Source organism: Brevundimonas diminuta (genome assembly GCF_022654015.1).
Taxonomy (GTDB): Bacteria; Pseudomonadota; Alphaproteobacteria; order Caulobacterales; family Caulobacteraceae; genus Brevundimonas; species Brevundimonas diminuta_C.
The window spans coordinates 725,217-953,725 of record NZ_CP073063.1 but is presented as its reverse complement, the minus strand read 5'-3'; the positions used below and the strand labels follow the sequence as shown (position 1 = coordinate 953,725).

The following is a 228,509-nucleotide window of genomic DNA, read 5'->3' as shown; positions in this document are numbered from 1 at the left end:
CGGGTCCGCGAGGAGGTCAAGAAACTCGACGACGCCCATCCCGAACTGACGATCCAGCAGGTCACCGCCAGCGTCGAACAGATCGAGGAATCCTATCTGGCCTCGCTGGAGGCTCTGCTGCTGGGCGCCGTGCTGGCGGTCATCATCGTCTTCATCTTCCTGCGCGACTGGCGGGCGACCTTCATCGCAGCCATTGCCATGCCGATGTCGCTGATCCCGACCTTCGCCATCCTGGGCCCGCTGGACCAGTCGCTGAACGTGGTGACCCTGCTGGCCCTGTCGCTGACGATCGGCATCCTGGTCGACGATGCGATCGTGGAGATCGAGAACATCGTGCGCCACATGCGCGACGGAAAACCGCCCTACAACGCCTCGCTGGAGGCGGCCGACGAGATCGGTCTGGCGGTCGTGGCTACCACCGCCACCATCATCGCCGTCTTCGCGCCCGTCGGCTTCATGCCCGGCATCATCGGGCAGTTCTTCAAGGCCTTCGCGCTGGCCGCCTGCGTCTCCGTCGCCTTCTCGCTGCTGGTGGCGCGCACCCTGACGCCGCTGATGGCGGCCTACATCCTCAAGCACGCCAACCATGAGGATCGCGATCCGTTCTGGATGGGCGGCTATCTGAAGGCGCTGCGCTGGTCGCTGGGCAACCGGTGGAAAGTTTTGATCCTCGGCGTGCTGTTTCTGTTTGGCTCCATCGCCACGGCCGTCATCGCCAAGATGTCGTTTGAATTCATGTCGCCCGGCGATACCGCCCGCGCCGCCTTCCAGGTCGAACTGCCGCCTGGCGCGACGCTGGCCCAGACCGACGCCGTGGTTCGGCAGGTCACAAAGCGGCTGGAAGACCGTCCCGAGGTGATCTCGGTCTATGCCGCCATCGGCGGTCAGGACGTGACCCAGGCCAATGTCTATGCCGACATGGTCCCCAAGGGCGACCGCGACCTGAGCCAGCAGGCCTTCGCCCGCGCCATGGTGGACGAGTTGAAACAGATCCCCGGCGCCCGCATCCGCGCCGGCATCGCCCAGCAGGGCGGCGGTCCCGGCGATGGCACCAGCTACACCTTCTCGATCCTGAGCGATAATCCCGACGCCTTGAACGCAGCGGCGAGAAAGGTCGAGGAAGAGATGCGCGGCGTCCCCGGCCTGGCCAACGTCGTCAACTCGGCCGCCATCGCCCGACCCGAAATTCTGGTCACGCCACGTCCCGACGAGGCGGCCCTGGCCGGCGTTTCGGCGGGCGCCATCTCTCAAGCCGTGCGGGTCGCCACCATCGGCGACGTGGATCAGAACCTGCCCAAGTACAATCTCGGCGACCGCCAGATCCCGATCCGCCTGCAACTGACCGCAGATGCGCGCGAGGATTTGACCGTGCTGGAGAACCTGCGCGTGCCGGCGACGGGCGGAGCCTCTGTTCCGCTCAGCGCCGTCGCCGATATCCAGTTCGGCGCCGGTCCCGCCACCGTCACCCGCCAGGATCGGTCGCGTATCGCCTCGATCAGTGCCGAGTTGGACGGCATCACCACCGGTGCGGCGGGCGCAGCGGTCAACCGCCTACCCTCGGTCAAGAACCTGCCCGCCGGCGTGCGTCAGGTGCCGGCCGGCGACGCCGAGTTCATTCAGGAGATGCTGACCGGCTTCGCCATCGCCTTCGCCTCTGGCATTCTGCTGATGTATGCGGTTCTGACGCTGCTGTTCAAAAGCTTCGCCTATCCGATCACCATCATGGCGGCCCTGCCGCTGGCCATCGGCGGCGCCTTCATCGCCCTGGCTATCGGCGGCGCCAACTTCTCCATGTCGGCCCTGATCGGGGTGCTGATGCTGATGGGGATCGCGGCCAAGAACTCCATCCTGCTGGTGGATTATGTCATCATGGCCGAGCGAGAGGGCATGCCGCGCCACGAGGCCATCATGGACGCGGCGCACAAGCGCGCCCGGCCGATCCTGATGACCACCTTCGCCATGGGCGCCGGCATGGTGCCCATCGCCCTTGGGGTCGGCGCCGACGTCCAGTTCCGCTCGCCCATGGCCATCGCCGTGCTGGGTGGACTGATCTCGTCGACCTTCCTGTCCCTGCTCTACATCCCCGCCATCTTCACCATCGTCGACGACATCGCCGGCTGGGGCCGCCGCATCCTGAGCCGAAAGACGGCCGGGCAGCGGGAGCTGGCGAAACCGAGACAGGGGCCGTTGGTGGAGTAGCGCGCGGCGCCTTTCACACCGCACCTTCGTCACCGTCTCCGTCACCCTCGGCAAGCGCCCGGGGGTGACGGTTCTAAAAGGCGGCAGGTTTCCCGCGTCGATCCGAACCGGAACAGGCTGAGCGGAAAGCGCAGCCGATCTGCCAATTCCTGGAAAATGATGGCGCGGAGAGCCTATGCCTTCGCGGAGCCTTCTCGACCGAGACCTTTTTCGCGGGGCGGTATCTGCCGCTCTAGTGCGCGACGGGCGCGCTGGGCCAGGACAGGCGCGCGATCGCGCCGGGCGATGAGGGCTGCAGCGACCAGTCTCCGCCCAGCTGGCGGGCCAGGGCGGTGATGATCCGCAGGCCCAGGCTGGTCGGTTCGGCGGCCGTATCCTCGGCGACGCCCACGCCGTTGTCGGCGATGGTCAGGGTGCGCACCGCGCCGTCGTCGCACAGATCGATCGTGATCCGGCCAGGCCGATCGGGAAAGCCATGCTCCAGCGCGTTGTTGACGCATTCCAGCATGATCAGAACTACGGGCGTGGCCTCCTCGGCCGACAGGACCACATCGCCGCCGGAGATGGAGACGATCACGTCGTCTCGCGCGGCCGCCGTCAGCGCATCGTCGACGATCGATCGCGCCACATCGTGGAAGGCCGTCTTCTTCTGATCGGCGTCGGCCAGACTGCGCTGGATACGGGCAACCAGACCGGTGCGGGCCGAGGCGTCGGTCAGGGCTTTTTTCGCGCCCGGATCGACGGTGGTGCGCGCCTCCAGCTTCAGCAGGGCGGTGACCATCTGGATGTTGTTCGACACCCGGTGCTGCACTTCTCGGAGCAGGATGTCGCGGCTTTCCGCAAGGGCGGTGCTGCGCTCGACCTCGCGCGCCAACTTGGCCGAGGCCTTGTCCATGCCGACGATGAAGAAGATATCGACGGCGACGACGAAGGCGTAAAAACCGATGGCGACGAAGGTGGCGACGCCCAGGTCGAAGCCCGGCGGGCCGATCCAGAACCACCACGCCGACAGGCCCGACAGGGTCGCCGTCAGGATCGCAGGCCGCAGGCCCGCATAGTAGGCGACCAGCACCACGGCCGGAAAGAAGGTCAGATAGGGAAAACCCGGCGGAAACCAGTGGGCCAGGCCATAGCGCAGCCCGAAGGCGACCAGCCACGCGACGACGGCCAAGGCATAGCCGCGCCAGGCGGGATGACGAAACTTCTGGTGACGCATTTGCTTCCTCAGTGGACGCAGGGCGTCGGTAAAGTCGTGTATCGGGCAGTCTAAGCTCCGCGTCCAGAACTGTTCGGCGCCCGGAACCCGTTGATCGGCCAAAACTAAGGCCGACTCCCCGTCTCGACAGCGCCGGGTCGCGCGCGTCGTCAGGCCCCATTGCAAAAGAAAAAGGGCCGGCCGGTCGCCCGGTCGGCCCTTCGTCGGTCAGCCTTGCGGCTAAGCGATCAGTATTTGACCTTCAGCGTCACGCCGTAGGTGCGCGGCGCGCCGAGGTAGGCGTTGTAGGTCGCCGTGTCGGTGGCCTGATTGTAGAAGGTGCCGTTCGCTTGCGGCGTTGTGGTATTGGTGAAGGCCGTACCCTGCAGCGGCGCGGCGAAGCCGACCTGGGTGTATTCTTCTTCCAGCAGGTTCTGGCCCCAGACTTCCAGCGTCCAGCGCTCATCGGCCGAACCGATCGAGACGCGGCCGTTGACGACGGTGAAGGCGTCTTGGTTCTTGTACGGCAACAGGTCCGAGCCGGTGTTGTATTCGGTCGAATATTTGGCCGACAGGTTGAAGCCGCCGCGCAGGCCGCCGCCCAGTTCGCGATCGAACGCCAGGGCGCCGGTCAGCGACCATTCCGGAGCGAAGGAGGCACGCGCGCCCGGCAGCAGCGACAGCTGCGGGAAGCGGCCGGGGCTGGACAGGTCGCCGGCGCCGAACTGGCCGTATTTGGCGTCGGTGTAGGTCACGCCACCTTGGAAGCTCAGGCCCTCGACCGGGGTGAACCAGACCATGTCGGCGTCGACGCCGCGCGAGGTCAGTTCCGGGATCGATTCCACCACGAAGGCGGTGCCCAGGAAGGTGTTCAGCTGGAAGTTCTCGAACTTCTGATCGAAGTAGGTGACGTTCAGCAGCATTGTGCGGTCGAACAGGGTCGTCTTGACGCCCGCTTCATAGCTGTCGACCGTCTCGGCCTTGAAGAACAGCGAGGCGTCCGGCGTCACGCCCGTCTGCACCCGGTCCATATTGTAGCCCGCGCCCTTGTAGCCGCGCGCATACGAGCCATAGACCATGATCGACGGGTTGAAGCGGTAGGACGCCTTGATCGTGCCCGACAGGTCGGTGTCGCTGAACTTCTCCTGGATCCGACGACCGTCATACAGCGGGTTGGACCAGGGCAGGCACAGCAGGCCGAGCGCAGCGGCCGGCGTCGCGACGTTGGCGGTGCCGGGGATCGGCGAGACGGTGCGGTTGGCCGGGTTCTGGTTGGCCAGGGCGCCGCCGCAGGCCGCGCCGTTGGTGCCCAGATTGTCCTGGATCCCGAACAGACGCTTGCTGTCGTAGGTGTAGCGCAGACCCAGATTGATATCGAAGGCCTCGGTCACCCGGTAGGTGTTGTTGGTGAAGACGGCGACCGATTCCGACTTCTGGGAATAGTGGTCTTCATAGGCCTTGCCGACGCCGAAGGTCGGGGCGGCGGCGCTGGGCGGCACTGCGCCGATGACGCACAGCGGCTGACCCGCGGCCGCACCGGCGGTGCCGACCAGGAAGCCGTTCGGATTGGTGAAGCAGCCCAGGCGCGACGGGCTGGGGCCGCCCACCGTCGCTGGCAGGGACGCCGTCAGCAGCAGGGAGGCGAAGGCGTTGTAGTCCGAGCCATAGACATAGCTGTCGTCGCGATAGACGCCTTCCTTGGTGGCGAACAGACCGACCAGCCAGTCCAGCTTGTCCGAGGTGCCGGCCAGGCGGAACTCTTGCGTCAGGTTGTCGACGCCGTAGCCGTTCGAGCCGTCGTTGGCGCGGTACAGGATGTCGGCGCCGGTGTAGTCCAGGTCCATCCCCTGCTGGAACGACCAGTCGCGCCACGAGGTCTGGGACGTCAGGGTGGCGTTGATGCTGGGGAAGTCGATGGTCGCTTCCGCCGACAGACCCATGTCCTCGATCTCTTGCGGCGTCTCGCGGTTGGAATAGGCCAGACGCGAGAAGGGCACGGTGCCGAAGCCGGCGACCGGCGGACGCTGGCCCGGACCGTTCGGCGCGGTCAGGGCGGCGATGAAGGCCTGGGTCGGACCGACGCGCGTCTGCACGGCGACGCAGCAATATTCCTCGCGCTTGGTGTAGTCGGCGATCAGGCGCACCGAGACGTCGTCGCTGGGCAGGATCAGCAGTTGGCCGCGTGTGGTCCAGTAGTCCTGGGTCTGGTCGTCGTTGCGGGTGTTGGGACCGTCGCCGTTGTTGACGTCATAGAAGCCGTCACGCTCGCGGTGAGCGACGAAAAGGCGACCGGCCACCTGGTCGGTCAGGCCGCCGGTGACGGAAACCGAGCCGCCGATGGCGCCGAAGTTGCCGCCGGTCAGTTCGCCCGAGATCGACGGGTCGAACGAAGGGCGTTCGGTGATGATGTTGATGACGCCGGCCGAGGTGTTCTTGCCGAACAAGGTGCCTTGCGGGCCCTTCAGCACCTCGATGCGGCTCAGTTCGCCCAGGTCGCCGAAGCCGACCGAGTTGCGCGAGCGATAGACGCCGTCGATCACGACGCCGACCGAGCTTTCCAGACCAGGGTTGTCGCCGACGGTGCCCGCGCCGCGGATGCGCACGGTGGTGGAGGCTTCCGACTGGGTCGAGGTGACGGTCATGCCCGGCGTCAGGATCTGCAGATCCTTGATGTCCTGCACGCCCGCGCCGTCCAGGATTTCCTGCGACAGAGTCGTGACCACGATCGGCACGTCCTGCAGGCTCTGCTCACGCTTCTGGGCGGTGACGATGATGTCATCGACGGTCGCCGGGGCTTCCTGCGCGGCGGCGACGCCGGCGAATCCCATGACGGCGGCGCCCATGACGGCGGCGGACACAGTGGTCCTGAGGTGAAGATTGCGGCGCATAGGCGTCCTCCCGGCTGAAGCCGCGACGCCATGGGCGATCGCAGCGTTTCCTGTTCCCTCGACGTCCCCTACGTGGGGGATCATTCGTTATGGACAGGCTAAGCGCGCTTCGGGCCGACCGACAAGCGAGCGTTGTTACCCGCGACGGTTTTTCGCCGCGGATTCGCCTTTGTGTGTCGAGGAAGCGACAGAAAACGCTGACGCTAGGTCAGTTTTTGCCCCTCTTTCGGCCCCAGAGGCTCGACCTCAGGGTGCAGGGCGGCGGGATCCGACTGGCGCCCTCGACCGGCGAAACCCAGCACCAGGGCCGCCGCGATCGCCGACAGGATCGAGCCGCCGATGACGCCCAGCTTGACTTCGACCTGCTCGGGCGAATCGACCGCGCCGGGGAAGGCCAGGACGCCGATGAACAGGCTCATGGTGAAACCTACCCCGCATAGCAGGGAGACGCCGTATACCTGAAGCCAGCTGGCGCCCGTCGGCCGCGCGCCGATCCTCAGCGCCGAGGCCAGCCAGGCGGCGCCCAGGACGCCAATCTGTTTGCCGAAGAACAGGCCCAGCGCAATGGCGATGACCAGAGGCGCGAACGCCTGCTCCATCGACAGACCGGCGAAGGACACGCCCGCCTTGGCGAAGGCGAACAGCGGCAGGACCAAAAAGGCGTTCCACGGATGCAGATCGTGCATCGCCTCCTTCAGCGGGCTCTGACCGTCTTCGGCCCGGCTCTTGATCGGCACGATCATGGCGAAGGCCACGGCGGTCAGGGAGGTGCTTAGGCCCGACAGCACCGTCAGATACCAGACCAGGGCGAACCCCAGCACCCAGAAGGGCGCAGGAATGCGGATGCGGTGCGCCGCGACCGCGCCGATCGCCAGCGCCCCCAGCGCCCAGAACAGCGGCGTCCAGTTCGCGCCTTCACTGAACAGCACGGCGATCAGGGCGATGGCCCCCAGGTCATCGACGATGGCGAGGGTCAGCAGGAAGACACGCAACGACGACGGCAAGCCCTTGCCGACAAAGCCGAAGATGGCCAGGGCAAAGGCGATGTCGGTCGCCAGCGGGATGGGCCAGCCGGCGTGCGGCGCCCCGATGGTGCCGGACAGCAGCAGATAGACCGCCGCCGGTCCCGCCATGCCGCCCAACGCCGCCAGCACCGGCGTCGCCAGCTTCTTCGGATCGCTGAGTTCGCCGCGCACGATCTCGTATTTGATCTCCAACCCCACGACGAGGAAGAAGATCGCCATCAGACCTTCCTTGATCCAGTCGGAGATGGTCTCCTCCAGCCGGATCGGGCCGATCTGCAGGACGTGGTAGCTCTTCAGCCAGGCGAAATAGTCGGCCGACCAGGGCGAGTTGGCGATCGCCACGGCGGCGATTGCGGCCAGCGCCAGGGCCGAGCCGGATGCGGCCTCGGTCTTGAGGAAATCGAGTGTCAGTTTGCGCGCCACGGCGGCCTCCTAGCGAACGGAAGTTTCGTCGTGACGCCAGGTTATCGACGGGCGTCGGACCGGATTCGCAAACCTGTAATCGGCGCGCCGGCCTGGCCGCACTGGGCGACCTGATGGCTGGAGCCAGAATAGAGGATCAGGCAGGCCAAGCCAAGCCGAAGCAGGCTAACCGCGCGGGCCGAACAGGATGAGCCCGGCGCCGATCAAGCAGACAAGGCCGCCCAGAATGTCCCAGCGATCCGGCGGGGTCTTCTCGACCAGCGCCATCCAGATCAGGGAGGCGCAGATATAGACGCCGCCGTAGGCCGCAAAGGCGCGGCCCGCCGCGTCGCTGGGAACCAAGGTCAGGAGCCAGGCGAATGCGATCAGGCAGGCGACGCCGGGCGCCAGCCACAGGGGTGAACGATCCAGCTTCAGCCAAGCCCAGAAGGCGAAACAGCCGCCGATCTCCGCCAGGGCCGCCAGCGGATAGATCAGCCAGGGTTTCACTCAGGCGTGTCCGTCTTAGCCTTCGCCGCCCGTTCGGCCGCCAGCTTGGCCAGGACCCGGCCGCGGCCGCGCGACAGGGCGTGGATGGCGCCGCGCATGGTGGCGACCTCTTGTTCGGAGAAGGCGGCGCGGCCCAGCATGACGCGCAGGTTCTGGCTCATCGAGCGTTTCTTCTCGGGCGGATAGAAGAAGCCGCCGTTTTCCAGCTCTTCCTCCAGGTGCTCGTACATGCCGACCAGCAGGTCGTTCGACGCCGGCGGTTCGCTGTCGCGGAAGCGCGGCGGCGGGGCGTCCAGGATCAGGGTGCGCCATTCATAGGCGTTGATCGCCACAGCCTGGGCCAGGTTCAGCGAGTGGTGCTTCGGGTCGATGGGAATGGTGACGATGCCGGCGCACAGGGCGATGTCCGTCGTCTCCAGCCCGGCACGCTCGCCGCCGAACAAGAGGCCGGTCTTCAGGCCCGAGGCCGTGTCGTCGTAGAGGACGCGGCTAGCCTCGCGCGGCGTGCGCACGGGCTGGCGCGTCTCGCGCGGGCGGGCGGTGGTGGCGAAGACGGTGTTCAGGTCGGCGATGGCCTCGGCGACGCTGTCAAACACCCGCACCCCATCCAGCACCCAGTCCGCGCCTGAGGCCGTGGCCCAGGCCCGCTCCTGGGGCCAGCCGTCGCGGGGGCTGACCAGGCGCAGGTCCGACAGGCCGAAGTTGGCCATCACCCGCGCCACGGCGCCGATGTTCTCGGCCATCTGCGACTTGTCGAGGATGACGGCGGGGGAAGGAAGGTCAAACATTGGCGCTGCTATAAGTGAGGCGTGCTAGTGAGCAAGAGGTGAGCCGAGGCGTCGATACGCGCACGACCCGCTCACCCCTCGCTCGCTAGCACCGTTCACCAAGAGGTTCAGTCCTCGCCCACCATGGCGATCCAGGGGTCGGCGGTTCCGGCCTCGACCTCGGCGACCTTGACGGCAGGCCAGCCGATGGAGGCGCTGCCGGATGCGGCCCAGGCGGAGACGATGAAGTCGCGCAATTCGCCGGCGCCCGCCGCCAGACGTTCGTTGACGAAGGCCGCGCCCCGCGGATCGGCGTCACGGAAGCCGCCGGCCTTCTCCAGGCGATAGAAGGGAATCACCGTGCCGAGCGTCGTGGTCAGATAGGAGACGGTGCGCGCCTTGACGTCGAACCCGTCCAGTCTGGCGGCCGGCATGGCGGCCTCGACGGCGTCCAGACGGGCGACGCGGTTGGTGAACTCACCCTCGAACACGGCGTGGGTCTGACGCGAGTTGGTGAAGCCTTCCGGGTTCGGGAAGTCGCCCCAGCCGTTGTAGTGAATGCTGGTGTGATGCGGTTGCGAGCCGTCGCCGACGTAGTGGCCCATCACGCCGATGTCGCGCAGGATCAGGGCCTCGCGGCGGATGCGGTCGGCGCGGTACCAGGCCTGACGCTCCATATTGGTCTCGCGCTTCTCGGCGGCGTTCAGCACGCGCCAATAGGCGAAGTCGCGGCCCAGCTGCTGCCAGGCGTCCATCATGGCGTAAGGCAGATAGCCGGCGTCGTTGACGTCCAGACCGGCCTTGGTCAGGGCGGCGTCGTATTCGGATTTCAGGCGCGGCAGATCGTTGATGCTCATTCCGCGCTGGTCGTAGACGCGGCCCTGGTCGTCCAGATCGACGAAGTGGGCGGTGTCGCGCTCGCGGTCGTGCGGCTGGCCGGCGCCCTTCCAGCGGTCGGGCTCGCGCGCCAGTTCGCCCACGTCGGCGATGGCGGCCGGGGTGCGCAGGAAGGCCGGCAGATCGTCCGGCAGGGCCCGCATCGCCGCCACGCCGATCAGGCGGTGGCCGGTGTTGCCCCAGGCGGTGACGGTGACAGCCGGCGCGGCGACCGCGACGAGGGCCAGGGCGGCGATGGCGAGACGTTTCATGGGCAAACCTCAACAAGGATCACGCCCGTCTAACGCATCCTTGATCGCGCCTCCAGCGTCCAAGGGGTGGCGTGAGGCTCATCGGCGCCTAGGTTATGAAGGCTCCCCTTTTGTCTGTTTCAGGCTCCACGCCCCTGGGGAGCGATGACGTGATTGCGTCGTCGCCGTCGTCGGACGGCCCTTCAAGTGGACGCCAGACCGAAAGGACATTCTTATGCGCACGCCCCGCATCGCCCTTCTTGCTTCCGTCGCCCTTCTCGCGACCGCCGCGACCGCCCAAGCTCAAGACGCATCGACGACGGCGCAGACGCCGACGGCCGCGCCGACGGCCGGCTCGACCACCTTCACCGATGACGAGCTGAAGAAGTTCGACGACGCCATGGCCAAGGTGAGAGCCGTCAGCGACACGCTGAACGGCGCCCAGCCGACGCCGGAACAGCAGGCGCAGATGGCCGCCGCAGTGCAGGATTCGGGGCTGGAGGTGACCCGCTTCAACACCCTGTCCAACGCCGTCGCCGCCGATCCGGCCCTAGCCGCGCGCATTCGAGTGGTCAACGCCACGCCGCCCGCGCCCGGCACGCCGGCCGCCGCCGTGGCCGATGACGAACTGAACCGCTTCGTCACCGCCATGACGCAGATTCGCGCCGTCACGGCCGAGGTGCAGAACAACCAGGCGACGCCCGAACAGAGCGCCAGACTGACGGCGGCGGTCGAGGCGTCCGGCCTGACGACCGAGCGTTTCAACGCCATCTCGCAGCTGGTGTCCGCAACGCCCTATCTTCAGGCCAAGGCGCAGCTGGCCGGCGCGCGTCTGGAGAAGGGCGTCAGCCAGTAGGGATCAGGTGTCGGCGGGCTCGCGCCGGGTGTCCGGCGCGGCCGGGCCCGCCTCGTCCTCGTTCAGCAGACGGCCTTCGCGGCGGGGCTTGATGTAGGGGGCGGGCTGGGGCGTCGGCATATTGCCGCGCATCAGCTGGCGGCCGGCCTTGAGCCCGCCGGTCAGCTGCAGGTCCAGACGGGCCTCGTCGCGACGGCGCACGTCGCCGATGGTCTCGGCCGCCTCATGCTCGTCCAGGCCAAGTTCGACCAGGGCGCGCTCGCCGAACTTGAGCGCCGACTCGAAGGTCTCGCGGATCTGGTAGTCCACCCCGGCCTGGATCAGGCGCATCGAATGCCCTCGGTCGAAGGCGCGGGCCATGATCCGGGTGGTCGGGAACTCGGACTTGACCAGTTCGACGATACGGTCGGCGGCCTCCGGCTTGTCCACGCAGACCAGGACCATCTCGGCCTCTTCCGCGCCCGACGCGCGCAGGGTATGCAGCTGGGTGCCGTCGCCGTAGTAGACCTTGAACCCGAACTGGGAGGCGGCCTGGATCATCTCCACGTCGTTCTCGATGATCGACACGTCGACGTCGCGGGCCAGCAGGGGTTGGGACACGACCTGGGCGAAACGGCCGAAGCCGATGATCAGCACCTGGCCGCGCAAATCCTTGGCGAAATCCACGCCTTCGGCGCTTTCGGCGTCCTGGACCGGCTTGGGCGACAGACGCGTGATCAGCAGCGAGGTCAGGGGCGTCAGGGCCATCGACAGGATGACCACCGCCGACATCATCGCCCCGATGCGCGCGTCGAACAGGCCGGCGGCGACGGCGGCGCCGTACAGGACGAAGGCGAACTCGCCGCCTTGCGCGAACAGGCCCGCGCGCTCGACCCCCTCGTGGTGGGTGGCCTTGAACAGGCGCGCGACGGCATAGATGCCCACGCCTTTGACCAGCATGAAGGCGACGACCCCGCCCAGCACCAGACGCCAGTCGGCGACCACGACCGACACGTCCAGCGACATGCCGACGCTGAGGAAGAACAGGCCCAGCAGGATGGCGCGGAACGGCTCGACGTCCGCCTCCAGCTGATGGCGGAAGGTGGATTCCGACAGCAGGACCCCAGCCAGGAAAGCGCCCATGGCCATGGACAGGCCGCCCAGCGACATGGCCCAGGCGGCGCCGACCACGACCAGCAGAGCGGCGGCGGTCATCACCTCGCGTCCGCCGTATCGGGCCAGCAGGCGGAAGACCGGATTGACCAGATATTTGCCGGCCAGCAGCACCCCGCCGACCGCTGCGACCGCGAAACCGACGGTCTGCCACAGGGGCGGCGCCTGTTCGTTCGCCACGCCCAGCACCGAGGCCAGGACGGCGACGATGGCCAGAAGCGGCACGATGGCCAGGTCTTCGAGCAGCAGGATGGAGACCGCCCGCTGGCCAGGCCCGCCTGCGATTTCGCCGCGCTCTTCCAGCATCTGCATGATGACGGCGGTGGACGACAGGACGAAGCCCATGGCGCCGACGAAGGCGACGGGCGCGGAGAAACCGGCCAGCATCGCCGTCAGGGTCAGGATCAGGCCGCAGAACAGCACCTGGGCCGCGCCGAGGCCGAAGATTTCCTTTCTTAGTCCCCACAGACGTTTGGGCCGCATCTCCAGCCCGATGATGAACAGGAAGATGACCACGCCGAACTCGGCGACGTGCAGGATGGTCTCGGGCTCGCGGAACAGCTTCAGGCCGAAGGGACCGATGGCCAGGCCCGCCGCCAGATAGCCCAGCACCGATCCCAGGCCGATGCGCTTGAACACCGGCACGGCGAGCACGCCCGCGGCCAGCAGAGCGGCCGCCGCGCCCAGATCCAGTCCCGTCGTCGCCTCAGCCATCGCATCCCCCCAAGCTTGGCCTCTATTGTGGAGGGCCTTAGCGGCGATTGCGAGAGGACACGAAAGACACGCTGAAAGATCGTCGTGCGTCGAGGGGGATTTGGCGCCACAGTTTCGCCCCATGACGACCCGCGACTGGCGTCAAGAAAACAACCGGAGGAAGCCATGTCACGCGTAATCAGGATCGCGGCCCTGTCCGTTCTGAGCCTGTCGTTCGCCGCGCCGCCGGTCGCCGTGCCGAGCGTCGCCCTGGCCAAGCCGCTGGATGGCGAGCCGACCCCGGCGGCGTGCCGGCCGTTGGGGTTTGAGTTGGGATCGCCTGAGCCCGTCGCCGCGCCGCCCGCGCCGCGCGCCGGTCCGCCGACGCCGCCGGTGAGGATCACGCCGACACGCAAGGAAGATCGCGTCCCTTACGGCGCGCCACCGCCGCCACCGCCGCCACCGCCTCCACCGCCCGCCCCCGCGCCGTCATCGATGGCGCCGCAAGATATTGTCGTCACAGGCTCCCGGATCACGCGATCACCGGGCGCCCCGACGTCGCCCGGTATGATGACGCCGCCCCCTGCCGATACCGAACGCTATCCGGATGCGACGCCCAATCCGGTGAAGCGGACCAGCGATCAGCCAGTGTCGACCTTCTCCATCGACGTGGACACGGCGTCCTATTCGAACGTGAAACGCTTCATCGACGAGGGTCGTGCACCGCCCAGGGATGCGGTGCGGGTCGAGGAACTGATCAACGCCTTCGACTATGACTACGCCCGGCCGACCAGCCAGACCCGGCCCTTCGCCATCACCACGGCGGTGGCGGCCTCGCCCTGGGCTGACGGGCGTCAGATCGTGCACATCGGCCTGCAAGGTTACGAACTGCCGGCGGGCGAGCAGCGTCCGCTGAACCTGACCTTCCTGGTCGATGTCTCCGGCTCGATGCGGTCGCCGGACAAGCTGGACCTGGCCAAGAAGGCGATGAACCTGGCCATCGACCGGCTGCGCCCGCAGGACACTCTCGCCGTCACCTATTACGCGGAAGGCGCCGGCACGACCTTGCAGCCGACCAAGGGCGACGAAAAGCTGAAGATGCGATGCGCGGTGGCCAGCCTGAAGGCCTCGGGCGGCACGGCCGGGGCGACCGGCATGACCAACGCCTATGACCAGGCCCAGGCGAACTTCGCCCGCGACAAGGTCAATCGCATCCTGATGTTCACCGACGGCGACTTCAACGTCGGTGTGACCGACAACAAGCGGCTGGAGGACTATGTCGCCGAAAAGCGCGGGACCGGGATATACCTGTCGGTCTACGGCTTCGGGCGCGGCAACTATCAGGACGCGCGGATGCAGACCATCGCCCAGGCGGGCAATGGGGTCGCGGCCTATGTCGGGGACCTGAGGGATGCACGCCGGCTGTTCGGGCCGGCATTCGACAAGGGCGCCTTCCCCATCGCCGACGACGTAAAGATCCAGGTCGAGTTCAATCCCGCCCGCGTCGCCGAATGGCGGCTGATCGGCTATGAGACCCGGCTGCTGAACGAAGAGGATTTCAACAACGACCAGGTCGATGCGGGCGAGGTCGGATCCGGCGCCGGCGTCACCGCCCTGTACGAGATAACGCCCGTCGGCGGCCCGACGCAGATCCCAGATCGGCGCTATCCCGACAACCGTATCGGAGTCGGCGGCGGCGATCCGAACGGCGAGATCGGCTTCATCCAAGTCCGCTACAAACAGCCGGGCCAGAGCCGCTCGGACCTGATCCAGCAGCCGCTGACCAATCGCGCGGGCGGGTCGGTCAGCGCCCAGCCGCCCGAGGCCACGCGCTGGGCCATCGCGGTCGCCGGCTTCGGTCAAAAGCTGCGGGGCGATCCTTGGATGACGGCTGACTATGGCTGGGACCGGATCATCGATCAGGCGCAAGGGGCCAGGGGCGACGACCCCTATGGCGACCGGGCCGAGTTCGTCCAGCTGGTGCGGGCGGCCCAGGGCCTTCCCCCGATGCGGACGCCCTGACCGGAACCGCCACGCTCGCGGCGGGTTTTCCAGCGCAACGCTTCAACCAAGGAAACCCGCCATGAAGATCCGCGATGTGATGACCAGGGACGTGCATCTGGCCCGCCCCGCCGACACCATCCAGGACGTGGCCAGCCGCATGGCCAAGGGCGGCTTTGGCTTCGTGCCCGTGGCGGACGGCGATCAGCTGATCGGCACCATCACCGACCGCGACATCGTGGTGCGCGCCCTGGCGACGGGCGCCGCCTCGAGCGCCTCTGTGGTGGAGTTCATCACCCGCGATCCGCAAACAGTGCTGGACAGCGACGACCTGAAGGTCGTGCTGGATCTGATGGGCGCCAAGCAGATCCGCCGCGCGCCGGTGGTGGACAAGCATGGCCGCGTGGTCGGCGTCGTATCGCTGGGCGACCTGTCGACCCGCGTGAAAGAGAAATACGCCGGCGAGACGCTGGAAAGCATCTCGCGTTAAGACCTGCGTAACCGCGCCCCGACACCGGGCGTCAAGGATCGTCGTTCATGCTGTTCCTTCGAATATCGGAGGATGGCATGGCGCGCGCACAGTTCCAGAAGGGTCAGAAGGTCTGGGTCGAGTGCGTCGGCGCCTGGGCTTTCATCGAACAGGTCCAGCCCGTCTGGGCCAAGGGGTTCGAAGAGCCCGTGCGCGTCACCTATGACGTCGGTCTGGGGCGCGAGTTCACCGCCAACGAACTGTTGCTGGCGACCGACGATCCGGCCTCGGATCAGGGGTTGGGCGACTGGCGGCTGCTGCGCGCGCGCAACAAGTGGCAACTGCCCGAGGATTGCCTGCATCACCCCCACCCCGGCACCTATCCGGTCGTCGTGACCGATCGGGCGGACTGGGGCGGTTGGCGCGTGCCGGGCGCCGAATACGATCGTGATCCCCAGCAGATCGAGTTTCAGGCCCGCCTGATCGCCGCCGCGCCCCAACTGATGCGCCTGGCCCAGGATCTGGTGGATCTGGTCGCCGAGACGCCCGACGATGCGCCGCCGGCCGTCCTGACCCTGGCCCGACAGGCGCGCGATACGCTGCACGGGGTCACGCGGGTGCTGGAGCCCGCGCCTGACCGCCTGTTGTCGCCGGTCGCCGCCGCTTAAAAACCCGTTAAAAGCGCGCGCCGAGCCTCGACACGAATCCGCGACGCAGCCTAGATTCCGGCAACGAAGTGTTTGTCGGAGGGTCGGGGCTTGCGGGACGAGGAGCGGCGGGAAAATCGGTCGGGGCGTCGCGCCTCCGACCGCGCCGCCGGCGCGCCCGCCTGGTTGCGGATCGCCGTCCTGGTCCTGGCGCTGATCGCGGCCGCCTATGCCCTGATGGCATCGCGTGAGTTCAGCCGGCCGACCCGCGAAATCAGCCGCCTGGAAGCCGAAAACCTGAAGCTGAACGCCGAGCTGGTCGCCAGCCAGACCGCCGTGCTGATTCAGTCGGCCGAAACGGGCCTGGCCGCCGGTCGCACCGCCATCGCCGCCAAGCGCGCCCCCATAGAGGTCGTCGAGGCCGCGCAGGCCGCCGCGCCCAAGGTCGCCTTCACCCTGGTCGGCCCCGGCGAAACGGTCCAGGCCGCCAAGGGCGAAGGGTCGGTCGTCGCCGGCCAGGCCAATGTTGACGGCCTGAGGCTGGAGGCGGGGATCGCCCCGGTCCTGCCGGAAGGCGGCGAGACGCGGATCGTGTCGGCGGGCGGCGTGGTGCTGGCCTCCGCGCGCGCCGCCGAGATCGGCCAACCCATCCGCACCCTGATCGGCGTCGATGCCTCAGCCCTGGTCGGCCAGGCCGAACCGCGCGCCGTGACGCTGGGGGGCCAGCGTGGCCTCGCGGCGGCCGCTCAGGCCCGCACGGGCGGCCCCTATGTGGTCGCGATCTCGGAGGGGACGACCGCCTCTTTCTTCGACGACGCCTGGGTGGTGCTCGCGCCGCTGCTGCTGGGAGTTGGGGTCGTGGTCCTGTTCGTCCTCTATGGCCTGCGCCAGACGCGCCAGCACCGCGAAAGGGTGGCGACCGAAAAGCGGTTCCGCATCGCCGTGGAAGCCGCGCGGTGCGGGGTGTGGGAGTGGGATCTGGCCAAGGGCGAGGTGTCGCTGTCGGACTATATGGCCGCGCTGCTGGGCTTCTCGCGCGGCGGGGTCACCGACGCTGAGGATGTGATCGGCCGCGTCCATCCGCGCTTTCAGGAAGATTTCCGCCACGCCCTGCGCCAGGCGGCGGCCTATGGCGCCTTCGAGATCACCTTCCCGGTGGCGGGACCGGACGGACGGGCGCGCTGGATCGACGCGCGCGGCCAGGCGCGCGGCGAGCGCGGCGACACGGGCTTTTCCGCCATCCTGGGCGTGGCGCTGGACATCACCGAGGCCCGCCGCGCCCGCGCCGCCGCCCAAGCCGCCGAAAGCCGACTGCGCGATGGGGTGGAAAGCATCTCCGAGGCCTTCGTCCTGTTCGACCGTCAGGGGCGGCTGATCCTGTGGAACCAGGCCTTCGAGGACGCCTTCGGCTTCGACCACGGCGTGGTGCGGCGCGGCGCGATGAAGGACGAGCTGAACCGGATCGCCGGCCTGGCCATCAAGGCCGAGCATCGTCCGGCCAGCGGTCGTGCGGGCCTGCGCGAAGTCGAGCTGAACGACGGGCGCTGGCTGCAACTGTCCGAACGGTTCACCTCCGAAGGCGGCTCGGTCGTCACCGCCGCCGACATCACGGCCATAAAACGCCAGGAGGCCGAGCGCCGCCGCGCCGCCGACGATCTGCGCGCGACCGTCGATCAGCTGGAATCCAGCCAGGAGAAGCTGTCTCTGCTGGCGCGCAAATACGAGGTCGCCATGACCCGGGCCGAGGCCGCCAACCAGGCCAAGTCCGAGTTCCTGGCCAATATGAGCCATGAGCTGCGTACGCCGCTGAACGCCATCAACGGCTTCTCGGAGATCATGGCCAGCGAGCTGTTCGGGCCGCTGAACGAGAAATACAAGGGCTACGCCGGCGACATCCTGAAGTCCGGCCAACACCTGCTCAGCCTGATCAACGACGTGTTGGACATGGCCAAGATCGAGGCCGGCAAGATGACCCTGCACTATGAGCCGGTGTCCTTGCGCGAGGTGTGCGAGGACGCCGTGCGGCTGATGCGCGGCAAGGTGCAGGAAGCGGGACTGAAGATCGCGGTCGAGGCCGGCGACCTGCCCGACATCGAGGCCGATCAGCGCGGCGTCAAACAGGTGATGCTGAACCTGATCTCGAACGCCGTGAAGTTCACGCCCGAGGGCGGCTCCATCGTCGTGTCGCTGAAACCCTTCGTGGGCGCGCAGGGCGAGGACCGCGTTCGCGTCGCCTGCGCCGACACCGGCATCGGCATCGCGCCCGAGGACCTGGTCCGCCTCGCCCGCCCGTTCGAACAGGTCGAGGGCCAGCATTCCAAGACCACTCAAGGCACCGGCCTGGGCCTGGCCTTGACCAAGTCCCTGATTGAAATGCACGGCGGCCAGCTGAGCATGGAAAGCCAGCCAGGCGTCGGCACGGTCGTCAGCTTCGACCTGCCGGTGAAGCGGCCAAACCAGACGGTGCAGCCGATCCGGGCGGCGTTCGCGGCTTGAGACTTTGGCATATATTGGCCAGCCGAAAAGCTGCTGCGCTTTTCGGCCTATCCGAAACCTTCTGCCGTAGGCTGCGAGCGCGAACTGTTGAGCTTTTTCGGCGGCCCGATCAGAGTGCATCCATGAGCTTCCGATCTCTTCTCGCCCTCGGTCTCCTCGCGCTCGCCGGATGCGCTCCATTTCCGAAAGGGCCGCCTTTGATCGGGTACGATCCCGCTCCTTATGGCGACGCATTCCGGGCGGCGGCAACGGAAGCAGTCATCCGGACAGAGCTGGGAAAGGGCTCCTATGAAGCCTTCGGCGACAAGGCCTATACGATCGGCAAGTCTGGCCTTTGCGCGGAGGACACGCTCCAGCAGTTCTTGTCGCAGCAGCGGGGATGCGCGCTGCTCGGTCCAGGCGACAATCAAGACTGCCGCGAACTGGAGCTTTGCATCCGGCTCACATTGAGCAGCGCATTATTTAGAGACCCAGAGATCAGGTCGGCTATCGAATCCGCTTTGCTACGGCCCTGCGATGCGCTCACTTCGCCTCAAAATCTGCCATACGCACGATGGCCTTCGGCCATTGGCAAGCCCGCGACCGCCAGTTGGCAACTGCTTGACTGTGGCAATCGTCGTCAGGTGATTGGGCGCGACATCGCGTTTCACGAGAACGGCGACGAAACCGTCATTTCATTCACGATTGGCCGCTCCTAACGCAAGCAGGCCTCTAGCGAAAAGATATGCTGGCTACCCGAAGAGGACGCTCGCAGCGTTCGCTCAACACAACACGCCAGGCCTAAACCAACTCCACGCCCATGGCCGTGGCTTCGCCGCCGCCGATGCACAGGGCGGCCATGCCGCGGGTCTTGCCGTGGGCTTTCAGGGCCGAGAGCAGGGTGGTCAGGACGCGTGCTCCTGAAGCTCCAAGCGGGTGGCCCAGGGCGCAGGCGCCGCCGTTGACGTTGATCTTGTCGTGGGGGATGCCGAGTTCCTGCATGGCGATCATCGGCACGATAGCGAAGGCCTCGTTAACCTCCCACAGATCCACGTCGTCGGCGCTCCAACCCGCCTTCTTCAGCGCCTTTTGCAGAGCGAAGACCGGGGCGGTGGTGAACAGGTGCGGCTCGTGGGCGTGGGCGGCCTGGCTGACCACGCGGGCGATCGGCGTCAGGCCCAGGGCCTGTGCCGTCGACTGGCGCATCATGACCATGGCGGCGGCGCCGTCCGAGATCGAGGCGGCGGAAGCCGCGGTGATCGTGCCGTCCTTGCCGAAGGCGGGCTTCAGATTGGGGATCTTGGACGGGTCGGACTTGGTCGGCTGTTCGTCGCGGTCGACGGTGACGGGCCCTTTGCGGGTCTTGACCTCGACCGAGGCGATCTCGGCGTCGAAGGCGCCCGTTTCCTGGGCCCGCTTGGCCCGGCCGGCGCTCTCGATGGCGTAGGCGTCCTGCTGCTCACGGGTGAACTGATAGTCTTTGGCCGTGTCCTCGGCGAACTGACCCATCAGCTTGCCGGGGGTGTAGGCGTCCTCCAGCCCGTCCAGATACATGCTGTCGGAAATGACGTCGTGTCCGATGCGCGCGCCGCCCCGGTGCTTCTGCATCAGATACGGGGCGTTGGTCATGGACTCCATGCCGCCCGCCACGATCACGTCGGCCGAACCAGCGGCCAGCGCATCGTGCGCCATCATGGCCGCCTGCATGCCCGAACCGCACATCTTGTTGATGGTCGTCGCCTCGGTCGAGACAGGCAGGCCTGCGCCCATGCCCGCCTGACGCGCCGGGGCCTGACCCAGGCCCGCAGGCAGGACGCAACCCATGATGATCTGCTCGACCTTCTGCGGATCCAGGCCCGCGCGATCCAGCGCCGCCTTGACCGCGACGGCGCCCAGGTCGGTGGACTTGGCGTCGGACAGCGCGCCCTGGAAACCGCCCATCGGGGTGCGGGCGTAGGAGACGATGACGACGGGATCGGCGGATGGGGTCGCGGACATGGGGAGGGCTTCCTCTATTTCGGGCGAGAGATAGCGATCCCGGCCGGTCAGGAAAAGTGCAGCCGCCGATACTTGCCCCGGAAATAGAGCAGCGGATCGCGGCGCGGTTCGAACCGGGCGCGCCGGACCCGGCCGATGATGACCAGATGATCGCCGGCCTCGACGATCTGTTCGGTCCCGCATTCGAAACTGGCCAGGGCGCCCGACAGGATGGGCGCGCCGGTGTCCCAGGTCTCCCACGCCACGTCCTGGAAGCGGTCGGCCTGGGACCGGGCGAAGACGCCGGAGGTCGGCTGCTGGCCGATATGCAGGACGTTGATGGCGAAATGTTCCGCCCGGCGGAAACGGTCGACGTTGGTGGACGAACGGGCCAGGCAGAACAGGATCAACGGCGGATCCAGCGACACCGAGGAGAAGGAGTTGGCGGTCAGGCCGACGGGCTGTCCGGCCTCGTCCAGGGTCGTGACCACCGTCACCCCGGTGGCGAAACAGCCCAGGGCGTCGCGCAGGGTGCGGGGGTCCGAGCCGGCCTGATAATACAGGGCGTCGCGCGGGGCGTGGCGTTCAAGGAAGCCCAGGAGTGCGGCGTTTACGGCCTCCACCGCGTCTGGCGCCTCGGCGTGCGTGATCGTCTGGATCGGGACGCCGGCCAACTGCGCCTCAAGCTCGGGCGAGACAGCCCCCTGCCCTTCGGCGACGACCACCAGACAGCTGGCCAGGGCCGGGCCGGTGACAGAGAGCGCAGGGATGACAGCGTCCAGCGTCGTGTCGGAACAGACGATGGCCGGGCGGGAGGGAAGCTCGGTCAGCAGTCCGCGCAAGGCGGCCGAGCCGTCGTCCGCCGCGTCGAAGTCCGCCTTCAGCATGACATGTCGGCCGGCGTCTACCAGCGCGCGCACCGACCGGCGCCAGTCGCCGGACAGACGCCCGGGCGCGCCGATCAGCAGGACGATGGGATCCTCGGGGTCGCCCCAGCTTTCGACGTCCAGGCCTCCGTTCGGGGGCGGCGATGCGGTCATGAGGCGGGGCGGTCCGGTCTGTCGTGAAGCGTGAGGCGATCCCTATTAGGGGAAGACCGGCGCCCGGCGCCAGAACTGTATCAGCCGCCGTAGCCCCGGCCGCCGCCGCCGAAGCCGCCGCGCGAGACGACGGTGGTGCGGCTCTGGACGCGGGTCGGGGCCTGACGGGCGACGTCGCCATGCTCGCGCGCATTGGTCAGGGTCTTGCCGGTGCGATAGTCGCGGTAGGCGTAGCCGCCGCCGTAGCCGTTCGACAGTCGCCCCTCGCGGTCACGATACAGCGGTCCGCCGCCGCGATAGCCGCCGTTCAGCAGCTGGCCGACGATGAAGCCGGTCAGCAGCGGGCTGAAGAAGGAGCCGCCGTTGTTGTTCGGCTGGCACTGCGACGGTCCCCACTGGCCCTCGCACTCCTCGCGGGTGGCGTAGCGCGGCGCGGTCTTGGCGGCCTCCTGCTGAGCCTTGGCCAGGGCCGCGTCGCATTCGGTGTCGGGAATGTCGTTGGCGGCCTTGCACTCGTCCAGCGACTGATAGGCCAGGGTCGGCTCGGGCTCGGGCGCCGGCACGCGCTGGGGCGAGCCGCAGGCGGCCAGCGAGAAGCTGGCGGTCGCCATCAGGCTGCTGACGTGCAGGACGCGCGAGCGTTTCAGCCGGCGCATCGTCTCGGTCTTGGGCAGGTCCTTGGGATCGGTCATGGCGGTCACGACGTCATGCAGGCGGCGTTGAGCAGGCCGACGCAGATGGAAATGGAAGCCAGATAGACGGCCGCGGCGATCTCGCCCGCCTCGATGCGGACGACCAGATTGCGGAAGGCCATGCGGCTGATGGCGACGAAAACCACGATCTGGATCACGCCGGCCAGCAGCGCCCAGGCCGCGAACTCCATCAGGCTGACGGTGTGCGACAGGGCCGAAGCCAGAGGCAGGACATAGCCGATCAGGGCGCCCCCGAGCGCGATGGCGGCGGCCGTGTTCCCCTCACGGATCAGCGTATGTTCATGATACGGCGTGACCCACTGGTAGATCAGCTTGAAGGCCAGGGTGAAGGCGCCCGCCATGGCGAAGGCGATCAGGAAAGCGATCGCCCCCTGCTGAAAAATGAACCAGTCGAACATCGGTCTTGCCCCCTCGGATTGCGCGCTCAGGCGCGGAACTCGGCCATTTCCAGCGGAATGCCGATCATGATTTCGTGCGTGGTGTCGCCGCCCTCGGGCTGCTGCTCCAGCGCCAGCATCAGTTCGCGCCCGCCGCCCAGCTCGCGCGCATACAACATGCAGGTCTGGAAGATCTTGGCATAGGGCGCGGTCGCGGCGCGGTCGTCCCAGATCGTCTCCCACAGGGTGACGGGCGGCTGGATGGCGTCGCTCTCGGCGAACCAGAAGCGGGGATAGTCGGGCAGCTCTTCGGCCGCGCCGTGAAAGACCGGCGCCGACAGGCGGTCGCGCCAGATGCGGCGTTCGCGTTCGCCCGGCGGATAGGCCGAGGTCCAGGGCACGAACAGGCTGAAGTCGTAGGATTCCAGGCCGGCCTCGTCGTCGCTCATGGCCTGAAGCATGACGTGGTCGTCGGTGTAGAAGCGATGGACGAACTGGCCGCTATCCAGGCTGACCAACCCCTGCGCCGAGATGTCGAGCACGTCGCGGTCCAGGGTGAAGTGCGTCTCGTCGCCCAGCCGGCGCCAGGCCAGCGGGTCCAGCGACACGGTGCGGCCCACGGTGATGTTGCGCACCGTCGCCAGTCGATTGGCAGGCGCGGCCTTCTCCGACGATCCGAAAAGTTTCTTGAACATGGGACGATCAGGATCCGGCCAGGCTCGGCTGGTTCAGCCGGGCCGCCGACACATAGAACAGGCGGTCGCCCTGTTCCACGCCTGTTTCCGGCGAGGGATTGAAGCGTGGCGAATCCGCGCCGTCCGGCTGATGCGCCAGAAGGGTCGCGCGGTGCTGGAGAAAACGCTGCGTCAGGTCGCCGACCGATCGGCCCGCGCCGGTCCATTTCAGGCTGAACAAGGTCGCGCCTTCGTCCAGGTGGCTGGTCAGGGCGCTGATGACCTGGCTGGAACCCGGATCGCGCGCGGCGCGGGCCAGCATTTCCGGCGCCGACGACAGAACGATCTCGACCTTGGGACAGTGCTGCGCCAACAGCCGTGCGCTATCGGCGTCATCGAAGAAGCAGACGATATGTGCGGCGTCCGGCGCCATCGCCGAGACAGCCAGGGTGGCGGTCAGGGTGTCGGCGTCATTGCTGGCGTGGACCAATATGCGGCTCGCGTTCGCTGCGCCCGCACGCGTCAGCCCAGTCGTCGAGGTCAGGCTTTCCGTCTGGACGTAGCGAATGCGCGGATCGACGTCCGCCACCGCTTGGCGCGTCAGCAGCACCAGGGTCTGAGACCGGTTCAACTCCGCGCACAGTTCTTCGACCATTTTGGACGTACGAACGGGGTGATAGCCGACCAGCAGAATCGTATCGGTCATCCTTGAATAGTCTCCCTTGCCCGATCTCCGGGCGCGCCAGATGTCGCCAATCCCGGCTAGCACCTTGGCCACGACCGTCGTGAAAGCCGCGATGGCGCCGGGAAAGATCCACAAGGCCGTGACCAGTCGGCCGCCGACGCCTTGCGGACTGAGATCGCCATAACCTACGGTATAGGCCGTCGTCGCGTACCAGTAGAAGAAAGTCAGCGGGTCATGGAGTTCCGCTTCGTGTGCGATGGCGAGGAGCAGCCACGACGAAATAGCGTGAAAGAGGATTAGCCCGCCCAGCATGCGCCAGTGCATATCGGCCAGGGCGTGGAACGCCCGGTCGAAAATCACGGCCAGCTTCATTCGCGGCAGCAACATCCGTCTTCCCCTCTCGCCAAGATGATCTCAGACCCCTAGGCGAAGTCAAGCGTTCATGTTACGCGTTTCATGTAACGATATGCCGAACGACGCATCGCCCCCTTCCGCCGCCAACGACCGCATTCGTGCGTGGCGACAGGCGCGTCGAGAGGAGGGCCTGGTCAAGCTGGAGCTTTGGGTGCCGGCCACCGCCCGCGACGACGTCAAGGCGGCTGTTCGCGCCATCGTCACCGATTCAACGCGCGGGCCGCAGCTTGCCCCACGCCCGCGCCGACCCACTTCCGATTCCATCACCCCTGGAGACGACCATCAAATGGACGCCGTGATCGAGACCCCCTGGACCGTGCCCGCCATCAAGGCGGCGCTGGACGGCTCAACCCTGCTGCGTGACGGCGAAATGACCCTGCGCGTGGTCGAGGGCGCCGAGCCGGTGCTGCTGGCGACCATGCACGAATACGGCGACCTGCCGGTCTATCTGAGCGTCGGCGGGGCCCAGATCGTCTGTTCGGTCCTGCTATGGCCCGTGTCGGAGCAGAAGGATCGCCACGCCTTCAACGAGTTCCTGCTGAAGGCCCAACGCGTGGTGCCCCTGTCCAACTTCGCCATCACCAACGTCGGCGGCGAAGACGTGTATGAACTGATGGGCGAACTCTCTTGCAAGACGACGCTTCAGACCATCCTGATCGAACTGCGCACCCTGGCCGAGAATGCGATCGACGCCACCGAACTGCGTGAAACCTTCGGCGCCGACGCCGCCTGATCCCGGAAGACCGACCATGTCCATGCTCAGAAAACTGTCCGCCCTGTTCCGCGGCACGGCCCACGATGCGGCCCAGGGCGTCGTCGACGCCAATGCGCTGAAGATCCTCGACCAGGAAATCCGCGACGCCGACAACGCCCAAGGCAAGGCCAGAGACGATCTGGCCGGCCTGGTGGCGCGCCGCCGCATGGCCGAAAACGAACTTGCATCGTTCAGGGACCAGATCGCCAAATACGAAAGCTCGGCCCGCACCGCCCTGGCTCAGGGCAAGACCGATCTAGCGCGCGAAGTCGCCGGCCGCATCGCCGAGCTGGAGGTCGAGATCACCAGCCGCGGCCCGCTGATCGAGGACATGAAAACGGCCGAGACGCGCCTGCGCACCGCCATCGCCTCGACCGACCAAAAGATCGAGACGCTTCGTCGCGAGATCGACATCGTCAAGGTCAACGATTCCGTCCAGAAGGCCCAGACGTCGGTCGCCCTGAACTCGGCCGGCGCCCAGTCGCGCATCGGCTCGGCGGCGGACAGCTTGCAACGCATCAAGCAGCGCCAGGCGATCCAGGAAGAGAAGCTGAACGCCAGCCAGGCGCTGGAGGATCGTCGCACCGGCGCGGACCTGGACGCCAAGCTGCGCGAGGCCGGCATCCTGCCCGGCCATTCCTCGGCCGACGACGTCCTGGCCCGCCTCAGCCAGCCGGAGGTGACCGTGGTCACGCCGCGCATCGGCCAATCTACGCCTGACAAGGACCCGGCCTGATCCATGGAGCGTCTGCGCTTCGATCCCCGCACCGACTGGGACGCCAAGGCCGAGGAACTCGGCTTCACCTGGCGCCATACCGACGGCAAACCCTATTGGGACGAGACGGCGGCCTATGCCTTTTCGCTGGCCGAGATCGAGGACGGGATCGAGGCGCCGACCGAGGAACTGCACGGCCTGTGCCTGGAGCTGGTCAACGAGGCCGTCCAGTCCGAGCGGCTGATGGAGCAGCTCGATATCCCGGAGGCCATGCGGGACTATGTGGCCGACAGCTGGAAGCGGGGCGACCCGTCCCTGTATGGCCGGTTCGACTTCGCCTATGATGGGACAAGTCCGGCCAAGCTATATGAATACAACGCCGACACACCGACCAGCATCTATGAGACGGCGGTGTTCCAGTGGCTGTGGCTGGAAGACCAGATCAAGGCCGGCGCCCTGCCCGCCGATGCGGATCAGTTCAACAGCCTGCATGAAAAGCTGGTCGACCGATTCCGCGCCATCTTCCCGAACGGCGGCTTCGTGCATTTCGCCTCCGACGCGGAGTTCGTCGAGGACCGGCAGACGGTGCGCTTCCTGGAAGACCTGGCCCAGCAGGCCGGACTGGAGCCTCAGTTCGTCGCCATCGACCAGATCGGGATGAACGCCGACGGCCGGTTCGTGGACCACGAGAACTGGATCATCCAGGCGATGTTCAAGCTCTATCCGTGGGAGCAGATGCTGCGCGACGACTACGCCGCGCCGCTGCCGACGGCGGACGTGACCGTGCTGGAACCGGCGTGGAAGAGCATCCTGTCCAACAAGGCCATCCTGCCGCTGTTGTGGGAGCGGCATGCGGGCCACCCCAACTTGCTGGAAAGCTATTTCGAGGGCGATCCGGCCGAGGCGGCGCTGGGCTCATCCTATGTGCGCAAGCCGTTGTTCTCGCGCGAAGGCGACAATGTCGAACTGATCGACCAGGGCGTCAGCGCCGCAGAGGTGGTGGACGGCGGCTATGGCGCGGGGCGTCACGTCCGCCAGGCGCTGTGCGATCCGCCCCTGTTCGACGGCAACCATGTGATCGTCGGGTCTTGGGTGGTGGGAACGGAACCCGCGGGCATCAGCCTGCGGGAGGATACCGGGCGCATCACGAGAAACACCTCGCGTTTCTTGCCGCACTTCATCCGCGACTGAGGCGCCGGCAGGCAACCAAGCCGGACGACCGCCGTTTTGTCGGCTGACATCAATCGACAAGAAGCCTCCCCATGCGCAACGTCCGCCTCGCCCTGATCACCACCACCGCCCTGACCCTCTCGGGCGGCGCGGCCGTCGCTCAGACGCAATATCCTTCGACGACCCAAGATCGGCTGGGTGCGGTCGTGGGCGCCCTGTTCGGCGATCGTCTGGGCCTGTCGGCCATGGATCAGGCCTGGCTGCGCGGCGGCCGGCCGCTGCGTGACGGCCAAAGCCAGTTCTCGACCCGCGTGGACGCCAGCGTGCGCGCCGGAAGCGTCTCCGCCTCGGCCGCGACCCGGCTGCGCGCCGACTATTCGGCCCTGGTCGATCTGGAGAACCAATACGCCGTCGGCGGCATCTCGGCCCAGGAACGCGCCGATTTGAACGCCCGCTACACCGCCCTGACCCAGACGCTGGAAGCCGGCGCCTCGGGCTATGCCGACATGGACACCGTCGCCCAAGGCCGTGCGGACTTCGACACCCGCGTCAACGCCGCCGTAACCGCGCGCCGCATCACCCGCACCGAGGCGACACGTCTGAAAACGGACTATCAGGCCCTGATCCAGCTGGAGAGCCGCTACAGCGCCGACGGATCCATCAGCGCCAGCGAGCGCGCCGATCTGGACGCGCGTCTGGACGCCCTAGACCTGCGGGTCGGCGACGGCCCGGCCGGACAGACGCCGTCGGCGAACCTTCCCGCCCGCACTCGTCTGGCGAACCTGGAAACCGCCCTGACCGCCGCAGAACGCTCGGGCGCCGTCAGCCGCACCGAGGCCGCTGACATCCGCGTCCAGGCCGGCGACCTCGCCCGCCTGGACGCCGCCTTGAGCCGCACCAGCCCATCCTCCGACGACACGGCCTACCTGAGCCGCCGCATCGGCGAACTGGAAATGCGCGTCCGTCGCTAGACCTGACACAAGGACATCCCGCGCGATCCGGCGCGGGATGTCCCTATCCTTCTAGGTTCCAACGCCAGCCCGCTCGCAGCGCCCCGTCAGCGCGGCTCTTCACAAGCGTTTCTTGAAAACCCTCTGGTCAGAACGCCGTTTCCATGTCTATTTAATGAAAATGTCTACCGGTGTCATAGCCGGAAGCCGTCGATCAGAGCGGCAGACATGAGAGGAGACGCGGCCAAGTCGGATGCGGGCGGATTACGCCCGACGCCTTACCGGCCGCAATTGGAGGGAGGACGCGCCATGAGAACAATCGACCGCCGCGCCGCCCTGACCGGCCTGTTGAGCGGCGTCGCCGCCTCAGCGCTGCCTGTGCGCGCCGCCTTCTCTCAGACAAACGAAGAGGCCGCGCCTCTCGGCCGTGAATGGGCGTCGATGAAATGGCGTCGCGGCATTGAGGGCCAGCGTATAGCCGATCTCGGGAACGGGACCTTCCTCAATCCCATAATGTCGGGCGACCACCCCGATCCGTCGATCCTGAAGGACGGCGACGACTACTATATGACCTTCTCGTCGTTCGAGTCGGTGCCGGGCATCCACATCTGGCACTCGCGCGACCTAGTGAACTGGCAGCCGGTGATCGCGGCCCTGACGACGAACATCGGCTCGGTCTGGGCGCCGGAGCTGATCAAGCACGAGGGCAAGTTCTACTGCTACATCCCCGCCCGCTTCCCCGAGTATCGCTCCAACTACGTCATCTGGGCGGACAGGATCGAGGGGCCGTGGAGCGAGCCGATCGACCTGAAGATCCCGGCCAACATCGACCCCGGCCATATCGTCGGCGAGGACGGCAAACGCTACCTGTTCCTGAACGGCGGCGACAGGGTTCGGCTGACCGACGACGGCTTGGCCACCGACGGCCCGGTCGAGCAAGGCGTCTATAAGGCCTGGCGTTATCCCGAGGACTGGATCGTCGAAGGCTTCGCCCAGGAAGGGCCCAAGCTGCTGAAGCACGGCGAGTATTTCTACATGATCACCGCCATCGGCGGCACGGCCGGTCCGCCCACTGGCCACATGGTCATCGCCGCCCGGTCCAGGTCGATCAACGGACCGTGGGAGGACTGCCCGCACAATCCCGTCGTCCGCACCGCCTCGGGCGCCGAGAAATGGTGGTCGCGCGGCCATGCCACCCTGGTCGAGGGACCGACCGACGGCGACTGGTGGATGGTCTATCACGGCTATGAGAACGCCTATTGGAGTCTGGGCCGCCAGACCCTGCTGGACCCCATCGAGTGGACCGACGACGGCTGGTTCCGCGCCAAGGGCGGCGACCTGTCCCAGCCCATCGCGATGCCGCGCGGCGGCCAGGCACTGCCGCACGGCATGGTGCTGTCGGACGATTTCTCGACGGACAAGTTCGGCATCCAGTGGAGCTTCTACGACCCGCAGCCAAACGAGAAGGACCGGCTGCGTCGCGAGAACGGCGTCCTGCACATGCGCGCCAAGGGCAAGGCGCCGGTCGATTGCTCGCCCCTGACCTTCGTCCAGGGCGAGCAGGCCTATCAGATCGAGTGTGAGGTCGAGATCGACCCCGGCACAGTGGCGGGCCTGATCCTGTTCTACGACCGGGCGCTGTATGCAGGCCTCGGCTTCGACGCGACCCGCTACGTCACCCACCAGTATGGGATCGAGCGGGGACGGCCGGCCAATCCGCATGGACGACGCATGTTCATTCGCCTGACCAACGCCTATCAGAACGTCTATTTCGACACCTCCGGCGACGGCGTGACCTGGAACCGGTTCGACCGGGGCATGGAGGTATCGGGCTATAACCAGAACGTCCGCGGCGGCTTCATGATGTTGCGGCCCGGCATATACGCCGCCGGCGAGGGCGAGGCGCGGTTCAAGAATTTCAAGTTCAAGGCGCTGTAATAAGCGAGCACATTTTTGGTGTGGCGAAACACAGGTTTTCGTTTTATGACACCGGTGACATTGACGCTTAGGGCGCGTCGATCTCATCACGAGATTTTGGAGTTCCTCGATATTTGAGGGACAGGGGACTGTCGGCATCCGGCCCGCCAAGAGGCACGGAGCACGACAAGAGCGGAGGGAACTATGCGAAACCAACATACGGGATACCTGCGCGCGGCCGTCTCGCCAGCGACGCTCGTTGTGGGGGCCATGCTGTTCGCGGCCCCGGTTCAAGCTCAAGAGAGCCAGAGCCAGGACGCCACCGAAGTGGGTGAGATCGTCGTCACCGGCATCCGCGCCTCGCTGGCCAGCGCCCTGACCGAAAAACGCCGGTCCAACACGATCGTCGACGTCATCAACGCCGAGGACATCGCCGACTTCCCGGACGCCAATCTGGCGGAATCGCTCCAACGCATTCCGGGCGTGTCGATCGACCGCGAGAACGGCGAGGGCAATTCGATCTCGGTGCGCGGCCTGGGCGGCGACTTCACCCGCGTGCGTCTGAATGGGTTGGAGACCCTGTCGACCTCGGGCGCCAGCAATGCCGACGGCGCCCTGCGTCGCGACCGGGGCTTCCAGTTCAACACCTTCGCCTCCGAGCTGTTCAACTCGCTGAAGGTTCAGAAGTCCGCCGACGCCCAGACGGACGAGGGGTCGCTGGGCGCCACGGTCGATCTGATCTCGGGGCGCCCGTTCGACTTCAAGGAACGTCGCCTGGCCCTGACGCTTCAAGACGCCTATTACGAGAACGGCGGCACTCACAATCCGCGCCTCGCCCTGCTGGCGTCCGACCGCTGGACCAGCAAGATCGGCGAATTTGGGCTTCTGGGCTCAGTCGCCTACAATGAGCGCACCCAGGCGATCGACAGCTATTCGCGTCAGGTCGGCTCGTTCGACTACACCTATCGCGGCGCGACCTTCAACAATGTGGGGACCAACGCCGCCGGCGATCATCAGGGCTTCGCCCTGCCCATCGGCACCAATCCCGCGACCGCCCTGCCCCGCGTTACCAATCCGGAGGCGCGCAACTACCTGATCGGCTCGAACCCGACCGCCTACAATCTGATCAACGGCGGTGCGACGCGCGGCTCGCTGGTGCGCATCCCGGCGCTGGCGACGCTGAACCACCGCGACGTGGAGCAGGACCGGTTGGGGGTGACCCTGTCGGGTCAATGGCATCCGACCGAGCGGACCACGATCAACTTCGACAATCTGTATTCGAAGATGACGCAGATCTCGACCAACTATCAGATCGGTCCGGTAGGCCTGAACCGCAACAACACCAACGGCAACCGCACCACCACGGCGTTCAGCTACCAGACCTATCCGACGACCAGCGCGACCAACAACTCCTACGCCAACCGTCGCGCCGCCTACGCCAACTGCGCGACCCAGGCCGCGACCGAGTTCCGCGACGCGATCGACTGCGGCCAATCGCTGTATGGCTCCACCCCGATCTTCACCACGGCGCCCGGCGCGATCAATCAGAATCTGGCCGCCGGAACGGGCAGCTTCAATCCCAACAACCTGGACGTCTACGACTACTACAATCAGCCGGGATCGGTCGGTTACGTCGCCCACCCCCAGTATCTGGCCATGCGAGGCGCGTTCATCGGGCGGCCATCGGTGCGGTTGATCGATGCGGGACTGAGCGAGACGGGCGCCAACGCCAACTATCTGGTGCTGGGCAACGTCGACTTCCGCTCGGCGGTCGATCAGGGCGGCTATACCACCGAATTCCGCCAGAACTCGATCAACATCGAGCACGAGTTCAGCGACACCTTCCGGATGTCGCTGCTGGTCGGCGATTCCAAGTCGACCAACGATAACACCGGCCTGCTGGTCGACTTCATCCGGCTAGATTCGGGCCAGGGCGTCGCGGGCAACGACTACTTCGTCTATGACGACCGCCAAGGCGGCGACATGCCGATCATGAAGTTCGGCTTCGACGTCGCCAATCCGAACAGCTGGGATTTCGTGAAGGGCTATTCAGCCATTCGCAACTACCGGACCATCACCGAGAACGGCTACCAAACCGCCAAGGCCGACTTCGTCTGGGACCTGAACGACGACTTCACGTTCAAGTTCGGCATCGGCAAGCGCAAGTTCGACTTCTACTACACGCGCTACGAGCGGCTGATCAGCGACACGATGAACCCGTCGCTGCTGGAGGGCGTACGCTCCGGACTGGCGGCCGCCACGACCGTCGGCCAGATGGGACAGCTGATCAGCTGGGGCGACGGGCTGAACGTGCCGGAAGGCACCCCGACCAGCTTCTTCGCGCCCAATCTGGAAGCCTTCAAGAACCGCTTCGGCTTCGACTGCGACTGTATCAACGCCTGGGGCGACTGGCGTCTGTCGGACCTGCGCAACGGCGGGGTCAACACCTTCTGGGTCGATGAGGACAGCCTGTCCTACTATGGCCAGATGGACTTCCGCGTGCCGCTGTTCATGGGCGAACTGCGCGGCAACGCCGGTCTGCGTCGCGCCGAGACCAAGATCGATTCCCGCGGACGCTCGCCCAGCGGCCGTCCGGTCGAGAACGACAACCAGTACAACGACACCCTGCCGTCGATGAACCTGGTGTGGGAACTGAACGACAAGCTGATGCTGCGTTTCGCGGCGGCCAAGGTCATGGCCCGCCCGCAGATGACGGCGCTACAGCCCGGCGTCACGGCCTTCACCGTTCCGGTCGGCATCGGCGCGGACCCGGCCCAGTTCGACGGATCCAATGCGGCGATCACCCTGGGCAACACCAAGCTGAAGCCGTTCCGCGCCTCCAACCTGGACTTCAACGTCGAATGGTATTTCGCTCGCGACGCCATCCTGTCGGTCGCGGTCTTCCACAAGGAGATCGAAAGCTTCCCGCAGGTGGTGCTGCGCGAAGGCAAGCTGAGCGAGATCTTCAACGCCGAACAGATCGCCAATCTGCGCGCCGCCTATGACGGCCTGACCGATGTCGCCTCCGACAGCCGCCGGGCCTATATCGACCAGGACCTGCCCTTCCAGGTGCGTCAGTACAACGATGCGCCGGGCGGCAAGCTGGACGGGTTCGAGATCGCCTATCAGCAGAACTTCAACTTCCTACCCGCGCCGTTCGACGGCTTCGGCATCCAGGCCAACTACACCCAGATCGAATCCGAGCTGGAATACATCCTGGACCCGGCCCGCAACCTGACCGGCACGGCGCCCTTCCTGGGCGCCTCGCCCAAGTCGTTCAACGCCACGATCTTCTACGAGGTCGAGAAGTGGAGCGCGCGTGTCTCGTCGGCCTATCGCGCCGCCTATCAGACCACCTATCCGCTGGCGTCGGGCGGTTGCGATCCGGGCGTGTGCGACTCGCCGCTGATCAACGACTTCATCGGCTCGGAAGAGACGCTGAACGTGGATGCGTCCTTCACCTACAAGCTGACGGACAACGTCACCTTCACCGCCGAGGCGCTGAACCTGACCAACCAGACCGACACCCGCTGGGCCTATCAGGCCGATCCGGTGGTCAACAACTATGGCTCGACCGGCCGCCAGTACTTCGTCGGCGCGCGGTTCGTGTTCTGATGACGACGATCGACAGCTGACTTCTCCCGGGACGCTGTCCCTTCAGGGGACGCCGCGAAACATCGGCGTCCCCTTCTTCTTGCCGACCCCGAAAGGCTCTCGATGAAGCACACGGTCCTCATCCTCGGCGTCCTGGCGATCGCGGCCGGCGTCACGTCAGCGCCGGCGTCGGCGCAAGAAACCGTCGCCGCCTCGCCCGCCGCCGCCTGGAACAGCGCCGCCCTGCGCCGTCGGGCCGACTGGTATGCGACGGCCGAAGCGCGACACCTCGCCGCGATCGTCATCCAGCATCAATCGGCCGAAGGCGGTTGGCCCAAGAACACCGACCTGTTCGCCCCGCCCCGCCCCGATGCGGACCCGGCGCTGAACAACACGATCGACAATGGCGGCACGACCCAGCCGCTGGTCTTTCTGGCGCGAACGATCGCGGCTGGGGACGCCGAAAGCCGCGCCGCCTTCGACCGGGGTCTCGACTATCTGCTGGCGGCGCAACAGCCCAACGGCGGCTGGGCCCAGTTCTATCCGCTGCGCGGCGGCTATCACGACCAGATCACCTATAACGACGACGCCATGGTCCATGTGCTCGAGCTGTTACGCGATGTGGGCGAAGGCGCGGCGCCCTATGGCTTCGTCGACGAAGCGCGGCGCGAGCGGGCGCGTCAGGCCGTGGCGCGCGGGGTCGAGACCCTGCTGAAGACCCAGGCGCGCCGCGACGGCGTCCTGACCGGCTGGTGCGCCCAGCACGACGCCCGGACCCTGGCGCCCGCCTGGGCGCGTCGTTTCGAGCCGCCGTCCCTGTCGGGCCAGGAAAGCGTCGGCATCGTGCGCTTTCTGATGCGCCTGCCAGACCCCAACCCCGACGTCGTCGCCGCCGTGGACGGCGCCGTCGCCTGGCTGGAGAGCGCCGCGCTTGCAGACACGACCGAGGTCTTCGTCACCGACGCCCAAGGTCGACGCGACCGCATCCTGGCCCCAAAGCCGGGCGCGCGCATCTGGGCCCGGTTCTACGATCTGGAGGACGGGCGCCCCATCTACATCGGGCGCGATTCCATCATCCGGCGCGACCTGATGCAGATCGAGCACGAACGCCGCAACGGCTATCGCTACGTCGGCGAATGGCCCGAAACCCTGCTGACCCGCGACTATCCGGCATGGAAGGCGAAGCTGAGCGACCGCGCCTGATTTCGCGCCGGTCGGGTGAGAAAGATAGCCTAGGGCGTATCGGACAGGCACCTGTGGTTGACTCGATCTGACGGGGCGGTATGGCTTGGCCGTTGGGTAGGGGTGCGTTTTCGAGATGCAGGATCGGGCTTCGCCCACAGATGAAGCCCTGGACAAGGCACATGCCCGCCTGCTGAAGGACGGGTCTCTCCAATTCGACCGGGTCGGTTTCGAGCGCCCCGACATCAAGCCGCCCGGCTGGTTGCATTGGATCGGCGACGCGCTTCAGTTCGTCGCGCCCGCGCTGAAATGGGTCTTCTGGGTCGGCCTGGCCCTGGTCGCCGGCTTGATCGTCTACGCCATCGTGCGCGAGATTCTTCGAATGCGCGCCCCGCCGGCGAAACCCAAGAAGCCCAATATCGTGGCGGAGGCGCAGTGGCGTCCGGAGGCGCAGGCCGCGCGCGATCTGCTGGCCGACGCCGACGCCTTGGCCGCGCGCGGCCTGTATGCCGACGCCGCCCATCTGCTTCTTCTGCGCAGCGTTCAGGACATAGAACAGCGCCAGCCGCGCGCCGTTCGGGTTTCCCTGACCACCCGCGAGATCGCCCGATTGAAGGCTCTGCCGGACGCCGCACGACCCGCGTTCGACCTGATCGGACGGATGGTGGAGCGCAGCCTGTTCGGCGGCGCCCCCGTCGGCGCTCTGGATTTCGCCGACTGCCGCAAGGCCTATGAGGCCTTCGCCCTGCCCGAGGGCTGGCGCGCATGAGCCGTTCTGAAGGCGCGGCAAGCGGCGGTTTCTCGCCGGTCACCATGATCGTCGTGCTGCTGGTGGGCGTGGTCACGCTGGCGGGGCTCGGCGTCCTGTCGGCCTATGCGCCCGAACTCAAGTCCGGCAACGACGGCGGCGGCCACGCCCTGTCGCGGTCCGCCACCGGTTTCGGCGGTCTGCCGACCCTTCTGCGCGGCCTGGGTGTGCCGGTGGTCATGAACCGGGGGACGCTTTCGGAAACGTCGGACGAAAGCCTGCTGATCCTGACGCCTTCGATCCAGACCAAAGCCGAACAGATCGACGACATCGAGCATTACGGCGCGACCTTGATCGTCCTGCCCAAATGGACCTCTATCCCGGATGCGGATCATGCCGGCTGGGTGAAGACTGTGGGCGTTCAGTCGGCCCAGAGCGTCGTGGCGTCTCTGCCCAAGGATTTGCGCAACGGTCTGAAACTGACCGCGCGCAAAGGCGGCGCGACCGTCGCCCTGCGCCGTCCCAACGGCGCTTCGTTCGGACGGCCCGTCCGGATCGAGGCGCTGCGCACCCTGGAGGGGCCCGACTGGATTCCCGTCGTCGTCGACGATCAGGGCCGCGCCGTCCTGGCCATGCACCGCGAACTGCGGACCTATGTTCTGGCCGATCCCGACCTGATCGACACGGCTGCGCTGAAAACCCTCGACGGGGCGACGACCGCCGTCGCCCTGATCGACATCCTGCGTGCCGATGAGGCGCCGGTAATGTTCGACCTGACGCTGCACGGCTTCCAACGCACGCGCAACATGCTGCGGCTGATGCTGGAACCGCCGCTGTTGGGCATGACCCTGGTGCTGGTCGCGCTTGCCGCCTTCGCCGGTTTCCAGGCCGCCGTTCGCTTCGGCCCAGCGCGCGAGAGGAGCCGTGTCATCGCCTTGGGCAAGCGCGGCCTGGCGGACAACACCGCCGGTCTCGTCCGGCTGGCGCGGCGCGAACACCGGATGGCCGCCCCATACGCCCTGCTGGTGCGCGCCGCAGTCGCCCGCGCCATCGGGGCGCCGCGCAATCTGGACGAGGGAGCGCTGGACGCCTTCCTCGACCGTGTCGGCCGGACCACCGGCGCGACCGAAACCTACACCGCCCTGGCCGAACAGGCCCGGGCCGCCAAGTCGCCGGCCGATCTGATGCGGGTCGCCGGCGCCCTTCATCGCTGGAATCAGGAGCTGACCCGTGCACGTCAATGAGGTGAAGACGATCGCCGAGCGCATCCGCGCCGAGATCGCCAAGGCTGTGGTCGGCCAGGAAGACGCCGTCGACATGCTGCTGACGGCCCTTTTCGCCGGCGGTCACGTCTTGCTGGAAGGGCCGCCCGGAACGGCCAAGACCCTGCTGGCCCAGACCTTCGCGCGCACCCTGGGTCTGGACTATGGCCGCATCCAGTTCACGCCCGACCTGATGCCCGGCGACATCATCGGATCGAACCTGTTCAACTTCCAGACGTCCAGCTTCACTCTGACGCGCGGGCCGATCTTCTGCGAACTGCTGCTGGCGGACGAGATCAACCGCACGCCGCCCAAGACCCAGGCCGCCTTGCTGGAAGCCATGCAGGAACGCCGGATCACCATCGACGGCGAAGCTCACGGCCTCAGCCCGCGCTTCACCGTCGTCGCCACCCAGAACCCCATCGAGCAGCAGGGCACATACCCCCTGCCCGAGGCCCAGTTGGACCGCTTCCTGTTCAAACAGGTGCTGGACTATCCCAGCCTGGATCAGGAGCGCGCCATCGTCGCCGCCTACGGTTCCCGCACGGGGCTGATGGACCCCATCGCCCTGGGCGTGGAAGTGGTGGCCGAGGCCTCCGTCATCGAGGCGGCGGTGAACACGGTCGCCGACGTGCGCCTGACCGACGAGGTGATCGGCTACATCACCGGCCTGGTGCGCGCGACACGGACGTCCGCCGATGTCGAGACCGGCGCATCGCCCCGCGCCGGGGCTATGCTGGCGGTCGCGGCGCGGGCGCGCGCCGCGCTGGACGGCCGCGACTATGTCATTCCCGACGACGTGAAGGCCCTGGCCATTCCGGCCCTGCGTCACCGCCTGGTCCTGTCGCCGGCGGCCGAGATCGAGGGTCGGCGCGTCGAACAGGTGCTGGCCGGTCTGGTGGATCAGGTGGCGGCGCCCCGGTGATCTATCCCACCCGACGCGCGGTGACGGCGATGGCGGCGGGCGTTCCCGTCGCCCTGCTGGCCGGCGTCCTGACCCCTGCAGGCTGGCTCGCCGGGCCGGTCTGGATCGCGGGCGTCCTGCTGCTCGTCGCCGTGGATGCCCTGCGCGGCGGTTCGCGTTCAAAGCTGGAGTTGGACCAGCCCCGTCCGGTGCGCGCCGCCGTGGGCCGGTCCGACCTTACCGAACTGACGGTGCGTTTCGGCGCAGGCGGCCCAGCCCCGAAGACCGTCGAGGCCGCCCTGTCGGGCGACGCCCGGCTGGGGCTGGAAGAGGCGTCGCGCCGCGCCACGGTCTCGGATCGCGCCGCGGTCCTGGCCTTTCCTTTCACGCCAAATCGCCGAGGCGCCGCTGACCTGAAGGCCTTGTGGGTCCGTTGGCATGGGCCGATGGGCCTGGCGTGGAAGCAGAAGACCTTCGCTCTGGACCTGGCCGCGCCGGTCCTGACCGACCTTCAATGGGTCCGCGATCACGCCGTTCGCCTGTTCGCCCGCGACGCCCTGTTCGGCGCCAAGACCCAGCTGGAGATCGGCGAGGGGTCGGAGTTTCAGGCCCTACGCGACTTTCAGGCCGGGATGGACCGCCGCTCCATCGACTGGAAACAGTCGGCCCGCCACGCCGCCCTGTTGGCCAAGGAGTTCCGCACCGAGCGAAACCACAACGTCATCATGGCGCTGGACTGCGGGCGGGCGGCCAGCGAGCCGGTTGGTGGGATGCCGCGCATAGACCGCTTCATCCATGCAGCTCTGCTGCTGTCCTACGCCTGCTTGCGATCGGGCGACCGGACGGGCGTCTTCGCCTTCGATTCCCAGCCGCGTGTGACCACCGGCGCCGTAGGCGGGCTGGACGCCTTCCGCACCCTTCAGGCCGTGGTGGGCCGCATCGACTATTCGACGCATGAGACCAACTACACCCTGGCCCTGGCGACCCTGTCGGGCCAGCTCCAGCGCCGCTCGCTGATCGTGGTCTTCACCGACTTCACCGACAGCACCGCCGCCGAGCTGATGATCGAGTCTCTGGGGCGGCTTTTGCGGCGGCACCTCGTTCTGTTCGTCGTTCTACGCGACGATGAGCTGGAAGGCCTGAGCGGCGTCGATCCGCAGATGCCCGAGGACGTCTCGCGCGCCGTCGTCGCTGGAACCCTGCTGCGCGAACGCGAGACGGTGATCGGACGGCTGCGGCGTATGGGCGCGCACATCGTCGACGCTCCAGCCGATCGCGTCGGGACCGAGGTCGTCAACGCCTATCTGGACCTGAAACGCAGGGATTTGCTGTGACCGACGTGCGCCCGTCCGGCCTGCTCAAAAGCCAGCGTTTTCGCCAGGCGCGCGAGGACGATTGGCGTCGCCTGGAACGGCTGATGGACAAGGCCGAAAAGGGGTCCGCGTCCAAACTGACCGACGCCGAGATTCTGGCGGTTCCGGTGCTGTATCGTTCGACCCTGTCGGCCCTGTCGGTGGCGCGCGAGACCTCGCTGGATCAGGGGCTTATCGACTATCTGGAGACCCTGTCGGCGCGGGCCTACTTCTTCGTCTATGGCTCGCGGGCGACGATCCAGGATCGACTGGTCGCCTTCTTCCGCACCGACTGGCCCGCCGCCGTGCGCGGTCTGTGGCGCGAGACCCTGGTCTCGACAGCCCTGATGCTTCTGGGCGCCCTGGTCGCCGGCTGGCTGGTGATGCATGAGCCGGAATGGTTCTACGCCTTCGTGCCCACCGACCTGAGCGGCGGGCGCGATCCCGCCGCCTCGACCGAGACCCTGCGCGCCACTCTGGACGGCGCTGACGGGGCTCAAGGCCTATCGGCCTTCGCCGCCTATCTGTTCACCCACAACGCCCAGGTCGCCCTGCTCGCGTTTGCGCTCGGGTTCGCCCTGTGCCTGCCGACGGGCCTGCTGATCCTCTACAATGGCGCGACGCTGGGCGCATTCTTCGCCCTGTTCGCCAGTCGTGGGCTGGGCTTCGAACTGGGCGGCTGGCTGTTGATCCACGGGGTGACGGAACTGTTCGCTGTCATCTTGGCGGGCGCGGCAGGCCTGAAAATCGGCTGGGCCGTCGCCTTTCCCGGCCAGAAGCGAAGGCTGGACGCTGCCGTGGAGGCCGGGCGCACGGCCGGCATCGCCATGGGCGGCGTCGTGGTGATGCTGATGTTCGCCGGCCTGCTTGAAGGGTTCGGCCGCCAACTGATCGTCGATACAGGCTTGCGTTATGCGGTCGCGGCGGCGACCGCCGTGATCTGGGGCCTCTATTTCTATGCGCCCCGCCCCGCCGTCGCGGAGTCGATCCATGCCCGCTGACCTGACCACGGCCAAAACGGAACGCGCCTTCGTCACGCCCGAGGGCGTGGACCTGCGGCTGAACATCGGCGACGCGGGTCAGAGAGCCGGAGCGTTTTTATTGGACGCGGCCATCATCATCGGCGTCCTGATCGTTTTCACCATAGCCTCGGCCTTCGCTTTCGCCTCAGGGGCCGCCGTGGCCGGCGTGACGGGGGCCGAGATGGTCGCGGTCATCTGGCTGATCGTCTTCTTCCTGCTGCGGAACTTCTACTTCACCGCTTTCGAACTGTCGGCGGCGGCGGCCACGCCGGGCAAGCGGATAATGGGGCTGCGTGTCGCCTCGCGTGACGGCGGACGGCTGAAGGCCGAGGCCGTCTTCGCCCGCAACGCCATGCGTGAACTGGAGGTCTTCCTGCCCTTGTCCATCCTGGTCGCCCGCAGTCAGGAGGGGGGCGTGGACGGCTGGATGTATCTGCTGGCCTTCGTCTGGGCGGCGATCTTCGTCTTCTTCCCCCTGTTCAACAAGGACCGGCTGCGCGTCGGCGACCTGATCGGGGGCACCTGGGTCGTGCGCGCGCCGCGTCGAAAGCTGATCCGCGACATGGCCGAAGACGGGGCCACGCGGATGGCCGCCTACGCCTTCACCCCGGCGCAACTCGACGCCTATGGTGCCAAGGAACTGCATGTTCTGGAGACCCTGCTTCGACAGGGCGACCGCAAGACCTTTCGAGACGTCGCCGACCGCATCGCCAAAAAGATCGGCTGGACGCGCGGCCCCTACGACACCGACCGCGACTTCCTCAGCGCCTATTACGCCGCCCTGCGCGGTCGTCTGGAGCAGAAGCTGTTGATGGGCGTCAGACGCCGCGACAAGCACGACGTCTGACGGCCCGCGCGATCAGTCGAAGATCGAGGCCAGTTCCTCGGACCCGACGCCCTCCTTGGCCGAGCGCAGCTCGTAATACAGCGCCGCCACACCCGCCGATGCCACGACCCCGGACAGGATGTTGACGATGGGCTCGGTGATCAGATTGACGGCCAGGTTGGGTGTGCCGCCGGTCAGAGTCCCCCCGGTCGCCAGACTGAGACCGCCGATCGCCGCGCCGATGATCCAAGACAGGATCACATAGATCACCAGCAGGCCGAACACTTGCCAGCGATAACCCTTGGTCAACTCTCGGCTGCGCTGCAGGCTGGCGAAGACGCCGCGCTTCTCGACCACCACGGACGGAGCGCCGACCGACCACATGACCGCCAGGATGATGCCCGGCACGATCAACAACAAAAAGCCCAGCATCATCCCGATGGAGGCGACGATCGCCAGACCCAGCAGCGGCAGGAAGTTTTGAACCCCCACATTGAAGGCGTCGCCGAAAGCGGTCGTCTTGCCGTTGAAGCCGTTCACGGCTGCCTTCACCACCATGCCCTGCAAAAGATAAAGTCCGACGAAATTCAGCACTGCGCCAGCCATCATCATCAAGACGCCCGGTCCGAACTCTTCGCTCAACATCGCGCTTTGGCCATAGGCCGACAGAATGCTGGGCGCGCCGACCAGAAGCGCCGCTGAGCCGAAGAGAACGGCGGCGTTCTGCTTGATCGCGCCGAAGGTCCGCTGGATCACACGGCCAAGGTCGAACACCCCGCTGCCTCTTCCGCCGCCTGTCGCCGAGACGGTCACACTCGGCGGGCGCATGGCGATGATCTGCTGTGCGCGTCCGTCGGTCTCGGCGATGAAATCGACCCGCTGGCTGCGCTCCAGAACCGAGGGCGGCTGGACATCCTCCTTCGTGAACGAATAGCGCTCGCCGTCGTCGCCGAGGATCAAACCGAATCCGGTCGCCTCGTCGAACGTTTGAACCTCACCCCGCAAACCTGCCTCCCCTGCTGATGCGTCGCACGGTTGTAGAAGCTGCACCGCAGCCTCGCCAGCGCATTCGTTGAACCGTTGATCGGCTCAGCCCGCGCGCCGAACCTCAAGCATGGGCTCGTCCTCATCCGCGACGGTCGCATCCGCACGAAGCGCCTCCGCCATCATGGCCTCGCCCTCCTCGGCCTCCCCGATCTCACGGAGAAGTTTGCCCAGGCGATACTTAGCTCTTGGGTTGGACGGCTCGATCTCCGTCGCCCGACGGTAGGCGGCGACGGCGTCGGGCTTACGGTTCATCGTCTGGAGTAGAAACCCGCGTCGCATATGCAGGGCGACGTCGTCCGCGTTGTCCGTTATCGCCTTGTCGCACATGTCCAGAGCGACATCCCGACTCATCCTGAGCAATCGAGGCGACAGACACGCCTCGTCGGCGTCATCCAGCGAGAACCTGGTCAACTCCTTAAATCTTGCGCGGTCGGCTGTAGCCCCTCGCGTATCGTTGAGCTTGTCGCGGACGCTCGCGCGATCGATCAGCAGGGCGGGAAAATCGCTCTCGACGACAAGGGCGGCGGTCAGGACTGCCTCCGCCTTCGCCGGGTCCGACGTTTTCAGCTTGGAAGCTAGCGACTGCGCCATGACGATGAATATCTGGGTCTGGGCGTCGGGATGTCCGATCATTTGCGCCAGCTTTCCCGCCTGCTCATGCGCCGCATCAGCCCGTCCCATGCGCAACAACTGCGTCGCCAGCGCCGTGATGGCGGTCTCGTCTTGCGGTTGAAGCGTCACGATCCGCTCCAGATCGGCCAGAGCGCGGGCGGACTGTCCCATCCGTTCATAGGCTGCGGATCGGCGATAGAAGGCGTGCACATCCTCCGGCCACGACCGGATCGCGCCCGTGTAGGCCAGCACGGCTTCCAGATCATCCTGCTCGATCTCGGCGAGACGACCCTTGGCGTGGAACAGGATCGCGTCGTCCGCATCGACAGCCTCGGCCGCAGCAATGTCGGCGCGCGCCTTCTCAAGGTCATCGAGATCCAGATACGCGAGGGCGCGGTTGGCCAAGGCGTTGGCGTGCGGCGTCGGAAACTTTGCGATGGCCGCATCAAACTGCGCGATGGCGCCAAGAGGATCGCCCTGGTCATTGAGCGCATAGCCACGGCGAAGCGCGGCCTCGGGATCGTTGTCGGCGGTCGTCGTCAGCGTCTGACGATCTGAGGCCGTCAGCACGTAGCTTGACCGCAAACGCATCGTGGCCGTCAGATCCTTGAACCGGTCCATTTGGGCTTGTTCGGTTTCGACTTCCGCTGCGGTCGCATAGGGGCGCAAGGTGATGGAGCCGCGGTCGGTTTCCAGCCGGTTTCCGTCACGTTTGACCGTGCGGAAATAGCGGGTCGCGCCCGCCTCGACCTCATAGGGCTGGACCGAGAAGTCCACGTCGTTCTGTCCTTGGGGCAGGATGACCGTGGTGCGAAACGAACTGAACTGAGGGAAGTCCTTAACGTAATCAGCGTCCTTGAATAGAGGATCGGTATTCGGATCGAACCCCTGCCAAGAGACGTGGGCCAGGGGGATGTTGATCGGCGCGGCGGTCCAGTCGAAGACCATGCGCGCCGTGGCGCTGGCGACGAACTCATGCGTGTCCTCGCGGTACGCCCATTGGCTCTTGATATCGGACAGCTCGCCCTTTCCTTCGAGGAGCGCTTTCCATCGCTCATCGAACAGGCGTGTGACTTCAGCGGCCGGAGCCTGTGCGACGAGAGCCTGCATTTGGGCGGCGCTATTGCCGCGGTCGATGTCGGTAAGGGTAATGCGCGCTGGACTGTAGATGCCGTCGGAGAAATCAATCTCGAGCGCCATGGCGCTGATCGGACGGGCCGGAAGAGCGACGGGTACACGCTCCAGCCGCGCGCGCTCGATGATTGGCAGGATGAACTCGTGCACCAAGGGCACATCCGGCGTCAGGCTGCGATCGCCGATGCGCGCGCCGTCCAAGAGATAGATCTGACCGCCGATGCGCGCCTTGACGATCACATGATCGAACACGCTGACCATAGGTAAGTACTTGTCGAGCGGCATATTACTGGAAGACACCAAGGCCGGAACCGCGTCGATATCGAGCGCGCGCAGCAGCGCCACCAGCAGGACGGTCTTGCCTTTGCAGTCTCCTTGGCGGCCGGCCCACACTTCACTTGCAGAAGCCGGCAACCAGCCTCCCTCGCCCAGCGTCAGCGCCATATAGCGGACTTCGTCCTGAACCAGCCGCAACGCCGCCAACGCCCGCGCCTCGGGAGTGGCGTTTTCTGACCGGATGCGCGCGACGCGAGCAGCCAGATCCGCATCGGCGGGCATTTGAACCGCCTGATCAAAAGCAGGGCGGACATGATCGGTGACCGCACTCCATTGCGGCATGCTGCTGAGCTGCCACCCGTAATCCGGCAGAGCGCGAGGGGCGAGCGTGCTGGGATATGCCTCACCCTCCACGTCGGTGACGCGGTACGTCAGCACCTTGAAGTCGCTTTGCTGGGCGATTGGCGGAAGATCGGCATGTCGTCCGGCGCGGGTCTGCACCGCCATGGTCGAGGGCCAGCTGACTGTCGTCACGCCGAGATCGACCGGAAGGGGGGAGCGGGCGGATCCGGCGACTTCAAGTGGATTGTCGAACACGTCGAACCGGGTCTGCGTCGAGTATGCGAAGTCGATCGTGTCACCCACACGAATGTCTGGATTGATCAGAACCCCCGTCAGAATGCCCGTGATCTGCTGAGACTGTTCCAGCCCCGCCTCTCGGCGCAGGACCGTGAAGTCGGACTTGTCCAGCACGTCGATGATCTGACCGTCGCGGATGATGTGGACGTGGTGAACGATGGGCGTCTGCAGGGCGGGATTCCATTGCAGGCTCAATCGCGAAGCCTGTTGCAGTCCCAGTGGCGACAACACCTTCAGACGCATGTGCATATAGGCTTCCGAATGGTCTCCGAAAGCTCGCACGTGGTTTTCGACAACCTCGTAGCGAAGAGGCTGGGACGGATTATCTGGTCGATTGGACAGGTGCGGCTCTACCGCCGGAAGCCAGTCCGGCGCGGGCTGGCGCAAGATCGTCTCCCCCGCATACGCCGACGTGGCGAACAGCCAGGCCGACACGGCCAAAAAAGTCATCTCTCTGCGCAACGCAAATCCCTCCCCCGACGGATGTCACGATAGCTGACTAGCAGATGGCCGAGGCGAAAGAACAGCAGGATGTTTGCATGTCCAAACACGCGCGGCGTGTGGTGGGAGGGCAACCACCCCCACCTTATTGCGGCGAGGACTTTTCTCGACGGGGATGTTAAGACGGCCTCGGATGTTCAAAGCGCTGTCGGAAATGGTCCGTCGATTTGCCTTCGTTTGCACCCTGTTGCTGACGGCGGCCTTCGCCATGCCTGCGTTTGAAAGCCACGCCTGCGCGGCGGAAGCATCAGGCGGCGTCCAGGTGGTCGAGACGGTCGGCGGCGCTGATGGTCAGTGTCCTGACTGCGGCCCGGCGTGCGCCAACGGCTGCTGTCATGCGCCCCATTCCGCGATGTCCAGCGACCTCGCGACGCCGCGTTTCATCGCGGTCTTCGGCCAGCCTCAGGCGTGGAGCGACAGCGTCGCTTGCCCGCTCGGACGGCCTGACGGTCCCGAGCGCCCCCCAAGAGCCTGATCCTCGGCCGGACCTGGCGTCCGGCCCTTCCTGAGCCCTGCGCGTGGCGGAGACGTCGCGCATCCTGAACTCTGGGCCCGGCCCTGCGCCGGGCGAGGATCGATCATGATTTCGAAGACATACTGGCTGATGACCTGCGCGGCCGTGGTCGTCGCCCTGGGCGCGGGATTCGGCGCCGCGCGCATTCTGGACCGCCCGCCGGCGGAGGCCGAACACGCCGAGGCGGGCCACGCCGAAGACGAAGCCGCCAAGGCGGCCTTCGTCGCCCTGACGCCGCAGGAGGCCGCGCAAGCCGGGGTGTCGGTCGTCGCCGTGCAGCGCGGCGGCGGCGCCGAACTGAAACTGCCGGGCCGCGTCGCCTTTGCACCCGGCGCCGAGGCTGCGGTGGATGCGCCGCTGGGCGGCGCCGTGGTGCGCGTCCATGTCGGCCTGGGCGATCGCGTGGCGGCCGGTGCGCCGCTGATCACCGTGCGCAGTCCGGACGGCGCCGCCTCCCGCGCCGACGCCGACGCGGCGGGTGCGACGGTCCAGGCCGCGCGCGCCGCCGAACGGCGCGATCGCACCCTGTTCGAACAGGGCTGGGTCTCACAGGCGCGCCTGGACGTCACGGCCGCCGAGACCCGTCGTGCGGAGGCGCAACACCGCGCCGCCCGCGCCCGCGTCGGCGCATTCGGCGCGCCCGGAGCGGACGGGCTGACGGTGGTGCGCAGCCCCATCGCGGGCGTCGTCACCCGCCTGAGCGCGTCGCCGGGTCAGGTGCTGCACGAGGAGGCCTTGCAGGTCGCCGCCGTCACCGATCCCGGCCGTGTCGAACTGGTGTTCGAGGCGCCGCCCGCCGCCGCTGCGATCCTGAAGGTGGGCGACAGGCTGGAAAGCACGGTCGCCGGATCGCGCGTCATTTCCGGCGTCGTCGTCGCCATCGCCCCGGCCAATGCGAACGGGGTCGTCGTGGTTCGCGCCCGTCCTGCTGGTGAGACGCCCCCGGCGGGGTCGGTCGTCTCCGCCCGCGTTTCCGCCGGCGCAGCGTCAGGAACACCTGTCGTGCCGATCGACGCGGTGCAGACCATAGAGGGCGCGCCGTGCGTCTTCGTTCAGGAGGACGGCGGGTTCCGGGCGCGCCCGGTCGTGACCGGACGAACCTCGGACGGCCGGATAGAGATCGTGTCCGGCCTGACCGGGACCGAGCGTATCGCCGGCGTCGGCGCCTTCCTGCTCAAGGCCGAACTGGCCAAGGGCGAAGCCGAGCACGGACATTGATCATGCTGAACCGGATCATCGACGCCGCCGTGCGTTTCCGCTGGCTGGTCGTGGGACTGGCCGTCGTCCTGGCCGTCCTGGGGGCGCGCGAACTGTTGCATCTGCCCATCGACGCCGTGCCCGACATCACCAATCGACAGGTGCAGATCACCACCGTTGCGCCGGCGCTAGGACCGGAGGAGGTCGAACGCCAGGTCACCTTCCCGCTGGAGACGGCGCTGGCGGGGCTGCCGGGCCTGACCGAGACCCGCTCCCTGTCGCGGCATGGCTTCTCGCAGATCACGGCCGTCTTCACCGACGCGACCGACATCTATTTCGCCCGCAATCTGGTCAACGAACGACTGCAAGCCGCGCGCGAGGATTTGCCAGAGGGGCTCTCGCCCTCGATGGGACCGGTCGTGACCGGTCTGGGCGAGGTCTACATCTGGACGCTGGAACTGACCGGCCCCGCCGCGCGGCCTGGGGCGGTCTATGTCACGCCCGAGGGCGAACGCCTCGTCACCGATCAGGAGAAGGCCACCTATCTGCGTACGGTTCAGGACTGGCTGGTCGCGCCCCAGCTGAAGACGGCGCCCGGCGTCGCCGGCGTCGATGTGCTGGGCGGCTATGTGAAGGAATATGCGGTCCATCCCGACCCCAGCCGACTGGCTGCCTATGGCGTCGGCCTGGTGCAACTGGTCGAGGCGCTGGAGCACGCCAACCGCATCGCCGGCGCCGGATACGTCAATCGTGCGGGCGAGGCCTATATCGTGCGCACCGACGCCCGGCTGAAGAGCCTGAACGACCTCGCCCAGACGCCGATCCTGAACCGGGCCGGCCAGGTGATCCGCGTGTCCGACGTGGCCACGGTCGAGATCGGCCGCGCTCCCCGTTTGGGATCCGCCAGCGCCGACGGCCGTGAGACAGTGGTCGGCACGGCCCTGATGCTGCAGGGCGAGAACTCGCGCGAGGTGGCGCACCGCGTCGGCGAACGGCTGAAGGCCATTGCGCCCAGCCTGCCGCCCGGCGTGGTCCTCAAGCCGGAACTAGACCGCACCGAACTGGTCGAGGCGACCATCCGTACGGTGGAGCACAATCTGTTACTCGGCGCGCTGCTGGTCGTCGCCGTGCTGTTCTTCGCCCTGGGCAACGTGCGGGCGGCGATCATCACCGCCCTGGTCATTCCGCTCAGCTTCCTGTTCGCCGCCTCGGCGATGAACCGTTTCGGCATCAGCGCCAATCTGCTCAGCCTGGGCGCGCTGGACTTCGGCCTGATCGTCGACGGCGCTGTGGTGGTGATCGAGAACACCCTGCGGCGCCTGGGCCTGAAGCGGACGGAGACGGGTCGCCCGCTGACGACCGCCGAACGGCTGTCGGTCGCCGCCGCATCGGCCCGCGAAATGGCCCGGCCGGCGGCCTTCGGCCAGGCGATCATCCTGCTGGTCTATGCGCCTTTGCTGATGTTCGAGGGGGTCGAGGGCAAGATGTTCGGCCCGATGGCCGCCACCGTCATGCTGGCGCTCGCCGCCGCCTTCGTGCTCAGCTTCACCTTCGTGCCCGCCATGGCCGCCCTGTTGGTGCGCGAGCCCAAGGCCGATCATGAGGAGACGCGGCTGACCCGCGCGGCCAAGGCGCGTTACCAGCCGCTTCTCGCACACGCCATCGCCCGACCACGACGCGTCTTGGCCGGCGCGGGCGTCGCCTTGCTGGCCGGCGTGATCGCCTTTTTGACCCTGGGGCGGGAGTTCGTGCCGCAACTGGATGAGGGCGACGTGCTGGTCCAGGCCCTGCGCGTGCCCTCGACCTCGCTGGAACAGAGCCAGGCGATGCAGTTCCAAGTCGAACGCGCCTTGAAGGCCATGCCCGAGGTCGAGCGCGTCTTCACCCGCACCGGCACCGCCGAGGTCGCATCGGACCCCATGCCGCCGTCGATCTCGGACACCTTCGTCATCCTGAAAAATCGCCGCGACTGGCCCGATCCGCGACTGCCGAAAGCCGATCTGGTTGCCGACATGGAGGCGCGGCTCTCGACCCTACTGGGCAACAACTACGAGTTGACCCAGCCCATTGAAATGCGGTTCAACGAACTGATCGCGGGTGTGCGTTCGGATGTGGCGGTCATGGTCTATGGCGACGATTTCGCCGCCATGGAGCGCACGGCCCAGCAGGTGGCGCTCGTCCTGAACGGCATCGAAGGCGCGGCGGACGTGCGGGTCGAACAGGTTTCGGGTCAGCCGACCATCACCGCCAGCGTGGATCGCACGGTGGCGGCGGCGCAAGGGATCCATGCCTCCGACGCGGCGGACGCCCTGGCCATCGCCTTCGCCGGCCGCTCGGCTGGTCAGGTCAATGAGGGCGACCGGCGCTTCGATGTCGTCGTGCGGCTGGATGACGCCCTGCGCGCCGATCCGGCTGTCATGGAACAGCTGCCGGTCATGCCCGAGAACGCTCAGTCCGGGGCGCCGACCGTGCCCTTGTCCTCGGTCGCGCGTTTCGACGTCGGCGAAGGGCCGAACCAGATCAGCCGCGCCGACGGCAAGCGCCGCATGATTGTTCAGGCCAATGTCCGGGGACGCGACCTGGGCGGCTTCGTCGCCGAGGCGCAAGCCAAGGTCGCCAAACAGGTCCAGCCTCCGCCATCCGGCTGGATCGATTGGGGCGGTCAGTTCGAGAACCTGCAACGCGCCTCGGCCCGTCTGGCGCTGATCGTGCCGATCGTCTTCCTGACCATCGGCCTGCTGCTGGTAATGGCGCTGCGATCGTGGAAGGACGCGGCCCTGGTGTTCGCGGGCGTGCCGCTGGCCCTGATTGGCGGGGCGCTGGCGCTGGCGCTGCGCGGGATGCCGCTGTCGATCAGCGCGGCCGTCGGCTTCATCGCCGTCTCGGGCGTAGCGACGCTGAACGGCCTGGTGCTGATGCAGGCCATCCGCCAACGCCTGACCGAGGGCGACCCGCCGGCCAAGGCGGCGCTCTACGGCGCCGTCAGCCGTCTGCGCGCCGTCCTGACCACGGCCCTGGTCGCCGTCCTCGGCTTCGTGCCCATGGCGTTCGCCTCAGGCGCAGGCGCCGAGGTGCAAAAACCTCTGGCCACAGTCGTCATCGGCGGCCTGACCACCGCAACGGTCCTCACCCTGATCGTCCTGCCCGTGCTCGCGGCATGGAGAGCAGATGCGGTTCCCGACTGATCGACGGCGATTGAACAAGGCCTGCGTGACGCCGATCGACCCCAAGGCTCACGCAGGCTGCGCATTATCGCGTTTGAAGACGGTCTCGCCTATATAGCGCCTCTTCCTGATCGAGCACCCACGTCATCCGCCACTGTTTGATGCCTTCCACAATGTCGATAAATCAAGCACGCAAGCTGTCCATCGCTCCGATGATGGACTGGACCGATCGGCATTGCCGGGCGTTCCACAGGGCGCTGACGACCAAGGCGCTGCTGTATACCGAGATGGTGACGGCGCCGGCGGTGTTGCATGGGGATCGCGAGCGGCTGCTGGGGTTCGATGCTTTGGAGCATCCGGTGGCCTTGCAGCTGGGCGGGTCGGATCCGGCCCAGCTGGCCGAGGCCGCCAAGGTCGGCGAGGCGTTCGGCTATGACGAGATCAATCTGAACGTCGGTTGCCCGTCGGACCGGGTGCAGTCGGGTCGGTTTGGCGCCTGTCTGATGCGCGAGCCCGAGTTGGTGGCCGACTGTATGGCGGCGATCAAGGCGGCCGTCAGCGTGCCCGCGACCGTCAAATGCCGCATCGGCGTGGACGATCAGGATCCGGTCGTCAGCCTGTTCGCCACGGTGGACGCCTGCGCCGCCGTCGGGATCGAGGTCTTCGTTGTCCATGCGCGCAAGGCCTGGCTGAAGGGGCTGTCGCCCAAGGAGAACCGCGACGTGCCGCCGCTGGACTATGATCTGGTGCGCCGGCTGAAGCGCGAGCGGCCGCATCTGAACATCTCGATCAATGGCGGGATCTCCTCGATGGATGCGGCCGAGGCGCATCTGGCCGAGGTCGACGGCGTGAAGCTGGACGGGGTCATGCTGGGTCGCGCCGCCTATCACGAGCCGGCCATCCTGGGTCAGGCGGATCGGCGCCTGTATGGCGAGCCGGTCGAGGACACCGACGCCTTCGCCGCGCTGGCGCGCTATCGCCCCTACATGGCCGCGCGTCTGGAGGAGGGCGTCGCCCTGCCTGCCATGGCGCGGCATATGCTGGGCCTGATGCACGGCCGGCCGGGCGCGCGGGCGTTCCGTCGCATCCTGACGGTCGAGGCGATCAAGCCCGGCGCGGGCCTGGAGGTGCTGGACCGCGCTGTTGAGGCCGTGCGCGAGGCCGAGGCGAAGCGCGATGCGGCGCCAGGCGACTGGGCGGCGTAACCCAATTTTCAGAGCCGTCCGGCAAGGTTAAGAGAACCCTGCCGTTTCGGACCTGCACGCCATGAAGACCCTGCTGATCGCCGCCGTCATCGCGACCGCCCTGCCCGCCGCATCGGCCCTGGCGCAGGCTGACGGACGGTTCGCCGTCGGCGCCCAGGTCGGCACGCCGGGCGCAGGCCTTCAGGCCCAGTTCGCGCTGAGCCCGGTCGTGGTGTTGCGCGGCGGCTATGACGTGCTGAAATGGGATCGGGACCAGACCTACAAGGGCATCGATTACGACGCCAAGATCGACTTCAAGTCGCCGGGCGCCTTCGTGGACGTTCACCCGTTCCGAAACGGCTTTCTGATCTCGGGCGGGGCCTATTTCGGCGATCGCAAGGTCGATCTGGACGCCACACCCACCGGCAACGTCAATGTCGGCGGCGCGACCTTCACCCCGGCCCAGGTCGGGACGCTGACCGGCCGCATCGACCTAGAGAGCACCGCGCCCTTCGTCGGCCTGGGCTATGACAACACCTTCACGCGCGGCGGCAGGCTGGGCTTCCGCATCCTGGCCGGCGCGGCTTTCGGCGATGCGCCGCAAGTGAATCTGGACGCCCGCGGCGGGACCTTGTCGAACGATCCCACCTTCCGTGCGCGTCTGGATCAGGAAGAGCGTGAAGTTCAGGCCGAGGCCGATGATTATAAGGTCTTGCCGGTGCTTCAGGCGGGCCTGAACTTCAAGTTCTGACGTCCCGGGCGTCGTCCCCAGGTGCGAAGACTGGGGATAAATAGGTTATGAAAAACAGCGCGTTAACCTAGAAACAAATCGTAACAGACAGCGCCAAGGCTGGTTTCGCCACTTTTCCGCCACAGGTTAACGCGACAAGGCCAGCGCCGGCGGCGTTGGGAGCCGGTGTCTCCTGAGCGAAACTCATGATCGGCGCCTCCGCTGCTATCGCCATGCTTTGGGCTGCCGTATCGTCTGTGACGAGCGGGCCTGTCCCCTACAATGACGTCGTAGCGGCGGATCAAGTCAGGACTGAAACCCCTGCCGCCATCGTCGGTTCCGATGAAGTCGAGACCGCCCTGAACGCCGAACAGGCCGAGCTGATGGCCTCCGATCCCGACTGGCGCGCGTCGGCGCGCCTCTATCACGCAGGCGGCGGCGGCGCGACCGGCAACGATTCGCTGGGTTGCCGTCCGATCGCCATGCGCACCGTCGCGGTCGATCCCCGCGTGATCCCGCGCCGCACCAAGCTGTTCATCCGCGAAACGGTCGGCATGCGTCTGGCCGACGGTTCCATCCACGACGGCTACTGGTACGCCTCCGACACCGGCGGCGCGATCAAGGGCCAGAAGATCGACCTCTATACCGGCACCGGTCGCGGCTCGATGAACCAGGCGCAGCGCCTGAACATGCGCACCCTGACCATCGTAGATGCCGGCGATTTCGACGGTTGCCCCCCGGCCTGGACCACCGCTTCCAACTGATCCGGCCGATCATGAAAAACGCCGGCTGACCGCGATGGTCAGCCGGCGTTTTCGTGTCTGAAGCCTTGCGCCGATCAGTCCAGTTCGGACACTTCCAGCGTCGACTGCACCATCGAACCGTTATAGGTGCCGACCCAGATGTCATAGCGGCCGCTCTGCGGATTGGTGATCGTCACCTTCGGATCGACGCCGCCGGCGCCGTCGTCGTCGCAATAGAAGCGGCCGTTGGGCGTATTGATCAGCAGGGTCGTGTCTTCCGATGCGCGCACGCGGAAGGTCAGATCGGCGTCGCCGGGCTCGAAGAAGATCTGGATGTCGGGGGCCGAGCTGACCGAACCTTCGCAGCCCGACTTGGCGGCCGAGGCGGGCGAGGAGCCGCCGGCCAGGATCGACTTGGTCCAGGGGTCGGGCGTGAAGCCGCCGCGCAGATTGGCCGTGCCGTAGTTGGGTTCAAGGTCGATGTTGGGCGCCGCGCCAGCCGTCGTGTCGGCGCCGCCCAGTTCGCTGATCTGCAGCGTCGATTGGACCATGTTGTCGTTATAGGTGCCCAGCCAGATGTCGTAGCGACCGCTCTCGGGATTGGAGATGGTCACCATCGGGTCCAGGTCGCCGCCGCTGTCGTCGTCGCAATACCAGCGGCCGCCGGGGCTGTTGACCAGCAGCGTCGTGTCCTCGCTGGCGACCGCCTTGATGGTCAGGTCCAGATCCCCGGCTTCGAAGTTCAGTTGCAGGTCGGGCGCGGCGCTGACCTTGCCCTCGCAGCCCGACTGCGCGGCCGAGGCGGCGATCGAACCGCCCGCCAGAATGGACTTTGTCCAAGGATCGGGCGTGAAGCCGGTCTCCAGCCGCACCGAGCCGTAATTGGGGTCCAGGGTGAAGTCGGGCTTGGCCCCGCTCTTCTGGGCCAGGCTGACGCCAGGGGCGAGCAGCACGGACGCAGCGGCGAGGACGGCGATGGATTTCATGTTGCTCCCTCCAGCAGCAGCGGCGCCATGCCGCAGGCAGAGGTTAATCCGTTTCGCTGAACCGTGCAGCTTGAAATACGGTCTCAGAAGCGGCGCTTGCCCGTCACCGTCTCGAAGAACAGGCGAAAGTCGCCCATCAGGCTCCACAGCGGATATTTGAAGGTCGCGGGCCGGTTCTTTTCGAAGAAGAAATGCCCCACCCAGGCGAAGCCGTAGCCCAGCAGCGGCATGGCCAGCAGCCACCAGGCGTTCCGCGTCGCCACGAAGGCGGCGAAGGCCGAGATCACCAGAAAGGTGCCGACGACGTGGATGCGCCGGCACGTCCGGTTGGAATGCTCGTGGATGTAATAGGGATAGAAGGCCTCGAACGAGGCGTAACGGCCCTCAGGTGCGGACGGCGTGCTCATGGGCGGAGGTTGCGCCTCCGCCCACGATCAGGCAAGTGCCCGCAAGATCAGCCCTTGGGCTTGCCCTTGAAGCCGTCCTTCTTGAAGCCCGGCTTGGCCTTGAAGGGCTTCTTGGCATAGGGCTTGTCGCCCGAAGCGTTCGAGCGCGGGTTGGCGCCGCCGTCGTTCTTCGGCGCCCAGGGCTTCTTCTTGAACGGCGGGCGGGCGTCGCCCTCGCCGCCGTCGGCGCGCTTGTAGGGCGTCTTCTTGAAGGGACGGTCGCCGTCCTCGCGCGGCTTGCCGGCAAAGCGGCTGGCCTTCATCGAGCCGGGCGTCGGGGCTTCCGACGGGGTGATCTTCACCTCGTCCTTGGAGGCGGCCACGGCTTCGCGGAAAGCCTTCTCGTGGGTCTTGGCGACCTCGAAACGCGTCTCCTCGGGGAAGGTGCGGATGGCGCCGATCTGAGGCTTGGAAATGCCGCCGATGCGGCAGATCAGCGGGATCAGCCATTTGGGGTCGGCGTTCTTGTTGCGGCCCACGTTCAGACGGAACCAGACCACGTCGTCGGCGCCAAGGCGCTCGCCTGGCCAGGGTTGGGCCGCCGTGCCGTCATCATTGCGGACCATGCGGTCGCGCTTGGCCGGACCGCGATCCGAACCCGGATCGGACAGTTCTTCCGGCGCCGGCTGTTCCTTGCGCAGCAGACGCACCAGTGCGGCGGCGATCTCGTCGGGGGTGCGTTCGGCGATCATCCGCTTGGCGACGACCATGTCCTCGTCGGAGACCTCGGCCTCGAAGTGCGACGGCGACAGCAGACGGTCCTCGTCGGCCTTGCGGATCTCGTCGAAGGTCGGGGCGCCGGTCCAGACGGCGTCGACGCCGGCCTCGTCCATCAGGCGCTCGGCCTTGCGACGGCGCGAGTGCGGGACCAGCATGACCGAGATGCCCTTCTTGCCCGCCCGGCCCGTGCGGCCCGAGCGGTGCAGCAGGCCGGCGCGGTTCATCGGCAGTTCGGCGTGGATGACGAGACCCAGGTCCGGCAGGTCCAGACCGCGCGCGGCGACGTCGGTGGCGACGCAGACGCGGGCGCGGCCGTCCCGCAGCGACTGAAGCGCGTCGGTGCGCTCGCGCTGACCCATCTCGCCCGACAGGCTGACGGAAGAGAAGCCGCGCTCCAGCAGGGAGGATTGCAGGTGACGCACGCTGTCGCGCGTCGAGCAGAAGACCATGGCTCGCGGCGCCTCGAACCAGCGCAGGGTGTTGACCACCGCGTGCTCGATCTCGTTGGGCGCGATGCGATACGCGCGGTATTCGATGTCGGCGTGCTGGCGCGTCTTGTCGGTCGCATCGATGCGGACCGCGTCCTTCTGATAGCGTTTGGCCAGGGTGGCGATGTCGCGCGCGATGGTCGCCGAGAACAGCAGGGTGCGGCGTTCGGCCGGCGCCTGATCCAGGATGTGCTCCAGGTCCTCGCGGAAGCCCATGTCCAGCATCTCGTCGGCCTCATCGAGAACTGCGACCTTCAGCTCGGACAGGTCCAGATTGCCCCGGTCGATGTGGTCCTTCAGGCGGCCGGGGGTGCCGACGACGATGTGGACGCCGAAGCCCAGCGCGCGGGCTTCACGGCGCGCATCCATGCCGCCGACGCAGGTGGCGATCTTGGCGCCGGCGTCGGCGTACAGCCATTGCAGCTCGGCCGCGACCTGCATGGCCAGTTCCCGCGTCGGCGCGATGGCCAGGCACAGGGGCGCGCCGCCGGAGCCGAAGATCGGCTTGTCGCCCAGCAGGGTCGGCGCAGCGGCCAGACCAAAGGCCACGGTCTTGCCCGAGCCCGTCTGGGCCGAGACCAGCAGGTCGCGATCCGCATGCTCCGCCTCCAGCACGGCGGCCTGAACCGGAGTGGGTTCGGCGTAGCCCTTGTTGATCAGGGCGCGGTCGAGCGCGGGATGGACGGCGGGAAAGGGCATAGGAAACCTGGGACAACGGACAAGAGCGGTCGCCGAAACGACCGCGCCCGGCCGAGGTCAGACCTCAGGCCGGGCGAATGATGGCGCTCTATACATCAATAAGGGCGCAAGCGGGGCGGAAAACGCCGTTCACCCTGTTCCTTCAGGCGACGTTGACCTGAAAGACGCAGTCTGGCGATCGAACCCACCGCGTCCGGAGCTTCGCCATGCAAGCGCTTTCTATCGCCGCCGCCGGTATGACGACCGCGCAGAACCGGTTCGACAGCAGCGCGCGCCGCACCGCGACCGCGCCGTTGGACAATCTCGCCGAGGAAACCGTGGAGAGGATCCAGGCCAAGACCGCGTTCAGCGCCAACGCCGCCGTTCTGCGCACCGCCGACGACATGACCGGCACGCTGCTGGACATGCTGGCCTGAAGCCTCAGACCGGTGCCTTCTCAGGCAGGTTGAAGAAGCCGACGAAGCGGTCGAACACGGCCCGGTCGCCGGTCAGGGTCATCAGGCCGTCGGCCTCGAAGGCGGCGGGCGGGACCTTGCCGTAGACGCAGGCGGCGACCAGCGGCGGTTGGGTCGTCAGGACGACGTCGGCGGCGTCCGTGGGGCCGCGGCGGGTCGTGATCGTCCCGTTTTCGATCTGAACGACGAAGGGCTCGTCGCCGAAGACGAAGCCGACGCTCATCGCCGCGTCCCCGGCCAGGGCCGGGTCGAACATCGTCTCGAAAGACTGCATGATCGACACCGCGCTGATCGGCAGGGTCGGGTCGTGGCGAGGCGAGCGCGCGGCCCAGCCGCCCAGCACCATGAAGACCGGCTTGATCTCGTATCCCCAGGGCGTCAACTCATAGACCTGCACCGAGGCGGGCGGCGGCAGCTTGCGGCGGGTCACGACGCCCGAAGCCTCCAGCCCCTCCAGCCGCTGGGTCAGCACGTTTGCGGAAATGCCGTGCAGATCCTTTCGCAGATCACCGAACCGACGCGGCCCCATCATCAGTTCGCGGATCACCAGCAGTGCCCAGCGCTCGCCGATCAGGTCTAGCCCGTGCGCGGCGCCGCAGGCGTCGTGATATCGGCGACCAGCCCTTTCAGTTATCTTTTCTAACTTCATAGTTGACTATCGTAATCATCGGAGTCAGGTTTCGCAAATAACAAGCAGAGGAAACGCCGTGGCCCAGCTGATTTTCATCAACCTGCCGGTCGCCGACCTGCCCCGATCGATCGCCTTCCATGAGGCTGTCGGCGCGACCAGGAACCCGATGTTCAGCGACGACACGGCCGCCTGTATGGTGGTGTCGGACGTGATCCACGTCATGCTGCTGACCCACGACAAATGGCGCACCTTCACCGACCGCCAGATCCCCGACGCCCATGCCTCGGCCCAGGTTCTGCTGTGCCTGTCACGAGACAGCCGCGAGGCGGTCGACGCCGTCGTCGCCCAAGCGGGGGCCGCCGGCGGCAAGATCGATCCCAATGCGACCCAGGACTACGGCTTCATGTACGGCCGCAGCTATGCCGATCCGGACGGCCATATCTGGGAAGTTATGTGGATGGACCCGGCCGCCGTCGCCGCCGGTCCCGAAGCCTTCGCCGCCGACGCCATGGTGTCGTGATGGCCGACATCCGCGAACTGAGCATCAGCCGGCTGATCAAGGCCTCGCCGGAAACGGTGTGGAAGATCTACACCGAGCGCACCGGCGAATGGTTCTGCCCTCGCCCGTGGACCACGCCGGTCGTGGATTGGGACCTGCGCGTCGGCGGGCGGGCCAATGTCGAAATGGCTTCGCCCGAGGGCGAGCGGCATCCCTATTCCGGCGTCTTCCTGGAGGTGGTTCCGGGCCGCAAACTGGTCTCGACCGGGGCCTTCACTGAGGGCTGGGTTCCGCAGGCCGGCGACATGAACTTCGTGCGCATCGACACCTTCGAACCCGAGGCTCGCGGAACTCGCTACACCGCCACGGCCCGGCACTGGGACGAAAAAGCCGCCGAAACCCACAAGGCCATGGGCTTCGAACAGGGCTGGGGCGCGGTCGCCGATCAGCTGGCGGCGTTGGCGGAAGGTGACGCGGCATGACCGACAAGATCATTCCCTGCCTGTGGTTCGACGGCGACGCCGAAGCTGCGACCGCCTTTTATGTCAGCCTGCTGCCCGACAGCCGCATCACCGCCGTCAACCGTTCGCCGGTCGATACGCCCTCCGGCCCTGAAGGATCGGTGCTGACGGTGCAGTTCGTGCTAGCGGGTCGTGAGTATCTGGCGCTGAACGGCGGGCCGAACTTCCGCTTTACCGAGGCCGTCTCCTTCATGGTGATGACCGAGGATCAGGCCGAGACGGACCGGCTGTGGGACGCCCTGCTCGCCGACGGCGGCAGTGAGAACGCCTGCGGCTGGCTCAAGGACCGCTGGGGCCTGTCGTGGCAGATCACGCCCCGTCGCCTGATGGAGCTGACCACCGATCCGAACCCCGCGCGCGCCAAGGCCGCTATGCAGGCCATGATGGACATGATCAAGATCGACATCGCGGCGCTGGACCGCGCGGTCGCCGACGTTTGAATCCAGAAAGAGGAGACAACCGATGACCTATGTGACCGGCTTCCTGACCCCCGTGAAAACCGAGGACAAGGCGCGCTACGTCAAGTCCGCCCAGGCGTCCTGGCCTCTGTTCCAGAAATACGGCGCCCTGTCGCAGGTGGAGACCTGGGGCGAGGACGTACCGGACGGCACCCTGACCAGCTTTCCCATGGCGGTGAAGCTGCAGGAGGGCGAGGTCGTGGTCTTCTCTTGGGTCACCTGGCCCGACCGCGCCACAGCCGACGCCTGTTTCGGCAAGATGCAGGACGACCCCGACTTTGCGAACATGGACATGCCCTTCGACGGCAAGCGCATGATGTGGGGCGGTTTCAGCGTGGCCTTTGAAGGCAAGGCCTGAGTTCGGCGGCGGTCCGGTTCGAACGCAAATCGCCCTCACGCATTGTCAGGGATCGAGGAGAACCGACATGGCCGCCCGCCCCACCTGGCAAGGACATCTGAAGCTGTCGCTGGTCACCTGTCCGGTGGCCCTCTACACGGCGACGACCAGCACGAACGACGTGCGGTTTCACCTGATCAATCCCGACACCAACAATCGCATTCGCATGGTGCCGACCGATCCGGATGCCGGGCCTGTCGAGCGCAGCGATCTGGTGCGCGGCTATGAGGTGTCCAAGGACGAATACGTCCTGTTCGACGACGCCGACTTCGACAAGGTGAAGCTGGAAAGCACCAAGACCATTTCGATCGAGAAGTTCGTCGACGAGGACGACATCGACCGGCTGTATTGGGACGATCCGTTCTTCGTGGTCCCGGAAAAAGGCGCGGGCGTCGAAGCCTTCGCCGTCATTCGCGACGCCATGAAGAAACAGGGCAAGGTGGCGCTGGGCCAGCTGGTCCTGCGCGGTAAGGAGCGTCAACTGGCGCTGGAGGTCCGGGGCAAGGGGCTGATCGCCTACACCCTGCGCGCCCATGACGAGGTGCGCGATTCCGACGACTATTTCGACGACATTCCGACGGTGAAGGCCGATCCCGACATGGTCGAGATCGCCGCGCGCATCATCGGGCAGAAGGAGGCGGACTTCGACCCGACCGACTTCAAGGACGGCTACGACGACGCCCTGCGCGCGATGATCAAGGCCAAATCCAAGGGCGGCAAGGGCTTGGTCGATGTCGCCGAACCCGACGACACCAATGTCATCGACCTGATGGCCGCATTGCGAAACAGCCTGAAAGGGTCGGCGACGGGGACGAAGACGCCAGCCGCCAAGAAGGCCCCGGCAAAGAAGCCGGCGCCCAAGAAGACCGCAGCAAAGAAGAAGACTGCGGCCTAGACGCCCATTTTTTTCAGCGCCGATTTCAAACTGACCGCCGAGGCACGGAAATCGGCCCACGGATCGGGCTTCTTCAGCAAGGCTGAATAGGTCCAAAGGTTGAATGCGGCGGGGTCCAGCCCGGCCTTCACCTGCCCCCACGACAGCGGAAAAGCGATCCCCGCCCCGGGCCGGGCGCGCGGCGACCAGGGCGCGACCGCCGTCGCCATCCGCCCGTTGCGCAGATAGTCGATGAAGATCTTTCCGCCCCTCGCCTTCTTGGCCAGGGTCGTGGTGAACCGGTCCGGCGCCTCGGCGCGTATGGCCTCGGCCACCGCCTTGGCGAAGGCCTTGTTCTGATCCCAGGTCACGCGCGAGCGGGCGTCGGTCTTGATCGGCACCACGACGTGCAGCCCCTTGCCCCCGGTCGTCTTGACGAAGGCGGCCAGACCCAGCGCCTCGATCTTCGCCTTCACGACCTTGGACGCCGCGATGACGTCGGCGAAGTTCAGCCCCTCGTCCGGATCCAGGTCGAAGGTGATCTGCTCAGGGATTTCCGGCTGGCCTGGCGCACAGCCCCAGGGGTGCAGTTCCAGCCCGCCCGACTGGGCGATGGCGACCAGGCCGCCGACATCGACGGCGGCGACGTAAGGGGTGCGGGCCTTGACGTCGATCAGCTTCGGCCGAGGGTTCGACCCCGCCATGGCGTGCCGCTGGAAAAAGGTCTCGCCGCCGATCCCCTCGGGCGCGCGGATGATGGAGGTCGGCCGATCCGCCACATGGGGCAGGATCCGCTCGGCCGCCGCCTCGTAGTAGCGCGCCAGATCGGCCTTGGTGATCGCCGGCCGGTCGCCCACGGCGGGCCACAACACCTTGTCGGTGCTGGAGATGGTCACCCCCGCCACGACCACCTTGCCGGGCTTTCCGGCTGGTCGCACCGTGGTCGTGGTCTTCTTCGCGTCGCCCATGTCCGTGGGCGGTTGGGGCGCCTGGGTGACCTCGGCGGCCGCCTTGTCTTCACGCAAGCCCTTGAACGCCGCCTGCCGCAGCGAGCCGGATTCAGTATAGCCGCCGTGCTCCACCTCGGCGACCAGCACCGGCTTGACCCAATGGATGTCCTTGGCCGCCTTGGGCGCGGCCGCCCCGGCGAAGGGAGACTTCTGCGCCGCTACGCCCTTCAGCGCGGGAACAAGCGTCTTCGTCACCGCCTCGCCATAACCGGTCCCGACCCGGCCCAGATAGCGAAGGCCGCCCTTTTCCCTGACCCCGACCAGCAGAGAGCGGAACCGCGTGCCGCCCTCGGACGACCAACCGCCGATCACCACTTCATCGCGACCCCGGCATTTGGACTTCAGCCAGGTCGATGACCGCCCGGCGTGATAGGGGGCGTCCAGTTTCTTGGAAATCACGCCTTCCAGATCCATCCGGCAGGCGCTCTCCAGCACCGCCTGCCCGGTCGAGGCGAAATGCTCGACGTAGCGCAGCCGCCCAGCGGCCGCCTTTCCGATCCGGTCCACATAGGCCTGCAGCCGCGCCTTGCGATGCGACAGCGGCAGTTTGCGCAGATCCTCCGCCCCCTCGAACAACAGGTCGAAGGCGAAATAGACCAGGCCTTCCGTCTTCTCGTCCGAAATAGCGGCCTGCAACGCCCCGAAGTCCGGCATATGATCGTCGTCCAGCGCGCACAGTTCGCCGTCGATTACGGCGTCGGGCCAGGTCGCCGCATCCGCCGCGAGGTCCGAAAACTTGTCGCTCCAGTCCAGACCCTTGCGCGTCCGCAAGACCGCCCGACCGCCGCCGACACCGATCTGGAGGCGATAGCCGTCGAACTTGATCTCGTGCGCCCAGCCCGTCCCGACCGGCGGATGGTCGGTCACCTTGCACAGCTGGATCGGAACAAAGGCCGGCGGCTTCTTGGCCTTCGTCGCCGCTTTCGAGGGCTTGGGCTTGGCCGGACCTTTACGCCCTGTCGGCTTGGACGCCGTCCATTCCTTCGTCCCATCCGCGATCTCGGCCAGCGAACGGCCGGTCGTCACAGAGGCGTCGATTTCGGCGAGCGCATCGCCCTCGCCGGCCACCGCGAAGTCGTCCTTCTCCTTCAGCAGCAGCCAGTTGTTGCGTTTGGAGGGTTTGCCCCGATCGCTCTTCAGCCGGATCAGCGCCCATTTGCCCTTCAGCCGCTCGCCGTGAAGGACCATCTTGATCTGACCCTTGGCCCAGGCCGCCTCCAGGTCCGGCTCCTGCGGCTCCCATGTGCCGACGTCCCACATCTGCACCGTGCCGGCGCCGTAGTTGCCGTCGGGAATTGTGCCCTCGAACGAGCCATAATCCAGCGGATGATCCTCGACCTCGACCGCCAGACGCTTGACCGCCGTGTCGCGCGACGGCGCCTTGGTCACGGCCCAGGATTTCAGCACCCCGTCCGCCTCGATACGGAAATCATAGTGCAGACGCGTCGCCGCGTGGCGCTGGATCAGATAGCGGAAGCCGCCCTTCGCACGCCTGGCCTTGGCGCCCTTCGGCTCGGGCGTTTCGCCGAACCGGCGCTTGGCCTGATAGGTCTTCAGTTCACCGCGCATAGGGGCGTAATCCGCCCCGCGCCAAAGCGTTGCCTCAGCGGCAGAAGCGCGTGTCGGTCGCCTCAAGGTGCAGGTGGTCGTAGTGGACGGCGTTGTAGTCGGGGCTGAGCGTCGTCCCGAAGATGCGGCAGGCGTCGTCGCGGATACGCTTTAGGAAGCGCGCTTCGGGCGTGTCGCCGTTCCAGTCCCTGGTCACGGTGATGCGCCGCCCGTCCCTCAGCCGCACCCCGGTGAAATCCAGCGCCGCCGCCTGGGAATGGGCGCTGACGCGGTTGGAGCCCACGCCGTTGTTCACGTTGCGACAGGCGTAGGCCCCCATGTGGTCGATCTGCACGACGTCCGATCCCAGGATCTCGCGCGCCGCCGGCTCCAGCGACTGACGACGCCAGATGCTCAGCGCCAGCGCAGTCTGGCAGGTCATCTTCACATCACCCGGTGCCATGCGCGCCACCGTCCCCAGGTCGGCGCCCAGCACCCCGCCTTGATGTAGGCCACAGGTCGCTGTGTTCTGGCGGTCCGGCACGGGGCTGAAGCGCACGCGCGCGGCGTTCAACTCGGCCAGGCAACGGCCCAGATCGCCGCCTTCGCGCACGACCAGCGCCTGGGTCCCGCCGTCGATCATCCGGTCCACCAGCCCCCCGACCAGCGGCGCCTCGGTGCGCGACGGATACGGCGATGGCGGCCGCAACGGCTCAGGCGGCCGCCGCACGCAGCCGCTGAGGATCAGCAGAACGCCGAGGCCGATGAGAAAGGGAGAGACGCGCGACACGGAGAACATGGTCGCGACGCTTAGCTGATTCCCGCCGCCGCCGTGGTCACGAGGCCGAGAGCCGCCTACCGGCGCTCTTCGGACGCCCCCTTGGCCCGGCACCGATCCGAACAGAACCGCACCTGATCCCAGTCCCGCGCCCACTTCTTGCGCCAGGCGAACGGCAGGCCGCAGGCGACGCAGCGCTTTTGCGGCAGATCGGACTTGGCGGGCGCCGTGCCGAGATTGACGTGCTTTCGGGCCATGTCGCCTGCCAAGAAAAAGGGCGGCCCGTCGGAGCCGCCCTTGATCGTATCAGCTGTCCAGGAAGGACCGCAGTTTGCGCGACCGCGACGGGTGCTTCAGCTTGCGCAGCGCCTTGGCCTCGATCTGACGGATGCGTTCGCGGGTTACCGAGAACTGCTGGCCGACTTCTTCCAGCGTGTGGTCGGTGTTCATGCCGATGCCGAAACGCATCCGCAGCACTCGCTCCTCGCGCGGCGTCAGCGACGCGAGCACGCGGGTGGTGGTTTCGCGCAGGTTCGACTGGATGGCGGCGTCAATCGGCAGGACGGCGTTCTTGTCCTCGATGAAGTCGCCCAGGTGGCTGTCTTCCTCGTCACCGATCGGCGTTTCCAGCGAGATCGGCTCCTTGGCGATCTTCAGGACCTTGCGCACCTTCTCCAGCGGCATGGCCAGCTTTTCGGCCAACTCTTCCGGGGTCGGCTCGCGGCCGATCTCGTGCAGCATCTGGCGGCTGGTGCGGACGATCTTGTTGATCGTCTCGATCATGTGCACCGGGATACGGATGGTGCGCGCCTGGTCGGCGATCGAGCGGGTGATCGCCTGACGGATCCACCAGGTGGCGTAGGTCGAGAACTTGTAGCCGCGGCGGTACTCGAACTTGTCGACCGCCTTCATCAGGCCGATGTTGCCCTCCTGGATCAGGTCCAGGAACTGCAGGCCGCGGTTGGTGTATTTCTTGGCGATGGAGATCACGAGGCGCAGGTTGGCCTCGACCATTTCCTTCTTGGCCTGACGGGCTTCGCGTTCGCCCTTCTGCACCGTCTGGACGATGCGGCGATAGTCGTCGATCGGCAGGCCGGCTTCCAGCGCCACGGCGGCGACGTCGGAACGGATAGTCGCGATCTGGCTGGCTTCGTTCTCGCTGAACTTGGTCCAGCGCACGCCCTGATCCTTGATCCGGTCGGTCCAGGTGGGGTCGAGCTCCGAGCCGAAATAGGCCTTGAGGAACTCGGGCCGCGAAATGCCATAGCTATCGGCCAGGCGCAGCAGACGACCTTCCAGACCGATCAGGCGCTTGTTGATCGCATAGAGCTGCTCGACCAGCGCCTCGATGCGGTTGTTGTTCAGCTTCATCGTCTTCAGACGGTCCGAGATGGACGTCGTCAGCGCTTGATAGGCCTTTTCATCCTTGGCGCTCAGCACCTCGCCCTTCAGGCGGGTCTGAACCAGCTTGTCCTGCAGGGCGCGGAAGGCGCCGAAGTCCGCAGCGATGGCGTTCAGGACATCCATCACCCCGTCGCGCAGCTCGGCTTCCAGCGCCGAGATCGACATGCCGCCGCCATCGTCGAAGTCGTCGTCATCGTCGTCGTCGGACTCAGGCTTGTCCTCGGCGGCCGGCTTGTCCTCGGCCTCGTCTTCCTCTTCGCCTTCAGGCTGGGCGGCGCCCGGCAGGGACGACGGGTTCAGAACGCCATAGGTGGCGTCCAGGTCGATGACCTCGCGCAGCAGGATGCGGTTGTTTTCCAGCTCGTCGCGCCACACCATGATGGCCTCGAAGGTCAGGGCGCTTTCGCACAGACCCGAGATCATGGCGTCGCGGCCGGCCTCGATCCGCTTGGCGATGGCGATTTCGCCCTCGCGGCTCAGCAGTTCGACCGAACCCATCTCGCGCAGATACATGCGCACCGGGTCGTCGGTGCGGTCATAGGCGGACTTGGCGGGCGTTTCGGCGACGGCGGTGCCGGCGGCGGCGGCGACGTCGGTGGACTGCTGCTCCTGCGCGTCCTCCTCGGCCTCCACGACGTTGACGCCCATTTCGGACAGCATCGCCAGGGTGTCTTCAATGGCGTCGGGCGTGACCTCTTCGGACGGCAGGACCTTGTTCAGCTCCTCCATCGTCACATAGCCGCGCGCCTTGGCTTGCTTGATGAACTTCTTGACGCCGGCGTCTGTCAGATCGAGCAGGGGCCCATCGGTCGAAACCTCGGTGTCCTGCGTCTCGGTCTGTGCGTTCATAGTCAGTCTGTCTCCGGCCGAGAGGGTGATCAGTCCGCCCCGGCGAAAAATACAATGCTTGGCGTGCCGTAAAGTTACGTGCCCGCGCTGTCTTCCCAAATCGTCCCGGCTTTGATCGCACGGCGAAGCGCATCCCGCTCGGCCTTCAGCCGGCGGAACGCCTCATCCTGCCCAGGCACATCACGTGCATGGGCCAAGGCGTCCTCCAACGCGGCGACCCGCGTCGAAGCGTCGAACGCCTGCGACCATCGGACCCTTGCCTCGGCGAGGGGCGCATTTGCGGCCAGGAATGGCGCGCCGGACTTTGCCGCCGCCTTCTCGACCTCGCGCACTAAGGCATCATGACCCGATTGCGCCAGATGGCGTCGCAGGGCGGCGGAGTCAAGGCTATGTCCCGACAGACGCAGGCGAACCAGCTCCTGCGCCAGTCCATCCAGCCCCTTGTCGCCAAATCCGTGGGCGGCGATCTCCTCCAGATGATCGTCCATCCGTTCAGGATCGTCGATGGCGCCGTGGGCCAGGGCGGCGGGCACAGGCTCGATGGCGCGAAACAGCGACTGCATCGCCTGGGCGCCTTCGGCCGTCTGACCCAGTTTGGGCGGCGGGCCGAAACCGCGCTTGCCCTGCCCCGGCGCCCAGGGCGCGCGTTGAGGGCTGCGCGGGAACAGGGCGTCGAAACGGTCGAACAGGTCGCGGCGGTATTGCTCCGCCAGATCCTTGTCCTGGATGGCTGAGGCGGTGTTCCTCAGCCGCGCCTTGAAGCCGGCCTTGCGCTCCGGCGTGTCCAGCGGCTCCAGATCCTGTTCGCGGCGGAACAGCACCTCGGCGAACCCATGGGTTTCGGCCAAGGCCTGGCGCAGCGCGGGCGCGCCCTTGTCGCGCAGGATGTCGTCGGGATCCTGCCCGGCGCCCAGCAGGGCGAACCGGAACGAGCGCCCTGGCTTCAGCAGCGGCAGCGACCGTTCGATGGCGCGATAGGCGGCGCGCAGTCCGGCCGCATCACCATCGAAGCACAGGATCGGCTCGTGCGACACGCGCCACAGCCGTTCCATCTGTTCCTCGGTCAGGGCCGTGCCCATCGGCGCCACGGCCGGCAGGCCTGCCCGCTGGCAGGCGATGACGTCCATATAGCCTTCGACCACGATGATGGCCTGGTCGTTCTTGGATTCCGCACCCAGGATGCGCCGCGCCTCGGGCAGGCCGTAAAGGGTCGCGCCCTTGTGGAAGAGCGGGCTTTCCGGGCCGTTCAGATATTTGGCCCGGTCGTCGGGGTTCATGGCCCGGCCGCCGAAGCTGACGATCCGCCCCCGCGCATCCAGGATCGGGAACATCAGCCGGTCGCGGAAGCGATCATAGGGCTGGCCGCCGCTTTCGGGCGAGATCAGCAGCCCGGCCTCGACCAGTTCGGCGGGCTTGGCGCCGCGCTGGACCAAGGCCTGTTTCAGCCCCTCACGGTCGTTGGGCGCATAGCCCAGGCCGAACCGCTCCCACTGATCCTCGGGCAGGCCGCGCTTGTCCAGATATTCGCGCGCCGCCTTGCCCGGCGTGCGGCGCAGATTGGCGGCGAACCATTTCTGGGCCAGGTCCATCCAGTCCGACAGACCCGCCCGCTTCTGCTCGCGCTCGGCCTCCCTGGGGTCTTCGGCGGGAAGCTGCATCCCCGCCTCACCCGCCAGGCGCTGCACCGCCTCGACGAAACTCAGCCGCTCGGTTTCCTGCAGGAAGGAGATGATGTCGCCGTGCTTGCCGGACGAGAAGTCGTGGAAGAACCCCTTGTCGTCGTTGACGAAGAAGGACGGCGACTTCTCCTTCGAGAAGGGCGACAGCCCGACGTATTCGCGACCCTGACGTTTCAGCTTCACCGTCCGCCCGATCACGTCGGACGGCCGAAGGCGGGCCTTCAGTTCATCGATGAATCTCTCGTCGAAACGCACCCGCGATCCTTAAGCCCTGCGGCACTCAACGTCGATGGATGGGAAGACGATCAGGCGGCTCGTCCGGGCATCCCCCGATATCCGAACGAACCGCCGCATCGCAGAAGGCGCAAACCGCAGCGTCCCCCAACGCCTTGGCTAACGAAGTCCTAACGCCTCGCGGACCGGCATCTGAAGTCAGGACCGGCGTTCTGTCGAGAGGCGGGCGAGCTTGCCCCAGCGAATAGAGGCGAGACTGTGTCCTTTTCGTCGCGCGTCGTTCGCCTTACGGGCGACCGAAGGGGACGACCTTGTTGGCGGCGTCATGCCCGATATCGGCGCTTCCCAGAAATGGTATGCCCGAGCGCAAGCACCAGTATCGAACGATTTCCTCCGGAGTCTGACCGAAATCGGGATCGTTTGGCGTGACGTCCGAGACCCGTCCCAGGCGAATCCCGGCCACGCGTCGGATGCTGGCCTGGCTGGTCAAGTGAAACATCATTCTGTCGATCCGGTAGGCGGCCTCGGACACCTCCTCCAGCATCAGGACGTGATCGGACAGATCGGGCTCCAGCGGCGTGCCGGTCAGTTCGTTCAGGATGGTCAGGTTGAAGGCGACGGCCGGGCGTGGATCAATCGCCAGCGACGGCTCGATCCAGTCGGTGCATCCCGTGGTCAGCCAGGACAGGGCGCCACGCGCGGTCGCGTCGTCGCGCACCGAATCCGAGGCCATCGGTCCGTGCGCCAGATGCTTGAACCCGGCCTTGTACATTCCGGCCAACAGGCTGCCGGCGTCGGAATAGCCCATGTAGCGCTTCTTGCGGGCGACGGCGTCCAGGCGCGGGATCACCGCATCGGCGATGCGACAGGAGCCGTATCCGCCGCGTGCGAACCAGATGGCGTCGATGCGGGGATCGTTGGCGAACTCCACGAAGGCGTCGGCGCGCGCCCGGTCATCGCCGGCGAAATGGCCGTGTTTCAGAAAACAGGCAGGGTGGAAGACGACGGCGACATCGCGGTCGGGATGGTTGTGCGCCATCCAGGCCTCGACCACCTCGGCGCGCTCTTTCGAAAAGCGCGAACTGGCGCAGACGACGCCGATCTTGAAGCTGTTGGTGTCCACGTCCGTCTTCTTCGTCGTTTTTGCGATCCCCTACTGGCGGACCGGCCCGATCCCCTGTTCTAAGGGGGCATGAACCAAGACGCCTCCTATTTCTTCTGCGGCATCGGCGGGTCGGGCATGCTGCCCCTGGCCATGATCGTCCAGGCGCACGGCGCCGTGATCGAAGGGTCGGACCGGGCGCTGGACCAGGGCCGCACGCCCGAGAAGTTCGACTGGCTGCGCGCCCATGGCGTGACCCTGCACCCCCAGGACGGATCGGGCGTGACCCGCGCGGATCAGACCGTCATCGCCACCGGCGCCATCGAGGAGACGGTGCCCGATATCGGCGCGGCCAGGCGCGCGGGCGCAACCATCAAGACCCGGCCCGAACTGCTCAGCGAACTTTTCAACGCCGCCCCGACCTCGGTCGGGGTCGCGGGCACCAGCGGCAAGTCCACCATCACCGGCATGATCGCCTGGATCCTGCATCAGACGGGCCGGGAGCCGACCGTCATGAATGGGGCGGTGATGAAGAACTTCGCCGACGCCGACCATCCGTTCGCCAGCGCCCTGATCGGCGGGCCGGACCTGTTCGTGTCGGAGGTGGACGAAAGCGACGGCTCCATCGCGCGCTACGATCCGACGGTGGCGGTGGTGTCCAACATCTCGCTGGACCACAAGTCGATGGAGGAGCTGCGCGACCTGTTCGGCGGCTTCACCGCGCGGGCGACGACGGCCGTATTGAACCTGGACAACCCCGAGACGGCGGCCCTGGCCCAGACCTTGCCGGCTGGGAAAGCGATCACCTTCGGCCTGGGCGAAGAGAAGGCCGAACTGTCCGCCCATGATCTTCAGCCCCTGCCGACAGGCATGCGGTTCCGGCTGATCGAGGGCTGGAGCGAACACGACATGGTGCTGAACGTCCCCGGCGCCCACAATGTCGCCAACGCCCTGGCGGCCCTGGGCGCGACCCGCGCGCTGGGCGTGCCCACGGCCGAGGCGGTCAAGGCGCTGGAGACCTTCGCCGGCATCCGTCGCCGGATGGAGGTCGTTGGGACGGCGCGCGACATCATCGTCATCGACGACTTCGCCCATAACCCGGACAAGATCGCGGCCACGCTGAAGACCCTGCACGCCTTCGACGGGCGGCTGCTGATCCTCTTCCAGCCGCATGGGTTCGGCCCGCTGAAGCTGATGAAGTCGGAGTTCATCGACGGTTTCGCCGGCCTGATGCGGGAGGACGACGTGCTGCTGATGCCCGAGCCGGTCTATTACGGCGGCACCACCGATCGCAGCGTGGGATCGGAAGACATCGCCTCTGGCGTCCGCGCCGCCGGCCGTCAGGCTGAGGCGCTGGCGACGCGCGCCGACTGCGGCGACCGCATCGTGGAGATCGCCAAGCCTGGCGACCGGATCATCGTCATGGGCGCGCGCGACGACACCCTGTCGACCTTCGCGGCGGAACTTTTGGGGCGTCTAGGCCAATAGCCGCCATCGGCAAGGACGGGGTTCAGTACACGTCACGGCGGTAGCGCCCGTTTTCCAGCAAGGTCAGCACAACGTCCACGCCCAGCGCGCTTTCCAGCGCGGCATGGACGCCTTGCGACATGCCTTCCAAACTGCCGCAGACATAGATCGCCGCGCCGCGCGCGATCCAATCTCGAAGCTCGTCGGCCGCCGCCCCGACCAGATCCTGCACATATCGGCCGTCGCCCGCGTCGCGCGAGAAGCTCCGGTCCAGCCGCCGCAACACCCCCGACGCCAGCCAGGCCTGCAACTCCGCATCGAAGAAGGCGTCGTGCGCCTGGGTGCGTTCTCCGAACAGCAGCCAGGCCCCGCCCACGTCGGTGCGCGCCTTTAAATGTGCGCGCAAACCCGCGATGCCCGTGCCGTTGCCGATCAGGATCATCGGCGTCTCGTCCGCCGGGCCGTGGAAGCTGCGGTTAGTGCGCAGGCGCATTCCGATCTGATCGCCCAGCGCCAGATCCTGCGTCAGCCAGCCTGAGGCAAGGCCGGGTGTGCCGTCGGGATGGCGCATCAGGCGGACCAAAAACTCGACCCGGCCGTCAGACGGCAGGGAGGCGATGGAATATTCGCGCGAACCCGGCGTGACGCCGTCACGCTTGGGCAGGCCGACCTCGGCGATGTCGCCGGCCGACCAGTCGGGCGTCGCGCCCACGGCCTCGAGCGTCAGATGCCAGGCCTCTCCGCCCGGACTGCCGGGGTTGACCAGTGTCCGTTCGACCAGCCGCCAGGGGTCGTAGGCAGGCGGTGTCCAGTCCGGAGCCGTCACGCTGCCGGTGATCTGGTTCAGTTGGTGCTGCCAGTGGCGGATGGCGCCGGCCTCGCCGTTATCGACCTCGACCATGTCGAACAGGGGCTCGGCGCCCGCGCGTCGCAGCCAGCCGTCCACCGCATGGCCGAAGCCGCAGAACTGATCATAGCTGCGGTCGCCCAGCGCCAGCAGACCGAAACGCAGTTCCGACAGATTCGTCGCCTCGCCCATGACCTTGCGCACGAACCGAGCGGCGCTGTCGGGCGGATCGCCCTCGCCGGTCGTGGAGACGATCAGCAATGCGCGGTCCGCCGCCTTCAGGGTCTGCACATCCAGATCGGCGAAGGACAGCACCCGCGCGCCCACGCCGCCATCGCCCAGAGACCGCGCCGTCATCCACGCCAGTTCCTCGGCGAAGCCCGTCTGGCTGGCGAAGGCGATCAGCAGCGGCCGTCCCTCGCCTGCGCCAGCCAGAGCATCAGACCGCGCGCGGGCCACCGCCCTGGTCCTGCGTGCACGCCAGACGATGACGGCGATCAGGGCCAGCCAAAGCGCCAAGGCCCCGACCGCCCACAGCCAGCGCTGCGGATCGGCTGTCACCCCGGACGATCTCCGTCGTCGTCCATCAGGGCGGCGAAGGCCGGCGACATCCGCTCGACCGGACCGCGCTGGGTACGCTCGACGAAATGGGCCATCAGGCCGATGGCCTCGGCATAGTCCGGTCCGTCGAACGGCCCCATGACGGTCAGGGCCGTGGCGTAGGCGTCGGCCATCATGGCCGAGGGGTGCAGGACGGTTACCGAACTCAGATTATTGCTGACCGGCCGCCCGGTCGATCCGTCAATGGTGTGGGGATACAGGCGCCCCTCATGGCGGAACGCGCGGCGATAGTCGCCGCTGGTCGCCACGGCCAGATCGAACAACGCCGCCACGGTGTGGGGCGCGGGCGAGCCCTCGACCCGCTCGATCTCGACCCACCACGGCTGGGCGTCCGGCTTGACGCCGCGCCCCTTCAACTCGCCGCCGATCTCGATCAGGTGCGAGGTCGCGCCCATGGCCATCAGGCGGTCGGACACGCGGTCCACCGCATGACCCTTGGCGATGCCGGAGAAGTCCAGCTTCATCCCGCCCATCTGCATGACCGCGCGCGCCTCGCCGTTCAGCCGCAGCTTCTGCCAGCCCGACACGGCCGCAGCCGCCGCAATCTCGTCTTCGGATGGGACGGGCAGCAGAGCCGAGCGCGGTCCGGGCGGGCCGAACCCCCACAGATCGACCAAGGCGCCAAGGGTCGGATCGACGGCGCCGTTGGTCTCGTCGCCCAGTGTCATCGCCGCATCCAGCAGATCCCAGAACGGCTGGGACACCGCCCAGACGCCGGCCGGCGCCGTGTTGAAGCGGCTGATTTCGCTGGACGGCTCCCACGGGCTGAACAGACCGACGACGGCCGCGAGTTCCTCTTCGATCGCCACCTGGATCTCGGCCTCGCCTACGCCTGGCGGGGCGATGACGCGCGCGCTCCAGGTCGTGCCCATGGTCTGGCCGCCCAGCGAGCGGATCAGGTCGCTGGGCGGACGAGGCGGCGCGCCTTCGATCGCGGGCACGAGGACGCGGTTGTCGGCGCGGTCGCCCAGAGGGGCGGCGTCGCCGATGTTGACCGTGGGCGGGGCGGCGCGTGAACCGCGCGAGGGGGGAATGTCGGACATGGCCCTTCGCTTAGGGCAGGATTTCCATCGCCGCCACATAGCTGGCGTTGGAACCCAGCGTTTCGCCCTGGCCTTCGGTGCGGACCGAGGCGTTCAGCCAGTACATGCCGGCTTCCGGCCAGGTGATGGTGAAGGCGCCCTCGGCGTTGGTCTTGACCGTCGATTCTTCGGGGTTGTCGCGGTAACGCAGGCCGCCACGCGCCACGGTGACGTCGATGTCCGCCGCCGGCTGGCCGTTGTTCAGCAGCTTGAAGGTGGCGGGTTCGCCCACGACCAGGTCGTTCGGGTGGGTGACAGGAACCAGCTCAAGCCCCTCGCCGGTCGTCTTGAAGACGGTGTCGGTGGGGTTGTTCAGGGTGACGAAGGTCTCGATCCGGCTGGCGGTACGGGTCGCCTGAACATTGGTCGCCCCCTCAGGCAGGCCCGCCGGGTAGTCCGAGGCCGCGCCGCGCCAGCGCTTCTGTTCGCCGTTCAGGGTGTAGCTGGCCATGACGCCGTTCATGACGTTGGCGATCTTGTAGGTGCCGTTCTGGGTCAGATGGGCGTCGAAGGTCGAGCGATAACGGCCCTGCATGGCGTTCTCGGGCTGGACCGCCGAGCCGTCCGGCGCGGTGATGGTCAGGCCGGTCAGGCGCATGGCGGCGTGGTCGGGGTTGAACACCTGGTTCGACATGCCGGCGTCGAATCCGACCCAGGCGTCCGTGCCCGACAGGGTCGTGGCGGTGGGCGCCAACCAGGCGCGGTGGGCCTGAGCGGCCATTGGGGCGGCCAGTGCTGCAGCCAGCGTGAGCAGGGCGATCGTCTTCTTCATGGTCATGATCCTCAGCGAGAGACGGCGACGCGCACGGCGCCCAGTTCGGTGGAGCCGGTTCCGGCGCTTGTATTGGCCGCGCCCCAGCGGAAGGGCACACGCACGACCTCGCGCCCGCCCAACTCACGGGCCGCCTCGACGACGATGTTGTACTGACCGGGCTGAAGGTTGCGCAGGCGGGCGGCGGGCACGCTGACGGTCTGGCGGCCCGGCGCGCGCGTGGCCCCGGATACGCCGTCGGCCGGCAGGCTCATGGCCCGGCCGCCCTTGCGCCACCAGGTGCGCAGATCCTTCAGCCAGTCCTTGCCGTCGCCCTCGTTGTTGCGGGTCTGCTGATACCATACGGCCAGGGTGCGTTCGGCGGACTGATCCGGCTTTTCGATCCACACCGCGACATAGGGGCGGTGATAGGAGGCGGTGTTCAGGCGCGGAATCTCGACCGACACCGTCAGGTCGGCGGCCATGGCGGGCACAGCGGCGGCGGCCAGGCCGACGGTGGTGATGACGACGGGAAGAAGGCGCATCAAAAAACTCGTCAATGAATGAAGATCAGGGCGATAACGACGGGGATCAGCAGGCCCAACGCCGCCAGCGGCCAAGTCGAGGGCCGACCCTTGGCGTGCAGGAACATCAGGCCCAGCCCCGTGACGGCGAAGATGACGCAGGCCGCCGCGAAGACGTCGATGAACCAGAACCAGACCACGCCGGCGTTGCGACCCTTGTGCAGGTCGTTGAGGTAGGCGATCCACCCGCGCGTCGTCTTCTCGTGCAGCGTCTCGCCGGTCGAACGGTCGATGGTGACCCAGCCGTCGCCGCCGGGCATGGCCAGGGCGACATAGACCTCTTCCGCCGTCGTCTCGGTCGGCTTGCCGGCGATCTCGACCTTTAGAGCGTCGGACGCCCAGCGTGCGACCGCGTCGGGGACAGGATCAGTCGTCTCCTGCGGGAAGCTCGCCAGCCGCTGCAACAGGGGCGCCGGCAAGGTCGCGGTCTGTTCGACCGTGACCGGATCGCCGGGGATTGAGGCCGCATGGTTCAGGGTGATGCCGGTGACCGCGAACAGGATCATGCCGACGAGGCTGACCGCCGCCGAAATCCAGTGCCAGCTATGCAGCTGTTTCAGCCAGAACGACCGTGCGCCGTTCAGCGCCGCCTTGGGTTTGGGGCCCTTGGCTGCGGTTTCGGCCTGACGCTGTGTGGCGAGTTCGGTCACGGGCTCGCTGTGCCATTGTTGCGAACGGGTTGCAATAGCATTTAGCGGCGTCGTGGCCCTTGGGCGTCAGACCTCGGTCCAGCGCCGCAGCAGATTGTGATAGACGCCGGTCAGTTCGATCACCGCCTGATCCTTCGGCCCCTTCTCGGACGCCACGCGCTGGGTGGCGATGTCCAGGCGGAACAGGGTCTCGCGATCCGCGTCGTCGCGAACCAGGCTCTGCATCCACATGAAGGACGAGACCCGCGCGCCGCGCGTCACTGGCGTGACCCGATGCAGGCTCTTGGACGGATAGAGGACCAGATCGCCAGCCGGCAGCTTGATCGCCTGCGACCCATACATCTCCTCGATGATCAGTTCGCCGCCATCGTAGTCCTCGGGTTCGGACAGGAACAGGGTCGCCGACAGATCGCTGCGAATGCGGATCGCCCCGCCGCCCCGCGCCTGACGGATGGCGTTGTCGACGTGCAGGCCGAACTCGCCCCCACCCTCGTAGCAGTTGAACAGGGGCGGAAAGATCGTGTGCGGCAGGGCCGCCGCCACGAACATCGGATTGGCGTTCAGCGCCTGGACGACCAGGGCCGAGACCTCTTTGGCCACGTCCGAATCCTCGGGCAGTTGCAGGTTCTTCTTCGCCGTCGCCGATTGATGGCCCGAGGTGGCGTTGCCGTCCGCCCACGGCCCGGCGTCCAGCCGTGCACGCAGCGCCGCGACCTCGGCCTTGGAGAAGACTTCCGGAATCTGCAGCAGCACGGGCGTTCTCGCTGAAAGAGGAAACGGCCCCGCGGGGGATCGCGGGGCCGTCAGACTAAGGCCGGGGAAACGGCCTTTAGAAGCGCAGGTTCAGGGCCAGGATGGCCTGGCGACCTGCGGCCACATCGGCGTGGTGAACGCCGTTGGTGCGCATGATGTATTCCTCGTCCGTCGCGTTCTTGACGTTCAACTGAAGCGTCGCGCGGTCCGTCAAATCATAGGCGGCGAAGGCGTCCACGCGGGTCCATTCGGGCGCATAGATGCGGTTATTCCCGCCGCCCGCGCCGCCCTGGTTGCCGCCCAGAGATTTGGACGTGTAGTAGACGCCGCCGCCGACCGTCAGCCGGGGCAGGACGCGATAGGTGGTGAACAGGCTGGCGCTGTGCTTGGGCGTATTGGCCAGCGGCAGACCTTGCAGCGGATTGACGCTGGCGACCGGCGGCGTGCCCGACACGACAACGGCCGCCTTGGTCAGTTCGGAGTCCATGTAGGTGTAGCCGCCGAACACGGTCCACTTCGGCGTGATGCTGCCCGACACGCCCAGCTCGAAGCCGTTGACCTCGACCTCGCCTTCCTGACGGAAGATGTTGGGCTGAACCAGGACCAGGGCGTTCTTGCGCGTCAGATGGAAGGCGGCCGCCGACAGGGCGAGACGGTCGTTCAAGACGTTGGCCTTGGCGCCGATCTCGAAGCTTTCGGTATCTTCCGGATCCAGAACGGTGTTGGCGACGCCATCGACCGTGCCCGTACCGCCCGAGGCGTTCTGGTCGCCCGCTGAAATGGTTGGCGGCGTCGAGGAGGTGGACCAGGACGCATAGACGCTGCTGTTCTGCGTCGGCTTGAACACCAGGCCGACCTGATAGTTGGTGAACTCCCAGGTTTGTTCCGACACAGCCGTATAGCCCGTCGTCGTCCAGACGCCGGCCGACTGGGTCGCGGTCGCATTTACGCCCTTGACCGAATACTGGTCCCAGCGAACGCCCAGGTTCAGAATCAGTCGCTCGGTCAGGGTGATGCTGTCGTTGGCATAGACGCCGATGGCCTCGGTCGTGTTCGAACTGGTCGGGCCGCGATTGATCACGCCGGTCCAGGCGTCGTCGGGATTGGGGTTGTAGACCGGGGTGCAGTCGCCGGCGCCCAGCGACCCGGCGGCGGTCGGATACGACCCGCTGACGGTCGTCAGACCGGTCGGACAGGCCGAGCCCGAGGTGGTGTAGGTGGAATAGGAGGCGTTCCTGTTGTGCTCGCGCGACAGCTCCACGCCGACGTCATAGCTGTGCTTGATCGAACCGGTGGCGAATTGGCCGAAGACATCCGTCACATTGGCCAGGGTGGTGACCGGGTTCCAGCGGGTCTTGGTGCCCCGCTTCATCCAGTAGGTCCCGTCCGCCGCGCGTCCGACATAGCCGCCGTCGCCGGGGTTGGTGACGATGTAGTCGTTCAGCGTCTGCGAGTAGCGGCTGACGTTGCGGATCGTGGCGAAATCGTTGAGGCGATGCTCGGCCTTGAAGGTGAACGCATCTACCTCATTGGTCAGGTAGTCGCGCGCCTTCAGCCCGTAGAAGCTGTCATAGGGCACATCCAGAACGCCGCTGTCGGTCGTGCGTGACTGGATCTTGGTGAACAGCGGAATGCCGTAGTCGGGCATCTGGTCGCTGGTCAGGTGATAGTAGCTGAAGACCATCGACGACGGCGTGCCCAGGCCGGCGCCTAGGCTGATGGCCGCACCCCATTTGTCGTAGTCGACGGCGTCGCGGCCGGGCACGTCGCCCTGGGCGCCCATCAGATTGATGCGCAAGGCGGCGGTCTCGCCCAGCGGCAGGTTCGCATCGACCGTGCCGCGCAGATAGCCGTCCGTGCCCGCGCCCGCGCTGACATTGGTGAAGGCGTTCAGCTTGGGCGACTTGGAGGCCAGGTTGATGCTGCCGCCGCCCGAACCGCGTCCCGAATAGACAGCGTCCGGCCCCTTGATGACCTCGACCTGTTCGAGGTTGAAGACCTCCCGCTGCTGGCCGCCCGTGTCGCGAATGCCGTCCACGAAGATGTTGTTGCCCGACGACTGGCCCCGGATGAAGGGACGATCGGCCAGGGGCTGACCGCCCTCGCCTGCCCCGAACGTGATGCCGGGGGAATTGGACAGCAGGTCCTGCAAGGACGAGGCCGAGGTCTGTTCGATGATGGCCTGGGGGATCACCGTCACGGTGCGCGGCGTGTCCACCAGGGGCGCGACGAATTCGGGGCTGACGGGAGCCGGCTTCTTGAACTGACCGTTGACGTCGATCGTGCCCAGATTGGCGGGCTGGGACTGGTCGGCCGTGACGACCACGCCGTCTTCGGCGGTCACGTCAGCGGCGATGGCAGGGGCGACGACCAGCATGCCTGCGGCGCTGGAGGCGAACAGAAGCGAGCGGAGCGCGGCGGCGCGGGATTCGGACATAGTCTTGCGACCTTTTGGTCTGATTTTGCGATGCGCTCGCAATAACCAGCTCCACAGGAAGGCACAAGACAATTGCGAACAAATCGCAATCTTAACTAGCCGACGGCGCTGATGCTCCTCTGGGGCGCCGACGTGTCGATATCCAGCCAGGTCGGATCGGGCATGGCGCGGTGGGCGGCGGCCAAAGCTTCGGACCAACGCCGACCCAGATCGCGGAAATAGGGATCATCCGCCTCGATGCGCCGCGCCGTGCCGGTCACCTGGTCGCGCGGCATGACGATCAGGTCCAGCGGCGGGCCGACGGCGATGTTCGAGCGGATGGTCGAGTCGAACGAGATCAGCCCCAGCTTCACCGCCTCGGACAGGGAGGTGGAGCTGTGCAGGGCGCGATCCAGAATGGGTTTGCCGTATTTCAGCTCGCCGATCTGCAGATAGGGCGTATCGGGCCCGCACTCGATGAAGTTGCCCTGCCCGTAGATCAGATACAGCCCCATTTTGCCGCCGGCGATCTGACCGCCCAGCAGCATGGAGGCGGTGACGTTCAGCCCATCGGCGGTCGGCGTCGGCGGGGTATTGATGCTGGCGCGCACGCTGGCCATCGCATGACCCAGAAGCTGGGCGGCGCGGAACAGGGTCGGGGCGGTCTGGAGCGTCTCAAGCTCGGTGGAGTCCGGCAGTTTGATCCCGGCTGCGACCATGGCCAGCGCCGTCTGGGTGACCGACAGATTTCCCGCCGTCGCGACCGCCAGGATGCGCTCGCCCGGCGATTTGTAGATGTGCAGTTTGCGATAGGACGAGATGTTGTCCACACCCGCATTGGTGCGCGTGTCGGCGATCATCGCCAACCCGTCGTCCACCAGCATGCCTACGCAATAGGTCACTTCGCTCTATTCGCTCCCCGCGTTGCGAATCCCCAGACGCTAACAGATTCGCGCGTCATGCCTATCGGGGCCATCCACTGGATTGCAGTTGTTGCTGGCTCTGTTGCACCGGCCGCACATTCAGGGCGACGGTCAGTTGCTCCTGGCCGCCGCCATAGCTCGTGCCCCGGATCGGGGTGGCGCCGCGCGCGTCCAGGCCGACCGCGACCCGGACATAGTGTTCGGTCGGACAGATGCCGTTGGCCGGATCGAACCCGACCCAGCCCAGATTTTCGACCCAGGCCTCGGCCCAGGCATGGGCGGCGTCCTGATCGTGGCGTCCATCCTGACGGCTGAGATGGCCCGAGACATAGCGGGCCGGCACGCCCAGCAGGCGCGCGGCCGAGATGAAGATCTGCGAATGGTCCTGACAGACGCCGCGCTTCTGGGCGAAGGCGTCGGCGGCGGTGTGGGAGGCGGAGGTCGAGCCGACCTCGAACGCCACCGTATCCTTCAGGGCGCTCATCAACCGGTGCATCCGATTAAGCGTCGGCCCCTCGGGGATTGAGCGGGCGAAGTCGACGATGCCGGCGTCGGCCTTGGTCATCGGGGTTTCGCGCAGATAGACCAAGGGGGACAGCCGCTCGGCCTGGCCCTTCACGACGCCGCCCGTCTCGACGGTCGAGACCTCGCCGGTGACGCGGATGGTCAGGGCGTCGGTCGGCCGCTCGGTGTAGAGGCTGTGAACGATGTTGCCGAAGGCGTCCTCGCTGCGCCGCAGCCGGGCGTCCACATCGGTTTCGATGCGCCAGTCGCGCACCTGCTGGCTTTCGCACGACTTGGGCGTCAGGCGCAGCATCTGGACGATGAACCGCGCGGGCCTGGCATACGCATAGCGGGTGGAGTGATCGATCCGGATCCGCATCGTCAGACCAGATACTGTTCGTGGACGGCCGCGGCCAGGGCGTTGTTCTCGTTCAGGAAGCTCTGGATGTATTCGTGCAGGCCGGACTGGAAGATGTCCTCGATTTTGGCCTCGTTGAACTGGCTGAGGCGATTGGAGGCCAGCCGTTGCGCCGGGCCGCGCCGGCCGTAATCGGTCGCCAGTTTCTCCAGATAGCTGACGATCATGCCCTGACATGAGGCCAGCGAGCGCGGCATCTGGCGGTTCAGCACCAACAGGTCCGCCACCAGCCAGGGCCGCACGCTTTCGCGGTAAACCCAGCGATAGGCGGTCAGGGCCGAAACTTCGCGCAGCAGGGTCGTCCACTGGAAATAGTCCAGCTGCCCCCCGACCCGTTCGCCGGGCGGCAGAAGCAGGTGATACTTCACGTCCAGCAGACGCGCAGTGTTGTCGGCCCTCTCGATCGCCATGCCCAGTCGCAGGAACCAGTAGGCGTCGTTGCGCAGCATGGTCCGCGACGAGGCGCCTTCCACCGCCAGGGACGTCGATTTCACGAAGTCGAGGAAGTTGGTGAAGTCGTCGCGCTTGGTCGGTTCGCCCAGCTCGTTCAGGCCGTTCCAGGCGCCGTTGATCGCCTCCCACAGTTCGATGGTCAGGGCGGTGCGCACCGAGCGCGCATTGGTCCGCGCCTTGGTGATGCAGGCCTTGATCGAGGTCGGATTGTCAAAGCCGAAGGCCAGATATTCCCGCACGGACTTTTCCGACACGGTCCGGCCGGTCGCGTCGAAGCCGGCCTTGACCCCCGACGAGGCGATGGCCCCGGCCCAGGCGGTGACGGCGGCCTGATCTTTCGCCGGCAGGGCGGCGAGACGGATCGCCGCCTCCAGAATGCGGGCGAGAAAGTCCGCCCGCTCCATGTAGCGGCCGGTCCAGTAGAGGCTGTCTGCGGTGCGTGAAAGCATCAGTTGTCCAGCACCCAGGTGTCCTTGGTTCCGCCGCCCTGGCTGGAGTTCACTACCAGCGACCCTTCCTTCAACGCCACCCGCGTCAAACCGCCGGGCGCGACGCGCACGCCGGCCGGGCTGGACAGGACGAAGGGCCTGAGGTCGACGTGGCGGGGCGACAGGACGCCGCCGTTCAGCGTCGGGGCGGTCGACAGGCTCAGAGTCGGCTGGGCGATGAAGTCGTCGGGATCGGCAATCAGCTTGGCGCGGAAATCCTCGATCTCGGCCTTGGTCGAGGTCGGCCCGACCAGCATGCCGTAACCGCCCGATCCGCCGACTTCCTTGACCACCAGTTCCGGCAGCTTATCCAGCACTTCCTTCAGAGCGTCCGGCTCGCGACAGCGCCAGGTCGGCACGTTCTGCAGGATCGCATCCTCACCCGTGAAGAAGCGGATGATCTCGGGCATGTAGGTATAGACGGCCTTGTCGTCGGCCACGCCCGTCCCGACCGCATTGGCCAGGGTTACGCGCCCGGCGAAATAGGCCGACATCAGCCCCGGCACCCCGATGGTGGAGTTGGGCATGAAGGTCAGGGGATCGAGGAAGTCGTCATCGATGCGGCGATAGATGACGTCGACGCGCTTGGGCCCCTCGGTCGTGCGCATGAAGACGGTGTCGTCGTTGACGAACAGGTCCGTGCCCTGGACCAGCTCGACACCCAGCTTGTCGGCCAGGAAGCTGTGCTCATAGTAGGCCGAATTGAAGGGGCCGGGCGTCAGCACGACGATCGTCGGGTCCGCCCCCGCCCCTGCCGGCGCCGAAGCCTGCAGCGAGCGCAGCAGCATGTCGGTGTAGATTTCGACGGGCCGCACGGCGTGCTCCGCGAACAGGTCGGGGAAGAGCCGCATCATCATCTCGCGGTTCTCCAGCATATAGGAGACGCCCGACGGCGTGCGGCAGTTGTCTTCGAGAACGTAGAAGCCGTCCTCGCCCGTGCGCACCAGATCCACGCCCGAGATATGGCACCAGACGTCGCCCGGTGGACGGCGCCCCTGCATCTCCGGCCGATAGTGCGGATTGGTCAGGATCAGATCGGCCGGAACGATGCCCGCCTTGATGCAGTCCTGCGGGCCATAGATGTCTTTCAGAAAGGCGTTGATGGCAGTGACCCGCTGCTTCAGCCCCTTTTCCAGACCGCCCCACTCGTCCGCGCCGATGATGCGCGGCACGACGTCAAAGGGGATCAGCCGCTCGTTGGATTCCTCGTCGCCATAGACGGCGAAGGTCACGCCCATGCGGCGGAAAAAAAGCTCCGCCTGGCGCGAGCGCGCCTGCAGCAGATCGGCCGGTGCGTTTTCCAGCCACGCCGCCAGCGTCTTGTAGCTGTCGCGGATCGCACCCGATCCGCCGCCGTTCATTTCGTCGAAAGCTCTCGTCATCCGCCCCCGCCGCGTTGAAGTCGCAGCTTGAACGGTCACGAACGTAAAGCGCAACAGTTTTGTTGCACTGCGGCGACGCCTTATCCGACGGCCACCGCCTTCATCGACACCGCCGGATCAGCCAGCTTGTCCACGTCCACGGGCGTCGCCTTGGCGATCAACGACTTGCCGGCCATGAACTCGGGCGGGGCGTTGACGGCCTCGACGCAGACGATGCGGTCGCCGTTCAGATGGAAGACCGCAAAGCCAGACGCCGTCGGGTCGCCGCGCACCACCTGGCGATCGGCGTCGAACGGCAGGCCGGCGATCTGAAGCTTGACGTCATACTGGTCCGACCAGAACCACGGCACTTCGGGCGTGGGTCCGGCCCGCCCGACGATGGCGGCGGCCGCCTGTTTGGCCTGCTCGAGGGCGTTGGGCACGCTTTCCAGCCGATGATGCACGCCGCCGTGGACCGGAATGGGTCGTCGCGTCATGTCGCCGATGGCGAAGATCGCCGGGTCGCTGGTGCGTGCCTCAGCGTCCACCACCACGCCGTCGTCGCAGGTCAGGCCGGCCGACCGCGCCAGGGCGTCGCACGCCAGGGCGCCGACACCCACCAGCACCGCATCCGCCCGCACCACCGATCCGTCGGCCAGGGTCACGCCGTCGCGGGCCACAGCGACTACCTCAGCGTCGGTCAGGATTTCGACGCCGTGCGTACGGTGCTGCGCCGTGAAGAAGGCCGACAGGGTCTCGGACGCCACCCGCGCCAGCACGCGCGGCGCGCGCTCGATCACCACCGCCTCGGCGCCCAGGGCGCGCGCCGACGCCGCCGCCTCCAGCCCCACATAGCCGCCGCCGACCACCGCCAGACGCTTGCCGGGCCCGAGGACCGCCTTCAGTCGCTCGGCGTCCTTCATCGTGCGCAGTTCCAGCAGATCGGGATGGTTCCCGCCCGGGACCGGCAGTTTGCGCGCCGTCGATCCGGTCGCCAGCACAAGGATGTCGTAGGTCTCCGACGACCCGTCCTCAAAGACGACCGTCTTCGCGGCAGGCTCCACCGCCACGGCGACCGTCGAGGGTCGGAAGTCGATATTCTGCTCGGCGTAGAAACTCAGAGGCCGCAGCAGCAGCGCCTCCAGATCCGCCTCCCCCTTCAGCCAGGCCTTGGACAAGGGCGGCCGCTGATACGGAGGCGCATCCTCCTCGCCCGCCAGCACGATGGGGCCTTCATGCCCATACTGCCGCAGGAAGGCCGCGACGGAGCCGCCCGCGTGCCCGGCGCCGATGATGAGAACCTTGGTCATGGGACGCATTTAGAGTGGCGAGTGACGAGTGGCGAGTGGCGAGCAAGCGACGGATGCCCAGATTTTATCGCCACTCATCACGCGCCACTCGCCACTCGCCACTAGACATCCCCTTGACTGTTCCATTGTTACAGCATAGTGGAACACGCATGACGACCTCTCCCGCCCGTGACGACCTGCATGACGCCCTGCTGTCGATGCAGACGCGCGCCGAGATCGACGCCTTTCTGGCCGATCTTTGCACGCCTGCGGAACTGCGCGCCTTCTCCGAGCGCTGGCAGGTCGCGCGCCTGCTCGACGCCGGCGGCAAATCCTATCGCGAGATCGCCGCAGAGGCCCATGCCAGCCCCACCACCGTCGTCCGCGTCGCCCGCTATCTGAAAGACATGCCGCATCAGGGCTATCGCCTCGCCCTGGACCGCCTGAAGAACAAGAACTGAGTATCCGAACATGAGCACCGTGCAGGGGCGGCTTCGCATCGCCGTCCAGAAATCCGGCCGTCTGGCCGACCGCAGCCTCGACCTGATCCGCGACGCGGGCCTGAAATGGGTCAAGGGTCACAACGACCTGCTGTACCGGGTCGAGAACTATCCGATCGACCTGCTGCGCGTCCGCGACGACGACATCCCCACCTTCGTGGCGGACGGCGTGTGCGATCTGGGCATCGTCGGCGAGAATGTGCTGGAGGAGGGCCGCAACGGCGGGCCGAACGCCTCGATCGTCATGCCGCTGGGCTTCGGTCGCTGCACGCTCAAGATCGCCACGCCTCCGACCCTGTCCTACGACGGCCCGGCCTCGCTGGACGGTCTGCGCATCGCCACCTCCTATCCCAAGATCCTGCGCCGCTTCCTCGACGAACGCGGGGTCAAGGCCGACATCGTCGTGATGCGCGGGGCCGTCGAGGTCGCGCCCCGGCTGAAACTGGCCGCCGCCATCTGCGACCTGGTTTCGACCGGCGCGACGCTGGAGGCCAACGGGCTGGGCGCCAAGGATACGGTTCTGGAAAGCCAGGCCGTGCTGATTCAGTCGCCCGTGGCGCCCGAGCCCGCCTTGCAGCAGCTGTTGGACAGCGTCATCGAGCGGATGGCAGGCGTGGTGTCCTCGCAAGGCGCCAAATACGTCATGCTGAACGCCCCGCGCTCGGCCCTGGACGAGATCACCGCCATCCTGCCCGGCGCCGGCTCGCCCACTGTCATGCCCCTGATGGGTCGCGACGATGCGGTCGCCGTCCACGCCGTTTGCCAGGAGGCCGTCTTCTGGGAGACGCTCGAGAAGCTGAAGGCCGCCGGCGCCTCGGCCATTCTGGTCCTGCCGATCGAGAAGATGATGTGATGAAACGCATCGACTGGTCTTCCCTCGACGCGGCCGGCAAGACGGCCGCCCTGGCCCGCCCCGCCCAACGCACCGCCGGCGACGTGACCGAGGTCGTGCGCACCATCCTGGACGACGTGCGCCAGCGCGGCAGCGCGGCCGTGACCGACTGGTGCCTGAAGCTGGACAAGGCCCCGCCCCGTCGCATCGCCATCACGCCCGAGGCCGTCGCCGAGGCGCGCAACGCCCTGCCGCCCGGCGACGTGCGCGCCCTGCGCATGGCGGCCGACAATGTGCGCGTCTTCCACCAAGCGACCCGGCCCGAGGACACCCCCTTTGTTGAGACGACGCCGGGCGTGTGGTCCAAACTGGCCTGGCGTCCCATCGCCTCGGCCGGCCTCTATATTCCCGGCGGCACCGCGCCGCTGTTTTCGTCGCTGCTGATGTTGGCCATTCCGGCCGGCGTCGCGGGCGTGGGCCAGCGCGTCGCCGTGACGCCGCCGAACAAGGACGGCGGCATCCACCCCGCCATGATCCTGGCCGCCGCAGAGGCGGAGCTGGACGCCATCTGGCTGATGGGCGGGGCCCAGGCCATCGCCGCCCTGACCTTCGGCGTCGAACTTGAGGACGGGGTCATCCCGGCCTGCGATAAGCTGTTCGGACCCGGCAACGCCTATGTGGCCGAGGCCAAGAAACAGGCCTCCGCCTTGCCCGGCGGCCCCGCCGCGGATATGCCCGCCGGCCCGTCGGAGTTGATGGTCATCGTCGATCGCGACGCCGCGCCCGAGATCGCCGCCGCCGACCTGCTCAGCCAGGCCGAGCACGATGCGGATGCACAGGTTCTGCTGGTCTCCACCAGCCGCGCCACCATCGACTACATCCTGAGCGAGGTCGAGGTTCAGGTCGCAACCCTGCCCCGCGAAGCCATCGCCCGCGCCTCTCTGAACGAGGCCCGCGCCATCTTGGTCCGCGACCTCGACGCCGCCGCAGAAGTCGCCAACCTCTATGGCCCCGAACACTTGGCGATCCAGATCGACGATCCCGAGGCGCTGGTCGATTCGATCAAGGCCGCCGGGGCCGTCTTCGTCGGCCGGTTCGCCGCCGAGACGCTGGGGGATTATGCCGCCGGTCCCAGCCACGTCCTGCCGACCGATGGCGGCGCCCGCACCCTGGGCGGCGTCACCACCGCCAGCTTCATGACCACCATGTCGGTCCAGCTGGTGACCGAGGCCGGCGCACGTCAGCTGGCGCCCATCGCCGCCCGCCTGGCCCGGATGGAGGGCCTGGAAGCCCACGCCCGCGCCGCCGATCTGAGGGCCGAAGGATGACCCTGCCCGCTCCCTATCCGCCGCTGGTTTCCGGCGGCGAAGGTCTGGATCGCTATCCCGGCGACGCCTCCGCCCTCGCCGCTCGGATGGCCGCCGTCTATGGCGTGCCTGCCGAACAGGTGCTGCCGGTGCGCGGCCTGACCCACGGGCTGGAACTGGCCTGGCGCCTCGCCGCGCGCGACGGGGGATCGGTCGAGGCTCCGAAGGCCGAACCCTATGACAGTCTCGCCGCCATCTATCCGGCCAAGGGCGAACCTGGCGTCATCGTGATCCGCGCCTTGGGCTCGCCCGAAGCCGTCGGCGAAATGGCCGCCCGCGTCGCCCCCGCCCTGCTGGTGGTGGACGAAGGACTGATCGAGTTCTCCGACAGCGTCTCGGCCGTGACCGTCGTCGCCGATCAGCCGAACCTCGTCGTGCTGCGCAGCCTGTCCCTGGCCTATGGGTTGGCCGGCGCTCGCGTCGGCGCGGCGATCGCGCAGGCCCCGACCCTGGCGCGTCTGGCGTCGGTGCTGGAACCATACGCCCTGCCCGAACCGCTGGTTCGGCTGGCGATGCAGGCGCTCGATCCGTCGCGGATGATCGAGACCGCCGAGCGGATCGCCTCGGTCCGGCGCGAGCGAGAACGGGTCGTTCGCGAACTGGGCCGCCAGATGCCGGTCGAACCGGGCGTCGGTCCCATCATCATGGCGCGGCCCGAAGAGCCCGCCGCCGCCCTGGCCGGTCTGAAGGCTTACGGCGTCGAGGCCGATCTGTCCGGCGAGCGTCTGCGCCTGCCGATCTCGATCAAGTTTGAGGTCAACGACCGGCTGCTCGCCGCCTTCGGTCTGACGCCCGCCAAGCGCCGCCCGGCCCGCATCGGTCAGGCCGTGCGCGACACCAAGGAAACCCGCATCGTCTGCGCGGTCGATCTGGATGCGCCCGGCCCGGTGAAGATCGAAACCGGCGTCGGCTTCTTCGATCACATGCTGGAGCAGATCGCGGCCCACGGCGGCTTCTCGCTGCGTCTGCAATGCGAGGGCGACCTGCACACCGATCCGCACCACACGATCGAGGACAGCGCCATCGCTCTTGGCCAAGCGCTGAAACAGGCGTTGGGCGAGCGCAAGGGCATCGCCCGCTACGGCTTCGTCCTGCCGATGGACGAGGCGAATGCAACCGTCTCGATCGACCTGTCGGGTCGTCCCTATCCGCTGTTCGAGGGTGCGTTCGAGACGCCCTTCATCGGCGACTACCGCACCGACCTGACCGCCCACGTCTTTCGGTCGCTGGCCGAGGCCATGGGCGCGGCCGTGCACATCAAGGTCACGGGCCAGGACGACCACCACAAGACCGAAGCCGTCTACAAGGCCTTCGGCCGCGCCCTGCGCCAGGCCATCCGGGTCGAAGGCGACGCCGTGCCGTCGACCAAGGGGGTTCTGTGACCGAGGTCGCCGTCATCGCCTACGGCGCCGGCAATGTCGCCTCGGTCCAGTTCGCGCTGGAGCGGCTCGGCGCGACCGTGCGCCTGACCGACGATCCGACCGTGATCGCCGAGGCTGAACGGGTCATCCTGCCTGGCGTAGGCGCGGCCGGATACGCCATGAAGCGCCTGTCGGACCTGGGTCTGATCGCGCCGATCCGCGCCTTCCCGCGCCCGCTGCTGGGTGTGTGCTTGGGTCAGCAACTGCTGTTCGGATCGAGCGACGAGGGCGACGGCGTCGATCTGCTGGGCCTCATTCCGGGTGCGGTGACCCGGCTGAAGCCAGCGGGCGATCTGCCGGTGCCGCACATGGGCTGGAGCCGGTTGACGCGCGACCGCGACGACCCCTTGCTGGAGGGCGTCGCCGACGGCGCCTATGCCTATTTCGTCCATGGCTTCGTCTGTCCCGACGGACCGGCGACCCTGGCGCGCGCCGACTATGGCGGCGTCGTTCCGGCTGTGGCTCGATCCGCCAACCGCTGGGGCTGCCAGTTCCACCCCGAACGCTCGGCCGAGGCCGGGGCGACCATCCTCAAGAACTTCCTGGGCCTGCCATGCTGATCTACCCCGCCATCGACCTGAAGGACGGCGTCTGCGTGCGCCTGATGCACGGCGACTTCGCCCAGGTGACACATTACGACCAGCAGCCGGCCGCCCGTCTGACGACCTTTGCGGCCGAGGGCGCGGAGTGGATTCACATTGTCGATCTGGACGGGGCCGAGGCGGGCGAGGCGCGCCAGCACGCCCTGATCGGCGAACTGACCCAGGCCATCGACGTCAAGGTTCAGTCGGGCGGCGGCGTGCGCAGCGCCAACGATGTGAAAAAGCTGCTGGACGCCGGCGTATCGCGCGTCGTGGTCGGATCGCTGGCGGTGACCCAGCCCGAGGCGGTGGCGACCTGGTTGGAGACCTTCGGCGTCGAGCGCATCACCCTGGCCCTGGACGTCAAGATCGAGGACGGCGTGCCGGTCCCCGCTTTGAAGGGCTGGACCCAGTCCTCGGGCATGACGCTTTGGGAGGCGCTGGATCGGTATCCCAAGGGGACGGCCAAACACCTGCTGGTGACCGATGTCGGTCGCGACGGCGCCCTGACTGGCCCGAACCTGGAGCTGCTGGCCGAGATCCGCAGCCGTCGGCCGGATCTGGTGTTGCAGGCCTCGGGCGGCGTCTCCTCGCTGGACGATATCGCCGCGGTCAAGGCGCTGGGCTGTCATGGGGCTATCGTCGGGCGCGCGCTGTACGAGAACTGCTTCACCCTGCCCGAGGCGATCGCGGCGGCCCGTCCGATATGACCGCCCGGCGGATCATTCCCTGCCTGGACGTGAAGGACGGCCGGGTGGTCAAGGGCGTCAAGTTCGTCGGTCATACCGACATGGGCGATGCCGCCGAGCTGGCCGCTCGGTATCGCGATGCGGGCGCCGATGAACTGGTCTTCTACGACATCACCGCCAGCCCCGAGGGGCGGACGCTGGACTACGGCTGGATCAAGGACATCGCCCGACTGCTGGACATTCCTTTCTGCGTGGCCGGCGGCATTCGCACCGTGGAGCAGGCGGCGCGCTGTCTGGACCACGGGGCGGACAAGGTCTCGATCAACTCCCCGGCTCTGGAACGGCCCGAACTGATCGCCGACATGGCGGCGCGGCTGGGCAGCCAATGCGTCGTCGTCGGCGTCGACAGCCGGTTCGAGGACGGCGACTGGGTGGTGCACAAATATACCGGCGACCCCGATGCACGCCGTCATGCCGGCAAACGCACACTGGACTGGCTGGATGAGGCGCAGAGCCTGGGCGCCGGAGAGATCGTGCTGAACTGCATCGATCAGGACGGGGTTCGGCGCGGCTATGACATCGAGCAACTGTCCGCCGCACGGGCACGCCTGACCATTCCCTTGATCGCCTCGGGCGGCGCTGGCGCACCCGAGCATTTCAAGGCTGCGTTCGAGCAGGCCGACGTCTCCGGCGCCCTGGCCGCCAGCGTCTTCCACACCGGCGCCATCGCAATTCCGGACCTGAAACAATACCTGGCCGACCAAGGCCTGGAGATGAGACTGTGATAGACCCGAACACCATCGACTTCGCCAAGGGCGACGGCCTGGTTCCCGTAGTGGTTCAGGACGCCGCGACGCTGCAGGTCCTGACCCTGGCCTATATGGATCGCGCGGCGCTGGACGAGACGATCGCATCCGGCGAGGCCACCTTCTTCTCGCGCTCGCGCGGAGGGCGGTGGAGGAAGGGCGAGACCTCGGGCGACCGGCTTCACGTCGTTTCTATCACGGCCGACTGCGACGGCGACGCCATCGTGCTGAGCGTCAGGCCGGTCGGAAACGCCTGCCACCTGAACCGGACGAGCTGTTTCGGCGAGGCCGACGCGCCGGGTCTGGGTCGCATCGCCCGGCTGGAACGGACCATCGCCGAACGGGCCGCCGCCGATCCGTCCGAAAGCTGGACCGCCCGACTGATCGCACAGGGGCCCAAACGCATCGCCCAGAAGGTCGGCGAGGAGGGCGTGGAGACCGCGCTGGCCGGCGTCGCCGGTCCGGACGAGGAACTCGCCAGCGAGGCTGCGGATTTGATCTATCACCTGCTCGTTCTTCTCCATGCCCGTAACATGGTGTTTCAGGACGTGCTGGACGTGTTGGCCTCGCGAGCGGAAGCGGCCAAAGACAGCGGCTAGACCGTAAAGGCGTGCGTCCCGACAAATGGGATCATCGAGGGACAAGACATGGCGGCTCTCATTCTATTTGGCGGCGGCGGCGATCTGGCGATGCGCATGCTGCTGCCGTCGCTATACTTCCTCGAACACGACGGCCTTCTGCCTGAAGGGCTGAAGATCATCGGCGCTGCGCGTTCCGAAGAGAGCGCCGACGACTATATCGCCAAGGTGCACGAGGCGGTGAAGGCCCGCGCCGAAGCCGACAAGGTCTGGGACGAAGCCAGTTGGTCGCGGATGAAGGCCCGCCTGGACTATCTGGCAGTCGACGCCACCTCGCCCGAAAGTCTCAAGCCGCTGAAGGACAAGGTCGGCGACGGCGAGGTCACCTCCTTCCTGGCCGTGTCCCCCTCGCTTTATGCCCGCATCGTCACGGCGATGAAGGCGGCGGGCCTTGCCGAAAAGAACTGCCGCATCGTGCTGGAAAAGCCGGTTGGGCGCGACCTGAAGTCCTTCCTCGAAATCGACGACGCCGTGGCTCACGCCTTCAGCGAGAACCAGGTGTTCCGCATCGACCACTATCTGGGCAAGGAGACCGTCCAGAACCTGATCGCCCTGCGGTTCGGCAACACGATCTTCGAGCCGCTGTGGAACAACCTGTCCATCGACCACGTGCAGATCACGATCGGCGAGACGGTGGGGGTCGGCGATCGCTGGCCCTACTATGACGAATACGGCGCCCTGCGCGACATGCTGCAGAACCACATGCTGCAGCTGCTGTGTCTGGTGGCGATGGAGCCGCCCAGCGACCTGGACCCGGATTCGGTGCGCAACGAGAAGGTCAAGGTGCTGCGCTCCCTACGGCCGATCACGCCTGACGAAGCCGAGCGCGTCACCGTGCGGGGTCAGTATGTGGCGGGCGTCTCGGAGGGCAAGCCGGCCAAGGGCTATGACGAGGAGCGCGGCCAGCCGTCGGACACCGAAACCTTCGTCGCCGTTCGGGCCGACATCGACAACTGGCGCTGGGCAGGCGTGCCCTTCTTCATGCGGACCGGCAAGCGCCTGCCCGAGAAGCGCACCGAGATCGTCATCCAGTTCAAGCCGGTGCCCCACTCGATCTTCGACCGCGACGATCGCGGCGAGGTTCAGGCCAACCGGATGATCATTGAGCTTCAGCCCGAAGAAGACATCTCTCTGACGGTGATGAACAAGCGACCCGGCCTGGATCAGCGCATGCAGTTGCAGCCGATCAAGATGAGCCTGTCTTGGGGTGTGGACGGCAAGTCCGCCGCCCCGCCGCGTCGCCGCATCGCCTATGAGCGCCTGCTGCTGGACGCGATGGCCGGCGATTCGACCCTGTTCGTGCGCCGCGACGAGGCCGAGCAGGCTTGGAAATGGGTGGACGAGGTGTCCGAGGCCTGGGCCGAATCCGGCCTGAAGCCCGACGACTACGTCGCCGGAACCTGGGGCCCCGACAGCGCCGACATGCTGATGGCCCGCACCGGCCGCGACTGGAACACGACCGATGTCTGAGACCCCCGCCATCGAAGCCTTCGCCTCCGTCGAGACCTGGGCCGAAGCCATCGCCGCGCGCCTGGCCGAGACCTTGGACGCGGCCGTGCGTGATCACGGCCAGGCCCTGTTCGCCGGTCCGGGCGGCTCGACGCCCGCGCCCGTCTATCGCCGCCTGGCGGCGACCGATCTGGACTGGTCCAAAATCGCCGTGACCCTGGTGGACGAGCGGTATGTGCCCGAGACCTCGCCGGAGTCGAACGCCCGGCTGATCCGCGACGTGCTGCTTCAGGACAAGGCGGCGACGGCCCGCTTCATCCCGCTCTATACGCCCGAGGTCACCGTGGACCGCGCGGCCATCGTGGCGGCCAAGGCACTGGGCGATGCGGGCGGGCGGTTCGATGCGGTGCTGCTGGGCATGGGCGAGGACGGCCATATCTGCTCCATGTTCCCCGAAAGCCCGACGCTGAAGACCCTGCTGACGCCGACGCTGAAGCCTACGGTGCTGGGCGTGCCGCATGGACGCGACGGCATGGCGCCGACGATCGAACGGCTGTCGATCAATCTGCCCTATCTGATGTCTGCCGGGCGCGTGATCCTGGGCCTGAAGGGCGCCGCCAAGCGTCGGGTCTTCGAAGAACAGGCCCAGGGCGATCCCAAGATCCAGCCCATCGCCGCCCTGATCGCCGCTGGCGTTCCCCTTGAAGTTCTGTGGACGGAGGAAGGCTGAAATGGCGCTTCATCCCACCGTGGCGGCCGTCACCGCCCGCATCATCGAAAAAAGCCGCGAGACCCGCGCCGACTACATCCGTCGCATGGACGCCGCACGCGACAGCGGTGCCGGACGCGCCAAACTGTCTTGCGCCAACTGGGCTCACGCCTTCGCGGGCCAGACCATCGCCGACAAGCTGACGGCGATGGACGGGTCCAAGCCCAACCTGGGCATCGTCACCGCCTATAACGACATGCTGTCGGCCCACCAGCCGTTCGAACGCTTTCCCGACGTGGTGCGCAAGGCCGTACGAGAGGTCGGCGCCACGGCCCAGGTCGCCGGCGGCACCCCCGCCATGTGCGATGGCGTCACCCAGGGTCGTCCGGGCATGGAGTTGTCGCTATTCAGCCGCGACCTGATCGCCATGTCGGCGGGCATCGCCCTGACGCACGACGCCTTCGACGCCGGCCTTATGCTGGGCGTGTGCGACAAGATCGTTCCGGGCCTGTTCATGGGCGCCCTGGCCTTCGGCCATCTGCCCGTCGTCTTCGCACCCGCAGGCCCGATGCCGTCGGGCATTCCGAACGCGGAGAAGGCCCGCGTCCGGGCGGAATATGCGCAGAACAAGGTGGATCGTCAGACCCTGCTGGAAAGCGAGATCGGCAGCTATCACTCGCCCGGCACCTGCACCTTCTATGGCACGGCCAACTCCAACCAGATGATGATGGAGCTGGGCGGACTGCACATGCCCTCCACCGCCTTCGTCCATCCCGACACCGGCCTGCGCGACGCCCTGACGGCGGCGGCGGCGAAACGGGCGGTCGAACTGGCCCGCAGCGGCGAGTGCCGTATGGCCGACGTCATCGACGAGAAGTCCATCGTCAACATGATCGTCGCCCTGCTGGCCACCGGCGGCTCGACCAATCACGCCATCCACCTGGTCGCCATGGCGCGGGCGGCGGGCGTGCTGATCGATTGGACCGACATGGATGAGCTGTCGTCGGTCACGCCGCTGCTGGCGCGGGTCTATCCGAACGGCTCGGCGGACGTGAACGCCTTCCAGGCCGCCGGCGGCGTCGCCTTCATCGCGCGTGAGCTGGCGATGGCCGGCAACATCCACAGCGACGTGACCACCATCATGGGTCAGGGCATCGAGGCCTATTTCCAGGAACCGTCGATGGTGGACGGCGAACTGGTCTGGCGCGACGGGGTTCAGGAAAGCCTCGATCTCGACATCCTGCGCCCGGCCTCCAATCCCTTCGACAAGGAGGGGGGCTTGCGTCTGGTTCAGGGCGACCTGGGTCGTGCGGTCATCAAGATCTCGGCGGTCAAACCCGAGAACCGCATCGTCGAGGCGCCCGCCGCCGTGTTCGAAACTCAGGAAGACGCACTCCAGGCCTTCCGGGATGGCAAGCTGTTCCGCGACGTGGTCGTGGTCCTGCGCTTCCAGGGGCCGAAGGCGAACGGCATGCCCGAACTGCACAGCCTGTCGCCGGCCCTGTCGGTCATTCAGGACAAGGGGTTCAAGGTCGCCTTCGTCACCGACGGCCGCATGTCGGGCGCCAGCGGCAAGACGCCCGCCGCCATCCACGTTTCGCCCGAGGCCCTGGCCGGCGGTCCGCTGGCCCATGTTCAGGACGGCGACATCATCCGCCTGGACGCCGAGGCCGGGGTCCTGACCACCGTCGGCGTTTCCGACCTGACCGCTCGTCCGCCCGCCGCCCGGTCCGCCGTCAACGCCGAAGGTTCGTCCTGGGGCTATGGCCGTGAGCTGTTCGGCGCCTTCCGCCATGTGGTCACGACGGCCGAGCAGGGAGCGACGGTCTGTTTCGCCCTGCCGACCGGCTCGCGCGGCAACGACGACACCCCGCCCAATCCCAACTTCGTCGATCGGACCGTGGACGCCTGATCCACCGAACCGAGCGCAGGAAACGCCCCAATGAATGACAAGACCCTTCTCGTCGGCGATGTCGGCGGCACGAACGCCCGTTTCGCCGTGGCCCGCATGGTGGACGGCAAGCCCGTGCTGGACCACCACGAGAGCTTCCCGGCCGAGACCTATCCGACCTTCCTGGAAGGCGTCGCCGCCTTCATCGACGGCTGCGAGGTCAAGCCGACGGGCGGCGTGATCGCCGTCGCCGGCCCGGTCACGGACGGCGCCATCGACCTGACCAACTCGCCCTGGCAGGTGTCGGAGGCGGAGCTTCAGACCCTGGGCCTGAAGCCGGTCAAGCTGATCAACGACTTCGAGGCCCTGGCCTGGGGCGCGCCGATCGTGCCGGAAGACCAGCTGGAGAGCCTGGGCGGGCCGGTCGACGGCGATCCGCACTGCACTGTCGCGGTGCTCGGCCCCGGCACCGGCTTCGGCGTCTCGGCCCTGGTGCGCGATGCGGCCGGCAAGGAAATGGCCATGCCGTCCGAGGGCGGACACGCCTGCTTCCCCCCCGGCGATCCGGTCGAGGACGAAATCCTGCGCATCCTGCGTCGCCGCTATGATCGGGTGTCGATCGAGCGTCTGATCTGCGGGCCGGGCCTGCTGAACATGCACCGTGCCCTGGCCGAAATCGACGGGCGCGAGACCCATATCGACGATCCGGCTCAGATCACCGCAACGGCCCTGGCCGATTCGAACAGCCCATGCGGCGCGACCCTGGCCCGTTTCTGCGCCATCCTGGGCGCGGTCGCCGGCGACATCGCCCTGACCACCGGGGCGCGCGGCGGCGTCTATATCGCCGGCGGCATCGTTCCGCGCATCCTGCCCTTCATCAAGACCAGCCCTTTCCGCCAGCGCTTCGAGCGCAAGGGCCGGTTCAAGGACTATATGCAGGACATTCCGACCAAGGTGATCATGCACAAACACGCCGCACTGCTGGGCGCTGCGCGGGTCGCCTTCGCCCAGTCGGAGGGCTGACGCGTCGGGCGATCACGAAAATCTCACGGCGGCGTGAACCGAACCGTCACCGTAGCGTTTGTGTGTTTCCATCTAGGAGAGGAAACTCAAATGAAGAAGTTCGCCATCGCCGCCGCGTCGGTCTTCATGCTGGCCGGCGTCGCCGCCTGCGGTGAAAGCGCCGCCGACAAGGCCGCTGAAAAGCAAGCCGACGCCATCGAAGCGACGGGTGAAGCCCGCGCTGACCAACTGGAATCGCAAGCCGCGACTGCTCCGACCGCCGCTCAGGCCGACGCCCTGAACGCCCAGGCCGATCAGGTCGAGAAGAACGCCGACCGCAAGGCCGACATGGTCGAGCAGCAAGCCGGCAACGCCGACGGCGGCATGACCACCGCCAACACGCCTTCGACCCACTAAGGTCTGGCGACCGACTAAATCCGTTTACGGATGGATCAGCCCCCGTCGTTCGCGACGGGGGCTTTTTCGTGCCTGCGACCTCAATCGATGCACAGGGTCGGGCCGGCCTTGCCGTCCTCGACCGTCGTATTGCAGCCGAAGCGGTCGCTGGTCGCCTGGCAGACGCCAGTCGCCGCCGTCCCCGGCGCCACGCCGCTGTTGCCCTCGATGCGGCAATCGCCCTGGCACTGATCGCCGTCGGTGCAGCGCTTGCCGGCGTCGGCGTAAGAGATGACGCACTGCCAGGACTGCATCCGCCCAACCTGTTTCATCGTGCCGCCGCGCGTGGCGCAGGACGCGGCGTCGGCGCTCTGCATCGGCGCATCCGACGCCGTTCCCGTGGCCTGGGGCGAGCAGGCGGCGGCCAGAAGCGCGACGGCGGCGATGAGGGAAATACGGATCATGAGATCTGTCCTTTGGTGAAGCCTGACCAGACGTCGTCGTAGTCGAGCTGCATCTGCGGTGATTCCGACGCCCATTTCGTGACGCGGATCGGCATGCGCGTCTCGAACATGAAGGCCAGGGTGTTTTCGATCTTGTGCGGCTTCAGCTCGGCCTTGATCGCGCCGTCATAGCTGGCCTGATCGGGGCCATGGCCGCTCATGCGGTTGTGCAGCGATGCGCCGCCCGGCGCGAATCCGCCGGCCTTGGCGTCGTAGGCGCCGGTTACCAGCCCCATGAACTCGCTCATCACGTTGCGATGGAACCACGGCGGGCGGAAGGTGTCCTCGGCCACCATCCAGCGCGGCGGGAAGATGACGAAGTCGATGTTGGCCGTGCCGGGCGTCTCGGACGGGCTGGTCAGGACGGTGAAGATCGACGGATCGGGGTGGTCGTAGCTGACGGTGTTGATCGTGTTGAACCGCGCCGTATCATAGCGGCAGGGCGCCAGATTGCCGTGCCAGGCGACGACGTCCAGCGGGCTGTGATCGAAGGTCGTGGCCCACAGGCGGCCGCCGTATTTCTGGACGCACTCGGTCGGACGATCCACGTCTTCAAAGGCTGCAACCGGGGTCTCAAAGTCGCGCGGATTGGCCAGGCCGTTCGAGCCGATAGGGCCGAGATCCGGCAGGCGGAACGGACTGCCGTAGTTCTCACAGACATAGCCGCGCACCGGCCCGTCCACCTCGACGCGGAAGCGCACGCCGCGCGGGATCAGGACGACATGGCCCGGCTGGGCCTCGATCACGCCGAGCTCGGTGACGAAGCGATGCGCGCCTTCCTGAGGCACGATCAGCAGTTCGCCGTCGGCGTCATAGAAGACCCGGTCGGTCATCGACCGGTTGGCGACATACAGGTGAATGCCCGCCCCCGCCCCGCCGTCCGGTTCGCCGTTGCCACCATAGGTCGTCAGCCCCTCGACCCAGTCGGTCGCAGCCTGCGGCATCGGCAGCGGGTCCCAGCGCATCCGGTTGGGATTGGGCGGCGTCTCGTCGAACGGACCTGAGCGAACCAGCCCCTGATCGAAGGGGGTGTAGGGCCCATGCTGGGCCGAGGGACGCAGGCGATAGAGCCAGCTGCGCCGGTTCTCGGCGCGCGGGGCGGTGAAGGCCGTGCCGGACAGCTGTTCGGCATACAGGCCCATCGGCGTCTTCTGCGGCGAGTTTCGACCCACCGGCAGGGCGCCGGGCGCGGCTTCGGTCGCGAAATGATTGCCGAAACCGGTCATGTAGGCGGGCGCGTTGGATCGCGTCATGTCGTGTCTCCCTATGCCCTTCGTTTAGCCGTCCCCGGCGCCAGCGTCACCCTTTGCCCGTCAGGCAACAGCTTGGCGGTTGGCGCGTTGCTTTGGCCTCGCGGAGGGATTTCCATGACCTATCTGACCCGGGCGGTGTTCGCCTTCGCCAGCCTGCTGCTGTTGCTAGCGGCCATGGCCCTGATCGGGTTCGGGGTGAAGGATGCGCTGCACGGCATCGGCTCGCCCGACAAGTCCGGCGCAGACGCGGTTCTGGACGTGCTGGGCTATGTCATCGTCGCCATCGCCGTGTTCGACGTGGCCAAATACATCTTCGAGGACGAGGTTCGGCGCGGCAACGAGAAGCGCAGCGCCGCCGAGGCTCGGCGCAGCCTGACCAAGTTCCTGTCGACCATCGTCATCGCCCTGTTCCTCGAAGCCCTGGTCGTCGTGTTCAAGACGGCGCGCGAGGACGTGGCGCAGCTGCTCTATCCCACCGCCCTGCTGATCGCCTCGGTGCTGGTGCTGGTGGGCTTGGGCGTCTTCCAGCGCCTGTCGGCCACGGTCGAGGAAAAGGTCGGCGACGACGACGAGGCCGAGGACCGCAAGGACAAGGTCAGGCGAAAGGCCGCGCCCTAAATCTTCGAAGGCAGGAAGGGCGAGAAGGTGATGACGGTGAAGGTGTCGCGCACGTGCGGCCGCGTCTGGACCTGTTTCGTCACGAAGGTGCCGATGTCGGCGTCGCGCGGCAGGTTGAACTTGGCCAACAGGTCGTGCTGACCCGAGGTGGAATAGACCTCCGACACGTTCTCGACATTATCCACGATGTCGGCCGCGACGTCGTTGGCGTAGCCCAGCTCGCATTTGATGAAGACGAAGATGGCGGTCATCATGGCGGATCAGTCCTCTGGTTCGAGGGCGCTTCTAGCGGACGAAGACGTGACGGGTAAGCCGCAAGACACAGACGCCGTGCTGGAGGCGCAATACAACAACCGCGCCCTGGTCCCCGACCACCCTGCCGTCATGGCGCGCTGGAAGGCGGGATCGGAGACCGCCCGCGCCGCTCACCCGCCCCAGGTCCTGAAATACGGCCCAGGCGAGCGCGAGCGGATCGACTGGTTCGACGCCGGGGACGGCGCGCCGGTCGTGGTCTTCCTGCACGGCGGATACTGGCAGGCTCTCGACGCGGGCTGGTTCAGCTTCGTGGCGCCGCCCCTGCTGGCACACGGCGTCAGCGTCGCCATCCCGACCTATGACCTGGCGCCGAGCGTGCGGCTGGGCCGGATCGTCGATCAGGCGCGGGCGACGGTCGATCTGATTCGCGACCGCACCGGCGCGGCGCCCGTCGTCAGCGGCCATTCGGCAGGCGGGCATATGGCGGCCTGCCTGCTGGCGGACAGGCGGGCCTCGGCGGCGGTCGCCATCTCGGGCGTGTTCGATCTGGAGCCTCTGATCCCCACTTCGCTGAATGTCGCCCTGGACCTGAGTACGGCAGAGGCTGAGGCCCTGTCGCCGATCCGCTGGCCGGCGCCGGTCGGCGCGATTCTGGACTGCATCGTCGGTGGTGCGGAAAGCGAGGCCTTCGTGGATCAGAGCCGCGACATGGCCGCGCGCTGGGGCGACGCCGGGGCCGAGACGCGGTTCGAGGCCCTGCCCGGCCTGAACCATTTCACGGTTCTGGATCCGCTGTTCGATGCCGAGAGCGCCCTAGTCACACGGCTGGCCGACCTGGCCCATCGACGCTGAGCGTCAATCAGACCCGGCAGTGAAAAACAGAGTCTAATTCGTCTAATTCGTATGAAATCCCCCACTCCCCTCGCTGACAGATGGGCTTGAGCGGCGAGGCTTCAAGAGGGGCGGTCGGCGCGCCAGATGAAGACGAAGTTGCGGTGTTCGGCCCAGGTCTGACCCTCGACATGATCGCCCGCAAGGCAGGCCGCCGTGTGATAGGGGCCTGCGCCGTCGGTCGTTCGGAACGAGACGCACAGGCGGCCGTGCTGGCGCTTCCATTGGCCCGCCTCGATCCGGCTGTTGTAGAAGTCGCCCGTCACGACGCCATCGGCCTGGAGCGTCAGGTTCATGGGCTGGCGATAGGGCTGGGCCGGATCGGTCGCAAGATCGACGGACCAGGCCCCGTCCATGTCGGCGGCGGGCGGCGGATCCTGAACGGTCAGAAAGGCGACAAGGGCGAGGGCGGCGAACATCCCGCTTCTCCAAGAGGGGATTGATCGAACGACGGTCCGCCTTTCGCTACACGCCGTCAAGAGAACGTCCGCGCTAACGCGGTTTGACTTGACCTTGCGTCCGCGACAGCGGAGGTCGGACGCGAACCTATCGCAGAGGAACCCGTCCATGGCCCATGATCGCGTCAGCGTGCTTCAGGCGCTTCAGACCCAGGGCGTGTGCCCGGTCTTCTATCATCCCGACGCCGAGGTCAGTCTGAACGTCATTCGCGCCTGCGCGCGCGGCGGGGCGCCGGTGGTCGAGTTCACCAATCGCGGCGACTTCGCCTGCGACCTGTTCGGCGAGATCAATCGCGAACTGATCAAGACCGACCCCAACGTCGTCTTGGGCATCGGTTCGGTCGTCGATGCGGGCACGGCCTCGCTTTATCTGAACCGGGGCGCGCGGTTCGTGGTCAGCCCCTGCCTGATCCCCGACGTGGCCAAGGTCTGCAACCGTCGCATGGTCGCCTATTTCCCCGGCTGCGGGTCGGTGACCGACATCGGCGAGGCGCACGAACTGGGCTGCGACATCGTCAAACTGTTCCCCGGCTCGTCGGTCGGCGGCCCGGACTTCGTCAAGGCGGTCAAGGGGCCGATGCCCTGGGTCAAGATCATGCCCACGGGCGGCGTCGATCCGGACGAGGCGTCGATCGCCAAATGGTTCGGCGCGGGCATCGTCGCGGCGGGGATGGGGTCCAAACTGGTGACCGATGACGCCGTCAAGTCGGGCGACTGGGCCGCCATCGAGGCGTCTGTGCGCTCGGCGGTGAACGCCGTCGCCGCCTTCCGCGCGTCCAGGAAGGGCTGAGCGCCCAAGCGCCGTCAGCGGGGCGCGCGGTCGTCCGGCTGACGGCGATCCGGCCCGTGGGCTGCGGCGCGACGAGCATTGCCCTTACGCTGAAGGATCGGGGCCAGGGCCTTGCGCTCCTCCGGCGTCAGCGTCGCCAGCACGGCGACCGCGCCGTTTTCCAGGCGGGTGCGGCCCCGCATCTCGGCGGCCCTGGACTGTTCCAGCAGGCTTTCGACCCGGGCCGCGTCCAGGGTCGGCTGACCGGCGATGTCGATGGCCTCGCGCCGGGCGGCGCGGGCCGCCTCGAAATCAGGACGCGCCGCCAGGGCCGATTCTCGCAGCGCGGTGCGCACGCGCTGGCGCACGGCCGGATCCAGATCGGCCAGCACCTCGGCCAGCGGTCCCTCGCGGCCCGGACGGCGTTGGTCCTCGATCCGGCGTTCGATCCGGTCGCGATTGACGACATAGGTGACCCCGCCCGCTACGGCGAACAGGTTCAGGGCCACCGAGACGGCCAGGGCGATCTTCAGGCTCTTGGACGTCATCCCAGCAATTCCGTGTCATCCACGCCCGTCAGCGAGGATTGATAAAGCACCGCATCGGCGCGCGCGTCGGCGGTCAGATGGGTGGTCAGGCCGACGCCGGCGACCACGCCCGCACAGGCCGCGGCGGCCCAACCGGCGCCGAGATACCAGATCGCCTTGCCCAGACGGTTTTTCGCCCGGGGCGCAGCCGCAAGGATGCGCGCGGTCAGGGCGGCGGACGGGACAGGTCTGGGCGCGGCGTCGAGCAGAGCGTCCAAAGCGGCAGCCTGATCCAGCACCGCCTTCAGCGACGGATCGGCGGCGATCAGGCTTTCGGCGAAGGCGCGCTCGGACGCGGGCCACCGACGCAGGTCGGCGCCATAGGCGTCCGCCAGTTCGTGCAACCGTTCCGCCTTCATCGTCCGTCTCCTCTAATCGACCCCGGACCGATGTCCGAAAGGGCCAGACGCAATGCGCGACGACCGCGCGACAACAAACTCTCCAGCGCCTCGACGCTGATCTCCATCAGGGCCGCCGCATAGATATTCGACAGATCCTGATAATGGCACAGGACGATGGCCTCGCGCTGTCGGTCCGGCAGCCGTTTCAGGGCCGCCGTGACCCGCACGCCCGTCTCGGCCGCCAACAGACCGCGATCCGGCGCCGGGCCTTCGTCGGGACGATCCGGCGGCGTGTCGGTCGGGATTTCGCGCCGACGCCTCAGCCGATCGTAACAGAGGTTCAGCGCGACCCGGTGCAGCCAGGTGTCGAACCGGGCCTTGCCGGGCGTCCATCTGGGCGCCTGACGCCAGGCTTTGAGCATGGTCTCCTGGGCCACGTCCTCGGCCTCGACGGCATCGCCCAGCATCCGCTGGGCCAGCGACAGGATGCGCGGCAGCTTGCGCGAGACGAGCGTCTGCGCCGCCGCCGGGTCGCCTTGCCCCACGCGCCGCACCAGATCCTCGTCGGGGTCGACGATCGCGACCAAACCTGCCTCTTCCGCTGCTGACGAAAGGGACCGGTGCGTTCACGACGGCCGACCCCGACACCGTCTTACTCCGAAGCCGGGACGGGGGAAGCGGGTTGTTGTACCGGACGCTGCGCCTGGCGGGCCGCGCGGCGTTCCTGCCGTTGCTCACGCTGCGCGGACATGGCCGCCCGGCGCTCGTCGGCGGAGATCACGCCGTCGCGGTTGGCGTCCATCTTGTCGAACTGCTCGCCCAGCTTGGCGGAGGCTTCGGCGATCACCACCGGCCCGCGTTCGCGGCCTTGTCCGCGCATGGCGTGATGTGCGCCGCCGCGACGACCCTCACGATGACCGGCGCGCTCCGCGCGCGGACCGCGATCCGGGCGTGCGGCATGGCCGGCGTCGAACTCGGCGCGGCTGATGGAACCGTCGCCGTTCGCATCCAGCTTGGCGAAGCGGTCGCCCGCGCGTTCGGCGCGACGGGCCTGCATGGCGGCGGCGCGTTCTTCGGGGCTGACCGAGCCGTCGCGGTTCGTATCGAGCGCCGTCAGGCGCGCGATGCGCGCATCGACGAACTCGGCGCGGGTGATCTGGCGGTTCGGATCCGCGCGCACATGATGCGGCGCGGGGGCGCCCTCGGCGGGAGCCGGCGGAACCTGTGCGGTCGCGGCGCCGGCGGCGGCGGCCAGAGCGATGACGCCCAGGCCGGTCAGAAAGGTCTTTCTCATCTCGATCATCTCCACGGGCGCGTTCGGCGCCCTTCGACATTGCCCTGTCAGGAGATTGAACGCGGCGTTGCGGATTCTCCGTCGCGGCCTGCTGGAACCGCACGCTCGAAGGCCTTTCGCGCCCGCGCGCGCAGGTCGGTCAGCTCGGTCTTCAGCGTGTCGAAGTCCGGCGCGCCGGCGGCCTCGGCCAGGCGCAGCTGGAAGACGCCGGGTTCGCCCTCCGGATCGACCCGCCCCTCGAAGGCGGCGGCCAGAAGATGGGCCAGACGCTGCTGCACGCGCCAGGCCTCGGCCAGGACCGGGTCGTCGTGCAGGGCCTCCAGCGTCGACAGGGTCAAGGGCTCGCCGATGGCGGCCGCCTGAAGCTGGCGGAACTGAGCGGCGAACTCGGCGTCCACCTGTCCGCCCGGCGACAGCTTCAGATCCCAGAAGCCGTGCGGGCGACGCTCGCGATCCATAAGGCTACGCATCTTTCGGACATCGGCGGCGATATCGACGCCGGGACGCGGGCGACGCAGGGCGGCCTCAATGGCCGCCGAAACCTGGGCGCCGAACTTGGGATCGCTGGCCCAGACCACGCGGGCGCGGGTCAGAACCATGAACTCCCAGGTCTCGGCCTCCTTGGCGTAATAGGCGTCGAACGCCTTCAGCCGCACCGACACCGGCCCCTTGGAGCCGGTGGGGCGCAGGCGCATGTCCACCTCATAGAGGCCGCCTTCCGCCGTATGCGCCGACAGGGCCGCGATCAGCCGCTGGGTGAAGCGGGCGTAGAAGACGTCGGCGGTCCAGCCCTTGATCTCGGAGGTCGCCTCGGGCGGTGCCTCGTACAGGGTCATCAGATCCAGGTCCGATCCGGCCGTCATCTCGCGCGAACCGGCCTTGCCCAAGGCGACCACCGCCACCGCGCCGGGGAAGGCGCCGCCCAGCCGTTCGGTCTCGGCCAGGGCGGCGGGCGACAGGGTGCGCATGGCGGCGTCGGCCAGGGCGGCGTAGGCGCGGCCCGCCGCCTCTGCCCCCGCCCGGCCGGTCAGGGCGTGGATGCCGATGCGGAACATCTGCTCGCGGTGCAGGCGGCGCACGGCGTTCATGGCCCCCTCGAAATCCTCGGTCTCGCCGGCCTCGCGCAGCATCTGTTCGGTCAGGCCGGTCTCTTCGGACAGATCGACCAGGAAGCGGGCGTCCAGCACGCCATCCAGCGCCGCCGGTTGCCGGCCAAGGGTCAGGGCCAGACGCGGCGCAAAGGCCATGACGCCCAGCACCATCTCGAACAGTTTGGGCTGGTTCAGGAACAGGGCCTGAACCTGAACCCCCGCCGCCAGGCCGGAGAAGAAGACGGCGAAACGCCGGAACGCCTCGTCGGGCGCGCCGGATCGGGCCAGGGCCTCCAGCAGGCGCGGGGCCAGGCGGGTGAACAGTTCGCGGCCCCGCGCCGTGCGTGTCGCCGGGATGCGGCCATGGTGCCAGGTGCGGATCGTATCGGCGACCGACGGCGCCTCGGAAAAACCCATGCGACGCAGGGTCTCCAGCGTCTCGGGATCGTTCTCGACCCCGGTGAAGACCAGGCTGCCGTAGCGGGAGTCCAGATCTTCGCCGCCCTCGAACAGTTCGCCATAGCGGGCGTTGACCCGCGCCAGCAGGGCCTCGACCCGGGCGTCGAAGGCCGTCAGATCGGCGGAACCGTCAAGCGCAGCGACGGCGGCGCGATGTTCGGCGTCCTCGGGCAGGCGGTGGGTTTGTTCGTCGTCGAGCATCTGCACGCGGTGCTCCAGCCCGCGCAACTCGACATAGGCGGCGGACAGTTCCTCGCAGACCGCCTGGGGCACATGGCGCGCGTCGGCCAGGGCCTTCAACGCCTCCAGCGTGCGGGGCTTGCGTAAGGCCGGATCGCGGCCGCCCAGGATCAGCTGCTGGGTCTGGGCGTAGAATTCGATCTCGCGGATGCCGCCGCGACCCAGCTTCAGATTGGCCCCGGCGGCCTGCAGCCCCTCGCCCGTCTTGTGGACGTGGATCTGTTTCTTGATCGATTGGATGTCGAGTACGGCCGCGTAGTCCAAGCTGCGCCGCCAGATGAAGGGGATCATGGCCTTCAGGAACCGGCCCGCCGCGCGCATGTCGCCCAGGACCGGCCGCGCCTTGATGAAGGCCGCCCGCTCCCAGTTCTGGCCGACGCTCTCATAGTAGGCCAGGGCCATCGGCCCGGCGACGACGGGCGGGGTCGAGGACGGATCGGGCCGCAGCCGCAGATCGACGCGGAAGACATAGCCGTCGCCCGTCCGCTCGGTCAGCAGGGTGGCGATCCCCTTGCCGACGCGATTGGCGAAGTCCTGCATCTCTTCGCCCTCGCGCAGGGCCAGGCCCATCAGGCGCGGCTCGAAGAAGAGGGAGATGTCGATGTCGGACGAATAGTTCAGTTCGTTGGCGCCATGCTTTCCCATGGCCAGGCCGAACAGGCCGGGGATGGGCCCGCGCGGATCGCCGGGCGGCGAGATCAGTCGGCCGCGCACCCTCTGTTCGGCGGCGACGGCGCGCAGGGCCGCCCGGCAAGAGGCGTCGGCGAAGCGAGACAGGGCGTCGGTGACCTGATCCAGATCCCAAACCCCGCCCAGATCGGCCAGGGCGGTCAGCAGGTGCAGGTCGGCCTTCAGCACGCGTAGCGGAGCACGGACCGCGTCCGGCTCGGCGTCCAGCGCGTCCGTGTCACGAATGATCCGCTCCAGCGCCTCGGCTGGATCGGCTTCCAGCAGGCTTCGCAGATGGGCGAGGCGACGCCGCATCAGACCGGCGAGATAGGGCGAGGCGCCAGCGACGGGGGCCAGGGCGGGCCAGGCGACGTCCAGAGTCTCGCGCCAACCGTTAGCGTCGGCGGCCTCGGTCAGGGCTTCATGCAGGCGGCCGGCGGCGGCGGGATTCGCAACCGGGCCGGCGGGGGCGAGGCTGCGCCCCAACGGGAATGCGGCTGAGGTTTTGGTTTCAGGCATCACATCTTCCGCTCATCCCCGCGAAAGCGGGGACCCAGTGCTTTCGCTCGGCGCAGTGTTGGACCACGATCCAAGACGCGCTCACAAGTCTTACCGCCCACAGAACTGGGTCCCCGCTTTCGCGGGGATGAGCGGAGATATTGAGATCAGCCTGTTGCGGAAGCCGGCGGCAGCACTAACGCCACCCGCAACCCCGGTCCGAAGTCGCCGTAGGCGCCGGGGCCTTCGTCCAGCACGACCCGTCCGCCGTGGGCCTCCGCCACCGCCGTCACCAGTGAAAGCCCCAGGCCCGAGCCGGGTTCGGTGCGGCTGTTGTCTAGGCGCACGAACCGCTGGACCACCCGCTCGCGGTCCTCCTCGGGCACGCCTGGTCCGGTGTCGGTGACGGAATATTCGATCTCGCCCGACGAGCGGCGGCGCGCGCGCAGCTTCACCGCCCCGCCGGCGGGGGTGTATTTGATGGCGTTGTCGATCAGGTTGGCCAAGGCCTGGGCCAGGAAGGGCTGGTTGCCTTCGATCATCAGCCCCTTTTCGACCTCGGACGAGAAGTCGATGTCCTTGTCCTCGGCCGCCGGTTCGTAAAGCTCGGCCATGTCGGCGGCCAGGTCCGAGGCGTCCATGACCTTGGGATCAGGCGCCCCGCCCGCCTGAAGCCTCGCGATGGCCAGGACGGTGTTGAAGGTCTTCAGCAGATGGTCGGCCTCGTCCAGGGCGATGCCCAAGGCGTCGACCCCGTCGATCTTGCCGGCTTCGGCATCGATCAGGGCCACCTCCAGCTTGGCCCGCATCCGGGTCAGGGGTGAGCGAAGGTCGTGGGCGATCGCGTCGCCAGCGTGGCGGATCGAGGACATGGACGCCTCCAGCCGATCCAGCATGGTGTTCAGCCCCTGACCCAGCTCGTCCAGTTCGTCACCGGTGTGACGCACGGGCGCACGGACCTTGAGGTCGCCGTCCTGCACCGACTGAACGACCCGGCTCAGCCCGGCCATGGCGTTTTCGACCCGCCGGCTGATGTAGAGACCGCCCGCCAGGCCCAGCAACATGACCAGAGCCATGGCGCCCCACAGGGCCTGGGTCAGGCGAGAGAGGTATTCGTCAATAGTCCCAATATCTTCCCCAACTAGCAAAAACTCACCGCTGCTTAGTCGGGTCAACACGCCTAATGATCGACGATTTTCAACATGACCGTCTTTATCCGTGGTCGTTAATAAGAATGTATCCCATTGCAAAGAACCACGTCTGGAAACTTCATTTGGCTCAAACGGCATAACAGACAAATTTCCAGTGACGATCTCACCTCTCTGATTTGTAAGAAGGTAAAGATAAGGACCACCTCTTATGCTGCGTTCAATCATCCCAGCATTCAACGCATCAATACCACGCGTCTTATAGATGGAAAAAATTGCATCAAATTCGATTTTGACGTCTTCAGTTGCGCGCGATTTCGCTTCTGATGCAGAAGCCAAATACACATAAGCGAGAATGGCGCTTGAAGCCAAAATAAACAATGCTAGAAAAAGCAAAGTAAGACGAAATGGCGTTCGCCGCAGTATAGAGGGAATTTTCATCCCTACTGTTTTCTAAATTTTTCGAATGATAAGTGAATGGAACATAAATTACTGGTAAAATAAGCAGTGAACAGCAAGCCCTCCCCTTTCTTATTCCATTCAGATAAAAAAGGGGAGTTGTCGCTTACCCTTCGCGTATAAGCTCGCGCGCTACAACCTCTTTGTGCGTTTCGCAAACTCTCACGTTTATCAGTGGGATAGTCCAACAGCTCGTCACAGTGACCGTCACGTATTGACCCGAAGGCCCTGCCTGCGCGCCAGTAGCGGCGAGGACAATAAGTCCTGCCAGCGCTAATTTGCAATATTTCCTCACAAAACCCTCCCGTTGCAATCAATGCACGTGAAGATACTTCGTCTGCGGGAAAAAACAACATACTCACGCCTCCAACCGATACCCTGCCCCGCGCACGGTCTGCAGCATGGCGCGGTCGAAGCCCTTGTCGATCTTGGAGCGCAGGCGGCTGATGTGGACGTCGATGACGTTGGTCTGGGGGTCGAAATGGTATTCCCAGACCTTTTCCAGAAGCATGGTGCGCGTCACCGACTGGCCGGCGTGGCGCATCAGGAACTCCAGCAGCTGGAACTCGCGCGGCTGGAGATCGATCTCGGTCGTGCCGCGATGTACGGTGCGGCCGATCAGGTTCATTTCCAGGTCTCCGACCTTGAGCACGGTCTGGACGCCGCCGGTCTCGCGCCGGCGGGCCAGGGCCTCGACGCGCGCGATCAGTTCGGCGAAGGCGTAGGGCTTGACCAGATAGTCGTCGGCGCCAGCCTTCAGGCCCGTGACCCGGTCCTCGACCTCGCCCAGGGCCGACAGGAACAGGACCGGCGTCTGATCGCCGCCCTTGCGCACCGTCTCGACCATGCCGACGCCATCCAGGCGCGGCATCATGCGGTCCACCACATAGACGTCGTAGCCGCCCTTTTGCGACTCCAGCAGACCAAAGGCGCCGTCCACGGCATGGGTGACCTCATGTCCGGCTTCGGACAGGCCCCGCACCATGGCGGTCGCCGCCTCGGCGTCATCCTCGACCACCAGAATCCGCATCGAAACCCCTCCCGGAATCAAAATCGCCGCCGATGGTAGCGCATCGGCGGCGATTGACGAGTTAAGGCTTGGTCAGAATGCCGATCATTCGCCGGCAGCGAACTTCAACGGCACCGGGCTGGTGCCCTGAGGCGTGCGCACGAACAGCAGGATGCTGGGGCGACCCGCCTGTTTGGCCGCCGCCACAGCCGCGCGCAGATCGGCGGCGGACGTGATGTTGCGATCATTGGCGCGAGTGATGACGAAGCCCGGCTGGAAGCCGAGGCGCGCCGCAGCCGAACCCTGTTCGACGTTGGTGATCACGACGCCGTTGACGCTGGCCGGCAGGCTGAACCGCGAACGCGCGGCCGGCGTGATCGCGGTGACGGCGAGTCCTTCGATCGTATCGCCCTGTCCAGGCTGGCTCTGTCCCGGATTGGCGCTTCCGCCCTCTTCCGAAGCGGCAAGCTCCTCTTCCGAAGGACGGGTTCCCGAGCGCACGTTCAGGGTCTGGCGACGACCGTCGCGGATCACTTCCAGGCGAATGGTGTCGCCCGGCTTGGCCGCGCCGACCCGACGGGTGGCTTCCTGGCTGTTCGCCACCGCCTGGCCGTTCACGCCGACCAGAAGGTCGCCGATCTGGACGCCGGCGCGCGAGGCGGGGCCGTCCTCAGTCACGCTTTCGATCAGAGCGCCCTTGAAGTCCTTGGGCTGGCCCAGAGCTTCCCAACCGTCGGGGCTGAGGGTGCGCAGACCCAGGCCCACATAGCCGCGCTCGATCGACTGACCGCGCATCAGGCGTTCGGTGATCGTCTTGGCGGTGTCCGCCGGAATGGCGAAGCCGATGCCGACCGAGCCGCCGGTGGGCGAATAGATGGCCGAGTTCACGCCGATGACGCGGCCGTGGATGTCGAAGGTCGGGCCGCCCGAGTTGCCCCGGTTGATGGCGGCGTCGATCTGGATGTAGTCGTTGTAGCCCGACGGATCGATGTCGCGGGCCTTGGCCGAAACGATGCCCGCCGTGGCGGTGCCGCCCAGGCCGAAGGGGTTGCCGATGGCGATGACCCAGTCGCCCACGCGCGGCTCGGCCGTTTCTTCGAAGCTCACGTATTTGAAGTCGTTGCCCTCGACCTTGATCACCGCCAGGTCGGTGCCGGGATCGCGGCCGATCAGGCGGGCCGGCAGTTCGCGGCCGTCCGACATCTTGACCTTGATCTCGGTCGCGTCGGCGACGACGTGATTGTTGGTGACGATGAAGCCGTCCTGCGAGATGAAGAAGCCCGAGCCGGCGCCCTGGGTCGTCTGCGGTTCATCATTGCCCTGACCGCCGCGGCCTTGCGGCGGCACGAACTGGAACGGCAGGCCGGGAATCTGGAAGGCGCCGCCCTGGGGCTGGTCCACCTTGACCGTCACGTCGATCTGAACGACGGCGGGCGAGACCTGGTCGAAGATGGTCGCGAAGCTGCTGGGCGCGCCCGGCGGGGGCGTGAAGGCGTCGCCGTTGGCCGGGACCGGGGTGATCCGGTTCACCGCCTGCGGTTCCGCGTGCGCGCCGGGCCAGGTGATGACGCCGCCGGCGGTCGCCGCCGCCGCCAGGGTCAGGCCGGCCGCGGCCCCGAGAATGAACTCCTTGCGCTTCAGCATCGTGGTCCTTGCGATCCTCTTGTCCAGCGCCAGACGGGCGCCGGTTTCGCGATTGATATAGGCCGAACCGGCTTTGCGCCAATCCCGACCGCTGATCGTTGATCTCGACTAGCGCCCGTCGTGAGGCGAGGTTGCGTCAGGATCGCGGCGAAGCTTCTCATTTCGTAGAACTTCGTCCAGTCGGCGTTCTTCTTCGGGCGTCAGGGGAACGGCCTCGATCGGACGACGGCGTGCGCGCAAGGCCAGAACGGCGACGGCCAGCAGCAACAGAGCGAACGGGCCGAACCACAGCAGCCAGGTCCCCGCCCGAACCGGCGGGGTGAACAGCACATAGTCGCCGAAGCGCCGCACCAGATCGTCACGCACGGCCTGATCCGAGGCCCCGGCCGCGATCTCCTCGCGGATCAGGCGGCGCATGTCGCCGGCAACGCCCGCCGGGCTGTCGGCGATGGCCTCGTGCTGGCAGACGACGCAGCGAACATCCTTGAACAGGGCCTGGGCGCGGGCCTCCTGGGTCGCATCGGCCAAGGGGCGGTCGGGTGCGGCGGGCGGTTCGGCCGCCGTCAGCATCAGCGCCAGGACTGGCGCGGCCAACAGGATCGCCAGGCGCCTCATGCGGTCTTGCGTCGGCGCGCGCCGATCCCGAGCCTGAGACGACGATCCAGCAGCGACAGCACCCCGCCCAAAGCCATGATCATCGGCCCCAGGAAGATCAGTCGCGCCCAGGGGTTCCAATAGAGACGCACGACCCAGGCCGGCTGTTCGGGACGGCCCGCGCGTTCGCCGATCACGACATAGACGTCGTCCAGGCCCCGGAAATCGAGGCCGACCTCGGTGGTGGTCTGGCCGCCGGCGGGGAAGAAGCGGCGCTCGGCCGTGACGGTGCTGGCGCGGCCCTGATCGTTCGTGGCGCGCACGGTCAGTCGGCCCTGCTCGGCCAGATAGTTCGGCCCCTCAACGACGCGCACGTCGTCAAGCGTGACGATCCACGGGCCGGCGGACACGCTCTGACCCAGCGAGACGGCGCGGGCGGCCTCGGCCTTGAAACCCGTCTCGACCACCGCCCCCAGGATGAAGACGCCCAGCCCCAGATGCGCCAGGGTCATGCCCCAGGCGCCCAGCGGCAGCCCTTTCAGCCGGCGCAGCGTCTCGGCTATCGAGGCGCGGAACAGGCGCGTGCGCTCCGCGACCTCGGACAGCGATCCCAGGATCAACCACAGACCCAGGCCGACGCCGGCGGCGGCGAACGCCTTTTTCGGCTCCCATAGGGCATAGGCAGCCAGCGCGCCGATGATCGCCAGACCCGCCGCGACCGCCAGGCGCTGCATCGCGCCGGGCAGGTCGCCCCGCTTCCAGGCCAGCAGCGGGCCGGCCGGCAGGATCAGGAAGGCGACCATCATCAGGGGGGTGAAGGTGGCGGCGAAATAGGGCGGGCCGACCGAGATGGTCGCGCCGGACGCCGCTTCCAGGATCAGCGGATAGAGGGTGCCCAACAGCACGGTCGCGGCCGCCGCCGTCAGGAACAGATTGTTCAGCACCAGCGCCCCCTCGCGGCTGACCGGCGCAAACAGGCCGCCGCCCTTCAGCTGGGGCGCGCGCCAGGCGAACAGGGCGAAGGCGGCGCCGGCCGTCACGCCGAGAATGGCCAGAAGCATCAGCCCACGCTGAGGATCGACGGCGAAGGCGTGGACGGATGTCAGCACGCCCGAGCGCACCAGAAAGGCACCCAGCATCGAAAAGGTGAAGGCCAGCAGGGCCAGAAACACGGTCCAGCCCGCCAGCGCCCCGCGCCGCTCGGTCACGACCGCGCTGTGCAACAGGGCCGCGCCCGCAAGCCAGGGCATGAAGGAGGCGTTTTCGACCGGGTCCCAGAACCACCAGCCGCCCCAGCCCAGCTCATAATAGGCCCAGAAGGAGCCCAGGGTGATGCCGACGGTCAGGAAGGCCCAGCTGGCCAGCGCCCAGGGTCGGACCCAGCGTCCCCAGGCGGGCCAGAAGGCGGTCTGCGCCCGTCCCTCGATCAGCGCCGCGACGGCCAGGGAGAAGCAGACCGAAAACCCGACATAGCCGGCGTAGAGCAGCGGCGGATGCACGGCCAAGGCCGGGTCCTGCAACAGCGGGTTCAGCGACGCGCCCTGGAACGGCGCGGGGTCCAGGCGGGTGAAGGGGCTGGAGGTGAAGACGGCGAAGGCCAGGAACAGCGACCCCAGCGCACCCTGCACCGCCACGGCTGAGGCCTTCAGCCCGAACGGCAGGCCGCGCGCCCGCGCAAGCGCCCCGCCGAAGACGGTCAGCACCAGACACCACAACAAGAGCGAGCCCTCGTGGCTGCCCCAGGCGCCGGCGACCTTGTAGAGCATCGGCTTGTCGGTGTGGCTGTTGGCCGCGACGTTTGAGACCGAAAAGTCCGACACCACAAAGGCGTAGATCAGGGCTGCGAAACTGAGCGCAACCGCCGCCGCCACCGCCAAGGCCGCGCCTTGGGCGGCCCCGGCCAGGACCGGGCTGCGACGCGCGCGCCCGGCCGCCGAAAGCCCCGTCTGCAGGATCGACAGCGCCAGCGCCAGCGCCAGGGCGAAGGCCCCAAGCTCGGCGATCATAAGCGCGTCGGTGCGCTATCGGCCTGCGGCCTGCTTGAGCGCGCTTCGGGACCGTCCGGCCGCCACTCGCCCTTTTCCTTCAGACGGTCGGCGACCTCGCGCGGCATATAGTTCTCGTCGTGCTTGGCCAGGACCTGGCTGGCGTGGAAGGTGCGGTCGGCGCCGAAGGCCCCTTGCGCCACGATCCCCTGCCCCTCACGGAACAGGTCGGGCAGGTCGCCGTGATAGACGACGCGGGTCGTGGCGGCGTTGTCAGTGACGACGAAGGCGACCACGCCGTCGCTGGTCTTTTGCACGCTGCCGGCCTCGACCAGACCGCCCAGGCGGATGTTGCGGCCCTCCGGCGCCTTGTCGGCGGTGGCCTCGGACGGCGAATAGAAGAAGGTCACGCTGTCCTGCATCGCCCATAACGACAGGCCGACCGCCAGCGCCAGGATCGGCGCCACGGCGGCGACGACCCACAGGCGGCGACGCGCCTTCGGCGATTTGGGCAGCCAGCTCATGCGATGGACATTCCGGATTCCAGGGACGGACGGGCGGCATATACCGCCGTCGTCGTGCAGGACCAACGCGTCATTGCGCGCCGCCCTTTGGCAGTCGGCGTTCCAAATCCAGACGGCGCGGATCGGCCGGGTCGAGCGCGGCGATCAGAGGCGTCCACAGGGTGCGGGCCGAGGCTTCGTCGCCACGCCGCAACGCCGCTTCGCCCAGGAAGAAGCGCGCGCCGAGCTGGTCGGGGTCCAGTTTCAAGGCCTCGCGGAACGCGGCCTCGGCATCGCCGCCGATCTGGTTGTCGTTGGCGACGACCAGGCTTTCGCCCAGCCGCGCCCAGGCCTGGGCGTCACGGGGGTCCAGGGCGATCAGACGGCGAAAGGCGGAGGCGGCGCCCAGCGGATCGCCGGCGGCGAACCGGGCCGCGCCCAGCATGGCCAGCGCCTGCCGATCCTTGGGCCGCTCCTGAACGACCCGCGCGGTCACCGCCGCCAGTTGCGCCGGCTCCAGCCGATCCAGATTGGCCGCCCAGTCGTCGACGCGCCGCTCATAGGCCTGATCCGGCAGGCCGGGCGAGCCGGTGAAAACATAGAGGCCCAGGGCGGCCGCGACGGTCACGCCGATTCCGCCCAGCACCCAGAACCGATCGCGGGCGCCGGCCACCGGGGTCGTGGTCGCAGAAACCGCAAGAAGCCGCCGCCCCGCCTCGGCGCGCGCGCCCGCATAGGCCGCCTCGTCCAGCAGGCCGCGCGCCTTCAGCCGATCCAGTTCCTCGATCTCGCGCGAGCCGGCCTGGGTTTCGGCGCCGGCCGCCGGGTCCGCGCCGCGTCGCGCGCCGGTCAGCACCAGCAGGGCGGCCAGGGCCGCCGCCAGTCCCGTCATTATCCAGAAGACGATCATCCTCGCCGTCTAACCCATCCGCGAACGTCGGGCGAGGCGTCGTTTCAGCCCAGCCGCGCCATTTCCGCCGAAGCCGCGCGCCGCCTGACCGCGCGCGCCGCCTCCAGCGCCTCGATCACGGTCAGGAACCGCGCCGCGACCCCGATCAGGCGCAGCACATGGTCGGGATTTTCAGCCTCGCCGTCCGACAAACTATTCAGCGCCTCGTCGGACCAGGTGGAGAGGTAGTCGGTCAGGTCGGCCTTCAATCCCGACCGATCGGCTTCGCAGCCGAAGGTGACGGCCGCGCCGCGCAGGGCCGCCACCGCCGCCAGCAGGGCCGCCGCCGCCTCGATCGGTTCGCCCTCGGCCGGCGCCTCCAGCCAGGGCGACATCCGTGTCATGCGGCCGGTGATGACCTGACGCTTCATCGGCAGGGCGGCGTGGACGGCGCTCGAGGCGGACTTCATCAGACCCGAAAGCTGGCCCGACACCTGGACCCGCGCCATCCGCGCCGCCTTGCCCCAGCTTGAGTCGGGCCGCACCTGCAGGCTGAGGTCCATCTCGGCCAGCACGCCGGCGCACCAGTTGACGTCGTCCACCGCGCCCAGCATCGCGGTCTCGCCCAGCGACGATCGGACCACGGCGGCGATCTTCTGCACCCGCGCCTGAACGGAGGTCAGCAGCCGCTCGACGAAGACACCCATCTCGGAATGGCTGAGGGTGATTTCACGGTCGGCGAGGCGGCTGGTCCGCGTCACGACCCGCAGCATTCGCTCGGCGTCCGCCACATGGGCGAACAGGATATCGATCATGCGCCGCCCGCCGTCCGGCGACATCGCCAGACAATCCTGGATCAGCAGCCTGAGCCCCGCCAGCTGGTTGTCGTCGGGGCGTTCCAGCCAGACGGGCAGGCGCGGCAGGGCGCTGCGGGCCAGAGGCGTCAGGTCGAAACAGCCGGCCAGTTCGACCGGGGTGGATGGGGGCTGGTCGTCGGCGGGGCGCTGAAACTCCGGCCAGACGTCGCGCGGCCGGTCGCGCAGCACGGCGGCCGCCTTGGCGCACAGCCGATCGGCGGCCAGGGTCCATTCGCCGTCCATGGCGACGGCGCCGTCCAGCAGCGGCAGGAAATCCTCCTCGCCCTGCACCGCCTCGCGCCAGACCCGTTTCAGGACCAGAGGCGGAAAGACCAGGGCCGGCACGCCGTCGGCGCGCGGCTGAAACAGGGGCAGCAGTGGGGCGAAGGCCGTGCCGCGACGGGCGCGATCGCGCGCCTCGGCGGCGACGATGTTTGACAGTTCGGCCGCCTTGTCGCCCTTCAGCGCCGCCACGGCCGCGCCCAGCATCCCCAGCGATGCGTCGGGGCAGGCCTCGACGATCGCCGTCAGAGCGGCGTGGTGGGCGGCGGACAGGGACGGCACGAAAGCTCCTGCCAAAACTCAACTCAAGCCGGCACCGTGCGACAATCGGGTTAACAACGACTTGGCGTCTCTTGAGCAGCGCCGCCACTTGAGTCAGGCGTCAGGCACGCCATATTGCCGCCACACCCGGCCCGCGCCGCCGCGCGCGCCGGAAAGGAAAGCCCATGCCCGTAATCGAGATCGACGGCCTGACCAAGACCTACAAGTCGGGGCATCAGGCGCTGAAGCGCATCGACCTGACGATCAACAAGGGCGAGATTTTCGCCCTGCTGGGTCCAAACGGCGCGGGCAAGACCACGCTGATCTCCATCGTTTGCGGCATCGTCACGCCCACGACCGGGACGGTGGTCACCGACGGCCATGACATCCAGTCCGATTTCCGCGCCGCCCGCACCAAGATCGGTCTGGTGCCGCAGGAGCTGACCACCGACGCCTTCGAGACCGTGCTGGCCACCGTCACCTTCAGTCGGGGCCTGTTCGGCAAGGCGCCGAACCCCGCCTTCATCGAGGGCGTGCTGAAGGACCTGTCGCTGTGGGACAAGCGCGACGCCAAGATCATGACCCTGTCGGGCGGGATGAAGCGGCGGGTGATGATCGCCAAGGCCCTGAGCCACGAGCCGGACATCCTGTTCCTGGACGAGCCGACCGCCGGGGTCGATGTCGAGTTGCGCCGCGACATGTGGGCCATGGTCAGAAAGCTGCGCGAGCGCGGCGTCACCATCATCCTGACGACCCACTACATCGAGGAGGCCGAGGAAATGGCCGACCGGGTGGGCGTGATCCTGAAGGGCGAACTGATCCTGGTCGAGGAAAAGTCGGCCCTGATGAAGAAGCTGGGCAAGAAGACCCTGACGCTGAACCTGATCGAACCGCTGGGCGCCCTGCCCGCCGAACTGTCCGACTGGGATCTGACGCTGAAGAACGAGGGCGGCGAACTGGAATACAGCTTCGACGCCAACGCCGACGACACGGGCGTGCCGTCGCTGATCCGCCGGCTTGAGGCGCTGAACATCGGCTTCAAGGACCTGAACACCCGCCAGAGCTCGCTGGAAGACATCTTCGTCAGCCTGGTCCACCAGAACGGAGCCGCGGCATGACCTTCAACGGATACGGCGTCTGGGCGATCTATCGGTTCGAGATGGCGCGCGCGCTGCGCACCCTGTGGCAGAGCGTGGTCACGCCCGTCATCACCACGGCCCTTTATTTCGTCGTCTTTGGCGGCGCGATCGGCAGCCGGATGCAACAGGTGGACGGCGTGCCCTACGGCGCCTTCATCGTGCCGGGACTGATCATGCTCAGCCTGTTCACACAGTCGATCTTCAACGCCTCGTTCGGCATCTACTTCCCCAAGTTCACGGGGACGATCTACGAGATCCTGTCGGCGCCGGTGTCGTCGCTTGAGATCGTGCTGGCCTATGTCGGCGCGGCGGCGACCAAGTCGGCGGTGCTGGGGCTGATCATTCTGGCGACGGCGGCCTTCTTCGTGCCGCTGCAGATCCTGCATCCGGTCTGGATGATGGCCTTCCTGATCTTGATTTCGGTGACCTTCAGCCTGTTCGGCTTCATCATCGGCGTCTGGGCCAATGGGTTCGAGCAGCTTCAGATGATCCCGATGCTGGTCGTGACGCCCCTGACCTTCCTGGGCGGCGCCTTCTATTCGATCGACATGCTGCCGGACGGCTGGCGCACGGTGACCCTGTTCAACCCTGTGGTCTATCTGATCTCGGGCTTCCGCTGGGCCTTCTACGGTCAGGGCGATGTGGCCATCGGCGTCAGCGTCGCCGCCACCCTGGCCTTCTTCGCCGTCTGCCTCGGCATCGTCATGTGGATGTTCAAGACCGGCTACCGGCTCAAGAACTGATCCGTCACGAAACGGGCCAGATCGCCAGCGATTGAGAAGACCATGTCCGACGACCAGAAGACCCCGCCCCAGCCTTTCGCCCGCAAGCCGGTGACCTGGGGCCGTATGCCCGCGACGACCTTCCACGTCGGGCCGGTGCCGGTCGCGCCCAATCCGCTGGACCGCATTCCCAATCCGCCGCCGCGCAAGCCCACGCCGCAACAGCACCAGGCCTCGATCCACACCCAGAGCCTGGCCTCCGGCGTCGCGCCGGCAAAGGGTCAGACGACGCCCGCCAATCCGGCCCCACGTCCCGCGCCCCGTCCGCAGGGGGCAAGCATCCTGGGCGGTTCGCTGATCCCGACGGCGCGCCCGGCCCAAGCCCAGCCTCAACCTCAGGCTCCGACGCCGCCGCAGCCCAGGCCGCAGCCGGCGCCGGCCGTTCAACCCGATCTGACCGTGCGCCCCCTGCCCGCGCTCGAGACGACGCCGGCCCCTACGCCGAAGCCGGTCGCGGCCGAACCCGTCGTCGCCGCCCCAGCGGTCGCGGCCAGACCCGCCATCGCGCCGGCCGCTGCGCCGATCACGCCCAGCTTCGCCCGTGCGCCCGCCAAGACCTCGCGCCTGCCGCTCTATGTCGGAGTCGGGGTGGTCGCCCTGCTGGTCGTCGGAGGGGGCCTGTGGTTCGCGATGCGTCCCGCCTCGACCCCGGCGACGTCGACGCCCGCCGTCGCCGCCGATGCGCCTCTGACCGCCCCGCCAGCCGATACGACTCCTGCCGACGCCGCACCCGTCGTCGCGACCCAACAGCCCGCGCCCGCCGCGACGACCACGGCGACGCCGCCCGCGCCTGCCGCTTCCACGCCGGCAACGACGACGCCGCGTTCAACGACGGCCGCCCCCCGCACGCAGACCCCGGCCCAGACCCAGACGCCGGCCGCAACGACGCAACCGACGACGCGCGCTCCCACGACCACCACTCCGGCGCCGTCCACGCCGGCGCCGACGGTCACGACCGAGCCGCTGGTGATCGTGCCGACGGCCCCGACGCCCGCCCCGACTGCGGCACGCCCGTCGAGCAGCGATCCCGATGGTCCGGTGGTGACGCGGCCTCAGCCACTGGACTGATCGGCGGTTTCGCGCGCCGGGGCAGGTGACGAAACGGCCTTCAGCCCCTACCTACAGGCCATGACCGTTCACGCCTCCCCGCCGCCCATCCTCGACGCCGCCGGCGTCGACACCGATGAAGCCCTGTCGATCCTGAAAACGGCCCTGGCCGGCGCCGACGACGGCGAACTGTTCCTGGAGCGGTCCGAGAGCGAGAGCCTGGTGTTCGACGACGGCCGGCTGAAGTCCGCCGCCTATGACGCCACGGAGGGCTTCGGCTTCAGGGTCGTGGCGGGCGAGACCGCCGGTTACGCCCACGCCAACGAAATCTCGGCCGCCGCCCTGCGTCGCGCCGCCGACAGCGCGGCCTTGGCCAAACAGGGGCACGAGGCCCGGGTCGCCGAAGGCCCCCGCGCCACCAATCAGAAACTGTACGGCGAGGTCGATCCCCTCGCCTCGCCCGCCTTCTCCGACAAGATCGCCCTGCTGGCCGAGATTGACGCCTGGGCGCGCGCCCGCGATCCGCGCGTGGTTCAGGTGTCCGCCTCCCTTATCGGCGAACGCCGCGCCATCGAGATCCTGCGCGCCGACGAGCGGGCGGTGCGCGATGTTCGCCCGCTTGTCCGGCTGAACGTCTCGGTCACCGTGGAGCAGAACGGAAAGCGCGAGAGCGCCTCGTCCGGCGCCGGCGGCCGGGCCGGGTTCGAGGCCTGGGTCGCGCCCGAACGCTGGCAGGCCCAAGTGGACGAGGCCCTGCGTCAGGCCCTGGTCAATCTGGACGCCGTCGACTGTCCGGCGGGCGAGATGGACGTGGTCCTGGGCGCCGGCTGGCCCGGCGTGCTGCTGCACGAGGCCATCGGCCACGGCTTCGAGGGCGACTTCCACCGTAAGGGCTCGTCGGTCTTCAACGGCATGATGGGCCAGCGGGTCGCCGCCCCCGGCGTCACCGTGGTCGATGACGGCTCGATCGCCGGACGTCGCGGATCGCTGTCGGTCGATGACGAGGGCACGCCTACCTCCCGCACCGTGCTGATCGAGGACGGGATCATGGTCGGGCTGATGCACGACCGGCTGTCGGCGCGGCAGCTGGGCGTCGCCGCCACCGGCAACGGCCGGCGCCAGTCTTTCGCCCATATGCCGATGCCGCGCATGACCAACACCTTCATGGAGGGCGGCCGGGATTCCAAGGCCGACATGATCGCCAATACGAAGCGCGGCCTCTACGCCGCCAATTTCTCGGGCGGCCAGGTGGACATCACCAACGGCAAGTTCGTGTTCCAGTGCAATGAGGCCTATCTGATCGAGGACGGGGTGATCACGGCCCCGGTGCGCGGCGCGACCCTGATCGGCGACGGGGCCACGGCCCTGACCAAGATCCAGATGGTCGGCGACGACTTCGCCTTCGATCCGGGCGTCGGCGTCTGCGGCAAGGCCGGACAGGGCGTGCCCGTCGGTATCGGCCAGCCCAGCCTCAAGATCGGCGGCCTGACGGTCGGCGGAACCGCCGTCTGAGCGAGCGGAACCGTATCGCTGCAAAGGGTGTTTCCCCGCCACACTGGAGAGGAAACACCATGCCTACCGAACGCGAAGTCCAACATCCCGATGGCCGGGTCGAACGCATCACTGAAACCAGCGCGGCGCCCACCACCGTCGTCGAGCGTCGCGGCAGCGGCATGGGCGCCATCGTCGCCCTGATCGTCGGCCTGCTGGCCGTGCTGGTGATCGGCTACTTCCTGATGAACATGAACCGCAGCGACGCGGTGAAGGACAACGCCATCGCCGGCGCCGCTGAGAGCGTCGGCAACGCCGCCGACAACATCGGCGAAGCCGCCCGCGACGCCGTTCCGGAACGCAAGTAAGCTCTAGCGCGCCGATTGAGCAGAGGCGGAGGGGCGCCATTCGGGACCGATCGGTTCCAGCCCCTCCGCCTCCAGCCGATCCAGTACGCCGTTCGGCTCGGCCAATAGCCGCAAGGGTGCAATGGCGACGGTGACGCCGTCCTCAGCCAGCGCCTTGTCCACCGCCGTATTCCATATCCGACGCAAATCGTCCGCCTGCGCCATCACCGACCAGTAGGAACAGGCCGTCGCCGCCTTTTCCAGGGGCGAATCCAGCACCGCCGGGATTCGGCGCAGACGCCAGTTCTCCGCACGCTGCGCGCCCGCCTCGACCCCGGCCTCCGCCGCCGTCGCCGCAGCGTCGATGCAGTCAAGATAGCGTTCTGGCGGGGTCGTCAGCACCTTTTCGATCAGTTCGTCCCCCCTGAAGATGCCCACGGGCTCAGCGGGTGTGCGGTTGGCGCGCGTCGCCTGACGGACCAGGCCGGACACCGGACGCCCTCCGCTGCTGTAACCGCCCAGTTCCATCAGATCGCCCGACAGGATCAGCATGCTGTCGCGGGTCGGGCCTTCGCCTGTCAGGCTTTCGATCCGGGCCTCAAGGTCCGGGGACAGATAGTCGGCGCTGGTGCGCCCGTTCGGCAAACGGGTCAGTGTCCGAAAACGCCAGATCAGACGACCCACGTCGGCCAGCGACGCCCGCCCCTCGACCGGAAACAGAACGCGGTCCGCACGATCGACCGCAGAGATGAGCGCATCCGTGCGCCACTCCATCTTTCTGGGCAGACCGTCGATCGATCCGACCAGGATCAGGACACTGTCGCCGCGCCGCACCTCCCACATCGGCGCCTCGATCCGGCGGGCGGTGACGACGATATCCTCGACGGCGTCCGAAGGCGCGTCCTGCGCAACGGCAGGCGCGGTCGTCAGCGCCATCGCGGCAAGTAAAAGCAATAGAGAAGATGAGCGACTGATCATTACATCGCTGTAAACTTCATTACTGTCGTTGGTGTAATGAAATCGCTGTAATGATGTCGTCGATTTAATCCACCTTGCGGCCTTGTAACTGGAGATGAACGCGCCGGATCGGCACACCTCTCGCCAACACCCGAGGGGAAGATCAATGACAAAGACCCTGCTGCTGGCCAGCACCGCCCTGCTTTTCACCGCAGGCGCCGCATTCGCCGCCGACGCCTCCACCGCAGACAAGCCCCAAGTCGCCGAGGCCCCGGTGCCGACCGGCCCGACCAATCAGGCGCCCCTGGCCGACGCCAGCCAGCGCGGCGTGCTGGTCTTCACGCCGGACTTCTTCGCCGCCCAGCGCCCCAATACGGCGCTCGACATGGTCAACCGCGTCCCCGGCTTCTCCATCGACAACGGATCGGGCGCGCGCGGCTTTGAAGGGGCGGTCGGCAATGTGCTGATCAACAACAACCGCCCGGCCTCCAAAAACGACTCGGGTTCGAACGTTCTGGGCCGGACCCTGGCCAATCAGGTCGAGCGTATCGAACTGATCCGGGGCGGTGCGCCGGGCATCGACATGCAGGGCTATTCCGTCGTCGTGAACGTCATCCTGAAGACGGCCGACAGCCGCCAGTCGATCCTGACCTGGAACGCCATGCTGTTCGAAGGCGGCCATGACATCTATGGCGGCTCCTATCAGTTCACGCAGAACAAGGGCGATCGCAGTTGGGGCGTGACCCTGTCGGACGGCATGGGATCCAGCGATTCCAACGGCGTCGGCCGGTCGATCCGTCGCAACGCCGCCGGCGATGTCATCCGAGACGAGCGTTTCGAAAACGACGGATGGGGCGGCGGTCAGAGCATTCGCGGCAACTACACCGGCCCGGTGTTCGGCGGAAAGCTGGAAGGCACCGCCCGCTATGGTCTGAACGACTATCAGAACTGGACCGAGCTTTCGTCGCCCACCTCCCTGCGGCGCAGCGACTATGCCGAAGACGGCGATTCCGGCGAACTGGGCCTGACCTGGACCCGCACCCTGAACCCGCGCTGGACCCTGGAGACGCGTCTGATCCACGAGTTCTCAAGCTTCGACAGCGTCTCGGGCAGCAACGAGACGCTCAACGGGACGGCGGCGCCGGAACAGCAGTTCAAATCCAACGGCGACTCGTCGGAATCCATCCTGCGCGCCCTGGTGCGTCACGAACGCTCGCCCGCCCTGACGATCGAGGCCGGCGCCGAGATCGCCTATAATATGCTGGACGTGAACCAAGCCTTCACCATCGGCGGCGTCGGCGTCCCCCTGCCCAGCGCCTCGGTCAAGGTCGAGGAGACGCGCGGCGAGGCCTTCAGCAAGGCGACCTGGCGGATCAATCCGAAACTGACACTGGAGGGCGGGGTGCGCCTTGAGGCCTCCACCATCAGCCAGTCGGGCGATGCGGATCAGGAAAAGAGCTTCTTCTTCGCCAAGCCGCGCCTGCTGGCGACCTGGACGCCGATGGCGAACAACCAGCTGCGTTTTCGTTTCGAGCGCGAATTGGGTCAGCTGGACTTCGGCGACTTCGCCGCCTCGGCTGAGCTGAGCGACGGCACGGTGTTCGGCGGCAATGTCGATCTGGAGCCGGAACAGCGCTGGATTTCCGAGCTGTCCTATGAGCGCCGCTTTTGGGGCGAGGGCGTGGTCTCGATTGGCTATCGCCACGACCGCATCATCGACGTGATCGACCGCCTGCCCCTGCCCGGCGGCCTGTCGGCGACCGGCAACATCGGCGACGGAACGCTGGATCAACTGTCGCTGAACGTGGTCGTGCCGCTGGACAAGGTCGGGATTTCGGGCGCCCGCTTCACCTTCCAAAACGACTGGAACAAGACCAGCGTCACCGACCCGACCACGGGCGAGGATCGCCGCATCTCGGGCGTGCGCCCCAGCCAGGCCAATGTCGGCTTCCAGCAGGACATCACCTCGTGGAAGACCCAGTGGGGGATCAACTGGCTGCCGCGTCTGGGCCAGGCGACCTATGACCCCGACCAGACCTTCGCCTGGCGCGGCGCGGACTATCTGGAGGCCTTCGTCGAATACAAGCCCAGTCCGACCCTGTCGCTGCGCGCCCAGCTGAACCTGTGGGACGACTTCACCCAGCAGCGCACGGTGTACGCCACGCGCAATCCGCGCACGGTCGCCTTCGTCGAGGAGCGCTCCATCGACCCGCGCACCTTCGTCTCGTTGCGGGTCCGCAAGACCTTCTGAGGCGCGCTTCACGCAGCAAAAAGCCCCGGCGGATCGCTCCGCCGGGGCTTTTCCTTGATCAGGCGTCGATCAGTGGCTGGGCGTCGAGGCCGCAGGACGGGCGACGTTGCCGTCTTCCTGACCGCGATCGTTCAGCACAGGACCAGGGTGATCATCACCGTCGTTGGCGCCGTGCGACCAGCCTTTGATGAAGTGGCTGACGACGATGAAGGCCACGCCGATGCCCATGCCCCACAGGCCCAGCAGCTTGAACACTTCAAGCGAGGTCTGCAGCGCAAGGCCCGGGTTCAACACCTGGCCACCCACCGTTTCCGTGCCCGCCAAGCCGGCGATCCAGCCGCCGACATATTGGGCGATGGAGCTGGCCAGGAACCACACGGCCATCATGAAGCTGACCACCTTGGCGACGGACAGTTTGGTGATTTCCGACAGGCCCACCGGCGACAGGAAGAGCTCGCCGGTCGTGTGGAACAGATAGAGCAGACCCAGCAGGAGCAGCGGCATCTGGAAGGCCGAGTTGGCCATGCCGGCGCCCCACACCACGATCATGAAGCCCAGTCCGACCTGCAGCAGGCCGAGGCCGAACTTCAGCGTGGGGTTGGGGTCCAGGTTGCGCTTGCCCAGGAAGGACCAGAGCGCGGCCATGATCGGTGCGAAGATCAGGATGAAGCCCGCATTGAACGACTGGGTCTGGGCCGCCGTGATGGTGGCGTCGATCCAGGGACCCGACGTGCTGAGACCGGCGGCGGCGATCTGGGCCGGGGTGCCGACGGTGACGCCCAGCAGCTGGAACGCCTGCGGGGTGATGCTGAGATCGACGTTGCGGTCGGCGAACAGGTTCAGCGAGGTGCCGGCCTGTTCGAACAGGGTGAAGAAGACGACCGAGCCGAAGATCAGCACCAGGGCCAGCATCATCCGCTCACGCTGCGCCTTGTTCTCGCAAACCTTGACGATGACGTAGAGGATGAACAGCAGCGACGCGACGGTGGCGGCGCCCAGGACCCAACCCACCAGGGCGTTGCGCTGAACCATGAACCAGACGACGCCGACGCCCAGGATGCTGAGCAGATAGATCGACCATTCGCGGTTGATGGGACCCAGCATCGGCTTGCTCAGATTGGCTTCGGCCGGAGGCTCGCCCTTGCCTTGCAGCAGGGGTTTGCCCAGCACGAAGACCACCCAGCCCAGCGCCATGCCGACGCCGGCCAGACCAAAGCCTGCCCACCAGCCGACCGTTTGGCCCAACAGGCCGCAAAGGACCGCCGCCCAGAAGGCGCCGAGGTTGATTCCGTAGTAGTAGAGGGTGAAGCCGGAATCTCGCCGCGGATCGCCCTGCGGATAGAGCTGTCCGACGATGGTGGAGATGTTGGGCTTCAGGAAGCCGACGCCCATGATGATGAAGGACACCGCCAGATAGAAGACGTTCACGCCCGCCATGTCGCGGGTCGCGTCGATCTTGTATTCGCCGGTCGGCAGCACGGCCGGCAGCGGCGACGCGGCGGGCAGACCCTCGATCGCCAGGCCGTTCTCGGCCGCCTCGAAGGCGTATTTCTGGCCATTGACGACGATCGACACTTCACGCGCCGCGCCGCGGCCTTCGGCGTCGATCTGATAAGTCTGACCGGCATAGGTCAGGGTTTCGGTCGCGGGACGACCCTCGAAGGCCATCATGCCGTGACCCGCGACAAGCAGCAGGGCGCCGAAGGCGACGGCCTTGCGCGTGCCGATGAAGCGGTCGGCCATGATGCCGCCCAGCAAGGGCAGCAGATAGACCAGCGAAGTGTAGGAGCCGTAGGTCGACCCCGCCATGGCGTCGTCGAACAGGAAGTGTTGCGTCAGGAAGAAGATCAGGATGCCGCGCATGCCGTAGTAGGAGAAACGCTCCCACATCTCGGCGAAGAACAGGATGATCAGTCCGCGCGGGTGGTTCTTAAGGATCTGCATCAGCACCGGCACGCCCGTGGCGAAGGTGATGATCAGTCCAAGGGCGACGACGATGTTCATGCGCGCGTCCCCCTAATCGTCTTCACGCGTCGTGTAAGTCGCGCCTTCCCCAAATCCGTCCTCAACGGCTCACTCCCAACTGCCGCGCCGCTTATCGGGCGCGCGAAAGGCGCATACCCAGCACAGCGGGCGAATCCGAACAAGTGTTAAGGCTGTCGCGGGGGGAGCCGGGCGACGCGCGAGAAAGGCGAAAAACAACCCTGGGTGATGTCTGGTGGCGCACATCCTGCTACGGAGTTTGTCAGAAACGCACACGGTTTCATAATGGGAAGGCGCGCCAGATGTCTGTCAGACCGATCGCCGCTCTCGACCATGAGGCGCTGAACCGGCTGCATCGTCAGGTCGGCTGGCCCGAGCGGTCGCCGGCCGGTTGGCGCTGGCTCGAAGCCAATCCGGCGCGGTTGGCGCTGGGCGCGCCCGCCGGATGGGTGGTCGCCGACGCGGACGACAACGCCGTCGCCATGCTGGGCAACTTCATCCAGCGGTTTCGCCAGGGCGCCCAAGACCACTTCGGCGCCACCGGCTTTTCGATCATCGTGCCGCCCAGCCAGAAGGGGGCTAGCCGTCCGCTAATCCGCACCTTTTTGAACCAGCCCGGCCTGTTCGCCCGCTACACATTCAACGCCAATGCGCGCTCGGCGCCGCTGTACGGCCTGTTCGACATGAAGCCCTGGCCGGCCCAGACCCATGGCCTGAAGCTGTCATGGATCACCGATCGCCTGGCCTGCGCCCAGGGTCGGGGTCTGCGCCTGTTGCTGGGCCGCACCTCCGCCGAGACCGCCGCGCGTCTGGGCGAGCGGCTGATGAACGGGCGCGTGTTTCGCCAGACGCCGCTTGTGCTGCCGGCTGGGGTGACGGTGCTGCGCGATCTGTCGGACGCCTCGCCCTATGCGGACTTCTGGCGTCGGCTGTCGCAGGAAGATCGCCTGCTGGCGGACCGCAGTCCGGAAATCCTGCGCTGGCGGTTGGCGGACCCCGACCTGACCCTGCCGCCGATCATGCTGGCCTGCGTCAGGGATAGCCGCATCGTCGGGGTGGCGATGGCGCAGATGACCAAGACCAGCCTGATCGAGCCGCCCTATCTGGACATCCTCGATCTGATTGCGCTGGAGACGGCGCCCGATGCGATCCCGCTTCTGACCCAGGCCTTGATCGACAACGCCCGCGCGCTGGGGGCCGCCAAGGTGCGGCTGCAGATGGTGACGCCGCGTCTGTTGGTGCAGTTGGGCGATCTGGCGAAGACGGCGCGGCGCGAAGGCGGTTGGGGACATTGCCACGCCATCATCGACGATCCTGCGCTGGCGGCCGCCTGGGCGCCGACCCCGTTCGACGGCGACTACGGCATCTGTTCGCGCACGCCGCCGATGCCCCAAACTTTGGCCGCCGCCGCAATCACGCGCCCGACCTTGGGCGGACGCGTGTCCAAGGCCTGATCAGGCGTTGGGGCGGGCCTTCAGTTCGTCGCGGATCTCGGCCAACAAGGCTTCGGTCGCCGTCGGCGCTGCCGGCGCCGGATCGGGCTTGGCGGCTTCCTGACGACGCAGGGCGTTGATGCCCTTGACCACAAGGAACACGACCCAGGCCACGATCAGGAACTGGATCACCGTGTTCAGGAAGGCGCCATACTGGATCGACACCTTCTCGACCGCCTCGGTCGCCGGGTTTTCGGCCCTCAGCACCCATTCCAGCTTGGAGAAGTCGATACCGCCGGTCAGCAGACCGATGGGCGGCATGACCACCTGATCGACCAGGCTTTTGACGATGCCGTTGAAGGCCGCGCCAATGATCACGCCGACCGCCAGGTCCACGACATTGCCCTTGACCGCGAACTCGCGAAACTCCGACAGCAGGCTCATGAGATTTCCTTGAGAAAGTTGGATCAGGCGTCGCCCGAGGCGTTCAGCCGCTCGCGCAGTTCCTTGCCGCTCTTAAAGAAGGGGACGGCCTTGGCAGGCACCTCGACGGTTTCGCCGGTGCGCGGATTGCGACCCGAACGCGCAGGGCGCGATCGCACGGAAAGGGCGCCGAAACCGCGCAACTCGACCCGGCCGCCTTCGGACAGGGCCGAGGTCATGGTGGTGAGGATCACATTGACCAGCCGCTCGACCTCGGCGTGGGTCAGGTGGGTGTTTTCCGCTGCAAGCTTCTCGATCAGTTCGGACTTGATCATCTGCGCCCCCGCCAGCTCGTTTAGACAGGCCGTCTCGCCTGCCGTCGATCCAGAGCCGCACCCTAACCTTCGACAGGCTTTGTAAAAAGCCCTTATCCGACAATGATGCGCGCCATTCGCAAGAAATATGTCCGGAAGTGCACACAGCAGTGTGCCAGACAGAGAAAAGGGCGACGGGATTGCTCCCGCCGCCCTCATTCTTTTGTCGCTATCGCAGAGCGCGCGGCGCTCCGCGGATTGAGCGAGGCTCCCGAAGAACGCGGTGCGCCCTTCGGCCTGAGCCTTACTCCTTGGTGCCGGCGTTCTTCAGCGCGGCGCCCAGGATGTCGCCCAGCGAAGCGCCCGAATCGGACGATCCGAACTGTTCGATGGCTTCCTGCTCGTCCTTCATTTCCAGCGCCTTGATCGACACCGAGACGCGGCGCGAGGCCTTGTCCACGGCGGTGATCATGGCGTCGACGCGGTCGCCGACGGCGAAGCGTTCCGGACGTTGCTCGTTGCGGTCGCGCGACAGGTCCGACTTGCGAACGAAGGCCGTGACCGGCGCGTCGTCTTCACCGAACTTGACCTCGATGCCGCCCGACTCGATCGCCGTCACGGTGACGGTGATCTGCTGGCCGCGACGATAGGTGTCGCCCTCGCCGATCGGATCGCCGCCCAGCTGCTTGATGCCCAGCGAGACGCGTTCCTTCTCGACGTCGACGTCCAGGACCTTGGCCTTGACCATCTCGCCCTTGCGGTAGCGCTGGATGGCTTCTTCACCCGACACCGACCAGTCGAGGTCGGACAGGTGCACCATGCCGTCGATGTCGTTGTCCAGGCCGATGAACAGGCCGAACTCGGTGGCGTTCTTGACTTCGCCCTCGACGGTCGAACCGATCGGGTTGTTGGCGACGAAGGCGTCCCACGGATTGTCCTGAGCCTGCTTCAGGCCCAGCGAGATGCGGCGCTTGGAGGCGTCGACATCCAGAACCACGACGTCGACTTCCTGCGAGGTCGAGACGATCTTGCCGGGGTGGACATTCTTCTTGGTCCAGGACATTTCCGAGACGTGCACCAGGCCCTCGACACCGGCTTCCAGCTCCACGAAGGCGCCGTAGTCGGTGATGTTGGTGATGCGGCCCGTGTACTTGGCGCCGACCGGATACTTGGCTTCCACGCCGTCCCAAGGGTCCGACTGCAGCTGCTTCATGCCCAGCGAGATACGCTGGGTGTCCGGGTTGATCTTGACGATCTGGACCTTGACGGTGTCGCCGACAGCAAGAACCTGGCTCGGGTGCGAAACGCGCTTCCACGACATGTCGGTGACGTGCAGCAGGCCGTCGATGCCGCCCAGGTCGACGAACGCACCGTAGTCGGTGATGTTCTTGACGACGCCTTCGCGGACTTCACCCTCGGCCAGCTGACCGACCAGTTCCGTGCGCTGTTCGGCGCGGGCTTCTTCCAGGATGGCGCGACGCGACACGACGATGTTGCCGCGCGGACGGTCCATCTTCAGGATGGCGAAGGGCTGTTCCTTGCCCATCAGCGGGCCGACGTCGCGGACCGGACGGATGTCGACTTGCGAACCGGGCAGGAAGGCCGAGGCGCCGCCCAGATCGACGGTGAAGCCGCCCTTGACGCGGCCGACGATGGCGCCGTTGACCGGCTGGCCTTCGGCGAACACGACTTCCAGACGGGTCCAGGCTTCTTCGCGACGGGCCTTGTCGCGGCTGATGACGGCTTCGCCCAGGGCGTTCTCGACGCGCTCCAGGTAAACCTCGACGTTGTCGCCGACCTTGGGCAGGGCGCCGTCGTCGCCTTGGCCGAATTCGCGCATGGCGATGCGGCCTTCGGTCTTCAGACCAACGTCGATGATGACGATGTCTTTTTCGATGCCGACGACGCGGCCGTGAACGACCTGGCCTTCGCCGAAGTCGCGACCCGACAGTTGTTCGTCGAGCAGCGCCGAGAAGTCGTCGCGCGTGGGGTTGAGAGTATCAGACATGAAGCTCTGGTGTTTCCAGTGGGGCTGTGGCGCGTAACCGAAGGACGATCCCGCGCGAGGTGGACCCCTGACGCAGCGAAAGGCGGCGCGCGGGGCGATGGGAAAAGATGGAATCAGGTCGTCGGGATGCGAGGCCGTTCAGAACGATCAAAACGCCCGCGGAGGCCGAGGGTGGGAGCGTTGGATTTGCGAGAGCGGGCTTTTTGTTTCCCTACCGCTTACGCTGCATGAGGGAATCTAGAGACCGTGTTTCGCGCGCGCCGCCTCGACGATACGGCGGGCCGCATCGAAGGCGGCCTCTATACCCAGATCGGTCGTATCCAGCAAGACCGCGTCATCGGCCTGGACCATCGGAGCCGCCCCGCGCCCGGCGTCGCGCTCGTCGCGGCGCTGGATGTCGGCCAGCATGGCGTCGAAGGCGATGTCCGATCCGCGCGCCGTCAGCTGCTTCCAGCGGCGCGTGGCCCGCACCTCGGGCGTTGCGGTGACGAACAGTTTGGCCTGAGCATTCGGCGCAATCACCGTGCCGATGTCGCGTCCATCCAGAACGGCGCCGCCCGCCTGGGCCGCGAACGCCTGCTGCAGTTCCAGCAGCGCCGCCCGTACGCCCGCGAAGCTGGCGACACGGCTGGCGGCCTCGCCCGCCTCGCCGGTCGTCAGGCGCGGATCGTCCGACAGGCCCGCCGCATCCAGGCCCCGCGCCGCCTGCGTCGCCGCGGCCTCGTCATCCAGCGATCCGCCGTCCGCCAGCACCTTTGCGCCCACGGCCCGGTACAGCAGCCCCGTATCCAGATGCGGCAGGCCATAGGTCTGGGCCAGGCGCGCGGCGATGGTCCCCTTGCCAGAGGCGGCCGGTCCGTCGACGGCGATGACGAGAGGCTGTGTCAGGGTAGATCTTCCGAGATTTAGCGAGCGCCGACAGCGCCCAAGCGACGATGTCCAGGAGAGGGAACGCCTAGCCTTTCCTTGCCCAGCTACACAAGCTCACGTGCTACTCTTGCCCTGATGGAATAAGTTTGGGTTGCGCCGACCAACCCAAGGCGCTCACAGCACAAAGCACACCAAAAAACACCGAAGGCATCACTCCCCTGAGGATGACGATCGTCTTGAATTCACGTGGATGCTGGCTGCGAGAGATTTTGTAGAAGCCGAACTCGTTGACGTCGAACCCTCTGTTTTCAAACATCTCGGCGTAGCGCGGCTTCGTTTGGTCCCAAGTCTCGCCGTCCCCAAGATCAATAAACGATGCAACTGCCCATAGGATAAACATCCAGCCAGCGAATGCTGCCAGTATCGCCAGAATCCGGCGCGAGGACCGGCCGTCGGTCACGCGATCCGCCCGCCCAGCCCGTTCATCATCTCGACGAAGCCGGGGAAGCTGGTGGCGATCATGCCGGGTTCGTCGACCGAGACCGGCTGTTCGGCAGCCAGGCCCAGGACCAGATGGCTCATGGCGATGCGGTGGTCGTGGGCGGTGTGGACCAGGCCGCCGCCACGCACGGACCCGCCCTGGCCGGCGCCGGTGACGATGAAGCCTTCCGGTTCCTCCTCAACCTGAACGCCGCAGGCGCGCAGCCCCTCCACCATCAGCGAGATCCGGTCGCTTTCCTTGACCCGCATTTCACCCACGCCGCGCATGACGGTGACGCCGTCCGCAAAGGCCGCCGTCGCCGCCAGGATCGGATATTCGTCGATCATCGAGGCGGCCCGATCCTCGGGCACGACCACGCCCTTCAGGGACGAATGACGGGCGGTGATGTCGCCGACCTCTTCGCCCCCGGCCTCACGCCGGTTCGTAATGGTCAGGTCGGCGCCCATCTCGATCCAGGTGTCGAACAGGCCGGTACGAAGCGGGTTCAGCATCACCCCCTCGACCGTGACCTCAGACCCCGGAACGATCAGACCGGCCGCCAGGGGAAACGCCGCCGAGGACGGATCGCCCGGCACGGCGACGAAGGTCCCGGTCAGGGCCTGACCGCCCTTCAGCGTCACCTTCCAGCCCTCGCCCCTCTCCTCGACGTCCACCTCGGCGCCGAAGGCCCGCAGCATCCGCTCGGTGTGGTCGCGGCTCTTTTCGGGCTCAACCACCGAGGTGACGCCCTGGGCATTCAGCCCCGCCAGCAGGATGGCCGACTTCACCTGGGCCGAGGCCACCGTCTGCACATAGTCGATGGCCTTCAGCGCGCCGCCAGTCAGGGCCACCGGGAGCCGATCCTCGGCCGCCTGCCAATCGAACGCCGCGCCCATGTCGGCCAGCGGTCCCGTGACCCGCTTCATCGGGCGCTTTCTCAGCGAGCCGTCGCCATCGAAGGTCGCCGTCAGCGGATAGCCGGCCGCCGCCCCCATCAGCAGGCGCACCCCGGTTCCAGCGTTGCCGCAGTCGATCACCGAGGCCGGCGTCTTGAACCCGCCCGCCCCCGCGATCCGCCATGTTCCATCACCGATCCGCTCGACCTTGGCGCCGAACGCTTCGACCGCGCGGGCGGTGGCCAGAACGTCGTCGCCCTCAAGAAGACCCTCGACCTCGGTCACGCCCGACGCCATTCCGCCCAGGATCATCGACCGGTGCGACATCGACTTGTCGCCCGGCGCGCGGACCTTTCCGGTCAGGGCGGATGCGCGGCGCGAAGTCAGTTGGGACGGCATGATCACCCGCTTCAGGCTGTATTGTGCGAAGGGCCGCGCGGGCGGCGCGAAAGACAGCTTTTGACAGCGGGTCAAAGGGGTGGCAAGGGACCGCCCCGAATTCAACCCGTTGAAAGCATCCAAACGTGGCCAATCCCGAACTGGGCGCCAAACAGGTCTGCCCCAACTGCCAGGCGAAGTTTTACGACCTGAACCGTCGCCCCGCGCACTGCCCCAAATGCGGAACCGACTTCGATCCCGAAGAGGCGATGAAGCTGCGCAGCCGCCGCGCCCGTCCCGGCTATCCGTCCGACGATGAGGACACGGAAGATCAGGTCAAGGACAAGAAGGTCGACGGCGACGAGGACGAGGAAGACGACGTCAAGACGCCGGAAATCGACGAGGAAGGCCACGAGCCGATCCTGACCCCGGACGACGAGGACGAAGACTCCCCGGCCGACGCCTCGGAAGAAGCCGGCATGGGCTCGACCGACGGCGACGACGATCTGCTGGCCGACGACGATGACGACTCCGTGCCGTTTATCGAGGACGAAGACGACGACTCGATCGACGACGAGATCGCCAAGCCGTCGCGCGACGACGACTGATCTTTTTTTGGGCCTATCGCGCTTCGCGCGACTTGAGGCCCGACTTGTTCGAGGCCTGTGGATAGGCTCAGATTCTTGTTGCACCCGCCGCATTTCCCGTTAGGGAGACGCGGCGGGACAGCAGGTCTTTAGAACCTTCCGGTTTGAAAAACCTGCGTATTTTCACACTTGGGAACGCGGTGAAAATAAATCTCGAAACGGGCTTGATCGCAGAAAAAGCCTGACCTAGTTTCCGCCGCCTCGCCGGGGGCCATCGCAAGATGAACCGGGCGATCCAGACCGACAGGTCCGGGGCTTTAGCTCAGCTGGTAGAGCGCTTGCATGGCATGCAAGAGGTCAGCGGTTCGACTCCGCTAAGCTCCACCATCGTCACCTCCGAGCACCGCAGGGTGTTCGGAGGGACGACCACCCCCCCACATTTTCGATCCGCAGAGGTCGCCATTCGGCGCGTGACCAGGCGCCCGTCTATTGTCCGATGACCGATGCGGCAGGCGGCTCGACCCGAGCCTCCCGCCGCGATAGCCGCCGATCAGTTCTCGACTTCCGTCGATCCCTGGCGGAACTCTTCGGCCGGCACGAAGGCCGAACCTTCTTCATCCAGCACCCAGACGCCGATCAGCGTGGGGTGATCCGGGGTGACGTCTTCGTCCAGCAGGTCGCCCTCATAGACGCCGACGTTGCTGTAATCGAAATCCAGCAGCAGCTGATCGGCCATGTCGATCATCTCGTCGGCCATGCGCCGTGCATAGCCCACCGCCTCGCTGGCGTCGGAAAAGTCGTCGGTCAGCGTGTTGACCTCTGCGGCCTCGCTGCCCTGAACGGCGCTGGTGGTGACGATGGTGAATGCGGACATGGTGATCTTTCTTAAGTCTAAGGACTTCACCTAGCCCGTTTGGCCCCGCAACACGTCGAAATTCGGTTGCGCCATCGACGCTATCGATCGGCCCCGCCCCGATCGTTGCGCTTCGTCGCGCGATAGACCTTCTGCAGGCCGCCCAGCCGCCGGCGTTCCGCAGCCTTGGCGATCCGTTCCGCCTTGTCCCCTGCGGCCGCCAGTTCCGACTTCAGCTTCTGGAAATGCGCCCAGCGCGATCCCTCCAGCGTGCCGTCCGCCAAGGCCGCCTGGACAGCGCATCCCGGCTCGCTCACATGGCCGCAGTTGGTGAAGCGGCACTCCTGCATCAGGTGTTCGACATCGTCGAAGACCGCTTCCACACCCTCTTCGGCGTCGATCAGGCCCACTTCGCGGATGCCGGGCGTGTCGATGATGAAACCGCCGCCGGGCAGCGGGATCAGCTGGCGATGGCTGGTTGTATGCCGTCCCTGGTCGTCGGATGCGCGGATCGCCTGGGTCGCCATCCGATCCTCGTTCAGGAAGGCGTTGACCAAGGTGGACTTGCCGACACCCGACGAGCCTATCAGGACACAGGTCTCGCCCGGCTTCACCTGAAGACGCAGCGCCTCCAGCCCGACGCCTTCGCGCGCCGAGATGGTCAAGACCAGTGTCTGCGCCTCCAGCGCCGCCACCTGAGCGGCCTCGGCTTGGGGATCCGCGCTCAGATCCGACTTCGTCAGAACGAGAACAGGCCGGGCTCCGCTGTCCATCGCTGCAGCCAGGAAACGCTGTATCCGGCGCGGATTTAGATCTGCATTCATCGAGGTGACGACGAAGGCCACGTCGATATTGGCCGCCAGGATCTGGGTTCGACGCGCGCTGTCCGCCGCCCGCCGCACGAAGGCCGTGCGGCGGGGCAAGACGGCGTGGATGGTGGCGGCGCCGTCGTGCGGGTTCGGTGACAGCGCCACCCAGTCGCCGACGGCAGGCGGCCCAGTCTCCTGGGCTTCGTGCCGAAGCCGGCCCGACGCCTTGGCGTGAAGTTCGCCCGCATCCGTGGCGACCAGATAGCCGTTGCGATGCTGGAGGATGACGCGGCCCGGCGTGTGGCCGGCGTGGGCATGCGGCGTGAATACGGTCGCCCATGCCTCGGACCATCCATACTGTTCGATCAAGTCAACGGCATCCGTGTCGCTCGCGCTCCTCAGCCGGCTTGTGCTGAACACTGTCGCAAAGCCTTGCCAGTCGGCGGGGCCGCGAACAAGCATGCGCGCCGGCGTTCGAAGGAAGAAGGGTGCAACCGCACCGTCGACCTCTGACTGAACGGCTGCGCGGGCCTAAAGCAGCGTGGCGGCCAGATTGACGGTCAGCGCCAGGATGACGGCGTTGAAGAACCAGGCGATCAGGCTGTGAAACGTCGCCAGGCCGCGCAGCTTGCGGCTGGAGATCTGCACGTCCGCCGTCTGGTTCGCCACGCCGATGATCAGGGCGAAGTGTAGAAAGTCCCAGTAGTCCGCGTCCTCCTCGCCCGGAAAGATCAGACCGCCCTGATCGCCCTTGCCGTCGTCACGCGGGGCGTAGAAGCCGTGGGCGTAATGCAGGGCGAAGATGATGTGCACATACAGCCACGACAGGCCGACGGTGCACACTGAGAACACCGCCTGCCCGACCGTCGGCTTGCCGTCGCTGGCCACCATGGCGAGGACCAAGACCACGACGCTGGCCACGGCCGCCGCCATGCTGAGCGGCAGGACCAGAACGCCCGCCTGATCCAGTTCCGCCGCGCGGCGTCGCATCGCCTCTTGCGAACGCGCCCTGAGTATCCGCGCAAAGGTCGCAATGAGGAAGGTCGCCACCCCCGCGTCCCAGCCGGCCGCCAGTCGCATCGGCCAGCCGAGGCTGGTCGGCGCCAGCACCGCGACGGCCGCCAGCACCAGCAGCCCGAGCCATAGCGACAAATGCAGACGGAACAGGCGCGCGACAGATCCCATGCCCGCGAGATTGCGCATTTACGCCATCGAGGTCCAGCGACCGCGAGGCCTGCGGAGCGGCGGCGACCGAAAGGCTTTCCGTCTCATTGAGGGACATGTCTATCGGCGACGTCATAGAAGTGTCGGTTATCGTTTCGGGGGAAACGCAAATGCTGGTGTCGATCGTGATCGGCGAGGCTCTTTATCTGGCGCATCGCTGTCGGCGGGCGTTGATCGCCTCGCCCGTGGTGCTGGTCGGCCTCTGGGCCGTGATGACCGTCATGCCGCACGGGTCGATCCGTCTGCCGAACTGACGAAAAGCTGTCGCCGGTCTTCTGCGGCGCCGGACCGAATCCGGCGCCCCAAGCGTTGTCAGGCGTGAACGCCACGCCGAGGACGCCCTGACCGACTTCACCCCATCACCCCAACGCATCCGCGTCATCGACCTGGAGACGGCCGGATCCGGCCCTCAGGACGTCTGCGAGATCGGCTGGCAGGATGTGGTGCGCGACGGGGCCGGGCCGTGGCATCTGGATGCGACGCGCGGCGCCCGTTTCGTAAATCCCGGCCGGCCGATTTCGCCCGACACCATGGCGATCCACCACATTCTGGACGAGTGGGTTCAGGACGCTGGCTATTGGAAGGCTGTCGCGCCGCCCATCCTTCGCCCGGAGACGGGCGTGATCGCCCTGGCGGCTCACCGCGCCAGCTTCGAGCAGCGATATTGCACCCCTGCCCTGTCAGGCGGCGCAAAGTGGATCTGCACCTGGAAATGCGCCCTGCGGCTGTGGCCCGACCTGCCGCGCTTCTCCAACCAGATGCTGCGCTATCTGCGCCGGCCCGAGGGTTTGGTGCATGAGCTCGGCCTGCCGGCGCACCGCGCCCTGCCCGACGCCTATGTCACCGCCCATCATCTGCGCGACATGCTGAACCAGACGACCGTCGAGCAGCTTATGGCCTGGAGCCGCGAACCGGGACTGCTGCCCCGCGTGCCCGCCGGCCCCGAGCGCGGCAAGGCGTGGAGCGCGGTCGATGCCGCCCGCCTTCAGGTCCTGGCGTCGGGACGCGACATCGACGTCGCCTTCACCGCCGCGACCGAGCTTCGCCGCCGCGGCCTGATGACCGACACGGTCGTCCGGACGTCGGATCAGGGACGCCTGCTCTAGCGCGCGACCGCCAGCTCTCAGCGGCGACTGACCTAAAAAGAAAGGAAAATGGTGGACGCGACAGGGATTGAACCTGTGACCCCCTCGATGTCAACGAGGTGCTCTCCCGCTGAGCTACGCATCCGCCGTAGGGCTCCGAAAAACGTCTTCGGAGCGGGAAGAGCGGTCGTATAGCGGCGAGGCCGGTCGGCATCAAGCCGATTTAGCGGCAAGAATGCGATTTCTCGCCAAACGCCGCTCGGCCCAGTCGCAGCGAAGGGTCAGGCGGCGACCATCCGCTCGACTTCATTGACCAGATCGCGCAGGTGGACGGGCTTGGACAGCACCTTGGCGTCCGGCGTGGCCTGGGCGGCGGTCAGGGCGACGGCGGCGAAGCCGGTGATGAACATGATGCGCAGGCCGGGCTGGCGGGCGGCGGCGACGCGGGCGACCTCGATCCCGTCGGCGCCCGGCATGACGATGTCGGTCAGCAGCAGGTCGTAGGGACCATGTTCCAGGGCGTCGATCGCGTCGTCGCCGTTCTCGCAGTCGATGACCTGGTGGCCTGCCCGCTCCAGCGCGCGCGTCAGAAATCCGCGCAACGAACCGTCGTCTTCGGCCAGGAGAATACGCGCCATTCGAAAAACACCCATGAAACAGACGGCAAACCTAGAGCCCGAACGGTAAACCGCCGATGAAATTCGCCGATCAACCGACTTCCTTCCACAGCGAAACGCGCTAAGCGGAAGCATGACCGACGGCGGCGACAGTTTTTCGATCACCGCTCCGGCGGCGGACGCGCCCGCGACGGCGCTGGTCTTCGCCTCGCCCCACTCCGGCGACCTCTATCCCGACGACATGGGCGCCGCGCCGGGTCTGTCGCGCGCCAGCCTGAAAAGCGCCGAGGACGCCTTGGTCGGGCGCTTGATCGCAGAAGGACCGCGCAGAGGCGCCGCGCTGATCGAAGGCCGGATCGGCCGGGCCTATGTCGATCTGAACCGTGATCCGTCCGAGCTGGACCCGGCCCTGATCGCGGATCTGGAGGGACCGGTCGGAGCCAAGACGGCCGCCGGTTATGGCGTGATACCCCGGCTGGCCGGCGACGGGACGCCGCTCTATGCGCGCCGGCTGACGCTGGCGGAGGCGAGACACCGCATCGCCAGGGTTCACGCCCCCTATCACCAGGCCTTGGGCGAACGGATGCAGGCGACGCGCGCGACGCACGGACGCGCGGTGCTGGTCGACTGGCATTCGATGCCGGCTCGCGCTGTCGGGGCCGAAGTCGTGCTGGGCGATCGTTACGGCTCGGCCTGCAGTGCGCGGCTCAGCCGACGTCTGCGCGAGTTGTTCGAGGGCCTGGGCTGGCGAGTGGCGCAGAACCATCCCTACGCCGGCGGCTGGTCGACCCAGCGCTGGGGCCGACCGGACGAGGGCTATGAGGCCATCCAGATCGAACTGAGCCGCAAGCTGTACCTGGACGAGACGACGTTGGCCCCCAACGCGACCTACGCCAAGACGCATAAGGCCTTATCGCGCGTGATCGCCGCCCTGTGCGCAGACGAATGGTCGGCCTGACTGATCGCTGATCAGATCAAAAAAAAAAGCCGCACCCGAGGGTGCGGCATTAAAAGTCTATAGGGAGGAAACGCCCAGGAAGGGCAAGACGCCCGGAGGCGTCAGAGGTCAACTTAGGTTGCGATGCACAATGGGTCAAGGCCGATGCGCGCCCGGTCGGTCACGCCTTGTTACGCAAATATGGCGGATCGCCTGACAAGACGGCGCTCTTTCGACCAAAGTCGGACGGGCGTTCGATTTTGCAACTGCGAAGGGATGGGTCAGTTGTCCAGCAGCCGCCGTGCGTTGCGGATGGCGCGTGCGGCGGGCGACGCTTCCTGACGATAGATCAACAGGCCGAACGAGGATGCGACGCCCAGCGCCAGCCACAGCGGTCCGAACAGCCAGGCCGCCGCCGCCAGGGCGAAATAGTATCCGCGGACACCCTGACTGAAGGCGCTGAGCGCCGGGTTCAAAAGCTGGCCCGCCGCCTCGCTGAAGGCCTTGCGGTCAGTCTTGGTGTGGATTTCCGGCGCCGCCCCGATCAGCGCCAGGGCGTAGTTCATCTGGCGCAGCGCCCAGATGAAATCCAGAAAGCCGCGCGCCAGGCAGATCAGCACCAGCGCCAGCTTGGCCTCCAGAATCTTCATCGGCACGTTTTCGGCCCCGACGGCGGCAAACCCCTGAAGCGCGCTTTCGCCGCCGAACAGGATGCCCGCCACCGCCGCGATCAGCAGCAGGTTGGTGGAGGCGAAGAAGGAGGCGGAGTTGATCGAATGGCCCATCAGCTGGCTGTCGATCAGCTTCATCTCGCGATGCGTCATGGACTGCATCCAGGCCGCCCGGACATGCTCCATGTCCTGGTTCAGCGAGCCGCCCTTACGGCTGATGAAAGCCAGGATGGGGCTGTATCCCAGCCAGCAGATGAAGAAGAGGGCCAGCGCCGCCCAATCGGTCCAGGTCATGATCCAGATGTCCGCGATGATGCGCCGCGACGCAAGCCCGCCCTCGCCTGCGTTCGCCACAGGTCGCCCTTGCCGTGACGAGCCGGGGAGCCTATCACCCTTCGCCTTTCAAAGTTTCGCAGTCGCAGCAAAGACCCCGCCATGAACCTCGACGCCATTCCCGTCGGCCCGAACGCTCCCTGGGACATCAACGTCATCATCGAAATCCCGCAAGGCGGCCTGCCGGTGAAATACGAGATGGACAAGGAATCGGGTGCCCTGTTCGTCGACCGCTTCCTGCACACCGCCATGTACTATCCGGGCAACTACGGCTTCGTGCCGCACACCCTGTCGGATGACGGCGACCCCTGCGACGTGATCGTGCTGAACCCGACGCCGGTCGTCCCGGGCTGCGTCATCCGCTCGCGTCCCATCGGCGTGCTGAAGATGGTGGACGAGGCCGGCGGCGACGAAAAGATCCTGGCCGTGCCGGTCGACAAGCTGAACCCCTACTACACCGAGATCGCCAGCTATCGTCAGCTGCCGGCCATCCTGATCGAGCAGATCGAGCACTTCTTCACCCGCTACAAGGATCTGGAGAAGGGCAAGTCGGTCAAGGTCGAGGGCTGGGGCGACGCCGGCGAGGCCGCCGACCTGATCGCCAAGGGCATGCAGGCCCACCAGGACAAGCTGGCCAAGAACAAGGCCCCCAACGCCGCCTGATCCGGGCGACAACCGTTCCAGGCATTGAAGGCGTCCTCCCATCGGGGACGCCTTTTTGCTGGTCGAACTGCTATCGCCACAGCGCCGAGCCCGGAGGAGACATAGTCGGCAGCCTTGGCTTCAAAATCACGCTGCGACGCCCCGCCCCTCTCCCGCAACGGTTCGGCCTCTCCTATCTGCACCGCATGACCGAACTGACCCCCCGCGAGATCGTCTCCGAACTGGATCGCTATATCGTCGGCCAGAATGACGCCAAGCGCGCCGTCGCCGTCGCCCTGAGAAACCGCTGGCGCAGGAAGCGCGTGCCGGCGGACCTGCGCGACGAGGTGACGCCCAAGAACATCCTGATGATCGGCCCCACCGGCGTCGGCAAGACCGAGATCGCGCGTCGGCTGGCGCGGCTGGCCGGCTCGCCCTTCCTGAAGGTCGAGGCCACCAAGTTCACCGAAGTGGGCTATGTCGGCCGCGACGTGGATCAGATCGTGCGCGACCTGGTCGAAAGCGCCCTGATCATGGTGCGCGAGCGCCGTCGCGGCGACGTGCGGGCCAAGGCCGAGGCCGCCGCCGAGGACCGGATTCTGGACGCCTTGGTCGGACCCGGTGCGGGACCGGCGACGCGCGACAGTTTCCGAAAGAAGCTGCGCGCCGGAGAACTGGACGACAAGGAGATCGAGATTTCGCTGGCGGACACCGCTTCGCCGATCCAGGGGCTGGACATTCCGGGCGGCGGCAACGTCGGCCTGCTGAACCTGTCGGAAATGCTGGGCAAGATGGGCGGCGGGCGCACCAAGACCGTCAAGCTGGCGGTGCGCGATGCGACGACGCCCCTGATCGCCGAAGAGGGCGACAAGCTGCTGGATCAGGACAGCCTGACACAGGAGGCGCTGAAACTGGCTGAGAACGAGGGCATCGTCTTCCTGGACGAGATCGACAAGGTGGCGGCTCGTCAGGGCGCATCCGGCGCGGACGTGTCGCGCGAGGGGGTGCAGCGCGACCTGCTGCCCCTGATCGAGGGCACCACGGTCTCGACGAAGTACGGGCCGGTGAAGACCGACCATGTGCTGTTCATCGCCTCGGGCGCCTTCCACGTCGCCAAGCCCAGCGACCTGCTGCCCGAGCTTCAGGGACGCCTGCCGATCCGGGTCGAGCTGAAGGCCCTGACGCGCGACGACTTCAAGCGCATCCTGACCGAACCCGAGGCCAATCTGATCCGTCAGAACCAGGCCCTGCTGGCGACCGAGGACGTGACCCTGACCTTTACCGACGATGCGGTCGAGGCGATGGCCGATGCGGCGGTGGCGGCCAACAGCGCGGTCGAGAACATCGGCGCGCGCCGGCTTCAGACCGTGTTGGAGCGGGTGCTGGAGGAGACCAGCTTCAAGGCCTCGGACCTGTCGGGCCAGACCGTGACCTTCGACGGCGATGCGGTGCGCGAGAAGATGGACGCCCTGACCAAGGACGTCGATCTGAGCCGCTTCATTCTGTAGCGGTCGGCGCCCCGGCGGCGTGACGGTTGGGGCGACGCATAATTCGGTCGGCCATCATCTCGGCGTGACGCTGGGTGAAGGCCAGGGCGGCGGGGTTGCCGCGTCGCGGGCCGATGCTGTCGGCGACCTTGGCGCCCCGCTCGCCGATCGGCAGGGGCTTGCCGGTCGTGGTGTCCACGGCGGTCTGGTGCTCGATCTCGGCGTTCAGCTCGGCGCCCATCAGGATCACCTGCACCGACAGCCAGGTCCACAGCAGGAAACCCATCATGGCCGCCAGCGGGCCGTAGCTGTCGGTCCGCACGAAGTTGGACAGATACCAGCTGAACAGGAAGGACACGGTCAGGCTGAGGACCGCCGCGAAGATCGCGCCCGGCGTGACCCAGCGCCAGCGCGCGCGCTGACGGCAGGGGCCATAGCGGTAGATAACGGTCAGGGCGGCGACATAGCCGACCAGCAGCAGCGGCCAGCGCAGCGGGGCGATCAGGCCCCACTCCTCCTCCAGGCCGAACAGCCGCACCACCACCGGGACGCCGACCACCAGGGCCGAGGTCAGCAGGACCGCCAGGATGGCCCCCACGGTGAAGACCATGCAGATCAGGTTGTAGCGCACGATGTTGCGGCGCTCGACCTCGTGGTAGGCGACGTTCAGGCCGTAGAACAGCACCTTGACCGCCCCGTTGGCGGTCCACAGCGACAGGGCCAGGGTCCAGGCCAGGGTGAAGGTCAGCTGACTGTTGGAGTTCTCGGCCAGGCGCTGCATCTCCCCGCCCAGGAACTCGGCGATGCTGTCGGGCAGCAGGGCGTAGAGGAACTGCAGCCGCCCCCACGCGTCGGTCGGATCGGCGAAAAGGCCGTAGAGGGTGACGAACGTCCCCAAGAGCGGGAACAGCGACAGCAGGGTGAAGAAGGTCACGCCGCCGGCGACGAAGCCGACCCGGTCGCCGAAATAGGACCCGCCGGTGCGCCAGACGATGTCGGACCAGCCCTTGTGCGGAATGTGCTCGGGCCGTTTGGCCATGCGGCCGCGACCGGGCTCCTGGGCCTCATAGTCCTCGGGCGTGGGGACCTTGGGCGGCAGGGGCTCGGGGCGGGGGGCGCGCAGTTCGACCCCGACCTTGTGCCCCTGGCTGTAGAGCAGGTGGGCGGCGCCGGCCCCGGCGGCCAGACCCCCGGCGGCGGCCCCCAGGAACTTCCACACCCGGCCGCGCTCGACCGGCGCCGGCGTGCGGGCGAACAGATTGCGAAGCGGGGCAAGGCGGGAGGGGCGGCGCGCAGTCATCCCGACGCGAACGGTCAAGCTGGCCTCCTGTTCCTCCCGTCGCGCTTGAAATCGGCGCCGGGCCGGGCCAATCAACGCCCATGACCGACCCCATCACGCCCAAGTCCGACACCGACGCCCCGACCCTGCTGACCGCCTGGAAGGCGGCGCAGGCCCGGCTGAAGACCGGCCGCATGGACAGCCCCGCCATCGACGCCCGCCTGCTGCTGGAGGCCGCCGCCGGCGCCAGCCGCATGGACATCCTGACCGACCCCTATCGGCCCATCACCGCTGACCAGCTGAGCGCCTATGAGGCCATGGTCGAGCGCCGGCTGAAGCGCGAGCCCGTCTCGCGCATCGTCGGCAAGAAGGGCTTCTGGAAGATCATGCTGAACGTCACCCCCGACGTCCTCAGCCCCCGCCCCGACACCGAGACCCTGATGGACGTGTCCATGCTGGCCTTCGGCAAGAACGAAGCCTTCGACGCCATCGACCTGGGGACCGGCTCGGGCGCGATCCTCTTGGCGCTTCTGGCCGAGCGGCCGGCCGCGCGCGGGGTCGGCACCGACATCTCGTCCGAGGCCCTGGCGGTGGCCAAGGAGAACGCCGCCAACCTGGACCTGAACGAGCGCGCGACCTTCCTGCGCACCGAATGGGCCGCGGGCTTCGGCGACGCCAGCTTCGACCTGGTGCTGTCCAACCCGCCCTATATCCCGACCGACCATATCGCGACCCTGGACCCGGAGGTCCGCGACCACGACCCGCACCTGGCCCTGGACGGCGGCCCCGACGGCTTGCAGGCCTATCGCGATCTGGTGCCCGAGGTGAAACGCATCCTGAAGCCGCTGGGCGTCTTCGCCGTCGAAATCGGCTTCGATCAGGGCCCGCAGGTCAAGGAACTGTTCGAGGCCGCCGGCTTCACCGACGTCAAGATCATCAAGGACCTGGGCGACCGCGACCGCGTCGTCACCAACGGCCCGGACCCGCGCACCAATCCGATCCCGCAGGACTGACCGACTTCAGACGGTCGGCGGACAAAAACACCGTCTAATTCGTCTAATTCGTCTGATCTGGCCCTCCCCAGCTGTGCGATGCGTCCCCTGCGGACGAACCGAGACAGGATCGCACGGTTTGGAGCCGTGGGCAGGAGAATGACGCTGGCGGGCGGCAGGGTGTTGGAATCGTTGAAGGTATTTGTCGCAGGTGCGCGGGCTGGCGACTTTGCGTTAGGGTGCGTCAGGAGGAGCCGCCCATGACGACCCGCCGCCTGACGCCGCGCGCTCGCGGACTGCGTCAAGTCGGCGGCTTGGCCGAAGACCGGATCTGGGCGCGACTGCGCGGCGGCGCCGTCGACGGCTGGAAGGTGCGTCGCCAGCATCCGGTCGGCGGGTATGTGGTGGATTTCGCCTGCGTGCCGCTGCGGCTGGTCATCGAGATCGACGGCGGGGTGCATGAGCGCGACGAGGTCGTCCTGAACGACCACTACCGCCAGCAGGCGATCGAGGCGCTGGGCTGGACCGTCATCCGCTTCACCAACGCCGAGGCCCTGACCGACCCCGCCCGCATCGACGCCGCCCTCCGCGACCGCGCGAAGACGCTGGGTCTCTAACCTTCCCTCTCCCATTGGGAGAGGGCTTGAGCCTCCGAGAGCGCAGCGATCGGCAAGGCGAAAGGGTGAGGGTCGTCCACTGGCCGCCATCCGCTGCGGCCCGACCGCTGCGACGGCTCACGCCGACTTCGACACCCGACCCTCATCCGACCGCTTCGCGGCCACCTTCTCCCAATGGGAGAAGGATCAGGATGGAATGCCCCCTCTTCCATTGGGAGAGGGCTTGAGCGCCCGAGAGCGCAGCGAGCGGCCCTGCGCGAAAGGGTTAGGGTCGACGGCAGCCGCCGTCGGCTGCCATCGCCATCTCAAGATCGCCATCGGCCCTAAATCGTGTGCGCGATCGTCGTAGAGATCGGGATCCCTAGAAACGTGAGGGCTATTGACAGCCTCATGGATGTTGCAACCCACAAGATCACCGTTACACTTTCTCGATGTATTTATTTGATGACATCGCTCGGCGGTTGGATTGCGGAGCTGACGAAGTCGAGGGTGCCTATCACTACTTGAATCGGTCTGGACGGCCGGAAGTAGGATTAGTTCGGGCCAAGTTTTCCGAATTTCTAGAGAGGTATCCGGGGGTCGGGCGAGCAAACATGCTGACCCGTCTTAAGAGCGACGATGATGTTGCTCATTACAGTGCTGTCTTCGAGTTGATGCTCCACGAGGCGCTTTTGTGCGTGGGGGCAACTATCGAAGCGATTGAACCAAAGCTTGCTCACACCGATCGGTCACCTGACTTTTTGGTGAGGTCAGCAAATGGCGCACGTTTCTATCTTGAGGCGACGCTAGCGACAGGAATGAGCGACGCCGATCGTCGGTCCAAACGCTTGTTTGACGAAGCAGTTCAGGCGGTGAACGAAGTTGCCAGCACCCATTTTTTGCTGAGCGCCCGATTCTCTGGGATGCCGTCCGGCCCAATCCGCCGCCGACGCCTCCGCTTTGCTATCGAAAGTTGGTTGGCTACCCTCGATTATGATGAAGTGAAGGCCCTTGGAAACGGTGCAATCGGTGGCGATGCACCATTTAGGTATGAGGAGAAAAACCTGACGGTGGAGTTATGGCCGATCCCCGTCAAGGATCCCGGACAGCCTGTTGAAAGAGCTATTGGCATGCAGTGGGGTGATGCATGGTCCAAGACAGTAGGCGGCGCTCTTAAGTCGGCACTAAGCGGCAAAGCGAGAAGATATGGCGACCTAGACCTTCCTTACGTGATCGCTGTGAACGGCCTTGATCACAATGAGCAGCGTCATGACGTGCTCGCAGCTCTGTTTGGACAAGAAGTTGTGCGCTTTCCTTTAGGACCAAACGCAGGAGAGCCCCGTCTTGATCGAGATTGGGACGGACTATGGATAAGGCCAGATGGCGCGCGCAGGTGCCGCGGTGTGACCGGCGTCTTGGTTTGCGATGATCTATCTATTTGGTCCGCAGCGAGAAAAGACGCGGTGTACGTTGGTCATCCCGCACCCCGAATGGCCCTCGATAATTTTCCATTGCCAGTCACCACACTCCTCCCGAAAGATGACAATCTCGTCGAGACGGCTGGCGCAACGATCGGTCACATCATCGGTTTGCCGACCGACTGGCCAGCTAGTGAATCCTAGCCCTCCCGATCTCCAGACCGCCCTCGCCGGCGGTGACCGCAATCACCCCGCCGTCCTCGATCTCGCCGGCCAGCAGTTTGCGCGCGATCGGGTCGACAAGGTCCTTCTGGATGACGCGTTTCAGGGGTCGTGCGCCATAGGCGGGGTCGTAGCCGCGGTCGGCGAGCCAGGCCAGGGCGCTGTCGTCCAGGTCCAGGGTCAGGCGGCGGTCGGCCAGCAGCTTCTCGAACCGTGACAGCTGGATGCGGACGATGCCGCCCATCTGGTCGCGGCCCAGGCGGTGGAACAGGATGATCTCGTCGATCCGGTTCAGGAACTCGGGCCGGAAGTGGGCGCGCACGGCGTCCATGACGAAGGGGCGCACAGCCTCCACATCATCGCCCTCGCCCTGATCGGCCAGATACTGGCTGCCCAGGTTGGAGGTCATGATGATCAGTGTGTTCCTGAAATCGATGGTGCGTCCCTGCCCGTCCGTCAGGCGGCCGTCGTCGAGCACTTGCAACAGCACGTTGAAGACGTCGGGGTGGGCCTTTTCGACCTCGTCGAACAGGACGACCTGATAGGGGCGACGACGCACGGCCTCGGTCAGAGCGCCGCCCTCGTCATAGCCGACATAGCCGGGAGGGGCGCCGATCAGGCGCGAGACGCTGTGTTTCTCCATATATTCCGACATATCCAGGCGGGTGATGGCCGCCTCGTCGTCGAACAGGAAGTCGGCCAGCGCCTTGGTCAGTTCGGTCTTGCCCACGCCGGTCGGGCCCAGGAACAGGAAGCTGCCCAGCGGACGGTTGGGGTCGTTCAGGCCGGCGCGGGCGCGGCGCACGGCGTCGGAGACGGCGGCCAAAGCCTCGTCCTGACCCACGACGCGACCGCCGAGCGCGGTTTCCATCTGGAGCAGTTTTTCGCGTTCGCCCTCCAGCATCTTGTCGACGGGCACGCCGGTCCAGCGGCTGACGACGGCGGCGATCTGTTCGGCGTCGACGACCTCGGGGGTCAGGGGGCCTTTCCCGCTGGTCTCGTTCGCCTCTGCTTCTTCGAGCTGCTTTTCGATCTGGGGGATCTGGCCGTAGGCGATCTCTGACGCGCGGCCCAGATCGCCGGCGCGCTGGGCGTTGGCGAGTTCCAGGCGCAGGCGGTCCAGGGTTTCGCGCAGCTGGGCGCCCTGGCCGACCTTGTCCTTTTCGGCCTTCCACTGGCTGGTCAGGTCGTCGGACTGGCCTTCCAGATCGGCGATCTCGTCCTCCAGCTTTTCCAGACGGTGTTGAGAGGCCTGGTCGGTTTCCTTCTTCAGGGCCTCGCGTTCGATCTTGAGCTGGACCAGGCGGCGGTCGATCTCGTCCAGGGCCTCGGGCTTGGAGTCCACGGCCATGCGCACGCGGCTGGCGGCCTCGTCGATCAGGTCGATGGCCTTGTCCGGCAGGAAGCGGTCGGTGATGTAGCGGTTCGACAAAGTGGCTGCGGCGACGATCGCGCTGTCGGAGATGCGCACGCCGTGGTGGACCTCGTACTTCTCCTTCAGGCCACGCAGGATGGAGACGGTGTCCTCCACCGTCGGTTCGGCGACCATGACCGGCTGGAAGCGGCGGGCGAGCGCGGCGTCCTTTTCGACGTGCTTGCGGTATTCATCCAGGGTCGTGGCGCCCACGCAGTGCAGTTCGCCGCGCGCAAGAGCCGGCTTCAGCAGGTTGGAGGCGTCCATGGCGCCGTCGCCTTTGCCGGCGCCGACCAGGGTGTGCATCTCGTCGATGAACAGGATGATGCCGCCCTCGGCCGCAGAGACCTCGGACAGGACGGATTTCAGACGCTCCTCGAACTCGCCGCGATATTTCGCGCCGGCGATCAAACTGCCCATGTCCAGCGCCATGACGGTCTTGTCGCGCAGGGATTCAGGCACGTCGCCGTTGACGATGCGCAGGGCCAGCCCCTCGACGATGGCGGTCTTGCCGACGCCGGGCTCGCCGATCAGGACGGGGTTGTTCTTGGTGCGGCGGGCCAGCACCTGGATGGTGCGGCGGATCTCTTCGTCGCGGCCGATGACCGGGTCGATCTTGCCGTCGCGGGCGGCCAGGGTAAGGTCGCGAGCGTAGCGTTTCAGGGCGTCATAGCCGTCCTCGGCCCCCGCGCTGTCGGCGGTCTTGCCCTTGCGCACCTCGGCGATGGCGGCCTCCAGCTTGTCGGCCGTGACGCCCGAGGCCTTCAGCACCTCGGCGGCGACCCCGCCTTCCCTGGCCAGCGCGGCCAGCAGCCGTTCGGTGGTGACGAAGGCGTCGCCTGCGGTCTTGGAGGCCTCCTCGGCGGCGGCGAAGACGCGCGCGGTGTCGCCGTCCAGATAGAGCTGGCCCGAGCCGCCGGTGACCTGGGCGCGCTTCTTCAGCGCGGTTTCGACATCGGCCTCGGCGCGGCGGGCGTCGCCGCCGGCGGCGGTGATCAGATTTCTGGCCAGGCCGTCGCGTTCCTCCAGCAGCACCTTGAGCAGATGCTCGGGCGCGAACTGCTGGTGACGACGGGCCAGGGCCAGCGACTGGGCCGACTGGACGGCCTGTTTGGCGCGGTCGGAATAGAGTTCGAGATTCATGGTGTCAGTCCCCTCGGGAGGCGGATGGATTTCAGCGCGCCCTCTGCTGAGCAGCACGCCGTTGAGATCGAGGTGGGTGTGACGATCGGGTCACACAAGGGGTCCGCAGGGCGGCTTTCGGGGCTGTCCGTTTCGCCGCCGCGCGCCTAGGCTCTGGCGAACAGGAGCGCCTCGTGATCGCCCATTCCGCCTGGCCCGTCGATCCCGCCGTCGTCGGGCCCTTTCTGATCGCCGTGGCGCTGATCGAGCTGACGCCGGGGCCGAACATGGGCTGGCTGGCGCTGGTCGCCCTGTCGCGGGGACGGCTGGCCGGTTTCGCGGCGGTGGCGGGGGTGACCCTGGGGCTGGCGGTGTGGATGCTGGCGGCCGCCTATGGGCTGACGGAGGTCTTTTCCGTCTGGCCGCCGCTGTATCAGGGCCTGCGCTGGGCGGGCGTGCTGTTTCTGCTGTGGCTGGCGTGGGAGGCCTGGCGCGCGCCGACGATCGAGGCGGCGCCCACTCCGGACGCGCGCTCGCTGCGCGGCCTGTTCGTGCGCGGCCTGATGGGCAATCTGCTGAACCCCAAGGCCGCGGTCTTCTATGTCGCCCTGCTGCCGACCTTCATGCGGCCCGACCACGGCGCGCCGCTGAGCCAGGCCCTGACGCTGGGGAGCCTGCATCTGGCGGTCGCCGTCCTGGTGCACAGTTTGATCGTGATCGGCGGCGCGGGCGCGGCGCGGCTGGCGCCCCGGATGCGGGGTCGCGCCCTGCGCATCATGATGGCCGGCGGCCTCGTCGTGGTCGCCGCCTGGCTGGCCTGGGAGACGCGAACCTGAGCCCGCATCCCCCGTCAGGCCGTCAGCCCCCGGTCGGGCCGGTCGAGAAGTCGAACTGCTCCGGCTGACGGCGCGGACCGCCGAAGTTCCAGGTCAGGCCGATGTAGAAGGCCCGCAGCTTGATGTCCTGCTCCGAGCGTTCGCGGAACTGCGGCGTCTCGTAAATGGTCGTGGTGTTGAAGGTGTTGAACAGATCGCGCGCGGTGAAGTTGAACGACAGCTGCTCGCTCAGCTTCCGGCGATAGCCCAGATTGACCATGCCGCCGGCCTCGCGCCGGCCCTGGGCCAGCAGGCTGTCGCCCTGCCAGAAGCTGGACACCTGGACGAAGTCCTTGGCCGTCGGCTGCCAGTTCAGGCTGAGACGGCCGCTGGCCAGGGTCGCCTCGCGGTCGCCGCCGCCGACGACGGCGCCCGAGTCGATCTCCTGGCGGAAGACGTTGACGCTGGCGCTGTAGCGCAGGGTGGGATGCAGACGCCCGTTCGCCGTCGCCTCCACGCCCAGGTCGCGACGCGAGCCCAGGTTTTCCGGACGGGTCAGGAAGACGCCGCCGCCGATGTCGGACGCCACGTCGGTGAAGGCCTTGTCGGTGTTCCGCAGATAGGCGGTGGCCTGATAGAAGCTCTGGCCCTTTCGCATCTGCCACATGGCCTCGAAGCTGTCGGTCTCCTGCGGCTCCAGATCCGGATTGCCCGAGCGGACGTTCAGCGGGTCCTGATAGACGACGAAGGGGTTCAACTGGCTGGGCTGGGGCCGCTGGATGCGGCGCGAATAGCTGGCGCGCAGGGTCTGTTCCGGCGTCAGCTGATACTGGACGTGGGCGGTCGGATAGGCGCGGAAATAATCCTGGGACGCCGAGGCGCCGCCGGTCAGATCCTTGATCTCGATGTCCGCCTGTTCCAGCCGCAGACCCAGCTGGGCCGACAGCTTCTCGCCCAGCGGCCGCTCGTAAGTGGTGTAGAGGGCATGCACCGTCTGGGTGGCTTCGAAGCGATTGTTCAGGGCCGGGACCGGCGCCAGGGCCGCCTGCGAGGGACCGCGCAGGAACTCGGCGTCCTGCTCGGGCCGCTGGGCGTTCAGCTCATAGCCCAGGCGCAGCTTGCCGCCGTCGGACATCGGGCGGGTATAGGCGCTGGTGAAGCCCCAGGTGACCTGATCGACTTCCGTGTTGGTCCGCTCGTACAGAGCCGCGCCCGCCGGGGTCAGGAAGGTGGTCAGGGTCTGGCTGGTGGTGTCGTTGGCGTTGGAATCGTAGCGCAGTTCGTTGGACCACTCATGGCCGTCGCCGTCGAAGCGGCGCAGCACGCGCGCCGTGGCGCCCCAGTTGTTGAAGGTGAAGTCGGAATCGCCGACCCGGCGATAGGCGCTGGTCACCGCGCCGGCGGCGTTGCGAGTCTCATACAGGCCGTCGCCCGAACCCGTGCCATCGAAGGCCACGCCGCGCAGTTCGCCGGTCAGCTGGGTCTTGTCGTCCAGCTTGTATTCGGCGGTGAAGCGGGCGAAGGCGCCGTTCTGCTCGGACTCCACCGGCTGTTCGACGGTCGTGGTCGAAACCACCGCACCGGTGACCGGATTTAACTGTTCGCGGACGCGGTTGAACGTCAGTTCGGTCGGATCGGAGCGATAGCTGGCGTCGCCCGACAGGGTCAGGCGATCCTTCTGGTACGAGCCGCTGAGGCCCGCGTTCCAGCGGCCGTTGTCGCCGACGTTGACGCGCAGCGAGCCGGTCGTCTGGGTGCCGGGCTTGGGCGCCGTGGGCTTGGTGATCAGGTTGATGACCCCGCCCGAACCCTCGGGGCTGTAGGCGGCGGACGGATTGGTCATGACCTCGATGCGGGCGTACTGGCTGGCCGGCAACTGGATCAGGGCCTGGCCGCGACCGGGGCCGGTCAGGATGCCGGACGGGCGGCCGTCGACCAGGATGGTGACATTGGCGTCGCCGCGAAGCGACACATTGCCCTCCGGGTCCACGTCCACCGACGGCACGTTGCGGAGCGCGTCGGCCAGACTGCCCGTCGTCGCCTGAAGGTCGTTGGCCAGGCTATAGCTGACCGAGTCGATCGAGGTGCGCACGTCATTGGCGCGGGCGTTGACGACCACGTCGCCGACGCTGGCGGGCTGCTGTTGCTGGGCCGGTTCGGCCGTCTGAGTGCGCGGCGCGGGCGTCTGCGCCGTCGTCGCCGGGGTCTGAGCGGCCGGCTGGCTCGTCGTCGCCGGCGGCGGGGTCTGCGAGGCGGTCTGGGACGCATTCTGGGATTGAGCCAGAGCGGCGCCGGGCAGGGCGACGGCGGCCGCACCCAGCATGAGAACGAGTTTGGAAGAGGTCATGCCCCGGCGATCCTGAAAGAGTGCGCGGGCGTCTGTTTGCGCCCGTCGATAAGCCTGACTATCGACGTTACTTTGAATCGCAAAGTTACATCTTCTTCATCGAGACGGCGCGCTTGTGGCCAAGCTGGGAACCCTCAGCTTCGCCATACGCTTTGACCCAATGCTGACCACGAAGATGAACCCCCGCGTGTTTTGGGGCGCGAGCGCCATCATCGCGCTGTTGCTGCTTGTCGCCATCGTCGCGCCGGGAGAGTCCGACCGCCTGTTCCAGAATGTTCAGGCGTGGGTGATCGACACCTTTGGCTGGCTCTATATCGCCTCGGTCGCCGCCTTCGTGGGACTGGTGCTGGTGCTGGCGATCGGCCCCACGGGCGCGCTGAAGCTGGGGCCGGACGACGCGGAGCCGGACTTTCCGTATCTGTCCTGGCTGGCCATGCTGTTCGCCGCCGGCATGGGGATCGGCCTGATGTATTTCGGCGTCGCCGAGCCGATCCAGCACTATATCAATCCGCCCGAGGGCGCCGGCCGCACCTTCGACGCCGCGCGTCAGGCCATGGGCATCACCTTCTTCCACTATGGGGCGCACGCTTGGGCGATCTATGCGCTGGTGGGCCTCAGCCTGGCCTTCTTCGCCCACCGAAAGGGTCTGCCGCTGACGCTGAGGTCGGGCCTGTCGCCCTTGCTGGGCAGGCGCGTCAACGGGCCCATCGGCGATGCGGTCGACATCTTCGCCATCTGGGGCACCGCCTTCGGCATCGCCACGTCTCTGGGTTTCGGCGTGTCGCAGATGAACAGCGGCCTGACCTATCTGCTGGGCATTCCCAACACCGCCTGGGTTCAGGTCGGGCTAATCGTCGTGGTCATGGCGGCGGCGACCGGCTCAGTGATGAGCGGGGTCGGCAAGGGGGTACGCCGTCTGTCGGAGCTGAATCTGGTGCTGGCGGTGCTGCTGATGCTGTTCGTGTTGGTGGTCGGGCCGACCGGCTTCTTGTTCAAGGCCCTGGTCCAGAACTTCGGCTTCTATTTCAGCCATTTCGTCGAGCGGACCTTCACCCTCTACGCCTATGAGCCGCGCGCCTGGATGGCGGACTGGACCCTGTTCTACTGGGCCTGGTGGATCGCCTGGTCGCCGTTCGTGGGGATGTTCATCGCCCGGATCTCGCGCGGGCGAACGGTGCGGGAGTTCCTGCTGAACGTGCTGCTGGTGCCGGCCGGCTTCACCTTCCTGTGGATGACCGTCTTCGGCAATACGGCGATCAGCCTGGACATGGGCCAGGCGGCGGGCGCGATTTCCAACGCCGTCTCGGCCGACCTGTCGACCGCCCTGTTCTACTTCCTGGAGCAACTGCCGGGCGCGGCCTTCACCTCGGGCCTGGCAATCCTGCTGGTGGCGGTCTTCTTCGTCACCTCGGCCGATTCCGGGGCCCTGGTGATCGACACCATCGCCTCTGGCGGCGCCGACGACACGCCGCGCTGGCAGCGGGTCTATTGGTGCCTGTTGCTGGGCCTGATCGCCGCGACCCTGTTGCTGGCGGGCGGGCTGGGCGCGCTACAGGCAGCCACCCTGGCCGCCGCCCTGCCCTTCGTCCTGATCATGATCCTGCTGTCGATCGGCCTGGTGCGCCAGATGAACGCCGACGTCGCGGGCCGCAGCCTCGAGACCGAAGGCGCGCCCCTGGCGCAGCAGCTGAAACGCATCCTGGCCCCGGCCAGCCGCAGCGATATCAACGATGAGATCGAGCGCCACGGCCTGCCGGCCCTGGAAACGGTTCACGCCGCCATGGAGGCCGAGGCGGCGAAGTCCGAGATCGGGCGCGACGACGGCGTCGCCTGGCTGACGGTCAAACAGGGCGAGCGCACCTTCATCTATCGCCTGGGCGCCCGCTCGCGTCCGCGTCCCGCCGTGACCCAGCGCGAGACGCCCGAAGGCCGCCGCCTGCTGGAATGGCGACTGACCGCCCAGACCGGCCAAGGCGAACGCCCCCACGACATCACCGGCTTCACCCGCGACCAGATCGTCGCCGATGTGCTGGAAAAGCTTCAACGCTGGCGACTGGCCTAGACGACGAAGGGGCGCTAGCGTCCGGCGGTCTTCGCTGGAGTTCGCCATGTCCCCTCGTCTGTCGCGCCGCACCCTGTTTGCTTCCGGAGGCGCGGCGGCGCTGGCGGTGGGGCCGGTGTTCGCCCAAACGACAGCTCAGAGCCCGCCGGCAAACGATGATGCGTCGCTGGCGGCGGCGGTGGACGCCTATGTGGCGAAATGCATGGCGGCCTGGTCCGATCAGCCGGCGCTGGGCGTCGCGGTGGTCAAGGACGGGGCGACCGTTCTGGCGCGCGGTTATGGCGTCAAGGTTCAGGGCAAGCCGGCGCGGGCTGATGAGCACACCCTCTTCGCCATCGCCTCCAACACCAAGAACGTCACCGCCGCCGCCCTGGCCATTCTGGTCGACGAGGGCAAGGTGAAGTGGGACGCGCCGGTTCGGGCCTATCTGCCCGGCTTCACCCTGTCCGATCCCTATATCGGCGAACACATCACGGTGCGCGATACGCTGAGCCACCGGGCCGGGTTCGGCCTGGGCGCCGGCGACCTGCTTTTCTGGCCCAACTCGGACCGCACCCGCGCCGAGGTTCTGGCCCAGGCCGCCTTCGTGCCGATCGAGGACGGGTTCCGGGCGCGCTATCACTACTGCAACCTGATGTTCGTGGTCGCGGGCGCGGTGCTGGAGGCCGTGTCGGGGATGAGCTGGGAGGCCTTCATCCAGACGCGCATCCTGGACAAGGTCGGGATGACCGAAACCGTGCCGCTGGCGCGCCTGGCGGATGCGTCCAAGTCCGCCCTGCCCCACGGCCGGGTCGGGCCGCCGCTGCGCTATCAAGGCGCGATGACGCCCATCGCCAAGTCCATCGTCGAGGTGTGGAACTGGGATTCGGCTGCGGCGGCGGGCGGCATCTGCACCACCCCGACCGACTGGGCCAAATGGATCGCCGTGCGGCTGAACGACGGCAAGCTGGCCGACGGGACGCGGCTGTATTCCGAGGATGCGGCGCGCGAGATGTATCGCCCCAACATCATCGTCGGCTCGTCGGCCGGACCGACGGCGGAGTTGCCCAATCGATCCATCGCCTCGACCTATGCCATGGGTCTGCAGGTGCAGGACTATCGGGGCGAGCGGATCGCCAGCCACGGCGGCGGCTCGCCCGGCGGGATTTCCGCCACGGTGCTGATCCCCGGCCGCAAGACCGGCTTCAGCATCTTCTCCAACGCCGAGGAGAGCTTCTTGCTGCGCGCTTTGCGGTCCGGCATCACCGACATCTGCATGGGCAAGGTCGATGTGGACTGGATCGCAGACTCCAAGAAGTTGGAGGCCGAAGGCAACGCCAAGTCTATCGCCGCCGCTGCCGAAATCGACGCCAAACAGGCGGCCGGCGCGCCCCCGTCCATGCCGCTGGACGCCTACGCCGGGACCTGGCGTGATCCGTGGTACGGCGACATCGTCATTGCGCCCAGGACCGAAGGACGCGGTCGCAATCGCAAGAGCGGCCTGTGGCTAAGCTTCACCCACACACCCGTCCTGCAAGGCTGGCTGGAGCCGTATGACGGCGAAACCTTCCGCACCCGTTTCCCGGACAAGCGCGAGGAGGACGCCTTCGTCACCTTCTCGATCCTGACCGCCAAACCGGCGACCGCGACGGTGAAGGGGGTCAGCCCCGACATCGACTTCAGCTATGACTATCAGGACCTGAGACTGATACGGGTCTGACCTCGACCGACCCTGTGACCCAGGGTCGCAAACCGGAACAGCCCTGGCGTCCCGACGCTGTCTTCCCATCAATCGAAAGGGAGACCGTCATGTCCAAGACCTCAAACACGCGTGCGCTGGATCGCGACGAGGCGGATATGGTCGAACAGACGAAGACGCTGGTCCAGCGTTCGCCGGCCGAACTGCGCGACCTGATCGGCCGGCTGCGTAAGCGGCGTGACCGGGTGCAGCGTCAGATCCGGGGGCGCGTTCGTGCGGGAGAGAGCGGCCCGGATGCGGGCGCGCGCGAGAAAAAGGCGCTGCTGACCGAGGCCATCGCCCGCGTCGCCGATGAGATGCACCGGCGTAAATCCGGCCCTAAATCCGGCGGCGCGGCCGCGACGGCGACCGACAATCTGCGCGAGGCTGTTCGTCGCAAGGCCGAAAGCCCGACCTGGACCGGGCCGGACGATCGCACCGCCGATCTGGGGCCCAGCGAAACGCCGAACACCAAGATCGCCCCGTCAGGCGCGCTTCATGCCGAGGGCATGCGCGCCGCGATCGCCCGCTCGACCGGCGCGCGCTAGCCGGTGATCTCGAGCAACTCCAGCTTGGCCTCCTGTTTGGGCCACGGCAGGACCAGGCGCCAGCGGTTCTGGCCGATGCGTTCGATGACGCCGACCTGATCGCGTTCGGCCTTGTCGCCATAGGCGGGGAAGGTCTTCTCGTCGGCGCCCCACGCCTGGGCGCCGACATAGACGGCGCGGCGGTCGGTATCGGGATAGATCAGGCCGCGCGTGCGCTGCGACCCCGTCGTCTTGGTCAGGACCAGATCGCCGCCGGGCGTCAGCTCGACCGAACAGGCGAACCAGGGATATTCGACATAGGCCAGACCCTGGCCCTCGACGCGGCGGCCCATCTTGATGGTGCGGCAGCGATAGGTTCCGGGGCCGGGTTGGATGCGGCCCGTCTGGGCGGCGTTGGGATCGGCGAGCGGCCCCAGGGCCTCGACCTGACGCGCGAAGCCGCCTTCCTCGGCCTCGGCGCGGGCCATGCGCCAGGCCTGATCGAGCCGGCCAAGCAGGCTGGCGTCGGCGGCCTTGGCGACCTGACGCCAGGAGTCGGTTCCGCCCTGCATGCCCTCGGCAGGCGCGGCTTGGGTGTCCGGCGTCGCCGCCGCTTCCGGCGCGGCCTGGGCCGGCACGCCGGGTGCGGGCGTGGTCACGGCGGCCGATGTCTCGGCCGGGCTGGCTGGACTGTTGTCGCCACAGGCCGCCAGGGCCGTGGTGGTCATCAGGGCCAGAACGGCCAGAGGGGTGCGGCGCATCAGCGTCTCCATCGGTTGCCCTGACCGAACGTGACAGGGCGCCCGAGGTTCAGCCGAACCTTAGCCGCGCGGCGCCGGGACCAGCTCGATCAGGTCCAGATTGGACTCGGTGTTGGGCCACGGCAGGACCAGCCGCCACCGCGCCTCGCCGATGCGTTGCAGGATGGCGACCAGATCGCGGTCGGGGTTGCGGCCATAGGTGTTGGCGGCGGGCTCCTGCGCCAGGGCCAGCGAGCCGAGCATCACCATATGGCGGTCGTCTTCGGGAAAGAGCAGACCGGAGGGGCGCTGCGAGCCGGTCAGTTTTGAGAACTTCAGGCCTTTCGGCGTCTGTTCGATGCGGCAGGCGAACCAGCCATAGACGACGTAACCGAGCCCGTCCTCGCCACCCTGGGTGCCCAGTTTGACGGTGCGGCAGCGATAGTCGCCGGGCGGGGGCGCCACGCCGGGCCGGTCGGCCTTGGGGTCGATCAGATCGCCCAGGCTGTTCAGATCGCCGGAGCCGCGCTGACGCTTGGCCTGTTGCAGGGCCAGGGTCCATGCGGCGTCGACGCGGCGATAGCGATCCCGATCGCCGGAGGTGATGACGCCGCGCCAGTCCATCAGCGCGCCCGATGCGCCGGACGGCGGCGGGGGCGGCGGCGGCGGGGTCGAAGCGCAGGCGGCGACGGCGCACAGGACGGCCAGCGGCGCCAGACAACGCGCGAACGAGCGGAACGGGACGAAACGGGACATCGACGCTTCCCTTGGGGCGACCAGGCGAACTCAAGCCTCTTAGGCCCTCTCGCGACCGTCGGCGTCAACCTCCGGGCCGCCCAGGGCCGTATTCAGGGCCGTATTCAGCGCAGCCGCCAGGGCCGCCAGATCCAGCGGCTTGGCCAGCCAGGCGTCGAAGCCGGCGGCGCGGCCGCGCGCCCGGTCCGGGGCCGAGACGGCCGCCGTCAGCGCCAGGACCGGCACATGGCGCGTCAGGGGATCGACGTCCAGTCGCGCCTTGACCTCATAGCCGTCCATGTTCGGCAGGCCGATGTCGAGCAGGATGACGTCGGGTCTGAGCGCACGCGCCAGATCCAGCCCCTCCGGTCCCGTCGTCGCGGCATGTAGGGTCAGGCCCAGGCCGCTCGCCGCCTGGCGCATCAGGGCGATGTTGGCGGGATTGTCCTCGATGTAGAGCACCACCGCCTGACGCGATGACGCCAGACCCGGCGCGGGGGCTGCCGGCAGGCTGAGCGAGAAGACGGCGCCCGCGCCGGGGTCGCGCACCATGGTCAGGGCGCCGCCCATCCGCTCGATCAACCGCTGGACCGAGGCGAGGCCAAGGGCGGTGCCGCCACGCGCGTCGCGACCATCCAACGGGCGGAAAGGTCGGTCGTCGCCCGCGCCGGTCAGACTCATGCCGGCGTCATGGATGGCGATGCCGATCCGGTCCTCGGCGCGCGACATCTCCATGCGCACCGTGCCTCCGCCGGGCGAATGGCGCAGGGCGTTCTCGACCAATCGGCGCAAGATACGACGAATCTGGCCCGGATCGGCTGTGACGCACAGGCCGTGGGCGGGCGGCGGACAGGCCAGCGTCACCCCCGCCTCTCTCGCCTGCGTCTCCAGCCCGTCGCAGACCTGGCGCAGGCCAGACGCAGATCGACGCGGTGCAGCGAAGGCGAACCGCCGCCGTCGCCGCCGTTCATAAAGGCTTCGGTTTCCTCGATCAGGGCCAGCAGGACGCCGGCCGCGGCCTCGATCTGACGCACGGACTGGGCCTGGCGCGCGGTCAGGGGGTCGGTCTGGTCGTTGGCGCGCAATAGTTGAGAGAAGCCCATGATCGTGGTCAGGGGACTACGCAGTTCGCGCCCCAGGGCCTGCATGATCTCGTCTCGCGTCCGAAGCTCGGCGGTCAGACGATCAACCTCGCCCTCGGCCGTCGTCAGGGCGCGGCGCAGGCCTTGGGCCTGCTGGACGATGCGGGCTTCGAGCCGGGCGTTCTCACGACGCAGGCGCTCGGCGCCCCCGTGCGCTTGAAGCCAGAGCCAGATCCCGGCGCAGGTCCCCGCCAGCGCCAGGGACAAGACAAGCAAGACCAAATCCATGACGCCCCTCCGACGCGCCATGATGATGCGTCAAGGTTGCGTTCAAGTAAACATACCCGCCTGGGTTGTCGTCAGTCTTCGCTGGCGGTGGCGGTTTCCGGCTTGCGACGCGGCGCACGGCGGCGCGGGGCCGCCTCGCCTTCGGCTTGCTCGGCCGGGGCCGACGACGCCGGCGCGCGGGTCAGAAAGCCCGGCAGGGCGGTCGGGGCGTCGCCCTCGTCCGCCGCGACGGCCGCAGCGGTGCGGCGCGGACGGCGTGCGGGACGTTCGTCGGCGGCCGGCGCCTCGACGCTCGGCGTTTCAGTCACAGGGCCTTCAGCGGCGGGCGCTTCGCTGACGGTTTCGGCGCGGTCGGCCTCGGCGTAGGCGGGGGCGGCGCCCTCAGCGCCGTCCTGGGCGCTTTCCTGATTGTCGAAGCGACGATTGCGTTCCTCGCGGCGACGCTCCCAGCGTTCACGACGGCTTTCGCGACGACCGCCGCCCTCGCCCTCGGCGCGGACCTCGTCGCCCTCGCGCGGCTCGCGGGGTTCGCGCGGCTGCTGGCTGTCGCGGTTCTGGTCACGATCACGGTTCTGATCGCGGTCGCGGTCGCGGTTGTCACGGTCGCGGTCGCGGTCGCGGTCACGATTGTAGTCGCGGTCGCGGTTCTGATCGCGGTTCTGGTTCTGCTCGGCGCGCTCGGCGGCCTCTGCAGCCTGACGGTCGGCGGCCTGCTGGGCGGCGACGAAGGCGGCGGCCTGGGCGCCGGATTCGTCCTCGAAGTCGATGTCGAAGCCCTGGTTCGACTGTTCGCGCGCGGCGATGTCCGAGAAGGATCGCTGCGGCTGAAGGGCGCGCAGGACGCGATAATAGTGCTCGGCGTGCTGCTGATAGTTTTCGGCCAGCACCCGGTCGCCGCTGGAGGCCGCATCGCGGGCCAGCTGCTGATAGCGCTCATACACCGTCTGGGCGTTGCCCCGGACCTTGATGTTCTCGGGGCCTTGCGAATCCCACGAACGATTCGGATTGGCGTTGTTGGCGTTATTGGCGCCCGCCTTGTTCCGATTGCGTCCGCGCTGACGCTTCATGCCCTTGAAATCTCTCATTCGCGCTACCGTGTGCAGGGGCGGACCAAAGCCTGAAGGCCGGTTCCGTCCGTTTCGTGGTTCCGTCTCGCTCGGGGCCGATCCCCGATTGTCGAACTGTCGGAATGCCTTGTCGCCCGCATGGTGCGCCGGTCCTTTCGGGACCGACCGTCATGGCCGGCTCAAGCCGCGAACAGCCGGGTATGCGCCCGTAAAGCTGCGATTGAGTGGGAGACGGCAGAGACTTAACCCGAGTGCGCGGCCTTTCCAAGCGATATTCGTCAATGCGTCGCACCGAACCCTGCACAGCGGCGCTTTGCCAAGCCCGCCGGCTGGGCTAGGCATGACCTTTGAGACGACGACGAGGCGATCCCATGCGCGTGCTGGTTCTGGGCGGCGACGGTTTTTGCGGCTGGCCCACGGCCCTGCATCTGTCGGCCGAAGGGTGGGACGTGACCATCGTCGACAACCTGAGCCGCCGGAATATCGACAACGAGCTGGAGGTCCAGTCCCTGACGCCGATCCGCACCATGGGCGAGCGGATCAAGGCGTGGAAAGACGTGTCCGGCCGCGACATCGGATTCGTCAACATGACCGTGGGCAAGGAGTTCGACCGCCTGGTCGCCCTGATCCGCGACTTCGCTCCCGACAGCGTGGTGCACTTCGCCGAGCAGCGGGCCGCCCCCTATTCGATGAAGTCGGCGCGGCACAAGCTGTACACGGTCGACAACAACATCAACGCCACCAACCATCTGCTGGCCGCCATCGTCGAAAGCGGCCTGGACGTCCACCTGGCGCACCTGGGGACGATGGGCGTCTACGGCTACGGCACGGCGGGCCTGCGGATTCCCGAGGGTTATCTGAAGGTGACGGTGGAGACCGACAATGGTCCCGCCGAACAGGAAATCCTGTTCCCGCCCAATCCGGGCAGCATCTATCACATGACCAAGACGCAGGACGCCCTGCTGTTCCAGTTCTATGCCCGCAACGACAATCTGCGCATCACCGACCTGCACCAGGGCATCGTCTGGGGGACCCAGACCGAGCAGACCAAGCAGGACGAGCGGCTGATCAACCGCTTCGACTATGACGGCGATTACGGCACGGTGTTGAACCGGTTCCTGATGCAGGCGGCGGTCGGCTATCCGCTGACGGTGCATGGATCGGGCGGCCAGACGCGGGCCTTCATCCATATTCAGGACACGGTGCGCTGCGTCGAACTGGCGCTGAAGAACCCGCCCAAACGCGGCGACCGGGTCAAGATCCTGAACCAGATGACCGAGAGCCGCCGCGTGCGCGATCTGGCGGCCATGATCGCCGACAAGACCGGCGCCGGGATCCACAATGTCGCCAATCCACGTCAGGAGGCCGACGAGAACGATCTGGTCGTTGCCAACGATCAGTTCCGCGACCTGGGCCTAAAGCCGATCACCCTGGCGCAGGGTCTGATGGACGAGGTGACGGACATCGCCCGCCGCTATGCCGACCGGGCCGATCTGGGGCGCGTGCCGTGCGTCTCCGCCTGGAACCAACGCCGGGCGGAGGCGCTGGAAAATGAGGCGCGACCGGCAGTTGACGCGCCGCCTTCCCAAGTTCTGACGGCCTGAGTTTCGTAATGCCTATCGCCTCCCCTCCCCTCGATCTGCTGGTCTTCGGCGGCGGCTATCTGGGACGGGCGGCGGCGCTGGAGGCCATACAGCGCGGCGGACGCGCGACCGCTACGTCGCGCGATCCCGAGCGGCGCCGCGCCCTGGCGGCCGACGGAATCATGGCCATTGATCCCGGCGATACGGCGGCCCTCAAAACGGCGCTGGAGGCGGCGACGGCCGTGCTGATCACCGCCGCGCCGGACGCTCAGGGTTGCCCGGGTCTGCGGGCCCTGGGGCCATTGGCGGGCGACGCCTGGCCCGACTGGATCGGTTATGTCTCCTCCACCTCCGTCTATGGCGACCGGGCCGGCGGATGGGTGTTCGAGGACGGGCCGCTGAACGCCGCCAATCTGGAGGGCGCACGCCGCGTCCGGGCCGAGCGCGACTGGCTGGATGGGGCGCAGGGGATGGGGCTGACGGTCCAGATCTTCCGCCTGCCCGGTTTTTACGGACCGGGGCGCAGCGTGGTCGAGCGGCTGAGGGAAGGCACGGCTAAACTGGTCAGAAAGCCCGGCCAGGTCTTCAACCGCATCCATGTGGACGACATCGTCTCGGGCCTGTTCGCCTCGATGGCGCGGCCGCGTCCGGGAGCGGCCTACAATCTGACCGACGACGAACCGTCGCCCGCCGATGTGGTGATGGAATGGGCGGCGGATCGGATGGGCCTGCCCCGCCCGCCCCAGGTCGACTGGACCGACGACAGCGTCAGCGAGGCGATGCGCCGCTTCTATCTGGATTCAAAACGCGTCTCGAACGCGCTGGCCAAGGCCGAACTGGGCTGGCGGCCCGCCTATCCCAGCTGGCGCGAGGGGCTGGCGACGCTGATGGACGCGCCGCCGCCGCTGCGATTGGTTAGCTAGGGCGTAGTCGCGCGCTCAAGCCGCGAGCGAACGCGTCGCGAGCCTGGCGCCCTTAGAACGGCAGCAAGTTCCGCTGGCGGCTGTAGCTCATGGTGCCGACGTTGGCGCCCAGGCGCAGGCCGACGCCGGTGCGGATCGGCGCCAGGACGATGCCGTCGGCGCGCTGATAGTTCACGCCCAGGCCCGCGACCAGATAGGCTGAGCCCTCGATGCCGGGATAGCGGCGATAGATCATGTCGGGGTGGTACAGGCCATAGACCAGGGTGAAGACGCGGCTGGCGTTGCCGCCCCAGTCCCAACCCACCGACGCGCCCTGCCAGAACACTTCCTGGGAGGCCGACAGGTCCTTCATGTGCAGGGCGCCGCGGCCGTAGCGGGCGCCGACGACGACGGCGCCGGAGCCTTCCTCGCCTGCGATATAGGCGGTCGGGCGGTCGCCCTGGTCGGCGAAGACGCGCTCGATCGCGCCGCCCACGACCTCGGCCGCGATGCCCAGCTCGCGCGAGCCGGCCGAAACCAGTTCATCGAAGCTGTAGGCCTGGGCCGTCTGGTCCGAGCGGATCGGATAGTTGGGATCGCGCGGCGGCGCCGAGGCGCAGGCGCCCAGCGACGAGGCGCCGGCGGCGGTGGCGAGGCCCGAAAGGATCAGTTGGCGGCGATGCATGGAGGGCGCTCCGAAAGGCGACGAGAGGACGGCCGGCTGGCGCGCCGGTCTTCGTTGCACCGTCCCCGACCTTTGCGGCAGCCTTGCGGCTTCAAGGTTAACGGGGTCTTACCAGGGCGCGCCGATCAGGCGGCGGCGCGCTTTCGCCGGACCAGCAGCCAGGCTAGGCCGATCAGGACCGCCAGCATTCCGAAGGCCTTTCCAGCCGTCAAAGGATCCTCGACCACGAAGATCACGAACAGGGTCGTATTGATCGCCAGGGCGACGATGGCCGGCAGGGGATAGAGCGGCATCTTCCAGGGCCGTTCCAGATTGGGCTCGCGCACGCGCAGCACGATGACGGCGGCGTTCACCAGCACGCTCATCAGCGCCAGCAGCGACGTCGAGAAGGTCAGCAGGGTCTCATAGACGCCGATGGTGGCCAGCAGCCCGCCGGCCAGCACGGTGGCGATCAAGGCCAGACGCGGCGTGCCGTTGGCGGCGACCCGGGTCAGGGCCGAGACCTGATACTCGCGCGCCATGGCGAACAGGACGCGCGGGAACACCATCACCATCGCATTGATGATCGTCACCAGCGACACCAGCGAGATGGCCGTGACAATGGGGCCGGCGACATCGCCGAACACTCGACCGGCCGCATCCGCCGCGACGAGGTTCGAGCCGGCCATCTCGGCCGGCGTCAGGACGTTCAGATAGGCCAGGTTGGCCAGCACATAGATCACCGTCACCACGGCGATGCCCGAAAAGGTGGCCCGCGCGATGGTCCGGCCCGGATCGACGACCTCCTCGCAGAAATAGGAGGCGCTGTTCCAGCCGTAATAGGTTCCAGAGATCGCCCGCAGGGCCATGACGATCCCGCCGAAGGTCAGCGCCGCCGCCGTCGCCGGCGCGATCTCGGTCGCGACGGGCGCGCCGCGCGGCGCCAGGAACAGGCCGATGATCAGCACGGTGAACAGGGTCGCCTTGACCGCGCTGCCGATCTCCTGCGACCGACCGCCGACCTTGGTGCCCAGCCATTGCACGCTGCCCACCACGACCACGATGAGGAGGGCGAGGACGCCGATGGGCACGCTGGTCGCGACGCCCAACCGATGCAGATATTCGCCGAAGACCACGGCGATGAAGGCGATGCCGCCCATATTGCCCAGCCAGTCGCAAACGCCGACGGCGAGGCCGGTCAACGACCCAAAGGCGCGACGGGCGAAGATATAGGGGCCGCCCGTCTTGCGGATCGAGGCGGCCAATTCGACGGTCGACATGGCGTCAATCCAGGCGACCAGACCCGCGATGCACCACAGGGCGATGATGATCGTGGGGTTCTGAACCCCCTCGGCGACCACGCCCGGCGTGCGCAATATGCCCTGACCGATGACGCCGCCGACCACGACGGCGACGCCGAACGTCACGCCCAGGACGCGCAGCAGATGGCCGCGATCCGCTTGGGTCGCCTGAGGTTCCGTCGTCATCGCGTATGTTCCCCCGCGCCGCCCGAAAGGCGGCGCTGCGTCCCCTCAAGCCCGCAGCTTGCCGCCCTGCTTTTCCACCGCCGCCACGACCTTGGCCGTCAGGGCCTCGATCTCGGCTTCAGTCAGCGTGGCTTCGCGCGGCTGGATCACGACTTCCAGCGCCACGGACTTGAAGCCCTCGTCAACGCCCTTGCCCCGATAGACGTCGAAGACGCGAACATCTGCGATCAGGACCTTGTCGGCGCCCGTCGCGGCCCGGACCAGGTCGCCGACCGGCTTGGCGTCTTCCACCACGAAGGCGAAGTCGCGGGTCAGGGGCATGAAGGCCGACAGGTCGGCGGTTCCGCGCGCCTTGCCGCTTTTGCCGCGTGGCTCCGGCACATTGTCCAGCACGATTTCGAAAGCCAGGATCGGACCGTCGGCGTCCAGCGCCTTCAGGACGCGAGGATGGAGTTCGCCGAACTCGACCATCACATTCTTGGGCCCCAGTTGCAGCCGGGCCGAGCGGCCGGGGTGCCACCAGTCGTGGTTCTGGCCCTGGACCAGTTGCAGCGAGGCGACCGGGGCGCCGATCTCTTCCAGCAAAGTGGTTAGGTCGCCCTTGAGCGTGAACAGGGCGTCCTCACCGGCGCCGGCCCAGTGACGGGCGGCGTGCGGGGCGACCAGGCCGGCGATGACCGTGCGCTGATCCGCCGGACCGTCGCCCAGATAGATGGGGCCGATCTCGAACAGGGCGGCGTCGGCGAAACCGCGCGCGGCGTTCCTCGCCACCGCCTGGATCAGGTTCGGCAGGGCCGAGGGCCGCATGCAGTCCAGATCGGCCGCGATCGGGTTCTCCAGCACCAGCCGATCATCCCCGCCGCCGAACAGGGCCGCGGTCGATTGTTTGGTGAAGGACCAGGTGACGGCCTCGGCGTAACCGAGGGCCGCCAGGGCGCGACGCGCGGTGCGGACGCGGGCCTGGCGCGGGCTCAGCACGCCGCCGGCGGGGCGGGCGACCTCGGGCAGGGGCGTATCGGGCAGGTTGTCAAAGCCCTCGATGCGCGCAACCTCTTCCACCAGATCGGCCGGACCTTCGACGTCGCGACGCCACGACGGCGGGGTGACGATCCAGGGCTCGGACTGACCGGCCGGCGCGGCCTGAACCAGGAAACCGAGCTGGCCCAGGATGGTCCCGATCCGGTCATCGGCCAGATCCATGCCGCTAAGGCGCTTCACATAGGCGGGGTCGAAGGCGAAGGGCGCCGGGCTCGCCGGCGGTTCGCCGACGAAGATGATGTCCGACGGCTCGCCGCCGCACAGGTCCAGGATCAGGCGCGTGGCCAGTTCCAGCCCCGGCGTGACCGAGACCGGATCGACGCCGCGCGCAAACCGGTACTGGGCGTCGGAATGGATGCCCAGCGCGCGGCCGGTCTGGGCGATGACCAGCGGGTCGAACCAGGCGCTTTCCAGGAAGACGTCGGTCGTCGTCTCGTCGCAGCCGGTGCTCTCGCCGCCCATGACGCCGCCCAGGCCGATGGGCCGCTCGCCCCCGGCGTCGGCAATGACGCAGTCGGCTGCGGATGCGGCGTAGGTCTTGTCGTCCAAGGCGATCAGATGCTCGTGCTCGCCGGTCGCGGCCGAAACATGCCCTGCCCGCACCACGATCTCCGTTCCCGACAGCTTGGCGACGTCATAGACGTGCAGCGGGCGAGCGCGGTCGTAGGCGATCAGATTGGTCACATCGACCAGACGGTTGATCGAGCGCAGGCCGATGGCGGTCAGTCGCTTCTGGAGCCAGGCCGGCGACGGGCCGTTCTTGACGCCGCGAATGACGCGACCGGCGAAGACCGGGCACATCTCAGGCGCCTCCAGCCGGACGCTGATCGGCGAGGGGAAGGCGCCGCGCACCACGGCGATGTCGAAATGCTTCAGCTTGCCGACGCTGGCGGCGGCCAGATCGCGGGCGATGCCGGCGACGCCCAGCCAGTCGGGCCGGTTCGGCGTGACCTCGAAATCGATGACCGGCTCGGCGCCGAACAGGCCGGTCACCGGCGTGCCGACAGGGATCTCTGGCGGCAGTTCCTGAATGCCGTCGCTCTCGTCCGACAGTTCAAGCTCGGAGGCCGAGCACAGCATGCCGTTCGACACCACGCCGCGCACCGGCTTCTCGACCAGGGTCACGCCCAGGCCCGGCACATAGGCGCCGATGGGGGCGTAGATGGTGGTCAGGCCCGCCCGCGCGTTCGGCGCGCCGCAGACGATCTCCTTCATCCCGTCGACCGTCTCGACCTGGCAGACCTGCAACCGGTCGGCGTTCGGGTGACGTTCGGCCGAGACGATCTTGGCCACGGTGAACGGCGCCAGTTTGGCGGCGGGGTCGAGCACTTCCTCGACCTCCAGCCCGGCCATGGTCATGGCCTCGGCGATCTGCTGAACATCCGCCTCGGTCTCGAGGTGGTCCTTCAGCCAGGACAGGGTGAACTTCATGCCGCCGGTCCCGCCACCGTCGGAACAGCCGCCAGTTGCTCCAAAACCGCCGCCGAGCCAGTGTACCCGACGTTATAGAACTCACACCCCACGAAGGTGCAGTTGTGCATTGGGACAGTCCCCAGCGCCTTGTCGCCCATGGGCTGAAGCAGCAGGTTCTTCATTCCGCCCCGCGAGTCGCCGAAGTTGGTCTCGTCGAAGGTCGTGCCCGGACCGATCAGGACGATTGCGGGGCCCTGCAGCCGGCATCCGGTGAAGGTTCGCCCAACGATGGCGCCCTGCTGCTGGTGCGCGGTGTACAGGTCGTACAGGTTGATATCGACATCAACGAAATCCACCTGTGTCAGAGACTTGGCGACGTTCATAGGACGGTTGATCGGCAGCCGGCTCATGCTTGGTTCTCCCGTGCGCTGAGAAGGTCAGCCTCGATCTGCTCAAGCAGATCCGGGGCGCCTGTGAAGCCCACCTGAACGAAGCGGCAACGGACAAAGCGGCAGTTGGACATGCCCACGACACCTGCGATCATGTCGCCCATGGGCTGAAGCAGCAGCGTACGCGGATTGGACGCCACGCCCATGTTGCAGCTGTCGAACGTCGTGCCGTTCATGACCGCCATGACAGCCGGCCCCTCGATCAGACAGTTCGTGAAGGTCTTGTCCTCGATGAACATCTTGCCAGCGTTCACGTGGTGAACAGCCAACGACGGCAGCCAAACGGCTTCCTTTTCGAAGGTCGTACGGGCCACAAGTTCGCGGCCGAATTTTTCTTCGGCCGACATCGGCGTTTCAGTTTGATCGGTCATCTTGAAACTCGTTCAGCTCAGGCCCGAGGCCGGGTTGGGGGCGGCGAAGGCCGAGAAGCCGTAGTGGGACAGCCAGCGGGTGTCGGCGTCGAACATGGGGCGCAGGTCGGGCACGCCGTATTTCAGCATGGCCAGGCGATCGACCCCCATGCCGAAGGCGAAGCCCTGATATTCATCGGGGTCGATGCCGCAGTTCCTGAGCACATTGGGATGCACCATCCCGCAGCCCAGAATCTCCAGCCAGTCGTCGCCGGTGTTGAACACCAGTTTCCCGCCCGAACGATCGCAGCGGATGTCCATCTCGGCCGAGGGTTCGGTGAAGGGGAAGTGGTGCGGACGGAAGCGCGCCTGGACCGCGTCCAGTTCGAAGAAGCGGGCGATGAAGGTCTGAAGCGTGGTCTTCAGGTGGCCCATGTGAATGTCGCGGTCGATCACCAGACCCTCGATCTGGTGGAACATCGGCGTGTGGGTGGCGTCGGAATCCTTGCGGAAGGTGCGGCCCGGGGCGACGATGCGGATCGGCGGCTTCTGGGACATCATGGTGCGGACCTGCACCGGGGACGTGTGGGTGCGCAGCACCTTGCGCTCGCCCGTCTCGGGGTCCGGCTTCAGGAAGAAGGTGTCGTGCATTTCCCGCGCCGGGTGTTTGGGCGGGAAGTTCAGGGCGGTGAAGTTGTGGAAGTCGTCCTCGATGTCCGGACCTTCGGCCACGGCGAAGCCCATCTCGGCGAACAGGGCGATCATCTCGTCCATCACCTGCATGGTCGGGTGGACCCCGCCCTTCCTGCGCGGCCGCGCCGGCAGGGTCAGGTCGATGCGTTCCGACAGCAGACGCGCGTCCAGCTCGGCGGCTTCCAGCGCGGTCTTCTTCGCGGCGATGGCGGCGGCGACGCGGTCGCGCAGGCCGTTGATCATCGGCCCCTGTTCACGGCGTTCGTCGGGGCTCATGGCGCCCATGCCCTTCAGCAGGCCGGAGACGGAGCCGGACTTGCCCAGGGCGGCGACGCGCACCTCTTCCAGGGCGGCGACGGTTTCCGCGCCGCCAATGGCGTTGATCAGGTCGAGTTCGAGTGTGGCGAGATCGGTCATTTGCGCTGTGCCTTAGCGTTCTCGCGCGCGTTCGTCACCCTTCAACGGGCCGATGCGATGGCCTGAAGTTCCGACGCCGGCGCCTTGTTGGCCGCAACGATCCAGGCGGGCGGTTCCGGCTCCCAGCGGATGGGCCGGCCGTCGGTCTGCATCCAGCGATGCAGCCACGAGATTCCGTTGGCGCGGACATAGGTGTCAGGGTGCTGATAGATCGGATCGGCCAGCGCCTCTTGCAGCGGCACGAAGCGATAGCCGCGCGCCAGATAAAGGGCGTGGATCTGCGGATACCAGGCCTGGTTCAGGGTGTTGGCGTGCAGCAACAGCACCTGCGCCGGTTCACGCCCGCCCGCCACCTCGGCGCTGTAGGGTTCGAAGAAGTCCAGCACCGTCGCCATATGCGCTACATAGGCCTGACCGATGCGCTGCATCAGCGCCTGATCGCCGATCTGCTCGGCCTTGCGATAGACGTCGGCGAACATCCAGTCGTTGTTGTCGAGGGTCACCGGCGCGATCGTATAGCCGCGCTGGGCCAGGCCGGCGGCGATGGCGTCGTGCTTCGCCTGCGTCTCGCCGGTGAACAGATAGGGGTGACGGAACCAGCGCAAGGACTGCCCCCGCGCCGCCAGCACGTCGCGTAAGATCGGCGCCCCGGCGTCCACATCGGCCAGATAGGCCTCAACCGTCGTCGAGTGGATGTTCAGATGGGTGTTGGTGTGGTTGCCCAGGTCCAGACCGGCGTCCAGCCAGACGTCCAGCACGCGCGGCAGGATCGTGGCGCGCTCGGCCTCACACACCTTGCCCGCATTGACGAAGGCTGTGCCGTGCGTGTCCAGCGGCTTCAGCATGGCGACGAAATCCTGGGTGATCGTCATCAGCCGCGCCGGATCGCACAGGGTCGCCGCATCCGTCTGGAACGGCAAGTCGTCGAAAGTCACGGCGATGCGTCGATCCTGCGCGGCGGCGGGCGTGATCAGGGCGAAGGCCGCGGCCAGGCCGCAGATCAGGGTGCGCATCATGCGGCGAGGCTATCGAAGCCGCGGCCCCAAGGGAATATGTCGCGCGACAGCGACTTTCCATCCGCCCACGGATCGACTGTCGAAAAGCCGCCGCGAAAGGTTCATGAACGGCAAAGCTGGCGTTAAATATCGCCGTCTAATCAGGCCTCCGGACTTGCGAGGACCTTGATGCCGCTGATCGGTGATTTCGTCGACTTGATCGCACCCGTGGCCCCGTCCACGCTGGGCGCCGATGTGTTCGAACGGTTCCAGACCGAGCCGAACACCCTGGCCCTGGCCGTCGTCGACGACGATGGGCGACCCCTCGGCATCATCGAGCGCAACGCCTTCACCCTGAGGATGGCGGCCGAGTTCGGACGCGCCCTTTATGCCCGAAAGCCCGCCGAAAGCCTGATGGACCGCAATGCGCCGGTGGCGGAGGCGGCGACCAGCGCCGAGGCCTTCTTCCAGGCTTACGGGGCCGCCGAACTGGGCGCCCTGCTGACCGGCTTCATCGTGGTGGCGGGCGGCCGCTACGTCGGCGTCGGCACAGCGTTGCAGGTGGTTCAGGCGGGCGCGGCCCTGCACCGCCAGCGGGCCGAGGAGATGAGCGCCCTGGCCCGCGACCTGGCGCTGGCCGAGGCCGAGGCCGTCGCCTCCAGCCGGGCCAAGTCCGAGTTTCTGGCGGTAATGAGCCACGAGATCCGCACGCCCCTGAACGGGGTGCTGGGCGTCGCGGCCCTGATGGACAAGAAGCTGGAGCAGGAAGAGCTGCGTCCCTACGTCCGCACCGTAATCGATTCGGGCCAGAGCCTGCTGCGGCTGCTGACCGACGCGCTGGACATGTCACGCGCCTCGGCCGGCATGCTGACGCTGGAGGAGGAGCCGCTGGACCTGTCGGCCGTCACCTTCGACATCGACGCCCTGTGGCGCGCGCGGGCCGACGAAAAGGCCCTGGCCCTGACCATCCGCACCGACCTGGCCGTTCCTTGCGTTCAGGCCGACGGGATGCGGTTGAAGCAGCTGCTGAACAACCTGATCGGCAACGCCTTGAAGTTCACCCTGACGGGCGAGGTCGTGGCCCTGATCGAAAGCCGTTCCGACGGCGAGGTCATCTTCACCGTGGACGACAGCGGCCCTGGTGTGCCCGAGGCGGCGGCCGCGACCATCTTTGATCCGTTCAACACCGGAAAGGCCGGACGCGAGGGGGCGGGCGCGGGCCTGGGCCTGGCCATCTGCCGACAGATCGCCGAACGGATGGGCGGCGCGATCTCGCTGGGCGCCTCGCCCCAGGGCGGCGCGCGCTTTCAGGTGCGCCTGCCGCTGCGTGTCGCGACCGAGAGCGCAGCGGCCGCCCCCGCCATGGCCGAGCCGACGCCGCACGACACCCTGCATGTGCTGGTGGTGGACGACAACGCCACCAACCGCTTCGTCGCCGGCAAGCTGCTGGAGATGTTCGGCTGCACCTGCGAGATGGCCGAGAACGGGCGCGAGGCGGTGGACGCCGTAGTGGCCCGTCCGTTCGACCTAGCCCTGATGGACATCAAGATGCCGGTGATGGACGGCGTCGCCGCGACGCGGGCTATCCGCGCCCTGCCCGGTCCGGCCGGCGCCCTGCCGATCCTGGCCCTGACGGCGAACGCCGACGAGCGCGACGAGCTGGACTATATCGCCGCCGGCATGAACGGCGTGGCGCAAAAGCCGATCCAGCCCGACGCCCTGCTGAACGCCATCCGCATGGTTTTGGCTCAGGACCAATCTCAGGCCCAATCTCAGGCACAGCCGCAGGACATTGCCGAAGCGGCCTGACCCACGCCCCGGAAACGAAGAACGCCCGCCCCGGAAAACCGGGGCGGGCGTTGATCTTGGTCGCGATGACTTTGGCGATTACGCCAGGGCGGCGCGGACCTTGTCGGCGACGGCCTTGAAGCCGGTCGCGTCGGCGGCGATCGCGGCCAGAACCTTACGGTCCAGTTCGATGCCGGCCTTGTTCAGGCCGTTGATGAACTGGCTGTAGGTGAAGCCTTCCAGACGAGCGGCGGCGTTGATGCGCTGAATCCACAGGGCGCGGAAGTTGCGCTTCTTAGCGCGACGGTCGCGATAGGCGTATTGCCCGGCGCGGTCGACGGCGGCCTTGGCCGTACGGATGGTATTCTTGCGGCGGCCGGAGAAGCCCTTGGCCTGCTCCAGAACCTTCTTGTGCTTGGCGTGCGAGGTTACGCCACGTTTAACGCGAGCCATGTCGCTATTCCTTCAAATTCTTTGGGATGGAGATCAGTCGTACAGCGCGCGCCGATCAGGCGTACGGCATGTAGGATTTGATCTTCTTGGCGTCGGCGTCGGCCATGACCGAGGTGCCGCGGTTCTGGCGGATGTATTTCGAGTTGTGGCTGATCAAGCGGTGACGCTTGCCCGCAACGCCGGCCTTAACCTTGCCAGTGGCCGTGAATTTGAAGCGCTTCTTGGCGCCCGACTTCGTCTTCAGTTTCGGCATTTCAGTCTCCTTTTTGGAGGGCGACCGTCCTTTGGACTGCTTGAGCCCGTGGGAGGTATCTCTCCAGAGTTTAAGAACCGCCCAGGCATGCCTGTTCGCCTGGCGGTTCGGTACGCGAAGGCGCGGCTTCTACGTGAAGAGCGCCGCCATTGCAAGATGAGTCAGGCAGGGGCTTTGACGCCGCCCTCGCTGCTGCGAATGACGCGCCCGGCGTTGATCGCCATCAGGGCCGCCGGGATGGTCAGCAACGCCCCGATCACGAAGGGCCAGTCATGCCCCAACCCCGAGAACAGCGCGCCCGCGATCATCGGCCCGAAGATGCGCGCCACCGAGCTGGAGGCCATGTTCAGACCCAGCATGGCCCCCTGCCGATCCGGCGGCGAGGCGCGGCTGATCATGGCCGAGATGTTGGGCATGGCCAGCGACATGCCGCACGCGCCGATCGCCATCACGATCGGAATGATCCAGCCCTGGACGACCGGGATCGTCAGGGCGCCGAGCTCAAGCCGCGTCGCGGGGAACCACGCGACCGGGGCCAGCACCTGCAACACCAGCGAGGTGCCAAACAGCAGCATGCCGGTGGCCAGCACGCGCGATTCGCCGAAGCGCCGCGCCAGCCGCCCGGCGAAGAACCCCTGGTTCAGCGTCGAGACGATGCCCACGATCATGAAGCTGAGCCCCACCTCGCGCGCGCCCCATTGATAGCGGCTCTCGGACCACAGGCCGAACACGCTTTCCATCGCCGAAAACCCGGCCATATAGATCAGGGTCACGACCAGCACGCGCGACACCACGGCATTGTCGCGCGCATCCTTCAGCCCCGCCAGGAAGGCCGGGCGCGGGGCGGCGGGGTCGGCCTTGGCCCGGCTTTCGCGCAGAAAGACGACGACGCCGACCGCCGCGACCGCCGCCAGCGCCGCCGCCAGGAAGATCGGCAGCTGATAGCCCAGCCGTCCCAGCTGCGGCTGCGTCAGCAATCCGCCCAAGCCCGGTCCGACGATGAAGCCCAGACCGAACGCGGCCCCGATCAGACCCATCCGCCCGGCCCTCTGCTCGGGCGGGGTCACATCGGCCACATACCCCTGAACCGTCGAGATATTGCCGGCGCCTAGGCCGGTGAACAGCCTGACCGCGATCGCCAGCCAGATGTTGGGCACGAAGGCCAGCATCAAATAGCCCATCGCATTGGCGATCAGGGTCATCAACAGCACGGGCTTTCGCCCGATCCGGTCCGACAGCCGCCCCCAGAACGGCTCGGCGAAGAACTGACCCAACGAATAGGCCGAGAACATAAGCGTGATCTGCCACGCCTCAGCCTTCAGGCTCTGGGCGAAGAACGGCAGCAACGGCACCACCAGCCCGAACCCGACCAGATTGATGAACACCGTCGCAAACAGCACGGCCAGCGCCGGTGTCTTGAGCTTGGGCGGGGTCGGGTTCACGGTCATGTCGCAGCCTTAGCGCGACACCCTGCCTCAATCGACTGGATTGTTGGCCGCAAGAAACCGCACCGTCTCACGCAGCATCTGCTGGCGCGTGTCGGCGCTCGACAGCCAATGGTCCTCGCCGGCCAGTTCGATCAGTTCGACCGGCTTGCCTGCCCGCTTCATCGCCTCGGCCATGACGCGGCTTTGCTCGATCGCCACCACCGTATCGTCGCGGCCATGGATAAGCAGCAACGGTTTATCGACCGTGTCGGCCAGATAGGCCGGCGATAGAGCGTCCAGCGCCCGGTCGTTCAGACGCGCCGCGCCCATGAACCGGTTCCAGTAGCGAACGGTCTGACTTTCGCGCCGTCCTTCCTGGCGCGCCTCCCAGTTGACCATGCGGCGCAGGTCGGACACGCCGGCGACAGCGACTCCACAGCGATAGACTCCCTTGTCCAGGGTCAAACCCGCCATGGCGGCATAGCCGCCGTAGCTTGCGCCGACGATGCACACGCGTTCGGGATCGACGATGCCCTGCTCTGTCAGGAAACGCACGCCGTCCGACAGATCCGTCTGCATCTTGCGGCCCCATTCGCCATAGCCGGCCTCCATGAAGGCCCGCGTATAGCCGTCCGATCCACGGAAGTTCGCCTGCAGCACCGCATAACCGCGCGACGCCAGCGCCTGGGCCCACCAGTCAAATCCCATGACGTCGCGCGACGCGGGGCCGCCATGGGCCAGCACGATCAGCGGCAGTTTCTCCGGCGTTGCGACGCCAGGCGGCAGGGTCAGATAGCCCGGAATGTCCAGCCCATCTGCGGCGGCGTAACGAATGTGCCGCACAGCGCCCACCTTTTCGGGCGGAATGTCTGGATAGGCGAAGGCCAGGGCGTCGGCCGTTCGCCTGTCGAAATCAACGAGTTGATAGAGGCCGGATTCGGCAGAGTTGGTGAACACAAGAATCCGCTTTTGATCTACATTCCAGGACACCAACTGCGGCGCCTTTTCGCCGAAGGCCCGCGTGATGGAACGCCATCGGCTGGCGGAAGCGGGCTCGATGAACTCGTAGCGCACGCCATCGTCTTCGGTGCGTGACCCGCCGATCAGGAGGCGGGTCTTAGGATGACGCAAAAGGTTGTCGGGGTGATGCTCGAATGGCAGTTCGGTCCAGACACCCGTGTCGACATCGACCTCGAACAGATTGTTGGCCGTTTCGCTCTCCGGATCGGCGGCGGCGAGATCAGGCCGATCCGCGGCGACAAGAACCGTGCGCGGCGTTCGCCCCATGCCGAGCAACGCCGGAGAATCGAGTGGAGCGTTCACCGACCAGGCATCGCGCAAGCGACGGCCGTTCGGCAGCATCAAGGTCCAGCGACCGCTACGCTCGACATAGGTCGACATGGCGATAACGGCGCCCTCGGCATCCAACACATAGTCTTCGGTGTCCCAGTCCATAGGCGCGACAGACCGCCCTCGGCCCGAGTTCAGGTCGATTCGGAAGAGATCGACCTGGCCGCTGTAAAGATTGAATGCACGCGCGAACAGCGCAGGCCCTTGGGCGGTGTCGCGGATCTGGGCGCCGCCATAAAGAACCGGAAGAACATCGTCCGTGCGGTCCAAAACACGCGCCAGCTTCTGGGTCTTGAGGTCAAGTATTACGCCGAAATAAAGCTCGGACCGCGGGATGCCTAACAGGTGCAGTGCACGCGTCTGGGAGCTGATAATCACCACCTTGTCTTCACCGATCCACCGCAGATCGCGGACCTTCGCCTCACCGATGGTCGAGGCGAAAAGATGCTCGCCCGTGTCAATATTCGTCACCGCGATGGCGCGCTCTTCACCGGTCACCGCGATGCGGGCAATGAGCGTTCCGCTGGGCGACAGCTCCATCAATTCCACGGCCGGAGAAGCGGCATACACATCGATGGGTGGAGGCGGGTCCTGTGCGAGGGCCGCCGGAGCCAAGCCACCCATCAGGGCGGCGGCACTCACCATGGCTAGGATCAACCGCGACAGACCAGATTTCAGCATGAACGCCCCCACTTACGGCTAAGCTCAACCAGAAGACGCAGATTTACGCAAGCGGCAGATGTGGAAACGAAAAACGCCCCGGTCGCGGGACCGGGGCGTTTGGCATTCAGCGATGGATCGCGATCAGCGCGGAGCCAGGATCATGATCATCTGGCGGCCTTCCATCTTGGGCGCAAACTCGACCTTGGCGATTTCGTCGAAATCGGCCTGGACCTTGTTCAGCAGCTTCATGCCCAGTTCGGGGTGCGCCATTTCGCGACCGCGGAAGCGCAGGGTGACCTTGACCTTGTCGCCTTCCTCGAAGAAGCGGTGCATGGCCTTGGCCTTCACCTCATAGTCGTGGGTGTCGATGTTCGGACGGAGTTTGATCTCCTTCAGCTCGACGACCTTCTGGCGCTTGCGCTGCTCGGCCTTCTTCTTCTGTTCCTGGAAACGGTGCTTGCCGTAATCGAGGATCTTGGCCACCGGCGGCTCGGAGGTGGAGACGATCTCGACCAGGTCCATCCCGGCTTCCTCGGCGGCTTCCAGAGCAGCGGAGGTGGGCATGACGCCCTGTTTTTCGCCGTTCTGGTCGATGAGCAGAACGCGAGGGGCGCGGATATCCTGGTTCATACGCGGCCCGTCTTTCACGGGTGGCGCTTGCATGGGACGGCGAATGGGCGTCGTTTCCTTATGTGGTCAGAGAAGGCGTATGTCGTGATGAGCGAATGCACGCGGCGATCGCCACGTTCCCCTCAAGGCCGGCAATATGCCCCGCGAGCCCCGATTTTTCAAGGGTTCGCAGGCGTTTCGACGATGTAGGCGTCATGTAGCGCCAACACCGCGTCGAAGACGTGATCTACCGTCAGGTCCTCGATCGGCGCAAACTGGCCGCGGGTCTCGTTGGACGCTGCGGTTCGCGTCTTGGGCCCCCACGGCCCATACAGCCACCACTCCGTCGGACCGAACAGACCGAGGGTCGGACGGCCCAGCGCGGCCGAGACGTGCATCAGACCCGAATCGTTGCCGACAAACAGATCGGCCCGGTCGATGGCGGCGGCCGAGGCCAGGATGTCGCCCTTGCCGACGAAATCGATTCCACGCGGCCCTGCAGCTTCTAGGGCCGGGGTCGCGGGTGGCCGGTCGCCCGGTCCGCCCACCGGCATGAAGCGCCAGCCGTCAAAGCGCGGCTCGGCCTTCAGCTTCTCGACCAGCGCGCCCCAGCGGTCGGCGGGCCAGCTCTTGCCCGGCTGGTGCGCAATGGGCGCCAGAGCGATGATCGGCCCCGTACCCGCGCCGCCCGCCAGCTGCGGATCGATGACGGCTGCGGCCTCGGCCCGCGCCTGATCGTCCAGGAAGATTTCGGGATCCAGCGGTGTCGGCGAACCCATCAGGCGCGACACCATCTCCACCTTGCGCAGGCCCGTCTCCCACGAGCGGTTATAGACGATGCGCCGCTTCGCCGGGATCAGATAGCTGAGCGCCGAACCCCGAATGTCGATGACCAGGTCCCAGCGCGTGCCGACGACCTGTTTCCACAGATCGAGCCAGTGGCCAGACAGCTTCTTCTTGTCCAGCACGATGGTGCGCACGACGCCCGGCGCATTGCGGAAGAAGGGCGCGGGCGGCCGCCCGCAGGCGACGGTGATCTCGGCCCCCGGGACCTGACGCGCGATCTCGCGGATCACGCCCGACGAGATGACGCAGTCGCCGATGCGGTTGGAGGTGACGAACAGGACCTGGGGTGCGGACATGGGTCTGTGTTCCGCCATCGCGCGTCGCGGTCAAGGGTGACGACGGCGGAAAGTCCGGGCAGAACGGCGCCATGAACGACATCCAGCATCTGTCCCGCCCCGACGGCGAAACCCTGGCCTTCAAACGCGTCGAAGGCGACGGCCCGACCGTGATCTGGATCGGCGGCTTTCGTTCGGACATGGAGGGGACCAAGGCCCTGGCCCTGGACGTCGCCGCACGCGAACGTGGCTGGAACTTCGTCCGCTACGACCATTTCGCCCACGGCCAGTCCTCCGGCGACTGGAGACAGGCCACCATCGGCCGCTGGCGCGAGGATGCCGTCGCTCTGATCGACAGCCTGTCCGGCCCGGTCATTCCGGTCGGCTCCTCGATGGGCGGCTGGGTCTCGCTGCTGGCGATCCTGGCGCGGCCGGACCGGATCAAGGGGCTGGTCCTGGTCAATCCGGCCCAGGACTTCACCGAACGGCTGATGTGGCCCGGCCTGGCGGACCACGAGCGTCAGGCCATCCTGCGCGAGGGCGAAACCCTGATCGTCGAGGAGGGTCTGGGCGAATATGTCCTGACGCGTCGGATGTTCGAGGAAGCGCGCGACTGGCTGCTGCTGGACGGCGTGATCGACATCGCCGCCCCGGTCCACGTTCTGCAAGGCCGAGCCGACGACGTCGTGCCGTGGCGACATCAGGTGGAGTTGGTCGAACGTCTGACGGGCGGCGACGTGCGCCTGGACCTGATCGACGGCGGCGATCACCGGCTTTCGACGCCGGCGGACCTCGACCGACTGATCGCGGCGGTCGAGGCGATGCGGGCCTAGATCAGCCCTTGCCCGTCAGCGCCCCATACAGGTCCGTCCGCCGATCGCGGAAGAAGCCCCAGGCCGCGCGGTATTTGTCTAGTTCGTCCAGGTCGAAGCGGTGCACCAGCACCCCCTCCTCCTCGGCGCCCAGTTGCTCGACCAGTTCGCCCTGTTGGTCGGCGATGAAGGAATGGCCGTAGAAGGTCTGGCCGACCTCGGTCACGCGCTCATGGCCGATCCGGTTGGCGCCGACGACCGGCACGGCGTTCGACACCGCATGGCCCTGCATGGCGCGGCGCCAGGGCTCGGCCGTATGCAGGGTCGCATCATGCGGCTCGGTGCCGATGGCGGTCGGATACATCAGGACGTCTGCGCCCATCAGCATCATCGCCCGCGCCGCTTCCGGGAACCACTGGTCCCAGCAGATGCCGACCCCGACCTTGCCGAAGCGGGTCTTCCAGACCTTGAAGCCCGTATCGCCCGGCCGAAAATAATACTTCTCCTGATAGCCGGGCCCGTCGGGGATATGGCTCTTCCTATAGACGCCCAGCGCCTCGCCGTCGGCATCCAGCATAACCAGCGAGTTGTAATATTGCGGCCCGTCCTTCTCGAAGATCGAGACCGGAATGGCCACGCCCAGTTCCTTGGCCACCGGCGCCATAGCCGTGACGCACGGATGTTCGCGCCATTCATAGGCGTGGGCGAACCAATGCTCTTCCTGCGACACGCAGAAATAGGGCCCCTGGAACAGCTCCGACGGCAGGATCACTTGCGCGCCCTGCCCCGCCGCCTCGCGCACGAAGGCGATGGTCTTGTCGATGTTCGCCTGCATGTCCTCGCCATACGAGGTCTGGATGCCGGCGACGGTGATGGTGCGGGTCATGCTGGCTCCTGCTGGGAGATGCAGTGGAACGAGCCGCCGCCGGTCAGGATAGCGTTGGACGGCAGCGGAATGATCTCGCGATCGGGGAAGGCGTCCTTCAACGCCTGACAGGCCATGTCGGCGGCGCGCGCATCGCCATAGGTGGGCACGATCACCGCGCCATTGGCGATCAGGAAGTTCATGTGGCTGGCCGGGATCGGGCGTTCGTCTTCGTCCAGCACCAGGCCCGGCGACGGGATGCGCACGACCTTCAGCCGCCGGCCCGCCGCATCGGTCACGGCGGCCAGATCGCGCGCCGTCGCGTCATAGACGTCGGCGTTGACGTCATTCGTCCCCCAGGCGACCGGGCAGGCGACCACGCCCGGCGCGACGAACCGCGCCAGGTTGTCGACGTGCCCATCGGTGTGATCGTTCAACAAACCGTCGCCCAGCCACACCACCACCTTGGCGCCGACCGCCTTCTCCAGCGCCGCCGCCGCGACAGCCTCGTCCTGGTTCCAGGCCGGATTGCGGTTCGGGTTCAGCAGGCACTGGCGCGTGGTCAGGACCGTTCCCTCCCCGTCGTGATCCAGCGACCCGCCTTCCATGACAAAGTCGTTCCAGGTCAGGTCAACGCCCGCATGTCGGCCAATCTGGCCCGCGACCAGGTCGTCGCCCGGCATGTCGTATTTGCCGCCCCAGCCGTTAAACTTGAACGCCGCCGCCGTTTTGGATCCCGCGCCAAAGATCGGCCCGGTGTCGCGCAGCCAGACGTCGCCGAACTCGCCGGGCACGACCTCGACATTGGCCACACCCGCAAAGCGCTGCTGGGCGTCGGCCAGGACCTCGGCCTTGCCGACCATCAGCTTGACGTGCTCGTGACCCGGACCGGCCAGGGCCCGCACCAGACCCTCGACCTCGTCCTGCGCCTGCTCCAGCGCCTCGAACCAGTATTCCGCATGGCTGGGCCAGCCCACCCACATGGCGCGGTGCGGCGCCCATTCGGCGGGGATGGCGGCAGCAGTCGGATCGGTCATGCGGGCGTCCTCAAGAAGGGCCGAACTGGGAGCCGCGCCATATGGCCCCAAGCGCCCCCGACTTCAACGTCAGCCACGAAAAAGGGCGGCCCGCGAACGGACCGCCCTTCATCGTTTCAGTCAGACGTACGCTTAGAACGAATAGCGGACGCCGACCTTGATTTGCCAGACCGAGTTCGTGCCGAAGGTTGCCGGCGTACGGTCCTGGAAGCTGTTGTAGGTATAGAACTGGTTGCCCGTGCGCGTCGCCGTGATGTTGTTCGACGTATAGGGGAAGGCGATCTGTTGGATCACGCCCCACTCGTCGTTCAGCAGGTTGCCCAGGTTTTCGATGTCCATATAGCCGACCAGCTTGGCGCCGCCGGGGAAGAAGGCCGGCAGTTCCTGCTCGATGTGCATATCGACGGTGGTCACATAGGGCGACTTGAAGGCGTTACGCGGGGCGATCGAACCCGCATAGTCGATCAGACCCGTGCGCTTGAGGAAGGCGTTGAATGCGGCCAGGTCGAACGGCGTCGTCACGCCGCCCGAGGTGGTCGAGCCGTAACGCACCAGCGGGTCGCTGGTCGCCGTCACGTTGCCGCTGGAGTCGACTTGCGGGACGTAGAGCAGCTGGCGCTGGGTGGTGACGTATTCGCCGACAAGCGACGCCGGGCTGGTGCCGAAGGTGTAGCTGAACGGCAGGCCCGAACGGCGTTGCGCATACATGTTGATGCGCGTGCGGTAGTCGCCGAAGAAGGCGCGCGAATAGCTGACGTTCAACTTCAGCGCATGCTCGATTTCATAGTTCGAGGTCGTCAGGGTCGGGTCGTTCGGGTCCGACAGGGCGATGTTGCCGTAGTTGGAGCTGGCGGTGGACGACGTCGCCGGCGAACGGTCGGTTACATCCAGGTAGGTGTAGGACAGGTTGAAGCCCGCACCTTCCAGCAGACCGTCGTACCAGTCCTTGCCCAGAGCGACAGCGAACTGATCCGTCTGGCCGCCATTGAAGTTGGTCATCATCAGAACCTGTTGACCGGCACGGGTCGGGTTCGGACCGAAGACCGGGCGACCGTCAGGGGCCGTGCCGTTCTGGGTGCGCGCCAGCGACAGATCGACCCAACCGATCGCGTCCTGCAGTTCCGAGTGCACATATTCGGCCGTCAGGTTCCAGCCTTCACCCATACGGAAGCGGCTGAGATCGAACGCCTTGGTCGCGCCGATCGAGGTCTTCCAGATCGAAGGCGTCTTGAAGGCCGGATCGATCAGATTGATGTTGCCGGTGCCCTGATTGGCGCTGGCGGTCACGGCCGTCTGAGCGACAGGCTTGACGGCCAGACCATCGACGTTCGTCAACGCGGCCTGCTGCGCGGCGGAGCAGACGGGGAAGGCGGATGCGAACTGGGATTGATACGTCGAGCTGATCTTGCACTGGAACGAGCCGATCAGGTTGCCGGGGTTCGAATAGGAGTTCGAGATCCAGACGTTCGGCGAACCGCCCTGGAAGCGACCGAAGCCGCCATACACCGTCACATCCCACGGCGCGCGCCAGTTGAAGGCGAAGCGCGGCTGCAGAATGCCGACGCCGTCCAGGTTCTTGTCGTTGCCAAAGCCGAAGCGTTGGACGAACCCGGGGTTCAGGAGCGGCTTGTCATCCGACGTATAGAGGTCGTAGCGCAGGCCGGCCGTGACCGTCAGGTTCGGCGTCGCCGTCCACTCGTCCTGGAAGTAGAAGCTGTTCTGGGCGTATTTGAACGAGGCGGCGCCATCGGCCTTGTTGTTCGTGGCGGCGTTCGAATAGCCGATCGAGGCGGCCTGACGCGCCTGGAAGCTGGCGATCGAGTCGAACTCGTATTCAGCGTTCGCGACCTGCACGAACAGGTTGAAGATATCCTGTTCTTCACGCTCGATGCCCGCCGTGAAGCGGTGGCCGAAGCCGGCGTCATACTTGCCGACGAAGCGGTACTGCGTCGTGTCGACCGTCAGGGCGTTGGCGTGGCGCGAGCGCTCCGGTCCGAAGCGGATCGAGCGACGAACGCCGGTTTGAGCGCCGTAGGGGGAGTCCAGATAGACCTGCATGGCGGCGAAGTCGTTGCCGGCCAAGCCCTGCGAGATGTTTTCGACTTCCTTGCGCGTGAAGGAAAACTCGGTCGAGAAACGGTCGGTCCAGTCGGAGAACAGCTGAGCCTTGTAGGCCTTCAGGTTCGTGACGATCTCATAGGCCGAGGACAGCAGACCGACCGAGATGTTGTTGCCACTGGTCGTCGTATTGTTCAGGCGCAGGTCGCTGCCTTCGGTCTGCTGGTAGGAGACGACGGCGCGATGGCGATCGTTGATGTTCCAGTCCAGCTTGGCGAAGTACTTCTCGTCATAGGTTTCTAGCGCGCCCGCACGCCAGTCCAGCGGATCATAGCCATAGACGGTCGTGGCGATCTGACGAACCTGATCAATCTGAGCCTGGGTGATGCCCTGTGCCTCGTTGGGCAGGCCGGCGCCTTGCGGGCCGGACAGAACGGGCGTGGCGCTCTCGAACTTTTCGTAGTTCAGCAGGAAGAACAGGCGGTCCTTGATGATCGGACCGCTGAGCGTGGCGCCCCAGGTCTTTTCTTCGAACTCGCCGACAACCGAGCGGTTCTGACGTTGGCCGGTGACGAAGTCTTCGTAGCTGAAGGTTTCGCCGCGCAGGTCCTGGTCGGTCTTCTCGTAGAAGAGTTCACCGTGGAAGTCGTTGCCGCCGGACTTGGTGACCGAATTGACCACGCCGCCGGTGAAGGAGCCGTATTGAACGCCGTAAGGCGCCACATCGACGCTGACCGCCTGGATGACCGAACGCGAGATCGGCGAACCGAGCGTGGGATAGCCGTTCTGGTTCAGCCCAAAATCGTCGTTCTGGCGCACGCCGTCGATCAGGATGGCGTTGAAACGCGTGTTCTGGCCGCCGATCGACAGGGCGTCGTTGTTGGTGGGATCCACCGTGGCGAACGGGGTGGTGCGAACAATGTCCTTGATGTCGCGACCGATCGACGGAAGCGTCTCGATGTCCGCCAGGTTCAGGTTGCTGCGCGGCGAGGTGCGCAGACCGCCGGAGCGGACGCCCGTAACCACGACATCGGCGACTTGGGCGGCGCTGTCCGCAGCACCGGCGACAACCAGCTCAACCGATGCCGGAGTGCCGATACCGATGGTCGCGACCTGGGCGACCGCATCGCCCGCCGACGAGGTGCTGCGAACCGTATACGGGCCGCCGACGCGCAGACCGCGCGACGAGAACGAGCCGTTCTGATCCGTAACGGTCGTCGAAGTGGTGCCCGACGGCTCGTGGGTCACCGTCACGGTCGCGCCCGCGACCGGCGCGCCGGCCGCGTCATAGACAGCGCCCGAGATGCCGCCCGTGGTTTCTTGGGCATACACCGCCGTCGAGGCGGACATCATGATGGCGACGGCCGAAGCGCCGTACGCCAGTTTGCGGAAGGTCATTAAGCTATCCCCAGCTGGTGGACCGAAAATGGTCGAGGACATGTTCCGGACATGTCGCAATCCAGCCCCCTCTAGGGCGGATGTCAGAACCTAGGGCGACAGTTATGTAACGGTAATATGACAGCGACAGAGGGTGGTGTCGGCGCCACACTGGTTAGGGATTGCGCCCTAGTCCGTCGCGCGTTCGAACACGTCGGCGATCCCGTTGGCGGTCGGAATGATCGCATGGGGCTCGTGATAGTTGCCGTTCACCTGGCTTTGGGCGATCACGTGAGCGCGGAAGCGCGTGAACAGCCTGCTGTCCGGGGCCTCGGGATCACTCCAGAAGACGTCCAGCGGCTTCTGATCGGTCAATCCCTCGAAATCGAAGAAGGCGTCTCCCAGCACCTTGACCGGCGTATGGAACCCTAAAGCCGATAAGGCGGCGCTCGAGTTGTTGACGACCATCCCTAACGACGTCCGACATAGAGCCGCCAGATTACCGCCATCGATGAAATCGACACGTCGAGCCAAGCCATGCATCTCAGCAAGCCGCATCGTCACAGCGCGAAGATTGACTAGGCCAGGATCAAGCGGATGATTCTTGACAACAAGACGCGTCTCAAGCGGCGCTTTGGCGGCGAAGCTGGCGATGACGGCTGTCAGGAAGGCGCGGTTGTCGGCATATCGCGAATAACGCAGCAGTTGCGCGTCGCCTTCCCGTTGCAGGCAGGCGATGAAAAACTCGCCCTTGGCCCTTATGATGTCGGCATCGCAATTCTCGGGCCGGCGGAACGCCAAGCTGACGTAGCGCCGGATATGGCCCAGGCACTGCTTCAGGGGGGAAAACACGTAAGGCGCGGTATAGTTTGGGAAGAACGCTTTTCCCGCGACCTGCACCGTATGATAGGCGCTGATGTTGGCGACGTGGTGCGGCAGTATCTTCCCGACTGCGACGGGTTCCAGAAACTTCGGCGCCGGTTCGGGATATCCGTCGCGGAAGCGTGGCAGCGCGCTGGAGCCGTTTACGCCATTGCGCTCGACCGTGACCCAATCAGGACGAAAATAGCCGTTTTCCAGAACCCAGACACGAGCGTTCAGGGTGTCGGCCGCCGCCAGAACCGCGCGGTTGTAGGTGCCGGCCTCGCCAAAGACGATGACGTCGCTGAAATCCGCGACGATGTGCGCCAGACCATCGGACCAGGATTTCGCCGTATTCTTGAAGACCAATCCGCCCGGTCTGCGCCAGTTCATCGCATCGCCGGCGTTGAAGATCATGCGATTGACGACCGCGCCGCGCGATTCGAGCACCGAGGCCAGTGCGGCTCCAAACGATCCGAATGGTGCGGAAACGATCAGGAAACGACGGCCCGACAGGCCATGTCGACCACCTTGTCGTGTCGCGGGGAATGCAGAGGCGACCGTTGGCTGAGGAACCGCAGCTGTACGCAGCCGCATAGATACGCTGGGCCGAACGTCATCTGCCCTTAATCGATAACGGCGACGACGCCGCGCCGACAGAACTCGAGAAGACGAACGCACGTCCACCATCACGCCCACCGGTACAATAACTGAACAGAAACCGCTTCGGCACGGCCGTTGCAACCGAAGAGTTTGTCGACAAAGGGCATCGTCGCCCTTTTGTCGCGACCACCTTTTGCGATCAATCGAAAACGCCCGAAGTTCAGGAATTTTAAAACGTGGCCCTTTGAGCGTTGTTTTTTAGCATCAAAGCCGCCGCCGCCGGGAAGGCGACGACGGCTCGATGTCTTTGGAACGACGACTTCCATGCTTCGCGGGTTGCTGGTTGGGCGATCCCAACCAGCTCCCTTAAAGCTTTAGAAGTTGATGTCGATGGTCGCGCGGCGGTTGAGCGGTTCGCGCACACCGTCGGCGGTCGGCTTGGCCAGGTTGGTTTCGCCCTTGCCGTCGAGGGCGATCACGCCGCCATTGACGCCCGAGGCGACCAGCGCGTCAGCGACGGTGCGCGAACGACGGTTGGACAGACCCAGGTTATAGGCGGCCGAACCCGAGGTGTCGGTGTAGCCGACGATCAGGACGCGCGTCGGACGACCCGACTTGGCGTAGTTGGCGGCCTGCGTCACCACCGAGCGGGCTTCTGCGGTCAGGTCCGAGCGATCCCAGTCGAAGTAGACGACGAACTGACGAGGCATCGGGGTCTGAGCGACCGGCGGAGGCGGCGGCGGGGGCGGAGGAGGCGGCGGGGGCGGGGGCGGGGGAGGCGGCGGCGGCGGGGGAGCATCTTCCGCACCGAAGCTGTAGCGCAGACCCAGCGTCACGGTGTGCGACTGGTCGTAGTCGCCGTCCCATTCGCCGAACTGCGTGGCGCCCACGCCCGTACCGGCCGTCGTCGAGGCGAAGTTGGCGTCGCCCGTCAGGTAGCGGTAGGTCAGGTCGATGTTGGCGCGGTCGCCGATGGCCCAGGCCAGACCGGCGATCGCCTGAGCGGCGAACTTGGTCGAGGTGTCGTCAGCGGCGAAGGTGGCCAGACGGTTGGCGCGCAGGGCGCCGATCGTGTTGGTGTCGACGCGGTTCACACCGGCGCCGAGGCCGACGAACGGACGAACGCCCCAGTATTCGAAGCCGAAGTCATAGATGACGTTGGCCATCAGGGTGGCGGATTCGATGTCGCCTTCGGGCGAGAAGCAGCCGCCCGTCGCCGGGGTCAGGTTGCACAGGCCCTGCGTGCCCGAGACAGCGCGCACGGTGCCGATGTCGCCCGAGCGGTAGCCGCCTTCCAGTTCAACGCGCCAGTTCGGGTTGAAGCGGTAGCCAAGGCGAGCGAACGCCGCCCAGCCGTCGTTCACTTCCCAGTTCCAGTTGGCGCCGGTCGTGGACGATTCAGCGTTGATATCGTCGATCATGTGGTAGCCGGCGTCGATGGCGCCGTACCAGCCATTGGGTTCTGCCGATGCGGCGCCGGCTGCGAACAGCCCGGCTGCGGCGACAGAGGCGAGAAGTTTAAGCTTCATAGCTTCCTCACTGTGTGAATTGCGCGAAGCTGCGCACTGGCACAGCGTTCCCGAGCCGAACGGTGTGGCTGGCGCACGGTTCCGCGCTTGAGCTACGATTGTGTCGACTGTGGCGCCGTTTCAACACATTGGGCGCCTGCGAAAGGAGACGGATTATGGCGATGCGGTTTGACGGACAGGTGGCGATCGTAACGGGGGCCGGCGGCGGCTTGGGGCGCGAACACGCGCTCGCTCTCGCGGCGCGCGGGGCCAAGGTGGTGGTCAACGACCTGGGTGGCGCCCGTGACGGTTCGGGCGGGTCGGCGACGGCGGCGGAATCGGTCGTCGCCGAAATCGAGGCGGCCGGCGGCGAGGCCATAGCCAACGCAGCCTCGGTGACGGACTTTGCCGCAGTCCAGGCCATGGTCGATGAGGCGATGGCGAAATGGGGCCGGATCGACATCCTGGTGAACAATGCCGGCGTCCTGCGCGACAAGACCTTCGCAAAGATGGAAATGGAGGATTTCCGCTTCGTCGTCGATGTCCACCTGATGGGCGCGGTCAACTGCACCAAGGCCGTGTGGGAAATCATGCGCGGGCAGAACTACGGCCGGATCGTGATGACGACTTCGTCCTCGGGCTTGTATGGCAACTTCGGCCAGTCGAACTATGGCGCGGCCAAGATGGCGCTGGTCGGGCTGATGCAGACCCTGTCGATCGAGGGGGCCAAGAACGACATCCGCGTCAACTGCCTGGCGCCCACCGCCCACACCCGCATGACCGAGGATCTGGGCGCCGCCCTGCCGCTGGAGGCGTTGGCCCCGGCCCTGGTCACGCCGGGCCTGCTTTATCTGGTCAGCAAAGATGCGCCGAGCCGCGCCATCCTGGCCGCCGGCGCCGGCGGATTCGAGCGCGCCTATGTCACCCTGACGCAAGGCGACTTTGTCACCGGGGAAGATGCACCCGAACAGGTCGCCGCCCGCTTCGACGCCATTTCGGACCGCGCGGGCGAGATTGTGCCGGAGATGGGCGCCGCCCAGGGCATGATCGAACTGACCAAGGCGCAGAAGGCGCACGGCGGTTGAGCAACAAGGCGCCTTGCGTTGACGCCACGTGAGGCGCCTAACTTCGCTTCAGAGGAAACCGGCCTCAAACAGCGCGAGCGCGCGTAGGCCAAACAGGAACGGCCTCAAGCAGCGCCAAGCGCGATAGGCCAAACAAGAATGGGCTCAAGTAGCCCGAAGGGCGATAGCCCCAGGAGGAAAGCCCATGCGCGAAGCCGTCATCGTCTCCACCGCCCGTACGCCCATCGGGCGCGCCTATCGCGGCGCCTTCAACGACACCCAGGCGCAGCAACTCGGCGCCCATGCGGTCAAGCACGCGGTCCAGCGAGCCGGCGTCGATCCGGCCGAGATCGAGGACGTGATCATGGGCGCGGCCCTGCAGCAGGGTTCGACCGGCACCAACGTCGCGCGCCAGATTGCGCTCGCCGCCGGCCTGCCCTCCTCCATTCCCGGCATGAGCCTGGACCGCCAGTGCGCCTCGGGCCTGATGGGCATCGCCACGGCGGCGAAACAGGTCGTCTTCGATCAGCAGAAGATGGCGGTCGGTGGCGGGCTGGAATCCATCTCCCTGGTCCAGAACCAGAATATGAACCTGTACCGGATGAAGGACGAGGCGCTGCTGAAGCTGTCGCCCCACATCTATATGTCGATGCTGGAGACGGCCGAGGTTGTGTCGCGCCGCTACGGCGTCAGCCGCGACCGACAGGACGAATATGCGTTGAAATCCCAGCAGCGCACCGCCGCCGCCCAGGACGCCGGCCGCTTCGACGCCGAGATCGTGCCCATGACCACCACCATGCTGGTCATGGATAAGGCCACCGGCCAGACTTCTTCGAAAGAGATCACCCTGTCCAAGGACGAGGGCAACCGTCCCGACACGACGCTGGAAGGGCTGAAGGCGCTGAAGCCCGTCTTCGGCGGCGGCGAGGAAATCCAGACAGGCGAGTTCATCACCGCCGGCAACGCCTCGCAACTGTCGGACGGCGCCTCGGCCTGCGTCGTCATGGAGGCCGGCGAGGCGGTGAAGCGTAATCTGCAACCGCTCGGCGCCTATCGCGGCATGGCCGTCGCCGGCTGCGAGCCGGACGAAATGGGCATCGGCCCGGTCTATGCCGTGCCCAAACTGCTGAAGCGCCACGGCCTGACGATGGACGACATCGGCATCTGGGAACTGAACGAGGCCTTCGCGGCACAGGTTCTATATTGCCAGGACACGCTGGGCATTCCCGATGACCGTCTGAACGTCTCGGGCGGCGCCATATCCATCGGCCACCCCTACGGCATGTCCGGCGCCCGCATGACCGGCCACGTCCTGATCGAAGGCAAGCGTCGCGGCGCCAAATACGGCGTCGTCACCATGTGTATCGGCGGCGGCATGGGCGCGGCCGGGCTGTTCGAAATCTATTGATTTCGTCATCCTCCGGCAAGCCGCTTGCGGCGCAGACCGGGGACCCAGCGGCGCGCGATAGCGCGATCCTGTCGCGGACTCGATTCTCTGACATCGTCGTGGCGGACGCATCGCCTTCGGCGCCGCTGGGTCCCCCGATCTCGCTGCGCTCGTCGGAGGATGACGAAAGAAATCTACACCCGCTCGCTGATCTTGATCGCCGCCTTGCAGCCCATCTTGATCACGCCGGACAGCAGCCGATAGGCGGGCGCTTCGCGGCTGCCGTGTTCGATGGCGTGGTCATGGTGGGCCAGTTCCTCGTCGCGGAACTGTTTCAGCTCGGCGGCCAGGGCCGGGTCGCGATCGCCGATCTCGGCGATCTGGTCGGCATAGTGTTTCTCGATCACGCTCTCGACCGCCTCAGTGCAGGCGTGCGCCGCCTTTTCACCCATCAGGGCCGTGCCTGCGCCCAGGGCCGAGGCGGCGATGCGCCACAGGGGCGTCATGACCGTGGGCCGCACCCGCCGCTCGTTCAGCAGCCGCTCGAAGCGCGCCAGATGCACCGCCTCCTGGTCCTGCATCTCCGACAGGTCGCGCGCGATGCCGTCACGCCCCTTGCGCCCTTCGAACACCGCCTTCTGGGCGCGATAGATCAGGACGGCCGCATATTCTCCGGCGTGGTCGACACGCAGGATTTCGTCCATCCGCGCCTTGTCGGCGCCTTGGCCGGGACGAGGGAGAGGAATGGAATGGCTCATCGCATCAGGCCTTTTCGATCCGGGGCGCGCGGGCGTCCTTGGGACGTTTCGCCGCCAGCAGGCTGAACACTGCAAGCGCCGAGGCGATGATCGCGTTCCATCCTGCCATCGACAGACCCAGCCAGCTCCAGGCCACATCGCCGCAGCCGATCACCTTGGTCACCGGCCCCGTGCCCATGGCCAAGGCCGTCAGACTGTCCATATCGACCGAGCCGCCGACGGACGAACAGGTCGCAGGGAGGGCCCACCATTTGTATTCGCCGCCCATGTGGAAGATGGCCGTGATGGCGCCTGTGGCGAAGACGGCCGCCAGCAGGAAGGCGGCGATACGCGGCGTGCCCCGGCGTCCGCCGCTGAAAAGCGTCCAGCCCGTGGCCAGCACCGCGACGACGACCGCCCCCCAATAGACCTCGCGCTGCTTCAGACACAGGTTGCAGGGCGCAAGGCCGCCGAACCGTTCGAACGCATGGGCCGCGCCCAGCATGGCCAGCGACGCGGCCAGGGCGAAGGCGGTCCACCAACGGGTCAGCAGGCGATAGACATCGATCATCTTGAAACGGTCTTACCTCGCCCCGAACGCGCCGTCGACTTACAGAAGCTTTAGGACGACGATCAGCCCGACCAGCGCGATCAGGCCGATCACGCTCCACATCGCCAGCCGCTTTTCGACCTGCGCCAGCATGGCCGACCCCCAGCGTTTCAGGATCCACGCCTCCAGGAAGAACCGTCCGCCCCGCGTCACGACCGACGCCGCGATGAAGACCGGAAAGCTGAACGCCGCAAGGCCCGAGGCGATGGTCACCAGCTTGTAGGGAATGGGCGTCAGCCCCTTGATCAGGATGACCCACAGGCCCCACTGATCGAACCAGGCGCGGAACTGCTCCAGCCCGTCCGAGTGTCCCAGCACCCGCATGATCGCCAGGCCCAGATCGGTCAGGAAATAGCCGATCGCATAACCGAGGATCCCGCCCAGCACCGACGCCACAGTGCAGATCGCAGCGTAGACATACGCCTTCTGCGGCCGCGCCAGGATCATGGGCGCCAGCATCACGTCGGGCGGGATCGGAAAGAACGAACTCTCGGCGAAGGAGACGACCGCCAGGGCCTTGGTCGCATGGCGGCTGCGCGCCAGGTCGAAGACGCGGTCATAGAGTTTGCGCAGCATGGCGATCCTTAAGGCGGCACGGCGCGTTAGCACCCCTGCGGCGTTGCGTCATCCTCGGCCGTCACGTCCACCTGCTAGAGCGCCTGAATGACGACCCCCGCCTCTTCCCCGCCCACGGCCCAGCAGGACGACGTCAGTCATGATGTCACCCGGCTGCTGCGGCGGCTGGCCGACGACGGCGGCGACGCCGGGCTGACCCTGCATGAAATCCGCGACCGGCTGGACGAGCGCGCCTACGGCCTCTTGATCCTGCTGCTCTCCATCCCCTGCCTCGTGCCGGGCCTCTATGGCGTGCCGCAGGTGGTCGGGCTGATCGTCATCCTGCTGGCCGGCCAGATGCTGGTCGGGCGCGAGGAGCCTTGGCTGCCGCGCTGGTTTCTGAACCTGCGGGGCAAGGGATCCTGGCTGAAGGCCATGGCCGATTTCGCCGAAACCAAACTGGGCTGGATCGACCGGCTGTCTCGCCCCCGCCTGCGTCGCTTCGCCGATGGACCGGGCGAGAAGCTGGCCGCCGTCTTCATGATTCTGGCGACCATCACCATCGTCATGCCGCTGACCAACACCATCCCGTCGATCGCCCTGGCCCTGCTGTCGGTCGGCCTGATCCAACGCGACGGCCTGTTCGTCCTCGCCGGCTGCGCCGTCACCACCGTCTGGCTGACCATCCTGGGCGCCCTCGGCACCGGCCTTTTGATGGGCGCCGAATGGGCCACGCGCTGGCTGCCGGGCTGATGCAACCTTAAGGTACTGGTCGTCAAATCGCCTCAGTTGTTTTAGTCAGTATGCTCACGCTTGGTGGTGGGAGCCCGAAGCCTTGACCTCGAATCTGATCGGCCTCGTCGCCGCACTCGGCCTCGCTTTCGCAGCCGCCGCCCCTGCCTCGGCTCAACAGGCCGCGACGATCGAGGCGCGCACCGCGCCGGGCGGCGTTCTGGTGACCTGGAAGCTGGCCCAGCCGACCACCGAGGTCGCCTTTGTGGACCAGGACATTATTCGCACCCTCTGGACGGTGAAGACCCCCGGCCTGTCCCTGTCGGACGGCGTCGTGAAGTCCGACCAGCCGTTCGATGCATTCGAGATTCTGATCGCGCCTGACGCGGCCGAGGTGGACCGCGTCTATATCGGCCTGGTGCGGGTGGGGTCGGGCCAGAGCCTTTATGGACCCGCGCTGGCGCTGAAGGACATGGACGCCGAACTGACCGTCAGGGCGGCCGCAGGTGAAACCGTCACGCCCCAATCCAACGCGATCCAAAGCTACGTCTATGTCGGGCCGACCTCGGCCGTGACGCAGGATGACGGCGGCGTGGTCGTCGTCGGGGACACCGTTCCCGCGTCCCTGCGCACCACGATGAGCGAAGGTTTTCTGGCGGCCCAGGGATTCTATGGCGCTCGCCTCGGCCGCGACCTGCCCTATGCGCCGACCCTGATCGTCACCACCGACAGCCCCGGTCCGACGACATATAGGGGCGATGTGACCGACAACGGCGTCATCTCCCTGCGCTTTCATGGCTCGGACTGGTCCGCGCCACCGCCCGATGTGATCGAACAGCTGTCCACCTTCGTCTGGCACGAGACGTTGCACCTGTGGAACAGCCATGCGGTGACGACCAAGGACGGCGCCAGCGCGCCCTGGCTGCATGAGGGCGGGGCTGAATACGGCGCTTTGATCGCCGCCCTGTCCACGGGAACGATCGACGAGGCTCAATTGAAGACCTCGCTGGCGCGACGGCTGAACGGTTGTCGCGCCGCCCTTGGCGACCGCCCTGACGCGGAACAGCGCCTGCGTACCGGAAACGCCATCTACCACTGCGGCGTCGTCGTGCAGTGGATCGCGGACCTGGAGAGCCGCCGCGCCTCCGACGGCCGCAAGGACATCTTCGACATCTGGAAAGCCATGCTTCAGTCCGGTCGCGCGGGAGACGGCTATGGCGTGGCGGACTTCCGCAGTCGCCTGACGCCAGACACTGCTGTCGCCGTCCTGCTGGACGGTCCGGGTCCGGAACGCTGGACCGGCATACAGACCCGCCTCTCCGCGCTGGGCGTCACCCTGGTCAATCGGCCAAGCCCGCGTGACCTCCGTCAGGCCGCTCTGTTCCACATGGTCGATCAGAACTGCGGCGGCGAGGGCGGCTTTTCCATCGACAACGGCCGGATCAAGCTGGACTCCGGCGACCGATGCGGTGCCCTGTCCGGCGATCCCGTCGTCGTCGCGATCGAAGATCTGGACCCGATGTCGAACGGTCAGAGCGTCTTCCAGGCCGTCCAGGCCCGTTGCGCCGAAAACCTGCCCATCCGCTACACCCTGGCGGACGGCAAGACGGTCGAGGCGGTCTGCAAGGCCCCGCTTAAAGCCCCCGATCTCTGGGCCGTGGATGCGATGCCGGACCTCAGGGCGCGACGCACCTGACGGCGCATGCGCTGCCCTAGATGTCCAAGATTTAACGGGCGCCTAGCCGGTATCCAGTGAAAGGTGAAATGGTCGACCGGCGGTCGATCATTTCCAATCTTCTTTCATGGCGTGTCATGGCTTTGCCTCTTCGTTCCTCCCGCATCCTGTTCGTCGCTGTCGGTGCGTTGCTGGTCGCCGCCCTGCCCGCCGCCGCTCAGGACTATCGCCAGTCCTTCCATCCCGATCAGTTGAAGGGACCGCCAGCCGGGGCGCTGAACGAGGTGCTGGTCCTGGGCACGCCGCACCTGTCGAACCTGGGCGAGGGCTTCAAGGCCGAAAGCCTCTCGCCGCTGCTGGATCGGTTGGCGGCGTGGAAGCCGACCGCCATCGCGACCGAGGACCTATCGGGCCTGCAATGCGACAGCCTGCGTCGCTATCCGCCCCGCTATGCCGAGACGGTCGAAACCTATTGCTGGGATCCCGCCCCCGCCGCCCTGGCGACCGGCCTGGACGTCCCGGCCGCCAACGCCGAGGCCGAGCGGCTGCTGGCCGAGTGGCCCGCCCAGCCCACTGCGGCTCAGCGGCGTCATCTGGCGGCGGTTTTCCTGGCCGCCGGCGAGCGGGGATCGGCCCTGGTCCAATGGCTTCGGCTGGCGCCGGAAGACCGCACCGTTGGCGACGGTCTGAACGACGCTCTGGTCGCCGTGCTGAACCGGATCAAGGACAGGGCCAATGAGACCTATCTGATCTCCGCGCCGCTCGCCGCACGCCTGGGACTGGAGCGGCTGTGGAGCGTCGACGACCACTCCGCCGACACCCCCGACCCGACCGACCCCGTCGAGAAGAAAGCCTATGCCGACGCCATCATGGGCGCGTGGAACAATCCCGCCAGCCAGACCCGTCGAACGCAGGACGCGGAACTGGGCGCCGCCCTCGATCAGCCGGACGGCGTGCTGCGCATGTACCGCGCCTATAACGCGCCGACGAATCCGACCCTGACCTATCAGTCCGACTTCGGCGCCACCCTGGTTGAGCCGTCGCCGCAGGCCTTCGGCCGGCGCTACCTCGGCTACTGGGAGACGCGAAACCTACGCATGGTCGCCAATATGCGCGATGTTCTGGGCCGCTATCCGGGCACGCGGATGCTGACCATCGTCGGGGCGTCGCACAAGGGCTACTACGAGGCCTATCTGGATCAGATGCACGACGTCCGGCTGGTCGATCCCGAGCCCGTTCTGCGCTGAGGGGAACGCGCTGGGGGTCGTCCGTCATCACGACCCCGTGGCTTCGTCTTGGCTCCGTCGTCTTCTGTGACTAGGTTCCGCGCCAATCGGCGGCCCCTTTCGGTTAAGCCCGCCTCAAAAATCTGTGCGGGAGACGCGCCCATGAACGACATGACTCAGGCCCAAGATCTGGCTACGGCGGAACAGATCGACCAGGAAAACCCCCTCGGCGTCGACGGTTTCGAGTTCGTCGAATTCACCGGCCCCGAGCCCGAGGCGATGATTTCGCGCCTGGAGCTGATGGGCTTCACCCAGACGCACGTGAACCCCAAGACCGACGTGGTGCGCCTGAAACAGGGCGACATCAGCTTCCTGGTGCAGCGCTCGCCCAAGGGTCAGGCCGCCGACTTCGCCAAGGATCACGGCCCGTCCGCCAACGGCATGGCCTTCCGCACCACCGACGCCAAGGCCGCCTATGAGGGCGCGCTGGCCCGCGGGGCCGTCGCCGCGACCGACGCCGCCGGCGGCGCGCTGGGCGACGACTACCCCTACATCCTGCAAGGCATCGGCGGCTCGCTGCTCTATGTCATCGACCAGTATGGCGACGCCGGCTCGCTCTATGACGCCTGGGACGAGATCGAGGGCTGGGAAGAGGCCGAGCGCAAGAACTCCATGGGCCTAGAGATCCTGGACCACCTGACCCACAACGTCCGTCGCGGCCAGATGCGCACCTGGTCGGGCTTCTACAACTCGATCTTCAACTTCGAGGAGCAGAAGTATTTCGACATCAAGGGCAAGGCGACGGGCCTGTTCTCCCAGGCCATGATCGCGCCCGACCGCGCCATCCGCATCCCGCTGAACGAAAGCCAGGACGAGAACTCTCAGATCGAGGAGTTCATCCGTCGCTACAACGGCGAAGGCATCCAGCACATCGCCCTGACGACCGAGAACATCTTCGAGACGGTCGAGGCGATGAAGGAACGCGGCGTCGCCTTCCAGGACACGATCGAGACCTATTTCGAACTGATCGACAAACGCCTGCCCAACCATGGCGAGGACGTGGAGCGGATGCGCAAGAACCGCATCCTGATCGACGGTTCGGACGAAGAGGGCCTGCTGCTGCAGATCTTCACCCAGGACACCTTCGGCCCGATCTTCTTCGAGATCATCCAGCGCAAGGGCAACGAAGGCTTTGGCAACGGCAACTTCCAGGCCCTGTTCGACTCCATCGAACTGGACCAGATCCGTCGCGGCGTCATCAAGGTCGACGCCTGAATGAAGATGCGGCCGCCGACCTGGCTGCCCTGGCTCGGCCCGGTCCTGGCGGCCGGCGCCGGGGCCCTGGCCGGCGAAGTCTGGCTGGGCGGCGGCTTCTGGATGGTCCTGATCGCCGCCCTCCTCTGCGGTTTCGCCCCCATCGTCGGCTATCAGGTGTGGAAGCGGCTGCACCACCGGGGGTGAGGCGGGCCAGACATCGGCCCTCTACGGGGAGGGGGTTTTTACTCCGAGTGCACAGGCCTTTTGGTGGACAACTGCAAGAAAGTTTGGTCAGACTTCAGGCGCAACCTTGGATAGCCTCAGATGACCCGCGATCCAGTCCTACTTGTCGCCTACGCCACCCTTTCGCTCTGGACGCTGGCGACAATCATCGTGGCCTTGCTCGTCCATTATGGGAATAGCGGCGAACAATATCAGCCTTGGATTTTGCCCATGTGCTTATTGACCTCTAGCGGAGCGATGCTTGTGGACCGCTTGAAAAAGACGCGCAGCCGCCGCTGAGTCCCTCGGCCGATGAGGCCCGAGCGTGGTTGATTAGCGCCTCATCCGTTTGTCCGTAAGCGGCCCTGCGGCACAGCAAGGCTCCGTCCCTCATATGCAAACATCCTATCGCCGCGAACCAACCCTCTGATCTTTCGGCATTTCCGATTTTCTTCGGCTAATCGACCTGACATGACCGAACGCGGCGTTACACTGCGACCGACCGGCGTCATTGGGCTAAAGTGCACCGATTGCACTGCGTTTTCGGCGCGGAGGAGGTTCACGATGCGCATCGCCTGTTCGGGACTGATTGCACTCTTTGCACTGTGTTTTTCCTCGGCCCACGCCCAGACCAATGCCCAGGACGCCGCTCCACGCTGGTCGCTGGCGATCCACGGCGGCGCAGGCGTGATCGAGCGGTCCAGCCTGACGCCCGAGCAGGACGCGGCCTATCGCGCGGCGCTGCAAGGCGCGCTGGACGCCGGTTCGGCCGTGCTGAAAAGCGGCGGCTCGGCGCTGGATGCGGTCCAAGCCGTCGTTCAGGTCATGGAGGACGATACCCTGTTCAACGCTGGGCGCGGGGCGGTCTTTACCGCAGCCGGTCGCAACGAACTGGACGCCGCCGTCATGAATGGATCGGACCTGACCGCAGGGTCCGTCGCCGGCCTGACCACCACCCGCCACCCCGTCGCCGCCGCCCGCGCAGTGATGGAGCGGTCGCCCCACGTCATGCTGATCGGCCCCGGCGCCGACGCCTTCGCCGCCTCGGTCGGGCTGGAGCAGGTCGATCCGTCCTTCTTCTTCACCGACCGGCGCTGGCAGGGGCTGGTCAAGGCCCTGACCGAGGCCGGACAGCCGATCCCCGAGCGCCCCGTCGGCGCGCCTCTACCGGGCGCTCAGGCCGAAGTCGCCCCGCCCCTGAACGAGAAGAAGTTCGGCACGGTCGGCGCCGTGGCGCTGGACAGCCAGGGTCGTCTCGCCGCCGCCACCTCGACCGGCGGCATGACCGCCAAACGCTGGGGGCGGGTCGGGGACGTGCCGATCATCGGCGCCGGCACCTACGCCTCCAACGCCGACGGCTGCGCGGTGTCCGCCACCGGCGACGGCGAATATTTCATCCGCGCCACCGTCGCCCGCGACATCTGCGCGCGGATTGCAGGAGGGGCGGCGACGCAGGCCGCGGGTCAGGCGGAGATCGCCGACGCCGATCGTCTGGGCGGCAAGGGCGGCGTCATCGTCATGGGCCTGGATGGTCGCCCCGCCTTCGCCATGTCCACCTCGGGCATGTATCGCGGCGCGGTCTCCTCGACCGACCGCGCCCGCGTCGCCATCTACGCCGACGAACCCTGAGCGCCCGTTCAGACCAATTAGACGAATTAGACTCTCTTTTTACAAGATCGAGACCCATGCCTGCATCCGATGACGAACTGACCGTGATGGCCAACGAGGAGCTGGACGCCGCCTGCGCAATGCCCTTCGTCGAGGTCAGGAAGATCACCCCTTGGGGCGACAGCTATGAGGGTTTCGCCCCGTCCGGCCGCACCGTCGAGGTCGAGCGTCGCTACCTGTGGGCCGTCGAGCCCGAGGGCGGCGTCATCGTCGAGGTCGAGGTCCGCGACCGCGCCGCCCGCACCGGCGCCGAGGCCCGCGCCCTGCTGACGGCCGCCGACTGATTCCGCCGTTCCCAACATCGCAAATCCGGTCTAGGCCTTGGTCATGAAACTCGCCTCGCTCAAGCACGGCCGCGACGGCCGCCTCGTTGTCGTCTCTCAGGACCTGAACTGGTTCACCGACGCCTTCCTGATCGCCCCGACGCTGCAGGCGGCGCTGGATGACTGGGACCATTGCGGGCCCCGGCTTGAGGCCTTGGCCGAAAGCCTTGAGCATGAGGCCGTGCCGCGCGGCCGCTTCCACGAACGCGACGCCGCCTCGCCCCTGCCCCGCGCCCATCAATGGGCGGACGGTTCGGCCTATGTGAACCACGTCGAACTGGTTCGTAAGGCGCGCGGCGCCGAAATGCCTGAGAGCTTCTGGACCGACCCGCTGATGTATCAAGGCGGCTCCGATAGCTTCCTGTCGCCGCGCGATCCGATCCCGCTGGCCGACGAGGCCTGGGGCTGCGACCTGGAGGCCGAGATCGTGGTGGTCGTCGGCGACGTGCCGCAGGGCGCGACGCGCGAACAGGCGCTCGACGCCATTCGCCTGGTCGGTTTGGTCAATGACGTGAGCCTGCGCAATCTGATCCCCGCCGAACTGGCCAAGGGCTTCGGCTTCGTCCAGTCCAAGCCCGCCAGCGCCCTGTCGCCCGTTCTCGTCACGCCCGAGGCGCTGGGCGACCGATGGAAGGACGGCAAGCTGCACGGCATCCTGTCGGTGCAGTTGAACGGCCAGGATTTCGGCAAGGCTGACGCCGGCGTCGACATGACCTTCGACTTCGGAACCCTGATCGCCCATCTGGCCAAGACCCGGGCGCTGGGTGCCGGTACCATCATCGGTTCAGGCACGGTGTCGAACAAGGACGCTGACGGCGGCCCCGGCAAGCCGGTCTCGGAAGGCGGCCTGGGCTATTCCTGCATCGCCGAGGTCCGCACGGTCGAGACGATCCTGCGCGGCGCGGCCGAGACGCCCTTCCTGAAACACGGCGACACGGTGCGGATCGAAATGCTGGACGCGCGTCATCATTCGATCTTCGGCGCCATCGAACAGACGGTCGCGCCGCTATCCAGCGCGGATTGACGCCGCTAGGGTGCTGACAGCGGCCTCGGGGGAGGCCGCATCCTGTCTTTGGGGAGAGACGACGTGCCGCCTGAAAAACTGATCCCGCTGCTCATGATCCCGATCATGCTGGTGGTCGTGCTGCTGAAGAACCGCAGGAAGCGCGTGCTGAAGCCGCAGCTGCTATGGGTCATGCCGACCATCGTCCTGCCGCTGATCAGCCTGGGCATCTGGGGGTCGGCACAGAACCCGAACATGGCCCATGCGCCGTTCGGCCCCGACGCCTGGGCGGTTCTGGCCATCGGCGGCCTCCTGGGCGGCGTCGCCGGCTGGTATCGCGGCAAGACCGTCACCATCGAAAAGGAGCCGGACGGCTCCCTGATGGCCCAGGCCTCGCCGCTGGGGCTTATCCTGCTGGTCGTGCTGTTCACCGGTCGGTCGCTGCTGCGCGACCTGATCGAAAGCCACGCCGCCTCTTGGCATCTGAACGCCCTGGCCGTCACCGACGCCTTCCTGGTCTTCGCCATGGGCCTGATCGTCATGCAGCGCGTCGAAATGTACATCCGCGCCCGCCGCATCCAGTCAGGCGGCACGGACAGCCATATGGAAGTCGTCGCGTGATCACCGCCATGTTGCTGACCTTGGCTCAGACCGCAGCGCCTGATCTGGCTTGGTCGACTGCAAAGCGGGACAATCTGAGCATGGCCTACATCGAATACGACGTAGGCGTAACGGTGTCAGCAATCTGCCAGGATCGCAGCTTCATACTGTCGCTAACCGGCCTGCCTACAGCGCCACCCGACGCTACCTACAGGAAGCTGGAGGTTAACCTTTCGGATGACACTCTGCGTTCGGGCGATTGGGTGGTCTCACCCGTAGGCGAACGAACCACCGCTCTCTCTACCGCACCGGCTGTATACGCCCGTCGTCTGCTGAACACATCGCAGCTTACTGTCCGCGTACCAGGCGAGGGCTCCACGCCCGCCCGCCGTTACGAACTGGCATTGCCTGCCGATCCTACTCCGCTCACGACGGTTATGACCGAATGCGGAGTTCCGCTGCAAAGCGCCTCCGACATGACTTACGATCCCAGCGTCTCGGCCGTGGTTTGGGACAGACCGCCACAACTGGGCGTGCCGTCGCCCATGCCGTCGGTCACTAGCGCTAACGTTCTCATTCAGTGCAATGTGGACTCTCGGGGACGTCCCCAAAACTGCATACTGCTCGATGAGCAACCCACTCGCTCAGGCTTCGGACGTTACGCCCTTCAGGCAATCCGCACAGGCCGGCTCCGTCAGATTGATGGCAGACCGATCCAGGCTGGCGGGACATTCACCACACGAATGACGTTCAACGTCCAAGGATAGATCACGGGCACTAGACCCGCCTCGCCCGTCTGTGGCATGAGGCGGTCCTTCCGCTGCGGGCGTGGTGGAATTGGTAGACGCGCTGGACTCAAAATCCAGTTCCGAAAGGAGTGCCGGTTCGACCCCGGCCGCCCGCACCACTCTCCGTCGGTTCAGCCCAGCCGCCGGTGGAAGAAGTCCGTCACATCGGCCAGCACCGTCGCCTTCTTGCGGAACAGGGGCGAGAAGGTCGCGATCAGGTCGGCGTGGTCCAGACCCGGATAGAGCTTGGCTTCCGATCGTCCGCCCGCCGCGCGCATCCGATCATCCAGAATGACCGTGTCCTCGTCGTGGACCACCGTGTCGGCCGTGCCATGGCCCAGCCAGATCGGCGGGGCGTCACGACGCACGAAGGTCACTGGCTGGGTCAGGGTCGGATCGGGCGCACGGCCGAAGGCGTTCTGCGACGCCGCCACGTCGAATGGCAGGAAGTCGTAAGGGCCCGCGAGACCTGCGGCCGCCTTGATCAGGTCGGGCCGGCCGACGGCGGCCATATAGCGTCGGTCCAGGGCGATCATCATCGCCAGATGCGCGCCCGCCGAATGGCCCAGCACGCCAAGTCGCGCCGGATCGCCGCCATATTGACCGACCACCTCCGCCGCCTTGGCCGTGGCGGCGGCGGCGTCCTCGATGAAGGCTGGGAAGACGACCTGGGGCACGATGCGGTAGTCCGGCAGGGCGACCACGAACCCGCGCGCCGCCAAAGCTTGCGCCGCCCACCCATACTGGCTGCGCGAGCCTGAATCCCAGCCGCCGCCATAGAAGAAGACCAGCGTCGGATAGGGACCAGGCGCGGTCGGCGCATAGAGATCAATCTGCTGGCGCGGATCGTCGCCATAGGGGATGTCGCGCGCGACGCGGCGCACCCCGCCGTCCCTCGGTCCCAGGGTGTTCAGCAGGCTCAGCGGCGAGCAAGCGGCGGCGAGAAGCCCAAGGGCAGGCGCGAACAGTCCACGGCGTGTCATGCGAAAGGCTCCATCACACCACAATACGCTTGGATCGCCGGATCGGTCGTCGTCATCAACGATCAGCGGGCGTTGGCGATCAGCCGGCCGCAGTCGGCGTCCTCGGCCAGGCCCGGATCGACGAAGGCGAACAGGGCCGTCACCGGCGCCACCACCGCGCCAAGCAGGCCCGCCAGACCGCCCTGCGACACGACCGAACCGACATCGACACCGACCTTTGGCGCGGTCAGGGGGCCGGAGACGGTGATCGGCGCCCACAGGCGCAACAGTCGCGGCTTCTTGGATTCCCCCTCGATCCGCAGGTTCATCGTTTCGGCGCCCAGATTGATGCTGCCCTTGCCCTGAGCCAGCACCACATCGGTGTCGATGACGAAGGTGCGGGCGGTCGCCGTGCCGCCGCTGACGTTGAAATCGGCGACGGCGCAACGAATCTGGCTTTCCGACTGGTCGCCGCTCAACAGCTTCAGCAGACCCGCGCTGGCGTTGATGCCCAGCAGTTCGGCGAAGGCCGCCCGCATCTTGCCGTTCGGCACGACCAAGCTGAGCGAGCCTTTCGACGCGCCAGCGAAATCATGGATCGAAGCGCCCGGTCCCTCCAGCTTCGCCCGGCCCAGCGCCCTTCCCGTGATGGGCGCCGAGCCGTTGCGCGCCGGGATGATGGACTCCAGCGGATAGCCCGCCAGACGCAGATCGACGGTGCTGTAGGGGGTGTCCTTGGTCGCATCGATCCGCGCCGTGCCGTTCAGCGCGCCGCGATTGAAGTCGAAGCTGATCGGGTCCAACTTCAGGATGCCGTCCTTCAGGTCGGCGCCCAGGTTCACCTGACGCACGTCGAAGGCGTTCGCCTTCACCGATCCGGCCCGATAGGACAGGGTTCCGTCCATGGTCTGCAGCCGTTCGGTCTGCAGCTTGGCGTCCGGCAGCAGCTTGCCGCCGACCACGACTGGGGCCTCGGTGTTCGTGCCCGCCGCATTGGTTTGGGTCCGCGCGCCCAAGACGGCGGCCAGGTCGTCGATGTCCAGGCGACTCGAGGTCAGGTCGGCGTCGACGCGCAGCCGCTGGCCCGACTGGACCTTTACCTCGCCCGACAGATCGGACGCGCCGACGCGTCCGTTGAAATCCTTGAAGGTCCAGGCCCGCCGATCGCGGTTCAGCGCCCCCGACAGCCGATACGGCGGCGTATTGGGCAGGGCGACGCCGGTCAGGAGATAGAGGTCCGACATGTTGCGGCCCTGGATCGTCATGGTCGCATCGAACCGCCCCAGATCGAACGGTCGAGTGATCGCCCCCTTGGCGACCAGGGACGAATCCGCGCCGGTCACATCCGCCTCGAACCGATAGGGACGATCGCGCCGGATGTTGATGAAGGGACCGCCCTGGATCCTGACGGTCATGGGCGCGCCGCGGACATCGCCGCGCCCGTCCAGCACGAACCCGGCCTGGCCGCTGGACGCCTCACGCGCATTGACCGCCGCCTCCAGCGTCAGTCCGCGCCGCTGTTCCTCAAAGGTCAGTTGGCCATCCTTGATGACCAGTTGCTGGATGACCGGCAGGTTCAGCCCTGCGCCGTCATCGGGCTTGTTGGGATTCAACTGCCAACTCTTGCGGCCGTCCTTGGTGGAGATCAGCACGACTCGGGGCCGGGTGAAGCTCAGCAGGGGCATCTCCACCTGCCCGGCCAGCAGCTTTCTAAGCCGAACCGAGGCCTTGACCTCATCGACGTCGGCCGTGTCGCGGTCGCGCGCCCAGTCGGGGCCGCCGATCTTTAACCCCCGCACCACGGCGGACGGCGTCCAGCTGAACAGATTGACGTCCAGATCGCCGGTTAGGGCGATTTCGCGATCGTATTTGACGGAGGCCCAGCGGCCGATAGGCCCGCGCAGCATGTTCCAGTCGAACAGGGCCAGGAAAAGAACAACGGCCGCCACGAGCACCAGCACCACGCCCGCCGCCCATTTTTCCGCAGCCCCCGGTCGTCGAGCCGCGGCATAGACGGGATCGTTATCTCGCACCCAGTCGCGCCAGATGCGCAAACGCGCCCCGGCCGGCGCCCACGCCCGCTGGTTCAGGTCGGCCCGAAAAGTGCGCCAATTCCGTGGGTTCGACAATCGCTCGTCTCCGTCAGCCAGAGGAAACGCACCAGCCCGGGTTTGGCGCCGCAGGGTCAGCTTGTCGTCGATCTGACGCGAAGTTGTCGCATAACCTTTACAAATCTCGGGATTGGCGCATAATTCGTCAGAGTCCTGATCTTAATTCAGGCCGTGGAGGACTGCCGATGACCCGTTTTCTGACCCCCGCCCTGATCGCTGCCGCTCTGGCGGCCGCAACGACGCCGGCGCTGGCGCAAAGTCCGCGCCCCGCCGAGCGCGCGGCCGTGCTGCAAACCGTCAGGGTATGCGGAACCGATGTGGCCTCACGCACGGCCTATCAGCGCGACCACGGCGCGACGCCGAGCTTCGTCACGGCGCAACAGGCCGTCGCCGCCTATCAGTCGGGCCAGCGCTGGGCCGCGCCGCGCTGCATGACCGCGCATCAGTATGAACGTCTGGCCGGCGCGCCGATGCAGCGCGCGGCGCTCTGACCAAACGGGCATGAAGAAGGGGCGCGGTCGTCGGACCGCGCCCCTTTTTGTCGTCCGGACGGATGCTTGTTACTGCGTCGGCGCCAGATATTTGTTCAGCCAGCCGAACACCTCATTATGCCATTGCAGGCTGTTGGCCGGCTTCAGCACCCAGTGATTTTCGTTAGGGAAGACGATCAGGCGGCTGTCGATGCCGCGCCGTTGCAGGGCGGTGAAGGTCGACAGGCCCTGGGCGGTCGGGATGCGGAAGTCGCGGTCGCCCTGAACCACCAGCATCGGCGTCTTCCAATTATCGACGTGGTTGGCCGGGTTGAACTTCTGATAGCCCTCCGGCTTGTCCCACGGCGTGCCGCCGTATTCCCACTCGGTGAACCACAGCTCTTCGGTGGAATAGCCCATGCCGAAGGTGTCGAAGACGCCGTCGTGGTTGACCAGGCACTTGAATTCATTGGACCAGTTGCCGGCGATCCAGTTGATCATATAGCCGCCGTAGGAGGCGCCCAGCGCACAGGCGTTGTCGCCGTCCAGGAAGCTGTATTTCGCCTGAGCCGCCGCCCAGCCCTTCTGCAGGTCTTCCAGCGGGCGGTCGCCCCAGTGCTGGCTGATCGCGTCGGTGAAGGCCTGGCCGTAGCCGGTCGAGCCGTGGAAATCGATCATCACCACCGCATAGCCCGCGCCCGCATAGGTCTCGGGGTTCCAGCGATAGGACCAGCCGTCCCCGAACGAACCCTGCGGCCCGCCGTGGATCAGGAAGGCGACCGGATATTTGCGGCCCTCGACGTAGCCGGCCGGCTTGATGACATAGCCATGGACCGTCTCGTTGTTCCAGCCGGCGAAGCTGAACTGCTCATACTCGCCGAACTGTTTGGCGGCGAAGGCAGGGTTGGACTGCGTCAGACGACGCGGCATTTCGCGACCCAGATAGGTCTTGAAATACAGGTCGCCCGGCTCGCGCAGGCTGTCCTGGGCGAAGACGAAGCCCGACGGCGTCTGCTGGAAGGCCGAGACGTGGCCCGCGCCCGTGATCGGCGTCACCACGCCGTTGCGCGTATCCACCGAAAACAGCTTGGTCGAGCCGACGTCGCCCGCCGTCGTGTACAGCGTCTGCCCGTCGCGCGACCATTGCAGCGTGTCGGCCGAGCGATCCCAGTTCGAGGCGATCTCGCGCTTCTGGCCCGTTTCGACGTCCATCAGCACGATCTGATAGCGATCGGCCTCAAAGCCCGGCCGCGCCATGGCGCGATAGGCCAGGGTCCGGCCGTCCGGCGAGAAGACCGGCCCGGTATCCCAGGCGTCGTTGCCGTCGGTCAAGTTGGTGAAGGTGCCGTCGCCCGACAGGCCGTTGGTCTTCCAAAGGTCGAAGTTGGTGCTCCACGGCTCGGTCTGACCGGCGAGACGCGCCGAGAAGACCACGGCGTCGCCCGCCGGCGTGAAGACGAACTCGCTTTCGTCGCCGAAGGGCTTGGAGGGCGTGTCGCCGTCAAAGCCCTTGGTGATCCAGACCGGCGTGCCCGTGGCCTTGCCGTCACGGCCGATAGACTGGACGAACAGGTGGTTCTGGGTGTGGTCGTTCCAGGTGTCCCAATGACGCACGAACATGCGGTCATAGACCTGTCCCGTCGTCTTCTGCTCGGCGATGGCCTTGCCCTGCTGGACAGAGGCGTTCAGGTCGGTCGCGTTCGGATAGACGGCCAGCGACACCGCCACCTTGTCGCCCGAAGGGCTGATCCGATAGGCGTTCACGTCGGTCGGCAGGTTGGTCACCTGAACCGGCGCCGATGTGGGCGAGGCGACGCGCCAGACCTGGCTCGCGCCCGACTTGCCCGACAGGAAGTACAGATTGCCGTCCCCGCCCCAGCGCGCGGTGTTGGCGCCCTGATCCGAGATGGCCAGTCGCCGCGGCGCCGTGTCCGGCGCGTTCAGGTCCAGGATCCACAGGCTGCCGGCGCGGCTGTTGGCCTGAACATCGGTGGTCGTGACCGAATAAACGACATAGCGGCCGTCCGGCGACACCTGCGGATCGCCCAGCCGGTTGGCCGAGATCATGTCCTGATAGGTGAAGGCGTCCGGCGTCGCGGGCGCGGCCGGAACCGGCGCGGGCGGCACCTGGGCCAGGGCAGGCGCGGCGCTCATCAGCGCAACAGCCGCGCAGGCGGCGGACAGAAGGGAACGGTGACGCATCAAGATCTTCCTCGCGAAGCTTTCTGGCCGCGAGGCGTAGCACCCTGCCAAGGCGCGTCAATGGGTCGCTCAGCCCGCCGGCGCCGTATAGCGACCCACCCAATCCAGGATTTCCTGCTGCCAGTCGACCCAGGTGCGGGGTTTCAGCACCCAGTGGTTCTCGTCCGGCACATGGACGAAGCGGCTGGGCACGCCCTGACGCTGAAGCGCCGAGAAGGTCGCCAGTCCCTGCTCCAACGGCACGCGGAAGTCCTTGGAGCCATGCAGCACCAGCATCGGCTTCGTCCAGTCGCCGGCATAGGTCTCAGGGTTGAAGGCGTCATAGACGGCCTTGCGCTCCCAGCTCGGTCCGCCGAACTCCCAGATGAAGTTGCCGATATCCATGGCGTTCATCAGCTGCGGCACGTCGAACACCCCGGCGTGGTTGACCAGGCAGCGCCACGGCCCGTTCCACTTGCCGGCGATCATATTGACCATATAGCCGCCGTATGAGGCGCCCAGCGCACAGGCCCGGTCGCCGTCGATCCACGGATTGTTCGACAGCGCCGCCGCCCAGCCCTTCTGCAAATCCTCCAGCGGCCGGTCGCCCCAGTGATCGTTGATGGCGTCGGTGAAGGCCTGACCGTAACCGGGCGAGCCGTGGAAGTTGATCATCACCACCGCATAGCCCGCCGCCGTATAGACCTGCGGGTTCCAGCGGTAGGACCAGTTCTCGGTCCAGGGCGATTTCGGCCCGCCGTGGATCAGATAGACCACCGGATAGCGCCGCCCCTCGACCGCGCCCGCCGGCTTGAACACCCAGCCCTGCACCTGCTCATTGTTCCAGCCGGCGAAGGTGAAGGCCTCGCCTTTCGGCAGGTCCAGCTGCGCCAGCACCTCGGCGTTCTGGCGACTGATCTGGCGGGGTTCGGCGCGCGTCTGAACGAATATTTGGGTCGGGGCGACGAAGCTTTCGTGGGCGTAGGCCAGAACACCGGCCTTCTCCTCATAGGCGCCGACCGTGCCGTTTCCGGTCAGGGGCGTGATCCGGCCGGTGCGGGCATCGACCGAGAATAGCCGGTTCTGGCCCTCGTCCGCCGCCGAGACCAGCAGCGACCGGCCGTCGGTGCGCCATTGCAGGCCGCCCGCGCCGCGATCCCAGTCGGTCAGTTTCCTCGCGCCGGAGCCGTCGGCGTCAGCCACCCAGACCGCGGCCTGATCCCCGCCGACGTTCTCGCGCGGCGCCGACAGCCAGGCCAGCTGGCGACCGTTCGGAGAGAAGACCGGATTGCCGTCCGATCCCTTGTTGCCTTCCGTCAGATTGACCGGCGTCCCGCCGTCGAGCGCCACGCGGAAGATGTCGCTATTGCTGGTGAAGGCCTCGCCCGCGCCTTGCGTCTGCGTGCCGTAAACCAGGGTGCGGCCGTCCGGCGAAATGTCGAAGCTGGAATCGCCGGCCGAGACATCGGCATCCAGACCCGCCATCAGATCGCGCGGTTCGCCGCCACTCAAACCCGACCCGTTCAGCGGCTGGACGAACAGATGGGTGCGGCGCGTATCGACCCAGTGATCGAAGTCGCGCAGCGGCAGACGGTCATAGGCCTGGAGCGTCGATTTGCCCCGGGCGTCCAGCCGCGTCTTTGTGCAGGCCAGGGTGTCGCAATCGACGAAGACCGAGACGGCCAGGACCAGCGACTTGCCGTCCGGCGCGATGCGGAAGCCCGACACGTCGAAAGGCAGGGTCGTCACCTGGGCCGCCGCCATCCCGGCCGCATCCGTGCGCCAGACCTGGTTCGATCCGCCCCGCGACGACAGGAAGTAGATGGCCTCGCCGTCCGGCGCCCAGCGCGCGCCCGAGGCCCCGCCTTCCGAGATCGCCAACTTGCGCGGCTCGCCACCCGACGCGTCCGCCAGCCACAGGCCGTTCACGCCCTTGTTGCCGTCCCAGTCGGTGGTGCGCACGGCGTAGAGGATTTGGCGGCCGTCCGGCGAGACGCGCGGCTCGCTGACTCGCTCCATCATCGCCAGATCTTTCAGCGACAGGCCGCGCGATGCGGGCGCTTGGGCGGCGGGGGCGGCGGCCGGCGCGGACGAGGCCTGCTGCGCCAGGCTGGGCGCAGCGGCCAGGATCAGGCTTCCAAAGGCGACCGCCGCCATCCAGCGTGAACGCGTCATGTCTTCATTCCCCACAGCTTTTCGACAGTGATAGGGGCCGCCCGTCCGATCGCCAAGCGTCCACGACGCCGCGCATCTTGCCCCCTCCGACCGAACCGGCGACAAGCGATCTTTCATGACCGCCGCCACCCTTCCCGCCCGTCGTCAGCCCCACATCGTCGATGTGCTGATCGCCGAACGCGCGCCGCGCCTGACCGCCTCGCCGCTGTGGCCGGTCGTGCGGCCGGCGCTCTACGGCGTGCTGGGCTATGGGGCGGCGGTGCGAATGGCCGACGCGATCCGCGACCTGTCGGGGACCGAGACCTTCGACTACGTCTCGGACCTGCTGAGACTGAAGGTGACGACGACGAACCTGGAGCGCCTGCCGGCGACCGGCCGCTGCGTCGTGGTGTGCAACCACCCCACCGGCATCGCCGACGGGGTCGCCGTGTTCGACGCGATCAAACAGCGGCGCAGCGACATGATCTTCTTCGCCAACGCCGACGCGATCCGCGTCTCGCCCCGGCTGGACGAGACCATCATTCCCGTCGAATGGGTCCACGACAAACGCACCCGCGAAAAGACCCGCGCCACCCTGAACGCCGCCAGGGAGGCGTTCGAGGCCGAACGCTGCGTCGTCATGTTCCCCGCCGGGCGTCTGGCGCGCGAGAAGAACGGCGTCCTGACCGATCCCGAATGGGCGCCGACAGCCGCCTCGATGGCGCGCAAGTATGACGCGCCGGTGATCCCCATGCACGTCACCGGCCCCTATAGCCGGCTGTTTCACCTGTTCGACAAGGTCTCGCAGGAGCTGCGCGACGTGACCCTGTTTCACGAGTTGCTGAACAAGGAAGGCAAGCCGTTCGGCGTCGATGTCGGTCTGCCCATTCCCGCCGACCGGCTGGACGTGGACGCCGCCATGGCCACCGAGGCGTTGAAGACCTTCACCGAGCGGACTTTGGCCGCCGATCCTGACGCGGTGTTTCCATGAAGATCGCCCTGCCCGACGCCGAGGCCACCACCGCCCTGGGTCAGGCCATCGCCCCCCTGCTGGCGGCGGGCGACAGTCTGCTGCTCTACGGTCCGCTGGGCATGGGCAAGTCGACCCTGGCGCGCGGCCTGATCCGCGCCCTGACCACGCCGGACGAGGACGTGCCCAGCCCGACCTTCACCCTGGTCCAGTTCTACGAAAGCGACCCGCCCGTCGCCCATTTCGACCTCTATCGCCTGACCCGGCCGGAAGAAGCGTTCGAGATCGGCCTGGACGAGGCGCTGGACGAGGGGTGCGCCGTGATCGAATGGCCCGAGCGGTTAGGCGACAATCCCGGCCGGTTCTTGGGGCCGGACCAGTTGATCATCGAAATCTCCGAGCAGGGCGACGGCCGCCTTGCGACCGTTTCCGGCGTAGGCCGATGGGAAACGGGGCTGAAGGAACTGCATGTCTGAACGCGAAACCCTCCGTCTCGACTTCCTGAAGGCCGCAGGCCTGGCCGACGCCGTGCGCGCCCCCCTGTCCGGAGACGCCTCGACGCGACGTTACGAGCGGCTGACGCCGACGACCGGCCCGACCCTGATGCTGATGGATCAGGCGCCCGCCGCCGAGAGCCAGCCGTGCGATCCGCGCTGGACGCCGGCGCAGCGTCACGCCGCCGGCTGGAACGCCGTCGCCCGCCTGTCGGCCGGCCGGATCGAGGCCTTCGCCGCCGTCGCCGCCCATCTGAAGTCCCTGGGCCTGTCCGCCCCTGAGATCCCGTCGCTGGACGCCGCCAACGGCCTGGCCGTGCTGGAGGATTTCGGCGACGACCTGTTCGCCCGCGTGATCGAAGACGGCACAGACGAAACGCCGCTTTATCTGGCCGCCATCGACGCGCTGGCCGTGCTGCACGAGGCGGGCGCTCCACCCGAGACCCTGCACGGGCCCGGCGGCGACTGGCCCCTGCTGACCTATGACCAGACGGCGCTTCAGGGCGGGGCCGATCTGTTCGTCGAATGGCTGCCGAAACTCGACGACCGCGTCCGCTTCGACGCCGCCGCCATCGCCGACTGGCGTGCGGCCTGGGCGCCCATCGTCGCCTCGGGCGCAGCCGGCGCCTCGGTCATGGCCCACCGCGACTATCATGCGGAAAACCTGATCTGGCTGCCCCAGCGCGAAGGCCCCGCCCGCGTCGGCATGATCGACTTCCAGGACGCGGTCCGCGCCCACCCCTCCTGGGACCTTCACTCCCTGCTTCAGGACGCCCGCCGCGACGTGTCGCCCGCGCTGGAGGCCGAGGCGCTGGACCGCTATTTCGCGCTGCGCCCCGGCGTCGACCGCGCCGCCTTCATGGCCGACTACTCAGGCCTGGCCGCCCTGAACGAGGCGCGGATCATCGGCATCTTCGCCCGTCTGATCGCGCGCGACGGAAAGCCCCGTTACCGCCAGTTCCTGCCGCGCATGTGGCGGCATTTAAACGCCAATCTGGACCAGCCGGCCCTGGCGCCCGTCGCCCGCTGGTTCGATCGCTACGTGCCTGCCGAGGTGCGCGCATGACCGCTCACAAGACCGCAATGGTGCTCGCCGCCGGGCTGGGCACGCGCATGCGTCCCCTGACCGACGACCGGCCCAAGGCCCTGGTCGAGGTGGGCGGTCGCGCCCTGATCGACCATGTGCTGGACCGACTGGCCGAGGCTGGGGTCGAACGGGCCGTGGTCAATGTTCACTGGTTCGCCGACCGACTGGAAGCGCATCTGACGGCGCGCAGACGCGGGCCGCAGATCGTCATTTCCGACGAACGCGCCGAGCTGCTGGAAACCGGCGGCGGGCTGAAGAAGGCCCGCGCCCTGCTGGGCGACGATCCCGTGTTCGTCGCCAATATCGACAGTGTCTGGATCGACCGAGGCGCCGCCCTGACCGATCTGATCCGCCTGTGGAACCCCGAGACGATGGACGCCGCCCTGCTGCTGGCGCGCCGCGAAGGCTCCATCGGCTTTGAGGGCGATGGCGATTTCTTCATGGCCGACGACGGGACGCTGACGTTCCGGGGCGACGCCCCGTCCGCGCCGTTCGCTTATATGGGCGTCCACATCACCCGCCCCGGCTATGCCGATCACGGCCCCGACGGGCCCTTCTCCCTCAGCCCCCTTTGGCGCAAGTCGGCCGCCGAGGGCCGTCTGTTCGGCTGCGTCCTGGACGGCGACTGGATGCACGTCGGCGACCCGCAGGCGCGGGATGAGGCCGAGGCGAAACTGGCGGGAGACGCGTGAGCGCCTTCGATCCCTTCTTTGGCGACACGCCGCGCTGGTACGCCATCCCTGCGTACCGGCCGTTCCTTGAGGACCTGGCCGCCGGGGTGCTGGCCTGGCTGGGCGATCTGCCGCCCGAGACCCTGTCGGACGCCACCATCCTGTTGCCCAACCGCCGGGCCGCGCGCGCCTTCACCGGCGCCCTGTCCAAGCTGTCGCAGGGTCGCCCCATCCTGCTGCCCCAGGTCCGGCCGCTGGGCGATCTGGAGGAAGACGAGCCGCCGTTTACGCCCGGCGCCCTCGGCCTTGATCTGCCGCCCGCCATCCCCGCCCTGACGCGCCGGTTCGAGATGGCGCGGATGATCGTCGAACGGTTCGATGCGTCCCTGAGCCCGATGCGCGCGCTGGATCTGGCCGATGCGCTGGGCGGCTTCCTCGATTCCTGCCAACTGGAAGAGATTCAGAACCCCGAGCGGATCGCCACACTGGTCGACGGCGAGATGGCCGAACACTGGGAACGGTCGGCCGAGTTTCTGGCCCTCGCCGTCGAGGCCTGGCCGAAGCGTCTGGCCGAACTGGGTCTGGTCGATCCGGCCTGGCGTCGCGCGACTCTGCTGCGCCGCCTCGCCGATCTGTGGGACCGCGAGCCGCCGCGCCAGCCTGTCATCGCCGCCGGTTCGACCGGCACCGTCCCCGCCGCCGGCGACGTGTTGAAGGCCGTGGCGCGAGCGCCGCTGGGCTGCGTCGTCCTGCCCGGCCTCGACCTGGAACTAGATGCCGGCGTCTGGGACCGGCTGGACGAACAACATCCGCAAAGCGCGATGAAGCGGCTGCTGGACCGCTGCGAGATCGCGCGCGAGAGCGTCCGCCCCTGGTTCCGCCCCGCCGTTCCTGCGGCCGTCGATGCGCGCGGACTGGCGCGCCAGCGGCTTGTCAACGAAGCCCTGCGTCCGGCCGAGGCGACAGACGACTGGCGCCGCGCCATCCGCGACCTCCGCTCGGCCGCCGCTGCGCGTAGCGAGGCGCGCGACCCCATCGCCGAAGGGCTTCAGGGCCTGTCCCTTCTGTCCGTCCGAGCCGAGGAAGAGGCCGCCGCCGCCATCGCCGTGATGATGCGCGAGACGTTGGAAACGCCGGGCAGGACGTGCGCCCTGGTCACCCCGGACCAGGCCCTGGGTCGCCGCGTCGCCGCCCGGTTGGAACGCTGGGGCGTCATCCCAGATTCGTCCGCCGGCGCCCCGCTGTCGCGCCTGCCTGCCGGGGCCCTGATCGATCTGTGCGCCCGCTGGATCGCCGATCCGGTCCAGCCCCATATACTGCTCGCCGTCGTCAAACATCCGCTGGCCCGGTTCGACCTGGGCGAGGCCTCTCAAGCGGCAGCCGTCGCCGCGGTTGAGGAACACGCCCTGCGCGGTCCCCGCCCGCGCGACTTCGCCGCCATCCATCGCCGTCTGCTGGAGGCGGTCCAGCCCGACCGGCGCGGCAAGGCACCGCCCGAGTGGAAACAGGGCCGCCTGTCGGCCGCGACCCGCCTGGTCGATCAGCTTCAGGCCGCCATCGAGACCGCGACCGCCGCCTTGATCCCAGACGCGGATCTGAACGTCGCCGCCTCGGCCCTGACCCGGCTGATCGAGACCCTGGCCGGCCAGGACGCCTGGGCCGGTGCCGACGGCGAGGCCGCCGCCGCCCTATTGTCCGGCCTGATCGAAGGCGGAGCGTCCCTTGGCCGCATCCGCCGCGCGGAACTGGCCGAACTGGTCACGTCTCTGGTCAAGGAAAACGTCGTGCGGACCGGGGGGGCGACCCATCCGTCGCTGCGCATTCTCGGCGCCATCGAGGCGCGTCTGGTCAGGGCGGACCGGATGATCCTGGCCGGGCTGGAGGAGGGCGTCTGGCCCCAGGCGGCCCCGACCGATCCCTTCCTGTCGCGCCCTATGCGCAAGGCCCTGGGCCTGCCGCCGCCCGAACGTCGCCTGGGCCAGACGGCGCAGGATTTCGTCCAGGCCGCCTGCGCCGATGAGGTCATCCTGATCCACAGCGAGCGGCGCGGCGGCCAGCCCGCCGTCCGCTCGCGTTGGCTATGGCGGCTGGAGATGCTGACGCGCGGCGCGAACGCTGTCGAGACGCCCGTCGCCATCGCCCGCCCGGCGGCCGTCATCGACTGGGCCCGCGCCCTGGACGCGCCCCCGCCCGGCCCGCCGCGCTTCGCCAAACGGCCCGAGCCGCGCCCGCCCGTGCATCGCCGCCCGCGCAGCCTGTATGTCACCCGCATCGAACGCTGGGTGCGCGATCCCTACGCCATCTACGCCCTGTGGGTGCTGGGGCTGGAGGCGATGGAACGGCCCGGCGCCTCGGCCGAGGCGCTGGCGCGCGGCAACGCCGTCCACGCCGCCATCGAGCGGCTAACGCTGGACTGGCCCAACGCCCTGCCCGACGACTGCGAAACCATCCTGCACGACCATCTGCTGCGCGAACTGGGCGCGCGCGGGTTCGAGGATGCGGCCATGGCGCGCGAGGCCCCGCTGGCCCGCAACTGCGCCCGCTGGCTGACCGAGTTCGAGCGTCGCCGTCGCGCGCGCGGCGTCGACATCCTGGTCGAACAGCAGGGGACGATGATCTTCGACGCCCCCGCCGGCCCCTTCACCGTCAAGGCTTTCGCCGACCGGATCGAACTGGCCTCCGACGGCGCGGCGGTCATGGACTTCAAGACCGGGGCGGCGCCGTCCGCCAAACAGGTCAAGTCCGGCTTCGCCCCTCAACTGACCCTGACCGCCGCCATCCTGGCCGACGGCGGGTTCAAGGACACCAACGGCCCGGTCACGCCCGATGAACTGACCTATGTCCGCGTGGTGGGGCGAAAGACGGCGGGCGAAGTCGTCACCCGCGCCTCGGGCCTTGAGGCCGCCGATCTGGCCCAGGCTGCGCTGGACGGGCTGAAGCGCCGGGTCGCGCGTTTCGACGACGAGAACACGCCTTATGTCTCCTGGGCCGCGCCTCAGTTCATGGGCAACCAGGGCGGCAACTACGATCATCTGGCCCGCGTCTGGGAATGGTCGGTGATCGGCGACGGGGACGAAGAATGAGCACTGCCCCCCAGATCGTCCCCCCTCAGATCTTGGCTGCCGATCCGCGCCTGACCGTCTTCGTCACAGCCAACGCCGGTTCGGGCAAGACCACCACCCTGGTCAACCGGGTGGCGCGGCTGCTGCTGGATCAGGTCGATCCCGGCGCCATCCTGTGCGTGACCTACACCAAGGCCGCCGCCGCCGAGATGCAGGCCCGGCTGTTCGACCAGTTGGGCGGCTGGGCCGTGCTGGACGACGCCGCCCTGTCGCGCGAGCTGGCCCGGCTGGACGACGGCGACCCGCAGGCGATGGATCACGCCGCGCTTTCCAGCGCGCGCAAGCTGTTCGCCCGCGCGCTGGAGACGCCCGGCGGCCTGAAGATCCAGACCATCCACGCCTTCTGCGAAAAGCTGCTGCGCCGGTTCCCGCTGGAAGCCGGGGTCTCGCCCCGCTTCACCGTGCTGGAAGACCAGGCGGCGACCGCCCTCAGCCACGCCGCGCGCGAAGATCTGGCCCGCGCCGCCGTCGCCGATCCGGACGGCCCGATCGGCCAAGCCTACAGCCATTTCGCCGTCGAGCTGGACTGGCAGAGGTTCCAGGCCCTGCTGTCGATGATCGAGGCGAAACGCGCTGATCTGCTGGACTACATAGACCGCGCCGAGGCCGGAACCGCGCCCGATCCCTGGTCCCTGACCGGCGCCGAGCGCGATCGCAGCCCGGAGGATCTGGAGCATGATTTCGTCGCCTTCATCGATCCCGGCGAGTGGAACCGCATGGCCGAGGCCATGGAAACCGGCTCGGCCAATGACAAGAAGATCGCCGACGCCATGAGCGTCGCCGCCCCGCCCTACGCAGGGTTCGCGGCTCTCTCAAAAGTCTTCTGCACTGAGAAGGGCGATCCCCGCGCCAAAATGGGCACCAAGTCGGCGCCGCAGGGCGCGGTCGGCTGGCTGCTGGACCTCCAGACCAAATTCCTCGCCACGCGCGAAGCCCTGCGAAAGGCCAAGGTCGCCGATGATACGGTCAAGGTCCTGACCCTGGCCCGCGCCCACACCGCCTTCTACGAAGCCGCCAAGGCCCAGCGCGGGGCGCTCGACTTCCCCGATCTGGTCGCGCGCGCCGCCGCTCTGCTGACCCAAAGCGGGGCCGCCGCCTGGGTGCTGTACAAGCTGGACGGCGGGGTCGATCACGTCCTGATCGACGAAGCCCAGGACACCGCCCCCGAACAATGGGCCATCGTCCGCGCCCTGACCGGCGAGTTCTACTCCGGCGAAAAGTCCGGCCGCACCATCTTCGCCGTCGGCGACGAGAAACAGTCGATCTATTCCTTCCAGGGCGCCCGACCCGAACGGCTGCGTCAGGAACGCGGCGCTTTCCTTGCTCTGGCCGAGGGCGCAGGCGAACCCTTCGCCGGGCCGGAACTGAACACCTCCTACCGCTCGACCGAAGAGGTGCTGGCCTTCGTCGACGCCGTCTTCGCCGACCCGGACCGCACCCGCGCCCTGACCGGCCCGCAAGGCGACATCGCCCGACACCAGCCCGCCCGCATCGGCCAGCACGGCGCCATCGACCTGTGGCCCCTGTTCCTGGACGAGCCCGCGCCCGAAACCGACGCCTGGGACGATCCCGTCGATCAGGAAAGCGCCGGCAGCGCCAGGAAGCGCCTGGCCCGCGACCTGGCCCGCGAGATCCGCCGCCAGGTCGAAAGCGGCGTCGCCGTCTTTGATCGCAGCACCCGCGACCTGCGCCCCGCCGGCTACGGCGACTACATCGTCCTTGTCCGCCGCCGCGACGCGACGTTCGAGGAGATCATCCGCGCGTTGAAGACCGAAGGCGTGCCCGTCGCGGGCGCGGACCGGCTGAAGCTGTCCAGCCATATCGTCTTCGACGACCTGATCTCGCTGGCGCGTTTCGCCCTCTTCCCCGACGACGACCTGTCCCTGGCAGAGGTGCTGCGCAGCCCACTGTGCGATGTGGACGAGGACGGCCTTTACGCGCTGGCCGGCCGCGAAGAGCGTAAGGCCGGCCAGCTGTGGCGCGACCTGCGCGACCGGGCGCACGAACGCCCCGAATGGGCCCGCGCCCGCGATGCGTTGCAAGCCGCCATCGGCGCGCGCGGCGGCGACCCGTTCGCCTTCTTCTCTCAGGCCCTGAACCGGGTGGACGACACCGGCCGCTCCGGCCGCGCCCGCATCCTGGCCCGGCTGGGGCGCGAGGCGGAAGAAGCGATCGACGAAACCCTGAACCAGGTGCTGGCCGCCGAAAATCGGGGCGCGATCGATCTGGAAACCTGCCTGGCCCAGTTGGAGGCCGCCGACGTCGAGGTGAAGCGCGAACTGGAAGGCGCGCGCGGCGAGGTTCGCGTCATGACCGTCCACGGCGCCAAGGGTCTGGAGGCGCCCATCGTCATCCTGCCCGACACCACCATGAAGGCGAAGGCGCAAGGCCCGTCCCTGATGCCCGCGGTCACACCGGAGGGCGAAGGCGAGGCCTGGCTGATGGCGCCCGGCTCGGCGAAGGACGACTGCCCGGCCTCGGCCGACGCGCGCGCCGCGCGCCAGGCCCGCACCGACGACGAGACCCTGCGCCTGCTCTATGTCGCCCTGACCCGCGCGCGCGACCGCGTCATCGTCATGGGTCGCGCCTCAAGCCGGGGCGCCGAGGCCGGCAGCTGGTGGTCGATCCTCTCTGAGACCTTCGACCGCCTGGGCGATCAGGTGCGCGAAGTCGACAACGGCGTGCGTCGCTATGGCGTCGACCCCGAGCGCCGTTCGGTCGCCGCCGATGAAGTGCGGTCCGCCGCCGCCGTGCCCGCCTGGGCCGCCTCGCCGCCGCCGGCCGACGCCGCCGCACGCTTCGCCTCGCCGTCGCGGATGGAGAGCGGCGCGATCCGGATCCCCGCCCCCTCGCCTTTGGCCAGGATCGAGGCGGGCCTTGTCTCCCTGGGGCGGTTCCGGCGCGGCGACCTGATCCACCGGCTGCTGGAACGCCTGCCCGAGATCGCGCCCGCCGACCGCTCCGACGCCGCCCGGCGCCTGCTGGCCCGCGAGACCGATCTGGACGAGGCCCAGCGCGCCGAAATGATCGCCGCCGCCTTCTCCGTGCTGGACGACGCCCGCTTCGCCCCCGTCTTCGGTCCCGGCTCCCGCGCCGAGGTGGCCCTGACGGGATCAGCGCCCGGCCTGCCGCCCGGCGTCGCCATCAACGGCCGCATCGACCGGCTGGTGGTCACGCCCGAGAAGGTTCTGGTCGTCGATTACAAGACCAACCGCCCTGCGCCGGACGCCGTCGAGGCGGTCGATCCCGCCTATGTGCTGCAGGCCGCCGTCTATGTCGCCGTGCTGAAACGCCTCTACCCCGACCGCCCGGTCGAGGCCGCCCTGGTCTGGACCGACGGCCCCAAGCTGATGCCCATTCCGGAGACCCTGCTGGCGGCGGCGCTCGCGGGCAGTTGAATTGCCCGCGATTCGCTCCCACATCTGCGACCGAACCCGGACGCTCCGGCCAACATCAACCTGCGCTCAAGTAGCGAGGCGCCGCGCGCCGAGCGATAGCGCCCAAGGAGCCATTCATGGCGACAGTGAAAGTCACCGACGAAAGCTTTGACGCCGACGTCCTGAAATCCTCGACCCCGGTCCTGGTCGATTTCTGGGCCGAATGGTGCGGCCCCTGCAAACAGATCGGCCCGGCGCTGGAACAGATCGCCGACGAACTGGGCGGTCAGGTCACCGTGGCCAAGATCAACATCGACGACAGCCCCATGACCCCGTCCAAGCTGGGCGTGAAGGGCATTCCGACCCTGATGCTGTTCAAGGACGGCCAGATGGCTTCGATGAAGGTCGGCGCCATGCCCAAGGGCAAGATCGTCGAGTGGCTGGCCGAGGCCGGCGTCAAGGCCTGAGCCTTTTCGACCCCGTCAGATCAAGCGCCCGCCGGTCCGACCGGCGGGCGTTTTTTCATGCTAGGATGACGCCATGAGCGACGAAGACACCCCGAACCCGGCTGACGACATCCCCGGCGAGACCCCGGTGCAGAAGGCCCTGCGCCTGAAGAACGCCAAGCTGGATGCGCGCGCCAAGCCGCCGCGTGGCGGTCGCTTCCAGCGCGAACAGGCCGCCCGCATCGCCGCCGGCAAGTCCAAGCCCTGGATGACGCGCTAGTCGGGCCAGGTCTCCTCGCTGGCGCCCAGGACCTCGCCGGCCAGATACAGCGATCCGCAGATGGCGACCCGGCCTGCGCCCAGGCGCAGCGCCAGGTCCAGCGCCTCGGAAACCGATCCCGCCGGGGTTGCCGCCAGCCCGTGCCCGCGCGCCACGGCCGCTAAGGCGGTCGGCTCGGCCGCCGCCCCGTCGAAGCCGACGGTGAAGACGGTGGCCTGGCTGTCCTTCAGCGCGGCGAAGAAACCGCCCGCATCCTTGTTGTTCAACATGCCGCAAATCAGGGCCAGGGGACGCGGCGCCCGCGCCTGACGCTCAGCCAGAAACGCCGCCAGCGCCCGTGCCGCATGGGGATTGTGCCCTCCGTCCAGCCACAACTCCGCCTCCGCCGCCTTGGCCGCAGCGCCGTATGGACCCGCCGAAATCCTCTGCAGCCGGGCGGGCCAGCGCACGCGCTTCAGCCCCTCGGCGATCGCAGCCTCGGGCAGGTCCAGTTCGACCGCCGCCGCCACGGCCAGGGCCGCATTGTCGATCTGGTGCGCGCCTGCCAGGGCCGGCGCGGGCAGGTCCATGAACAGTTCCGCCGTCTGGAACGCCAGACCGCCCCGCTCGGCCCAGGCGTCGAAGTCGACCCCCAGCACGGTCAGCCGCGCATGGACGTCGGCGGCGCGCCGTTCGATGGCTGCCATCGCTTCTTCCTTCTGGCGCGCGATCACGGCCGGCGCTCCGGCCTTCAGCACCCCTGCCTTTTCCGAGGCGATGGCGGCCAGATCCGTGCCCAGGAACTCCGCATGGTCGTAATCGACCGGGGCGATGACGCTGAGCAACGGCCGTTCGATGACGTTTGTGGCGTCCAGCACCCCGCCCAGACCCACTTCGATGATGGCCAGATCGGCGGGCGTCTCGGACATGGCCAGAAAGGCGGCGGCGGTGGTGCTTTCGAACACCGTGGCCTCGCTGTCCGTCTCGGCCATGACCGCCTCGATCCGGTCCAGGATCGCGTTCAGATGGTCGTCCTCGATCAGCTTGCCGGCCAGCCGGATCCGCTCATTGAACCGCACCAGGTGAGGCGAGGTATAGGCGTGCACCTTCAGCCCCGCCGCCTCGGCGATGGCGCGGATCAGGGCGACGGTCGACCCCTTGCCATTCGTGCCCGCCACATGGATCACCGGCGGCAGCTTGTGCTGCGGATCGCCAAGGGCCGCGCACAGCACGCGCATTCTTTCCAGCGACAGATCGATCCGCTGGGGGTGGCGCGCGCGTAGTCGTTCGGAGACGGGATCCATCCGCCTCCTTTACCCCCTGATTTCGAGAACCGCGACATGACTTCCAGGCCGCAGATCAGAACCGCGGCGCGCCTCGTCCTCGCGGCCGTATTCCTGGGCGCAGGCGTGCTGCATCTGATGGTCCCCGGCCCTTTCGTGCGGATCACGCCGGCATGGGTTCCGCAGCCGGCCCTGGTCGTGGCCCTGACGGGGATCGCCGAACTGCTGGGCGCGGCGGGTCTGATGATCCCGCGCCTGCGGGTCGCTGCGGGCTGGGCGCTGGCCGCCTACGCCGTCTGTGTCTATCCGGCCAACATCCAGCATGCCGTGAACTTTATGACGTCGGGCGCAGGGTTAGGCTGGGCCTATCACGGCCCGCGCCTGCTGTTTCAGCCGGTCATCGTCTGGTGGTGCCTTTGGGCCTCGACCGCGATCGACTGGCCCTTCAGGCGGTTTCAGGCGGCGGCGCGGGCGCCGTCCATCAGCATGGACAGGATCTGACCCAGGGTGCGCGGCAGGTCGGCGCGGGTCACGACCCGGTCCACCATGCCCTTTTCCTGCAGATATTCGGCGCGCTGGAAGCCGGGCGGCAGTTTCTCGCGGATGGTCGCCTCGATCACGCGTGGACCGGCGAAGCCGATCAGGGCGCCGGGTTCGGCCAGATGCACATCGCCCAGCATGGCGTAGGAGGCCGTCACCCCGCCCGTCGTCGGATCCGTCAGGACCACGGCGTAAGGCAGTCTGGCGTCCTTCAGCTCTTCGATGGCCAGGGTGGTGCGCGCCATCTGCATCAGCGACAGGGCGCCCTCCTGCATCCGCGCGCCGCCGGCGGCGGTGAAACAGACCAGCGGAACCTTGCGGCTCACCGCCTCGCGCGCCGCCTTGATGAACGCTTCGCCCGCCGCCATGCCCAGCGACCCGCCCATGAAGGTGAAGTCCTGGACAATCACGACCGCGTCCTGACCGCCGACCGAACCATAGCCGATGGCCATGGTGTCCTTGCGGCCTGCGGCCTTGCGCGCGGCGTTCAGGCGATCCTTGTAGGATTTGCCGTCCGAGAATTTCAGAGGATCTTCCGGCACGTCCGGCGTGTCGACGGACTGGAAGACGCCGCCGTCGAAGGTGGCCTTCAGGCGCGTCGGCGCATCGATGCGCATATGCCGGCCCGACGGCGTCACCCAAAGGGCGGCCTCCAGGTCCGAGCGATACAACATCTCGCCGCTGTCGGGATCCTTGACCCAGAGATTGTCCGGGGTGTCGCGGCGCGACACGATCTTGCGCACGCCGGGCGCAAAGCGGCTCAGCCAGCCGCCGCGCTTTTCCTGAGGCTTGATCTTGTCGTTCATCCCGGCGCTCTTAGACGGTTTCCGCCACGGAAGCACTAGCGGCGACGGATCGAACCGCATCGCCCAGCGCCTTCACCCGGGCCAGAACGCGCGGCGCGACGGGTTCGTTCGCCTCCAGCGCCGCCGCCACCTCGTCCACCAGGGCCGAGCCCACGACCACCGCATCGGCGACGCGGGCGATTTCGGCGGCCCGCTCAGGCGTCTTGACCCCGAACCCGACCGCGACCGGCAGGCCAGAGGCCTTGCGCACCCGCTCGACCGCCGGCGCCACCACATCGGCGTTCGCTTCCTTGACGCCCGTCACGCCCGCGACGGCGACGTAATAGACGAAGCCCGAGGTGCCTTGGACCACGATCTTCAGCCGCTCGTCGTCCGAGGTCGGCGTCGCCAGCCGGATCAGCGAGATCGACACCTTGTCCAGCGCCTCGATCAGCGGCCCGGCCTCTTCCGGCGGGCAGTCCACGACGATCAGCCCGTCGATGCCGCAGTCGGCGGCGTAGGCGGCGAAGGCGTCATAGCCCAGGCTCTCGATCGGGTTCAGATAGCCCATCAGCACGATGGGCGTGGCGTCGTCGCCCTGTCGGAACTCCCTGGCCAAATCCATGGTCGAGCGCAGGCCGAAACCCGCCGCCATGCCCCGGATCGCCGCCCGCTGGATCGGCGGCCCCTCGGCCATCGGATCGCTGAACGGAAAGCCCAGTTCGATGATGTCCGCGCCCGCAGTCGGCAGCCCGTTCAGGATCGCCAACGCCTCTTCGCGCGACGGATCGCCGCCCATCACATAGGGGATGAAGGCCGCACGGCCCTCGGCCTTCAGCGCCTTGAAGCGCGCATCGATACGGGCGGTGGTCATTGTTGCGGCGATCCGGCGGCGGCAGGCGGTGTCGCGGCCGCAGCAGCCCCGCACACGTCGCCCGGAATGGTGGCGAAGCCCAGATAGCCGGGCAGTTCGGCGACGGCGGTCTTGGTGGTGTCGTAGAAGGCGACCATCTGTATGCCGTCGCAGCCGCCGGCCTCGCGGCGCTTGATGAAGACGACCCGGTTATCGTCGCCGCCGGCGGCCAGCCAGTTCTTGGTTTCCAGATCGGCGATATAGGCATCGGCCAGGGCGCCGATCTGGCCCAGCTGCGCGGTCACGCACCAAGCGCGCCCCGTCAGATTGTTCAGTCCCCCGCAATCGGGTGACAACTCGGCGCCGGGCAGCAGGCCGACGTCGGCCGGACCGCCTTGCGGCACCGACTGCGGCGCAGCGGGGGCCGGCGTCTGGCCAGGCGTCTGGGCCTGCGCAACGGCGGCGGACAGGCTCAGGACGGCGGTCGCCGCAAGAAGGGTACGGATCACAGGTTCACTCCCAGATGTTTGGCGACCTGGAAGATGTCCTTGTCGCCGCGCCCCGACATCAGCAGGACGACGTCGCCGCCCTTGCCGACTTCGCGCGCCACTTCGCCCGTCCGCGCCAGGGCGTGGGCGGGCTCCAGCGCCGGAATGATGCCTTCCAGCTTCGAGCACAGCTGGAAGGCTTCCAGCGCCTCATTGTCCGTCGCCGAGCGGTATTCGGCCCGGCCGATGTCGTGCAGCCAGGCGTGTTCCGGCCCGATGCCGGGATAGTCCAGCCCGGCCGAGATCGAGTGCCCCTCGACGATGTTGCCGTCCTCGTCCTGAAGCAAATAGGTCCGGTTGCCGTGCAGCACGCCCGACCGCCCGCCCTTCAGCGACGCCGCGTGATCCGGCGTATCCAGACCATGGCCGGCCGCTTCGACGCCGATCAGCCGCACGCCCTCGTCCTCGATGAAGGGGTGGAAGGCGCCGATGGCGTTCGACCCGCCGCCGATGCAGGCGACCACCGCTTCGGGCAGCTTGCCCATCCGGGCCATCGACTGGCTCTTGATCTCCTTGCCGATCACCGACTGGAAATCGCGCACCATGGCCGGATAGGGGTGCGGACCCGCCGCCGTGCCGATGATGTAATAGGTGTCCGAGACGTTGGTGACCCAGTCGCGCATCGCCTCGTTCATCGCGTCCTTCAGGGTCGCGGCGCCGGCCGTGACCGAGAAGACTTCCGAACTCAGCAGACGCATGCGGAAGACGTTCGGCTGCTGCCGCTCCACGTCAACCGCGCCCATATAGACGGTGCAAGGCAGGCCGAACCGCGCCGAGACGGTCGCCGAGGCCACGCCGTGCTGCCCCGCGCCGGTCTCGGCGATGATGCGCGTCTTGCCCATGCGGCGGGCCAGCAGGATCTGGCCCATGCAGTTGTTGATCTTATGCGCGCCCGTGTGGTTCAGGTCCTCGCGCTTCAGCCAAATCTTGGCCCCGCCGAAATGTTCGGTCAGGCGTTCGGCAAAATACAGCGGGCTTTCGCGACCGACGTAATGCTCCAGATAACCGTCCAGCTCGGCCTGGAAACTGGGGTCCGCCTTGGCCGCCTTGTAGGCCGCGTCCAGCTCGTGGATCAGCGGCATCAGGGTTTCGGCCACGAACTGACCGCCATACGGACCGAAGCGACCCTGCGCGTCCGGCCAGGCATAGGCGTTCGACAGCGGCTGGGTGGAATCGGCGGCTTGAATGGAGGTTTGGGCGTTCACGGTTTCGACTTTCACGCGGAGAGGCGTCGCAATTACGACCGGCGCGCGTTTTGGATGAAGGCCGCGATCCGGTCAGCGTCCTTAACACCCGGCGCGCTTTCCACGCCAGAGGACACATCGACCATGGGCGCGCCCGTTATCATCAGCGCCTCGGCCACATTATCCGGGTTCAGCCCCCCGGCCAGGAACCACGGACGACGAAAGGCGCGGCCGGCCAACAGGGTCCAGTCGAAGCTGTGCCCCACCCCGCCGGGCAGGGCCGACCCCTCCGGCGGCTTGGCGTCGAACATGAGATGATCGGCATGATCGTCCCATGCATCGGCGGCTGCGAAGTCGTCCGCCTGGCGGATGGGCAGGGCCTTGATAATCCCAGCGCCGGTCAGGGCCCGCACGTGGTCGGCCCGCGTGGGCGCCTCAGACCCATGCAGTTGGATGAAGTCGGGCCTCAGCGTCCGGGCGATCTGTTGCAGCAGGGCATCGTCGGGATCGACCGTCACCGCCACGATCTTCGCCCGCCCCCGCGAGCGCTCGAACAGGGCGGCGGCGGCTTCGGGCGCCAGATGGCGCGGGCTTTTGGGGAACACCACCGCCCCAACGAAATCCGCTCCGCCCTCCAGAGCGACGTTGAGCGTGTCGGGCGTGGTCAGGCCGCAGATCTTGATCTTGGTGGTCATTCCTCGACCTGCGCGTCCGATCCCGCGGGCGTCAAGAGCTTCAACCCACGCGCTCGGGCGCAGTGAAGATCGAGGCGACCTCGTCCGCCGTCGCCAGCCGCCACTGACCGGGCGCCAGATCGGCGGGCAGGACCAGTCCGCCCAGCTGTTCGCGATGAAGGGTTTCGACGTGGTTGCCGGCTGCGGCGAACATCCGGCGCACCTGGTGATAGCGGCCTTCCGTCACCGTCAGCAGAGCCTCGGTCGGCGAAACCACCTCCAGCACTGCCGGCGCCAATGGCTTGTCCTCGCCCTCCAGCACCAGCTCGCCCGAAGCGAACAGCGCGCCTTCCGTGCCCGTCAGCGGCCGCGCCAGACCCGCCCGGTAAACCTTGGCCACATGACGTTTGGGACTGATCACCCGGTGCAGCAGATCGCCGTCGTCGGTCAGCAGCAGCAGACCCGTTGTCTGCTTGTCCAGCCGTCCGATGGTCGAGATGGCGGGATCGCGCGCCCGCCAGCGCCCCGGCAGGATGTCATAGACCAGCGCCCCCTCTTCCTTGTGCGAACAGGTCATGCCCAGCGGCTTGTTCAGCAGGATCACCAGACCCTGAACGGGGTCCAGCGGCTCGCCGTCGATCTCCATCCGGCTCGGCAGATCAGGCGTGACGGGGATGCGTTTGGACACGTCCGTCAGGTCCGCCCCATCCAGCACGATGCCGCCCGCCTTGGCCATCCGCGCCATCTCGGCGCGTGATCCATAGCCCATCGAGCCCAGCAGACGATCGACCCTCGACGTCGGGACTTTCTTCATGCGCTACCGCCCTTCGAACTGCTTGAGCCCGGTCACTTCACCGCCTCGAACAGCTTGTAGCCGCCTGCCTCGGCGACCAGCCGCACCCGCTTGAACGCCGCGTTCAGCTCGGCCTCATAAGGCAGGTGCCGGTTGGCCACGACCCAGGCGACGCCGCCCTTTTTCAGCAGCTCCGCCGCCTTGCGGACAAAGGCCTGACCCAGCCGCCGGTCCTCGGCGCCGCCGTCGTGGAAGGGCGGATTGCTGACCACGAAATCCTTGTCGCCCTTGGCCTCCAGGGTGCGGGCGTCCGACCACCACACCTTGGCGCGGTCGTCCTCGATATTGCGGCGAGCGGCCTGGATGGCGCGCCGGTCCAGATCGACCATCTTCAGCTTGGTCACGGCGGGCGAGCGCAGCACCACGATCGACAGCGCGCCATAGCCGCAGCCCAGATCGACCACCTCGCCCTTCATCGCCGGCAGATGTTCGGCCAGCAGCGCCGAACCCGGATCGATCCGGTCCCAGGCGAACACGCCCGGCTGCGACCAGCCTTCCAGTCCCGGCACGATCTGCGGTCCGCCCGCGGCGATGGCCTCGTCCAGCCCCTCGACCGTTTCGGGTCGAATGACGACGCAGCGGCGATGATGCGCCTTGGCGGTCTCGGCGACCTCAACGCCGAACGCCTTCAACTCCTTGCCCAGGCGCGATCCGCCCTTGTCCTTGGGCGCCATGACGTCCAGCCGTCCCCCGACCTTCAGCGCCCTCAGCGCCAGGGCCAGCACATAGCGTCGCTCCAGCACGCCGGGCGGGGCGTAGATCATGATGCTGGCGGCCGAACCGGGTTCCTGCGCCTCCAGCGCCGCCGAGTCCGGGATCAGGGGCGAGGTCTGGATCGCGTCGCCGGGCGGATCGAAGACGACCGGCGGACGGCCATACAATAGCGTGGTCATGGCCTCAGAACCCCGCCTGCAACAGCGCCAGACCCACGACCCCGACCACGATCCGCCACCAGGCGAAGACGCCGAAGCCCCGCTTGGATACGAAATCCAACAGGAACCGCACCACAGCCAAGGCCGAGATGAAGGCCACGACGAAGCCCACGGCGATCAGGCCGATGTCGCTGAAATCCAGCGTCTTGTGGTTCTTCAGCAGGTCATAGGCCACCGCTGCCCCCATGGTCGGCAGGGCCAGAAAGAAGCTGAACTCGGCCGCCGACCGCTTGTCTGTTTTCAGCAGCAGGCCGCCGGCGATGGTGGCGCCGGACCGCGACACGCCGGGGATCATGGCCAGGCACTGGAACAGGCCGATCAGGAAATAGATCCGCATCGGATAAGCCTCGGCGTCCAGCCATTTGGGCTTCTTGTCCATCCGGTCCAGCAGCAGCAGGATCACCCCGCCGACGATCAGGGCGATGCACACCACCTGGGGCGTCTCGAACAGCACCGTCTTGATGAAGTCATAGGCTAGAAAACCGATCACGACGGCCGGCGCGAAGGCGACCAGCAGCCCGATCAGGAACCGGCGCGCCTCGGCGTCGAAGGGCCAGCGCGTCGCCAGGGTCCACAGCTTCTTGAAATAGACGCTGACGATGGCCAGCAGGGCGCCCAGCTGGATCACGATCTCGAACGTCTTGCCCGCGCTCTCGAAGCCCATGAAGTGGCCCAAGAGCAGCATATGGCCGGTGGACGAAACGGGAATGAACTCGGTCAGCCCCTCGACCAGACCCAGAATGATGGCGGCAAGCCAGTCCGACATGAGACCCTCGAAAACCAATGCGCCCGGAACGCGCCGCGCCCGGATGCCTTCCCCCTAGAGCATGATCGTTTCGGACGGAACGACCCGTTTGGGCCAGCGGTTGGCTTTCAGCCACGATTGCGCGAGAAGAAGCCGACAATGACGACGCCCGCCCCCGCCCCCGCCTCGCTTGACGACGCCCATCTGGCCACGCGCCGCATCACCCGCCTGTCGGTCGGGGTTGCGGTGGCGCTGATCGCGATGAAGGCGTTCGCGCTGGGCGCGTCCGGCTCGGTCTCCATCCTGGCGACCTTGGCGGATTCGGTTCTGGATCTGGCGGCGTCCCTGACCACCTTCTTCGCCGTGCGCTGGGCCGCCGCCCCGGCCGATGAGAACCACCGCTATGGCCACGGCAAGGGCGAGGCTTTGTCCGCCCTGGTCCAGGCCGGGTTGGTCTTCGCCTCGGCCATCTTCATCGCCTGGGAGGGGGTTCAACGCATCTTCGATCCCCGTCCCGTGACCGCCGGCCTGTGGGCGAGCGGGATCGTGGTCGCCACCATCGTCATCACGGCCTGGCTGGTGTGGATGCAGACCCAGGCCTTGAAGAAGACCGGCTCCGTCGCCGTCGCCGGCGACCGCGCCCACTATGCGGCGGACCTCGCCGCCAACGTCGTGGTGCTGATCGGCGTCATCTCGGGCGCCTTCCTCGGCGCGCCGGGACTGGATGCGGCCGCGGGCATCGTCGTCGCCGTCTGGCTGTTCTGGGGCGCGACCGGCATGTTGAAGGCCGCCGCCGATCACCTGCTCGACCGCGCCGTGCCCGAGGCCGACCGCGCCGCCATCACCAAGGCTGTCCTGGCCGATTCCCAGGTCTTCGGCGTGCACCAGCTGCGCACCCGCATGTCCGGTCAGGTGATGATGATCCAGATGCACGTCGACCTGGACGCGCACCAGACGCTGGACGCCGCACACGCCATCGTCGTCGCCGCCGAAAACCGGGTGCTGGCCCAGTATCCCGCCGCCGACATCCTGATCCACGCCGACCCGCGCGGCCACGCCCGTCCGCAGCCCGCGACCCCGGCTGCGGCTCCCGCCGAGCCGCAAGCCGCCTCGACCAGCCCCGCGCCCAAGGGGCCGTGGTCCTGACCTTGCGTCCAATTTCAATGCAGTAAATGCGCATTAACGGGTCCGGGCGCATCAACCCCTGATGGCCGACCCTTGCGTTCTCTTCCACTTCGCCTTCCAGCCCGCCTCGCGCGCCGCGCGACTGGCGCTGGGCGAGGCGCGGATCGAATGGACCGACACCCCGGTCCGTCCGTGGGAAGACGATTGCCCGGTCAATGACTTCAATCCGTCCGGCCTGCCGCCGGTGATCCAGACGATGGATCGCGGCCGCCCGTTGGTGCTGTGCGAACTGCCCGCCATCCTGGGCTGGATCGAGGATCAGCAGAAGGGGCCGCTGCTACTGCCCGCCGACCTCGCCGAACGGGCCGAGGCGCGCCGCCTGACCGGCTGGTTCGAGCGCCGCTTCATGGACGAGGTCGACGCCGTCCTGCTGCACGAGCGGATGGAGAAACCCCTGCTCAAGCTGGGTCCGCCCGAGGCCCGCGCCCTGCGCGACGGCCGCGACGCGCTGAAATCCCACCTCGCCATGCTGGAGGATTTGGTCGCCGCCCGCGACTGGCTGGCCGGCCGTCGCCTGTCCCAGGCCGACCTGATCGCCGCCGCCCACCTGTCGGTGCTGGACTATTTCGGCGAGGTTCAGTGGAAGACCTGGCCCGGCCTTAAGACCTGGTACTCCAAGCTCAAGTCCCGCCCCTGCTTCCGCCCCCTGCTCGCCGACCGCTTCGTCGGCGTGCCGCCCTCAGCCTGGTACGCGGATCTGGATTTCTGAGGCGATAGCGCAAAATCCTTCCCTCCTCGTCCGGTGAGGGTGGCCGACCCCCAGCTTGACCGGGGGGAGGTCGGGTGGGGGCGGCAAGGCGACGTCCCACGATATATCTTCATTTCAAGCACGTGCGGCCCAGCCGGGCCGCCCCACCCCGTCGCTGCGCGACGACCCTCCCCGGAC

The 228,509-nt window shown here is 67.1% G+C and carries 206 protein-coding genes and 3 tRNA genes (1 of these 209 only partly in view); 98 read left to right on the top strand and 111 right to left on the bottom strand.

All coding sequences use genetic code 11. The features are described 5' to 3' along the window. On the top strand, positions 1–2,199 hold the 3' portion of the coding sequence (locus KAK88_RS04565) for an efflux RND transporter permease subunit (RefSeq protein ID WP_242078060.1). Its footprint begins 894 nt before the window's first position; the window shows 2,199 of its 3,093 coding nt (coding positions 895–3,093); the start codon falls outside the window, past its left edge; its stop codon occupies positions 2,197–2,199. A gap of 232 nt (positions 2,200–2,431) precedes the next feature. Here the strand turns inward: KAK88_RS04565 and KAK88_RS04560 are convergent, their stop codons facing one another. The 6 genes from KAK88_RS04560 to KAK88_RS04535 all read right to left on the bottom strand — a co-directional run bounded on the left by KAK88_RS04560 (position 2,432) and on the right by KAK88_RS04535 (position 10,134). Continuing rightward, positions 2,432–3,415: a sensor histidine kinase gene (locus KAK88_RS04560; protein ID WP_242078059.1), complete on the bottom strand. Its 984-nt coding sequence runs from the start codon at positions 3,413–3,415 to the stop codon at positions 2,432–2,434. Between the two features lie 227 nt (positions 3,416–3,642). Then, entirely contained in the window at positions 3,643–6,282 is a 2,640-nt protein-coding gene (locus KAK88_RS04555; protein ID WP_242078058.1) for a TonB-dependent receptor, read from the bottom strand. 203 nt (positions 6,283–6,485) lie between these two features. After that, on the bottom strand, positions 6,486–7,730 hold the full coding sequence (gene nhaA / locus KAK88_RS04550) for a Na+/H+ antiporter NhaA (RefSeq protein WP_242078057.1): 1,245 nt from the start codon (positions 7,728–7,730) through the stop codon (positions 6,486–6,488). 165 nt (positions 7,731–7,895) lie between these two features. Further along, the gene (locus KAK88_RS04545) at positions 7,896–8,219 is read right to left on the bottom strand and encodes a YnfA family protein (RefSeq protein ID WP_242078056.1); all 324 of its coding nucleotides are present in this window, start codon (positions 8,217–8,219) and stop codon (positions 7,896–7,898) included. Then, positions 8,216–9,007, bottom strand: coding sequence for an RNA methyltransferase (locus KAK88_RS04540; protein ID WP_242078055.1), 792 nt, complete (start codon positions 9,005–9,007; stop codon positions 8,216–8,218). The genes KAK88_RS04545 and KAK88_RS04540 overlap by 4 nt, the downstream gene beginning before the upstream one ends. Positions 9,008–9,114: 107 nt before the next feature. Beyond that, the gene (locus tag KAK88_RS04535) at positions 9,115–10,134 is read right to left on the bottom strand and encodes a S1/P1 Nuclease (protein ID WP_242078054.1); all 1,020 of its coding nucleotides are present in this window, start codon (positions 10,132–10,134) and stop codon (positions 9,115–9,117) included. Between the two features lie 214 nt (positions 10,135–10,348). Here KAK88_RS04535 and KAK88_RS04530 point away from each other — a divergent pair, with 214 nt between their 5' ends. Further along, complete coding sequence (locus KAK88_RS04530) at positions 10,349–10,969, top strand: DUF4168 domain-containing protein (RefSeq protein WP_242078053.1); 621 nt, start codon at positions 10,349–10,351, stop codon at positions 10,967–10,969. 3 nt (positions 10,970–10,972) lie between these two features. Here KAK88_RS04530 and KAK88_RS04525 read toward each other — a convergent pair whose 3' ends face one another. Continuing rightward, on the bottom strand, positions 10,973–12,835 hold the full coding sequence (locus KAK88_RS04525; protein ID WP_242078052.1) for a monovalent cation:proton antiporter-2 (CPA2) family protein: 1,863 nt from the start codon (positions 12,833–12,835) through the stop codon (positions 10,973–10,975). Between the two features lie 165 nt (positions 12,836–13,000). On the opposite strand from KAK88_RS04525, the gene KAK88_RS04520 reads away from it, so the two are divergent. The 5 genes from KAK88_RS04520 (at position 13,001) to KAK88_RS04500 (ending at position 19,125) form a co-directional block, all read left to right on the top strand. Then, positions 13,001–14,836, top strand: a complete 1,836-nt coding sequence (locus KAK88_RS04520; RefSeq protein ID WP_242078051.1) for a vWA domain-containing protein — start codon at positions 13,001–13,003, stop codon at positions 14,834–14,836. Positions 14,837–14,897: 61 nt separating this feature from the next. Then, positions 14,898–15,305 carry a CBS domain-containing protein gene (locus KAK88_RS04515; RefSeq protein WP_242078050.1) on the top strand — a complete coding sequence of 136 codons (408 nt, stop codon included), beginning with the start codon at positions 14,898–14,900 and terminating at the stop codon, positions 15,303–15,305. 77 nt (positions 15,306–15,382) lie between these two features. Further along, positions 15,383–15,952, top strand: a complete 570-nt coding sequence (locus tag KAK88_RS04510; protein ID WP_242078049.1) for a hypothetical protein — start codon at positions 15,383–15,385, stop codon at positions 15,950–15,952. A 90-nt stretch (positions 15,953–16,042) separates the two neighbouring features. Next, entirely contained in the window at positions 16,043–18,427 is a 2,385-nt protein-coding gene (locus KAK88_RS04505; protein ID WP_242078048.1) for a PAS domain-containing sensor histidine kinase, read from the top strand. A 197-nt stretch (positions 18,428–18,624) separates the two neighbouring features. Beyond that, positions 18,625–19,125, top strand: a complete 501-nt coding sequence (locus tag KAK88_RS04500) for a hypothetical protein (RefSeq protein ID WP_242078047.1) — start codon at positions 18,625–18,627, stop codon at positions 19,123–19,125. Positions 19,126–19,207: 82 nt separating this feature from the next. Here KAK88_RS04500 and KAK88_RS04495 read toward each other — a convergent pair whose 3' ends face one another. The 6 genes from KAK88_RS04495 to KAK88_RS04470 all read right to left on the bottom strand — a co-directional run bounded on the left by KAK88_RS04495 (position 19,208) and on the right by KAK88_RS04470 (position 24,259). Then, the gene (locus tag KAK88_RS04495; protein WP_242078046.1) at positions 19,208–20,404 is read right to left on the bottom strand and encodes an acetyl-CoA C-acyltransferase; all 1,197 of its coding nucleotides are present in this window, start codon (positions 20,402–20,404) and stop codon (positions 19,208–19,210) included. Between the two features lie 47 nt (positions 20,405–20,451). After that, a complete protein-coding gene (locus KAK88_RS04490) occupies positions 20,452–21,423 on the bottom strand; it encodes a flavin reductase family protein (RefSeq protein WP_242078045.1) in 972 nt (323 codons plus the stop codon). 80 nt (positions 21,424–21,503) lie between these two features. Continuing rightward, positions 21,504–22,115 (bottom strand): DUF1190 domain-containing protein, encoded by a 612-nt coding sequence (locus KAK88_RS04485; protein ID WP_242078044.1) that lies wholly within the window; start codon positions 22,113–22,115, stop codon positions 21,504–21,506. Between the two features lie 5 nt (positions 22,116–22,120). Then, entirely contained in the window at positions 22,121–22,534 is a 414-nt protein-coding gene (locus tag KAK88_RS04480; RefSeq protein ID WP_017506364.1) for a DUF350 domain-containing protein, read from the bottom strand. A 26-nt stretch (positions 22,535–22,560) separates the two neighbouring features. Further along, positions 22,561–23,208 (bottom strand): YjfK family protein, encoded by a 648-nt coding sequence (locus KAK88_RS04475; protein ID WP_242078043.1) that lies wholly within the window; start codon positions 23,206–23,208, stop codon positions 22,561–22,563. A 7-nt stretch (positions 23,209–23,215) separates the two neighbouring features. Further along, on the bottom strand, positions 23,216–24,259 hold the full coding sequence (locus tag KAK88_RS04470) for a potassium channel family protein (RefSeq protein WP_242078042.1): 1,044 nt from the start codon (positions 24,257–24,259) through the stop codon (positions 23,216–23,218). Positions 24,260–24,338: 79 nt separating this feature from the next. Between KAK88_RS04470 and KAK88_RS04465 the strand changes: the two genes are divergently transcribed. From KAK88_RS04465 to KAK88_RS04405, 13 genes are all read left to right on the top strand, one after another. Beyond that, positions 24,339–25,019, top strand: coding sequence for a YjfI family protein (locus KAK88_RS04465; RefSeq protein WP_242078041.1), 681 nt, complete (start codon positions 24,339–24,341; stop codon positions 25,017–25,019). Between the two features lie 16 nt (positions 25,020–25,035). Continuing rightward, a complete protein-coding gene (locus tag KAK88_RS04460) occupies positions 25,036–25,776 on the top strand; it encodes a PspA/IM30 family protein (protein WP_242078040.1) in 741 nt (246 codons plus the stop codon). Positions 25,777–25,779: 3 nt separating this feature from the next. Continuing rightward, positions 25,780–26,946 carry a glutathionylspermidine synthase family protein gene (locus KAK88_RS04455; RefSeq protein ID WP_242078039.1) on the top strand — a complete coding sequence of 389 codons (1,167 nt, stop codon included), beginning with the start codon at positions 25,780–25,782 and terminating at the stop codon, positions 26,944–26,946. Positions 26,947–27,017: 71 nt separating this feature from the next. Then, positions 27,018–27,896 carry a hypothetical protein gene (locus tag KAK88_RS04450; protein ID WP_242078038.1) on the top strand — a complete coding sequence of 293 codons (879 nt, stop codon included), beginning with the start codon at positions 27,018–27,020 and terminating at the stop codon, positions 27,894–27,896. A 288-nt stretch (positions 27,897–28,184) separates the two neighbouring features. After that, on the top strand, positions 28,185–29,813 hold the full coding sequence (locus KAK88_RS04445) for a family 43 glycosylhydrolase (protein WP_242078037.1): 1,629 nt from the start codon (positions 28,185–28,187) through the stop codon (positions 29,811–29,813). Positions 29,814–29,996: 183 nt separating this feature from the next. Beyond that, positions 29,997–33,407, top strand: a complete 3,411-nt coding sequence (locus KAK88_RS04440) for a TonB-dependent receptor domain-containing protein (RefSeq protein ID WP_242078036.1) — start codon at positions 29,997–29,999, stop codon at positions 33,405–33,407. A gap of 102 nt (positions 33,408–33,509) precedes the next feature. Next, a complete protein-coding gene (pelA, locus tag KAK88_RS04435; protein WP_242078035.1) occupies positions 33,510–34,589 on the top strand; it encodes a pectate lyase in 1,080 nt (359 codons plus the stop codon). 115 nt (positions 34,590–34,704) lie between these two features. Further along, on the top strand, positions 34,705–35,337 hold the full coding sequence (locus KAK88_RS04430) for a hypothetical protein (protein ID WP_242078034.1): 633 nt from the start codon (positions 34,705–34,707) through the stop codon (positions 35,335–35,337). Further along, the gene (locus tag KAK88_RS04425; RefSeq protein WP_242078033.1) at positions 35,334–36,560 is read left to right on the top strand and encodes a DUF4350 domain-containing protein; all 1,227 of its coding nucleotides are present in this window, start codon (positions 35,334–35,336) and stop codon (positions 36,558–36,560) included. Before KAK88_RS04430 ends, KAK88_RS04425 begins: the two co-directional genes overlap by 4 nt. Further along, positions 36,547–37,503, top strand: a complete 957-nt coding sequence (locus KAK88_RS04420) for an AAA family ATPase (RefSeq protein ID WP_242078032.1) — start codon at positions 36,547–36,549, stop codon at positions 37,501–37,503. Before KAK88_RS04425 ends, KAK88_RS04420 begins: the two co-directional genes overlap by 14 nt. After that, positions 37,500–38,816 (top strand): DUF58 domain-containing protein, encoded by a 1,317-nt coding sequence (locus KAK88_RS04415; protein WP_242078031.1) that lies wholly within the window; start codon positions 37,500–37,502, stop codon positions 38,814–38,816. The genes KAK88_RS04420 and KAK88_RS04415 overlap by 4 nt, the downstream gene beginning before the upstream one ends. Further along, positions 38,813–39,835, top strand: coding sequence for a stage II sporulation protein M (locus tag KAK88_RS04410; RefSeq protein ID WP_242078030.1), 1,023 nt, complete (start codon positions 38,813–38,815; stop codon positions 39,833–39,835). The genes KAK88_RS04415 and KAK88_RS04410 overlap by 4 nt, the downstream gene beginning before the upstream one ends. Beyond that, entirely contained in the window at positions 39,825–40,703 is an 879-nt protein-coding gene (locus tag KAK88_RS04405; RefSeq protein WP_242078029.1) for an RDD family protein, read from the top strand. Before KAK88_RS04410 ends, KAK88_RS04405 begins: the two co-directional genes overlap by 11 nt. Positions 40,704–40,715: 12 nt before the next feature. On the opposite strand, the gene KAK88_RS04400 is transcribed toward KAK88_RS04405, so the two are convergent. Both KAK88_RS04400 and KAK88_RS04395 read right to left on the bottom strand, forming a co-directional pair. Further along, positions 40,716–41,642: a hypothetical protein gene (locus tag KAK88_RS04400; RefSeq protein ID WP_242078028.1), complete on the bottom strand. Its 927-nt coding sequence runs from the start codon at positions 41,640–41,642 to the stop codon at positions 40,716–40,718. A gap of 129 nt (positions 41,643–41,771) precedes the next feature. After that, entirely contained in the window at positions 41,772–44,840 is a 3,069-nt protein-coding gene (locus KAK88_RS04395; RefSeq protein ID WP_242078027.1) for a DUF3857 domain-containing protein, read from the bottom strand. A gap of 631 nt (positions 44,841–45,471) precedes the next feature. Here KAK88_RS04395 and KAK88_RS04390 point away from each other — a divergent pair. From KAK88_RS04390 to KAK88_RS04370, 5 genes are all read left to right on the top strand, one after another. After that, positions 45,472–46,623, top strand: a complete 1,152-nt coding sequence (locus KAK88_RS04390; protein ID WP_242078026.1) for an efflux RND transporter periplasmic adaptor subunit — start codon at positions 45,472–45,474, stop codon at positions 46,621–46,623. A 2-nt stretch (positions 46,624–46,625) separates the two neighbouring features. Then, on the top strand, positions 46,626–49,787 hold the full coding sequence (locus KAK88_RS04385) for an efflux RND transporter permease subunit (RefSeq protein ID WP_242078025.1): 3,162 nt from the start codon (positions 46,626–46,628) through the stop codon (positions 49,785–49,787). A 191-nt stretch (positions 49,788–49,978) separates the two neighbouring features. Continuing rightward, positions 49,979–50,971: a tRNA dihydrouridine(20/20a) synthase DusA gene (dusA, locus tag KAK88_RS04380; protein WP_242078024.1), complete on the top strand. Its 993-nt coding sequence runs from the start codon at positions 49,979–49,981 to the stop codon at positions 50,969–50,971. Between the two features lie 61 nt (positions 50,972–51,032). Continuing rightward, positions 51,033–51,701 carry a hypothetical protein gene (locus KAK88_RS04375; RefSeq protein ID WP_242078023.1) on the top strand — a complete coding sequence of 223 codons (669 nt, stop codon included), beginning with the start codon at positions 51,033–51,035 and terminating at the stop codon, positions 51,699–51,701. 185 nt (positions 51,702–51,886) lie between these two features. Beyond that, positions 51,887–52,444: a 3D domain-containing protein gene (locus tag KAK88_RS04370; protein ID WP_039244236.1), complete on the top strand. Its 558-nt coding sequence runs from the start codon at positions 51,887–51,889 to the stop codon at positions 52,442–52,444. Positions 52,445–52,518: 74 nt separating this feature from the next. Here the strand turns inward: KAK88_RS04370 and KAK88_RS04365 are convergent, their stop codons facing one another. The 3 genes from KAK88_RS04365 to KAK88_RS04355 all read right to left on the bottom strand — a co-directional run bounded on the left by KAK88_RS04365 (position 52,519) and on the right by KAK88_RS04355 (position 55,762). Further along, positions 52,519–53,409 (bottom strand): hypothetical protein, encoded by an 891-nt coding sequence (locus tag KAK88_RS04365; protein ID WP_242078022.1) that lies wholly within the window; start codon positions 53,407–53,409, stop codon positions 52,519–52,521. Between the two features lie 83 nt (positions 53,410–53,492). Continuing rightward, positions 53,493–53,816, bottom strand: coding sequence for an Mpo1-like protein (locus KAK88_RS04360; RefSeq protein ID WP_242078021.1), 324 nt, complete (start codon positions 53,814–53,816; stop codon positions 53,493–53,495). A gap of 47 nt (positions 53,817–53,863) precedes the next feature. Next, positions 53,864–55,762: a DEAD/DEAH box helicase gene (locus KAK88_RS04355; RefSeq protein WP_242078020.1), complete on the bottom strand. Its 1,899-nt coding sequence runs from the start codon at positions 55,760–55,762 to the stop codon at positions 53,864–53,866. 206 nt (positions 55,763–55,968) lie between these two features. On the opposite strand from KAK88_RS04355, the gene KAK88_RS04350 reads away from it, so the two are divergent. Continuing rightward, positions 55,969–56,178, top strand: a complete 210-nt coding sequence (locus KAK88_RS04350; protein ID WP_242078019.1) for a flagellar basal body rod C-terminal domain-containing protein — start codon at positions 55,969–55,971, stop codon at positions 56,176–56,178. Positions 56,179–56,182: 4 nt separating this feature from the next. Here KAK88_RS04350 and KAK88_RS04345 read toward each other — a convergent pair whose 3' ends face one another. Beyond that, entirely contained in the window at positions 56,183–56,866 is a 684-nt protein-coding gene (locus KAK88_RS04345) for a winged helix-turn-helix transcriptional regulator (RefSeq protein ID WP_242078018.1), read from the bottom strand. Between the two features lie 58 nt (positions 56,867–56,924). Here KAK88_RS04345 and KAK88_RS04340 point away from each other — a divergent pair, with 58 nt between their 5' ends. The 5 genes from KAK88_RS04340 to KAK88_RS04320 all read left to right on the top strand — a co-directional run bounded on the left by KAK88_RS04340 (position 56,925) and on the right by KAK88_RS04320 (position 59,618). Beyond that, complete coding sequence (locus KAK88_RS04340) at positions 56,925–57,368, top strand: VOC family protein (RefSeq protein ID WP_242078017.1); 444 nt, start codon at positions 56,925–56,927, stop codon at positions 57,366–57,368. Continuing rightward, positions 57,368–57,829, top strand: a complete 462-nt coding sequence (locus KAK88_RS04335; RefSeq protein WP_242078016.1) for an SRPBCC family protein — start codon at positions 57,368–57,370, stop codon at positions 57,827–57,829. Before KAK88_RS04340 ends, KAK88_RS04335 begins: the two co-directional genes overlap by 1 nt. Then, entirely contained in the window at positions 57,826–58,308 is a 483-nt protein-coding gene (locus KAK88_RS04330) for a VOC family protein (protein ID WP_242078015.1), read from the top strand. The genes KAK88_RS04335 and KAK88_RS04330 overlap by 4 nt, the downstream gene beginning before the upstream one ends. A gap of 22 nt (positions 58,309–58,330) precedes the next feature. Continuing rightward, positions 58,331–58,684: a DUF1428 domain-containing protein gene (locus KAK88_RS04325; protein ID WP_153923756.1), complete on the top strand. Its 354-nt coding sequence runs from the start codon at positions 58,331–58,333 to the stop codon at positions 58,682–58,684. Between the two features lie 67 nt (positions 58,685–58,751). After that, entirely contained in the window at positions 58,752–59,618 is an 867-nt protein-coding gene (locus tag KAK88_RS04320) for a Ku protein (RefSeq protein WP_242078014.1), read from the top strand. Here the strand turns inward: KAK88_RS04320 and ligD are convergent. The 6 genes from ligD to KAK88_RS04290 form a co-directional block, all read right to left on the bottom strand. Then, complete coding sequence (gene ligD, locus KAK88_RS04315) at positions 59,615–62,176, bottom strand: DNA ligase D (RefSeq protein ID WP_242078013.1); 2,562 nt, start codon at positions 62,174–62,176, stop codon at positions 59,615–59,617. The genes KAK88_RS04320 and ligD overlap by 4 nt on opposite strands. A gap of 34 nt (positions 62,177–62,210) precedes the next feature. Continuing rightward, the gene (locus tag KAK88_RS04310; RefSeq protein ID WP_242078012.1) at positions 62,211–62,954 is read right to left on the bottom strand and encodes an extensin family protein; all 744 of its coding nucleotides are present in this window, start codon (positions 62,952–62,954) and stop codon (positions 62,211–62,213) included. A gap of 56 nt (positions 62,955–63,010) precedes the next feature. Beyond that, the gene (locus KAK88_RS04305; protein WP_242078011.1) at positions 63,011–63,190 is read right to left on the bottom strand and encodes a DUF2256 domain-containing protein; all 180 of its coding nucleotides are present in this window, start codon (positions 63,188–63,190) and stop codon (positions 63,011–63,013) included. A gap of 49 nt (positions 63,191–63,239) precedes the next feature. Beyond that, positions 63,240–65,186 (bottom strand): RNA polymerase sigma factor RpoD, encoded by a 1,947-nt coding sequence (gene rpoD / locus KAK88_RS04300; RefSeq protein ID WP_066623858.1) that lies wholly within the window; start codon positions 65,184–65,186, stop codon positions 63,240–63,242. Between the two features lie 74 nt (positions 65,187–65,260). After that, on the bottom strand, positions 65,261–67,120 hold the full coding sequence (dnaG, locus tag KAK88_RS04295) for a DNA primase (protein ID WP_242078010.1): 1,860 nt from the start codon (positions 67,118–67,120) through the stop codon (positions 65,261–65,263). Between the two features lie 265 nt (positions 67,121–67,385). Next, a complete protein-coding gene (locus KAK88_RS04290) occupies positions 67,386–68,222 on the bottom strand; it encodes an LD-carboxypeptidase (RefSeq protein WP_242078009.1) in 837 nt (278 codons plus the stop codon). A 69-nt stretch (positions 68,223–68,291) separates the two neighbouring features. Between KAK88_RS04290 and KAK88_RS04285 the strand changes: the two genes are divergently transcribed. After that, positions 68,292–69,689, top strand: coding sequence for a UDP-N-acetylmuramate--L-alanine ligase (locus KAK88_RS04285; RefSeq protein WP_242078008.1), 1,398 nt, complete (start codon positions 68,292–68,294; stop codon positions 69,687–69,689). 22 nt (positions 69,690–69,711) lie between these two features. Here the strand turns inward: KAK88_RS04285 and KAK88_RS04280 are convergent, their stop codons facing one another. The 12 genes from KAK88_RS04280 to KAK88_RS04225 all read right to left on the bottom strand — a co-directional run bounded on the left by KAK88_RS04280 (position 69,712) and on the right by KAK88_RS04225 (position 82,829). Further along, a complete protein-coding gene (locus tag KAK88_RS04280) occupies positions 69,712–71,076 on the bottom strand; it encodes a sulfite reductase subunit alpha (protein WP_242078007.1) in 1,365 nt (454 codons plus the stop codon). Further along, on the bottom strand, positions 71,073–72,179 hold the full coding sequence (locus tag KAK88_RS04275) for an FAD:protein FMN transferase (RefSeq protein ID WP_242078006.1): 1,107 nt from the start codon (positions 72,177–72,179) through the stop codon (positions 71,073–71,075). Before KAK88_RS04275 ends, KAK88_RS04280 begins: the two co-directional genes overlap by 4 nt. 10 nt (positions 72,180–72,189) lie before the next feature. Continuing rightward, positions 72,190–72,990, bottom strand: a complete 801-nt coding sequence (locus KAK88_RS04270; RefSeq protein WP_242078005.1) for a DUF4198 domain-containing protein — start codon at positions 72,988–72,990, stop codon at positions 72,190–72,192. 11 nt (positions 72,991–73,001) lie between these two features. Continuing rightward, positions 73,002–73,514 carry a DUF2271 domain-containing protein gene (locus KAK88_RS04265; protein WP_242078004.1) on the bottom strand — a complete coding sequence of 171 codons (513 nt, stop codon included), beginning with the start codon at positions 73,512–73,514 and terminating at the stop codon, positions 73,002–73,004. An 11-nt stretch (positions 73,515–73,525) separates the two neighbouring features. Next, the gene (locus KAK88_RS04260; RefSeq protein ID WP_431307204.1) at positions 73,526–74,203 is read right to left on the bottom strand and encodes a PepSY-associated TM helix domain-containing protein; all 678 of its coding nucleotides are present in this window, start codon (positions 74,201–74,203) and stop codon (positions 73,526–73,528) included. A gap of 66 nt (positions 74,204–74,269) precedes the next feature. After that, positions 74,270–74,956, bottom strand: coding sequence for a Fe2+-dependent dioxygenase (locus KAK88_RS04255; protein ID WP_242078003.1), 687 nt, complete (start codon positions 74,954–74,956; stop codon positions 74,270–74,272). Between the two features lie 76 nt (positions 74,957–75,032). Further along, positions 75,033–77,393, bottom strand: a complete 2,361-nt coding sequence (locus tag KAK88_RS04250) for a TonB-dependent receptor (RefSeq protein WP_242078002.1) — start codon at positions 77,391–77,393, stop codon at positions 75,033–75,035. Between the two features lie 95 nt (positions 77,394–77,488). Continuing rightward, positions 77,489–78,256 (bottom strand): peptidase, encoded by a 768-nt coding sequence (locus KAK88_RS04245; protein WP_242078001.1) that lies wholly within the window; start codon positions 78,254–78,256, stop codon positions 77,489–77,491. Positions 78,257–78,335: 79 nt separating this feature from the next. Next, positions 78,336–79,178 carry a transglutaminase family protein gene (locus tag KAK88_RS04240; protein WP_242078000.1) on the bottom strand — a complete coding sequence of 281 codons (843 nt, stop codon included), beginning with the start codon at positions 79,176–79,178 and terminating at the stop codon, positions 78,336–78,338. A gap of 2 nt (positions 79,179–79,180) precedes the next feature. Beyond that, positions 79,181–80,119 (bottom strand): alpha-E domain-containing protein, encoded by a 939-nt coding sequence (locus KAK88_RS04235; RefSeq protein ID WP_091748762.1) that lies wholly within the window; start codon positions 80,117–80,119, stop codon positions 79,181–79,183. Next, on the bottom strand, positions 80,119–81,540 hold the full coding sequence (locus KAK88_RS04230) for a circularly permuted type 2 ATP-grasp protein (RefSeq protein WP_242077999.1): 1,422 nt from the start codon (positions 81,538–81,540) through the stop codon (positions 80,119–80,121). Before KAK88_RS04230 ends, KAK88_RS04235 begins: the two co-directional genes overlap by 1 nt. Positions 81,541–81,620: 80 nt before the next feature. Continuing rightward, the gene (locus KAK88_RS04225; protein ID WP_242077998.1) at positions 81,621–82,829 is read right to left on the bottom strand and encodes an NAD(P)/FAD-dependent oxidoreductase; all 1,209 of its coding nucleotides are present in this window, start codon (positions 82,827–82,829) and stop codon (positions 81,621–81,623) included. A 149-nt stretch (positions 82,830–82,978) separates the two neighbouring features. Here KAK88_RS04225 and KAK88_RS04220 point away from each other — a divergent pair, with 149 nt between their 5' ends. The 13 genes from KAK88_RS04220 to KAK88_RS04160 all read left to right on the top strand — a co-directional run bounded on the left by KAK88_RS04220 (position 82,979) and on the right by KAK88_RS04160 (position 95,110). Beyond that, positions 82,979–83,269, top strand: a complete 291-nt coding sequence (locus KAK88_RS04220; RefSeq protein ID WP_039244205.1) for a YerC/YecD family TrpR-related protein — start codon at positions 82,979–82,981, stop codon at positions 83,267–83,269. Between the two features lie 10 nt (positions 83,270–83,279). Beyond that, entirely contained in the window at positions 83,280–84,161 is an 882-nt protein-coding gene (hisG, locus tag KAK88_RS04215) for an ATP phosphoribosyltransferase (protein WP_242077997.1), read from the top strand. Further along, on the top strand, positions 84,161–85,468 hold the full coding sequence (gene hisD, locus KAK88_RS04210) for a histidinol dehydrogenase (RefSeq protein WP_242077996.1): 1,308 nt from the start codon (positions 84,161–84,163) through the stop codon (positions 85,466–85,468). The genes hisG and hisD overlap by 1 nt, the downstream gene beginning before the upstream one ends. Further along, a complete protein-coding gene (gene hisB / locus KAK88_RS04205) occupies positions 85,465–86,889 on the top strand; it encodes an imidazoleglycerol-phosphate dehydratase HisB (RefSeq protein WP_242077995.1) in 1,425 nt (474 codons plus the stop codon). Before hisD ends, hisB begins: the two co-directional genes overlap by 4 nt. Beyond that, the gene (gene hisH / locus KAK88_RS04200; protein ID WP_242077994.1) at positions 86,886–87,488 is read left to right on the top strand and encodes an imidazole glycerol phosphate synthase subunit HisH; all 603 of its coding nucleotides are present in this window, start codon (positions 86,886–86,888) and stop codon (positions 87,486–87,488) included. The genes hisB and hisH overlap by 4 nt, the downstream gene beginning before the upstream one ends. Further along, the gene (hisA, locus tag KAK88_RS04195; protein WP_242077993.1) at positions 87,482–88,219 is read left to right on the top strand and encodes a 1-(5-phosphoribosyl)-5-[(5-phosphoribosylamino)methylideneamino]imidazole-4-carboxamide isomerase; all 738 of its coding nucleotides are present in this window, start codon (positions 87,482–87,484) and stop codon (positions 88,217–88,219) included. Before hisH ends, hisA begins: the two co-directional genes overlap by 7 nt. Beyond that, the gene (gene hisF, locus KAK88_RS04190) at positions 88,216–88,983 is read left to right on the top strand and encodes an imidazole glycerol phosphate synthase subunit HisF (protein WP_242077992.1); all 768 of its coding nucleotides are present in this window, start codon (positions 88,216–88,218) and stop codon (positions 88,981–88,983) included. The genes hisA and hisF overlap by 4 nt, the downstream gene beginning before the upstream one ends. Then, positions 88,980–89,603, top strand: coding sequence for a bifunctional phosphoribosyl-AMP cyclohydrolase/phosphoribosyl-ATP diphosphatase HisIE (hisIE, locus tag KAK88_RS04185; RefSeq protein WP_242077991.1), 624 nt, complete (start codon positions 88,980–88,982; stop codon positions 89,601–89,603). Before hisF ends, hisIE begins: the two co-directional genes overlap by 4 nt. 48 nt (positions 89,604–89,651) lie before the next feature. Further along, positions 89,652–91,112: a glucose-6-phosphate dehydrogenase gene (gene zwf, locus KAK88_RS04180; protein ID WP_039244196.1), complete on the top strand. Its 1,461-nt coding sequence runs from the start codon at positions 89,652–89,654 to the stop codon at positions 91,110–91,112. Continuing rightward, the gene (pgl, locus tag KAK88_RS04175; protein WP_242077990.1) at positions 91,105–91,821 is read left to right on the top strand and encodes a 6-phosphogluconolactonase; all 717 of its coding nucleotides are present in this window, start codon (positions 91,105–91,107) and stop codon (positions 91,819–91,821) included. The genes zwf and pgl overlap by 8 nt, the downstream gene beginning before the upstream one ends. A gap of 1 nt (position 91,822) precedes the next feature. Next, positions 91,823–93,712, top strand: coding sequence for a phosphogluconate dehydratase (edd, locus tag KAK88_RS04170; RefSeq protein ID WP_242077989.1), 1,890 nt, complete (start codon positions 91,823–91,825; stop codon positions 93,710–93,712). A 30-nt stretch (positions 93,713–93,742) separates the two neighbouring features. Further along, positions 93,743–94,714 (top strand): glucokinase, encoded by a 972-nt coding sequence (glk, locus tag KAK88_RS04165; protein WP_242077988.1) that lies wholly within the window; start codon positions 93,743–93,745, stop codon positions 94,712–94,714. A gap of 90 nt (positions 94,715–94,804) precedes the next feature. Continuing rightward, positions 94,805–95,110 (top strand): hypothetical protein, encoded by a 306-nt coding sequence (locus tag KAK88_RS04160; protein ID WP_039244192.1) that lies wholly within the window; start codon positions 94,805–94,807, stop codon positions 95,108–95,110. 80 nt (positions 95,111–95,190) lie between these two features. Here the strand turns inward: KAK88_RS04160 and KAK88_RS04155 are convergent, their stop codons facing one another. Both KAK88_RS04155 and hmgA read right to left on the bottom strand, forming a co-directional pair. Next, positions 95,191–95,553: a hypothetical protein gene (locus KAK88_RS04155; protein ID WP_242077987.1), complete on the bottom strand. Its 363-nt coding sequence runs from the start codon at positions 95,551–95,553 to the stop codon at positions 95,191–95,193. Then, complete coding sequence (hmgA, locus tag KAK88_RS04150; RefSeq protein ID WP_242077986.1) at positions 95,550–96,845, bottom strand: homogentisate 1,2-dioxygenase; 1,296 nt, start codon at positions 96,843–96,845, stop codon at positions 95,550–95,552. The genes KAK88_RS04155 and hmgA overlap by 4 nt, the downstream gene beginning before the upstream one ends. 114 nt (positions 96,846–96,959) lie before the next feature. Between hmgA and KAK88_RS04145 the strand changes: the two genes are divergently transcribed. After that, entirely contained in the window at positions 96,960–97,463 is a 504-nt protein-coding gene (locus tag KAK88_RS04145) for a hypothetical protein (RefSeq protein WP_045811869.1), read from the top strand. Here KAK88_RS04145 and KAK88_RS04140 read toward each other — a convergent pair. Next, positions 97,460–97,717 (bottom strand): Lrp/AsnC ligand binding domain-containing protein, encoded by a 258-nt coding sequence (locus KAK88_RS04140; RefSeq protein WP_242077985.1) that lies wholly within the window; start codon positions 97,715–97,717, stop codon positions 97,460–97,462. The two genes, KAK88_RS04145 and KAK88_RS04140, sit on opposite strands and share 4 nt — an antisense overlap. Here KAK88_RS04140 and KAK88_RS04135 point away from each other — a divergent pair. Beyond that, positions 97,704–98,570 carry an alpha/beta hydrolase gene (locus KAK88_RS04135; RefSeq protein ID WP_242077984.1) on the top strand — a complete coding sequence of 289 codons (867 nt, stop codon included), beginning with the start codon at positions 97,704–97,706 and terminating at the stop codon, positions 98,568–98,570. The genes KAK88_RS04140 and KAK88_RS04135 overlap by 14 nt on opposite strands. Before the next feature lie 101 nt (positions 98,571–98,671). Here KAK88_RS04135 and KAK88_RS04130 read toward each other — a convergent pair whose 3' ends face one another. Next, the gene (locus tag KAK88_RS04130) at positions 98,672–99,028 is read right to left on the bottom strand and encodes a hypothetical protein (protein WP_242077983.1); all 357 of its coding nucleotides are present in this window, start codon (positions 99,026–99,028) and stop codon (positions 98,672–98,674) included. 148 nt (positions 99,029–99,176) lie between these two features. Here KAK88_RS04130 and KAK88_RS04125 point away from each other — a divergent pair, with 148 nt between their 5' ends. Next, positions 99,177–99,857, top strand: coding sequence for a bifunctional 4-hydroxy-2-oxoglutarate aldolase/2-dehydro-3-deoxy-phosphogluconate aldolase (locus KAK88_RS04125; protein ID WP_174086550.1), 681 nt, complete (start codon positions 99,177–99,179; stop codon positions 99,855–99,857). Positions 99,858–99,871: 14 nt separating this feature from the next. Here KAK88_RS04125 and KAK88_RS04120 read toward each other — a convergent pair whose 3' ends face one another. From KAK88_RS04120 to KAK88_RS04060, 13 genes are all read right to left on the bottom strand, one after another. Beyond that, on the bottom strand, positions 99,872–100,384 hold the full coding sequence (locus KAK88_RS04120) for a periplasmic heavy metal sensor (RefSeq protein ID WP_017504387.1): 513 nt from the start codon (positions 100,382–100,384) through the stop codon (positions 99,872–99,874). Continuing rightward, complete coding sequence (locus KAK88_RS04115) at positions 100,381–100,782, bottom strand: hypothetical protein (protein ID WP_242077982.1); 402 nt, start codon at positions 100,780–100,782, stop codon at positions 100,381–100,383. Before KAK88_RS04115 ends, KAK88_RS04120 begins: the two co-directional genes overlap by 4 nt. After that, positions 100,779–101,351 (bottom strand): RNA polymerase sigma factor, encoded by a 573-nt coding sequence (locus KAK88_RS04110; protein WP_242077981.1) that lies wholly within the window; start codon positions 101,349–101,351, stop codon positions 100,779–100,781. Before KAK88_RS04110 ends, KAK88_RS04115 begins: the two co-directional genes overlap by 4 nt. 65 nt (positions 101,352–101,416) lie before the next feature. Next, positions 101,417–102,058 (bottom strand): EF-hand domain-containing protein, encoded by a 642-nt coding sequence (locus KAK88_RS04105; protein WP_242077980.1) that lies wholly within the window; start codon positions 102,056–102,058, stop codon positions 101,417–101,419. A 47-nt stretch (positions 102,059–102,105) separates the two neighbouring features. Then, a complete protein-coding gene (locus KAK88_RS04100) occupies positions 102,106–105,036 on the bottom strand; it encodes a bifunctional [glutamine synthetase] adenylyltransferase/[glutamine synthetase]-adenylyl-L-tyrosine phosphorylase (RefSeq protein WP_242077979.1) in 2,931 nt (976 codons plus the stop codon). Positions 105,037–105,182: 146 nt separating this feature from the next. Further along, complete coding sequence (locus tag KAK88_RS04095; protein WP_242077978.1) at positions 105,183–106,604, bottom strand: sensor histidine kinase; 1,422 nt, start codon at positions 106,602–106,604, stop codon at positions 105,183–105,185. Between the two features lie 376 nt (positions 106,605–106,980). Then, positions 106,981–107,652 carry a response regulator transcription factor gene (locus tag KAK88_RS04090; RefSeq protein WP_017504381.1) on the bottom strand — a complete coding sequence of 224 codons (672 nt, stop codon included), beginning with the start codon at positions 107,650–107,652 and terminating at the stop codon, positions 106,981–106,983. An 84-nt stretch (positions 107,653–107,736) separates the two neighbouring features. Then, positions 107,737–109,275 carry a Do family serine endopeptidase gene (locus KAK88_RS04085; RefSeq protein ID WP_242077977.1) on the bottom strand — a complete coding sequence of 513 codons (1,539 nt, stop codon included), beginning with the start codon at positions 109,273–109,275 and terminating at the stop codon, positions 107,737–107,739. Positions 109,276–109,383: 108 nt separating this feature from the next. Further along, positions 109,384–109,890: a cytochrome c-type biogenesis protein gene (locus tag KAK88_RS04080; protein WP_242077976.1), complete on the bottom strand. Its 507-nt coding sequence runs from the start codon at positions 109,888–109,890 to the stop codon at positions 109,384–109,386. Further along, positions 109,887–111,875 (bottom strand): heme lyase CcmF/NrfE family subunit, encoded by a 1,989-nt coding sequence (locus KAK88_RS04075; RefSeq protein ID WP_242077975.1) that lies wholly within the window; start codon positions 111,873–111,875, stop codon positions 109,887–109,889. Before KAK88_RS04075 ends, KAK88_RS04080 begins: the two co-directional genes overlap by 4 nt. Beyond that, positions 111,872–112,378 carry a cytochrome c maturation protein CcmE gene (gene ccmE / locus KAK88_RS04070; protein WP_242077974.1) on the bottom strand — a complete coding sequence of 169 codons (507 nt, stop codon included), beginning with the start codon at positions 112,376–112,378 and terminating at the stop codon, positions 111,872–111,874. The genes KAK88_RS04075 and ccmE overlap by 4 nt, the downstream gene beginning before the upstream one ends. 70 nt (positions 112,379–112,448) lie before the next feature. After that, a complete protein-coding gene (gene ccmI, locus KAK88_RS04065; protein WP_242077973.1) occupies positions 112,449–113,267 on the bottom strand; it encodes a c-type cytochrome biogenesis protein CcmI in 819 nt (272 codons plus the stop codon). 44 nt (positions 113,268–113,311) lie between these two features. Next, entirely contained in the window at positions 113,312–114,667 is a 1,356-nt protein-coding gene (locus tag KAK88_RS04060; protein ID WP_242077972.1) for a hypothetical protein, read from the bottom strand. 164 nt (positions 114,668–114,831) lie between these two features. Between KAK88_RS04060 and KAK88_RS04055 the strand changes: the two genes are divergently transcribed. The 5 genes from KAK88_RS04055 to KAK88_RS04035 are packed head-to-tail and all read left to right on the top strand — an operon-like array spanning position 114,832 to position 119,473. After that, complete coding sequence (locus KAK88_RS04055; protein WP_242077971.1) at positions 114,832–115,764, top strand: ABC transporter ATP-binding protein; 933 nt, start codon at positions 114,832–114,834, stop codon at positions 115,762–115,764. Further along, on the top strand, positions 115,761–116,528 hold the full coding sequence (locus KAK88_RS04050; RefSeq protein ID WP_055752804.1) for an ABC transporter permease: 768 nt from the start codon (positions 115,761–115,763) through the stop codon (positions 116,526–116,528). Before KAK88_RS04055 ends, KAK88_RS04050 begins: the two co-directional genes overlap by 4 nt. Positions 116,529–116,570: 42 nt before the next feature. Continuing rightward, a complete protein-coding gene (locus KAK88_RS04045) occupies positions 116,571–117,635 on the top strand; it encodes a hypothetical protein (protein WP_242077970.1) in 1,065 nt (354 codons plus the stop codon). A gap of 60 nt (positions 117,636–117,695) precedes the next feature. Then, positions 117,696–119,126: a metalloprotease TldD gene (gene tldD, locus KAK88_RS04040; RefSeq protein WP_242077969.1), complete on the top strand. Its 1,431-nt coding sequence runs from the start codon at positions 117,696–117,698 to the stop codon at positions 119,124–119,126. Between the two features lie 59 nt (positions 119,127–119,185). After that, entirely contained in the window at positions 119,186–119,473 is a 288-nt protein-coding gene (locus KAK88_RS04035; protein WP_045809440.1) for a hypothetical protein, read from the top strand. A gap of 3 nt (positions 119,474–119,476) precedes the next feature. Here KAK88_RS04035 and KAK88_RS04030 read toward each other — a convergent pair whose 3' ends face one another. Beyond that, on the bottom strand, positions 119,477–120,388 hold the full coding sequence (locus KAK88_RS04030; RefSeq protein WP_242077968.1) for a TraB/GumN family protein: 912 nt from the start codon (positions 120,386–120,388) through the stop codon (positions 119,477–119,479). Between the two features lie 187 nt (positions 120,389–120,575). On the opposite strand from KAK88_RS04030, the gene KAK88_RS04025 reads away from it, so the two are divergent. Then, positions 120,576–122,660 (top strand): TonB-dependent receptor plug domain-containing protein, encoded by a 2,085-nt coding sequence (locus KAK88_RS04025; RefSeq protein WP_242077967.1) that lies wholly within the window; start codon positions 120,576–120,578, stop codon positions 122,658–122,660. Between the two features lie 69 nt (positions 122,661–122,729). On the opposite strand, the gene KAK88_RS04020 is transcribed toward KAK88_RS04025, so the two are convergent. Beyond that, on the bottom strand, positions 122,730–124,664 hold the full coding sequence (locus tag KAK88_RS04020; protein WP_242077966.1) for a peptide MFS transporter: 1,935 nt from the start codon (positions 124,662–124,664) through the stop codon (positions 122,730–122,732). A gap of 281 nt (positions 124,665–124,945) precedes the next feature. On the opposite strand from KAK88_RS04020, the gene KAK88_RS04015 reads away from it, so the two are divergent. Next, positions 124,946–126,097, top strand: coding sequence for an N-acetyltransferase (locus KAK88_RS04015; protein WP_242077965.1), 1,152 nt, complete (start codon positions 124,946–124,948; stop codon positions 126,095–126,097). Here KAK88_RS04015 and mscL read toward each other — a convergent pair whose 3' ends face one another. The 6 genes from mscL to aroA all read right to left on the bottom strand — a co-directional run bounded on the left by mscL (position 126,098) and on the right by aroA (position 131,470). After that, positions 126,098–126,520: a large-conductance mechanosensitive channel protein MscL gene (gene mscL, locus KAK88_RS04010; RefSeq protein ID WP_242077964.1), complete on the bottom strand. Its 423-nt coding sequence runs from the start codon at positions 126,518–126,520 to the stop codon at positions 126,098–126,100. It lies immediately after the preceding gene. A gap of 23 nt (positions 126,521–126,543) precedes the next feature. After that, positions 126,544–126,834 (bottom strand): integration host factor subunit beta, encoded by a 291-nt coding sequence (locus KAK88_RS04005; RefSeq protein ID WP_242077963.1) that lies wholly within the window; start codon positions 126,832–126,834, stop codon positions 126,544–126,546. 283 nt (positions 126,835–127,117) lie between these two features. Further along, a complete protein-coding gene (gene rpsA / locus KAK88_RS04000; protein WP_066552585.1) occupies positions 127,118–128,821 on the bottom strand; it encodes a 30S ribosomal protein S1 in 1,704 nt (567 codons plus the stop codon). 237 nt (positions 128,822–129,058) lie between these two features. Beyond that, complete coding sequence (gene cmk / locus KAK88_RS03995) at positions 129,059–129,709, bottom strand: (d)CMP kinase (protein ID WP_161638906.1); 651 nt, start codon at positions 129,707–129,709, stop codon at positions 129,059–129,061. A gap of 103 nt (positions 129,710–129,812) precedes the next feature. Next, positions 129,813–130,151, bottom strand: coding sequence for a hypothetical protein (locus KAK88_RS03990; RefSeq protein ID WP_242077962.1), 339 nt, complete (start codon positions 130,149–130,151; stop codon positions 129,813–129,815). Then, positions 130,148–131,470 carry a 3-phosphoshikimate 1-carboxyvinyltransferase gene (aroA, locus tag KAK88_RS03985; protein WP_431307213.1) on the bottom strand — a complete coding sequence of 441 codons (1,323 nt, stop codon included), beginning with the start codon at positions 131,468–131,470 and terminating at the stop codon, positions 130,148–130,150. Before aroA ends, KAK88_RS03990 begins: the two co-directional genes overlap by 4 nt. Positions 131,471–131,592: 122 nt before the next feature. Here aroA and KAK88_RS03980 point away from each other — a divergent pair, with 122 nt between their 5' ends. Then, positions 131,593–132,054, top strand: a complete 462-nt coding sequence (locus KAK88_RS03980; RefSeq protein WP_055752793.1) for a TIGR02300 family protein — start codon at positions 131,593–131,595, stop codon at positions 132,052–132,054. 290 nt (positions 132,055–132,344) lie between these two features. Further along, positions 132,345–132,420: transfer RNA gene (locus KAK88_RS03975), tRNA-Ala, on the top strand. A 163-nt stretch (positions 132,421–132,583) separates the two neighbouring features. Here the strand turns inward: KAK88_RS03975 and KAK88_RS03970 are convergent. From KAK88_RS03970 to KAK88_RS03960, 3 genes are all read right to left on the bottom strand, one after another. Then, entirely contained in the window at positions 132,584–132,907 is a 324-nt protein-coding gene (locus KAK88_RS03970; RefSeq protein ID WP_242077960.1) for a hypothetical protein, read from the bottom strand. An 80-nt stretch (positions 132,908–132,987) separates the two neighbouring features. Then, the gene (gene rsgA, locus KAK88_RS03965; protein ID WP_242077959.1) at positions 132,988–134,064 is read right to left on the bottom strand and encodes a ribosome small subunit-dependent GTPase A; all 1,077 of its coding nucleotides are present in this window, start codon (positions 134,062–134,064) and stop codon (positions 132,988–132,990) included. A 162-nt stretch (positions 134,065–134,226) separates the two neighbouring features. Beyond that, complete coding sequence (locus KAK88_RS03960; RefSeq protein ID WP_242077958.1) at positions 134,227–134,898, bottom strand: DUF1345 domain-containing protein; 672 nt, start codon at positions 134,896–134,898, stop codon at positions 134,227–134,229. Positions 134,899–135,029: 131 nt separating this feature from the next. Between KAK88_RS03960 and KAK88_RS03955 the strand changes: the two genes are divergently transcribed. Then, positions 135,030–135,173, top strand: coding sequence for a hypothetical protein (locus tag KAK88_RS03955; protein WP_017504296.1), 144 nt, complete (start codon positions 135,030–135,032; stop codon positions 135,171–135,173). A 189-nt stretch (positions 135,174–135,362) separates the two neighbouring features. Beyond that, the gene (locus KAK88_RS03950; RefSeq protein WP_242077957.1) at positions 135,363–136,025 is read left to right on the top strand and encodes a DNA polymerase III subunit epsilon; all 663 of its coding nucleotides are present in this window, start codon (positions 135,363–135,365) and stop codon (positions 136,023–136,025) included. Positions 136,026–136,074: 49 nt separating this feature from the next. Here the strand turns inward: KAK88_RS03950 and KAK88_RS03945 are convergent. Both KAK88_RS03945 and cpdR read right to left on the bottom strand, forming a co-directional pair. Next, positions 136,075–136,149 (bottom strand) — tRNA-Val (locus KAK88_RS03945). Positions 136,150–136,285: 136 nt separating this feature from the next. Continuing rightward, entirely contained in the window at positions 136,286–136,642 is a 357-nt protein-coding gene (gene cpdR / locus KAK88_RS03940) for a cell cycle two-component system response regulator CpdR (RefSeq protein ID WP_017506825.1), read from the bottom strand. Positions 136,643–136,754: 112 nt separating this feature from the next. Between cpdR and KAK88_RS03935 the strand changes: the two genes are divergently transcribed. Further along, positions 136,755–137,579, top strand: coding sequence for an N-formylglutamate amidohydrolase (locus KAK88_RS03935; protein WP_242077956.1), 825 nt, complete (start codon positions 136,755–136,757; stop codon positions 137,577–137,579). A 260-nt stretch (positions 137,580–137,839) separates the two neighbouring features. Here KAK88_RS03935 and KAK88_RS03930 read toward each other — a convergent pair whose 3' ends face one another. Next, a complete protein-coding gene (locus KAK88_RS03930; RefSeq protein WP_242077955.1) occupies positions 137,840–138,523 on the bottom strand; it encodes a DUF599 domain-containing protein in 684 nt (227 codons plus the stop codon). A gap of 141 nt (positions 138,524–138,664) precedes the next feature. Here KAK88_RS03930 and ppa point away from each other — a divergent pair, with 141 nt between their 5' ends. Next, positions 138,665–139,225 carry an inorganic diphosphatase gene (ppa, locus tag KAK88_RS03925; RefSeq protein ID WP_242077954.1) on the top strand — a complete coding sequence of 187 codons (561 nt, stop codon included), beginning with the start codon at positions 138,665–138,667 and terminating at the stop codon, positions 139,223–139,225. Between the two features lie 185 nt (positions 139,226–139,410). Further along, a complete protein-coding gene (gene hslU, locus KAK88_RS03920; protein WP_242077953.1) occupies positions 139,411–140,712 on the top strand; it encodes an ATP-dependent protease ATPase subunit HslU in 1,302 nt (433 codons plus the stop codon). Here the strand turns inward: hslU and KAK88_RS03915 are convergent. Then, the gene (locus tag KAK88_RS03915; protein ID WP_242077952.1) at positions 140,702–142,009 is read right to left on the bottom strand and encodes a YihY/virulence factor BrkB family protein; all 1,308 of its coding nucleotides are present in this window, start codon (positions 142,007–142,009) and stop codon (positions 140,702–140,704) included. The two genes, hslU and KAK88_RS03915, sit on opposite strands and share 11 nt — an antisense overlap. Positions 142,010–142,071: 62 nt before the next feature. Between KAK88_RS03915 and prmC the strand changes: the two genes are divergently transcribed. The 3 genes from prmC to KAK88_RS03900 all read left to right on the top strand — a co-directional run bounded on the left by prmC (position 142,072) and on the right by KAK88_RS03900 (position 145,180). Continuing rightward, positions 142,072–142,983: a peptide chain release factor N(5)-glutamine methyltransferase gene (gene prmC / locus KAK88_RS03910; protein ID WP_242077951.1), complete on the top strand. Its 912-nt coding sequence runs from the start codon at positions 142,072–142,074 to the stop codon at positions 142,981–142,983. Between the two features lie 239 nt (positions 142,984–143,222). Beyond that, positions 143,223–143,579 carry an endonuclease domain-containing protein gene (locus tag KAK88_RS03905; RefSeq protein ID WP_242077950.1) on the top strand — a complete coding sequence of 119 codons (357 nt, stop codon included), beginning with the start codon at positions 143,223–143,225 and terminating at the stop codon, positions 143,577–143,579. Positions 143,580–144,172: 593 nt separating this feature from the next. Then, complete coding sequence (locus tag KAK88_RS03900; protein WP_242077949.1) at positions 144,173–145,180, top strand: hypothetical protein; 1,008 nt, start codon at positions 144,173–144,175, stop codon at positions 145,178–145,180. On the opposite strand, the gene clpB is transcribed toward KAK88_RS03900, so the two are convergent. Next, entirely contained in the window at positions 145,167–147,755 is a 2,589-nt protein-coding gene (gene clpB, locus KAK88_RS03895; protein ID WP_242077948.1) for an ATP-dependent chaperone ClpB, read from the bottom strand. The two genes, KAK88_RS03900 and clpB, sit on opposite strands and share 14 nt — an antisense overlap. A gap of 173 nt (positions 147,756–147,928) precedes the next feature. Here clpB and KAK88_RS03890 point away from each other — a divergent pair, with 173 nt between their 5' ends. Further along, positions 147,929–148,570 carry a LysE family translocator gene (locus KAK88_RS03890; RefSeq protein ID WP_242077947.1) on the top strand — a complete coding sequence of 214 codons (642 nt, stop codon included), beginning with the start codon at positions 147,929–147,931 and terminating at the stop codon, positions 148,568–148,570. Between the two features lie 22 nt (positions 148,571–148,592). Here the strand turns inward: KAK88_RS03890 and KAK88_RS03885 are convergent, their stop codons facing one another. Beyond that, complete coding sequence (locus KAK88_RS03885) at positions 148,593–150,896, bottom strand: TonB-dependent receptor domain-containing protein (protein WP_242077946.1); 2,304 nt, start codon at positions 150,894–150,896, stop codon at positions 148,593–148,595. 160 nt (positions 150,897–151,056) lie between these two features. On the opposite strand from KAK88_RS03885, the gene KAK88_RS03880 reads away from it, so the two are divergent. From KAK88_RS03880 to KAK88_RS03870, 3 genes are all read left to right on the top strand, one after another. Further along, positions 151,057–152,958 carry a BCCT family transporter gene (locus KAK88_RS03880; protein WP_242077945.1) on the top strand — a complete coding sequence of 634 codons (1,902 nt, stop codon included), beginning with the start codon at positions 151,057–151,059 and terminating at the stop codon, positions 152,956–152,958. A 46-nt stretch (positions 152,959–153,004) separates the two neighbouring features. Further along, positions 153,005–154,657: a serine hydrolase gene (locus tag KAK88_RS03875; RefSeq protein ID WP_242077944.1), complete on the top strand. Its 1,653-nt coding sequence runs from the start codon at positions 153,005–153,007 to the stop codon at positions 154,655–154,657. Positions 154,658–154,746: 89 nt separating this feature from the next. Continuing rightward, on the top strand, positions 154,747–155,223 hold the full coding sequence (locus KAK88_RS03870; RefSeq protein WP_242077943.1) for a hypothetical protein: 477 nt from the start codon (positions 154,747–154,749) through the stop codon (positions 155,221–155,223). Here KAK88_RS03870 and KAK88_RS03865 read toward each other — a convergent pair. The 5 genes from KAK88_RS03865 to KAK88_RS03845 all read right to left on the bottom strand — a co-directional run bounded on the left by KAK88_RS03865 (position 155,220) and on the right by KAK88_RS03845 (position 159,132). Beyond that, positions 155,220–155,963 carry a DUF4893 domain-containing protein gene (locus KAK88_RS03865; RefSeq protein WP_242077942.1) on the bottom strand — a complete coding sequence of 248 codons (744 nt, stop codon included), beginning with the start codon at positions 155,961–155,963 and terminating at the stop codon, positions 155,220–155,222. The genes KAK88_RS03870 and KAK88_RS03865 overlap by 4 nt on opposite strands. Before the next feature lie 60 nt (positions 155,964–156,023). Continuing rightward, entirely contained in the window at positions 156,024–156,698 is a 675-nt protein-coding gene (locus tag KAK88_RS03860) for a DUF4893 domain-containing protein (RefSeq protein WP_242077941.1), read from the bottom strand. Between the two features lie 39 nt (positions 156,699–156,737). Next, entirely contained in the window at positions 156,738–157,541 is an 804-nt protein-coding gene (locus KAK88_RS03855; protein WP_242077940.1) for a response regulator, read from the bottom strand. Next, entirely contained in the window at positions 157,538–158,047 is a 510-nt protein-coding gene (locus tag KAK88_RS03850; protein WP_242077939.1) for a histidine kinase dimerization/phospho-acceptor domain-containing protein, read from the bottom strand. The genes KAK88_RS03855 and KAK88_RS03850 overlap by 4 nt, the downstream gene beginning before the upstream one ends. 71 nt (positions 158,048–158,118) lie before the next feature. After that, on the bottom strand, positions 158,119–159,132 hold the full coding sequence (locus KAK88_RS03845; protein WP_242077938.1) for a DUF4167 domain-containing protein: 1,014 nt from the start codon (positions 159,130–159,132) through the stop codon (positions 158,119–158,121). A 353-nt stretch (positions 159,133–159,485) separates the two neighbouring features. On the opposite strand from KAK88_RS03845, the gene KAK88_RS03840 reads away from it, so the two are divergent. After that, on the top strand, positions 159,486–160,718 hold the full coding sequence (locus KAK88_RS03840) for an NAD-dependent epimerase/dehydratase family protein (protein ID WP_242077937.1): 1,233 nt from the start codon (positions 159,486–159,488) through the stop codon (positions 160,716–160,718). Positions 160,719–160,726: 8 nt separating this feature from the next. Next, positions 160,727–161,620, top strand: coding sequence for an SDR family NAD(P)-dependent oxidoreductase (locus tag KAK88_RS03835; RefSeq protein ID WP_242077936.1), 894 nt, complete (start codon positions 160,727–160,729; stop codon positions 161,618–161,620). Positions 161,621–161,672: 52 nt separating this feature from the next. On the opposite strand, the gene KAK88_RS03830 is transcribed toward KAK88_RS03835, so the two are convergent. The 7 genes from KAK88_RS03830 to KAK88_RS03800 form a co-directional block, all read right to left on the bottom strand. Next, positions 161,673–162,284 (bottom strand): DUF1134 domain-containing protein, encoded by a 612-nt coding sequence (locus KAK88_RS03830; RefSeq protein WP_017506335.1) that lies wholly within the window; start codon positions 162,282–162,284, stop codon positions 161,673–161,675. A gap of 125 nt (positions 162,285–162,409) precedes the next feature. Continuing rightward, positions 162,410–163,750 carry an APC family permease gene (locus tag KAK88_RS03825; RefSeq protein WP_242077935.1) on the bottom strand — a complete coding sequence of 447 codons (1,341 nt, stop codon included), beginning with the start codon at positions 163,748–163,750 and terminating at the stop codon, positions 162,410–162,412. Positions 163,751–163,795: 45 nt separating this feature from the next. Further along, complete coding sequence (pheT, locus tag KAK88_RS03820; RefSeq protein ID WP_242077934.1) at positions 163,796–166,219, bottom strand: phenylalanine--tRNA ligase subunit beta; 2,424 nt, start codon at positions 166,217–166,219, stop codon at positions 163,796–163,798. Continuing rightward, entirely contained in the window at positions 166,216–166,611 is a 396-nt protein-coding gene (locus tag KAK88_RS03815; RefSeq protein ID WP_242077933.1) for a hypothetical protein, read from the bottom strand. Before KAK88_RS03815 ends, pheT begins: the two co-directional genes overlap by 4 nt. Then, positions 166,608–167,021: a hypothetical protein gene (locus tag KAK88_RS03810; protein ID WP_242077932.1), complete on the bottom strand. Its 414-nt coding sequence runs from the start codon at positions 167,019–167,021 to the stop codon at positions 166,608–166,610. The genes KAK88_RS03815 and KAK88_RS03810 overlap by 4 nt, the downstream gene beginning before the upstream one ends. A 12-nt stretch (positions 167,022–167,033) precedes the next feature. Then, on the bottom strand, positions 167,034–168,110 hold the full coding sequence (gene pheS / locus KAK88_RS03805) for a phenylalanine--tRNA ligase subunit alpha (RefSeq protein WP_091748933.1): 1,077 nt from the start codon (positions 168,108–168,110) through the stop codon (positions 167,034–167,036). A gap of 41 nt (positions 168,111–168,151) precedes the next feature. Further along, positions 168,152–169,126 carry a polysaccharide deacetylase family protein gene (locus KAK88_RS03800; protein ID WP_242077931.1) on the bottom strand — a complete coding sequence of 325 codons (975 nt, stop codon included), beginning with the start codon at positions 169,124–169,126 and terminating at the stop codon, positions 168,152–168,154. A 168-nt stretch (positions 169,127–169,294) separates the two neighbouring features. On the opposite strand from KAK88_RS03800, the gene KAK88_RS03795 reads away from it, so the two are divergent. Next, on the top strand, positions 169,295–170,914 hold the full coding sequence (locus tag KAK88_RS03795) for an ATP-binding protein (protein WP_242077930.1): 1,620 nt from the start codon (positions 169,295–169,297) through the stop codon (positions 170,912–170,914). A 78-nt stretch (positions 170,915–170,992) separates the two neighbouring features. Here the strand turns inward: KAK88_RS03795 and rplT are convergent, their stop codons facing one another. The 6 genes from rplT to KAK88_RS03765 form a co-directional block, all read right to left on the bottom strand. After that, a complete protein-coding gene (rplT, locus tag KAK88_RS03790; protein ID WP_017506327.1) occupies positions 170,993–171,346 on the bottom strand; it encodes a 50S ribosomal protein L20 in 354 nt (117 codons plus the stop codon). Between the two features lie 55 nt (positions 171,347–171,401). Next, positions 171,402–171,599 (bottom strand): 50S ribosomal protein L35, encoded by a 198-nt coding sequence (gene rpmI, locus KAK88_RS03785; RefSeq protein ID WP_003166435.1) that lies wholly within the window; start codon positions 171,597–171,599, stop codon positions 171,402–171,404. A 161-nt stretch (positions 171,600–171,760) separates the two neighbouring features. After that, positions 171,761–173,047: an MFS transporter gene (locus KAK88_RS03780; protein ID WP_242077929.1), complete on the bottom strand. Its 1,287-nt coding sequence runs from the start codon at positions 173,045–173,047 to the stop codon at positions 171,761–171,763. A gap of 27 nt (positions 173,048–173,074) precedes the next feature. Further along, positions 173,075–175,057, bottom strand: coding sequence for an alpha/beta hydrolase family protein (locus tag KAK88_RS03775; RefSeq protein WP_242077928.1), 1,983 nt, complete (start codon positions 175,055–175,057; stop codon positions 173,075–173,077). A gap of 123 nt (positions 175,058–175,180) precedes the next feature. Beyond that, complete coding sequence (gene infC, locus KAK88_RS03770; protein ID WP_242077927.1) at positions 175,181–175,702, bottom strand: translation initiation factor IF-3; 522 nt, start codon at positions 175,700–175,702, stop codon at positions 175,181–175,183. A 125-nt stretch (positions 175,703–175,827) separates the two neighbouring features. Further along, entirely contained in the window at positions 175,828–176,790 is a 963-nt protein-coding gene (locus tag KAK88_RS03765) for a glycosyltransferase family 9 protein (RefSeq protein ID WP_242077926.1), read from the bottom strand. Between the two features lie 71 nt (positions 176,791–176,861). On the opposite strand from KAK88_RS03765, the gene KAK88_RS03760 reads away from it, so the two are divergent. Continuing rightward, the gene (locus tag KAK88_RS03760) at positions 176,862–177,602 is read left to right on the top strand and encodes an alpha/beta fold hydrolase (RefSeq protein WP_242077925.1); all 741 of its coding nucleotides are present in this window, start codon (positions 176,862–176,864) and stop codon (positions 177,600–177,602) included. Between the two features lies 1 nt (position 177,603). Here KAK88_RS03760 and aguB read toward each other — a convergent pair whose 3' ends face one another. From aguB to KAK88_RS03730, 6 genes are all read right to left on the bottom strand, one after another. Then, positions 177,604–178,467 carry an N-carbamoylputrescine amidase gene (gene aguB / locus KAK88_RS03755; protein ID WP_242077924.1) on the bottom strand — a complete coding sequence of 288 codons (864 nt, stop codon included), beginning with the start codon at positions 178,465–178,467 and terminating at the stop codon, positions 177,604–177,606. Continuing rightward, positions 178,464–179,483 (bottom strand): agmatine deiminase family protein, encoded by a 1,020-nt coding sequence (locus KAK88_RS03750; protein WP_242077923.1) that lies wholly within the window; start codon positions 179,481–179,483, stop codon positions 178,464–178,466. The genes aguB and KAK88_RS03750 overlap by 4 nt, the downstream gene beginning before the upstream one ends. 132 nt (positions 179,484–179,615) lie before the next feature. Further along, on the bottom strand, positions 179,616–182,939 hold the full coding sequence (locus tag KAK88_RS03745; RefSeq protein ID WP_242077922.1) for a TonB-dependent receptor: 3,324 nt from the start codon (positions 182,937–182,939) through the stop codon (positions 179,616–179,618). Positions 182,940–183,107: 168 nt separating this feature from the next. Further along, complete coding sequence (locus KAK88_RS03740) at positions 183,108–184,469, bottom strand: capsular biosynthesis protein (protein ID WP_242077921.1); 1,362 nt, start codon at positions 184,467–184,469, stop codon at positions 183,108–183,110. Further along, a complete protein-coding gene (locus KAK88_RS03735) occupies positions 184,469–184,708 on the bottom strand; it encodes a hypothetical protein (protein ID WP_242077920.1) in 240 nt (79 codons plus the stop codon). The genes KAK88_RS03740 and KAK88_RS03735 overlap by 1 nt, the downstream gene beginning before the upstream one ends. A 48-nt stretch (positions 184,709–184,756) precedes the next feature. Continuing rightward, positions 184,757–185,911, bottom strand: a complete 1,155-nt coding sequence (locus tag KAK88_RS03730) for an OmpA family protein (protein WP_165115310.1) — start codon at positions 185,909–185,911, stop codon at positions 184,757–184,759. A gap of 155 nt (positions 185,912–186,066) precedes the next feature. On the opposite strand from KAK88_RS03730, the gene KAK88_RS03725 reads away from it, so the two are divergent. Together KAK88_RS03725 and KAK88_RS03720 are read left to right on the top strand one after the other, a co-directional pair. Next, positions 186,067–186,975 carry an SDR family NAD(P)-dependent oxidoreductase gene (locus KAK88_RS03725; RefSeq protein ID WP_242077919.1) on the top strand — a complete coding sequence of 303 codons (909 nt, stop codon included), beginning with the start codon at positions 186,067–186,069 and terminating at the stop codon, positions 186,973–186,975. A 184-nt stretch (positions 186,976–187,159) separates the two neighbouring features. Further along, a complete protein-coding gene (locus KAK88_RS03720; RefSeq protein ID WP_242077918.1) occupies positions 187,160–188,362 on the top strand; it encodes an acetyl-CoA C-acyltransferase in 1,203 nt (400 codons plus the stop codon). Positions 188,363–188,535: 173 nt separating this feature from the next. On the opposite strand, the gene KAK88_RS03715 is transcribed toward KAK88_RS03720, so the two are convergent. The 3 genes from KAK88_RS03715 to KAK88_RS03705 are packed head-to-tail and all read right to left on the bottom strand — an operon-like array spanning position 188,536 to position 190,264. After that, on the bottom strand, positions 188,536–189,099 hold the full coding sequence (locus KAK88_RS03715) for a demethoxyubiquinone hydroxylase family protein (RefSeq protein WP_039246048.1): 564 nt from the start codon (positions 189,097–189,099) through the stop codon (positions 188,536–188,538). 4 nt (positions 189,100–189,103) lie between these two features. Beyond that, on the bottom strand, positions 189,104–189,649 hold the full coding sequence (locus KAK88_RS03710; protein ID WP_039246047.1) for a disulfide bond formation protein B: 546 nt from the start codon (positions 189,647–189,649) through the stop codon (positions 189,104–189,106). A gap of 39 nt (positions 189,650–189,688) precedes the next feature. Continuing rightward, positions 189,689–190,264, bottom strand: coding sequence for a YqaA family protein (locus KAK88_RS03705; RefSeq protein WP_242077917.1), 576 nt, complete (start codon positions 190,262–190,264; stop codon positions 189,689–189,691). An 87-nt stretch (positions 190,265–190,351) separates the two neighbouring features. On the opposite strand from KAK88_RS03705, the gene KAK88_RS03700 reads away from it, so the two are divergent. The 11 genes from KAK88_RS03700 to KAK88_RS03650 all read left to right on the top strand — a co-directional run bounded on the left by KAK88_RS03700 (position 190,352) and on the right by KAK88_RS03650 (position 199,856). Then, positions 190,352–190,996 carry an exopolysaccharide biosynthesis protein gene (locus tag KAK88_RS03700; protein WP_242077916.1) on the top strand — a complete coding sequence of 215 codons (645 nt, stop codon included), beginning with the start codon at positions 190,352–190,354 and terminating at the stop codon, positions 190,994–190,996. Between the two features lie 82 nt (positions 190,997–191,078). After that, positions 191,079–192,671: a hypothetical protein gene (locus tag KAK88_RS03695; protein WP_242077915.1), complete on the top strand. Its 1,593-nt coding sequence runs from the start codon at positions 191,079–191,081 to the stop codon at positions 192,669–192,671. Positions 192,672–192,787: 116 nt separating this feature from the next. After that, positions 192,788–193,897, top strand: a complete 1,110-nt coding sequence (locus KAK88_RS03690) for a DUF5694 domain-containing protein (protein ID WP_242077914.1) — start codon at positions 192,788–192,790, stop codon at positions 193,895–193,897. 141 nt (positions 193,898–194,038) lie between these two features. After that, positions 194,039–195,151, top strand: coding sequence for a 4-hydroxyphenylpyruvate dioxygenase (gene hppD, locus KAK88_RS03685; protein ID WP_242077913.1), 1,113 nt, complete (start codon positions 194,039–194,041; stop codon positions 195,149–195,151). Next, positions 195,152–195,337, top strand: coding sequence for a hypothetical protein (locus KAK88_RS03680; RefSeq protein ID WP_039246041.1), 186 nt, complete (start codon positions 195,152–195,154; stop codon positions 195,335–195,337). A gap of 120 nt (positions 195,338–195,457) precedes the next feature. Then, on the top strand, positions 195,458–195,655 hold the full coding sequence (locus KAK88_RS03675; RefSeq protein ID WP_185225226.1) for a hypothetical protein: 198 nt from the start codon (positions 195,458–195,460) through the stop codon (positions 195,653–195,655). Positions 195,656–195,919: 264 nt separating this feature from the next. After that, the gene (locus tag KAK88_RS03670) at positions 195,920–196,984 is read left to right on the top strand and encodes an isoaspartyl peptidase/L-asparaginase family protein (protein ID WP_242077912.1); all 1,065 of its coding nucleotides are present in this window, start codon (positions 195,920–195,922) and stop codon (positions 196,982–196,984) included. Positions 196,985–197,040: 56 nt separating this feature from the next. After that, positions 197,041–197,307: a hypothetical protein gene (locus KAK88_RS03665; protein ID WP_017506239.1), complete on the top strand. Its 267-nt coding sequence runs from the start codon at positions 197,041–197,043 to the stop codon at positions 197,305–197,307. Positions 197,308–197,350: 43 nt separating this feature from the next. Next, positions 197,351–198,370: a fumarylacetoacetate hydrolase family protein gene (locus tag KAK88_RS03660; RefSeq protein ID WP_242077911.1), complete on the top strand. Its 1,020-nt coding sequence runs from the start codon at positions 197,351–197,353 to the stop codon at positions 198,368–198,370. A 63-nt stretch (positions 198,371–198,433) separates the two neighbouring features. Next, on the top strand, positions 198,434–198,970 hold the full coding sequence (locus tag KAK88_RS03655) for a CcdC protein domain-containing protein (protein WP_242077910.1): 537 nt from the start codon (positions 198,434–198,436) through the stop codon (positions 198,968–198,970). An 801-nt stretch (positions 198,971–199,771) separates the two neighbouring features. Further along, positions 199,772–199,856, top strand: a tRNA-Leu gene (locus KAK88_RS03650). Between the two features lie 12 nt (positions 199,857–199,868). Here KAK88_RS03650 and KAK88_RS03645 read toward each other — a convergent pair. Continuing rightward, positions 199,869–200,720 carry an alpha/beta hydrolase gene (locus KAK88_RS03645; RefSeq protein ID WP_242077909.1) on the bottom strand — a complete coding sequence of 284 codons (852 nt, stop codon included), beginning with the start codon at positions 200,718–200,720 and terminating at the stop codon, positions 199,869–199,871. A gap of 62 nt (positions 200,721–200,782) precedes the next feature. After that, entirely contained in the window at positions 200,783–202,753 is a 1,971-nt protein-coding gene (locus KAK88_RS03640) for an AsmA family protein (protein ID WP_242077908.1), read from the bottom strand. 242 nt (positions 202,754–202,995) lie between these two features. On the opposite strand from KAK88_RS03640, the gene KAK88_RS03635 reads away from it, so the two are divergent. Beyond that, complete coding sequence (locus KAK88_RS03635) at positions 202,996–203,301, top strand: hypothetical protein (protein WP_242077907.1); 306 nt, start codon at positions 202,996–202,998, stop codon at positions 203,299–203,301. A gap of 69 nt (positions 203,302–203,370) precedes the next feature. Here KAK88_RS03635 and KAK88_RS03630 read toward each other — a convergent pair whose 3' ends face one another. Continuing rightward, entirely contained in the window at positions 203,371–205,482 is a 2,112-nt protein-coding gene (locus KAK88_RS03630) for an alpha/beta hydrolase family protein (RefSeq protein ID WP_242077906.1), read from the bottom strand. A 69-nt stretch (positions 205,483–205,551) separates the two neighbouring features. Beyond that, positions 205,552–207,636 carry an alpha/beta hydrolase family protein gene (locus KAK88_RS03625; protein ID WP_242077905.1) on the bottom strand — a complete coding sequence of 695 codons (2,085 nt, stop codon included), beginning with the start codon at positions 207,634–207,636 and terminating at the stop codon, positions 205,552–205,554. A 115-nt stretch (positions 207,637–207,751) separates the two neighbouring features. Here KAK88_RS03625 and KAK88_RS03620 point away from each other — a divergent pair, with 115 nt between their 5' ends. The 8 genes from KAK88_RS03620 (at position 207,752) to KAK88_RS03585 (ending at position 218,062) form a co-directional block, all read left to right on the top strand. Continuing rightward, complete coding sequence (locus tag KAK88_RS03620; protein WP_242077904.1) at positions 207,752–208,606, top strand: GNAT family N-acetyltransferase; 855 nt, start codon at positions 207,752–207,754, stop codon at positions 208,604–208,606. Continuing rightward, entirely contained in the window at positions 208,603–209,061 is a 459-nt protein-coding gene (gene tsaE, locus KAK88_RS03615; RefSeq protein WP_242077903.1) for a tRNA (adenosine(37)-N6)-threonylcarbamoyltransferase complex ATPase subunit type 1 TsaE, read from the top strand. Before KAK88_RS03620 ends, tsaE begins: the two co-directional genes overlap by 4 nt. Next, positions 209,054–210,145, top strand: coding sequence for an N-acetylmuramate/N-acetylglucosamine kinase AmgK (gene amgK / locus KAK88_RS03610; protein WP_242077902.1), 1,092 nt, complete (start codon positions 209,054–209,056; stop codon positions 210,143–210,145). The genes tsaE and amgK overlap by 8 nt, the downstream gene beginning before the upstream one ends. Next, a complete protein-coding gene (murU, locus tag KAK88_RS03605; RefSeq protein WP_242077901.1) occupies positions 210,142–210,858 on the top strand; it encodes an N-acetylmuramate alpha-1-phosphate uridylyltransferase MurU in 717 nt (238 codons plus the stop codon). The genes amgK and murU overlap by 4 nt, the downstream gene beginning before the upstream one ends. Continuing rightward, positions 210,855–213,920, top strand: coding sequence for a double-strand break repair protein AddB (gene addB / locus KAK88_RS03600; RefSeq protein ID WP_242077900.1), 3,066 nt, complete (start codon positions 210,855–210,857; stop codon positions 213,918–213,920). The genes murU and addB overlap by 4 nt, the downstream gene beginning before the upstream one ends. Beyond that, a complete protein-coding gene (addA, locus tag KAK88_RS03595) occupies positions 213,917–217,357 on the top strand; it encodes a double-strand break repair helicase AddA (RefSeq protein WP_242077899.1) in 3,441 nt (1,146 codons plus the stop codon). The genes addB and addA overlap by 4 nt, the downstream gene beginning before the upstream one ends. 116 nt (positions 217,358–217,473) lie before the next feature. After that, positions 217,474–217,803, top strand: coding sequence for a thioredoxin (gene trxA / locus KAK88_RS03590; RefSeq protein WP_017506226.1), 330 nt, complete (start codon positions 217,474–217,476; stop codon positions 217,801–217,803). A gap of 73 nt (positions 217,804–217,876) precedes the next feature. Next, complete coding sequence (locus KAK88_RS03585) at positions 217,877–218,062, top strand: hypothetical protein (RefSeq protein ID WP_199059482.1); 186 nt, start codon at positions 217,877–217,879, stop codon at positions 218,060–218,062. Here the strand turns inward: KAK88_RS03585 and KAK88_RS03580 are convergent. Further along, positions 218,059–219,345, bottom strand: a complete 1,287-nt coding sequence (locus KAK88_RS03580) for a bifunctional folylpolyglutamate synthase/dihydrofolate synthase (RefSeq protein WP_242077898.1) — start codon at positions 219,343–219,345, stop codon at positions 218,059–218,061. The two genes, KAK88_RS03585 and KAK88_RS03580, sit on opposite strands and share 4 nt — an antisense overlap. Positions 219,346–219,381: 36 nt before the next feature. Here KAK88_RS03580 and KAK88_RS03575 point away from each other — a divergent pair, with 36 nt between their 5' ends. Next, positions 219,382–219,825: a DoxX family protein gene (locus tag KAK88_RS03575; protein ID WP_242077897.1), complete on the top strand. Its 444-nt coding sequence runs from the start codon at positions 219,382–219,384 to the stop codon at positions 219,823–219,825. On the opposite strand, the gene accD is transcribed toward KAK88_RS03575, so the two are convergent. The 8 genes from accD to KAK88_RS03535 all read right to left on the bottom strand — a co-directional run bounded on the left by accD (position 219,780) and on the right by KAK88_RS03535 (position 226,459). Then, positions 219,780–220,670, bottom strand: coding sequence for an acetyl-CoA carboxylase, carboxyltransferase subunit beta (gene accD / locus KAK88_RS03570; protein ID WP_242077896.1), 891 nt, complete (start codon positions 220,668–220,670; stop codon positions 219,780–219,782). The genes KAK88_RS03575 and accD overlap by 46 nt on opposite strands. Before the next feature lie 10 nt (positions 220,671–220,680). Beyond that, positions 220,681–221,523: a tryptophan synthase subunit alpha gene (gene trpA / locus KAK88_RS03565; RefSeq protein WP_242077895.1), complete on the bottom strand. Its 843-nt coding sequence runs from the start codon at positions 221,521–221,523 to the stop codon at positions 220,681–220,683. Continuing rightward, complete coding sequence (locus KAK88_RS03560; protein WP_242077894.1) at positions 221,520–222,011, bottom strand: hypothetical protein; 492 nt, start codon at positions 222,009–222,011, stop codon at positions 221,520–221,522. Before KAK88_RS03560 ends, trpA begins: the two co-directional genes overlap by 4 nt. Next, the gene (gene trpB, locus KAK88_RS03555; protein WP_242078555.1) at positions 222,008–223,210 is read right to left on the bottom strand and encodes a tryptophan synthase subunit beta; all 1,203 of its coding nucleotides are present in this window, start codon (positions 223,208–223,210) and stop codon (positions 222,008–222,010) included. Before trpB ends, KAK88_RS03560 begins: the two co-directional genes overlap by 4 nt. A 77-nt stretch (positions 223,211–223,287) precedes the next feature. Beyond that, the gene (locus KAK88_RS03550) at positions 223,288–223,929 is read right to left on the bottom strand and encodes a phosphoribosylanthranilate isomerase (RefSeq protein ID WP_242077893.1); all 642 of its coding nucleotides are present in this window, start codon (positions 223,927–223,929) and stop codon (positions 223,288–223,290) included. A gap of 40 nt (positions 223,930–223,969) precedes the next feature. Continuing rightward, positions 223,970–224,722, bottom strand: coding sequence for a pseudouridine synthase (locus KAK88_RS03545; RefSeq protein WP_242077892.1), 753 nt, complete (start codon positions 224,720–224,722; stop codon positions 223,970–223,972). A 32-nt stretch (positions 224,723–224,754) separates the two neighbouring features. Next, on the bottom strand, positions 224,755–225,654 hold the full coding sequence (locus KAK88_RS03540) for a class I SAM-dependent methyltransferase (RefSeq protein WP_242077891.1): 900 nt from the start codon (positions 225,652–225,654) through the stop codon (positions 224,755–224,757). Positions 225,655–225,658: 4 nt separating this feature from the next. Continuing rightward, positions 225,659–226,459 carry an undecaprenyl-diphosphate phosphatase gene (locus tag KAK88_RS03535; RefSeq protein WP_242077890.1) on the bottom strand — a complete coding sequence of 267 codons (801 nt, stop codon included), beginning with the start codon at positions 226,457–226,459 and terminating at the stop codon, positions 225,659–225,661. A 138-nt stretch (positions 226,460–226,597) separates the two neighbouring features. Here KAK88_RS03535 and KAK88_RS03530 point away from each other — a divergent pair, with 138 nt between their 5' ends. Continuing rightward, positions 226,598–227,584, top strand: a complete 987-nt coding sequence (locus KAK88_RS03530) for a cation diffusion facilitator family transporter (protein WP_242077889.1) — start codon at positions 226,598–226,600, stop codon at positions 227,582–227,584. A 61-nt stretch (positions 227,585–227,645) separates the two neighbouring features. Further along, a complete protein-coding gene (locus KAK88_RS03525) occupies positions 227,646–228,332 on the top strand; it encodes an FtsZ-binding protein FzlA (RefSeq protein WP_242077888.1) in 687 nt (228 codons plus the stop codon). Positions 228,333–228,509: the final 177 nt, after the last annotated feature.

What these genes read in the sequence shown, in the direction of transcription:
- KAK88_RS04560 (WP_242078059.1), bottom strand. Translation starts at nt 3,415, where the DNA reads ATGCGTCACCAGAAGTTTCGTCATCCCGCCTGGCGCGGCTATGCCTTG.
- KAK88_RS04555 (WP_242078058.1), bottom strand. Translation starts at nt 6,282, where the DNA reads ATGCGCCGCAATCTTCACCTCAGGACCACTGTGTCCGCCGCCGTCATG.
- KAK88_RS04540 (WP_242078055.1), bottom strand. Translation starts at nt 9,007, where the DNA reads ATGTTTGACCTTCCTTCCCCCGCCGTCATCCTCGACAAGTCGCAGATG.
- KAK88_RS04535 (WP_242078054.1), bottom strand. Translation starts at nt 10,134, where the DNA reads ATGAAACGTCTCGCCATCGCCGCCCTGGCCCTCGTCGCGGTCGCCGCG.
- KAK88_RS04530 (WP_242078053.1), top strand. Translation starts at nt 10,349, where the DNA reads ATGCGCACGCCCCGCATCGCCCTTCTTGCTTCCGTCGCCCTTCTCGCG.
- KAK88_RS04525 (WP_242078052.1), bottom strand. Translation starts at nt 12,835, where the DNA reads ATGGCTGAGGCGACGACGGGACTGGATCTGGGCGCGGCGGCCGCTCTG.
- KAK88_RS04520 (WP_242078051.1), top strand. Translation starts at nt 13,001, where the DNA reads ATGTCACGCGTAATCAGGATCGCGGCCCTGTCCGTTCTGAGCCTGTCG.
- KAK88_RS04515 (WP_242078050.1), top strand. Translation starts at nt 14,898, where the DNA reads ATGAAGATCCGCGATGTGATGACCAGGGACGTGCATCTGGCCCGCCCC.
- KAK88_RS04510 (WP_242078049.1), top strand. Translation starts at nt 15,383, where the DNA reads ATGGCGCGCGCACAGTTCCAGAAGGGTCAGAAGGTCTGGGTCGAGTGC.
- KAK88_RS04495 (WP_242078046.1), bottom strand. Translation starts at nt 20,404, where the DNA reads ATGTCCGCGACCCCATCCGCCGATCCCGTCGTCATCGTCTCCTACGCC.
- KAK88_RS04490 (WP_242078045.1), bottom strand. Translation starts at nt 21,423, where the DNA reads ATGACCGCATCGCCGCCCCCGAACGGAGGCCTGGACGTCGAAAGCTGG.
- KAK88_RS04485 (WP_242078044.1), bottom strand. Translation starts at nt 22,115, where the DNA reads ATGACCGATCCCAAGGACCTGCCCAAGACCGAGACGATGCGCCGGCTG.
- KAK88_RS04480 (WP_017506364.1), bottom strand. Translation starts at nt 22,534, where the DNA reads ATGTTCGACTGGTTCATTTTTCAGCAGGGGGCGATCGCTTTCCTGATC.
- KAK88_RS04475 (WP_242078043.1), bottom strand. Translation starts at nt 23,208, where the DNA reads ATGTTCAAGAAACTTTTCGGATCGTCGGAGAAGGCCGCGCCTGCCAAT.
- KAK88_RS04470 (WP_242078042.1), bottom strand. Translation starts at nt 24,259, where the DNA reads ATGTTGCTGCCGCGAATGAAGCTGGCCGTGATTTTCGACCGGGCGTTC.
- KAK88_RS04465 (WP_242078041.1), top strand. Translation starts at nt 24,339, where the DNA reads ATGCCGAACGACGCATCGCCCCCTTCCGCCGCCAACGACCGCATTCGT.
- KAK88_RS04460 (WP_242078040.1), top strand. Translation starts at nt 25,036, where the DNA reads ATGTCCATGCTCAGAAAACTGTCCGCCCTGTTCCGCGGCACGGCCCAC.
- KAK88_RS04455 (WP_242078039.1), top strand. Translation starts at nt 25,780, where the DNA reads ATGGAGCGTCTGCGCTTCGATCCCCGCACCGACTGGGACGCCAAGGCC.
- KAK88_RS04450 (WP_242078038.1), top strand. Translation starts at nt 27,018, where the DNA reads ATGCGCAACGTCCGCCTCGCCCTGATCACCACCACCGCCCTGACCCTC.
- KAK88_RS04445 (WP_242078037.1), top strand. Translation starts at nt 28,185, where the DNA reads ATGAGAACAATCGACCGCCGCGCCGCCCTGACCGGCCTGTTGAGCGGC.
- KAK88_RS04440 (WP_242078036.1), top strand. Translation starts at nt 29,997, where the DNA reads ATGCGAAACCAACATACGGGATACCTGCGCGCGGCCGTCTCGCCAGCG.
- pelA (WP_242078035.1), top strand. Translation starts at nt 33,510, where the DNA reads ATGAAGCACACGGTCCTCATCCTCGGCGTCCTGGCGATCGCGGCCGGC.
- KAK88_RS04430 (WP_242078034.1), top strand. Translation starts at nt 34,705, where the DNA reads ATGCAGGATCGGGCTTCGCCCACAGATGAAGCCCTGGACAAGGCACAT.
- KAK88_RS04425 (WP_242078033.1), top strand. Translation starts at nt 35,334, where the DNA reads ATGAGCCGTTCTGAAGGCGCGGCAAGCGGCGGTTTCTCGCCGGTCACC.
- KAK88_RS04405 (WP_242078029.1), top strand. Translation starts at nt 39,825, where the DNA reads ATGCCCGCTGACCTGACCACGGCCAAAACGGAACGCGCCTTCGTCACG.
- KAK88_RS04395 (WP_242078027.1), bottom strand. Translation starts at nt 44,840, where the DNA reads ATGACTTTTTTGGCCGTGTCGGCCTGGCTGTTCGCCACGTCGGCGTAT.
- KAK88_RS04390 (WP_242078026.1), top strand. Translation starts at nt 45,472, where the DNA reads ATGATTTCGAAGACATACTGGCTGATGACCTGCGCGGCCGTGGTCGTC.
- KAK88_RS04385 (WP_242078025.1), top strand. Translation starts at nt 46,626, where the DNA reads ATGCTGAACCGGATCATCGACGCCGCCGTGCGTTTCCGCTGGCTGGTC.
- dusA (WP_242078024.1), top strand. Translation starts at nt 49,979, where the DNA reads ATGATGGACTGGACCGATCGGCATTGCCGGGCGTTCCACAGGGCGCTG.
- KAK88_RS04375 (WP_242078023.1), top strand. Translation starts at nt 51,033, where the DNA reads ATGAAGACCCTGCTGATCGCCGCCGTCATCGCGACCGCCCTGCCCGCC.
- KAK88_RS04370 (WP_039244236.1), top strand. Translation starts at nt 51,887, where the DNA reads ATGATCGGCGCCTCCGCTGCTATCGCCATGCTTTGGGCTGCCGTATCG.
- KAK88_RS04365 (WP_242078022.1), bottom strand. Translation starts at nt 53,409, where the DNA reads ATGAAATCCATCGCCGTCCTCGCCGCTGCGTCCGTGCTGCTCGCCCCT.
- KAK88_RS04360 (WP_242078021.1), bottom strand. Translation starts at nt 53,816, where the DNA reads ATGAGCACGCCGTCCGCACCTGAGGGCCGTTACGCCTCGTTCGAGGCC.
- KAK88_RS04355 (WP_242078020.1), bottom strand. Translation starts at nt 55,762, where the DNA reads ATGCCCTTTCCCGCCGTCCATCCCGCGCTCGACCGCGCCCTGATCAAC.
- KAK88_RS04350 (WP_242078019.1), top strand. Translation starts at nt 55,969, where the DNA reads ATGCAAGCGCTTTCTATCGCCGCCGCCGGTATGACGACCGCGCAGAAC.
- KAK88_RS04345 (WP_242078018.1), bottom strand. Translation starts at nt 56,866, where the DNA reads ATGAAGTTAGAAAAGATAACTGAAAGGGCTGGTCGCCGATATCACGAC.
- KAK88_RS04335 (WP_242078016.1), top strand. Translation starts at nt 57,368, where the DNA reads ATGGCCGACATCCGCGAACTGAGCATCAGCCGGCTGATCAAGGCCTCG.
- KAK88_RS04330 (WP_242078015.1), top strand. Translation starts at nt 57,826, where the DNA reads ATGACCGACAAGATCATTCCCTGCCTGTGGTTCGACGGCGACGCCGAA.
- KAK88_RS04325 (WP_153923756.1), top strand. Translation starts at nt 58,331, where the DNA reads ATGACCTATGTGACCGGCTTCCTGACCCCCGTGAAAACCGAGGACAAG.
- KAK88_RS04320 (WP_242078014.1), top strand. Translation starts at nt 58,752, where the DNA reads ATGGCCGCCCGCCCCACCTGGCAAGGACATCTGAAGCTGTCGCTGGTC.
- ligD (WP_242078013.1), bottom strand. Translation starts at nt 62,176, where the DNA reads ATGCGCGGTGAACTGAAGACCTATCAGGCCAAGCGCCGGTTCGGCGAA.
- KAK88_RS04310 (WP_242078012.1), bottom strand. Translation starts at nt 62,954, where the DNA reads ATGTTCTCCGTGTCGCGCGTCTCTCCCTTTCTCATCGGCCTCGGCGTT.
- KAK88_RS04305 (WP_242078011.1), bottom strand. Translation starts at nt 63,190, where the DNA reads ATGGCCCGAAAGCACGTCAATCTCGGCACGGCGCCCGCCAAGTCCGAT.
- rpoD (WP_066623858.1), bottom strand. Translation starts at nt 65,186, where the DNA reads ATGAACGCACAGACCGAGACGCAGGACACCGAGGTTTCGACCGATGGG.
- KAK88_RS04285 (WP_242078008.1), top strand. Translation starts at nt 68,292, where the DNA reads ATGAACCAAGACGCCTCCTATTTCTTCTGCGGCATCGGCGGGTCGGGC.
- KAK88_RS04275 (WP_242078006.1), bottom strand. Translation starts at nt 72,179, where the DNA reads ATGTCCGACATTCCCCCCTCGCGCGGTTCACGCGCCGCCCCGCCCACG.
- KAK88_RS04270 (WP_242078005.1), bottom strand. Translation starts at nt 72,990, where the DNA reads ATGAAGAAGACGATCGCCCTGCTCACGCTGGCTGCAGCACTGGCCGCC.
- KAK88_RS04265 (WP_242078004.1), bottom strand. Translation starts at nt 73,514, where the DNA reads ATGCGCCTTCTTCCCGTCGTCATCACCACCGTCGGCCTGGCCGCCGCC.
- KAK88_RS04250 (WP_242078002.1), bottom strand. Translation starts at nt 77,393, where the DNA reads ATGTCCGAATCCCGCGCCGCCGCGCTCCGCTCGCTTCTGTTCGCCTCC.
- KAK88_RS04245 (WP_242078001.1), bottom strand. Translation starts at nt 78,256, where the DNA reads ATGCTGGTGGACGACGGGTTGGCGATGATCGCCGACACGCGCACCAAT.
- KAK88_RS04240 (WP_242078000.1), bottom strand. Translation starts at nt 79,178, where the DNA reads ATGCGGATCCGGATCGATCACTCCACCCGCTATGCGTATGCCAGGCCC.
- KAK88_RS04235 (WP_091748762.1), bottom strand. Translation starts at nt 80,119, where the DNA reads ATGCTTTCACGCACCGCAGACAGCCTCTACTGGACCGGCCGCTACATG.
- KAK88_RS04230 (WP_242077999.1), bottom strand. Translation starts at nt 81,540, where the DNA reads ATGACGAGAGCTTTCGACGAAATGAACGGCGGCGGATCGGGTGCGATC.
- KAK88_RS04225 (WP_242077998.1), bottom strand. Translation starts at nt 82,829, where the DNA reads ATGACCAAGGTTCTCATCATCGGCGCCGGGCACGCGGGCGGCTCCGTC.
- KAK88_RS04220 (WP_039244205.1), top strand. Translation starts at nt 82,979, where the DNA reads ATGACGACCTCTCCCGCCCGTGACGACCTGCATGACGCCCTGCTGTCG.
- hisG (WP_242077997.1), top strand. Translation starts at nt 83,280, where the DNA reads ATGAGCACCGTGCAGGGGCGGCTTCGCATCGCCGTCCAGAAATCCGGC.
- hisD (WP_242077996.1), top strand. Translation starts at nt 84,161, where the DNA reads ATGAAACGCATCGACTGGTCTTCCCTCGACGCGGCCGGCAAGACGGCC.
- hisB (WP_242077995.1), top strand. Translation starts at nt 85,465, where the DNA reads ATGACCCTGCCCGCTCCCTATCCGCCGCTGGTTTCCGGCGGCGAAGGT.
- hisA (WP_242077993.1), top strand. Translation starts at nt 87,482, where the DNA reads ATGCTGATCTACCCCGCCATCGACCTGAAGGACGGCGTCTGCGTGCGC.
- hisF (WP_242077992.1), top strand. Translation starts at nt 88,216, where the DNA reads ATGACCGCCCGGCGGATCATTCCCTGCCTGGACGTGAAGGACGGCCGG.
- zwf (WP_039244196.1), top strand. Translation starts at nt 89,652, where the DNA reads ATGGCGGCTCTCATTCTATTTGGCGGCGGCGGCGATCTGGCGATGCGC.
- pgl (WP_242077990.1), top strand. Translation starts at nt 91,105, where the DNA reads ATGTCTGAGACCCCCGCCATCGAAGCCTTCGCCTCCGTCGAGACCTGG.
- edd (WP_242077989.1), top strand. Translation starts at nt 91,823, where the DNA reads ATGGCGCTTCATCCCACCGTGGCGGCCGTCACCGCCCGCATCATCGAA.
- glk (WP_242077988.1), top strand. Translation starts at nt 93,743, where the DNA reads ATGAATGACAAGACCCTTCTCGTCGGCGATGTCGGCGGCACGAACGCC.
- KAK88_RS04160 (WP_039244192.1), top strand. Translation starts at nt 94,805, where the DNA reads ATGAAGAAGTTCGCCATCGCCGCCGCGTCGGTCTTCATGCTGGCCGGC.
- KAK88_RS04155 (WP_242077987.1), bottom strand. Translation starts at nt 95,553, where the DNA reads ATGATCCGTATTTCCCTCATCGCCGCCGTCGCGCTTCTGGCCGCCGCC.
- hmgA (WP_242077986.1), bottom strand. Translation starts at nt 96,845, where the DNA reads ATGACGCGATCCAACGCGCCCGCCTACATGACCGGTTTCGGCAATCAT.
- KAK88_RS04145 (WP_045811869.1), top strand. Translation starts at nt 96,960, where the DNA reads ATGACCTATCTGACCCGGGCGGTGTTCGCCTTCGCCAGCCTGCTGCTG.
- KAK88_RS04135 (WP_242077984.1), top strand. Translation starts at nt 97,704, where the DNA reads ATGGCGGTCATCATGGCGGATCAGTCCTCTGGTTCGAGGGCGCTTCTA.
- KAK88_RS04140 (WP_242077985.1), bottom strand. Translation starts at nt 97,717, where the DNA reads ATGATGACCGCCATCTTCGTCTTCATCAAATGCGAGCTGGGCTACGCC.
- KAK88_RS04130 (WP_242077983.1), bottom strand. Translation starts at nt 99,028, where the DNA reads ATGTTCGCCGCCCTCGCCCTTGTCGCCTTTCTGACCGTTCAGGATCCG.
- KAK88_RS04125 (WP_174086550.1), top strand. Translation starts at nt 99,177, where the DNA reads ATGGCCCATGATCGCGTCAGCGTGCTTCAGGCGCTTCAGACCCAGGGC.
- KAK88_RS04120 (WP_017504387.1), bottom strand. Translation starts at nt 100,384, where the DNA reads ATGACGTCCAAGAGCCTGAAGATCGCCCTGGCCGTCTCGGTGGCCCTG.
- KAK88_RS04115 (WP_242077982.1), bottom strand. Translation starts at nt 100,782, where the DNA reads ATGAAGGCGGAACGGTTGCACGAACTGGCGGACGCCTATGGCGCCGAC.
- KAK88_RS04105 (WP_242077980.1), bottom strand. Translation starts at nt 102,058, where the DNA reads ATGAGAAAGACCTTTCTGACCGGCCTGGGCGTCATCGCTCTGGCCGCC.
- KAK88_RS04100 (WP_242077979.1), bottom strand. Translation starts at nt 105,036, where the DNA reads ATGCCTGAAACCAAAACCTCAGCCGCATTCCCGTTGGGGCGCAGCCTC.
- KAK88_RS04095 (WP_242077978.1), bottom strand. Translation starts at nt 106,604, where the DNA reads ATGAAAATTCCCTCTATACTGCGGCGAACGCCATTTCGTCTTACTTTG.
- KAK88_RS04090 (WP_017504381.1), bottom strand. Translation starts at nt 107,652, where the DNA reads ATGCGGATTCTGGTGGTCGAGGATGACGCCGAGGCGGCGACCGCCATG.
- KAK88_RS04085 (WP_242077977.1), bottom strand. Translation starts at nt 109,275, where the DNA reads ATGCTGAAGCGCAAGGAGTTCATTCTCGGGGCCGCGGCCGGCCTGACC.
- KAK88_RS04080 (WP_242077976.1), bottom strand. Translation starts at nt 109,890, where the DNA reads ATGAGGCGCCTGGCGATCCTGTTGGCCGCGCCAGTCCTGGCGCTGATG.
- KAK88_RS04075 (WP_242077975.1), bottom strand. Translation starts at nt 111,875, where the DNA reads ATGATCGCCGAGCTTGGGGCCTTCGCCCTGGCGCTGGCGCTGGCGCTG.
- ccmE (WP_242077974.1), bottom strand. Translation starts at nt 112,378, where the DNA reads ATGAGCTGGCTGCCCAAATCGCCGAAGGCGCGTCGCCGCCTGTGGGTC.
- ccmI (WP_242077973.1), bottom strand. Translation starts at nt 113,267, where the DNA reads ATGATCGTCTTCTGGATAATGACGGGACTGGCGGCGGCCCTGGCCGCC.
- KAK88_RS04055 (WP_242077971.1), top strand. Translation starts at nt 114,832, where the DNA reads ATGCCCGTAATCGAGATCGACGGCCTGACCAAGACCTACAAGTCGGGG.
- KAK88_RS04050 (WP_055752804.1), top strand. Translation starts at nt 115,761, where the DNA reads ATGACCTTCAACGGATACGGCGTCTGGGCGATCTATCGGTTCGAGATG.
- KAK88_RS04045 (WP_242077970.1), top strand. Translation starts at nt 116,571, where the DNA reads ATGTCCGACGACCAGAAGACCCCGCCCCAGCCTTTCGCCCGCAAGCCG.
- tldD (WP_242077969.1), top strand. Translation starts at nt 117,696, where the DNA reads ATGACCGTTCACGCCTCCCCGCCGCCCATCCTCGACGCCGCCGGCGTC.
- KAK88_RS04035 (WP_045809440.1), top strand. Translation starts at nt 119,186, where the DNA reads ATGCCTACCGAACGCGAAGTCCAACATCCCGATGGCCGGGTCGAACGC.
- KAK88_RS04030 (WP_242077968.1), bottom strand. Translation starts at nt 120,388, where the DNA reads ATGGCGCTGACGACCGCGCCTGCCGTTGCGCAGGACGCGCCTTCGGAC.
- KAK88_RS04025 (WP_242077967.1), top strand. Translation starts at nt 120,576, where the DNA reads ATGACAAAGACCCTGCTGCTGGCCAGCACCGCCCTGCTTTTCACCGCA.
- KAK88_RS04020 (WP_242077966.1), bottom strand. Translation starts at nt 124,664, where the DNA reads ATGAACATCGTCGTCGCCCTTGGACTGATCATCACCTTCGCCACGGGC.
- KAK88_RS04015 (WP_242077965.1), top strand. Translation starts at nt 124,946, where the DNA reads ATGTCTGTCAGACCGATCGCCGCTCTCGACCATGAGGCGCTGAACCGG.
- mscL (WP_242077964.1), bottom strand. Translation starts at nt 126,520, where the DNA reads ATGAGCCTGCTGTCGGAGTTTCGCGAGTTCGCGGTCAAGGGCAATGTC.
- KAK88_RS04005 (WP_242077963.1), bottom strand. Translation starts at nt 126,834, where the DNA reads ATGATCAAGTCCGAACTGATCGAGAAGCTTGCAGCGGAAAACACCCAC.
- rpsA (WP_066552585.1), bottom strand. Translation starts at nt 128,821, where the DNA reads ATGTCTGATACTCTCAACCCCACGCGCGACGACTTCTCGGCGCTGCTC.
- KAK88_RS03970 (WP_242077960.1), bottom strand. Translation starts at nt 132,907, where the DNA reads ATGTCCGCATTCACCATCGTCACCACCAGCGCCGTTCAGGGCAGCGAG.
- KAK88_RS03960 (WP_242077958.1), bottom strand. Translation starts at nt 134,898, where the DNA reads ATGCGCAATCTCGCGGGCATGGGATCTGTCGCGCGCCTGTTCCGTCTG.
- KAK88_RS03955 (WP_017504296.1), top strand. Translation starts at nt 135,030, where the DNA reads ATGCTGGTGTCGATCGTGATCGGCGAGGCTCTTTATCTGGCGCATCGC.
- cpdR (WP_017506825.1), bottom strand. Translation starts at nt 136,642, where the DNA reads ATGGCGCGTATTCTCCTGGCCGAAGACGACGGTTCGTTGCGCGGATTT.
- KAK88_RS03935 (WP_242077956.1), top strand. Translation starts at nt 136,755, where the DNA reads ATGACCGACGGCGGCGACAGTTTTTCGATCACCGCTCCGGCGGCGGAC.
- KAK88_RS03930 (WP_242077955.1), bottom strand. Translation starts at nt 138,523, where the DNA reads ATGACCTGGACCGATTGGGCGGCGCTGGCCCTCTTCTTCATCTGCTGG.
- ppa (WP_242077954.1), top strand. Translation starts at nt 138,665, where the DNA reads ATGAACCTCGACGCCATTCCCGTCGGCCCGAACGCTCCCTGGGACATC.
- hslU (WP_242077953.1), top strand. Translation starts at nt 139,411, where the DNA reads ATGACCGAACTGACCCCCCGCGAGATCGTCTCCGAACTGGATCGCTAT.
- prmC (WP_242077951.1), top strand. Translation starts at nt 142,072, where the DNA reads ATGACCGACCCCATCACGCCCAAGTCCGACACCGACGCCCCGACCCTG.
- KAK88_RS03905 (WP_242077950.1), top strand. Translation starts at nt 143,223, where the DNA reads ATGACGACCCGCCGCCTGACGCCGCGCGCTCGCGGACTGCGTCAAGTC.
- KAK88_RS03900 (WP_242077949.1), top strand. Translation starts at nt 144,173, where the DNA reads ATGCTGACCCGTCTTAAGAGCGACGATGATGTTGCTCATTACAGTGCT.
- clpB (WP_242077948.1), bottom strand. Translation starts at nt 147,755, where the DNA reads ATGAATCTCGAACTCTATTCCGACCGCGCCAAACAGGCCGTCCAGTCG.
- KAK88_RS03885 (WP_242077946.1), bottom strand. Translation starts at nt 150,896, where the DNA reads ATGACCTCTTCCAAACTCGTTCTCATGCTGGGTGCGGCCGCCGTCGCC.
- KAK88_RS03880 (WP_242077945.1), top strand. Translation starts at nt 151,057, where the DNA reads ATGCTGACCACGAAGATGAACCCCCGCGTGTTTTGGGGCGCGAGCGCC.
- KAK88_RS03875 (WP_242077944.1), top strand. Translation starts at nt 153,005, where the DNA reads ATGTCCCCTCGTCTGTCGCGCCGCACCCTGTTTGCTTCCGGAGGCGCG.
- KAK88_RS03870 (WP_242077943.1), top strand. Translation starts at nt 154,747, where the DNA reads ATGTCCAAGACCTCAAACACGCGTGCGCTGGATCGCGACGAGGCGGAT.
- KAK88_RS03865 (WP_242077942.1), bottom strand. Translation starts at nt 155,963, where the DNA reads ATGCGCCGCACCCCTCTGGCCGTTCTGGCCCTGATGACCACCACGGCC.
- KAK88_RS03860 (WP_242077941.1), bottom strand. Translation starts at nt 156,698, where the DNA reads ATGTCCCGTTTCGTCCCGTTCCGCTCGTTCGCGCGTTGTCTGGCGCCG.
- KAK88_RS03850 (WP_242077939.1), bottom strand. Translation starts at nt 158,047, where the DNA reads ATGGATTTGGTCTTGCTTGTCTTGTCCCTGGCGCTGGCGGGGACCTGC.
- KAK88_RS03845 (WP_242077938.1), bottom strand. Translation starts at nt 159,132, where the DNA reads ATGAGAGATTTCAAGGGCATGAAGCGTCAGCGCGGACGCAATCGGAAC.
- KAK88_RS03840 (WP_242077937.1), top strand. Translation starts at nt 159,486, where the DNA reads ATGCGCGTGCTGGTTCTGGGCGGCGACGGTTTTTGCGGCTGGCCCACG.
- KAK88_RS03835 (WP_242077936.1), top strand. Translation starts at nt 160,727, where the DNA reads ATGCCTATCGCCTCCCCTCCCCTCGATCTGCTGGTCTTCGGCGGCGGC.
- KAK88_RS03830 (WP_017506335.1), bottom strand. Translation starts at nt 162,284, where the DNA reads ATGCATCGCCGCCAACTGATCCTTTCGGGCCTCGCCACCGCCGCCGGC.
- KAK88_RS03825 (WP_242077935.1), bottom strand. Translation starts at nt 163,750, where the DNA reads ATGACGACGGAACCTCAGGCGACCCAAGCGGATCGCGGCCATCTGCTG.
- pheT (WP_242077934.1), bottom strand. Translation starts at nt 166,219, where the DNA reads ATGAAGTTCACCCTGTCCTGGCTGAAGGACCACCTCGAGACCGAGGCG.
- KAK88_RS03815 (WP_242077933.1), bottom strand. Translation starts at nt 166,611, where the DNA reads ATGAGCCGGCTGCCGATCAACCGTCCTATGAACGTCGCCAAGTCTCTG.
- KAK88_RS03810 (WP_242077932.1), bottom strand. Translation starts at nt 167,021, where the DNA reads ATGACCGATCAAACTGAAACGCCGATGTCGGCCGAAGAAAAATTCGGC.
- pheS (WP_091748933.1), bottom strand. Translation starts at nt 168,110, where the DNA reads ATGACCGATCTCGCCACACTCGAACTCGACCTGATCAACGCCATTGGC.
- KAK88_RS03800 (WP_242077931.1), bottom strand. Translation starts at nt 169,126, where the DNA reads ATGATGCGCACCCTGATCTGCGGCCTGGCCGCGGCCTTCGCCCTGATC.
- KAK88_RS03795 (WP_242077930.1), top strand. Translation starts at nt 169,295, where the DNA reads ATGCCGCTGATCGGTGATTTCGTCGACTTGATCGCACCCGTGGCCCCG.
- rplT (WP_017506327.1), bottom strand. Translation starts at nt 171,346, where the DNA reads ATGGCTCGCGTTAAACGTGGCGTAACCTCGCACGCCAAGCACAAGAAG.
- rpmI (WP_003166435.1), bottom strand. Translation starts at nt 171,599, where the DNA reads ATGCCGAAACTGAAGACGAAGTCGGGCGCCAAGAAGCGCTTCAAATTC.
- KAK88_RS03780 (WP_242077929.1), bottom strand. Translation starts at nt 173,047, where the DNA reads ATGACCGTGAACCCGACCCCGCCCAAGCTCAAGACACCGGCGCTGGCC.
- KAK88_RS03775 (WP_242077928.1), bottom strand. Translation starts at nt 175,057, where the DNA reads ATGCTGAAATCTGGTCTGTCGCGGTTGATCCTAGCCATGGTGAGTGCC.
- infC (WP_242077927.1), bottom strand. Translation starts at nt 175,702, where the DNA reads ATGCAAGCGCCACCCGTGAAAGACGGGCCGCGTATGAACCAGGATATC.
- KAK88_RS03765 (WP_242077926.1), bottom strand. Translation starts at nt 176,790, where the DNA reads ATGTCCGCACCCCAGGTCCTGTTCGTCACCTCCAACCGCATCGGCGAC.
- KAK88_RS03760 (WP_242077925.1), top strand. Translation starts at nt 176,862, where the DNA reads ATGAACGACATCCAGCATCTGTCCCGCCCCGACGGCGAAACCCTGGCC.
- aguB (WP_242077924.1), bottom strand. Translation starts at nt 178,467, where the DNA reads ATGACCCGCACCATCACCGTCGCCGGCATCCAGACCTCGTATGGCGAG.
- KAK88_RS03750 (WP_242077923.1), bottom strand. Translation starts at nt 179,483, where the DNA reads ATGACCGATCCGACTGCTGCCGCCATCCCCGCCGAATGGGCGCCGCAC.
- KAK88_RS03745 (WP_242077922.1), bottom strand. Translation starts at nt 182,939, where the DNA reads ATGACCTTCCGCAAACTGGCGTACGGCGCTTCGGCCGTCGCCATCATG.
- KAK88_RS03740 (WP_242077921.1), bottom strand. Translation starts at nt 184,469, where the DNA reads ATGGTGGACGTGCGTTCGTCTTCTCGAGTTCTGTCGGCGCGGCGTCGT.
- KAK88_RS03735 (WP_242077920.1), bottom strand. Translation starts at nt 184,708, where the DNA reads ATGGAAGTCGTCGTTCCAAAGACATCGAGCCGTCGTCGCCTTCCCGGC.
- KAK88_RS03730 (WP_165115310.1), bottom strand. Translation starts at nt 185,911, where the DNA reads ATGAAGCTTAAACTTCTCGCCTCTGTCGCCGCAGCCGGGCTGTTCGCA.
- KAK88_RS03725 (WP_242077919.1), top strand. Translation starts at nt 186,067, where the DNA reads ATGGCGATGCGGTTTGACGGACAGGTGGCGATCGTAACGGGGGCCGGC.
- KAK88_RS03720 (WP_242077918.1), top strand. Translation starts at nt 187,160, where the DNA reads ATGCGCGAAGCCGTCATCGTCTCCACCGCCCGTACGCCCATCGGGCGC.
- KAK88_RS03715 (WP_039246048.1), bottom strand. Translation starts at nt 189,099, where the DNA reads ATGAGCCATTCCATTCCTCTCCCTCGTCCCGGCCAAGGCGCCGACAAG.
- KAK88_RS03710 (WP_039246047.1), bottom strand. Translation starts at nt 189,649, where the DNA reads ATGATCGATGTCTATCGCCTGCTGACCCGTTGGTGGACCGCCTTCGCC.
- KAK88_RS03705 (WP_242077917.1), bottom strand. Translation starts at nt 190,264, where the DNA reads ATGCTGCGCAAACTCTATGACCGCGTCTTCGACCTGGCGCGCAGCCGC.
- KAK88_RS03700 (WP_242077916.1), top strand. Translation starts at nt 190,352, where the DNA reads ATGACGACCCCCGCCTCTTCCCCGCCCACGGCCCAGCAGGACGACGTC.
- KAK88_RS03690 (WP_242077914.1), top strand. Translation starts at nt 192,788, where the DNA reads ATGGCTTTGCCTCTTCGTTCCTCCCGCATCCTGTTCGTCGCTGTCGGT.
- hppD (WP_242077913.1), top strand. Translation starts at nt 194,039, where the DNA reads ATGAACGACATGACTCAGGCCCAAGATCTGGCTACGGCGGAACAGATC.
- KAK88_RS03680 (WP_039246041.1), top strand. Translation starts at nt 195,152, where the DNA reads ATGAAGATGCGGCCGCCGACCTGGCTGCCCTGGCTCGGCCCGGTCCTG.
- KAK88_RS03675 (WP_185225226.1), top strand. Translation starts at nt 195,458, where the DNA reads ATGACCCGCGATCCAGTCCTACTTGTCGCCTACGCCACCCTTTCGCTC.
- KAK88_RS03670 (WP_242077912.1), top strand. Translation starts at nt 195,920, where the DNA reads ATGCGCATCGCCTGTTCGGGACTGATTGCACTCTTTGCACTGTGTTTT.
- KAK88_RS03665 (WP_017506239.1), top strand. Translation starts at nt 197,041, where the DNA reads ATGCCTGCATCCGATGACGAACTGACCGTGATGGCCAACGAGGAGCTG.
- KAK88_RS03660 (WP_242077911.1), top strand. Translation starts at nt 197,351, where the DNA reads ATGAAACTCGCCTCGCTCAAGCACGGCCGCGACGGCCGCCTCGTTGTC.
- KAK88_RS03645 (WP_242077909.1), bottom strand. Translation starts at nt 200,720, where the DNA reads ATGACACGCCGTGGACTGTTCGCGCCTGCCCTTGGGCTTCTCGCCGCC.
- KAK88_RS03635 (WP_242077907.1), top strand. Translation starts at nt 202,996, where the DNA reads ATGACCCGTTTTCTGACCCCCGCCCTGATCGCTGCCGCTCTGGCGGCC.
- KAK88_RS03630 (WP_242077906.1), bottom strand. Translation starts at nt 205,482, where the DNA reads ATGCGTCACCGTTCCCTTCTGTCCGCCGCCTGCGCGGCTGTTGCGCTG.
- KAK88_RS03625 (WP_242077905.1), bottom strand. Translation starts at nt 207,636, where the DNA reads ATGACGCGTTCACGCTGGATGGCGGCGGTCGCCTTTGGAAGCCTGATC.
- KAK88_RS03620 (WP_242077904.1), top strand. Translation starts at nt 207,752, where the DNA reads ATGACCGCCGCCACCCTTCCCGCCCGTCGTCAGCCCCACATCGTCGAT.
- tsaE (WP_242077903.1), top strand. Translation starts at nt 208,603, where the DNA reads ATGAAGATCGCCCTGCCCGACGCCGAGGCCACCACCGCCCTGGGTCAG.
- amgK (WP_242077902.1), top strand. Translation starts at nt 209,054, where the DNA reads ATGTCTGAACGCGAAACCCTCCGTCTCGACTTCCTGAAGGCCGCAGGC.
- murU (WP_242077901.1), top strand. Translation starts at nt 210,142, where the DNA reads ATGACCGCTCACAAGACCGCAATGGTGCTCGCCGCCGGGCTGGGCACG.
- addA (WP_242077899.1), top strand. Translation starts at nt 213,917, where the DNA reads ATGAGCACTGCCCCCCAGATCGTCCCCCCTCAGATCTTGGCTGCCGAT.
- trxA (WP_017506226.1), top strand. Translation starts at nt 217,474, where the DNA reads ATGGCGACAGTGAAAGTCACCGACGAAAGCTTTGACGCCGACGTCCTG.
- KAK88_RS03585 (WP_199059482.1), top strand. Translation starts at nt 217,877, where the DNA reads ATGAGCGACGAAGACACCCCGAACCCGGCTGACGACATCCCCGGCGAG.
- KAK88_RS03580 (WP_242077898.1), bottom strand. Translation starts at nt 219,345, where the DNA reads ATGGATCCCGTCTCCGAACGACTACGCGCGCGCCACCCCCAGCGGATC.
- KAK88_RS03575 (WP_242077897.1), top strand. Translation starts at nt 219,382, where the DNA reads ATGACTTCCAGGCCGCAGATCAGAACCGCGGCGCGCCTCGTCCTCGCG.
- accD (WP_242077896.1), bottom strand. Translation starts at nt 220,670, where the DNA reads ATGAACGACAAGATCAAGCCTCAGGAAAAGCGCGGCGGCTGGCTGAGC.
- trpA (WP_242077895.1), bottom strand. Translation starts at nt 221,523, where the DNA reads ATGACCACCGCCCGTATCGATGCGCGCTTCAAGGCGCTGAAGGCCGAG.
- KAK88_RS03550 (WP_242077893.1), bottom strand. Translation starts at nt 223,929, where the DNA reads ATGACCACCAAGATCAAGATCTGCGGCCTGACCACGCCCGACACGCTC.
- KAK88_RS03545 (WP_242077892.1), bottom strand. Translation starts at nt 224,722, where the DNA reads ATGAAGAAAGTCCCGACGTCGAGGGTCGATCGTCTGCTGGGCTCGATG.
- KAK88_RS03540 (WP_242077891.1), bottom strand. Translation starts at nt 225,654, where the DNA reads ATGACCACGCTATTGTATGGCCGTCCGCCGGTCGTCTTCGATCCGCCC.
- KAK88_RS03535 (WP_242077890.1), bottom strand. Translation starts at nt 226,459, where the DNA reads ATGTCGGACTGGCTTGCCGCCATCATTCTGGGTCTGGTCGAGGGGCTG.
- KAK88_RS03530 (WP_242077889.1), top strand. Translation starts at nt 226,598, where the DNA reads ATGACGACGCCCGCCCCCGCCCCCGCCTCGCTTGACGACGCCCATCTG.
- KAK88_RS03525 (WP_242077888.1), top strand. Translation starts at nt 227,646, where the DNA reads ATGGCCGACCCTTGCGTTCTCTTCCACTTCGCCTTCCAGCCCGCCTCG.